General features: G+C 55.9%; 158 protein-coding genes, 3 tRNA genes and 2 pseudogenes. 101 read left to right on the top strand and 62 right to left on the bottom strand.

Annotation, left to right across the window (positions count from 1 at the left end; all coding sequences use genetic code 11):
• Positions 1-147: 147 nt before the first annotated feature.
• From htpX to JIF53_RS18790, 3 genes are all read right to left on the bottom strand, one after another.
• The gene (gene htpX, locus JIF53_RS18800; protein WP_014421209.1) at positions 148-1,029 is read right to left on the bottom strand and encodes a protease HtpX; all 882 of its coding nucleotides are present in this window, start codon (positions 1,027-1,029) and stop codon (positions 148-150) included.
• 93 nt (positions 1,030-1,122) lie between these two features.
• On the bottom strand, positions 1,123-1,596 hold the full coding sequence (locus tag JIF53_RS18795; RefSeq protein WP_014421210.1) for a hypothetical protein: 474 nt from the start codon (positions 1,594-1,596) through the stop codon (positions 1,123-1,125).
• A 12-nt stretch (positions 1,597-1,608) separates the two neighbouring features.
• Positions 1,609-2,823 (bottom strand): pyridoxal phosphate-dependent aminotransferase, encoded by a 1,215-nt coding sequence (locus JIF53_RS18790; RefSeq protein ID WP_199453975.1) that lies wholly within the window; start codon positions 2,821-2,823, stop codon positions 1,609-1,611.
• A 256-nt stretch (positions 2,824-3,079) separates the two neighbouring features.
• Here JIF53_RS18790 and JIF53_RS18785 point away from each other — a divergent pair, with 256 nt between their 5' ends.
• Both JIF53_RS18785 and JIF53_RS18780 read left to right on the top strand, forming a co-directional pair.
• Positions 3,080-3,565: a glutathione peroxidase gene (locus tag JIF53_RS18785; protein ID WP_023009992.1), complete on the top strand. Its 486-nt coding sequence runs from the start codon at positions 3,080-3,082 to the stop codon at positions 3,563-3,565.
• A 2-nt stretch (positions 3,566-3,567) separates the two neighbouring features.
• Positions 3,568-4,035: a MarR family winged helix-turn-helix transcriptional regulator gene (locus tag JIF53_RS18780; protein ID WP_199453973.1), complete on the top strand. Its 468-nt coding sequence runs from the start codon at positions 3,568-3,570 to the stop codon at positions 4,033-4,035.
• Here JIF53_RS18780 and JIF53_RS18775 read toward each other — a convergent pair.
• Positions 3,986-6,334, bottom strand: a complete 2,349-nt coding sequence (locus JIF53_RS18775; RefSeq protein WP_199453965.1) for a hybrid sensor histidine kinase/response regulator — start codon at positions 6,332-6,334, stop codon at positions 3,986-3,988. The two genes, JIF53_RS18780 and JIF53_RS18775, sit on opposite strands and share 50 nt — an antisense overlap.
• A gap of 44 nt (positions 6,335-6,378) precedes the next feature.
• Positions 6,379-7,149 carry a hypothetical protein gene (locus JIF53_RS18770; RefSeq protein WP_011785248.1) on the bottom strand — a complete coding sequence of 257 codons (771 nt, stop codon included), beginning with the start codon at positions 7,147-7,149 and terminating at the stop codon, positions 6,379-6,381.
• Between the two features lie 227 nt (positions 7,150-7,376).
• On the opposite strand from JIF53_RS18770, the gene JIF53_RS18765 reads away from it, so the two are divergent.
• A complete protein-coding gene (locus JIF53_RS18765; protein ID WP_011785247.1) occupies positions 7,377-8,387 on the top strand; it encodes a LysR family transcriptional regulator in 1,011 nt (336 codons plus the stop codon).
• Here the strand turns inward: JIF53_RS18765 and JIF53_RS18760 are convergent.
• The 8 genes from JIF53_RS18760 to JIF53_RS19705 all read right to left on the bottom strand — a co-directional run bounded on the left by JIF53_RS18760 (position 8,376) and on the right by JIF53_RS19705 (position 15,330).
• On the bottom strand, positions 8,376-9,344 hold the full coding sequence (locus JIF53_RS18760; RefSeq protein WP_011785246.1) for a GNAT family N-acetyltransferase: 969 nt from the start codon (positions 9,342-9,344) through the stop codon (positions 8,376-8,378). The two genes, JIF53_RS18765 and JIF53_RS18760, sit on opposite strands and share 12 nt — an antisense overlap.
• A gap of 3 nt (positions 9,345-9,347) precedes the next feature.
• On the bottom strand, positions 9,348-10,499 hold the full coding sequence (locus JIF53_RS18755; RefSeq protein ID WP_014421217.1) for a cupin domain-containing protein: 1,152 nt from the start codon (positions 10,497-10,499) through the stop codon (positions 9,348-9,350).
• Between the two features lie 14 nt (positions 10,500-10,513).
• The gene (gene purB, locus JIF53_RS18750) at positions 10,514-11,881 is read right to left on the bottom strand and encodes an adenylosuccinate lyase (protein WP_023009996.1); all 1,368 of its coding nucleotides are present in this window, start codon (positions 11,879-11,881) and stop codon (positions 10,514-10,516) included.
• 79 nt (positions 11,882-11,960) lie between these two features.
• Positions 11,961-12,581: a high frequency lysogenization protein HflD gene (gene hflD, locus JIF53_RS18745; protein WP_023009997.1), complete on the bottom strand. Its 621-nt coding sequence runs from the start codon at positions 12,579-12,581 to the stop codon at positions 11,961-11,963.
• Positions 12,578-13,756, bottom strand: coding sequence for a tRNA 2-thiouridine(34) synthase MnmA (gene mnmA / locus JIF53_RS18740; RefSeq protein WP_023009998.1), 1,179 nt, complete (start codon positions 13,754-13,756; stop codon positions 12,578-12,580). The genes hflD and mnmA overlap by 4 nt, the downstream gene beginning before the upstream one ends.
• A 48-nt stretch (positions 13,757-13,804) precedes the next feature.
• On the bottom strand, positions 13,805-14,254 hold the full coding sequence (locus JIF53_RS18735; RefSeq protein WP_199453963.1) for an NUDIX hydrolase: 450 nt from the start codon (positions 14,252-14,254) through the stop codon (positions 13,805-13,807).
• Complete coding sequence (locus JIF53_RS18730) at positions 14,251-14,859, bottom strand: rRNA large subunit pseudouridine synthase E (RefSeq protein ID WP_199453961.1); 609 nt, start codon at positions 14,857-14,859, stop codon at positions 14,251-14,253. The genes JIF53_RS18735 and JIF53_RS18730 overlap by 4 nt, the downstream gene beginning before the upstream one ends.
• Positions 14,860-15,018: 159 nt before the next feature.
• A complete protein-coding gene (locus JIF53_RS19705; RefSeq protein ID WP_199453959.1) occupies positions 15,019-15,330 on the bottom strand; it encodes a cold shock domain-containing protein in 312 nt (103 codons plus the stop codon).
• A gap of 430 nt (positions 15,331-15,760) precedes the next feature.
• Here JIF53_RS19705 and clpS point away from each other — a divergent pair, with 430 nt between their 5' ends.
• Positions 15,761-16,120 carry an ATP-dependent Clp protease adapter ClpS gene (clpS, locus tag JIF53_RS18720; protein ID WP_011785238.1) on the top strand — a complete coding sequence of 120 codons (360 nt, stop codon included), beginning with the start codon at positions 15,761-15,763 and terminating at the stop codon, positions 16,118-16,120.
• Between the two features lie 18 nt (positions 16,121-16,138).
• On the top strand, positions 16,139-18,409 hold the full coding sequence (gene clpA / locus JIF53_RS18715; RefSeq protein ID WP_199453952.1) for an ATP-dependent Clp protease ATP-binding subunit ClpA: 2,271 nt from the start codon (positions 16,139-16,141) through the stop codon (positions 18,407-18,409).
• A 50-nt stretch (positions 18,410-18,459) separates the two neighbouring features.
• Here clpA and infA read toward each other — a convergent pair whose 3' ends face one another.
• The 9 genes from infA to JIF53_RS18670 all read right to left on the bottom strand — a co-directional run bounded on the left by infA (position 18,460) and on the right by JIF53_RS18670 (position 25,316).
• A complete protein-coding gene (infA, locus tag JIF53_RS18710) occupies positions 18,460-18,678 on the bottom strand; it encodes a translation initiation factor IF-1 (RefSeq protein WP_014421226.1) in 219 nt (72 codons plus the stop codon).
• An 81-nt stretch (positions 18,679-18,759) separates the two neighbouring features.
• Positions 18,760-19,473: an arginyltransferase gene (locus JIF53_RS18705; protein ID WP_199453950.1), complete on the bottom strand. Its 714-nt coding sequence runs from the start codon at positions 19,471-19,473 to the stop codon at positions 18,760-18,762.
• Positions 19,470-20,186, bottom strand: coding sequence for a leucyl/phenylalanyl-tRNA--protein transferase (aat, locus tag JIF53_RS18700; protein WP_022991060.1), 717 nt, complete (start codon positions 20,184-20,186; stop codon positions 19,470-19,472). Before aat ends, JIF53_RS18705 begins: the two co-directional genes overlap by 4 nt.
• Positions 20,187-20,201: 15 nt before the next feature.
• Positions 20,202-21,155 carry a thioredoxin-disulfide reductase gene (trxB, locus tag JIF53_RS18695; protein ID WP_022991061.1) on the bottom strand — a complete coding sequence of 318 codons (954 nt, stop codon included), beginning with the start codon at positions 21,153-21,155 and terminating at the stop codon, positions 20,202-20,204.
• A 174-nt stretch (positions 21,156-21,329) separates the two neighbouring features.
• Positions 21,330-22,241 carry an AAA family ATPase gene (locus JIF53_RS18690; protein WP_022991062.1) on the bottom strand — a complete coding sequence of 304 codons (912 nt, stop codon included), beginning with the start codon at positions 22,239-22,241 and terminating at the stop codon, positions 21,330-21,332.
• Between the two features lie 7 nt (positions 22,242-22,248).
• Positions 22,249-23,172 (bottom strand): carbon-nitrogen hydrolase, encoded by a 924-nt coding sequence (locus JIF53_RS18685; RefSeq protein WP_153740033.1) that lies wholly within the window; start codon positions 23,170-23,172, stop codon positions 22,249-22,251.
• Positions 23,169-24,221, bottom strand: a complete 1,053-nt coding sequence (locus JIF53_RS18680; protein ID WP_081698959.1) for an agmatine deiminase family protein — start codon at positions 24,219-24,221, stop codon at positions 23,169-23,171. The genes JIF53_RS18685 and JIF53_RS18680 overlap by 4 nt, the downstream gene beginning before the upstream one ends.
• A 100-nt stretch (positions 24,222-24,321) precedes the next feature.
• The gene (locus JIF53_RS18675) at positions 24,322-24,627 is read right to left on the bottom strand and encodes a hypothetical protein (protein ID WP_121206738.1); all 306 of its coding nucleotides are present in this window, start codon (positions 24,625-24,627) and stop codon (positions 24,322-24,324) included.
• Positions 24,628-24,731: 104 nt separating this feature from the next.
• Entirely contained in the window at positions 24,732-25,316 is a 585-nt protein-coding gene (locus tag JIF53_RS18670) for a PilZ domain-containing protein (RefSeq protein WP_014421234.1), read from the bottom strand.
• Positions 25,317-25,470: 154 nt separating this feature from the next.
• Between JIF53_RS18670 and JIF53_RS18665 the strand changes: the two genes are divergently transcribed.
• Both JIF53_RS18665 and JIF53_RS18660 read left to right on the top strand, forming a co-directional pair.
• Positions 25,471-26,715 (top strand): lipoprotein-releasing ABC transporter permease subunit, encoded by a 1,245-nt coding sequence (locus tag JIF53_RS18665; protein WP_014421235.1) that lies wholly within the window; start codon positions 25,471-25,473, stop codon positions 26,713-26,715.
• On the top strand, positions 26,708-27,406 hold the full coding sequence (locus JIF53_RS18660; RefSeq protein WP_022991068.1) for an ABC transporter ATP-binding protein: 699 nt from the start codon (positions 26,708-26,710) through the stop codon (positions 27,404-27,406). Before JIF53_RS18665 ends, JIF53_RS18660 begins: the two co-directional genes overlap by 8 nt.
• Here the strand turns inward: JIF53_RS18660 and JIF53_RS18655 are convergent.
• Positions 27,394-27,939: a DUF2062 domain-containing protein gene (locus tag JIF53_RS18655; RefSeq protein ID WP_022991069.1), complete on the bottom strand. Its 546-nt coding sequence runs from the start codon at positions 27,937-27,939 to the stop codon at positions 27,394-27,396. The two genes, JIF53_RS18660 and JIF53_RS18655, sit on opposite strands and share 13 nt — an antisense overlap.
• Before the next feature lie 83 nt (positions 27,940-28,022).
• On the opposite strand from JIF53_RS18655, the gene JIF53_RS18650 reads away from it, so the two are divergent.
• From JIF53_RS18650 to murB, 9 genes are all read left to right on the top strand, one after another.
• A complete protein-coding gene (locus JIF53_RS18650) occupies positions 28,023-30,443 on the top strand; it encodes a DNA internalization-related competence protein ComEC/Rec2 (RefSeq protein ID WP_199453948.1) in 2,421 nt (806 codons plus the stop codon).
• A gap of 72 nt (positions 30,444-30,515) precedes the next feature.
• Positions 30,516-31,142 (top strand): MotA/TolQ/ExbB proton channel family protein, encoded by a 627-nt coding sequence (locus JIF53_RS18645; RefSeq protein ID WP_014421239.1) that lies wholly within the window; start codon positions 30,516-30,518, stop codon positions 31,140-31,142.
• Between the two features lie 5 nt (positions 31,143-31,147).
• Positions 31,148-31,573: an ExbD/TolR family protein gene (locus tag JIF53_RS18640; RefSeq protein WP_014421240.1), complete on the top strand. Its 426-nt coding sequence runs from the start codon at positions 31,148-31,150 to the stop codon at positions 31,571-31,573.
• Entirely contained in the window at positions 31,573-33,342 is a 1,770-nt protein-coding gene (gene msbA / locus JIF53_RS18635) for a lipid A export permease/ATP-binding protein MsbA (protein ID WP_023010440.1), read from the top strand. The genes JIF53_RS18640 and msbA overlap by 1 nt, the downstream gene beginning before the upstream one ends.
• Positions 33,339-34,400, top strand: a complete 1,062-nt coding sequence (gene lpxK, locus JIF53_RS18630) for a tetraacyldisaccharide 4'-kinase (protein ID WP_199453946.1) — start codon at positions 33,339-33,341, stop codon at positions 34,398-34,400. The genes msbA and lpxK overlap by 4 nt, the downstream gene beginning before the upstream one ends.
• Positions 34,393-34,581 (top strand): Trm112 family protein, encoded by a 189-nt coding sequence (locus JIF53_RS18625; RefSeq protein ID WP_011785222.1) that lies wholly within the window; start codon positions 34,393-34,395, stop codon positions 34,579-34,581. The genes lpxK and JIF53_RS18625 overlap by 8 nt, the downstream gene beginning before the upstream one ends.
• 20 nt (positions 34,582-34,601) lie before the next feature.
• Positions 34,602-35,387 carry a 3-deoxy-manno-octulosonate cytidylyltransferase gene (gene kdsB, locus JIF53_RS18620; RefSeq protein ID WP_014421244.1) on the top strand — a complete coding sequence of 262 codons (786 nt, stop codon included), beginning with the start codon at positions 34,602-34,604 and terminating at the stop codon, positions 35,385-35,387.
• Positions 35,380-35,859: a low molecular weight protein-tyrosine-phosphatase gene (locus JIF53_RS18615; RefSeq protein WP_153740027.1), complete on the top strand. Its 480-nt coding sequence runs from the start codon at positions 35,380-35,382 to the stop codon at positions 35,857-35,859. The genes kdsB and JIF53_RS18615 overlap by 8 nt, the downstream gene beginning before the upstream one ends.
• The gene (gene murB / locus JIF53_RS18610; RefSeq protein WP_153740026.1) at positions 35,856-36,887 is read left to right on the top strand and encodes a UDP-N-acetylmuramate dehydrogenase; all 1,032 of its coding nucleotides are present in this window, start codon (positions 35,856-35,858) and stop codon (positions 36,885-36,887) included. The genes JIF53_RS18615 and murB overlap by 4 nt, the downstream gene beginning before the upstream one ends.
• Before the next feature lie 64 nt (positions 36,888-36,951).
• Here murB and JIF53_RS18605 read toward each other — a convergent pair whose 3' ends face one another.
• Positions 36,952-38,685, bottom strand: a complete 1,734-nt coding sequence (locus tag JIF53_RS18605; RefSeq protein WP_153740025.1) for a proline--tRNA ligase — start codon at positions 38,683-38,685, stop codon at positions 36,952-36,954.
• Positions 38,686-38,811: 126 nt separating this feature from the next.
• Between JIF53_RS18605 and JIF53_RS18600 the strand changes: the two genes are divergently transcribed.
• Complete coding sequence (locus tag JIF53_RS18600) at positions 38,812-39,435, top strand: TetR/AcrR family transcriptional regulator (protein WP_153740024.1); 624 nt, start codon at positions 38,812-38,814, stop codon at positions 39,433-39,435.
• Here JIF53_RS18600 and JIF53_RS18595 read toward each other — a convergent pair.
• Entirely contained in the window at positions 39,423-39,920 is a 498-nt protein-coding gene (locus JIF53_RS18595) for an Lrp/AsnC family transcriptional regulator (RefSeq protein ID WP_011785216.1), read from the bottom strand. The two genes, JIF53_RS18600 and JIF53_RS18595, sit on opposite strands and share 13 nt — an antisense overlap.
• 142 nt (positions 39,921-40,062) lie before the next feature.
• Between JIF53_RS18595 and leuA the strand changes: the two genes are divergently transcribed.
• On the top strand, positions 40,063-41,757 hold the full coding sequence (leuA, locus tag JIF53_RS18590) for a 2-isopropylmalate synthase (protein WP_199453944.1): 1,695 nt from the start codon (positions 40,063-40,065) through the stop codon (positions 41,755-41,757).
• Between the two features lie 100 nt (positions 41,758-41,857).
• Here the strand turns inward: leuA and JIF53_RS18585 are convergent, their stop codons facing one another.
• From JIF53_RS18585 to xseA, 3 genes are all read right to left on the bottom strand, one after another.
• Positions 41,858-42,067, bottom strand: coding sequence for a cold-shock protein (locus tag JIF53_RS18585; RefSeq protein WP_011785214.1), 210 nt, complete (start codon positions 42,065-42,067; stop codon positions 41,858-41,860).
• 313 nt (positions 42,068-42,380) lie between these two features.
• Positions 42,381-44,306 (bottom strand): propionyl-CoA synthetase, encoded by a 1,926-nt coding sequence (locus JIF53_RS18580; protein WP_199453942.1) that lies wholly within the window; start codon positions 44,304-44,306, stop codon positions 42,381-42,383.
• Positions 44,307-44,368: 62 nt separating this feature from the next.
• Positions 44,369-45,748 carry an exodeoxyribonuclease VII large subunit gene (gene xseA / locus JIF53_RS18575; protein ID WP_206769661.1) on the bottom strand — a complete coding sequence of 460 codons (1,380 nt, stop codon included), beginning with the start codon at positions 45,746-45,748 and terminating at the stop codon, positions 44,369-44,371.
• A gap of 190 nt (positions 45,749-45,938) precedes the next feature.
• Between xseA and guaB the strand changes: the two genes are divergently transcribed.
• Both guaB and guaA read left to right on the top strand, forming a co-directional pair.
• On the top strand, positions 45,939-47,402 hold the full coding sequence (gene guaB / locus JIF53_RS18570) for an IMP dehydrogenase (protein WP_199453938.1): 1,464 nt from the start codon (positions 45,939-45,941) through the stop codon (positions 47,400-47,402).
• Between the two features lie 65 nt (positions 47,403-47,467).
• Positions 47,468-49,045, top strand: coding sequence for a glutamine-hydrolyzing GMP synthase (gene guaA / locus JIF53_RS18565; protein ID WP_014421253.1), 1,578 nt, complete (start codon positions 47,468-47,470; stop codon positions 49,043-49,045).
• A 122-nt stretch (positions 49,046-49,167) separates the two neighbouring features.
• Here the strand turns inward: guaA and JIF53_RS18560 are convergent, their stop codons facing one another.
• Both JIF53_RS18560 and cadR read right to left on the bottom strand, forming a co-directional pair.
• On the bottom strand, positions 49,168-49,317 hold the full coding sequence (locus tag JIF53_RS18560) for a hypothetical protein (RefSeq protein WP_080530605.1): 150 nt from the start codon (positions 49,315-49,317) through the stop codon (positions 49,168-49,170).
• 70 nt (positions 49,318-49,387) lie between these two features.
• A complete protein-coding gene (gene cadR / locus JIF53_RS18555) occupies positions 49,388-49,795 on the bottom strand; it encodes a Cd(II)/Pb(II)-responsive transcriptional regulator (protein WP_063142036.1) in 408 nt (135 codons plus the stop codon).
• An 81-nt stretch (positions 49,796-49,876) separates the two neighbouring features.
• On the opposite strand from cadR, the gene JIF53_RS18550 reads away from it, so the two are divergent.
• Entirely contained in the window at positions 49,877-50,782 is a 906-nt protein-coding gene (locus JIF53_RS18550; RefSeq protein WP_153740021.1) for a cation transporter, read from the top strand.
• 106 nt (positions 50,783-50,888) lie between these two features.
• On the opposite strand, the gene JIF53_RS18545 is transcribed toward JIF53_RS18550, so the two are convergent.
• The 6 genes from JIF53_RS18545 to JIF53_RS18520 all read right to left on the bottom strand — a co-directional run bounded on the left by JIF53_RS18545 (position 50,889) and on the right by JIF53_RS18520 (position 58,301).
• Positions 50,889-51,797, bottom strand: a complete 909-nt coding sequence (locus JIF53_RS18545; RefSeq protein ID WP_042924023.1) for a cation diffusion facilitator family transporter — start codon at positions 51,795-51,797, stop codon at positions 50,889-50,891.
• Between the two features lie 108 nt (positions 51,798-51,905).
• Positions 51,906-52,100 carry a DUF6316 family protein gene (locus JIF53_RS18540; RefSeq protein WP_044629833.1) on the bottom strand — a complete coding sequence of 65 codons (195 nt, stop codon included), beginning with the start codon at positions 52,098-52,100 and terminating at the stop codon, positions 51,906-51,908.
• Positions 52,101-52,180: 80 nt separating this feature from the next.
• Positions 52,181-55,327 (bottom strand): efflux RND transporter permease subunit, encoded by a 3,147-nt coding sequence (locus JIF53_RS18535; protein WP_044629832.1) that lies wholly within the window; start codon positions 55,325-55,327, stop codon positions 52,181-52,183.
• Positions 55,328-55,341: 14 nt separating this feature from the next.
• A complete protein-coding gene (locus JIF53_RS18530) occupies positions 55,342-56,556 on the bottom strand; it encodes an efflux RND transporter periplasmic adaptor subunit (RefSeq protein ID WP_009575228.1) in 1,215 nt (404 codons plus the stop codon).
• Between the two features lie 23 nt (positions 56,557-56,579).
• Positions 56,580-57,851, bottom strand: a complete 1,272-nt coding sequence (locus tag JIF53_RS18525) for a TolC family protein (protein WP_227548807.1) — start codon at positions 57,849-57,851, stop codon at positions 56,580-56,582.
• Positions 57,852-57,953: 102 nt separating this feature from the next.
• Positions 57,954-58,301 (bottom strand): hypothetical protein, encoded by a 348-nt coding sequence (locus JIF53_RS18520; protein ID WP_153740020.1) that lies wholly within the window; start codon positions 58,299-58,301, stop codon positions 57,954-57,956.
• A gap of 106 nt (positions 58,302-58,407) precedes the next feature.
• Between JIF53_RS18520 and JIF53_RS19700 the strand changes: the two are divergent.
• Positions 58,408-58,665 (top strand): annotated as a pseudogene (locus JIF53_RS19700) (mercuric reductase); the annotation flags it as partial.
• Positions 58,666-58,680: 15 nt separating this feature from the next.
• Here the strand turns inward: JIF53_RS19700 and JIF53_RS18510 are convergent.
• Positions 58,681-59,637, bottom strand: a complete 957-nt coding sequence (locus tag JIF53_RS18510) for an arsenic resistance protein (RefSeq protein WP_153740019.1) — start codon at positions 59,635-59,637, stop codon at positions 58,681-58,683.
• A gap of 408 nt (positions 59,638-60,045) precedes the next feature.
• On the opposite strand from JIF53_RS18510, the gene tadA reads away from it, so the two are divergent.
• Genes tadA through JIF53_RS18490 form a run of 4 tightly spaced genes read left to right on the top strand, consistent with a single transcriptional unit; the run spans position 60,046 to position 63,354 of the window.
• Positions 60,046-60,558: a tRNA adenosine(34) deaminase TadA gene (gene tadA / locus JIF53_RS18505; RefSeq protein ID WP_153740018.1), complete on the top strand. Its 513-nt coding sequence runs from the start codon at positions 60,046-60,048 to the stop codon at positions 60,556-60,558.
• Entirely contained in the window at positions 60,555-61,544 is a 990-nt protein-coding gene (galE, locus tag JIF53_RS18500; protein WP_153740017.1) for a UDP-glucose 4-epimerase GalE, read from the top strand. Before tadA ends, galE begins: the two co-directional genes overlap by 4 nt.
• A gap of 33 nt (positions 61,545-61,577) precedes the next feature.
• A complete protein-coding gene (locus tag JIF53_RS18495) occupies positions 61,578-62,924 on the top strand; it encodes a UDP-glucose dehydrogenase family protein (protein ID WP_022991079.1) in 1,347 nt (448 codons plus the stop codon).
• 19 nt (positions 62,925-62,943) lie between these two features.
• Entirely contained in the window at positions 62,944-63,354 is a 411-nt protein-coding gene (locus JIF53_RS18490) for an HIT domain-containing protein (RefSeq protein WP_199453931.1), read from the top strand.
• Positions 63,355-63,365: 11 nt separating this feature from the next.
• Here the strand turns inward: JIF53_RS18490 and fabR are convergent, their stop codons facing one another.
• Positions 63,366-63,992, bottom strand: coding sequence for an HTH-type transcriptional repressor FabR (fabR, locus tag JIF53_RS18485; protein WP_014421258.1), 627 nt, complete (start codon positions 63,990-63,992; stop codon positions 63,366-63,368).
• 204 nt (positions 63,993-64,196) lie between these two features.
• Between fabR and aspS the strand changes: the two genes are divergently transcribed.
• From aspS to nadA, 14 genes are all read left to right on the top strand, one after another.
• A complete protein-coding gene (aspS, locus tag JIF53_RS18480) occupies positions 64,197-65,996 on the top strand; it encodes an aspartate--tRNA ligase (protein ID WP_153740015.1) in 1,800 nt (599 codons plus the stop codon).
• 69 nt (positions 65,997-66,065) lie between these two features.
• On the top strand, positions 66,066-66,593 hold the full coding sequence (gene ruvC / locus JIF53_RS18475; RefSeq protein WP_011785189.1) for a crossover junction endodeoxyribonuclease RuvC: 528 nt from the start codon (positions 66,066-66,068) through the stop codon (positions 66,591-66,593).
• Positions 66,594-66,623: 30 nt separating this feature from the next.
• Positions 66,624-67,253, top strand: a complete 630-nt coding sequence (gene ruvA / locus JIF53_RS18470) for a Holliday junction branch migration protein RuvA (RefSeq protein WP_014421260.1) — start codon at positions 66,624-66,626, stop codon at positions 67,251-67,253.
• 160 nt (positions 67,254-67,413) lie between these two features.
• Complete coding sequence (gene ruvB, locus JIF53_RS18465; RefSeq protein WP_011785187.1) at positions 67,414-68,445, top strand: Holliday junction branch migration DNA helicase RuvB; 1,032 nt, start codon at positions 67,414-67,416, stop codon at positions 68,443-68,445.
• Entirely contained in the window at positions 68,438-68,857 is a 420-nt protein-coding gene (ybgC, locus tag JIF53_RS18460; RefSeq protein WP_011785186.1) for a tol-pal system-associated acyl-CoA thioesterase, read from the top strand. The genes ruvB and ybgC overlap by 8 nt, the downstream gene beginning before the upstream one ends.
• A gap of 38 nt (positions 68,858-68,895) precedes the next feature.
• Positions 68,896-69,585 carry a protein TolQ gene (gene tolQ / locus JIF53_RS18455; protein WP_011785185.1) on the top strand — a complete coding sequence of 230 codons (690 nt, stop codon included), beginning with the start codon at positions 68,896-68,898 and terminating at the stop codon, positions 69,583-69,585.
• Between the two features lie 33 nt (positions 69,586-69,618).
• Entirely contained in the window at positions 69,619-70,065 is a 447-nt protein-coding gene (gene tolR, locus JIF53_RS18450; RefSeq protein WP_011785184.1) for a protein TolR, read from the top strand.
• An 18-nt stretch (positions 70,066-70,083) separates the two neighbouring features.
• The gene (gene tolA, locus JIF53_RS18445; protein ID WP_206769660.1) at positions 70,084-71,112 is read left to right on the top strand and encodes a cell envelope integrity protein TolA; all 1,029 of its coding nucleotides are present in this window, start codon (positions 70,084-70,086) and stop codon (positions 71,110-71,112) included.
• 14 nt (positions 71,113-71,126) lie between these two features.
• On the top strand, positions 71,127-72,449 hold the full coding sequence (gene tolB / locus JIF53_RS18440) for a Tol-Pal system beta propeller repeat protein TolB (RefSeq protein ID WP_228285631.1): 1,323 nt from the start codon (positions 71,127-71,129) through the stop codon (positions 72,447-72,449).
• A 54-nt stretch (positions 72,450-72,503) separates the two neighbouring features.
• Positions 72,504-73,073 carry a peptidoglycan-associated lipoprotein Pal gene (gene pal, locus JIF53_RS18435; RefSeq protein ID WP_199453987.1) on the top strand — a complete coding sequence of 190 codons (570 nt, stop codon included), beginning with the start codon at positions 72,504-72,506 and terminating at the stop codon, positions 73,071-73,073.
• A 23-nt stretch (positions 73,074-73,096) separates the two neighbouring features.
• Positions 73,097-73,873 carry a tol-pal system protein YbgF gene (ybgF, locus tag JIF53_RS18430; protein ID WP_199453927.1) on the top strand — a complete coding sequence of 259 codons (777 nt, stop codon included), beginning with the start codon at positions 73,097-73,099 and terminating at the stop codon, positions 73,871-73,873.
• Positions 73,874-73,986: 113 nt separating this feature from the next.
• Positions 73,987-74,062 (top strand) — tRNA-Lys (locus JIF53_RS18425).
• 62 nt (positions 74,063-74,124) lie between these two features.
• A tRNA-Lys gene (locus JIF53_RS18420) sits at positions 74,125-74,200 on the top strand.
• Positions 74,201-74,391: 191 nt separating this feature from the next.
• Positions 74,392-75,453: a quinolinate synthase NadA gene (gene nadA / locus JIF53_RS18415; protein WP_121206718.1), complete on the top strand. Its 1,062-nt coding sequence runs from the start codon at positions 74,392-74,394 to the stop codon at positions 75,451-75,453.
• 17 nt (positions 75,454-75,470) lie between these two features.
• Here nadA and JIF53_RS18410 read toward each other — a convergent pair whose 3' ends face one another.
• Positions 75,471-76,943, bottom strand: a complete 1,473-nt coding sequence (locus JIF53_RS18410; RefSeq protein WP_199453925.1) for a M48 family metalloprotease — start codon at positions 76,941-76,943, stop codon at positions 75,471-75,473.
• A gap of 156 nt (positions 76,944-77,099) precedes the next feature.
• Between JIF53_RS18410 and JIF53_RS18405 the strand changes: the two genes are divergently transcribed.
• Together JIF53_RS18405 and JIF53_RS18400 are read left to right on the top strand one after the other, a co-directional pair.
• Complete coding sequence (locus tag JIF53_RS18405) at positions 77,100-77,327, top strand: sulfurtransferase TusA family protein (RefSeq protein WP_011785177.1); 228 nt, start codon at positions 77,100-77,102, stop codon at positions 77,325-77,327.
• Positions 77,328-77,342: 15 nt separating this feature from the next.
• A complete protein-coding gene (locus tag JIF53_RS18400; protein ID WP_022991089.1) occupies positions 77,343-78,419 on the top strand; it encodes an AI-2E family transporter in 1,077 nt (358 codons plus the stop codon).
• 4 nt (positions 78,420-78,423) lie between these two features.
• Here JIF53_RS18400 and JIF53_RS18395 read toward each other — a convergent pair whose 3' ends face one another.
• Positions 78,424-78,891, bottom strand: a complete 468-nt coding sequence (locus JIF53_RS18395; protein WP_199453923.1) for a peroxiredoxin — start codon at positions 78,889-78,891, stop codon at positions 78,424-78,426.
• Between the two features lie 74 nt (positions 78,892-78,965).
• On the opposite strand from JIF53_RS18395, the gene dapA reads away from it, so the two are divergent.
• Genes dapA through JIF53_RS18370 form a run of 5 tightly spaced genes read left to right on the top strand, consistent with a single transcriptional unit; the run spans position 78,966 to position 83,551 of the window.
• Entirely contained in the window at positions 78,966-79,844 is an 879-nt protein-coding gene (dapA, locus tag JIF53_RS18390) for a 4-hydroxy-tetrahydrodipicolinate synthase (protein ID WP_199453922.1), read from the top strand.
• 31 nt (positions 79,845-79,875) lie between these two features.
• Positions 79,876-80,970 carry an outer membrane protein assembly factor BamC gene (bamC, locus tag JIF53_RS18385; RefSeq protein ID WP_199453920.1) on the top strand — a complete coding sequence of 365 codons (1,095 nt, stop codon included), beginning with the start codon at positions 79,876-79,878 and terminating at the stop codon, positions 80,968-80,970.
• A gap of 41 nt (positions 80,971-81,011) precedes the next feature.
• A complete protein-coding gene (purC, locus tag JIF53_RS18380; protein ID WP_031210967.1) occupies positions 81,012-81,725 on the top strand; it encodes a phosphoribosylaminoimidazolesuccinocarboxamide synthase in 714 nt (237 codons plus the stop codon).
• Between the two features lie 32 nt (positions 81,726-81,757).
• Positions 81,758-82,492: a TIGR04219 family outer membrane beta-barrel protein gene (locus JIF53_RS18375; protein WP_199453918.1), complete on the top strand. Its 735-nt coding sequence runs from the start codon at positions 81,758-81,760 to the stop codon at positions 82,490-82,492.
• 51 nt (positions 82,493-82,543) lie between these two features.
• Positions 82,544-83,551, top strand: a complete 1,008-nt coding sequence (locus JIF53_RS18370; RefSeq protein ID WP_199453916.1) for an NAD-dependent epimerase — start codon at positions 82,544-82,546, stop codon at positions 83,549-83,551.
• Positions 83,552-83,603: 52 nt separating this feature from the next.
• On the opposite strand, the gene JIF53_RS18365 is transcribed toward JIF53_RS18370, so the two are convergent.
• Positions 83,604-84,407 (bottom strand): RluA family pseudouridine synthase, encoded by an 804-nt coding sequence (locus tag JIF53_RS18365; RefSeq protein ID WP_153740006.1) that lies wholly within the window; start codon positions 84,405-84,407, stop codon positions 83,604-83,606.
• A 123-nt stretch (positions 84,408-84,530) separates the two neighbouring features.
• Between JIF53_RS18365 and JIF53_RS18360 the strand changes: the two genes are divergently transcribed.
• A complete protein-coding gene (locus tag JIF53_RS18360; protein WP_153740005.1) occupies positions 84,531-84,704 on the top strand; it encodes a DUF2897 family protein in 174 nt (57 codons plus the stop codon).
• Between the two features lie 221 nt (positions 84,705-84,925).
• The gene (locus JIF53_RS18355; protein WP_153740004.1) at positions 84,926-85,993 is read left to right on the top strand and encodes a BMP family ABC transporter substrate-binding protein; all 1,068 of its coding nucleotides are present in this window, start codon (positions 84,926-84,928) and stop codon (positions 85,991-85,993) included.
• Positions 85,994-86,065: 72 nt separating this feature from the next.
• On the opposite strand, the gene JIF53_RS18350 is transcribed toward JIF53_RS18355, so the two are convergent.
• From JIF53_RS18350 to xdhA, 10 genes are all read right to left on the bottom strand, one after another.
• Entirely contained in the window at positions 86,066-86,848 is a 783-nt protein-coding gene (locus JIF53_RS18350; protein WP_199453914.1) for an ABC transporter permease, read from the bottom strand.
• The gene (locus JIF53_RS18345) at positions 86,848-87,630 is read right to left on the bottom strand and encodes an ABC transporter ATP-binding protein (protein ID WP_153740002.1); all 783 of its coding nucleotides are present in this window, start codon (positions 87,628-87,630) and stop codon (positions 86,848-86,850) included. The genes JIF53_RS18350 and JIF53_RS18345 overlap by 1 nt, the downstream gene beginning before the upstream one ends.
• 55 nt (positions 87,631-87,685) lie before the next feature.
• On the bottom strand, positions 87,686-88,726 hold the full coding sequence (locus JIF53_RS18340; protein WP_199453912.1) for an ABC transporter substrate-binding protein: 1,041 nt from the start codon (positions 88,724-88,726) through the stop codon (positions 87,686-87,688).
• 215 nt (positions 88,727-88,941) lie between these two features.
• On the bottom strand, positions 88,942-90,144 hold the full coding sequence (locus JIF53_RS18335) for a urate hydroxylase PuuD (RefSeq protein WP_153740000.1): 1,203 nt from the start codon (positions 90,142-90,144) through the stop codon (positions 88,942-88,944).
• A 4-nt stretch (positions 90,145-90,148) separates the two neighbouring features.
• Positions 90,149-91,528, bottom strand: a complete 1,380-nt coding sequence (gene guaD, locus JIF53_RS18330) for a guanine deaminase (RefSeq protein ID WP_153739999.1) — start codon at positions 91,526-91,528, stop codon at positions 90,149-90,151.
• A gap of 5 nt (positions 91,529-91,533) precedes the next feature.
• Positions 91,534-91,869 (bottom strand): hydroxyisourate hydrolase, encoded by a 336-nt coding sequence (gene uraH / locus JIF53_RS18325; protein ID WP_153739998.1) that lies wholly within the window; start codon positions 91,867-91,869, stop codon positions 91,534-91,536.
• Entirely contained in the window at positions 91,866-92,366 is a 501-nt protein-coding gene (gene uraD, locus JIF53_RS18320) for a 2-oxo-4-hydroxy-4-carboxy-5-ureidoimidazoline decarboxylase (protein WP_153739997.1), read from the bottom strand. Before uraD ends, uraH begins: the two co-directional genes overlap by 4 nt.
• Complete coding sequence (gene xdhC, locus JIF53_RS18315) at positions 92,363-93,226, bottom strand: xanthine dehydrogenase accessory protein XdhC (protein ID WP_228285630.1); 864 nt, start codon at positions 93,224-93,226, stop codon at positions 92,363-92,365. The genes uraD and xdhC overlap by 4 nt, the downstream gene beginning before the upstream one ends.
• Positions 93,223-95,577 (bottom strand): xanthine dehydrogenase molybdopterin binding subunit, encoded by a 2,355-nt coding sequence (gene xdhB, locus JIF53_RS18310; protein ID WP_199453904.1) that lies wholly within the window; start codon positions 95,575-95,577, stop codon positions 93,223-93,225. Before xdhB ends, xdhC begins: the two co-directional genes overlap by 4 nt.
• Complete coding sequence (gene xdhA, locus JIF53_RS18305; RefSeq protein WP_199453902.1) at positions 95,570-97,045, bottom strand: xanthine dehydrogenase small subunit; 1,476 nt, start codon at positions 97,043-97,045, stop codon at positions 95,570-95,572. Before xdhA ends, xdhB begins: the two co-directional genes overlap by 8 nt.
• Positions 97,046-97,280: 235 nt before the next feature.
• Between xdhA and JIF53_RS18300 the strand changes: the two genes are divergently transcribed.
• From JIF53_RS18300 to JIF53_RS18255, 10 genes are all read left to right on the top strand, one after another.
• A complete protein-coding gene (locus JIF53_RS18300) occupies positions 97,281-98,819 on the top strand; it encodes an ABC transporter ATP-binding protein (RefSeq protein WP_199453900.1) in 1,539 nt (512 codons plus the stop codon).
• Positions 98,803-99,912, top strand: coding sequence for an ABC transporter permease (locus JIF53_RS18295; protein ID WP_227548814.1), 1,110 nt, complete (start codon positions 98,803-98,805; stop codon positions 99,910-99,912). The genes JIF53_RS18300 and JIF53_RS18295 overlap by 17 nt, the downstream gene beginning before the upstream one ends.
• 1 nt (position 99,913) lies before the next feature.
• On the top strand, positions 99,914-100,834 hold the full coding sequence (locus JIF53_RS18290; RefSeq protein WP_199453898.1) for an ABC transporter permease: 921 nt from the start codon (positions 99,914-99,916) through the stop codon (positions 100,832-100,834).
• 59 nt (positions 100,835-100,893) lie between these two features.
• Entirely contained in the window at positions 100,894-101,670 is a 777-nt protein-coding gene (locus JIF53_RS18285; protein ID WP_153739991.1) for an outer membrane protein OmpK, read from the top strand.
• A gap of 69 nt (positions 101,671-101,739) precedes the next feature.
• Positions 101,740-102,411: a TetR/AcrR family transcriptional regulator gene (locus JIF53_RS18280; RefSeq protein WP_022989073.1), complete on the top strand. Its 672-nt coding sequence runs from the start codon at positions 101,740-101,742 to the stop codon at positions 102,409-102,411.
• The gene (puuE, locus tag JIF53_RS18275) at positions 102,408-103,364 is read left to right on the top strand and encodes an allantoinase PuuE (RefSeq protein WP_153739989.1); all 957 of its coding nucleotides are present in this window, start codon (positions 102,408-102,410) and stop codon (positions 103,362-103,364) included. Before JIF53_RS18280 ends, puuE begins: the two co-directional genes overlap by 4 nt.
• On the top strand, positions 103,357-104,379 hold the full coding sequence (gene alc, locus JIF53_RS18270; protein ID WP_199453896.1) for an allantoicase: 1,023 nt from the start codon (positions 103,357-103,359) through the stop codon (positions 104,377-104,379). The genes puuE and alc overlap by 8 nt, the downstream gene beginning before the upstream one ends.
• Positions 104,376-104,885 (top strand): ureidoglycolate lyase, encoded by a 510-nt coding sequence (locus JIF53_RS18265; RefSeq protein WP_153739988.1) that lies wholly within the window; start codon positions 104,376-104,378, stop codon positions 104,883-104,885. The genes alc and JIF53_RS18265 overlap by 4 nt, the downstream gene beginning before the upstream one ends.
• Positions 104,882-105,823 (top strand): isopenicillin N synthase family dioxygenase, encoded by a 942-nt coding sequence (locus tag JIF53_RS18260; protein ID WP_199453894.1) that lies wholly within the window; start codon positions 104,882-104,884, stop codon positions 105,821-105,823. The genes JIF53_RS18265 and JIF53_RS18260 overlap by 4 nt, the downstream gene beginning before the upstream one ends.
• Positions 105,824-106,110: 287 nt before the next feature.
• Positions 106,111-107,064, top strand: coding sequence for a hypothetical protein (locus JIF53_RS18255; protein ID WP_228285629.1), 954 nt, complete (start codon positions 106,111-106,113; stop codon positions 107,062-107,064).
• Positions 107,065-107,172: 108 nt separating this feature from the next.
• Here JIF53_RS18255 and JIF53_RS18250 read toward each other — a convergent pair.
• The 6 genes from JIF53_RS18250 to JIF53_RS18225 all read right to left on the bottom strand — a co-directional run bounded on the left by JIF53_RS18250 (position 107,173) and on the right by JIF53_RS18225 (position 112,030).
• A tRNA-Val gene (locus JIF53_RS18250) sits at positions 107,173-107,249 on the bottom strand.
• 43 nt (positions 107,250-107,292) lie between these two features.
• Complete coding sequence (locus JIF53_RS18245; RefSeq protein ID WP_199453892.1) at positions 107,293-108,252, bottom strand: DMT family transporter; 960 nt, start codon at positions 108,250-108,252, stop codon at positions 107,293-107,295.
• 116 nt (positions 108,253-108,368) lie between these two features.
• Positions 108,369-109,457: a hypothetical protein gene (locus JIF53_RS18240; protein WP_199453890.1), complete on the bottom strand. Its 1,089-nt coding sequence runs from the start codon at positions 109,455-109,457 to the stop codon at positions 108,369-108,371.
• A gap of 40 nt (positions 109,458-109,497) precedes the next feature.
• The gene (locus JIF53_RS18235; RefSeq protein WP_153739984.1) at positions 109,498-110,562 is read right to left on the bottom strand and encodes a hypothetical protein; all 1,065 of its coding nucleotides are present in this window, start codon (positions 110,560-110,562) and stop codon (positions 109,498-109,500) included.
• Between the two features lie 129 nt (positions 110,563-110,691).
• Complete coding sequence (locus JIF53_RS18230) at positions 110,692-111,294, bottom strand: YceI family protein (RefSeq protein ID WP_199453889.1); 603 nt, start codon at positions 111,292-111,294, stop codon at positions 110,692-110,694.
• A complete protein-coding gene (locus JIF53_RS18225) occupies positions 111,275-112,030 on the bottom strand; it encodes a CDP-alcohol phosphatidyltransferase family protein (protein WP_153739982.1) in 756 nt (251 codons plus the stop codon). Before JIF53_RS18225 ends, JIF53_RS18230 begins: the two co-directional genes overlap by 20 nt.
• A gap of 111 nt (positions 112,031-112,141) precedes the next feature.
• Here JIF53_RS18225 and JIF53_RS18220 point away from each other — a divergent pair, with 111 nt between their 5' ends.
• From JIF53_RS18220 to JIF53_RS18205, 4 genes are read left to right on the top strand one after another with little or no spacing between them, the layout of a single operon-like run.
• A complete protein-coding gene (locus tag JIF53_RS18220; protein ID WP_206769659.1) occupies positions 112,142-113,122 on the top strand; it encodes a zinc-dependent alcohol dehydrogenase in 981 nt (326 codons plus the stop codon).
• A 13-nt stretch (positions 113,123-113,135) separates the two neighbouring features.
• Positions 113,136-113,534 (top strand): 6-pyruvoyl trahydropterin synthase family protein, encoded by a 399-nt coding sequence (locus JIF53_RS18215; RefSeq protein ID WP_153739981.1) that lies wholly within the window; start codon positions 113,136-113,138, stop codon positions 113,532-113,534.
• Positions 113,521-115,440 carry a glycosyltransferase family 4 protein gene (locus JIF53_RS18210; protein ID WP_199453887.1) on the top strand — a complete coding sequence of 640 codons (1,920 nt, stop codon included), beginning with the start codon at positions 113,521-113,523 and terminating at the stop codon, positions 115,438-115,440. Before JIF53_RS18215 ends, JIF53_RS18210 begins: the two co-directional genes overlap by 14 nt.
• Positions 115,422-116,393 carry a lysylphosphatidylglycerol synthase transmembrane domain-containing protein gene (locus JIF53_RS18205; RefSeq protein ID WP_228285628.1) on the top strand — a complete coding sequence of 324 codons (972 nt, stop codon included), beginning with the start codon at positions 115,422-115,424 and terminating at the stop codon, positions 116,391-116,393. The genes JIF53_RS18210 and JIF53_RS18205 overlap by 19 nt, the downstream gene beginning before the upstream one ends.
• Here the strand turns inward: JIF53_RS18205 and JIF53_RS18200 are convergent, their stop codons facing one another.
• The gene (locus JIF53_RS18200; protein WP_153739979.1) at positions 116,394-117,260 is read right to left on the bottom strand and encodes a RibD family protein; all 867 of its coding nucleotides are present in this window, start codon (positions 117,258-117,260) and stop codon (positions 116,394-116,396) included. It abuts the gene before it with no gap.
• A gap of 119 nt (positions 117,261-117,379) precedes the next feature.
• Between JIF53_RS18200 and JIF53_RS18195 the strand changes: the two genes are divergently transcribed.
• A complete protein-coding gene (locus JIF53_RS18195; protein WP_011785156.1) occupies positions 117,380-117,796 on the top strand; it encodes a helix-turn-helix domain-containing protein in 417 nt (138 codons plus the stop codon).
• 16 nt (positions 117,797-117,812) lie between these two features.
• On the opposite strand, the gene galU is transcribed toward JIF53_RS18195, so the two are convergent.
• Positions 117,813-118,649 carry a UTP--glucose-1-phosphate uridylyltransferase GalU gene (gene galU, locus JIF53_RS18190; RefSeq protein WP_011785155.1) on the bottom strand — a complete coding sequence of 279 codons (837 nt, stop codon included), beginning with the start codon at positions 118,647-118,649 and terminating at the stop codon, positions 117,813-117,815.
• A gap of 319 nt (positions 118,650-118,968) precedes the next feature.
• Between galU and JIF53_RS18185 the strand changes: the two genes are divergently transcribed.
• From JIF53_RS18185 to JIF53_RS18050, 29 genes are all read left to right on the top strand, one after another.
• The gene (locus tag JIF53_RS18185) at positions 118,969-120,174 is read left to right on the top strand and encodes a ShlB/FhaC/HecB family hemolysin secretion/activation protein (protein WP_199453885.1); all 1,206 of its coding nucleotides are present in this window, start codon (positions 118,969-118,971) and stop codon (positions 120,172-120,174) included.
• A gap of 120 nt (positions 120,175-120,294) precedes the next feature.
• The gene (locus JIF53_RS18180; RefSeq protein ID WP_183578639.1) at positions 120,295-121,833 is read left to right on the top strand and encodes a glucan biosynthesis protein G; all 1,539 of its coding nucleotides are present in this window, start codon (positions 120,295-120,297) and stop codon (positions 121,831-121,833) included.
• 14 nt (positions 121,834-121,847) lie between these two features.
• Positions 121,848-122,105, top strand: a complete 258-nt coding sequence (locus JIF53_RS18175; protein WP_022991112.1) for a hypothetical protein — start codon at positions 121,848-121,850, stop codon at positions 122,103-122,105.
• Positions 122,098-122,691, top strand: a complete 594-nt coding sequence (locus JIF53_RS19550) for a hypothetical protein (protein ID WP_228285627.1) — start codon at positions 122,098-122,100, stop codon at positions 122,689-122,691. The genes JIF53_RS18175 and JIF53_RS19550 overlap by 8 nt, the downstream gene beginning before the upstream one ends.
• A gap of 9 nt (positions 122,692-122,700) precedes the next feature.
• The gene (gene mdoH, locus JIF53_RS18170) at positions 122,701-124,203 is read left to right on the top strand and encodes a glucans biosynthesis glucosyltransferase MdoH (protein WP_228285626.1); all 1,503 of its coding nucleotides are present in this window, start codon (positions 122,701-122,703) and stop codon (positions 124,201-124,203) included.
• A 92-nt stretch (positions 124,204-124,295) separates the two neighbouring features.
• Positions 124,296-124,976, top strand: a complete 681-nt coding sequence (locus tag JIF53_RS18165) for a GntR family transcriptional regulator (protein WP_022991114.1) — start codon at positions 124,296-124,298, stop codon at positions 124,974-124,976.
• Between the two features lie 17 nt (positions 124,977-124,993).
• A complete protein-coding gene (gene prpB / locus JIF53_RS18160; RefSeq protein WP_023010395.1) occupies positions 124,994-125,881 on the top strand; it encodes a methylisocitrate lyase in 888 nt (295 codons plus the stop codon).
• Between the two features lie 47 nt (positions 125,882-125,928).
• A complete protein-coding gene (gene prpC / locus JIF53_RS18155; protein ID WP_014421292.1) occupies positions 125,929-127,062 on the top strand; it encodes a 2-methylcitrate synthase in 1,134 nt (377 codons plus the stop codon).
• 8 nt (positions 127,063-127,070) lie between these two features.
• On the top strand, positions 127,071-129,695 hold the full coding sequence (gene acnD, locus JIF53_RS18150; protein WP_199453883.1) for a Fe/S-dependent 2-methylisocitrate dehydratase AcnD: 2,625 nt from the start codon (positions 127,071-127,073) through the stop codon (positions 129,693-129,695).
• Between the two features lie 73 nt (positions 129,696-129,768).
• Positions 129,769-130,947: a 2-methylaconitate cis-trans isomerase PrpF gene (gene prpF, locus JIF53_RS18145; RefSeq protein ID WP_199453881.1), complete on the top strand. Its 1,179-nt coding sequence runs from the start codon at positions 129,769-129,771 to the stop codon at positions 130,945-130,947.
• Between the two features lie 33 nt (positions 130,948-130,980).
• Positions 130,981-132,459: a 2-methylcitrate dehydratase gene (gene prpD / locus JIF53_RS18140; RefSeq protein WP_199453879.1), complete on the top strand. Its 1,479-nt coding sequence runs from the start codon at positions 130,981-130,983 to the stop codon at positions 132,457-132,459.
• Positions 132,460-132,602: 143 nt separating this feature from the next.
• A complete protein-coding gene (locus JIF53_RS18135; RefSeq protein WP_199453877.1) occupies positions 132,603-134,015 on the top strand; it encodes a TIGR03013 family XrtA/PEP-CTERM system glycosyltransferase in 1,413 nt (470 codons plus the stop codon).
• A gap of 106 nt (positions 134,016-134,121) precedes the next feature.
• Positions 134,122-134,724, top strand: a complete 603-nt coding sequence (locus JIF53_RS18130) for an XrtA/PEP-CTERM system exopolysaccharide export protein (RefSeq protein ID WP_228285625.1) — start codon at positions 134,122-134,124, stop codon at positions 134,722-134,724.
• Between the two features lie 59 nt (positions 134,725-134,783).
• Positions 134,784-136,310 carry an XrtA system polysaccharide chain length determinant gene (locus tag JIF53_RS18125; RefSeq protein WP_199453873.1) on the top strand — a complete coding sequence of 509 codons (1,527 nt, stop codon included), beginning with the start codon at positions 134,784-134,786 and terminating at the stop codon, positions 136,308-136,310.
• Positions 136,310-137,152: a polysaccharide biosynthesis protein gene (locus tag JIF53_RS18120; protein WP_228285624.1), complete on the top strand. Its 843-nt coding sequence runs from the start codon at positions 136,310-136,312 to the stop codon at positions 137,150-137,152. The genes JIF53_RS18125 and JIF53_RS18120 overlap by 1 nt, the downstream gene beginning before the upstream one ends.
• Positions 137,145-138,431, top strand: a complete 1,287-nt coding sequence (locus JIF53_RS18115) for an outer membrane beta-barrel protein (protein WP_199453871.1) — start codon at positions 137,145-137,147, stop codon at positions 138,429-138,431. The genes JIF53_RS18120 and JIF53_RS18115 overlap by 8 nt, the downstream gene beginning before the upstream one ends.
• 15 nt (positions 138,432-138,446) lie before the next feature.
• Entirely contained in the window at positions 138,447-139,367 is a 921-nt protein-coding gene (locus tag JIF53_RS18110; protein ID WP_199453869.1) for an XrtA system polysaccharide deacetylase, read from the top strand.
• A complete protein-coding gene (locus JIF53_RS18105; protein WP_206769657.1) occupies positions 139,367-140,521 on the top strand; it encodes a glycosyltransferase family 2 protein in 1,155 nt (384 codons plus the stop codon). Before JIF53_RS18110 ends, JIF53_RS18105 begins: the two co-directional genes overlap by 1 nt.
• A gap of 3 nt (positions 140,522-140,524) precedes the next feature.
• Positions 140,525-142,207, top strand: coding sequence for an ArnT family glycosyltransferase (locus tag JIF53_RS18100; protein ID WP_199453865.1), 1,683 nt, complete (start codon positions 140,525-140,527; stop codon positions 142,205-142,207).
• Complete coding sequence (locus JIF53_RS18095) at positions 142,170-143,360, top strand: glycosyltransferase (RefSeq protein WP_199453863.1); 1,191 nt, start codon at positions 142,170-142,172, stop codon at positions 143,358-143,360. The genes JIF53_RS18100 and JIF53_RS18095 overlap by 38 nt, the downstream gene beginning before the upstream one ends.
• On the top strand, positions 143,357-144,487 hold the full coding sequence (locus tag JIF53_RS18090) for a glycosyltransferase (protein WP_199453861.1): 1,131 nt from the start codon (positions 143,357-143,359) through the stop codon (positions 144,485-144,487). Before JIF53_RS18095 ends, JIF53_RS18090 begins: the two co-directional genes overlap by 4 nt.
• On the top strand, positions 144,484-144,873 hold the full coding sequence (locus JIF53_RS18085) for a GtrA family protein (RefSeq protein WP_199453859.1): 390 nt from the start codon (positions 144,484-144,486) through the stop codon (positions 144,871-144,873). The genes JIF53_RS18090 and JIF53_RS18085 overlap by 4 nt, the downstream gene beginning before the upstream one ends.
• Positions 144,866-145,876, top strand: coding sequence for a glycosyltransferase family 2 protein (locus JIF53_RS18080; protein WP_199453857.1), 1,011 nt, complete (start codon positions 144,866-144,868; stop codon positions 145,874-145,876). The genes JIF53_RS18085 and JIF53_RS18080 overlap by 8 nt, the downstream gene beginning before the upstream one ends.
• Entirely contained in the window at positions 145,873-147,213 is a 1,341-nt protein-coding gene (locus JIF53_RS18075) for a phenylacetate--CoA ligase family protein (protein WP_199453855.1), read from the top strand. The genes JIF53_RS18080 and JIF53_RS18075 overlap by 4 nt, the downstream gene beginning before the upstream one ends.
• Positions 147,214-147,215: 2 nt before the next feature.
• Positions 147,216-148,109, top strand: a complete 894-nt coding sequence (locus tag JIF53_RS18070) for a glycosyltransferase family 2 protein (RefSeq protein ID WP_199453853.1) — start codon at positions 147,216-147,218, stop codon at positions 148,107-148,109.
• A gap of 9 nt (positions 148,110-148,118) precedes the next feature.
• Complete coding sequence (locus tag JIF53_RS18065) at positions 148,119-149,102, top strand: polysaccharide deacetylase family protein (RefSeq protein ID WP_199453851.1); 984 nt, start codon at positions 148,119-148,121, stop codon at positions 149,100-149,102.
• Between the two features lie 69 nt (positions 149,103-149,171).
• On the top strand, positions 149,172-150,137 hold the full coding sequence (locus JIF53_RS18060) for a glycosyltransferase (protein WP_199453849.1): 966 nt from the start codon (positions 149,172-149,174) through the stop codon (positions 150,135-150,137).
• A gap of 86 nt (positions 150,138-150,223) precedes the next feature.
• Entirely contained in the window at positions 150,224-151,318 is a 1,095-nt protein-coding gene (locus JIF53_RS18055) for a hypothetical protein (RefSeq protein ID WP_199453847.1), read from the top strand.
• 446 nt (positions 151,319-151,764) lie between these two features.
• On the top strand, positions 151,765-152,817 hold the full coding sequence (locus JIF53_RS18050; protein ID WP_199453845.1) for an acyltransferase family protein: 1,053 nt from the start codon (positions 151,765-151,767) through the stop codon (positions 152,815-152,817).
• Positions 152,818-153,105: 288 nt separating this feature from the next.
• Here the strand turns inward: JIF53_RS18050 and JIF53_RS18045 are convergent, their stop codons facing one another.
• Together JIF53_RS18045 and JIF53_RS19695 are read right to left on the bottom strand one after the other, a co-directional pair.
• The gene (locus JIF53_RS18045; RefSeq protein WP_323127213.1) at positions 153,106-153,357 is read right to left on the bottom strand and encodes a transposase; all 252 of its coding nucleotides are present in this window, start codon (positions 153,355-153,357) and stop codon (positions 153,106-153,108) included.
• A 209-nt stretch (positions 153,358-153,566) separates the two neighbouring features.
• A complete protein-coding gene (locus JIF53_RS19695; protein ID WP_199453843.1) occupies positions 153,567-154,901 on the bottom strand; it encodes an O-antigen ligase family protein in 1,335 nt (444 codons plus the stop codon).
• Between the two features lie 228 nt (positions 154,902-155,129).
• Here JIF53_RS19695 and JIF53_RS18035 point away from each other — a divergent pair, with 228 nt between their 5' ends.
• The 5 genes from JIF53_RS18035 to JIF53_RS18015 all read left to right on the top strand — a co-directional run bounded on the left by JIF53_RS18035 (position 155,130) and on the right by JIF53_RS18015 (position 160,748).
• Positions 155,130-156,131, top strand: coding sequence for a GNAT family N-acetyltransferase (locus JIF53_RS18035; protein ID WP_199453836.1), 1,002 nt, complete (start codon positions 155,130-155,132; stop codon positions 156,129-156,131).
• 61 nt (positions 156,132-156,192) lie between these two features.
• Positions 156,193-157,131: a glycosyltransferase gene (locus JIF53_RS18030; RefSeq protein WP_199453834.1), complete on the top strand. Its 939-nt coding sequence runs from the start codon at positions 156,193-156,195 to the stop codon at positions 157,129-157,131.
• A gap of 12 nt (positions 157,132-157,143) precedes the next feature.
• Positions 157,144-158,352: a hypothetical protein gene (locus JIF53_RS18025; protein WP_199453832.1), complete on the top strand. Its 1,209-nt coding sequence runs from the start codon at positions 157,144-157,146 to the stop codon at positions 158,350-158,352.
• Between the two features lie 41 nt (positions 158,353-158,393).
• Positions 158,394-159,920: an oligosaccharide flippase family protein gene (locus JIF53_RS18020; RefSeq protein WP_199453830.1), complete on the top strand. Its 1,527-nt coding sequence runs from the start codon at positions 158,394-158,396 to the stop codon at positions 159,918-159,920.
• Positions 159,921-160,748, top strand: a complete 828-nt coding sequence (locus JIF53_RS18015) for a glycosyltransferase (RefSeq protein ID WP_199453827.1) — start codon at positions 159,921-159,923, stop codon at positions 160,746-160,748.
• Between the two features lie 5 nt (positions 160,749-160,753).
• Here JIF53_RS18015 and JIF53_RS18010 read toward each other — a convergent pair whose 3' ends face one another.
• Complete coding sequence (locus JIF53_RS18010) at positions 160,754-161,917, bottom strand: glycosyltransferase (RefSeq protein ID WP_199453825.1); 1,164 nt, start codon at positions 161,915-161,917, stop codon at positions 160,754-160,756.
• Positions 161,918-161,988: 71 nt separating this feature from the next.
• On the opposite strand from JIF53_RS18010, the gene xrt reads away from it, so the two are divergent.
• From xrt to JIF53_RS19340, 3 genes and pseudogenes are all read left to right on the top strand, one after another.
• Complete coding sequence (gene xrt, locus JIF53_RS18005) at positions 161,989-163,521, top strand: exosortase (RefSeq protein ID WP_199453823.1); 1,533 nt, start codon at positions 161,989-161,991, stop codon at positions 163,519-163,521.
• Positions 163,522-163,706: 185 nt separating this feature from the next.
• Positions 163,707-164,354 (top strand): PEP-CTERM sorting domain-containing protein, encoded by a 648-nt coding sequence (locus JIF53_RS19540; protein ID WP_228285623.1) that lies wholly within the window; start codon positions 163,707-163,709, stop codon positions 164,352-164,354.
• A gap of 80 nt (positions 164,355-164,434) precedes the next feature.
• A pseudogene (locus tag JIF53_RS19340) lies at positions 164,435-164,638 on the top strand (IS3 family transposase); the annotation flags it as partial.

The following is a 164,638-nucleotide window of genomic DNA, read 5'->3' as shown; positions in this document are numbered from 1 at the left end:
GAGGTTGATGGATCTGACCCAAGTACGAACCGGCATCCCTGTCCCCGAGTTCAGGGCAAGTTAATGGCATGAGCCGTATACGTGGTCCGTATGTACGGTTCTGTGAGAGGGATGAGGCGGTAACGCCTCACCCTACTCGCTATGTGATTACAGTTTGGCGTTCTGTAGCGCTGCAATTCGGTCCTCCAGCGGCGGGTGGGTCATGAACATTGCTGCCAGACCTTCGCGGGCGCCCCGGTTGATACCGAATGCCTGCAGGGTGTCCGGCATCTGATCCGGAACCTCACTTTCCTTTTTCAGGTGCGCCAGGGCGCTGATCATGGCGCCTCGCCCTGCCAGTTGGGCACCGGCAATGTCGGCACGGTATTCCCGACGACGGGAGAACCAGAACACGATGGTGCTGGCCAGGATGCCGAGCACGATTTCTGCCACGATGCTCACGACAAAAAAGCCGATTCCATGGCCGTTCTCATTCTTGAAGATGACCCGGTCCACGAACGAGCCGATCACCCGCGATGCGAAGATAACAAAGGTGTTTACCACGCCCTGGATCAGCGTCAGAGTCACCATGTCGCCATTGGCCACATGGCCAATCTCATGGCCCAGTACGGCCCGGATTTCGTCCTTGTCAAAGCGGCTTAACAACCCCTCACTGACCGCCACCAGAGAATCGTTTTTATTCCATCCAGTGGCAAAGGCATTGGATTGCTGAGCAGGGAAGATCGCCACTTCGGGCATACCTATGCCGGCTTTCTTTGCCAGCTCCGCGACGGTTTCAACCAGCCAGCGCTCCGCCGGCGTGCGAGGTGAGTCGATCACCCGGGCTTTGGTGCTCCACTTCGCCATGGGCTTGGATAGGAACAGCGAGATAAACGCACCAGCGAAGCCGAACACCGCCGCAAACGCCAGTAGCGAGCCGTAGTCGATGCCTTGTTGTGCCAGATAACTATCGACCCCCAGCAGTCGCAGGGTAAAACTCGCAACCAGAATAACGGCCAGGTTGGTGGCCAGAAACAACAGAATACGCATGGTTTTTTCCTGTATCAGCTTACCGGGAAACGTATTGCCTTTCTGACCGATATATGTGGATCCGGTTCAGCGGTTCAAGAACCTTAACGCCATTTAATGAACGGGTTGCAGGCCTGAATCGTTAAAGAAGGTTGATTGCACCGCCAGACTGATGCGGCTGGAACTGCCGCTTTTCAGGGCGGAGCGCAGCAGATGAATATAGGTGGACAAGTCCTTCTGAACGGAAGGCGGCAATTCGGGTTCGTTTGAAGCCGCCGACAGTTCCCTCAGAAGCGCCTGCGGGGCCGGGGCGCTGAGCCGAACAAATGCCTCCCGGGTCAGCACCGCCTGATCCAGAGCTTCCTGGCGAATGGTATCCACGTATCGGAGCAGGCCTTCTTCGGACAGCCAGAGCAGGGCGCCGAAACAGGCCATGTGGCGCTTGCTGTGCAGGCCGAATTCGTCGGGCTCGTCTGGCCCGGCGATATCCTCCACGAACAGGTTTACCCGCCGGGGAAACGACATGTAGAGCTGAACCAGGGCGATTGCCACGTCCTTGTAGAATTCCTCGACATGAATGTCGGCCATACTGACTCCGGTTTACTGGCGATAGTGTTCAAGGAAATTGCCCAGACGGCCCATGGCATCCGACAGCGTGTCCGCTCTGGGCAGGAAAACAACCCGGAGATGCTGCTTGTCATCAATGTTGAAGGCCGAGCCCTGAACCAGAAGTATTTTCTCCTGGAGCAGCAGATCCAGAACCAGCTTCTCGTCATTCACCACCGGGAAGTGCTTGGGGTCGAGCCTCGGAAACATGTAAAGCGCCCCTTTCGGCTTGACGCAGCTGACGCCGGGAATGTCATTGAGCATGCGCCAGGCGGTCTCACGCTGCTCGTAGAGACGCCCACCCGGTGCCACCAGATCGTTGATGGACTGATAGCCACCCAGAGAGGTCTGGATTGCCAGCTGGGCCGGCACATTGGCGCACAGGCGCATGTTCGAAAGCATGTCGATCCCTTCGATCAGGTCCCGGGCCTTGTGCTTGGCTCCGCTGATGATCATCCAGCCGGAACGATAACCGGCCGCCCGGTAGTTTTTGGACAGGCCGTTGTAGGTGAAAAACAGCACGTCGTCTGCCATCGAGGCGATGGATGTGTGCTGGGTGCCGTCGTACAGGATCTTGTCGTAGATCTCGTCGGACAGGATGATGAGATTGTGTTCCCGGGCCAGCTCCAGTACTTGCTGGAGTAATTCCTCAGAATACACGGCACCGGTCGGGTTATTCGGGTTGATCAGCACAATAGCCCGGGTCCGGCGGGTGATCTTTTTGCGGATATCGTCGATGTCCGGGAACCAGTCCTGTTGTTCGTCGCAGCGGTAATGCACCGGTTTGCCGCTGGAGAGGGTGACGGCGGCGGTCCAGAGCGGGTAGTCCGGGGCCGGAATCAGTACCTCGTCGCCGGTATTCAGCAATGCCTGCATGGACATCACAATCAGCTCGCTGACGCCATTGCCCAGATAAATGTCATCAATATCGACTTTGGCAATGCCCCGCTGCTGGCAGTAGTGCATCACGGCCTTTCGGGCCGAAAACAGGCCTTTGGATTCCACGTAGCCCTGAGCCTGGTGCATGTTGTAAATGACGTCTTGCTGGATTTCTTCCGGAACGTCGAGCTCGAAGGCTGCCGGGTTGCCGATGTTCAGCTTCAGAACCCGGTGCCCTTCTTCTTCGAGCCTGCGGGCTTCACGCAGAACCACGCCACGAATTTCATAACAGACATTGTCGAGTTTGGCGGATTTGAAATAGTTCTGCATGGGAGCCTGGGTCCTTCGCTAAGGTTCTGAACGAAAGCCTTATTCTAGCGGAGGGACGCCTCGGGGTAACAGGGGCAATTGTGTGGAATTGTGGCCAAATCAGGATAGTTTACGGAACGTCTTTGAAGTGATGTGTCAGCAGGCTGACCCGAAGTGACAATTTAGAATCTTGTTGGGGGAAATTATATTGTGCACAATATGACTCAGCCGTTCATACAAAATCGGCCGTGGCCGGCCAATACAGGAGAGAGATTTCATGGCGAGCGAAACCATCTACAGTTTCAGTGCCAAAGATATTAAAGGGCAGGAAGTATCAATGGACGACTATCGGGGCAAGGTTCTGCTCATTGTGAATACGGCCTCAAAATGCGGTTTTACGCCCCAATTTGAGGGCCTTCAGTCACTCCATGACGAATTGGGGGAACGCGGGTTTGAGGTGCTGGGCTTCCCCTGTAATCAGTTCATGAATCAGGACCCCGGTAACGACGATGCCATCAGCCAGTTCTGCTCCCTGAACTACGGTGTCAGTTTCCCCATGTTCGCCAAGATTGAGGTGAACGGTGACGGCACGCATCCGCTGTTTCGGTTCCTGAAACGTGAGGCCAAAGGCCTGATGGGTTCTGAGAAAGTGAAGTGGAATTTCACCAAGTTTCTGGTTAACCGGGAAGGCCAGGTTGTGCGGCGCTATGCGCCAACGGCGAAACCGGCCGACATCCGTGCCGATATCGAGAAATTACTCTGACCATGAAGGACAACGATCAGATACTGGCGCTTGATAACCAGATCTGTTTTGCCCTCTACGCAGCCAACCGGGCGGTGACCGCCCGGTACCGGCCGTTACTGGAGGAGCTGGGGCTGACCTATCCCCAGTATCTGGTCATGCTGGTGATGTGGGAAGCAGACCGTGAGGGGCTTCGGCCACGGGTCGGCGACCTGGGGGCCAGATTAAGACTGGACTCGGGAACGTTGACGCCGCTACTTAAACGCCTGGAGCAGCGGGAACTGTTGCAACGGGCTCGGCTCGCCGAGGATGAACGGGTGGTTCGGTTGAGGCTGACCGATGCCGGACGGGCAATGCGGGCCAAGGCGGCGAACGTGCCCGGCCGCCTGATGTGTGGTCTGGATATTGAGCCGGAGCGATTGCTATCGCTGCGCCAGGAGCTCAGGAGTCTGCTGGAGGTTCTGGAGACAGCGGAGCCCAGCGAGCGATAACCGCCCTGAGTTCGTCACGATTATAGGGCTTGGTGATGTAGTCATTCATGCCCGAGGCCAGGCAGTCCTCGCGGTCGCCTTGCATCACATTGGCGGTTACCGCGATAACCGGCAGCGTTTGCCATTGGGGATTCTGGCGGATAGCGCGGGTTGCTTCGTAACCGTCCATAACCGGCATCTGGCAGTCCATCAGTACCAGGTCGTAAGCTTTGTTCTGAAGTGCTTCCAGTGCCCGGCGCCCGTTCTCCGCGTGATCTACCCGGTGCCCCAGTTTCTTCAGCAGGCTGCTGGCCACCAACTGGTTGACCTGGTTGTCTTCCACCAGAAGGATGTTGAGAGCCGGTACCGGTTGCCGGCTTGTGCCAAGCGATCGATCCGGGTGCGTTGATTGTTCGCCTGAATCCAACCCGCCGGCAGCGCACAGGCATCGGAACAGGTCGTCTCTTCGCAGTGGGAGTGCCACAACGCAGTGTCTCGGGTGGTCGCTGGTGGCGGTGCCGGACTGGTCGGCCAGGATCACGCCTTCTCCGCGCCAGTCATTGGCAAAGGCAAGATTTTCCCGGGGCGAATTTGCTGCATCAATCAGCAGGATGCCCTCCGGATGCCGGCTCGCGCTGCGCACCGGTATGTTCCAGGAGCGCAACTGGGACTCAATGGCCAGTCTGTGAGGGTTGCTTTGGGGCAGAGCCATGGCAATGCCTATGTCGCCCAGGCGTTGCAGAACGTCTTCTGCGATCTCCCATTCATCGCCCTGGTGTACCGGAAGCGGCAGGGTCACGGTAAAGTGGGTTCCGGCGCCTTCCTTGGAATCCACCAGAATCTGGCCATGCATTCGCTCCACCAGTTGTCTGCAGAGTGTCAGCCCAAGCCCGGTTCCGCCATAGAGGCGGGTGGTGTCAGTATCGGCCTGGGAAAACGGTGAGAAGATCCGGTGAAGCCCTTCTCTCGACATACCGATCCCGGTGTCGACGACTTCCAGTCGCAAGCTGCCCCCGGACCAGCTGGTGCGAATCTTTACGGTGCCTGCATCGGTGAATTTGATGGCATTGCTGAGCAGATTGTTCAGAATCTGACGGGTACGGGTGGGGTCCCCCAGAAAATGTTCTGGCAAATCCGGCGCGGTCTCGTTAACCAGGTTAATGCCTTTGCGCCGGGCTTGTTGAGCGTGCAGGGTTGCGCATTCTTCAATCAGTTTTCTCATGCTGAAAGGAATGCTTTCCAGGGAGAGCTTGCCAGCCTCTACCTTGGAGATGTCGAGAATGTCGTTGAGCAGGCCGAGTAAGCTCTCACCGGCATTCAGAGCGATTTCCAGGCGATTGCGTTGACCTGCGTCTTTCTCGCTTTCCAGTGCCAGACCCAGCATGCCCAGAACACCGTTGAGTGGTGTGCGAATTTCGTGGCTCATGCTTGCCAGAAAGTTGGCCCGGGCGCGAGCTCTGCGAACAGCGTCTTCCTTGGCGCGGACCAGCGCCCGGTTACCGCGCAGCAAAGCTTCATTCTTTTCAGATATCTCCCGGGTGCGGTCCTCCACTTCCCGTTCCAGCTGGCTGGAATAGTTTTTCATGGCGCTTTCGGCGGATCGCAGCTTGGCCACGCTCACTTCCATGTTCTCCAGGTGCTGGTTGATGATGCCCACCATGGTGCCGATTTCATCACCTTTGTGGTTTTCCGGAATAGGAAGCCGGACTTTCTCCGGAGAACTTGCACGCACCTGACTGAGGGCGTTGATGACGTTCATCATGGGCCGGGTCAACACAAAATAGAAAATGGCGAGCAGTACACCGGAGAGCGCAAGGCTTTTCAGCAGCCCGATAATCAGGGTATTGGTCGCCCGGGTGAGAAACTGTATGCCGTAATGATAGGTGTCGATGGTTACAACAAGCTGGCCCAGAGGCAGATCCGCCAATTGCGGCACCTGCAGTTCCTCATTGAACACGCGGCTGGCGCCAAACAGCAGATCGCTGATCCAGCGATAGCGGGAAACCGGGCTGCTCTGGCTGGCTGCAGCCATGGTCTGGCCATCGCTGTCAATAATTCGGGCGTCTATGGTGGCGGGGTGTTGCAAGAGGCCGTCGAGCAGCTCCTCCGCGAGCCGGACATCAATGTTATAGGCAATCTGGGAGGCCGGGCTCTGGCTGATTTCAATCAGGGCGCGAACTTCGCGGTCCATCGATTCCCGGGCGGTGAAGTAGTCCAGGGTAATCTGGATCAGGTTCAGTACCAGGCCCAGCACCATGGCGACCAGGACCGTGTCCCGGGTGAGGCGATAGGAGAGCCGTTGCCTGATTCTGTTAAACACGATGTTGCGTCATCCTTGAGATATGGGCGTTTACGAAGCTGCGTTCAGTCGTCGTAATCCGCTTTTTTCTTCCAGGTGCCGTCGTCCTGCAGAAAGTTGTCCCATTCCTTGTCCAGCTTGGAATGGCTTTCCTCATTCATCTTGCCCTCTGTGCTCATTTCCTCAAGTTCCTTGATGCGGGTACGGAAACTCTTCACCGCTTTCATGGCCAGAGGGTTGTCCCGGGATTTGCCCATCTCAGTACTGGCAAGGTGATAAGCGTGAATGGCCTTGCGGATCTGGTTCTGGCGAATGAAATCCCGGGCCTGGAAAACGTGCAGGTCGGCGTGGGTTTTGTGCACCAGAAACAGAACATACTTCAGATTCTTCTTGGCGGTGGCAGAGTCTATCCGGCCGGCTTTATGCATAGCCTCAATCAGCTTGAACAAGGCCTGGAGCAGTTCTTTGATGTAGGTGGACTTTTCCGGAGAGTCGACTTTTACGGGTGGGCGCTGGTCGTTCTTTTCCAGAATCTGCTTTTTGGTTTGCGCAATGTTCTCCAGCCACTGTTTTACCGGCTGATCACTCTTCAGCGCGGTCAGTTCCTGGCAGGCGTCTTCCATGCGCTTGAGCAGCAGTAGTTTAAGGTCTGGCGTGAGGTATTGGCCGGGAATATCGGTAAGCAGGCGGTAGGCCTTGTTGTAGGCATCTTCCTGAGCCGTCATTTTGCGAACGCGTTCGATCCTCGCTTTTTCCCGCATCTGGCTGAAAACGATAATAACCAGGGAAACGGTGACGATCGCGGCGAGCAGCAGCACAATGGTAGTGGTATCCATGGTGTGGGGTTAGGCTCCGGATTGAATGAACGTCTGGCCCGAGGGCTTGTTTTATTGGTTTTGATATTATTCGGTAACGCCCTGAAAGCCTAGCAGAAATATGCTATCTCGTCCTTTTCAGGTTGTAATCAGGGCAGTAGGCTCATTTATTACGTGAATTTTCAGATTCCTGTATATTGCGGAAATGAATAATACACTCTGCTGCTGACGGTGAGGTCTGGCTGCCTATGGACATTTCCCGTGTTGATCTGAACCTGCTTGTGTACCTGGATGTGCTGTTGCGGGAGCGCAATGTAACCAAGGCGGCTAATCACCTTGGCATCACTCAGCCGGCCATGAGTAACGGTTTGCGGAGGCTGCGGGATCTGTTTGGCGATCCCCTGCTGGTGCGAACCAGTGAAGGCATGACGGCCACCGAGCGGGCCAGGGAATTGCAGCCACTGGTTCGCGGGATTCTATCGGATATCGAGCAGGCGGTGCAGGAAAAAACGCCATTTGCGGCCGGTGAGAGCCAGCGGGTGTTCCGGATCATGGCCAGTGATTACGCGGAATCCTGCCTGATGCCACGGGTGTTGCGCCGTATCCGACAGGAAGCACCGCATGTCACGCTGGATGTTCTGACGCCCAGTGATGTCAGTTTTCTGGATGTGGAGCAGGGTCGCCTGGACATGGCGATTAACCGTTTCGACAAGATTCCCCAGTCATTTCATCAGAAAACCCTCTGGACGGAATACTTTGCGTGCCTGATGAACGCCCGGAACCCGATCCTGAAAGAGCCGTTTACACTGGATACCTATCTGGACGCCAGTCATATCTGGGTCAGCAAGACCGGTTTTGGTGTCGGGGTGGGGGTGAATCCGAAGGATGTTCAACGCCTGGGCTGGGTGGACGAGGCACTGGGCAGAATGGGGCGCAAGCGCCAGATTTCCGTGTTTACGCGCCATTATCAGGTGGCGATGCTGCTGGCGGAACAACACGATCTGATCGCCACGCTGCCATCGAGAGCAGCCTGGCTGCAAAAAGATAATCCAAATCTGGTGGTCAAGGTGCCGCCTTTTGAGATTCCGCCCTTTGAACTCAAGATGGCCTGGAGCCCGCTGCTGCAGCACAACTCGGACCATCAGTGGCTGCGCAAACTGATTGTGGAAGTGGCGGAAGAAGTGGATGAGGAATTTGCGCCATTCGGGGCCAGTTTCGAGTCACCTCAGGCGGTTCAGGTGTCCCACTCAGAGCGGTAGTTCGCGTAACTCCAGAGAGGGGCGCGCGGCGTCCCACATTTTCTGGAACGCCTCTTCCATCAGCCGGACCCGCCGGCCGGCGGAAAAATCGGCAAAGCCCTCGGTCTTGTCAAAGCTGTGTCGGTACAACACGCCCTGGCGGTCGACCAGCAGGAAGGGCTGATCCTCCATGGGGTAGTCCTCGTTCACCAGCCGGAGCTCAATGCGGCTGGTGAGCCGGCGCATCAGTTCTACCAGTTGGTGTCGTCGTTGCACTAATGGCTTGTCGTCGTGAATCAACAAACGGACCTCGCTCAGTCGATGGCGACGGGCGAGGGCAGAGACCAATTCCCGCAGGCGATGCCTGTCGTAGAATTCATGGTCCAGAATCCGGTCGTAAAGCCATAGGCGCTGGCCAGCCTGGCCAACCAGGGAATCCATCAGGTTCATGAAGGATGAGGGCTGGTCAAACAGCCAGGATTCCTCATCGGCTCCCAGGATTAACGGGTTGCTGCGTCCTGCACCGGCCCGATGGGCGAGATCCGGTGCCAGACAGCGCATGTCGAGGTGCGGAATGCCGGCATCCTCATAGGGGGTAAGCGAACAGATGTGGAAGCCGCATCGTTGGTAAAAACCAGTGGCATGTTCCTGGGCTGAGAGCCGGAGTTCCTGGTATCGGCCGGCAGACTCGGCGATCAGGTGCCTGAGCAGGGCTTCTCCAACACCTTTGCCCCGGGCTTCCGGTAACACGGCCATGCGGCCGATGTAGCCGGTTTCTTCCAGGGCGGAAAACAGGCGGGCGGTGGCCACGGGTTGGTTGGACGCATCGACGGCAAGATAATGATCAGCAATCTCGTCGGTGTCATCCCACTCAAGCTCTGGCGGCACCTTCTGCTCATCGATAAACACCCGCTGGCGAATCTCGCGAACCGACCCGGGTGCCAGTTGCCAGCTGTATTTGCGAAATCTCAGATCCATGGCTTACTCGAAATAGATCGAGCCCTGGTTGTAGAGGTTGGTCAACAGCCCCAGCAACGCTTCGTCGCCGGCAAATTCTGCCAGTGTCGCCATGTCAATACGGGAGCGGGCGCAGAGCAGGGGAGCCAGCGGACGGGCGTCGCCCTTGAGCAGGAATTGTTCGCCATCAACAAACAGAGCGGTCTCGTTGTCCAGCTCATGGTAGGCGAAACGGGAGCCTTCATTCCAGCGCAGTTGTTCACCGGCCCGAATGGCTTCGGCCAGATCTTCGGCCTCCGCCGGCTCCTCGGCTGGAACGACGATGTCCATGCTTTTGGGGGCGGTAGCGAACTGCCCGAACCAAAGGGCCAGATTACGCCGATCACCGAGTTGCTCCCGAATTACCGCGTCGAGACGTTCAACCACGTCGGCGCCGATAGTCCCGGGGTTCTCCTGAACCTGAAGGTCAGGGTCATCCAGATGTTCAGCCGCTTTTTCCTTCTGGCTCAGGTAGTCGGTAAAGCTGGTCAGTACGTCGTCGACCGTAGGTGCCCGAAAACCCACAGACAGGGTAATGCAGTCGTCTTCCGCCACCCCATGATGGCCAACGCCTGGTGGCAGGTAAAGCATGTCACCCGGCGCCAGGGTCACAGTTTCTTCGCCGTCCCAACTGCTCAGAATCCGTAAGGGTGTACCTTCTACCCGTGGCGATCTGTGGTCACAGTGTCCGCCGAAGGTCCAGCGGCGGTGGCCCTGGGCCTGCAGCAGAAACACGTCATACATATCGTAGTGGGGCCCAACGCTACCGCCTGTCGGTGCGTAGCTGGCCATAATGTCGTCCAGCCGCCAGTTAGGGATGAACCGGAAGTTGTCGAGCAGATCAGCAATTTCCGGTACCCAGTGGTCCAGGCCCTGGACCAGCAAGGTCCAGTCCTGCTCCGGCAGCTCGCTGAAACGATCCGGAGTGAACGGGCCATTGTGAAGCTGCCAGGGTTTTCCGGCATCGTTCTCGATGACGATGCGGGATTCAACGGCTTCTTCGCAGGCCAGTCCGGCCAGCTCATCCTGGCTGACCGGGCACTGAAAACCGGGAAACGCCTGGCGGATAACCAGTGGCTTTTTCTGCCAGTAGTCACGCAGAAATTCATTGGCTGTCAGCCCGCCAAGCATATCCATGGTGTTGCTCCTGCCTAGATGTCTTTGGCCTGGTCGATCGCGTTACCGATGTAGTTGTCCGGGGTCAGGGCGCGCAGCTCGGCCTTCGCCTGTTCCGGGATCTCCAGGGTTTCCACGAAATTCTTTATGACTTCGGGCGTCATGGCCTTGCCGCGGGTCAAGTCCTTGAGCTTTTCGTAGGGTTTCTCGATGTTGTAACGGCGCATCACGGTCTGAATCGGCTCCGCCAGTACTTCCCAGGCGTTGTTCAGGTCTTCGTTCAGACGGGCCGGGTTGATTTCCAGCTTGCCCAGACCTTTGAGGGTGGCTTCGTAGGCAATCAGGCTGTGGGCAAAGCCAACGCCCAGGTTGCGCAAAACGGTGGAGTCGGTCAGGTCACGCTGCCAGCGCGAAATCGGCAGCTTGGCTGACAAATGGCCGAAGAGGGCATTGGCGATGCCGAGATTACCTTCAGAATTCTCGAAGTCGATCGGATTCACCTTGTGGGGCATGGTAGAAGATCCGATTTCACCGGCCACCGTTTTCTGTTTGAAATAGCCCAGGGAGATGTAGCCCCAGATGTCCCGGTCCAGGTCGATCAGGATGGTATTGAAGCGAGCAATGGCATCATAGAGTTCGGCGATGTAGTCGTGGGGTTCGATCTGGGTCGTGTACGGGTTCCAGTCGAGGCCGAGGCTCTCAATGAATTCTTCGGCGTTGGCAGCCCAGTCCACGTCCGGGTAGGCAGACAGGTGGGCGTTGTAGTTACCCACCGCACCGTTGATCTTGCCCATGATTTCCACTTCGCGGATCTGCATCAGCTGGCGGCGCAGGCGATAGACCACGTTGGCCAGTTCCTTGCCGACCGTGGTCGGGGAGGCGGTCTGACCGTGGGTGCGGGACAGCATGGGCTGTTCAGCGTGCTCCCGGGCCAGCTCGGCCAGCTTTTCGACCAGGTTTTCCATGGCCGGCAGCAGGCCGTGATCCAGGCCTTCGCGCAGCATCAGACCATGGGACAGGTTGTTGATGTCCTCTGAGGTGCAGGCAAAGTGAACAAATTCGGTCACCGCGTGCAGCTCAGGCACGTCGGCAATTTTTTCTTTGATCAGGTACTCAACCGCTTTGACGTCGTGGTTGGTGGTGCGCTCGATTTCCTTGATTCGCTCAGCATCGGCCAGACTGAACTCGTTGACCATCTTGTCCAGAAACGCATTGGCTTCGGCGGAAAACGCGGGCACTTCGGTAATCGCCGGATGGGCAGCCAGTTTCTGCAACCAGCGGATTTCGACGGTTACCCGGTTACGGATCAGGCCGTATTCACTGAAAATACTGCGAAATACACTGACTTTGCTGCCGTAGCGGCCATCGACCGGAGAAATAGCGGTCAGGGCGGTGAGTTCCATCGAAAACCTCTCAGTTCATCAAAGAAAAAGCGGGACAGGAAAATGAAGCTGCTAATGATACACCAGCCGGCTCGCTGAATCAGCGCAGCAACTCCCGGGCATGGCTGATGACCTTCTTGCGGGTGAAAATGAGTTGCCAGCGGTGGCCGCCACTTTGCCTCCACAGCACGGCAGATCGGATGCCGGCCAGCAACAGGGCCCGTACCTTGTCTGCATTTTCATTACGCTGGAGTATCTGCGGGTTGCCGGTTACCTGAATGCGCAAACGGAAGGTGCTGATGGTGTCGGCATAGATCGAGGCGAGATTGCCCAGAAGGTTGCTGTGACTGTAACCGAAATGGCTGGCGGTATGCCGGGCCTGCTCGATCCTGTTCCCGATAACGTCCAGCATGTCCGGGGAGCGTTTGAGTTTGGCTTCAAGCTGGATCAGGTTGAACACGTACCGCAGGATTTCTACGTCCTGAGGTTGGCCGTGCTGGGCCAGTACCGTTGAAAGTACCGTCAATCCTTCCCGTATGTCAGACAATTCGCCGCCGTAGACATCCAGCGTTGAGGCCGGGTTGGTGGCAAACAATGAGCGAATACAGGTTTCCAGGCTGTCTTCATTGCAGTTGCCGTTATGGGCAATCTGCTGCACCAGGGTCGCAGCCTGACACAGGCCGGCCAGCGCCAGGGTCTGGTCATGCAGGGAGCGGCTCATGTGTCAGATCCTTCACTTGCCAGGCGCTCAAGTCTTGCAGGTAAAGCTTCGTTATCGCGCCAGGTTTGCTCAATAACACCGCCGCCCAGGCACACCTCACCTTGATAGAAAACCACGGATTGACCGGGAGTTACGGCACGCTGGGCGTCGTCGAAGATGACCTTCACGCCACCGTCTATGACGGTAACCTCGCAATCCTGATCCGGTTGGCGATATCGGGTTTTCGCCTTGCAGCGGAACTTCTGTGCCGGAGGTTCGCCGGCAACCCAGTCAACAGGGCCCGAGACCAGTCCCCGCGAAAACAACAGTGGGTGATGCTTGCCCTGGACGGCAATCAATACGTTCCGGTTGAGATCCTTTTCTGCCACATACCAGGGGTCGTCGCCAAACTCCGCAAGACCGCCAATGCCAAGGCCCTGACGTTGCCCTATGGTGTGATACATCAGGCCTTGATGTTTGCCAATCACCGTGCCGTCGGGCGTTTCAATGTTGCCGGGCTGAGCGGGCAGGTACTGTTTCAGAAAATCGGTAAACTTCCGTTCCCCGATAAAACAGATTCCTGTCGAATCTTTTTTATCGTGAGTAACGAACCCTTGCTCTTCAGCAATCCGGCGAACCTCCGGCTTTTCCAGTTCGCCCACCGGAAACAGGGTGCGGGCGATGCGCTGGCCGGAGACGGCATGGAGGAAGTAACTCTGGTCTTTGTTGGGGTCCAGCCCCTTGAGCAACTGGGCCTTGCCGCTACCATCGTTGAGCGGGCGCTGGCGTGTGTAATGGCCGGTCGCGATATAGTCGGCGCCCAGAGTAACGGCGTAATCCAGGAATGCCCGGAATTTTACTTCCTTGTTGCAGAGGATGTCCGGATTGGGGGTTCGGCCGGCACTGTATTCCGACAGAAAATGCTCGAATACCCGGTCCCAGTACTCCGCAGCGAAGCTGGCGGTGTGCAGTTTGATGCCGATGGCGTCGGCAACTGCCTGAGCATCTGCCAGATCGGTCATTGCTGTACAGTATTCGGTCCCGTCGTCCTCGTCCCAGTTTTTCATGAACAGGCCTTCCACCTGGTACCCCTGATCTTTCAGGAGCCAGGCAGCAACGGACGAATCCACGCCGCCGGACATGCCGACGATCACGCGGGTGTGCTCGGGGGATTGGGGCTCAGTATTCTGGGTCATTTCGTCTGGGAACCGGTCAAAAGCGCGAATTTTAACATCATCCGGTGATTACGTCTGTCCATCCACAACCACATCAAGGGGGAATTTGCGTCCGTTTCGGTAATCCTCGATGCACTGGAGCACCAGCGGGCTTCGAAGCTGGTCACCGAGTTCCCGGATTTCCTCCGGCGTCAGCCAGTGTGGGCCGATGATGCCGGTATCCAGCTTGTCGGTGGCGTGCCGGAGGGCTTTGGCGGCATAACAGAACCGGTAGTAGGTGACACCATTGGCGGGGGCCTTGTAGGTGTAGATGCCGAGGAAAAAAACCGGTTCTATCTCCCACCCGGTCTCTTCCATGGTTTCCCGGCGTACGGCATCCAGAATGGCCTCGTTCTCCTCGATATGGCCTGCGGGCTGATTGAAAACCACCTTCCCGCCACTGACTTCCTCAACCAGAAGAAACCGGCCCTGATCGTCTTCAACAACCACCGCCACGGTGGCATGGGGTTTCCAGGTCATGATCGGCGGCGCCTCCTTTTAGGCCTGGCGGATGTGTTCGGGGGTGTATCGGGCAGATTGACCGTAACACTTCGGTATTCGCCCGGCTTCAGGTTATCCAGCGTCCAGTCCCCGATGCGGACCCGGATCAGTCTCAGGGTAGGGTAGCCCACGGCTGCAGTCATTCGGCGCACCTGTCGGTTCTTGCCCTCGGTAATGGTCAGTGCCAGCCAGCTGGTGGGCACATTCTGCCGAAACCGCACCGGAGGATTTCGGGGCCACAGGTCGGGTGTTTCAAGTCGCTCTGCCTTGGCTGGCCGTGTGATCCCGTCTTTCAGCGCTACGCCTTTGCATAGCGCGTGCAGGGCATCGTCTGTGGGCTCACCTTCGACCTGAACCCAGTAAGTCTTGGGCATTTTGTTGGTTGGCGATGCGATACGGTGTTGCAATGCGCCGTGGTCGGTGAGCAGCAAAAGCCCTTCGGAATCGTAATCGAGCCGGCCGGCCGGATAAACGCCGGGTTGGTCAATCCAGTCGGCAAGGGTAGCCCTGGGATGGCTGGCGCGCTCGTCGGTAAACTGACTCAATACGTGAAATGGCTTGTTGAAGAGAATCAGCTTCGCCATGGGTGAAGTCCTGTGCCGGAAATGCGCGAAAGCGCCAAGACTACTGTAATCACCGTTGATTAAAAAGCACGAAGCCTGCCCGCCGGTAAAACCGGCGGGAAAAGGAAAGAAATGCCAGGCTGCCCGGCGTTGGCTGAAGTTCTCAGACAACGCCCGGCATCAGCCGTTTACAGCGCGGGGCGTGTAGCTCTCGTTGCTGTTGCTTGATTGAGCCGCCTGATCCGAGGAATCCGATGCCGTTTTCGGCCCGGATTCTCTGGCCGGAACCTCGTCCGGGACAATGTTGATGGCGTGAACGCCCTTGTCACTTGGCTTCTTGTCGAACGTTACCGTCTGACCGGCCTTGAGGGTTTTGTAGCCATCCATCTGGACTGAGGAGAAATGGGCAAACAGGTCATCGCTGCAGCCATCTTCAATGATGAAGCCGTATCCCTTGGCATTATTGAACCATTTGACTTTGCCTCTTGGCATGATGAACTCCCCTGTTCCTTTGCTGTCACTTTGGGAGGCGCTGACTGCTCCTCTGTTTTGGTGCCCGTGTATGGCGGGCGAGTTCCAGAGGCTTGGCAGGTGCTCCCTTATTATTGGTTTTGTGTGTTGAATTCACAGCGCCCTGGTGGCGCCGGAACTGTTGCCAACAACGTGAAACCGGTATTGGATGTGGCTTTGGGTTACACGCTGAAGCATGAGTTTACATTCTTTAACAATGCACACTACTGTCGGCCAAACCGGCGCCCGAGTCAAGTGCCGGATACTGCGGAACAGGTGGTTCTGGCAGGTCTGGAAGCGGTATCATGTTCGTATTGATAAACAACGCACGCTTGTGGGCAGTGTTGGCTTGAAAACACGCTGCCACGCATCCACATTTAAGTCAGGAACCGAATAACCGGTATATGGAACCATGCGGACAATTGAGAATTCTCTACTAGTATTCAATCAGGGGGAGGATGAACAACCCGGTCGCCATGAGGGGGTCAGTGTTGCGCCGGAGAAGCCTGCCCTGAAGCGCCCGGCGCGTTACCGGGTTGTGCTCCTGAATGATGATTACACACCCATGGATTTTGTGGTGGACGTACTGATGAAGTTCTTCGCCATGAACGAAGAAAAGGCGACGCAGGTGATGCTGCTCGTCCATACGCAGGGAAAAGCCGTATGTGGGGTATATACCCGAGACATCGCGGAAACAAAGGCAGCACAGGTGAACCAGTATTCCTCGGAATGCGAACATCCGCTCCTTTGCGAGATTGAACGTGCGGACTGACAGACGTTGGGGTGGCCCATGCTGAGTAAAGATCTGGAAATTACGCTGAATACGGCCTTCAAAAATGCGAGGGACAAGCGTCATGAATTCATGACCGTCGAGCATTTGTTGCTGGCCCTTCTCGACAACGAATCGGCAGTGGGTGTCCTGAAAGCCTGTGGTGCAGACCTGAAGCGCCTTGAGGAAGAGCTGGTAGAGTTTGTGGACTCCACCACCCCCCTGATCCCGAGCTCCGACAGTGAGCGCGAAACCCAACCCACATTGGGATTCCAGCGGGTACTGCAGAGAGCGGTATTCCATGTGCAGTCGTCTGGCAAGAAGGAGGTAACCGGGGCAAACGTGCTGGTCGCCATCTTCAGTGAGCAGGAAAGCCAGGCGGTTTATGTGCTGAAAAAGCAGAATATTGCCCGGATTGATGTGGTTAACTTCGTCTCCCATGGCATTTCCCGGGTACAGGGAGCAGAAGACCAGGAGGGCGCGGATCACGCCGCCCAGGACGAAGCGGCGGAAGAGGGTGGGCATTCCCGTCCGCTGGAAAGCTACGCCACGAACCTTAATGAACAGGCACGGCAGGGGCGGATTGACCCGCTGATTGGCCGGGAGCATGAGGTTGAGCGGGTGGTACAGATTCTGGTTCGCCGCCGCAAGAACAACCCCTTGCTGGTGGGCGAGGCTGGCGTTGGCAAGACAGCCATTGCCGAAGGTCTGGCCAAGCGGATTGTGGACGGGCAGGTGCCGGAGATTATTTCGGATGCCGTCGTCTACTCACTGGATATGGGCGCGTTGCTGGCCGGTACCAAGTATCGTGGCGATTTTGAAAAACGCCTCAAAGGTCTGCTGAGTGACCTGAAAAAGCAGAATCATGCCATTCTGTTCATCGACGAGATCCACACCATCATTGGCGCCGGTTCTGCGTCGGGTGGCGTGATGGATGCCTCGAACCTTCTCAAACCCATGCTCAGTTCAGGCGAACTCCGCTGCATTGGTTCGACCACGTTCCAGGAGTTCCGTGGAATTTTCGAGAAAGACAGCGCCCTGGCGCGTCGGTTCCAGAAAATCGATGTCAACGAGCCAAGCGTTGAGGATACCTACCAGATCCTCAAGGGCCTGAAGCCGAGCTTCGAGAAACACCACGACCTCAAGTACACCGACAAGGCCCTGCGGGTGGCGGCAGAACTGGCGGACCGGTACATCACCGACCGGCACCTGCCCGACAAGGCCATTGATGTCATCGATGAAGCCGGTGCGCGGCAGCGGCTGCAGTCGGAAGACAAGCGCAAGAAAACCATCGATGTGACCGACATCGAAGACGTGGTAGCCAATATTGCGCGCATTCCGCCGAAGAATGTCTCTACCAGCGACAAGGATCTGCTGCGCAATCTTGAGCGCGATCTGAAGATGGTGGTTTTCGGTCAGGATCCGGCGATCGAATCCCTGGCAACCGCCATCAAGCTGGCTCGGGCAGGGCTGAAAGCGCCTGAGAAGCCGGAAGGTGCCTTCTTGTTTGCCGGGCCGACCGGTGTTGGTAAAACGGAAGTCACAAAGCAGCTGGCGAAGGTGCTGGGCATTGAGCTGGTTCGCTTCGATATGTCGGAGTACATGGAGCGCCATACCGTGTCGCGGTTGATTGGTGCACCTCCCGGCTATGTCGGTTATGACCAGGGCGGCCTGCTGACCGAAGCGGTCAACAAGCACCCGCACTGCGTGTTGCTGCTGGATGAGATCGAGAAGGCGCACCCTGAAGTCTTCAACCTGCTGCTGCAGGTGATGGACCACGGTACCCTGACGGATAACAATGGCCGTAAGGCAGATTTCCGTCACGTGATTCTGGTGATGACCACCAATGCGGGCGCTGAAAGCATGGCCCGCCGCTCCATTGGCTTCAATGAGCAGGATCACAGTACCGACGGTATGGAGGTGATCAGCAAAACCTTCACGCCGGAGTTCCGGAACCGGCTGGATGGCATTATCCAGTTTGCCGATCTGCAGAAGGACACCATCACGCACGTGGTAGACAAGTTCCTCACCGAGCTTCAGGCCCAGCTGGATGAGAAGCATGTGGTGCTTCACGTTGACGATGCGGCCAAGCTCTGGCTGGCGGAAAAAGGCTATGACGTGACCATGGGGGCCCGGCCGATGGCGCGCCTGATTCAGGACAAGATCAAGCGTCCGCTGGCGGAGCAGATCCTGTTCGGCCGGCTATCGGAGCACGGTGGTGATGTGTTCATTCAGCTCAAGGACGACGAGCTGACCTTTGATTATGAGGACGAACCGGCTGAAGCCGTGTGATACAAAAAAGCCCCGCACTTGCGGGGCTTTTCAGATGTCAGCCTGGCCGATTAACGGGCGCGGTAAACGATGCGGCCCTTGCTGAGGTCGTAGGGAGTCAGCTCAACCTTGACCTTGTCACCAGTCAGAATGCGGATGTAGTTCTTGCGCATTTTTCCGGAGATGTGTGCAGTCACAACGTGGCCGTTGGACAGCTCAACGCGGAACATGGTGTTGGGAAGGGTGTCGATAATAACGCCTTCCATTTCAATGACATCTGATTTCGCCATTCAGTAGAAACCTCGTTCGGAATACTTTTCGGTGATTTTAAATTGCGCAATTCTGCCTGAATTCTCCACGTTTGGCAAAATTCAGTCGGGCGACATCTTGCGCCAGTGGCCATCCCGCAAGGCCTCGATAGGCTGAAAGCGGGTTTTATAGTTCATTTTCCGGCATTCTTTGATCCAGTAGCCCAGATACAGATGTGGCAGTTCCCGCCGTTTGGCTTCCTCAATCTGCCAGAGCACGGCAAAGGTACCTAGGCTTCGGTGTTCCAGCTCCGGGGCAAAGACGGTGTAGATCGCCGACAGGCCGTCATCCAGCAGGTCGACGGCTGCCAGCCCCACCAGTTCACCATCAAGAGACATTTCCAGAAACCAGGAGTCGGTAGCTCCTTCCACAAGGAACGAGGTAAATTGTTCTCTTGAAGGTGGATACATGTCACCGTCGCGATGACGCTCCTCTATATAGTGGGCATACAGCCGGTAATAGCGTTCACTGAATGCTGCTGGCACCAGCTTGCAGTCGAGGTCGGCATTTTTGCGAAGCACCCGGCGTTGATTCCGGTCTGGCTCGAATTGGCCAACCTGCAGGCGCACCGGAACACAGGCGTTGCAGCTTTCGCAGTGCGGACGGTAGTAATGTGAGCCGCTGCGACGGAAGCCCAGTGCGGTTAACTGGCTGTAGAGCTTTCTGTCGATGTGGGCGCGAGGGTCCACAAACATGGTGGTCGCTTCACGGTCTGGCAGGTAACTGCAATCGTGAGGAGGAGTGGCAAAGAAAACGAGCGTTCTGAGATTACTCATTTCACCTCCGGGCAGGGCCATTGCCAGCTGAAGTTCCAGTCTGGCTGGTCCGGTTTCCGATCGACACATGCCCTGAGTATAGATAAAAACTCCGCCCTCGGAATACTGCGCGCGCCCATCGTCAGCAAGTGGTCGCTCTCTACCTGGCAATCCATGAGCTGGTAACCCCATTCGCCGAGCTGGTGGGCCAGATGCACCATCAGTACTTTGGAGGCGTTGGTTTCCAGTGAAAACATGGATTCGCCGAAGAAACAGCGGCCGATAGCCAGACCGTACATGCCGCCTGCGAGCTCATTGTTGCGATTCCAGACTTCAATGGAGTGGGCGATACCACGTTTATGCAGCTCGGTATACGCTGCCATCATGTCGTCAGTAATCCAGGTGCCCTCAGCGCGGGTGTTTGCGCAGAGCCGAATGATGCGGCCAAAGCATTGATCGGTGGTGATATGGAATCGACGCTGGTTCAGCGTCCGGCGCAGGCTCCGGGAGATGTGGATGTCAGAGGGAAACAGCACGCAACGAGGGTTCGGTGACCACCAGAGAATGGGCTGGTCGTCACTGAACCAGGGGAAAATGCCATTCCGATAGGCCAGAATCAGGCGTTCCGGAGACAGGTCGCCACCCAGGGCAAGCAGTCCATCGGGATCCTCCAGCGCTTCTTCTGCGGGAGGAAACCAGAATTGATCAGGATCCAGCCAGGGTAGCGACGTCATTCTGCTCCTGAGTAGTTAGCCTTGTTGATCAAGAAACTTTTCGGCGTCGAGCGCAGCCATGCAACCAAACCCGGCGGACGTCACAGCCTGCCGATAGACGTGATCGGCTACGTCGCCAGCCGCGAACACGCCTGGAATGCTGGTCTGGGTGGCCATGCCGTCCAGGCCGGAGCGAATCCGGATGTAGCCGTTAGCCATATCCAGTTGCCCTTCAAACAGGCTGGTATTCGGCTTGTGGCCGATCGCGATGAATACGCCGGCCAGCTCCAGATCCTGGGTGCTGCCATCTTTGGTGTTCCGGATGCGCATGCCGGTAACACCGGTGCCATCGCCGAGCACTTCGTCCAGGGTGTGGTCCCAGATGATGTTGACGTTGCCGTTTTCTGCTTTCTCGAAGAGTTTGTCCTGAAGGATCTTCTCGGCCCGAAGCTTGTCACGGCGATGAACCAGGGTCACTTCATCAGCGATGTTCGAGAGATACAGCGCCTCTTCCACAGCGGTATTGCCGCCGCCGATAACCGCGACTTTCTGCTTGCGGTAGAAGAAGCCGTCACAGGTGGCGCAGGCCGACACGCCCTGACCCTTGAACTTCTCTTCCGACTCAAGCCCCAGATACATGGCAGAGGCGCCAGTGGCAATGATCAGAGCGTCGCAGGTGTATTCGCCGTTGTCGCCTTTGAGCCGGAACGGGCGGTTGTTCAGGTCAGCTTCGTTGATGGTGTCGTACACGATGCTGGTTTCAAAACGCTCGGCGTGCTTCTGCATGCGCTGCATGAGCTCGGGGCCCTGAACGCCGTCATTGTCGCCCGGCCAGTTGTCTACGTCAGTGGTGGTGGTCAGCTGGCCGCCAACTTCGATACCGGTGATCAGGGTCGGGTTCAGGTTGGCGCGCGCGGCATAGACTGCAGCGGTGTAGCCGGCCGGGCCGGAGCCAAGAATGATCAGTCGGGAATGTCGGGTTTCGCTCATCTGTGTCTCACTGAAATGAAGTATGCGTATTCGACGGCTCTCCTCTGTCCCTGCGGAGGGCAGAACAGGAACCGCTCATCTGAAATCTGGCAAAAGGCTAACATGAAATGACCGGACTGCCATTTGTTTACGCCAATGCGGCTTATAAAACCTTGCTATGTGGTCAGACCCGGATTATTCAAGCACCGATACGGTCGTTAACAGCTGGCGCACCCGCTCCCGGGCTTTACCGGATTCTCCCTGTTCCAGCCGGTGCTCGGCTACGGCGGGGAAGACGGCCTGCACGTCGTCGGGCAGTACGTGATTACGACCTTCCATCAGTGCCCATGCTTTGGCGGCTCTCAGCAGGCCGAGGCCCGCCCTCGGGGACAAGCCGTAAAGCAATCCGGGCATGCGCCGGCTCTGCTCAAGAAGGCGTTGCAGGTAATCCAGCAAAGCCGGGCTGGCGGATACCTTTTCCACGGCCTGCTGCAAGGCCACCAGCTCATCGTGCGGGAGTATGGCCTGCAAACGATCGGTAAGGTGTTTGCGGTCTTCGCCCTCCAGCAGCTCCCGTTCCGCTTTCGGGTCGGGGTAGCCCAACCGAAGGCGCATCAGAAACCGGTCAAGCTGAGATTCAGGCAGGGGAAAGGTGCCGCCTTGCTCTATGGGGTTCTGGGTTGCGATCACAAAGAACGGGGTAGGTAGTGGTCGGGTTTCCCCCTCAATGGATACCTGCCTTTCTTCCATGGCTTCCAGCAGGGCGCTTTGGGTGCGCGGTGACGCGCGGTTGATTTCGTCTGCCAGAACCACCTGGGCGAAGATGGGGCCGGGGTGAAACACGAGCCCGCCGGCCTGCTTGTCATACATGGAGTAGCCGAGGACGTCTGCAGGCAGCAGGTCATTGGTGAACTGGATTCGCTGATAGCTTAACCCCATGATTTTTGCCAGCGCATGGGAGAGGGTGGTCTTGCCCATGCCCGGAATATCTTCAATCAACAGGTGGCCGCGGGCAAGCAGGCCGCAGAGCGCCAGACGAACCTGATTCTCCTTGCCCAGCAGTACCTTGTTAAGGGCGCTGACGACAGTGTCCATTTTCTGTTTCATGCCGGTTTCAGTCCCTCACCCGTTTCAGAATGTCGCCGTAGGCATCGATGCGCCTGTCCCTGAGGTACGGCCAGATTCTCCGGATGGATTCGGTGCGCTGGCGGTTCAGGGTTACCGACAGGATACACTCGTCAGTCTCGTTGCCGCGGGCCAGAAACTCGCCCTGAGGGCCACAGATGAAACTGTTCCCCCAGAACCGGATGCCATCGCTTTGGCCGGAAGGATCTGGCTCGGTCCCAACGCGATTCGGGGCGATAACCGGAAGGTTGTTGGCTACCGCATGGCCACGCTGAACGGTCACCCAGGCGTCCAGTTGCCGGGCCTGTTCGTCTGGATCGTCGGTCACATCCCAGCCAATGGCGGTCGGGTAGATCAGTATTTCCGCGCCGGCCAGTGCCATCAGTCGGGCCGCTTCCGGGTACCACTGGTCCCAGCACACAAGGACCCCCAGCTTACCAACGGAAGTCTGGATGGGGGTAAACCCGCTGCTGCCGTCATTGAAGGTGGCATCACCGGGAGTAAAGTAGAATTTCTCATAAAAGCCCGGGTCGTCCGGGATGTGCATTTTCCGGTACAGCCCGGCCAGGCTGCCATCGGTGTCGAACACCACAGATGTGTTGTGGTAAACGCCATTCATGCGCCTTTCAAAAATAGAACCCACAAGCACAACGCCTAATTCTTTTGCGAGACCAGACAGATAGTTGCTGGTGGGCCCGGGAATGGGCTCTGCAAGCTCAAAAATGGCGGTGTCTTCGGTCTGGCAGAAATACTGGGTGGCGTGCAGCTCCTGCAGGACAATCAACTGCGCGCCATCCACCGCAGCCTGCCGTATCAGGCGTTCGGATGTCGCGAGACTCCGGTTCTTGTCGGGACTGCAGGTTTGCTGAATGGCGGCGACCTTCAGGTTGGAGCTGGTGTTCGTGCTGGTCATACCGTTACCACCCCCGCAGGAATTTGCATGGTTACGCAGTGCAGACTGCCGTGCTGGTAAATGAGCGGGCGGCAGTCAATTGGAATAATCTCCCGGTCTGGGAAGATGCCCGCCATGATGCGAACTGCTTCTTCGTCCTGCGGCACATCGTAGACTGGCAGCAGAACTGCGCCGTTGATGATCAGGAAGTTGGCGTAGGTCGCTGGCAACCGTTCGCCGTCCTCATCGTAAATCGGGTCGGGCCAGGGCAGGGGCGTCAGGCGATAGGGGGTGCCGTCGGCCTGACGGAATTCCTGCAATTCTTCTTCCATCGCCGCCAGGGCGCTGTAGTGCTCGTCCGCAACATCCGGGCAGGTCACATAGCAGATATGATCAGGCGCGCAGAACCGTGCCAGGGTATCGATGTGGCTGTCGGTATCGTCGCCCGCCAGATATCCGTGGTTGAGCCAGAGAATACGATCGACCCCGAGGACTTCCTCCAGCAATTGCTCGATAGCCGTCCGATCCATGGATGGGTTTCTGGACGGAGTCAGCAGGCACTCGCTGGTAGTGAGCAAGGTGCCGGCGCCATCGGATTCTATAGAGCCGCCTTCCAGGACAAAATCCACTGGCTGCAGTGGGTGTTTGCCGAAAACGCCCGCGTTCGCCAGGTGCCGGTTGAGGGCATCGTCTTTTTCCCAGGGAAATTTGTCTCCCCAGGCATTGAACCGGAAGTCCAGCAGAGCGGGGCCGTCAGCGGTATCCACGGTGATGGGGCCGTGGTCCCTGGCCCAAGTGTCGTTGGCCGGGGCTGGCACAGTGATTACGCGACCTGGTAACCCGTTGCCTTCGGCATAAGCGTTCAGCTGCTGGCCAAGTTGCTGGAGACGTGCCACGAACTCGCAGCTGATCACCAGGTGTTCAAAACGGAGGACCGCTTTGGCAATGGCCTCGAACACGGGCTCCACGTCGGCCATGCGCTTTGCCCAGTCGGTTCCGGGATGAGGCCAGGTCAACATGACTGCGCTTTGGGAAGCCCACTCCGCAGGCAACGTACGTCTGGAAGTCACTGTATAAGTCACCTTGGTTTGCAAAAGCCGCCATTCTATCTGAGCAATGCAGCCCGTGCATTGTCATTCCTTGGCCGGTGTTTGATGAAGCGGGTGTTTATCAGTCTTTGTGTTGCTTTACCACTGCATGTATTACGCGGTTACCTTCGAAATAGACGACAAAATCCTGATAATGCCACTGACTGATGGGGGGTTCTCCGACCGGACCTTTGATGTTCTGGGGGGCGCCCCAGCGATTCCGGACGGAGTCTTCACTCATGCCGTTCGCGGGCAGGCTGATCTGGCTTCTGTCGGCCTGGCTGCCGACCGGTACCCTCAGTTCCTCAGCAAGGGCCAGTGGCGCTGAGCCGGCGAATACAGCCGTAGCCAAAACGGCGGCAGCCATCACATTGCGGTAGTTTGTCATAGAGGAGTCTCCAATAATGCATGATTACTGCGCACTGTCTGCGGCAGATGAATAAAACGTAATATCCCGAAAAGCTTAGCAAAAGTCAGCACTTTTTCAGTATCTTACTCTTTTTGGCGTTGCCGAATCTGCCAACGCATCACATGCCGGGCAATTTGCTGACGGTCGCTGTCATCCAGTTCAACAAACAGCGTGTGAACCCGTGTGCCGCCTTGGTTGTCGTGCTCGGTATCCAGTACTTCAGCAATGGCTCTTGGCTGGTATAGCTCTGGTGGTAGAGTCATCCGAATGGCCAGTCGGTCACCCGCGCCAAAGGTTGCTGTCGGCCAGCGGAATGAGAGCCCGCCCTCACTCAGGGTTACATCCTGCCAGTCCTCCGGTTGCAACGGATTTTGCTCAAAGGCGATAATGCGCGCCAGCGTATCGACCTTGCTGTTCAGGGATTTGACCAGCCCGGCCAGCAGGCGGTCGCGCTCAGCCAGGCTTGCCAGGTGTGCACGTACGTCCTGGTCCAGCCTCCGGAACTCGGCTTTCAGGGCTTCCAGTGGAGAGTTATTGAACGGATCGTCGCCGGGATGGGCGTCGTCCAGGCGGCGTACCTCAAGCCCGATACGGTCGTCTATCCGGAAGAACTCCCGGCGCTCCCGCTGGCTGTCTCCGCTCGGTGGCGTTTTATTCTGGCTTGGCATCCTGTCTCCGGACGGGTTTTTATTGATTATAGAACAGTTTAGCAGTTTCCCAACGGCTGGTAAGAGGCCTGGCAAATCTCCGGGCCAGGTAATGATCGAGGCCAGCGGGGATTCAATAATCGACGGACCGCAAGGTAGCGACAGGCACCCCTACATGTTCAGACCCTTATCGTTTTATATTGGCCTGCGATATACCGCCGCCAAACGACGTAATCACTTCATCTCCTTTATCTCCCTGACCTCAATGATTGGCCTGATGCTGGGCGTTGCGGTACTGATCATCGTGCTCTCGGTCATGAACGGATTCGATCGCGAACTCAAGCAGCGCATTCTTGGGATGGTGCCTCATGCCACGATTCAGGGGGCTTCCGGTCCCCTGGAGAACTGGCAGGAGATTGACCAGAAGGTTGAAGCCTACCCGCGAGTGCTGGCGGCCGCTCCCTTTATCCAGGGGCAGGGCATGGTAACCGGTGGTGGTAACGTCCGGGGCGTGATGCTCAACGGTGTCCTGCCGGAGCAGGAGGCCAGCGTTTCGATTATCGAGAACCATTTCATCGAAGGCAGCCTTGAGGAGCTTCGGTCCGGGGAATTCGGAATCATCATTGGCCGGTTGATGGCAAACAGCCTTCGACTGGGGGTAGGCGATAAACTCACGGTGGTATTGCCCGAAGCTTCGGTAACGCCGGCCGGCGTGTTGCCCAGACTCAAGCGCTTTACCGTCAAGGGTATTTTCAGCGTTGGTGCCGAGCTTGATGGGAACTACGCGCTGATTCATATGGATGATGCGGCGCGTTTGATGCGTACCGGTGGCCGCGCGGAGGGTATCCGGCTTTTAATGGATGACCTGTTTGCGGCGCCCAAAGTTGTCAATGATGTTGCCCGGACCCTGGGAGGCCGCTATTACGTATCGGACTGGACCCGCACCCACGGCAACCTGTTTCAGGCAATTCGCATGGAAAAAACCATGATCGGGTTGCTGTTGATGTTCATTGTGGCTGTGGCGGCCTTCAATATTGTGTCAACGCTGGTCATGGTGGTGACCGACAAGACCGCTGACATCGCCATCCTGCGAACCATGGGCGCCACGCCCGGGCGCATTATGAGGATCTTTATTATCCAGGGTGCCGTGATTGGTGTGTTTGGCACGCTCACAGGTACTGCATTGGGGATCTTCGGTGCCCTGAACATCAGTGGCTTTATTTCGTGGCTTGAATCGGCACTGGGGCATCAGTTTCTCAGCGCTGATGTCTATTTTATCAGCTACCTGCCGTCGCAGCTCCAGTTGCAGGATGTACTGATTATCAGCGGTGCGGGCCTTGCCATGAGCCTGCTGGCAACTATTTATCCGGCCTGGCGTGCGTCGCGGGTCGAACCGGCGGAGGCATTGCGTTATGAGTGACGGGCAGACGACATCTCTGGTGATTGATTGTCAGAAGGTTACCCGCACCTACAGTGAAGGGCCGGAAACACTGACGATTTTCTCGGACATCTCACTTCAGGTTAAGGCCGGCGAGACGGTTGCCATTGTGGGCAGTAGCGGGGCAGGGAAAACCACCTTGCTGAACCTGCTGGGCGGTTTGGATCGCCCTTCGTCAGGGCATATCCGGATCTGTGGCAAGGATATTCATCAGCTATCGGAAGCAGGCCGGGCGCGGTTCCGGAATCAGCATCTGGGGTTTGTGTATCAGTTCCATCATCTGCTGCCGGAATTTACCGCACTTGAGAATGTCATGTTGCCCTGCGCGCTTGGTGGCATGCCACCCAGGCAGGCCCGCCCGAAGGCGGAGCAACTGCTGCAACGGGTGGGTCTGGGTGAGCGGCTCAGGCACAAACCCGGCGAGTTGTCCGGTGGTGAGCGTCAGCGGGTAGCGATAGCCAGAGCGCTGGTTAACAGCCCGGAGTGTGTGTTGATGGATGAGCCTACCGGCAATCTGGATGAACACACAGGGGAGGGTATCCGTGCCCTGATCGGCGACCTGCGTGATAATTCCGGGACGTCATTCATCATGGTTACCCACGACATGACCATGGCCCGGAGCCTGGGAAGGGTGCTGCGACTGGAGCAGGGGCGATTGGTTCAGGAGGCCTGATTGCTCGCGGGCGTTCGCTTGTTGCGCTGGCGACGCCGTAATTGCCATTCAGTGCGGATCTTGCGGCGCCATAGATACTGGATGATCAGGTAAGCGACGCAGGCGGTAACCGTGGCCAGAACCAGAGAACCCAGGTACAACGGCACGCCGATATCGATCAACCTGTGGCTGATCCAGTCCCAGGAAAGCTCGAATTCGAACGCCAGAACGGGCCGATTGAGTATCCAGGCCCCCACCTTGTAATTAAAGTAGAACATCGGGGGCATGGTCAGCGGATTGCTGATCCAGACCAGAACCACGGATAAAGGCAGGTTGGCGTTAAACCAGATGGCGCAGAATGCGGCTGCCAGCATCTGGAAAGGCATCGGAATAAAACAGAACCAGACGCCCACCAGGAAGGCCCTGGCAACACAGTGCCGGTTGATGTGCCACAGGTTGGGTTCATGGAGGATATCGCCCAGAAAACGCAGCGATTGCATCGACTGCACCTTTTCAGGGGTGGGCAAATACCGTTTCATGAACTTCTTCGGCATAGGAAGTTCGGCCTGTTTCCTGGCTTTGAGTAATCACTGGAGCCCAGAGGCTGCCAGCGCTATCGAAAATCGGAGGACAAGGATTGTCCGAAAACCCAGTTTCCAACCGGGTCAGCAGGCTCGGTGTTGGACTCGCCAGCATTCTCGCCTTCTCTTGCGGCGTTATCTTACTGTATCGGCTCGCAACCTTGCCACCATATCCATGGCTGTTTGTGCTGGTTGGGTTAATGTTGCTGGCTATGGCCTGTCGATACCAGCGCATACAGAGGCTCGGGCCCGTGGTGGTTGCTGCGACGCTGGGGTTGGTCTGGGCCGGCTGGAATGCCGATATGAGACTGGCCGAGCGCCTGCCTTCGGAGTGGGAAACCAAGCGCATTGTGGTTTCCGGCTATCTCTGTGATTTGCCGACGCCGGGAAGCTTTGACAGTCTGAGATTCGGATTCTGTGTCCTGCACTGGCAGGCACCTGGCGTGTCGGTAGATAACAACTTGCCCCGCGTCCTGCGACTATCCTGGTACGGCAGGGAGGGGCGCAGGCTACCCGACCATCGCCTGACACTGGAGGTCACTCTCAAGCGTCCTCAGGGCAACCTGAATCCAGATGGGTTTCGCTACGAAGACTGGTTGTTCCGTCACGGCTATCGGGCGACCGGTTCCGTTAAACAGGTCTCTGCGGCACCGGAGCTGTCATGCGCACTGCAATGTCAGTACCACGCCTGGCACTGGCGAGCATCAAAGAAGTTGCAGCGTTGGTTTGGTGAAGCGGAATACTACCCCCTGATTGCGTCTCTGCTAATGGGTAACCGGGGTTCTCTGGAAGATCATCACTGGCAGGTACTCAAGTCGACCGGCACCATTCATCTGGTGGCTATTTCCGGTTTGCATCTGGGTCTGGTGGCGGTCGGAGTTGGTCTGTTGGCGCGCTGGGGTTTGCTATTGCTGCCGGTTGGTGGTCTGAGTGAGCAGGGGCGGCGTTCTCTGGTTTTTCTGGTGGTTGTTCTCAGCTGCCTTGTCTATTCGCTATTGGCCGGTTTTACCGTACCAACCCGGCGGGCCCTGGTGATGGTGGTTGCCGGCGGCTGGTATCTGCTCAAGGCAAGACAGCAGAGCGGCTGGCGACCCTTTGTGCTGGCTCTGGCAGTGGTGCTTCTGATGGATCCGTTTGCGCCTCTGGACCAGGGTTTCTGGTTGTCTTTTGGCGCTGTCGGGGTGCTGCTGGCGGTATTTTCAGGGCGTCTGGGTTCGTCGGGTTGGTTGTCGGCTTTGTTGATAGCCCAGTTGGCGGTCTTTGTCGGGTTGTGGCCAATGTTGATGCTGGTGCATCAGGGCCAACCTTTTGCAGGCTTCGCGGCCAATCTATTGGCGGTGCCCTGGGTGTCTTTTGCCGTCATGCCGGTACTGTTCCTGGGGGCCATCATCGCCCTTTTTTCCGGGGGGTGGCTCCTGCCCTGGGTGTCGGCCGGGTTTGACCTTGTCCTGGGGGCGCTATGGTGGTGGCTGGAGCTGGTGGCCCGGTTCCCGGCAGGACAGATGCAGCCTCTGCCGCTGCAATTGGCAGCGGGTTTGGCGTTGCTGGCGCTTTGGGGGATTCGCTGGAGGGACTGGCGATGGCGGGCATTGCTGGGCGTTACCTTCCTGTTGCTCAGTGTTCCCTGGTCAGGTACGGGAGTAGGCAATTCCGTCGCACGGGCACCTGAAGTCCGGGTGTTGGATGTGGGGCAGGGGCTGTCGGTTGTGGTTCGCGCCGGTGGCCGGGTGATGGTGTATGACACCGGGCCCGAAGTTACGGGCGTCTACTCCGCCGCCGATTCGGTGCTGGTGCCGAATCTTCGGGCAATGGGCGTCGAGGTTATTGATCTGCTGGTCTTGAGCCATGCGGATAATGACCACGCCGGCGGTCTCGAGACGTTGTCTGAGCACTTCGCGATCAAAAGGGTGATTTCCGGAGAGCCTGCTCTTATTACCGGGCGGGTGCCGGTGACGGTGGAAGGTTGTCGCCCGGGGAATATCCGGTGGCCGGGTCTGGTGATGTCGCTGTGGCAAAATCCGTTGCCTGCGGACGGGAATGACGCTTCGTGCGTGATACGCGTGTACCACCCGTCCAGCAACAGCGATTTCGTATTGACCGGGGACATCAGCCGGAAGGTTGAGCAACTGATGCTCGGTGGCGGCGGCCCAGAGTGGCTTGAGAACCGCGTTGCGCAGCGGGTGGTGCTGGCGCCACACCATGGCAGCAAAACTTCATCTTCAACACGCTGGATACAGGCGGTGGCGCCGGATCAGGTGGTCTATACGGCGGGCTACCGGCACCATTTCGGGCATCCGCATCCGGAAGTAAGCGGTCGGTACCGCGCCAGTGGTGCCGTGCCATTGAACACGGCCTGCTCCGGCCAGATCACGCTCAGGTTCGCAGATTCAGGCCTGCTTATAAGTGAGCTCTGGCAGACACAGCCTTTCTGGATAGCGTCTCCGGGGCTTGCCAGGAGTGAATGTAAAATACCGTGACAATCCGGGTGTGGCCTGCACCGGCAGCTATGCTAAAGTAGCGCGGCTTGTAACTAATCAGGGAGATCAAGCGTGTTCGAGCTGTTGAAAGCCGGTGGCATCCTGATGGTGCCCATTGTTGCCTGTTCCATCCTGGCACTTGCCATCATTCTGGAACGAATCTGGACCTTGCGGGCCTCTCGGGTCGCGCCCCCGCAGTCTATTAACGAACTCTGGCGCTGGATCAAGAAAAAAGAGCTTAACGGTCGCAAGCTGAAAGCCTTGCAGGCATCTTCGCCACTTGGCCGGATTCTCGCCGGCGGCCTGATCAACGCCAAACATGGTCGCGAGATCATGAAAGAAAGCATCGAACACGAGGCCAGCCAGGTTATCCACGAGCTGGAGCGTTTTCTGAATCCCCTGGGCACTATCGCCACAATCACGCCACTGTTGGGCCTTTTGGGTACCGTTATCGGCATGATCAAAGTGTTTGCCGAAATCCAGTTGGCCGGCGTCGGCAATGCCGGCAACCTGGCCGGTGGCATTTCCGAGGCATTGATCACCACTGCGGCTGGCCTGAGTGTCGCCATTCCTGCTCTGATCTGTCACCGCTATTTCATCCGTCGCGTAGACGAATTGGTGGTCAACATGGAGCAGGAAGCCATCAAACTGGTGGAAGTGGTCCACGGAGACCGCGAAATTGACGTTGAAGGAGCCTGAACGCCGTGAAGTTCAAGCGCCAACGAAGCCAGGAAGTCGGGGTAGATCTGACGCCACTGATTGATGTGGTGTTTCTGCTGCTGATTTTCTTCATGGTGTCGACCACCTTTACTCGGGAGAGTCATCTGCAGGTGGAGCTTCCGGAAGCCAGTGCAGAGCCGGCAGCTCCGTCTGAGGTCCGGCAGATTGATGTGGTGATCAATGCCGAGGGCCAGTACTTTCTGAACGACCGACCACTGGTTAACAATCGCCGGGAAACCCTCGAGCGTGGCGTCAGTGAGCTGGCCGAAGGCGACAACAGCCTGCCGTTCATCATCACTGCAGACGCCCAAACCCCCCATGAATTTGTGGTGCGGGCCATGGATGTTGCCGGTCGCCTGGGGTTTGCCAAGCTGAGCATAACCACAGAGCGGGAGGCTGAAAGCCAGTGATGCAGACAAGGCCGGAGCCGCTCAAGACGCCACCTGCCGGTAGCTGGACCACCTACAAACGCCTGCTCAAGTACGTCAAGCCTTTCTGGTTTGCGTTCTCCCTCGCCGTGTTCGGAAACATCATTTACGCCGCTGCATCCACCGGGATGGCCGCGGCGATGGAATATGTGATCACGGCGATCGAGAATCCGTCCGACCAGAACCGGATGTTGCTGACCGGGCTGATCGTGGGTGTTTTTGCCTTCAGAGGTGTTGGTACGTTTTTCAGCCAGTATTTTATCAGCTACGTCGGGCGCAACGTGATCAACGCCTTACGCAACGATGTGTTTGATCGCCTGATGTCTTTACCGTCACGATACTATGATGAAAACGCATCCGGGCGTCTGGTCTCGAAGCTCACCTTTAACGTTGAGCAGGTCGCGGATGCTGCGACCAATGCGGTGACTATCACCCTTCGCGAAGGGCTGACCATAGTGGGTCTGCTCGGCTTCATGCTGTACACCAACTGGAAGTTGACCCTGATTTTTCTTACGGCCGGTCCGGTCATTGGTCTGGTCGTGAATTATGCCAGCAAACGGTTTCGTCGAATCAGCAAGCGTATTCAGGGTTCCATGGGCGATATCACCCATGTGGCCTCCGAGTCGATCACCGGATACCGGGTGGTGCGCACCTTCGGAGGCGAAGATTATGAACGGGAGCGGTTTCGTGAGGTCAGTGCCCGTAACCTGAAACAGAGCCTGAAAATGGCTTCTACTCAGGCGATCAGTGTCCCGGTCATTCAGGTGCTGGTGGCTTTTGCTATCGCCGCGCTGGTGTGGACCATGCTTGCGCCGGAGATTCGGGGTGAGATGTCGACTGGTCAGCTGATTGCGTTCATTACCGCGGCGACGACGATGGCCAAGCCCATTCGCCAGGTCACTTCCGTGCACGCCAAGATTCAGAAGGGTGTGGCGGCTGCGTTCGATGTGTTCGAGACCATGGATGAAAAGCCGGAAGAGGACCAGGGCTCCTACAACCCGCAGCGGGTCAAAGGCGACATCACATTTGACCAGGTGTCTTTCCGTTACCGGGATCAGCTCGACAATGTGCTTGAAGGGATAACCATCGATATTCCAGCCGGCCAGAGTGTCGCACTGGTGGGCCGGTCAGGCAGTGGTAAGTCGACCATGGTTAGCCTGTTACCCCGTTTCTACGAGTACACCGGGGGAGCTATCCGCATTGATGACCATGAACTGAAGGAGTTTTCGCTTCAGTCCCTGCGTGCCCAGATTGCTCTGGTGAACCAGAACGTGGTGCTGTTCAACGATACCATCGCCGCCAACATTGCCTACGGTTCCCTGCGCGACTGCAGCCGGGAAGAAATTATGGAAGCGGCTGAAAAGGCCCACGCGCTCGAGTTTATCAACCGTATGCCGGAAGGGCTCGACACCATGATTGGCGACAATGGTGTGATGCTTTCCGGTGGCCAGCGCCAGCGTCTTGCGATTGCGCGGGCCATCCTCAAGGACGCCCCAATTCTCATTCTGGATGAGGCGACATCGGCGCTGGATACGGAATCCGAACGCCATATTCAGGAAGCGCTGGAAACGGTTATGCAGGGCCGTACCACGCTGGTGATCGCACACAGGCTATCCACCATCGAGAAGGCCGACCGGATTCTGGTCATGGACAATGGCCGCATTGTTGAGTCCGGAAGTCATGGTGAGCTGTTGGCTGCGGGTGGGGCATATGCCCAGCTGCATCAGATTCAGTTCAGCGAGCACGCATGAGCACCAGCCTGGTTGACCGGCTTTGGTACGGGCAAGGCAGGCCTCTTGCACTGCTCACACCACTGGCCTGGTTATATCGGGCGGTGTCTGAGGCCAGGCGCCGAAAGGCCTGGCATGCGCGAAACGAATTGCTGCCGGTCCCGGTTGTGGTGGTGGGCAATATCACCGCTGGCGGCACTGGTAAGTCACCTCTCACTGCCAGCCTGGTTCAGTGCATGAATCAACATGGCTGGAAACCGGTGATTCTCAGCCGTGGCTACGGAGGTAAAAGCTCTCAGTACCCCTTACTGGTCGCTGACGGGACCCCGGCGGGTATCTGTGGTGACGAACCCCTGATGCTGGCACGGTCCACCGGATGCCCGGTGGTGGTTGACCCGGATCGCTGTCGTGGGGCTCGCTGGGCGTTGGAGAATGGCCTCGGCGATGTACTGATCTGTGACGATGGCCTGCAGCACTACCGTCTGCCCAGAGACATTGAACTGGCAGTATTTGATGCTCGGCGAGGCACTGGAAACGGTGCCATCATTCCGGTCGGTCCGCTGCGGGAGCCGGTTGAACGGTTGAACGGTGTCGACTTTGTCGTTCTTAACGGAGCGGAGTTTCCGGAGGCTGGCGAGACCATCGAGAGCTTTGCCGGCGTTGATCATCCGGAGATTCATGCCATGGAGCTGGTGCCCTCGGCTCTGGTGAATCTGAATTCCGGTGAGACCTTGTCGCCGGGGCAGCTTGAAGGTAAACCGGTACGGGCGGTGGCGGGTATCGGTAATCCCGGTCGATTTTTCGATACCCTCCGGACTCTTGGCGCTCACGTCAATGAAGTTCCCTTTCCTGACCATCATCATTTTCGCCCCGAAGACCTGGCGTCGGGCGCTCTCGAATGGTTGGTAATGACGGCCAAAGATGCAGTGAAGTGCCAAGGCTTTGCTCCGGATAACGCCTGGGTCTTGACGGTTCAGGCCCGGTTGTCGGAACCTTTTGAACAGCATTTTCTGGAACGGCTCAGAGCCTGCTCTGGCCAGTTGCAACCTGATATCAGCGAGGAAACGAACCATGGATAAGAAATTGCTGGCCATGTTGGCCTGCCCGGTGTGCAAGGGTGAGCTCAAGCTCAACGATGCCCGCACCGAGTTGATTTGCTACCAGGATGCCATGGCGTTCCCTATTCGTGAGGGGATTCCGGTTATGCTGGCGGTTGAAGCCCGCACCCTCAGCACAGACGAGCGCCTCGACAAACACTGAGTCACCCGCAGGACGCAACCATGTCATTTACCGTTGTCATTCCCGCTCGATACGCTTCCAGTCGTTTGCCCGGCAAACCTCTGGCCATGATTGCCGGCAAGCCGATGATCCAGCATGTCTGCGAGCGGGCGAATGAGAGCCGCGCCAGCCGCGTGGTGGTCGCGACCGACGATGCCCGTATCGAGGAGGCGTGTCTTGGTTTTGGTGCAGAAGTCATCATGACCTCGCCCCATCATGCCAGTGGCACAGACCGCCTTGAAGAAGTGGCGAGGAAGCTGCAGCTGGATCCGGATCATCGCGTGGTCAACGTTCAGGGGGACGAGCCTCTGATACCGCCTGAACTGATCAATCAGGTTGCCGATAACCTTGAACAGTACCAGGAGGCCGCCATCGCAACACTGTGCGAGCGGATTCACGATGCCCGCCAGGTGTTCAACCCCAATGTTGTGAAAGTGGTCTTCGATGCCCGGGGCATGGCTCATTATTTCAGTCGGGCACCGATTCCCTGGGCCAGGGACTTCTGGCCAGCGGGGGCTGCTACCCAGGACGTGGACCTTCCGGATGGCATCGGCTATTTCAGGCACATTGGCATCTATGGTTATCGTGCCAGTGTGCTCAGTGAGTTTGTTACCTGGCTGCCGGCCCCCACCGAACGGGTGGAATCCCTGGAACAGTTGCGGGCACTCTATAACGGCGCTCTTATTCATGTGGATGTGGCGGACCGGCCTCCTGCTCCGGGGGTAGATACCGAAGAGGATCTGGCCCGTCTGCGGGCGCTGATGGAAAAAGGGGGTGCCCGTGGCTGATCGTGTAAGCGTGCTGTTTGTCTGCCTGGGCAATATTTGTCGTTCTCCCAGTGCTGAGGGCGTTTTTCGCCACCTCGCCCGGGAACAAGGCCTGTTCGACAGACTGCATATTGATTCCTGCGGCACCGGCAACTGGCATATCGGTAAATCTCCGGACGAGCGGGCAACTGCCGCCGCGGCGCGCCGTGGTATCGACATCAGCGACCTTCGTGCCCGCCAGTTCCGTGCAGAAGATCTGGATCACTTTGACTATGTGCTGGTGATGGATCGGTCTAATCTCGCGGATGTTCGAGAGGTCTGGCACCAGAATGGGGGCACGGAGCCGCGCTTGTTTCTGGATTACGGTGACTCCCGGTTGGCCGAGGTGCCCGATCCTTACTACGGCGGAGAGGATGGATTTGAGCACGTGCTTGATCTGATTCATGACGCCAGTTCCGGCCTCCTGGACGAAATCCGGGGGCGGCTGGCTTGAGTCAGGATCTGCAGATTCAGGAGTGGGCCAGCCTTCAGGGATTGAATACCCTGGCTGTGCCCGTAACGGCCCGATACCTGGTGGAAGTCGAAAATCCGGATCAGCTCAAACAGGCGCTTTCCTGGGCCTGTAACCACGAACAGTCCATTCTGGTACTGGGCGGTGGCAGTAATCTGGTGTTTGCCGGCGATTATCCCGGCCTGGTCATCCGGATGGCACTGCGTGGCCGAAGCTGGGAGCAGGTAGACGATCACGGCGCGGTACTGGTGTTGAAAGCCGGTGAGAACTGGCACGAGGCTGTGCTTTACGCCGCCCGTTCCGGTTATCGCGGGATCGAGAACCTGGCGTTGATCCCGGGCACCGCCGGTGCCGCCCCGGTACAGAACATCGGGGCTTATGGCACCGAGTTGGGTGACTGTCTTGACAGTGTCACGGTACTGAACCGCCAGACTCTGAAGGTTGAAACCCTGCCTGCAAGCGCCTGCGAATTCGGTTATCGCGACAGCCTGTTCAAGCACCGGCCGGGCCTCTACATCATCCTTGAAATCCGGCTCCGGTTGTCCCGTAATGCGCCTTTGAAGATTGGTTATCGGGATCTTGAGGATTACTTTGGCGACGTTAACGAGGCTGAGTTAACACCCCTGGCGGTGGCCGAGGGCGTGATGGCTGTCCGTCATCGCAAACTGCCGGATCCTGCGGTATTGCCGAATGTGGGCAGTTTCTTCAAGAACCCGGTAATCGGATTGCCTCAGTTCCGGGAGCTTCAGGCCCGGTTTCCGGACGTTGTGTTCTATCCTGCTGATAGTCAGATCAAACTGGCGGCAGCCTGGCTTATTGATCAGGCCGGATGGAAAGGGTTTCGCAACAGTCGGGTGGGGGTTCACAACCGCCAGGCGCTGGTGCTGATCAATCATTCCGGTGGAACTGGCCAGGATGTGCTGTCCCTGGCTGATGACGTGCGCCAGTCTGTGCTTGAGAAATTCGGCGTTGAGCTGGAGATGGAGCCGGGGATCGTGGGCAACGCCTGATCTGCGGAGACGTCGTTAACTCACCGGGAGACTGAAGGCAGTCTCCCGGTGAGTTTGATCAGGGTTACAAGCCGCCTTTGGGCGACGCCTTCACCAGGAACGACAGAGCCTCATCCACAGAAATATCCTGTTTTTCCTCGTCCCGCCGACCCTTGTATTCCAGGGTTCCTGCGCTCAGGCCGCGTTCTGAGACCACGAAGCGGTGGGGGATGCCAATCAGCTCCATATCTGCGAATTTCACACCCGGGCGTTCGTTCCGGTCGTCCAGCAGAACATCGTAGCCAGCCTGGCGAAGCTGTTTGTACAGTTTGTCGCCAGCCTCGGCCACCACCGGAGATTTGTGGCCATTCAGGGTAACAATGGCCACCTCGAACGGTGCGATGGCATCCGGCCAGATGATGCCCTTCTCGTCGTGGTTCTGCTCGATGGACGCCGCGACGATGCGGGAAACGCCAATACCATAGCAGCCCATTTCCATTATCGAAGTCTTGCCGTGTTCATCCAGAACCGAGGCGTTCATGGCCTTGCTGTACTTGTTGCCCAGCTTGAAAATGTGGCCAACTTCAATACCGCGACGGATCTCCAGTGTGCCGTTCCCATCCGGACTGGCATCGCCCTCGACCACATTGCGAAGATCTTCCACACGGCTGATTTCGGCATCACGTTCCCAGTTTACGCCAGTCAGGTGATAATCATCCTTGTTGGCGCCGCAGACAAAATCTGCCAGGTGTGCTGCGCTGCGATCCACGATAACCGGCACCGGCAGCTTGACCGGGCCGATGGAGCCTGGCTTGCAGCCGATGGCTTTTTCGATTTCCTCGTCGGTTGCCATGGTCAGCGGCTCGGCAATGCCGGGGAGGTTCTCAGCCTTGATCTCATTCAGGGTGTGATCGCCGCGCAGAATCAGGGCCACCAGGCCGGATTCACCATTCTCATCCGCCTCTGCCTTTACCAGCAGTGTTTTCACACTGCGCTCAGCCGGCAGGCCCAGGAACTGGGAAACAGCGTCGATGGTGCGTTGACCCGGGGTATGAACCTCTTTCAGTTCCTCGCCGGGGGCAGGGCGCTCGCCGGCAGGTGCTACCGCTTCGGCTTTTTCGATGTTGGCGGCGTAGTCACCGCTGGTGCTGAATACGATGGCGTCTTCGCCAGAGGAGGCTAGCACGTGGAATTCATGGGAGGAGCTGCCACCAATGGAACCGGAGTCCGCCTGTACCGGGCGGTAGTCGAGCCCCAGCCGGTCGAAAATGTTGCAGTAGGTCTGGTGCATCACCTTATAGGTTTCATCCAGGGATTCCGCGTTCAGATGGAACGAGTAGGCATCCTTCATGATGAACTCGCGGGCGCGCATCACGCCAAACCGCGGCCGGCGCTCATCGCGGAACTTGGTCTGGATCTGGTAGAAGTTGGCCGGCAGCTCTTTGTAGCTTTTCAGTTCGTTCCGGATCAGATCGGTGATAACTTCTTCATGAGTAGGGCCGAAGCAGAAATCGCGGCCATGGCGGTCGTTCAGGCGCAGCAGTTCTCCACCGTACTGTTCCCAGCGGCCGGATTCCTGCCACAGTTCGGCGGGTTGTACCGCCGGCATCAGAACTTCCTGGGCGCCGCTCTTGTCCATTTCTTCACGGACGATTCGCTCCACCTTACGCAGGGTGCGCAACCCTAACGGCAACCAGGTGTAAAGGCCGGCGGCCAGTTTACGGATCATGCCCGCCCGCAGCATCAGCTGATGGCTGATAATTTCGGCGTCGGAAGGGGTCTCTTTCTGGGTAGCTATCAGGTAACGGCTCGCTCGCATCGTGTCTTCCGCTGTCATCAGAAAAGTGGGAGTCAGACTAATTGGCAAGGCGGGATGCCCGCCACAGCCTTTCATTGTCGTAGAGTGGGCGTTATTGTACGGAGCCTGCATCACAAGGTACAGATAATGACTGACGAATCCATCGATGTGTCACCCCGCCGGCGCCCGGTTCAGGCCCGCAGCCGGGAACGGGTGAACACCATACTGCAGCATGCTGCCGGGATCTTTCACGAGCAGGGCGTCGACAGCACCAGTATGTCGGCCATCGCCCGGCAGTCCGGCATGTCTCTGGCATCGCTTTACCGCTATTTCCCGAATAAAGCGGCGATTGTCAATGCTATTGCGGAGCGACATGTTGAGAAGATGGAGCAGGCGCTGAGGGCCAAGCTCCCGCAGCTGAGCCTGAGCGACGCGGTGGATGTCCTGATTGATCTGTTTTACGACTTCTACCGCACCGAGCCCGCCTATTCCGCGATCTGGAGCGGTGTGGAAGCCATGCCGGAACTGAGGCAGCTGGATCTTCGCGAACTCTACAGCAACGCCCGGGACCTGGATGCCCGTCTGCAGGAGGAGTATCCCGATTTGCCGGCAGATCGTCGCTGGACAGCCAGTTTGCTGTTACCCCGTTCTGCCGGCACGATTCTTCGGCTGGCGGCCACCCTGCCGGATGAGCAGGGCGTATTGTTGGTACAGGAAATGAAAACCATGGCCCGCGCTTATCTGGACTACCTGGTGGCTCAGGACAAATAGCCCAGCGGCAGCGCGGTGCTGTCGATGACGCGCCGGAGAACAAAGCTGGAGTGAACACCGCTAACGCCGGGAATACGGGTTATCCTGTTTAACAGGAAGTGGTGGTAGTGGTCCATATCCGGCACGACCACTTTGAGCATGTAATCCGCACTCTGACCAGTGATCAGATAACACTCCTGAACCTCCGGGTATTCCCCCACCTGTTCCTCAAACGCGGCAAATCGCTCTGGTGTATGCCGGTCCATGCCAATGAGAATAATGGCGGTGAGCGACAGCCCCAGTTTTTTGTGATCCAGAATGGTGACCGTTCGCACGATAATGCCCGCCTCCTCGAGGGCGCGAACTCGCCGAAGGCAGGGGGAAGGGGATAGCCCGACTTTCTCGGCCAGTTGCTGATTGGTCAGTGAGCCGTCTTTTTGCAATTGTTCGAGGATTTTTCGGTCCAGCTTGTCAATTTTGACAAGCGTTTTCTCGGTATCGGGCATTTTCTGTCTCTTATTTAAGAATTTATGAAATTATATGGCATTATCTGGTCGTGCGGCCAGAAAATGGCAACCAAATAGCTCGCTCCAGCCTTTACACTGTGTGTGTTCCAATCACTGTTTGATATCGGAAGGAATTTTCATCATGGCTTTTGACCATCGCAAATACGTTGCTTTCCAGCCGGTCGCCAAGAAAGACCGTCGCTGGCCCGATCAGGTTATCCAGAAAGCCCCGGCCTGGTGCGCTGTAGATCTTCGGGACGGCAACCAGGCCCTGGTCAAACCCATGTCTGTTGCCCAGAAGCAGCGCTTATTCGATTTGCTGGTCAAGCTGGGTTTCAAAGAGATCGAAATCGGTTTCCCGGCAGCCAGCCAGCCAGACTTTGATTTCTGTCGCAAGCTGATCGAAGAAAACCGGATTCCGGATGATGTAAAGATCCAGGTCCTGACCCAGGCTCGCCCTGAATTGATCGAGCGGACTTATCAGGCCCTTGAGGGCGCCAAACGGGCGATTGTTCACGTTTACAATTCCACCTCGACCGTGCAGAGGGAGCAGGTGTTCGGTCTGGACCGGGACGGTATCCGCGATATCGCGGTCCACGGCGCCACCATCGTGCGGGATATCGCCGCCCGCTATCCGGACACGGAGTGGACCTTCCAGTATTCGCCAGAGAGTTTTACCGGTACGGAGCTGGACTTTGCGGCCAGTGTGATTGATGCCGTCAACGATGTCTGGCGCCCGGACCAGGGCCAGCCGGTCATCATTAACCTGCCGGCGACCGTTGAAATGGCAACGCCCAATGTGTTCGCAGACCAGGTGGAGTGGATCTGCGACAACATTCGCTACCGGGAGCACATCAGCATCAGCCTGCATACCCACAATGACCGGGGCTGCGCGGTGGCAGCTGCCGAACTTGGCGTGATGGCGGGTGCAGACCGGGTGGAAGGTACCTTGATGGGCAACGGCGAGCGCACCGGTAACATGGACCTGGTCACCATGGCCATGAACCTGTATTCCCAGGGGATTGACCCTACCCTGGATCTGTCCGGCATGGCCGAAATCACCGAAGTGGTGGAGGCGTGCACCGAAATTTCCACTCATCCGCGTCATCCCTATGCTGGTGAGCTGGTCTTTACCGCTTTCTCCGGCAGCCATCAGGACGCCATTCGCAAGTGTCTCTCCCGTCGGAAAGAGGGCGATGCCTGGAACGTGGCTTACCTGCCCATCGATCCATTCGATGTCGGGCGCCGGTACGAGGAAGTGGTTCGTATCAACAGTCAGTCCGGCAAAGGCGGCGTCGCTTACGTACTCGAGCGCGACTACGACATTACCTTGCCGCGGTGGCTGCAGATCGAGTTCAGCAAGGTGGTCCAGCGCGAAGCTGAAACCAATGGTGGAGAGATTGATTCACACACCATCCACCGTCTGTTTGAAGAGCGTTATCTGAAGGTGCACAGCGACTGGGCACTTCGCTCCTACGATCTGCACCGTGATGATAATGGTGTGCGGGCCGAGGTGGTTGTGGGCGGTGATGCAGCGCCGGTTACCCTTGAAGGTCGTGGGTTGGGAGCCGTTGAGGCGGTTTCCGATGCACTGTCCCGGCAGTTTGGGGTCTCGGTGGCGGTGGAAGCCTATGATGAGTTCGCGCTGGGCGAAGGTACCAACGCCAATGCCCTGGCGTGTATCCGGCTTACCGCCAATGGCGAGCACTGCAGTGCGGCAGCCCTGGCGGAGGATACCACCTCGGCAACGTTGCAGGCCCTGTTCTCGGCTGTCGCTCAGGTGCTCGATGATAGGCGGTCCGAGTCTGTTTCTGCAGAAGCAGCCGAGACTGCCTGAACGGATAATCCCTGAAACAAACAGAAAGGCCGGTAATCCAAGGATTACCGGCCTTTCTTGTTTCTGCCCGTGAGGGGCATCAGGACGTTAACATAACGGCTTAGAGCGGCGTTACGTTTTCGGCCTGCGGGCCTTTGGGGCCCTGGGTTACGGTGAACTGTACCTGCTGACCTTCGGCCAGCGTACGGAACCCGTTTGCATTGATTGCACTGTAGTGAACGAAAACGTCACTGCCGCCTTCCTGGGCGATGAAGCCAAAGCCCTTGGATTCGTTGAACCACTTCACGTGGCCGGTTTTGGTATCGGACATCGATCTTTCCTGTCTTACTGATAATTTTCCCTCACGGGACCTTCTTTCGAGCTGGGACATCCGGAGCGCACTGAGGAAGGGGCAACGAAAAGCCAAGGGCAGGACGTTGTAACGCATTCGCCAAATAACGCTGCAGAAGTACACAGCAATTTTCAGTATAGACCGACTTTGAACGGCGTCAATTGTTTTTTTTATGATCAGCAAGCGTTTTTTAATTGATAAAAAACAATAAGTTGTAATGAAAGTGAAACCCGGGGCTGCTCTTGATCAAGAGCGCCCCGGGTGTTGTGTGGCTCAGCGGATGGAGGTTTGATCAGCGACCGAATTTCTCGCTGATTTCTTCCAGTATGGCCGGGTCGTCGATGGTGCTGGGTACCGTGTACTCCTCCCCATCGGCAATCTGGCGAATAATACGTCGCAGGACCTTGCCGGAGCGGGTTTTGGGTAAACGGTCAACAACGATGGCCCGGCGGAAGCAGGCAATGGCCCCGATCTTCTCGCGAACCATCTCTACCAGCTCCTCCTCCAGTTCGTCCTGGTCGATAGTGGCGCCATCTTTGATCAGCACCAGGCCAACCGGAATCTGTCCCTTCATGTCGTCATGGGCGCCCACCACACAGCATTCCGCGATGGCCGGATGGGACGCAACGACTTCTTCCATCTCGCCGGTAGAGAGCCGGTGCCCGGCGACGTTGATCACATCATCCGTCCGACCCATGATGAAGACGTAGCCGTCATCATCGATAAAGCCACCGTCGCCTGAGCTGTAGAAGCCAGGAATCGGCTTCAGGTAGCTGTTCTGAAAGCGCTTGTCGTCACCCCATACGGTCATCAGGCAGCCTGGGGGCAGCGGCAGTTTCACCGCCATCTGACCCTGTTCGCCCGCCGGCACCTGGCTGCCTTCCATGTCCACCACCTGAACGTTGAAGCCGGGTGAGGGGACGGTTGCAGAACCGGGTTTGGTAGTCATCATTTCAATGCCAACCGGGTTGCAGCAAATGGCCCAGCCGGTTTCGGTCTGCCACCAGTGATCGAGGATGGGCAGCCCGGTGTGCTCTTTCAGCCATTCGTAGGTCGGGGGATCCAGGCGCTCGCCGGCCAGGAAGATGCGTTTGAGAGAGGAGACATCGTAGCGGCTCAGCTGATCTGCTTCCGGGTCTTCCTTGCGCACTGCACGGAATGCGGTGGGCGCGGTAAACAGCATGTTGACTTTGTGATCCTGAACCACACGCCAGAATGCGCCGGCATCCGGGGTTTTTACCGGTTTGCCTTCGTAAAAAATGGTGGTGCAGCCGGTAAAGAGCGGTGCATAAACAATGTAGCTGTGGCCCACCACCCAGCCAACATCTGAGGCCGCCCAGTAAACGTCGCCGGGTTTGGCATCGTAAACCAGCTTCATGCTGTACGTGAGAGCAACGGCATGGCCCCCGTTGTCACGGACAACACCTTTGGGTTTTCCAGTGGTACCGGAGGTGTAGAGAATATAAAGCGGGTCGTTGGCCTTGACGGGTACCGGATCAGCCGGGGTGGCGTTGGCCACGATCTCGTTCCAGTCAAAGTCTCGGCCTTCCTGCATGGTTGCCTTGACCTGCGGCCGCTGGAATACCACGCAGGCTTCCGGTTTGTGGCTTGATTGCTCAATGGCCTTGTCTACCAGCGGTTTGTATTCGATCACTTTGGTAACTTCGATGCCGCAGGAGGCGGTAATCAGGGCCTTGGGCTTGGCATCTTCAATGCGAACGGCCAGTTCGTGTGCGGCAAACCCGCCGAAGACCACCGAATGGATAGCGCCGAGCCGGGCGCAGGCCAGCATGGCGATGGCTGCCTGAGGAATCATCGGCATGTAGATGATGACGCGGTCACCTTTTTCGACTCCGCGGGCGCGCAGGGCGCCGGCAAACAGAGCGACTTCATCACGCAGTTCGTTGTAGGTAAATGACTGCTTGGTATTGGTGACCGGGGAGTCGTAAATCAGGGCTTTCTGGTCGCCACGGCCGGCACGGATATTGGCATCCAGAGCAACGTCGCTGGTGTTCAGTTCCCCGTCTGGAAACCACTCGCCGTGGCCATTGTCGAGGGCGCGCCAGATCGTATTCGGTGCTTTGATCCAGTCGATGTGCTGCGCCTGCTCGCGCCAGAAATCATCCCGCTGGTCAATGGACCGGCGAAATTCGGAGTTGTAGCTCATTGTGCTCCACCTCAGTTGTGCGTGTTGTTGTTTTATCGTTGTTATTGACAACTTTAGGAGCTTTGAAATCCGGGGCTAGTAGACCATAGGCGTAGTTGCCAGGCTCTGCGGCACTATTCCGACGAAGAATTGATCTCCGTCACCTGGGCTGACACCGAGCCGCGTCCAAGTCTTGCGGTAATCTGATCGCCGGTTTCCAGGTCGCCGGCCTTGCGAACAATACGGCCCTGGTCGTCCCTGACGATGGCGTAGCCTCTTCCGAGGGTGGCCAGGGGGCTGACCACATGAAGGGTTTGTGCAATGTGCTGCAATCGCTCGTCTTTTTGGCGCAGCAGGTGCCGGGCCGCGAGTGTCAGGCGTTCCTCGAGCTGTTGGGTCTGTTCACTTGCGGTTTTCAGGGTTCGGCGTGGGGATTGCGCGCTCATCCTTTGAAGCAGGTAATCGGTTTTCTGCTTCTGCTGGTCCAGTCTGTTACGGATGGCCTTGTTCAGTCGCAGCTCAAGCTCATCCATGCGTTGCGCCTTTTCCAGTAGTTCCCGTCGAGGATCCCGGAGCCGGGCAGACAGGTGCCCCAACTGGTTATCCAGCCTTTGCAATAAGCGGCGTGCAGACTGGCCAAGACGTCCCTGCTGTTCGGTCAGTCGACGGAGCCAGTCCTGCTGGTCGGGTGAGATCTTCTCAGCGGCGGCCGACGGCGTGGGGGCTCTCAAGTCCGCGACAAAATCAGCAATGGTAACGTCGACCTCATGGCCAACGGCGCTGACGGTCGGGATGGGGCAGGCGGCAATGGCCCGCGCGACGGCTTCTTCGTTGAAGCACCACAAGTCTTCCAGGGAGCCGCCACCACGGCCGATGATCAGGACGTCAGCGAGACCGTGCCGTTGAGCACGGTCAATGGCCTGGACGATATCTGCGGTGGCCGCCTGGCCCTGAACGGCGGTGGGATAGAGCGTGATCGGAATAGCCGGGCAACGTCGCTTGAGTACCGTCAGGATATCGTGAATGGCGGCGCCAGTTGGTGAGGTGATCACACCAATATGCCTGGGCGTGGCGGGAATCGGTTTCTTTCGGGCCGGATCAAACAGGCCTTCACTCTGGAGTCTCGCTTTGAGTGCCTCAAAAGCTTGCTGGAGCGCACCCAGGCCGGCGGGTTCGAGGTGTTCCACGATGATCTGGAAATCCCCGCGGTTCTCGTACAGGGTCACCTTGCCGCGAATCCGGATCTGGTCTCCTTCCCGGGGCAGGGTGCGGATCCGCTGGTTGGCGCCACGGAACATGGCACACCGGATCTGGCATTTCTGATCTTTGAGCGAGAAATACCAGTGCCCGGAGGATGGTCTGGAAAAGCCGGAGAGTTCCCCCTCAACCCAGACCTGCATAAAGCTTGATTCCAGCAGGTGGCGCGCCTGGTGGTTGAGCTCACTGACTGTGAGTGCTCGTGGGCGGGTGTCCGGATAGGGGGTGCTCACAGGGCGGGCTCCAGGATTATTCATAAGCAATAGCCGAAAGAGATGGCCAAAAATAACGGAAATTCAAAAAGATGCAACCAAATGGCAAAAACCGCGCGGTTTACTGTCCTTACGCACCACTTTATAATAGATCGATTAAGGATTTTGCTTTGTCGCACCGCCGCGGGTGCGGCACGGAAATTCCCAACTTAGCATGTTCAAAAGGCGGATCCCAATGCTGCGTATTGCCGAAGAAGCCCTCACGTTTGACGACGTTCTGCTCGTGCCCGGATATTCTGAAGTTCTCCCTCACCAGGTCGACCTGAAAACCCAGCTGACCAAGGGTATTACCCTGAATATTCCGCTGGTGTCGGCGGCCATGGATACGGTAACCGAGGCGGAGCTGGCCATTGCCATGGCCCAGGAAGGCGGTATCGGTATCATGCACAAGAACATGACGGTGGAGCAGCAGGCGGCTGCTGTCCGCAAGGTCAAGAAGTTCGAAAGTGGCGTGGTCAAGGATCCGATCACCGTATCTCCCGAGACCACCGTGCGCGAGCTGGTCGATATCACCATGGCCAACAATATCTCAGGCCTCCCGGTTGTGGATGGCAATGACCTTGTCGGTATCGTGACCGGCCGTGATATCCGTTTCGAAAGCCGCATGGATACTCCGGTGCGGGACATCATGACGCCCAAGGACAAGCTCGTTACCGTCAAGGAAGGCGCCGATCTGGACGAGGTAAAAGAGCTTCTGCATCGCCACCGCATCGAGAAAGTTCTGGTGGTAAACGACCAATTCCAGCTCCGTGGCCTGATCACGGTAAAAGACATCCAGAAAGCCAAGGACTACCCGCTAGCGTGCAAAGACGAGCAGGGGCGCCTGCGAGTTGGTGCCGCGGTCAGCACTGGCGGCGACACCGAAGCTCGCGTTGCCGCACTGGCAGAAGCCGGCGTGGATGTGATTGTGGTTGATACCGCCCATGGCCATTCCAGGGGCGTGATCGATCGGGTTCGCTGGGTGAAACAAAACTACCCGGATGTTCAGGTCATTGGCGGTAATATCGCCACCAGTGATGCTGCCATCGCGCTGGCCGAAGCTGGCGCTGACGCTGTGAAGGTAGGTATCGGCCCCGGTTCCATCTGTACCACCCGGATCGTCGCCGGCATTGGTGTGCCCCAGATTTCTGCGGTTTCCAATGTCGCCGCTGCCCTGAAGGACCGCGGTGTGCCACTGATTGCAGACGGCGGTATCCGCTTCTCCGGAGACATCGCCAAGGCCATTGCTGCTGGCGCTCACTGCGTCATGATCGGCAGCCTGCTGGCAGGCACCGATGAGGCTCCGGGTGAAGTCGAACTGTTCCAGGGCCGCAGCTACAAGGCGTACCGTGGCATGGGCTCTATCGGCGCGATGGGCCAGGGTTCCAGCGACCGTTATTTCCAGGATGCCAGCAAAGGCATCGAGAAACTGGTGCCGGAGGGCATTGAAGGCCGTGTGGCCTGTAAAGGCCCGATGCGCAATATCGTGCATCAACTGGTTGGCGGTATCAGGGCCTCCATGGGCTACACCGGTAGCGCCACTATGGACGAAATGCGTACCAAGCCCGAGTTTGTTCGCATTACCAATGCCGGTATGCGTGAGAGTCACGTTCACGATGTGACCATCACCAAAGAAGCGCCCAACTACCGAATCGGTTAATCTTTGCCTGATCAGACGCGGCCCGGTTTCCGGGCCGCGTTGTTTCTTTACAGCCCGAGGACTCCATGGCCCAGAACATTCACGACCACCGTATCCTGATTCTCGATTTCGGTTCCCAGTACACCCAGTTGATCGCCCGTCGCGTTCGCGAAATCGGCGTTTACTGCGAGATCAAGGCATTCGATATCACCGATGACGAGCTCAACGAGTTCAATCCCAAGGGGATTATTCTGGCGGGCGGCCCCGAATCGGTAACCCAGCTGGGTGGCCCGCGCGCGCCGGAAGGTCTGTTTGATCGGGGCATCCCGGTCCTGGGTATCTGCTACGGCATGCAGACCATGGCTGAGCAGCTCGGTGGTCGGGTGGCCAGTTCCGAGAAGCGGGAGTTCGGTTACGCCCAGGTGAAAGTGCGTGCCAAGGGTCCACTTCTTGCGGACATTACAGACCATCTGACGCCGGCCGGTGAATCTCTGCTGGATGTGTGGATGAGCCACGGTGACAAAGTGGTGGCCATGCCTGAAGGTTTTGAACTGCTGGCTTCCACTGAAAGTGCGCCGATTGCAGCCATGCAGGATCTGAGCCGCGGCTTGTTCGGTGTCCAGTTCCATCCGGAAGTGACGCATACGCTGCAAGGCAAGCGAATTCTGGAACACTTCGTGATGACCATCTGTGGCTGCGAAGCGCTCTGGACGCCGGCGAAAATCGTGGATGACGCGGTTCGGCAGATCCGGGAGCAGGTCGGCAGCGACAAAGTGTTGCTGGGCCTGTCCGGTGGGGTGGATTCTTCGGTTACGGCGGCTTTGTTGCATAAAGCCATCGGTGACCAGCTTACCTGCGTGTTCGTGGACAACGGCCTGCTGCGTCTGCACGAAGGCGATCAGGTGATGGACATGTTTGCCAGTAACATGGGCGTGAAGGTTATCCGGGTTGACGCCGAAGATCTGTTCCTGTCCAAGCTCAAGGGTGTGAACGACCCGGAGCAGAAGCGCAAGATCATCGGTAACACCTTCATTGACGTGTTCGACGACGAAGCGGCCAACATCAAAGATGTGAACTGGCTGGCCCAGGGCACCATTTACCCGGACGTAATCGAATCTGCGGCGTCCAAAACCGGTAAAGCTCACGTCATCAAATCCCACCATAATGTGGGTGGCTTGCCGGAAACCATGAAGATGAAGCTGGTAGAGCCGCTGCGCGAGCTGTTTAAAGACGAAGTGCGCCGGATCGGCCTTGAGCTGGGTCTGCCATACGACATGGTGTATCGCCATCCGTTCCCGGGGCCGGGGCTGGGCGTTCGTATCCTCGGCGAGGTCAAGAAAGAGTACGCGGACATCCTCCGCCGTGCCGACGCGATCTTCCTGGAAGAGTTGCACCGTGCTGATCTGTACCACAAGACCAGCCAGGCGTTTGCCGTCTTCCTGCCGGTGAAATCAGTGGGTGTAGTGGGTGATGCCCGTCGCTATGAATATGTCATCGCTATTCGCGCGGTTGAAACCGTCGACTTCATGACGGCTCGCTGGGCGCGCCTGCCGTATGAATTGCTCGAAACCGTGTCAAACCGGATTATCAACGAAATCTCCGGTGTTTCGCGGGTAACCTACGACATCTCTTCCAAGCCGCCTGCAACCATTGAGTGGGAGTAGCCGGCAACGACGGGCACTCTCTGGTAACCGTCTGTCAATGACAGGCGTTCATTCAACCCGGCGCCATTGCCGGGTTGTTTGTTTTTGGACTTTGATTAATTACCTGGAATTACCCGGTTTTTCTATTTGAACCTCAGTGCATCCACCAGCAAGCGAAACAGCGGGGATGATTGACGGCGACTCGGGTAATACAGGTAATAGCCGTCATAGGTGGTAAACCAGTCATTCAACAGACTGACCGGTTTTCCGCTGTGCAGTTCTTCTCTCACCATTGCGGTCGGCGCCTACGCTGGAAAAATGCCCCTGTTACAGAACGTTCAGGAGAGTTTTTGGAACCGGGTGTCAGCCGCTCGAAACCGGAGTAGCCGACAAATTCCGCAATATGCCGCATTGCTCGACTGTCCGACGGTTTGAACAGCTGCGGCGCAGCATTCTCAGTTGCTCGTTCAGTTTGGTTAGTTCCTGGATACGCGCCTCCACCTGCTCGATATGCCTATCCATCATCCGATTCACATCATCACATTGCGCACCGGGTGACCGGTTTAAAGCCAACAACTGCCGGATCTCCGGCAAACTGAGATCCAGGCTGCGGCAGTGCTTGATGAACAGCAAATGCTCAACGGCAGCTTCATCGTACAGGCGAAAATTGCCTTCACTGCGTTCTACAGAGGCAATCAAATGTTCCTTTTCATAATGCCGGATGGTTTGCACGGAGCAGCCAGTCACTTTCGACAGTTCGCCGATTTTCATCATCTCTCAATATTCCGATTGACTCTATAGTTGTTATAGAGTTTATAGTGGCTGTCTGTACATCCACAAGGGCTTTATTCGATGTCTGACCCGTGCAATGACAACTGTCAGAGCAACAAGATTGCCAGTGCCCCCACCTCTGGGATAGCGAATACTGACGTAGCTTTGCAGCATGGCTATGTCAGTGACTACCGGGTACCAAAAATGGACTGCCCGTCGGAAGAGGGGATGATCCGCATGGCTCTGGACAGTATTGAGCCCCGCGTTTTACTGGAGTTCGATACACCGAATCGGAAGGTGCGGGTATTCCATGGCGACAATGGGGCTGCCATCGAGGAGAGGATGCGCTCCCTGGGGCTGGGTGCCACGCTGGAAAAAACCACCCCGGTGGGGGAAGGGGATCTAGTCCTGGCCAGGGAGAAGGAAGAGGCAACCGCCCAGGTCGAAGCCGGTATACTGAAGTGGTTGCTGGCCATCAACGGCGTTATGTTCGTGGTTGAACTGACAGTAGGCTGGCTGGCGCAATCCACTGGCTTGATCGCGGATTCTTTGGACATGTTTGCTGATGCCGCCGTCTATGGCGTGGCACTGTATGCCGTTGGACACAGTGTACGGATGAAGCTGCGCGCTGCGCATTTTTCCGGTTGGCTTCAGTTGATTCTGGCGCTGGGAGTCCTGGCTGAAGTCGGGCGGCGATTTGTCTTCGGCAGCGAACCTGTATCCGCGTTAATGATGGGTTTTGGTCTTGTGGCCCTGGCGGCCAACGTCTGGTGTCTGGTGCTTATCGCAAGAAACCGGCACGGCGGCGCACACATGAAAGCAAGTTGGATCTTTTCGGCTAATGATGTCATCGCCAATGTGGGGGTTATCGTCGCCGGTGTATTGGTCGCCTGGACGGGCTCCCGTCATCCCGACCTGGTCATTGGTCTGATCATCGGGCTGATTGTGCTGAATGGCGCCCGGCGTATTCTGCAACTGCGCTATTAGTCTCTGGCTCTTTCTCGCTGCTCGGATTCATGCCGGCAAAATTCCGCGCCTGGGCGGCCTATTAAAATAGTCGCCGCTCTCGCCGATGCTTATGGAGAATTTTCTGTCAACCGTGCCCATAGGTGTGGGCATCCTTGTGCATGTGGTCCGGGTGCTCGAATTCCAGTGTTGAATGACGTATGTTGAATTCCTGCGCCAGAGCCTGTTTTATCCTGTATTTGATATTCTCAAGCTGATCCCATGCACTTTCCTCGATAATCACATGGGCCTCCAGCGAGGCATCGTGTTCGCCCATCTGCCAAAAATGCACATGGTGAAGGTCGATAACGCCTTCGATGTTGGAGAGGGCAACAATGACGGCATCGGTATCGATGTCCACCGGGCTACCCAGCATGAGTGTTCTGATGGTGCCGCCGATTTCTGTCAGGCCCAGGTAGAGAATATAGCCCGCGATACCGATGGTGATGGCAGGATCAACCCAGCGCATGTCGTAGAGCAAAATAAGAGTCCCGCCAATGACCACGGCGACCGACGCGAGTGCATCCGACAGATTGTGAAGAAACAGTGCACGGATATTGACGCTGTCTTTCTGCATCGAATAGGTGAGCAACGCTGTCAAGGCGTCCACAGCCAGAGCGATACCACCAAGCCAGACGACCCACCAGCCCTTTACCTCTGGAGGATCGATTATCCGCATGCCACCTTCGTAAACCAGGTAGATCCCGATAATGATCAAGGTAGTGTAGTTGATGAGAGCTGCAACGATTTCAATGCGTCCGTAGCCAAAGGTCATCCTTGCGTCAGCCTGGCGGCGCGCAATTTTTTGCGCCGCGAACGCGATGACGAGTGAGGCCATGTCAGAGAAGTTATGCAAGGCGTCCGCGATAAGGGCGAGACTGCCGGCAAAGATACCTCCCCCAATCTGAGCCAGGGTCAGGATCCCGTTCGCCCAGATGGCGATGGCAACGCGTTTATCCTTGGTCTCGGGGGGTATATGCACATGGTCGTGACTCATTGGGTTAACCTAGTTGGTGGCTATTTATAAAGAGGCATCTGCTGTATTCAGCTTACTCTGTGCCTGGTCGCCTGTACCTTGGCGACTTTGTGGATTTTGGGCCATTGGCTACTCATCCATTTTGACAGTTTTCAGGAGTTCCGCAAGGCTGTCTTCGGCCGCTTTTTTGTTCGGGAATGGCCCGATATTTTGACCTTCACGGGTTAAAAAATACCAGTCACTGTTGATGGCGTGGATGCGATGTGTTCGAAAGGGTGAGGCTTCTTTCAAGTCATCTATTCGTTGCTTGGGTGGATCGTTCATAGTCTTTCCAGGATATAAACCGCAATAAAAGAACATTGAAAAAATCATGGGGAGATTCCCCCCCCACGATGGAGTGTTGGTTAACTATCAGTGTCGTGATTAATGTCGCCTGTGGGCGTGGAGTTACTGGCACTTCTGCCATGCAACAGCGCATAGAGCACAGGGAGTACAAACAACGTCAACAGGGTGGACGAGATAATCCCGCCGATCACCACGGTCGCCAGAGGACGCTGTACTTCGGCACCGGTGCCGGTATTGAGTGCCATGGGTACAAAGCCGAGGCTTGCTACCAGGGCGGTCATCAATACCGGCCGTAAGCGGATCAGGGCGCCTTCGACAATGGCCTTCATCAGGTCACCCTGCTCGTGCCACAGATCGCGGATAAAGGCGATCATCACCAAGCCGTTTAACACCGCCACCCCGGAGAGGGCGATAAAGCCAACACCCGCCGAGATCGACAGGGGCATGTCTCGCAGCCACAGGGACAGAACCCCGCCGGTGAGGGCCAGTGGCACGCCGGTGAAGATGATCAAGGCATCTTTGAGGGAGCCGAAGGCCATCACCAAGAGTGCGAGGATGATGGCGAGGGTCACGGGCACCACGATGGCAAGCCGCTGACTGGCGGACTGCAGTTGCTCGAAGGTCCCGCCGTAATCCAGCCAGTATCCGGCGGGTAGGTCCACGTCGTCCGCAATGCGCGCCTGTGCTTCCTCGACAAATCCGCCTAGGTCGCGGTCCCGCACGTTGGCGGTGACCACCACCCGACGCTTGCCGTTTTCCCGGCTGATCTGGTTGGGCGCCGGAGCCAGCTCCAGCTCGGCCACTTCCGACAGGGGCACATAGCCACCGTCCGGCAGGGGGACAGGTAGGTCCGCGAGGCTGTCCACATCCCGGCGGATGTCTTCGGGAAGACGCACCACCAACTGGAAGCGGCGGTCGCCTTCGTAAATCAGGCCGGCGTTTTCGCCCCCGACACCGGCTGCCACCAGATCCTGGAGATCATCCACGGTCAGCCCGTAGCGGGATAGCGCCATGCGCTTGGGGTGTACCGACAGCATGGGCAGGCCGGTCACCTGTTCGACCCGGGCATCGGCGGCGCCCTCCATGGATTCCACAACCTCAAGGACGTCGTTGGCCGATGCCAGCAGCTGATCCAGGTCATCGCCGAACACCTTGATGCCGAGGTCGGCGCGCACGCCGGAGATCAGTTCGTTGAAGCGCATTTCTATGGGCTGGGTGAACTCATACTTGTTGCCGGGAAGCATTTCCACCGCTGCTGCCATTTCCGCCACCAGTTCATCCTTGGTTTTGTCTGGGTTCGGCCATTGGCTGCGGGGCTTCAAGATAACAAAGTTGTCCGCTACGCTGGGGGGCATGGGGTCGGTGGCCACTTCCGGCGTGCCGATCTTGGCGAACACCTTGTCCACCTCCCCAAAGGCCTTCAGCCGTTCTTCCAGCTGCGATTGCATCTCGATGGACTGCTCCAACCCGGTGCCCGGGATGCGCAGGGCATGGAGTGCAATATCCCCTTCATCCAGTTGTGGAATAAATTCCGACCCCAGGGTGGTCGCCAGCCAGAGACAGACCGCTACCAGCGTGGTCGCGCCGCCCAACACCAGCCAGCGGAACCTCATAGCCACCCGCAGCGCAGGCCTGTAGAGCGATTTAGCACCGCTGATTACCGGGCTTTCCTTTTCGCTGATCTTGCCCCCCATAAAGACCGCAACAGCGGCGGGCACCACGGTCAGTGACAGCACCATGGCCGCCAGCAGTGCCATTACGACAGTGGCCGCCATGGGGTGGAACATCTTGCCCTCGACCCCGGTGAGAGCAAAGATCGGCAGGTACACCACAGTAATGATGGCGACACCAAACAGGCTGGGACGAATCACTTCGTTGGTGGCCTCGAACACCAATTGCAGACGTTCCTTGAGGGCCAACTGACCCTGGTGCTGGGCCTGGGACAGGCGCCGGATACAGTTCTCGACGATGATGACCGCGCCGTCGACGATCAGGCCGAAATCCAGCGCCCCCAGACTCATCAAATTGGCGGATACGCCAGACCGCACCATACCGGTGATGGTGGCGAGCATCGAAAGCGGAATGACAGCTGCCGTGATCAAGGCGGCGCGCAGGTTGCCCAGCAACAGAAACAGCACCACGATCACCAGCAGTGCCCCTTCAAGCAGGTTCTTCTCCACCGTGGCAATCGCCTTGTCCACCAGGGCTGTGCGGTCGTATACCGCCTCCACCTTGACGCCGTCGGGCAGGGAGGGCTGAATGGCCTCCAGCTTTTCGGCCACCGCCTGTGCTACCGCCCGGGAATTTTCCCCCACCAGCATCATGGCGGTGCCCATCACCGTTTCCTTGCCGTCGCGGGTGGCGGCGCCGGTGCGCAGCTCCTTGCCAATGGCCACTTCAGCTACATCGGCTACCCGGACTGGCACACCATCCCGGTTGGCAATCACCACCTGTTCAATATCGCCAATGGTGGCCAGCTGCCCGGGCGAGCGCACCAACAGCTGTTGGCCGTTGCGTTCGATATAGCCGGCGCCGCGATTGGTGTTATTGGCCCGCAGGGTGCTGACCAGTTCATCCACCGTGATGCCGAACTCCAGCAACCGTTGGGGCGACGGCGTGACGTGGTACTGCTTGTCGTAGCCGCCAATGGTGTTGACCTCGATCACGCCGGGCACCTGGGCCAACTGGGGTTTGATGATCCAGTCCTGGATCTCACGCAGTGCCGTAGCGTCCAGCGGACTGCCATCCGCTTGAGTGGCACCGGGCAGGGCTTCTACGGTGTACATGAAGATCTCGCCAAGACCGGTGGCGATGGGACCCATCTCCGGCTCCAGCCCGGGTGGCAGCGCGCTCTTGATGGCGCCCAAGCGCTCATTGATCAGGTTGCGGGCGAAATAGATGTCCGTGCCTTCCTCGAACACCACCGTGACCTGGGACAGGCCGTAGCGGGACAGGGACCGGGTATAGGACAGGTTGGGCAGGCCGTACAAGGCCGTTTCCACCGGGAAGGTGATGCGTTGCTCTGCCTCCAGGGGCGAATAGCCCGGTGCCTCGGTGTTGATCTGTACCTGGACATTGGTGATATCCGGCACCGCGTCGATGGGCAGGCGCTGAAAACTCCACACGCCCACGCCGACCAGCACCAGAATAAGGGATAACGTTAAAAACCGCCGCTCTACCGAGAAGCGTAAGATGGCGTTTATCATCAAAGCCTCCTGGGTTAGTGGTCGTGGGATGCGCCGGATTTTTCGATATCGGCCTTGATCAAATAACTGTTTTCCACCACATAGCGATCGCCTGCTTGCAGGCCGCCCAGCACCTCAGTCAGGTTGCCGTCGCTGCGGCCCAGCTCCAGTGGGCGGATCTCGTAGGTGTCATCCACCTGAATAAACACCACGGTCCAGTCCCGGAAGGATTGCAGGGCGCGGTTGTCAACCACCAAGGGGGCCTCCACCGTTTCCACCACGATATCCCCGGCCACCAGCAAACCGGGGGTCAGCAGTCCCTCGGCATTGTCGACTTCGACCCGGGCCAGGGTGTAGGGCGCGTTGCCGGGTGCCGGCAGCAGGTGGCGGATGGTGCCTTCCCGGTCAATGCCGTCAGCCTTCAGTCGGACTTTCTGGCCAATGGCAACCTCGGCCCGTTGGCCGGGGAAGACCTTGAATTCCGCCCACAGAGTGGTCAAATCGGCAATGGCGAATAGGGGTTGCTCCCCGGTCATTTCTCCGTTGCTGATCCGACGCTCAATGACGATCCCGTCGATGGGCGCTCGCAGTGCGTAGGTTTGCAGGCTTTCGTTGGACTCGACTTGAGCGAGCACGTCACCACGCTCGACCCGATCGCCCAGATTGACCTTCACCTGGCTGACCACGCCCGGGAAACGGGCGCGGATCCGGGCAATCTGCTGCGGTGCCGTGGTCAGGCTGCCGTAGGTGGTGAGGCTGCGCTCGATGGCACTCGGCCCGGCTGCGGCCGTTGTGATACCCGCTTTTCGGGCGATAGCCGGGGCGATCCGGGTGCGACCTTCGTGGGATTCCCAGTGCCAGCGGTAGTTCTTGCCGTCCATGGCGAGGCTCACTTCTACGTCGAAGGAGTGGGGTTCGGTCACCACGCCATCCCCCAGCCAGTAGTCCCCCTGGTAGGCGAAGTCGAAGGTGTCCACTTGCCCACCCAGGCGGGTGAGCTGGACATTGAGGTCAATATCATCAGTAACGGCGCGGCCATCCCTGGTGACCCAGGCCCGGTATTCCGGTGGGACCCCCTGCTCGAAGATCTGCAGTTCGACGGTGGCGTCGTTCTGTTGCAGCAGTATGCCGCCGTGAGGCCCCCTGGCCTCTGCCTGCGATTCGTCGTGTTGTTCCTCGGCAGCTTGTAAGGGGCTGATGGCAAGGCAGGTGGCCACCAGAATCAGACAGAGTTGTTTTATCAGTTGCATGGTGTGAATCCTGAATTTGTGGGTTAGCGCGTCGGGGCGCCCGGAACAGTCGCGAGTGGCTGCGCCGTAAGTTGTTCGATCAACGCCTGGTTGAGCAGCGCCGTGGTGGCGGCGTCGACCAGTGCCTCCCGTGCTGAGAGCAGCTCCCGCTGTGCGGCGGTCCACTCCACATAGCTGTAGCGGCCGTTTTCATAGGCTTCGCGGGTCTGAGTGAGTGCCTCGGTCAGGTCGGGAAGCATTTGGCTGCGAATCTGCTCAACAGTCTCGATGCTTTGTTGCCGCAAGTGGTAGGCGTCGAACAGGCGCGAATGGAGGCGCAGCAGGGTATCCTCCCGGCGGAATCGGACCTCATCCCGCGCCGCCAGGGCGGCCTGCACCTCGCCGCGATTGCGCCGTCCGGAAAAGAGCGGTACCGAGAGCCCAGCGGTCAAGGCCGTATCATCCGTCTCTTCGAAGCGCCGGATGCCGACCTGCCAACGGATGTCGCTCTCGGACTGGCTGCGCGCCAGCTGAATTTCCGCTTCGCGGATACGCTGTTCGCTGGCGTAGATTTGAATGGCCGGGCTGTCGCTGACCCGCTGGTACAGAGCAACGAAGTTGTCGGAGGAACCGAACTGGAACAGGTCGCCTTCCAGCATTTGAAAGTCCGGGCTGGTATCACCCCACAGGGAAGCCAGAGCCATTTTCCGGCTCTCGTAGGCGGCTCGCAGATGGGACTGCTCAATACGACTCTGGGTGAGCGCGGCCCTGGCGCGCAGGACTTCGGCCTGGGGCGCCGCGCCGCGGTCGGCGCGACGGGTGACGATCTCGTGGGTGGCCTCGGCCAGCGCCACGGCTTCAGCGGCGAGTTGGAGTTTTTCCTGCAGGGCCAGGGTGGCGACAAAGCGCTGGGTCACCTGTCCGAGCACATCCAGGGTCTCGGCCCGGCGCTCGGCCTCGACGCGCCCGTATCGTGAGTCAACCACGCTGACGCGGGCCTGACGCTTGCCGCCAAGTTCGAGAACCGATGACAGGGATAGGGTGTACTCTGCCCCGTCAACTCCTCGCAGATTGTCGCTGCCGAGGAAGTTTTCCACTTCCAGGCCGGCCTCCAGGGCAGGATTTTGATCTGCCGTAATGCGGCGGCCATCAAGGCCCTGAAGGCGAAAATCGAAGACCTGGAGGCCGGGGTTTTGCGCCATGGTCCGCGAGAGGGCCTCGGACAGAGTGAGCGGTTTCTCCCCGGCGTGTGCCAGGGCAGCACCGAATGCCAGCGCTAGAAGGGAAAAGGCATGGATAATAGAGTGGGACGGCATTGCGCGCCGCCCAGTTTTCATGGGCATTCTGAAAAGCATGAGGCTGCTCCTACGAAAGTCTAAATGACAGTTGTTCCCCGGGTGGGGAAGGTATTCGCAGGGTCAGGAAACGGGAGGGCGGAAAAGGGAGGATTGAACCCCGGTGGTGAAGTTGGCTTGGTAGTCGGACTGTACTATTCCCGCAGCCAAGCCGGAAATGTCTGTGAGGGTTCCCAGCAACACCATGTGAAAGCAGCTGTGGCTGTGATGGCCATGGTCCGCTGAATGACTGGGGCTGTCGGGAGACGACTTGGTTGCCTGATTTTCGCTGGAAAAATCCGCTGATTCGTGTGAATGCTCATCATAATGTGGCATTGCGGGGTTGTGCGGTTGTGCTTCATAGGCAATAGATGCCACTGACTGCAAAGCAATCAACAGCGTCATTGCGACTATGAAACAGCGTTTAATCATGCAAGTGGTCCCGGAATTTGATCGTGAGCCTAGCAGAAAGGCAACCACATAGAAAGGACTGGACTCCCATGGCGTTACGTGTGTCCGTAGTGCGCTGCCCTGAGTGGCGGGCGATTGCACCGACCAACCGCAGTTCGTCTATGTGGCTGCCGCCGGGGGCAGCCGGGCCGGGATCAATATGGCCGGCGGCGACGCTATGCTCGATCTTCGCGCCATGCCGGCGGTCATGGCGATGCGGGCCAATATGACCGTGCAGAAATTGGCTGAAGAGCTGTTTCCCTACCGGACCACAGTGGAAGGGCTCAAGCACTGCGCCCAGACTTTTACCAAGGACGTGACTCAATTGTCCTGTTGTGCCGGGTAAGGCTGCGTTCCCGGCTCAGTCGGAATGCCTGATCAGGTGCGGCAGCCAGCGCAGATACGCGACCATACCGAACAACTCGACCAGGGATTGGAAAACAATGACAACGACAGCGGCCCGCCAGGGTTCCGGCAGTGACAGGGCCAGTGGCAGCATAACGAAGGAGTTTCGGGTGCCAAAGCTGAAGGTGAGGGTGCAGCTGGTAGTGGGTGTGAACCCGAATAGTTCGCTGAGCCCCTTGCCGATAATGGCGGCGGCAACCAGGTAAAGTACAAAGACTAGGAGCGCGGACCACAGCAGGGCGCCATTGTCGATCACCAGGCTGACCTGGGAGCCGGCAATCAGAAACACCACCAGCGCCAGCAATGGCACGGGCAGACACCCAAGCCAGTCCACCAGTGTTTGCGCTCGCTGGTGCTTTTCCGTCAGCCGTTCGGTTAACCAGGCCAGGATCAGCGGAGTGACAATCAGTCCGAAGAAGGCTGGCAACAAGTGGCTGCCAACCGCCAGTTCAATGGCGATATTGCCCATGAAGAGCCAGATGTAAACGGGCAGCAAAATGAGCTGGACAATCAGGAGGATCGGCGCGGCCGCGATGGCCCGGGCACCGTCCCCGCCACCGAGATGGGTAAAACTGATAAACCAGTCCGTACAGGGTACCAGCAGTACCAGCAGCACGCTGAGACGAATAGCGGGATCATCCGGTAACAGCCACAATAGAAGACCAACGACCACTGGTATCAGAATAAAATTGCCCGTCAGCAAAGCGGCCAGAAAGCGGCGATCACGAAATGCCGACCTGAGATGTATCAGTGGTACCTGAGTGAAAGTGGTGTACAGGAGAACGCCCAGTGCGGGCCAAAGCAGCGCTTCCCAATGACGGGTCTGCTCTGATGACATCCAGCCGATGGTCATGCCGGCCAGGATGGCTAGGAGATAAAGCCAGACTTGATATCGCTCCAATTGTTCGCGCATTTAAGGCTGTTCCCGCTGTTTTTTCGAGGGCACGATAGTATCATTGGGGCGCAATGAACTCCCGACACTTGCCCTGAGCATTTCGGCAGGCTTCGAGGGGGACTGAAATCTCTTTAGGTTGGGTCGGGAGAGATACGGTAAAATGGTTAGCGTCAGCGTTATACCTTTTTTCTGACAGTAGCGGGGATGGGCGTCTCCACAGGGTTGGTGGCTTTTTACCCGGTTTGGCTGGTTCTGACCCTGTTGAGAGGAGCTGCCAGTAAAAAATGAAATTATTTTTAAGGAATTTCTGAGCATGGTATTTATCATGGTGTTACCGATTATCAGTATAATAAGCCGTTGAAAATAAAAGACAAAAATGGCTTATTGATAATAGAGTGGGAATAAGCGGCCGGGAGCTGTTTGACGGTGACGACAGCTGCTGAGGATGAGTTCTGGATGACCCGGGCACTGGCCCTGGCCAGCCAGGCGGATGCTGCCGGTGAGGTGCCGGTAGGAGCCGTGGTTGTGCTTGACGGCAAGGAAGTGGGTGCGGGCTTCAATGCACCGATTTCCGGCTGTGACCCCACGGCCCATGCGGAAATCCGGGCGTTACGGGATGCGGCGGCCCGGGTGGGCAATTATCGATTGGCCGGTGCCACCTTGTACGTCACCCTGGAGCCCTGCACCATGTGTGTCGGTGCGATCGTTCACAGCCGTGTTAGCCGGTTGGTATTTGGTGCCCTTGAGCCCAAGGCCGGAGCGGTGGAATCCGCCAGACGAACCCTGGAAGAGCCGCACCTGAACTGGCGGGTAGAGGTTTCCGCTGGGGTGTTGGCAGAGCAATGCGGCCAGGTGATATCTGAATTTTTCAGCCGGCGTCGCCGTGAAATCCGGCAACGTCGCAAACAACACTCAGGGAAGGGGAGCAAAACTCCATGAAAGTACTGGTAACGGGTGGTGCCGGGTACATTGGCAGTCATGTTGTGCGTCAGTTGGCGGCCGCGGGCCACGACATTGTCGTGTTCGACAATCTGTCCACCGGCTATCGCTGGGCCGTGACCGCCGGCGAGTTGGTGGTGGGTGATCTCGCCGATGAGCAGGCGCTTGAAGCGGTGTTCTCCGAGCACAGATTTGAGGCGGTGCTGCATTTTGCCGCCAATATTGTGGTGCCGGAATCGGTTGCCAATCCGCTCAAGTATTACAGCAATAACACCCGTAACACCCTGAATCTTCTGAAGGCGGTTGAACGCCATCAGGTTCCCTACATGGTGTTCTCCTCCACCGCGGCGGTTTACGGAATGCCCGAGCAAACCGTACTGACGGAAGACCTGCCGCTGGCTCCCATCAACCCCTACGGCGCCTCGAAAATGATGAGCGAGCGCATGATAATGGACCTCGCCGCCGCCAGCAGTCTGAATTACGTCATCCTGCGCTATTTCAATGTGGCCGGCGCCAATTCGGACGGCTTGTTGGGGCAGGCAACGCCGGAGGCAACGCACCTGATCAAGGTAGCCTGCGAGTGCGTGACCGGGCAGCGAGACGGCATGAGTGTGTTTGGCACCGACTACGAGACTCGTGACGGTACCTGTATCCGTGACTACATCCACGTGGAAGATCTGGCCAAGGCCCATGTTATGGCGCTGGATTATATGGCCAAAGGTGGCGAGTCCCAGGTACTCAATTGCGGTTATGGCCGTGGTTTCACCGTGCGTGAAGTGATCGATGTGGTGAAAGCCGAGTCCGGCGTTGATTTCCCGGTACAGGAAACCGAACGCCGAGCCGGCGACCCGGCCGCGCTGATGGCCGATAATACACGGATCAAGAGCGTGCTGGGCTGGCAGCCGGATTACGACGATCTGAATACCATTGTGCGGACCGCGCTGGCCTGGGAAAAGATCTGGCAGCAAAAGAAAGCAGGCCACTGACAGTTTTCATTCTAAATTTTCAGGAAGAGTTGCATGAAGATTACGATTTTCGGAACCGGTTATGTCGGCCTTGTGACCGGCGCCTGTCTGGCGGATGTCGGGCACCACGTGCTGTGCATGGATGTGGACCAGGGCAAGATCGAAAAACTGAAGAACGGCCAGATTCCTATTTACGAGCCAGGCCTGGACAACATCGTCAAGCACACCGTTGAGGCAGGTCGCCTGGCATTTACCACGGACACCGAGGAAGCGGTCAAGCACGGTACCCTTCAGTTTATCGCCGTTGGCACGCCACCGGATGAAGATGGTTCTGCGGACCTTCAGTATGTTCTGGCAGTGGCGAAATCCATTGGGCAGCACATGGAGGATTACAAGGTGGTGGTGGACAAGTCCACCGTACCGGTCGGGACTGGCGACAAAGTAAAGGCGGCGGTTCGTGCCCAGCTGGACAAGCGGGGGCTGGAACTGGATTTTGATGTGGTGTCCAATCCGGAATTCCTGAAAGAAGGCGCTGCCATCAACGATTTCATGAAGCCGGACCGGATTGTGGTTGGCACCGAGAGCGAAAAGGCGGCGGATTTGTTGCGGGAAGTGTACTACCCGTTCAACCGCAACCACGATCGCATGATCTTCATGGACATCCGTTCTGCTGAGCTGACCAAGTACGCGGCCAATGCCATGCTGGCCACCAAGATCAGCTTCATGAACGAAGTGGCAAACCTGGCGGAGCGGCTGGGTGCGGATATTGAAGAAGTTCGCCGGGGTATCGGTTCTGATCCGCGTATCGGTTACCACTTTATCTACCCGGGTTGCGGTTACGGCGGTTCCTGCTTCCCGAAAGATGTGCAGGCCCTGGCCCGCACCGCCCGCGACTGCGACTACGAGTCCAAGCTGCTGAACGCGGTGGAAGCAGTGAACTATGCCCAGAAGCATGTGCTGTTCGACAAGGTCTCGCACTACTTTCAGGGTGATCTGAAGGGCAAGACCGTGGCGCTCTGGGGTCTGGCGTTCAAGCCCAACACAGATGACATGCGCGAAGCATCTTCCCGCACCCTGATGGAAGATCTCTGGAAAGCCGGTGCGAAGGTGCAGGCTTTCGATCCGGAAGCCATGGAGGAAACCCAGCGCATCTACGGGGATCACGAGGGACTGACTTTGTGCGGTACCAAGGAACAGGCGTTGAAGGGTGCTGACGTATTGGTGATCTGCACCGAGTGGAAAGAGTTCCGCTCACCGGACTTTGATGTGATTGCCTCAACCCTGAGTGAGCCGGTGGTGTTTGATGGTCGCAACCTGTACGAGCCGGAAATGCTGGATCGTCATGGCCTGATCTACTACGCCATTGGCCGCGGCCGTAACCAGTTCCATTCAGCGGTCTGACGGCCGGGGAGGGGTGTTGATGTTCCAGCTTCACGAGCGTTTGGCGGCAGATACCCACAAGCTGGGGGAAAGCCGTCTGTGTGATGTCTTGCTGATGAACGACAACACCTGGCCCTGGGTTATCCTGGTACCCCGCGTATCAGGCATTCGGGAAATCTATGAGTTGCCGAACGAGCAGCAGCAACGTCTGCTATTCGAGTCCTCTGCATTGAGTGAGGGGATGATGGAACTGTTCGGTGGCGACAAAATGAATGTGGCAGCGCTGGGCAATATGGTGCCCCAGTTGCACTTGCATCATATTGTCCGCTATCAGGGCGACCCGGCCTGGCCGGGCCCGGTGTGGGGCAAGCAGCCTCCTGTACCTTACACAGAAGAGCAGCTAGCCAGTGTGAAAGCAAAGCTGCAGCCGCTACTTGAGCAACTTGCCTAAGATTTAGTAGCTCAATCCAGACCCTGCTGCCACTGGGCCAGGGTCTGGGAACCCACCAGAATCATTCTCAGCTCGGTTTTCAATTTCTGCTTGAGTTCTTCTCGCTCTTTCGGGGTTGCATCCAGCGCCTCGGCGCCTTGATTGAAGACCAGTGTGACCATTGCTTCGGCGACAATCCTGGCTTCCGCCAGGGGTTTGTTCTGTTCGTCGGCAAACCGGCCAAGATCGTCGGCCAGCTCCGTTACGAAATGGTCGATTTCTGCTTTCACCGCCGTCCGGAAAGGCTTGGATACGCCGGTGCGCTCCCTCAGCATCAGGCGGAACAGGTTGGCGTTGTTACCCAGGTACTCCATGAAGGTGTCCACCGAAGTGGAAATCGCACTGCCGTCCCGGGCAATACGTTTACGGGCCTGGCGCATCAGCTGCCGCAGGGCCACGCCGCCTTCGTCCACCAGGGCCAGGCCAAGCTCGTCCAGCTCGGCGAAGTGCCGATAAAAGGATGTGGGGGCAATGCCGGCCTCCCGGGCGACTTCCCGCAAACTCAGGCTGCCAAAGCCCCGGTCTGCGCTCAGTTGGGCGAGGGCAGCGTCCATCAGTGCTCGACGGGTTTTCAGTTTCTGTTCCGCTCGGGTGGCCAACGTCTTACTCCATGGTCCGGTCAAACCATGCATTCTAGCCCCCGGTTTTTTGATAGTCATCCCGCTGCCGGATATCCGGTGTCAATTCTGTTTCCGGACGCCTGATTTTCAAAGCCATTGTGTTTATAATGGGCGGCTTTTCGGCTATAGCCGCCCAAATTCTTTGATTCAACGCGAACACATTCAGAACGAACGGGAACCGATATGCGCAGCCATTATTGCGGTGGGATTAACGAATCTCACATCGATCAGGAAGTCACACTCTGCGGATGGGTACACCGCCGCCGTGACCACGGTGGGGTCATCTTTCTGGATCTGCGAGATCGGGATGGCATGTCTCAGGTTGTGGTCGATCCGGACACCCCTGAAAGTTTTGCTCTGGCGGAGAAAGTCCGCAGCGAATTTGTTATCAAGGTGACCGGCCGCGTTCGTCGTCGCCCCGCGGGTACCGAGAACAACAACATGCCCACTGGCCAGGTCGAGCTGTTGGGCAAAGAGCTGGTCATTCTGAACGCAGCCGCCACCCCGCCGTTCCCGCTGGATGAGCACGTCGACGTGGGCGAGGATGTTCGCCTGCGGTACCGTTTCGTAGATCTGCGTCGCCCGGAGATGATCAACCGTCTGCGGTTCCGCTCCCGTGTGACCAGCTACATCCGTAACTTCCTGGACAGCCGCGGATTCATGGATGTGGAAACACCGATCCTGACCCGCGCCACCCCGGAAGGTGCCCGTGACTACCTGGTACCGAGCCGAACCCACGAGGGTTCCTTCTTCGCCCTGCCGCAGTCGCCGCAGCTGTTCAAACAGTTGCTGATGGTTTCCGGTGTCGATCGCTACTACCAGATTGCCAAGTGTTTCCGCGATGAGGATCTGCGTGCTGATCGTCAGCCCGAGTTTACCCAGGTGGACATCGAGGCTTCCTTCATCGACGAAGAAACCCTGATGGGCCTGAACGAGGAAATGATTCGTTCCCTGTTCAAGGATGTGCTGGATGTTGAGCTGCCGGAGTTTCCGCGCATGCCGTATTCTGAAGCCATGCAGCGTTACGGCAGCGACAAGCCGGACCTGCGTATTCCTCTGGAGCTTCAGGATGTGGGTGATCTGGTGGAAAGCGTGGACTTCAAGGTGTTCGCAGGTCCCGCCAAAGACCCCAAAGGCCGTGTTGCCGCCCTGCGCGTGCCCAAGGGTGCCGAGCTGACCCGTAAACAGATTGATGATTACACCAAGTTTGTTGGTATCTACGGTGCCAAGGGTCTGGCCTACATCAAGGTAAACGAACTGGCCAAGGGTGCCGAAGGCCTGCAGTCGCCAATCGTGAAGTTCCTGGGTGACGACGTTGCGCTGGCCATCATGGAACGCGTAGGTGCGGAAGACGGCGATATTGTCTTCTTCGGCGCCGATAAGGCTACCGTCGTGAATGAAGCCCTCGGCGCCCTGCGCATCAAGGTAGGTCACGACCTCAACATGCTTACCTGCGAGTGGGCACCAATGTGGGTTGTTGACTTCCCGATGTTCGAGGAACTGCCGGATGGCAATCTGACCGCTATCCACCACCCGTTCACGGCGCCGTCCTGCAGCCCGGAAGAGCTGGCAGCAGACCCGGCGAACGCCTTGTCCCGCGCCTATGACATGGTGCTCAATGGTACCGAGCTGGGCGGTGGTTCTATCCGTATCCACGATGAGAAAATGCAGGAAGCGGTGTTCCGTATCCTGGGTATCGGAGAGGAAGAGGCTCGTGCCAAGTTTGGCTTCCTGCTGGATGCCCTGAAATTTGGTTGCCCGCCTCACGGTGGTCTGGCCTTTGGTCTGGATCGTCTGGTGATGCTGATGACCGGTTCTTCGTCAATCCGCGACGTCATCGCTTTCCCGAAAACCCAGAGCGCCACCTGTCTGATGACTCAGGCGCCGGGCGAGGTGGACGAGAAGCAGCTGAAGGAGCTGCATATTCGTCTGCGCCGTTCTGCTAAAGCCATTGAAGGCAACAAGGCAGAAGATAAAGAGTAAAGGCACGATGCCGGAGGTGGTACCCCATCTCCGGCACGGCCAGACTCTCTCACTTCTGAGGGCAGGCGGATGGCAATCATCCTGGGGGTAGACCCCGGCTCCCGCATCACCGGTTACGGTCTTATTCGTTCAGAAGGCCGGCTTCTTGAGTACCTCGACAGTGGCTGCATCCGAGTAGGTGAAAAGCCAATGGCGGAGAGGCTGCAGACCATTTTTCACAGTCTCGCCGTGCTGATTGGTGAGTATCGCCCGGAGGAGTTCGCTATTGAGCAGGTGTTCATGGCGCGGAATCCGGACTCGGCCCTGAAGCTCGGTCAGGCAAGGGGAGCTGCAATCGTCAGTGCTGCCAACAGTGGCCTGGCGGTCCATGAGTATTCTGCCCGGCAGGTGAAGCAGGCGGTGGTGGGTACTGGTGGAGCGGATAAATCCCAGGTGCAGCACATGGTGCAGGCGCTTCTGGGACTGTCCCGAAAACCACAGGCGGATGCCGCCGATGCCCTGGCCATAGCCCTGTGCCATGCCCATATGAACCAGAGTGTATTACGTATGGCCAGGACCGGAGGTAAGGTCAGAAGCGGCCGCGTACGCCAACCATAAGCGGCGGTTTGCCGCGACAGGAGAGCCGGTTTGATTGGTCGAATCCGAGGAATGCTGATTGAAAAGTCTCCCGGGCAGGCGCTGGTGGAATGTTCCGGCCTGGGTTACGAAATTGACATTCCCTACACCACGTTTTTTCATCTGCCCGAGACCGGGCAGGAAGTAACCCTTCATACCCATTTCGCCGTTCGTGAAGACGCCCAGAGCCTTTATGGTTTTGCCTCCCGTCTGGATCGAAATCTGTTCCGGCTGCTGATCAAGGTTAACGGTGTTGGCCCCAAACTTGCCGTGGGCATTCTGTCGGGCCTGGATGCTCAGCAATTCATCCGCTGTGTCGAGGCTCGGGACGCGAATTCGCTGGTGAAACTGCCCGGTGTCGGCAAAAAAACGGCCGAGAGGCTGTTGATTGAAATGGCCGACAGGATAGGGCAGCTGGAAGGGCAGTTCGTCCCGTCTCAGCCCGATGTGCCGACTGGAGCCGGGGCGGCTATGGCGAGTCAGGCTGGACCTGACCCACGTGAGGAGGCGGAGGCCGCATTGATTGCGCTTGGCTACAAGCCCCAGGAGGCGGCCAAGGCGATCAGCAAGGTGGCCGGCCCGGATATGAACAGCGAAACGCTGATACGTCTGGCCCTGAAGAATATGATTCCCGCCGGGTAACAACCCGGCGTTTTTGTGTCGGCTATGGCCACAGAACCATGACACCAATGTGTATAGAGCGTAACGTGACTCACAAGCGCCCCTTTGTACAATTGGTGCAACCTGACTTACAGGGTGAGCCAGCGGGCATGTTGTTTATTCCCAGCAAGCGGATAATGCCATGATTGAATCGGACCGATTGATATCGGCCAAGGCCGGAGAATATGAGGAAGTGCATGATCGGGCCATCCGTCCGACGTTGCTTTCCGAGTATGTGGGCCAGCCTACGGTACGCGAACAGATGGAGATTTTTATCTCCGCTGCCCGGGGGCGCCAGGAAGCGCTGGATCATGTGCTGATTTTCGGCCCTCCCGGGCTTGGTAAAACCACTCTGGCCAACATCATTGCCAATGAGATGGGTGTCTCGATCAAGACGACGTCCGGCCCGGTACTGGAAAAGGCCGGAGACCTGGCTGCCATGCTCACCAACCTCGAGGAAGGTGACGTCCTGTTTATCGACGAGATCCATCGCCTGAGTGCGGCGGTGGAGGAAGTGCTCTATCCGGCCATGGAAGACTATCAGCTGGATATCATGATTGGTGAAGGGCCGGCTGCACGGTCTATCAAGCTGGATCTGCCGCCGTTTACGCTGGTTGGGGCAACCACTCGTGCTGGTCTGCTGACGTCGCCACTGAGAGACCGGTTCGGCATTGTCCAGCGCCTGGAGTTCTACAATCACCAGGACCTCACCCATATTATTACCCGTTCGGCCCGGCTGTCGTCGGTGGAAATCGACGAGGCTGGGGCGTTCGAGATTGCCCGCCGGTCCCGGGGAACCCCGAGGATTGCCAACCGGCTGCTGCGCCGGGTCAGGGATTTTGCCGAAGTGCGCTCCAATGGCCATATCACGGCGGATATTGCCGACCAGGCACTGAACATGCTGAAGGTGGACAGCCAGGGCTTCGACCACATGGACCGTCGCCTGTTGCTGGCCATGATCGAGAAATTTGATGGTGGCCCGGTGGGTGTGGAGAGTCTGGCGGCCGCAATCAGTGAGGAGCGGGGTACCATTGAGGACGTACTGGAGCCGTTCCTGATTCAGCAGGGGTACATGGTGCGTACACCGAGAGGGCGTATGGTAACGTCGAATGCCTACCAGCATTTCGGAGTGGTGCCGCCCAGATCCGGCCGGGAGGACGACCTGTTTGAGTGATCCCTCTGCCAGCTTTGAATTGCCGGTTCGGGTCTACATAGAAGATACAGATGCCGGTGGCATTGTTTTTCATGCCAAATACCTGCACTACATGGAGCGTGCCAGAACGGAGTGGGTCCGTAGCCAGGGTGTCGGGCTTCGTGCGGGGCTGGAGCACAACATCAGCTACGTGGTGCAAAAGATGAATCTGCACTTCCGGATGCCCGCGAAGCTGGATGATCAGTTGCTGGTTACGGCTGAGCTGAAAGCGGCATCTCGGGTCTGGATGGGCTTTCGGCAATGCGTGTATCGGGCGGATGATCGGCAGTTGCTGTGTGATGCAGACGTCCGTGTGGCCTGTGTTGCACTGGATACCGGTAAACCCCGGCGTCTTCCGGAAAATATGCAGGAAATTCTTAAGAATTTCGTATAATTTGTTGAAAGATTTACAAAACTACTTGGGAGTGAACAGTGGAAACGGAACTGTCAGTCTGGCATCTGATTGCGAATGCAGGGATTTTGGTGCAGTTGGTCATGCTCTTGCTGATGCTGGCATCGGTCGTCTCCTGGGCACTGATTTTCCAGCGCCTGCAGGTCTTCCGGAAAGCCCGTCAGGCTCAACTGGAATTTGAGGACCGGTTCTGGTCCGGAATGGATCTGGGCCAGCTCTACAAAGAAGTGAGTGCGGAGCCAACGCCGTTTTCTGGTATGGAGTCTGTTTTCCGGGCAGGGTTCAAAGAGTTCTCCCGCCTTCGTCAGCAGAGCCGAGATGCCGACGCCGTGATGGAAGGTACCCAAAGAGCCATGCGCGTGGCTTTTTCCCGGGAGCAGGAGCGCCTGGAAACCCATCTGCCGTTCCTGGCGACGGTCGGTTCCACCAGTCCCTACGTTGGCCTGTTCGGTACCGTGTGGGGCATCATGAACTCCTTCCGCGGGCTGGCCCAGGTGCAGCAAGCCACGCTGGCCACGGTGGCGCCGGGTATCTCTGAGGCGTTGATTGCCACGGCGATGGGCCTGTTCGCGGCCATCCCTGCGGTCATTGCCTATAACCGGTTCTCGGCCATGTCAGACGCCTTGCTGAAGAACTATGAAACCTTTGCGGAAGAGTTTTCCAGCATTCTGCATCGCCGGGTCCACAACAGCGATCAGGCCGCAGCATAAGTTGCCATCTGGCGGTAACAGGAGTATAGCGAGATGAAAGGTATGGGAATGATGCCTCAGCAACGGCGCAAGCCGATGTCTGAGATCAACGTAGTCCCCTACATCGATGTGATGCTGGTGCTTCTGGTGATCTTCATGGTGACGGCACCGATGCTCACCCAGGGCGTGAAGGTGGATCTGCCGGAGACAACCTCCGATCCGATTCAGCAGGACAAAGACGTGGAATCCATCACCGTATCTGTGGATAGCAATGGGGCCTACTACCTGGAAGTGGGTGACGACGCCAGCGAGCCGATGGCGCTGGACGAGGTGCGCAACCAGGTGGCAAAGATTCTGTCCCAACGGAGCAACGGTGAAGTGCTCGTCCGGGGCGATGAGTACGTGGACTACGGTGTGGTGGTGCGCCTGATGGCTGAGCTTCAGGCTGCCGGGGCCACCGGGATTGGCCTGATTACCGACGCGCCCAATGATAATCAGTAATTGGAAGATGGTGACATTTTGAAGGGCCACAAGCGGGACATCGTCAGTACCGGAAAAGCACCTCTGAAATCACCGGTGGCGGTCTCGGTAGGGCTGCACCTGCTGGTGTTCGGTATTGCTCTGGCCGGGTGGTCGTGGAATACGCCACCAGAACCGGAGCCCAGAAGTATTTCGGCCCGGCTGATCAGTCCTGAACCAAGGCCGACACCGGTGGTGGAAGAGCAGGACGAGGCGGATAAAGAGCAGGAGCGCAAGCAGGCACAGGCGCGCGAGCGGGAAGAAGCCGAACGCCAGCGCCAGGCTGAAGAAAAAGCCCGGCAGGAGGCGGAACGGAAGGCTCAGGAAGAAGCTCGCAGGCGCGAAGAAGAGCGTCGTCAGCAAGAGGCGCAGGCAAAGGAGCTGGCAGAGAAGCAAGCCAGAGAGCGTGAAGCGGCGCGCCAGAAAGCGGAAGCCGAAGCCAAAGAGCGGGAGCGGCAGAAAGCTGAGGAAGAGCGCAAGCGGCAAGAAGAAGCTAAGCGCCGTGCCGAGGAAGAAAAGCGCCGCCAGGAAGAACAGCGAAAGAAAGAAGAGGCTGAACGACAGCGCCGCGAAGAGGAAGCTCGCAAAGAGGCGGAGCGGAAACGTCTTGAGGCTGAGAGGCGCCTGCGTGAACAGCAGCTGGAAGCACTGGCGGATCAGGCCAGACAGGAGCGTGAAGCGGAAGCCCGCCGCCAGCAGGAAGCCGCGGCAGCACGTGCCAGAGAAGCACAGATGCTGAGCGAGAGTGAGAAATACCAGGCGTTGATTCGCGAGCGGTTAAGCCAGGCGTGGTATCCGCCGTCCTCAGCGACTGAAAACATGACGGCGAGGTTGCAGATCACACTGTTGCCCACCGGTGAACTGGCCAGTGTGAAGTTGGTCGGTAGCAGTGGCAACACTGCGTTTGATAACTCGGCCCTGAGTGCGGTCCGATCATTGAACCGCTATCCCATTCCGGATAATCGTGACACGTTTGAGCGTTATTTCCGCCAGTTCACGATTGAATTCAACCCGCAAAGACTGCGGTGAGGTTGATAATGTTTATGAAAAGCAGATTCCGTTGCTCTGGTAGCTTTCTGAAGACACCGATTATTGCCTGCCTGGTGCTGTTTTTGGCGGCATCCCTGAGCGCCCGGGCGGAACTGTTGATCCGCATCACCGAAGGTGCGGGGTCGGCCATTCCGATTGCCGTCGTACCGTTCGCTGAGAGTGGCAGTATGCCCGCCGGGGACAAGGTGGGCAGTATCGTGCAGGCAGATCTGACCATGAGTGGTGAGTTTCGTCCGCTAGAACCATCAAAAATGCTGAGCCTTCCCTCTGAGCGCTCCGAGGTGTATTTCCGGGACTGGCGCATGCTGGGGCAGCGCTATGTGCTGGTGGGGCAGCTGACCCGCAATGGTGATCGGATTCAGGCCCGCTACGAGTTGTTTGATGTTAACCAGGAGAAGCGGATTCTTGGTGAAACGGCGGCAGTTCCTGCCTCTAACCTGCGATCGCTGGGCCACCACATCAGTGACCGGGTGTATGAGGCTATTACCGGAGCTCCCGGTGTATTCTCCACCAAGCTGGCCTACATCACCGTGTCTGGTGAGGGCGAGCAGACCCGTTACCGACTTCAGGTCAGCGATGTGGATGGTAAGCGCTCCAAAGTCCGGCTGGAAAGCCGGGAGCCCATTCTGTCACCGGCGTGGTCGCCGGATGGAAAGAAACTGGCCTATGTTTCCTTCGAGACTGGCAAGCCGGTGATTTTTGTCCACGAACTGGCTACCGGTGAGCGCCAGAAGGTCGCAGACTTCCCGGGGCTGAACTCGGCACCGGCCTGGTCGGCCGATGGCCGTTCGCTGTTGATGACGCTTTCCCGTGACGGTAACGCCGAGATTTACCGAATGGACCTTGCCAGCCGCAATCTGACGCGTTTGACAGACCATTGGGCGATTGATACCGAAGCCGCATGGGACCATGCCGACCGGGGTATCTACTTTACCTCTGATCGCTCCGGTGGTCCGCAGCTCTATCACATGGAACGCCCGGGGGCTGAGCCGCGTCGAATTACCTTTGGCAGTCGCTACAACGCAAGGCCGCGACCGAGCCCCACGGGTGACTATGTCTATTACGTTCATCAGCGCGACAGTGCCTTCCATATTGCCAGAACGAACCTGGAGACCGGCGAAGAGACGGTTATTACCCGCACCGGCTCCGATGAATCACCCAGTGTGGCTCCCAATGGCAGGTTGCTGATCTACGCAACCCGTCAGAACGGGGAAGGCGTACTGACCGTGGTATCCGCAGACGGAGGTGCGGCGTATAGCCTGCCGGCCTCCGAGGGCGAAGTGCGGGAGCCGGCCTGGGGGCCGGTTACCCGCTGAAAATGTACTGAACTGAATTAATTCAACGAAGACCTGAAAAGAGGAAATAACGTGATGAAGATGTCTTTCTCTACAAAAGCGTTTGCCATGCTCCTGTCCGCCGGCCTGGTTGCTGGTTGTAGCTCCACCGGTGAGAACATGGAAGAGGGTGCTTACGGTTCTGACGTGGCCGCGATTGATCAGGATGGCGGTTCTACCGTTTACGGTGGTGCGGATGGCTCCGGCGTTTCCGCCTCCGAGCTGACTGATGACGAGCGCCGGGCCGCTCAGGAGCAAGCCGAGCAGGAAGCCCTGCGTGACATCACCACCTTCTACTTCGATTTCGATACGTCCGAAATCAAGCCGGACGCCCGTGATGTATTGGTTGCCCACGCTCGCTACCTGGCTAATAACCCGCGTCAGCAAGTACGCCTGGAAGGTCACGCCGATGAACGTGGTACCAAGGAATACAACCTGGCTCTGGGTGAGCGCCGCGCGAATGCCGTACAGCGCTTCCTGATCGTAAACGGCGCTTCCCGTGGCCAGATTGAAACCGTAAGCTATGGTGAAGAAAAGCCGGCCGTGCGTGGTTCCACTGAAAGTGCCTGGGCACAGAACCGTCGCGTAGAGCTGGTATTCCAGTAAAACCGACCTAGACGGACGTATCCATGAGAAAACACCTCATGGCGGCCGTGCTGATCCCGCTGGGCCTTGGCCTGGCGGGAGTCACCCATGCACAGTCGTCCACACCCGCATTCCAGAACAACAGCTCCGAGGCCCAGCGTAAGGCCGGCAACAACCAGGCCACGGCAGAGCTGTTCTACATGATTCAGCAACTGCAGCGCGAAGTGAGAGACCTGCGGGGCCAGGTTGAAGAACAGCAGCACCAGATCAGTCGCCTGCAACAGCAGGGCAGGGACCGCTATGTGGATCTGGATCAGCGGATACTGGAGCTGTCCAAGGCCGTCGAGTCCGGGGCCAGTGCTGCACAGCAGCCGACTGCAGCGGGAGCTTCAGCAGACAGTGGAAGACTGAAGCCTGCCCGGGTGTATCGCTCGCCGGAACCGGAAGAGCAGAAAACCTATAACGACATTATCGACCTTATCCGCAACAAGAAAGACTACGACACGGCGATAACCCGCCTGTACGAGTTTGTGGATACCTACCCCGAGGGCGACCTCACCGTTAATGCCTATTACTGGCTTGGTGAAGTCTATCTGGCGAAACCTCAGCTGGAGCAGGCCCGTCAGGCTTTTACCATTGTTGCGACGCGCTATAGTGATCATCGCAAGGCACCGGACGCTGTGTACAAGCTGGGGGTGACCCTGGATCGTCTGGGCGAAAAAGACGAAGCGCGGCGCCGGATGAGCTCGGTGGTTGAGCAGTACCCGAATTCAGGAGCGGCAGAGTTGGCGCAGAAGTATCTGGATTCCGCCCAGGGTTGATCGGTATCTGGTCAACTTGCACGGATCTTGAGCGGTGAGTGAAAAAAGTTGGTCGACCGTGAAAAAAAGGGGTTGATCACCAAAAAAATATCAGTAATATGTGCGCCTCGTTTGGGTCGTTAGCTCAGTTGGTAGAGCAGTTGGCTTTTAACCAATTGGTCGAAGGTTCGAATCCTTCACGACCCACCAAATTCAGAGCGCGAGGTTTTGGCCGCGTGTTCGCTGGATGAAAAGCCAGCACAGCCAGTTAGGGGTCGTTAGCTCAGTTGGTAGAGCAGTTGGCTTTTAACCAATTGGTCGAAGGTTCGAATCCTTCACGACCCACCAACAAGGCAAGCCGTCACTACGGGGTTTGCGGAAAAAAGAGCCGAAAGGCTCTTTTTTTTTGCCTGCAAGAACCCACCTATACCCACAGGACGGACGCTATCCTGCAAGATGGCATACCCACATTGCAGGATCATGAAACCAAAGGCAGAAGTGATATACTCCGGCCGTTAACGTCAATCAGAGAATAAGTGATGACTAAAGCGCAAGACCGCATTCTGGTTCAGGAACATCTCGCTCATCAGGCTGAGCCCAAGCCCCTGAGTGCCTCAGAGAAAGCTGATCTCGAGGCCAGGATCAAGGTGGCTCTGAAGGAGAAGGATGCCGTTCTGGTTGCGCATTATTACACCGATCCGGACATCCAGCGGCTGGCAGAAGAGACCGGTGGTTGTGTGGCGGATTCCCTGGAAATGGCGCGCTTCGGTAACCAGCACCCGGCATCCACCGTTGTCGTTGCCGGCGTTCGTTTTATGGGAGAGACGGCAAAGATTCTGAATCCGGAGAAAAAGGTTCTGATGCCGACTCTGGAGGCGACTTGCTCGCTTGATGTTGGTTGCCCGGCCGACGAGTTCTCCGAGTTCTGTGATCAGCACCCGGATCGCACCGTCGTGGTTTATGCCAACACCTCGGCTGCGGTGAAAGCCCGGGCCGATTGGGTGGTCACCTCCAGTTGCGCCCAGGCCATTGTTGAGCATCTGGACGCCAAAGGTGAAAAAATCCTGTGGGCGCCAGACAAACACCTGGGCGGCTATGTACAGAAAACCACAGGCGCAGACGTTCTGCTGTGGGACGGCTCCTGCATTGTGCACGAGGAATTCAAGTACCGTGGCCTGGAAGACCTCAAGGCTCTGTACCCGGATGCAGCAATCCTGGTGCACCCGGAGTCACCCGATGCGGTGGTACAGATGGCGGATGTGGTCGGTTCAACCTCGCAACTGATTCATGCGGTGCAAACGCTTCCGAACGAAGAGTTTATCGTTGCAACCGACAACGGCATTTTCTACAAGATGCAACAGCTGGCGCCCAACAAAACGTTGATTGAAGCGCCCACCGCGGGCAACGGCGCAACCTGCCGAAGCTGTGCCCATTGTCCCTGGATGGCCATGAACGGTCTGGAGAATCTGCTGCACGTGCTTGAGCATGGCGACCAGGAAGTGCATGTGGATGACGCGCTGCGAGAAGACGCGCTGCGCCCGCTGCGCCGCATGCTGGACTTTACCGCCAACATGAACCTCAAAGCTGCCGGCAACGCCTGAAGGTTCCGTGGTTATTCCTAACCGGCTTCGCGCGCCTGAAGCCGGTTGGTCAGCTCTCCAAGGCGCTCGCTGACCACCTGACGTTCGGCGGAGCCGGCCGGCAGTTTTTCCTGGGCCTGGCGCAATTGCCGCTGTGCTGATTTCAGATCGCCCATCAGTACGTCGTATTCCGCTCTCGCCCGGTGCACCCCGACAATATTCCGAGCCATACCTTCGGCTTCGGCCAGTCTCAACCATAGCTGCTCCTGGCTGGGCAGGCGGCGAGTCAGTTCCCTCAGGTAGTCGGCAGCGGCGGCCCCGTTACCATCGGCAATCTCTATGGCCGCCAGCGTGGAGGTTATTGGATAGTTGCCGGGATTGCGCGCCAGTGCCTCCTGCATAAGCGCTCTGGCGTCTTCATACCGTTTCTGGCTGATCAGTACCTCCGCCAGTGATACCTGGAACGTGATGCGCCCGGGGTTGGCTTTCAGTAATTCCCGCATTAACTGTTCGGCCTGTTCGTAGCGCTGGCTTTCCTGATAAGCCACCGCCAGGCCGTAGCGAATGGCATCGTTACGCTGGGCGTCTTCCCGGGCCAGGTAAGCCTCGAAGGTTTCTATCGCTGTTTCCGGTGATTCGCTGTAGTGCACCTGCAGGCGACTGCGCACCAGGTGGTATTCCTGGCCATCCTGCACCCGGGTATCAGGGTACTGCTCGGCCCGGTTTCGGGTGTCGGCAACCCGGTTCTGGGTCAGAGGATGAGTGGAAAGGTATTCCGGCAGGCGATTACCCTGCAGGCGGTTCTGGCGCATCATGATTTCGAACATCTCGGGCATGCCTCTCGGGTCCATGCCGGCACTGGCCAGGATGTCCATGCCAACCCGGTCGGCTTCCTGTTCGTGAGAGCGGCTGTAGGCCAGCATGTTCTGTACCGCCATGGCCTGGGTGCCGGCAATGGCGGCAATGCCAATGTCTGACTGGGTAACTGCAGATAGCACGATACCGGCGATCATGCCTGCCAGCGTCAGCGGAGCGCTGGTTTCCTGTTGCTGCATTCTGCGGGCAAAGTGGCGCTGGCTGAGGTGGGCCAGTTCGTGGGCCAGGACCGAGGCAAACTGTTGTTCGGTTGCCGCATTGAGGAAAAGGCCCCCATTCACGCCCACGACACCGCCGGGTACGGCGAAGGCGTTGATGGCCGGGCTGTCAATCAGAACCAGTTTCAGGTCGCGGTTGTCCAGCGGTGCAGATGGCACCAGGCGATAGATAATCGCGCTCAGGTAGTCATAAACCAGTGGGTCCTGCAGTTGCGGGGCGGAGCGGCGAATGGAGGCCATAACCTGTTGGCCAATATCGGCTTCCATCTGTCCGGAAATCAGGCCGCCGCTACCACCGATGCTTGGCAGGTCTGACGACTGCGCGCGTGTGGCCGGGCTGATGACCGCCATGGTGAGGGCCAGAAAAACGATCAGGGCCCAGGAGCAGCGGTGTTGGCCTTCTTGCTGGTACTTCATATGTCTGAGAGTGCCTCGAATTCATGTTGCCCGTTTGACAAGGCGGCAGCCGGCAAGTTCTCCGGAGTATTACCAACTCTTGTGATGCAATAGAGTAACACCAGCGGCATAATGCCTGCCTGGTTACTGTATGAAACGTAATGGTAAATGCTGATTATGGCTGACAGAACCCTGGATGCCAGCGGGCTGCGTTGTCCCATGCCGCTGCTGAAAACCAAGCTGGAACTCAATTCCATGACCCCCGGGGAGGAATTGGTGGTTGTTGCCACGGATACCGGCTCACTGAGGGACATACCTGCCTGGCTGGCATTGTCGGCCCATACGCTTGTCAGCCAATCGGAGAGTAATGGGGAATATCGTTTCGTGATAAAGTGCGGCGGTTAATTTCCGGAGTTATTCATGGTCAGAATTCTACGCGGTCTAGCCCACAAATATTTTTCAGACGAAGAAGCCGTCATCCTGTTTTTGCTGCTGGTGACTGGCACCGTCTTTATCATCTGGTTCGGGGCCATGCTGGCGCCGGCCATCGCTTCCCTGATTGTCGCGTTCATTCTACAGGGCCTGGTGTCGAAACTGAACCGGATGGGTGTGCCTGAGCTGATCGCCGTGATAGGTGTGTTTGTGGTGTTCCTGGGCGTGCTGGTGGGTTTTATCTTCGGCCTGTTGCCGTTGATCTGGACCCAGCTGAGTACCCTTGCCGGCGAAGCGCCCCGGATTATCCGGGAGCTCCAGTCCTATCTTGAGGTTTTGCCGGAACAGTACCCCCATCTGGTCTCAGTCGAATCTGTGAACACCATGTACCAGCAGATCTCGGCGGAAGTAGGGCACCTGACTCAATGGCTGGTGTCCTTCTCGCTGTCCAGCATTCCGGATCTTGTGGCCTTGCTGATCTACATGGTTCTGGTGCCTATCCTGGTGTTTTTTTTCCTGAAAGACCGCCGGGTTCTGGTGAACTCTTTCGCCCGCCTGCTGCCGCCGCAGCGGCCGATGATGGTTCGCATCTGGCACGAGGTTAACCTGCAGTGTGCCAACTATGTCCGTGGCAAGGCGGTGGAGATCCTGATAGTGGGTGGCGTCACCTATGTCGCCTTCAAGTTTCTCGGCATGCCCTATGCGGCATTGCTTTCCCTGTTGGTGGGGCTGAGCGTGGTGATTCCCTACATTGGCGCTGCGGTGGTCACCATTCCGGTGGCAGTGATCGGCCTGTTTGCGTTCGGCTGGGGCAGCCATTTTATCTGGGTCATGGTCATCTACGGCATTATTCAGGCGCTTGATGGCAATGTCCTGGTACCGATTCTGTTCTCGGAAGTGAACAACTTGCACCCGGTGGCGATTATTGTTGCCGTGTTGTTCTTTGGCGGAATCTGGGGCTTGTGGGGCGTGTTTTTTGCGATTCCACTGGCGACGATGTTGAAAGCGGTTTTCGCGGCCTGGCCGGTGAAGGAGTCGCCTCCGCCACCAGCCATTGCGGAATAGGGCGTTAAAGGGCCTTGACGGCTTCCAGCACATCGTCGGCGTGCCCTTTGACCTTGACGCCGCGCCATTCCCTGCGCAGCACGCCTTCCTTGTCGATCAGGAAGGTGCTGCGTTCAATGCCAAGGTGCTCCTTGCCATACAGCTTCTTGAGCTTGATAACGTCGAACAGCTTGCACAGGGACTCGTCCTTGTCGGAAATCAGGTGGAACGGAAACCCGTGTTTGGCCCGGAAGTTTTCATGGGCTTTCAGGCCATCCCGCGAGACGCCGAAAATCTCGGTGTCCTCGGCAACGAAGGCCTCCATTCTGTCCCGGAAGTCCTGGCCCTCGGTGGTGCAGCCCGGTGTATTGTCTTTCGGATAGAAATAAATAACGATGTTCCGGCCTTTCAGGTCGCTCAGGCGAACGGTCTGGTCGCCAGTGGCCTCAGCCTGAAATTCTGGCACGGGTTGATTCAATGCTACGGATGACATGACATCTCCTTTAATTCCCTTGTGTCAGTTCGAGCCCAACATTACCATATCGGTTTTATTCGGACGGAGCTTTTATGATTACGGGTAGCCTTGTCGCGCTGGTCACGCCCATGCATCCAAACGGTGATATTCATTGGGAGGATCTGGACAAGCTGGTGGACTTTCATATCGAAAACGGCACCCATGGCATTGTTGCTGTGGGCACCACTGGCGAATCCGCAACCCTGGATCCGGAGGAACATATCCGGACGATCGGGCACATCATAAAACGTGTAAACGGCCGGATTCCCGTTATTGCAGGTACCGGTGGTAACAGTACGCGCGAAGCCATCGAATTGACCACCGAAGCCCACAAACTCGGTGCCGATGCCTGTCTGCTTGTAGTGCCGTACTACAACAAGCCGACCCAGGAAGGCCTGTATCAGCACTTCAAGGCCATCGCGGAAGCGGTACCGGGCATGAACCAGATTCTCTACAACGTACCGGGCCGCACTGCCTGCGATATGCTGAATGAGACGGTCGTACGCCTGGCCGATATTCCCAATATCGTTGGTATCAAGGACGCGACCGGGAACATTCCCCGTGGCGCCGAGCTGATCGAAGCCCTGGGTGGCCGCCTTGCGGTGTATTCCGGTGACGACGCCACGGCGGCGGATCTGATGCTGGCGGGCGCGAAAGGTAATGTTTCGGTAACGGCCAACGTCGCTCCGAAAGCCATGGCCCAGCTCTGTGAAGTGGCCATTGCGGGCAACGAAGAGGAAACCCGCCGCTTGAATGAGCTTTTGATGCCGCTTAATCGCAAGCTGTTCCTGGAAGCCAACCCGATTCCGGTAAAATGGGCGCTGTACCGCATGGGCATGATTGGTGAGGGCATTCGTCTGCCACTGACGCCGCTCAGTGAAAAGTTCCACGGCGAGGTGGAAGACGCGCTCAAGGCCTCAGGTGTTCTCTGAGGCCACCGTTACCGTTAACCGGAGTAACCCGATGCAGGTTCCTGCAAGAGCCCGTAAGAAAACCGTTTTGTTCGTTCGACCTGTTTCGGCGCTGGTGCTTGCCAGTGCCCTGGCCGGTTGCAGCCTGATCGATGATCGTTCCGAAGGCTATGTCAACGCGCCGGAAGGCGAGCCGATTCAGGTGCCTGAAGGTCTCGACAGCTCTAGGCTGAGCGAGACCATGCCGATACGGGCTATCAACACCGCCGATTCCCGCAATCTTTACCCGTCGTCGATTCCCCGTCCGCCAGATATGACATCCGAGATTCTGGATGAAAACTATGTGATTGAAGAGTTGGACGGCCGCATCTGGTTGTTGGTCAATGAGGTGCCAGGACGACTCTGGCCTGTGGTCAGTGCCTGGATGAATGAAAGCGGCCTGGGCATTGCCCATGACAGCCCGCAACTGGGGATTCTCCAGAGTGAACTGGCGAACTTCAGCAAGCGCAGCCGAACGCTGCTGGGGCTCGCTGATAATCCGACCGCAACAGAACCCAAAGTGGTGATGCAGGCCCGCCTGGCCCCTGGCATCCGTCGTAAAACCACCGAAATCCGCGTGCGTATTCTGGAGCTGGCGCAAGCCCCGGAAGAACTCATGCCCTGGGACAGTGACACCGGTGCCGATGCAACCTCCGAGCAACACCAGCGGGCGCTGCTGACGGAGCTGGGGGATTTCCTCAAACAGCGTGAGGACAACAAATCCTTCTCGCGGGCGGCCTCGGGCATGGTCTCCAAGCCATTGGTACGCTTGCAGTCTGAACAGGAAGAAGCGGTTGCCATTCGGGTAGAGCTGGACTTCGGCCGTACCTGGGCAGAGGTCAATCGTTCCCTGGAGGAAATGGGGCTGCCGGTACTGGATCTGAACCGGAGCGAAGGCTGGTTGCAGGTGGATTTCCGCACGGAAGACGAACGCAGCCCGGGCTGGTTCTCGTGGTTCAGCGATGCCGAAAAGCCGGTTCACACCCACACAGTTCGAATTCAGCAGAGCGCGGACGCTATGAGCGTTACCGCCGAGCAGCAGGACAGCTACGAGGGTGAACGCAGTTCAGCAGATCTGCTCACCCAACTCTTTGAACATCTGTATTGATTAACGGGGTGGCCGAGGCCACCGGCCGTTTGGAGAAAGTAATGGAAAAGCGCGAAGAGCTTTATGCCGGCAAGGCAAAATCGGTTTACCGCACGGACGACCCCGAACGGTTTGTTCTGGTGTTCCGCGACGATACCTCTGCTTTTGACGGAGAGAAAAAAGAACAGCTGAACCGCAAGGGCATGGTGAACAACAAGTTCAATGCCTTCATCATGGAAAAGCTGGAAGCGGCCGGCGTACCTACCCACTTCGAAGGGCTGCTGTCGGATACCGAGTCCCTGGTCAAGAAGCTCGAGATGATCCCGGTTGAGTGTGTGGTGCGCAACGTGTCTGCGGGCAGTCTGTGCCGTCGCCTTGGCGTGGAAGAGGGCCAGGAGCTGAACCCGCCCACCTTTGAGCTCTTTCTGAAAAACGACGCGCTGCACGATCCGATGGTGAACGAATCCCTGGCCGTCAGCTTCGGCTGGGCCAAGGCCGATGAGCTGGCTCGGATGAAAGAGCTGACCTATAAGGTCAACGACGTACTGAAAAAACTGTTTGACGACGCCGGCATGCTGCTGGTGGACTATAAGCTGGAATTCGGCCGCAGTGGTGGCCAGATCGTTCTGGGTGACGAATTCAGCCCCGATGGCTGCCGCATCTGGGACAAGGAAACCCGCAAGAAGATGGACAAGGATCGCTTCCGCCAGGGCCTTGGCGAAGTGATCGAAACCTATGAAGAGGTCGGTCGTCGTCTCGGCATAAAGTTTGACTGACCGGGCAATACAACCACAAAAACGGGTGCGTTATGCGTAAACTGATGATTGTTGTAGGTGGCTCACTGGCCCTGGCCGCGCCACTGGCCAATGCTGATGTATTGGGCGTTGGCGCCAACGTTAGCTACTGGGATTCCGACTTCTCCGGCGAAGTGGTCAACAAGGACTCGGCCGTTGATATTGAAAAGGATCTCAACCTCGACAGCGACAGCAACGCGAACTTCACAGCGTTTTTCGAACATCCGATCCCGGTGCTGCCAAACGTGCGGTTGAATTACACCAGTATTTCCCAGAGTGGGCGTGGTGAGATTGGGCCGGAAGAATTCGACGGTATTGTTAACACGGATGTTAAATCTGATCTCGATATTGATCAGTTCGATGTCACCCTGTACTACGAAGTGCTTGATAACTGGGTGAATCTCGACCTGGGCCTGACTGCCCGTAATTTTGACGGGGAGCTCGTTGTTAGGGACCAAGCCAACATAGCCAACATCAGCAAAACCTCCGTCGACGCCGTCGTCCCCATGGGCTACCTCGCTGCCCGTTTCGACCTGCCGTTCACCGGCGTGTCCGTAGGTGCTGAAGGCAACGTCATCAGCTACAGTGGCGACTCCCTGCACGACTTCAACGCTTATGGCCAGTACGAATTCGCCATGCTGCAGCTGAGGGCCGGTTACCGCCAGATGTCTATCGACTATGAAGACGATGATGACAAACTGGATGTGGAAATGTCCGGACCCTTCGCCAGTGTCGGCGTGGCGTTCTGACCAGGACAGTAAAAGGCGCCTTCGGGCGCCATTTTTCATGGAGAACAGATCTTGAAAATCCTCGTTACGGGAACCGCCGGCTTTATCGGCTCGCATCTTGCTCACCGTTTGCTCGATCGTGGCGATGAAGTGATTGGCGTGGACAACGTCAACGACTATTACGACGTCAATCTCAAGGAAGCACGCCTGGCCCGGCTGCAGAACAAGCCCGGTTTCACCGAAGTACGCCAGGACGTGGCCGACCGCGAGGCCATGGAAGCGGTTTTTCGTGAACACAAGCCCGAGCGGGTAGTGCACCTGGCAGCCCAGGCCGGAGTCCGGTATTCACTGGAGAACCCCCATGCCTATGTGGATGCCAATCTGGTCGGCTTTATGAACATCCTTGAGGGTTGTCGCCATAACGAGGTCAAGCACCTGGTGTATGCCTCCAGCAGCTCCGTGTATGGGGCCAATGAGACTATGCCATTCTCCGTGCACGATAACGTGGATCACCCGCTGAGCCTGTACGCGGCGTCCAAGAAAGCCAACGAGCTGATGGCCCATACTTACAGCCATCTGTACAACCTGCCCACCACTGGGCTGCGCTTCTTTACCGTTTACGGCCCCTGGGGCCGGCCGGATATGGCGCTGTTTATCTTTACCAAAAAGATACTGGCCGGTGAGCCCATCGATGTGTTCAACCACGGCCACCACAAGCGGGACTTCACCTACATCGACGATATCGTCGAAGGCGTTATCCGTACCCTGGACAACGTAGCCCAGCCGAACCAGGACTGGAGCGGGGCCCAGCCGGATCCGGGCACCAGTAAGGGGCCTTACCGCATCTACAACATCGGCAGTAATAACCCGGTGGAGCTGTCCCGTTTTATCGAGATCATTGAGGAGCGGGTGGGCAAGAAAGCCGAGAAGAACCTGCTGCCCTTGCAACCGGGTGACGTGCCGGCCACCTATGCCAATGTCGACGACTTGATCAACGATGTGGGGTACAAGCCGTCTACTGCGGTGGAAGAGGGCATTGCTAACTTCGTGGACTGGTATCGGGATTTTTACAACGCCTGAGCGTCCATCATCGCTTATGAATAAGGCCAGCCGAGACGCTGGCCTTATTTGTTTATGGTCGCTGTTCCGGAAGCCTGAATACCTGTGCTTTCCGGGTAACAGGACATTGGAAAGCCAATTCAACGGCGGTGAGTTGCAGGCCACCCGCAGATGCCGCGCCATACAGCCGGTCTCCCACAATCGGGTGGCCAATGCCGGCCAGATGGCGTCGGATCTGATGTTTACGTCCGGTTTCGATTCGTACCTGCACCTCCGTTGTGTCTGATTCCTCATCCCGGCTCAGTGTCGTCACGCGGCTGATTGAGTCCTTGCCATCCAGTGGCGTGTCGAGGCGAAGATCATCTGCCATCAGGTTGCCGGCGACCCGCGCCCGGTAGATCTTGGTCATGGCGCGCCCGGCAAACAATTCTGAAAGTGCCGCCGCGGCCTTGCCATCATGGGCAATCAGCATCAGGCCTGCAGCGTCAGCATCCAGGCGGTGTACCAGAAAGCAGGGTGCATTCAGTTCAATTTCCGCCAGGCGCAGAAGGCTACAGTGGTCGCCCCATTGAGACCCTTGTGATAACAGCCCGTGGGGCTTGAACCAGACACTGTAACGACCTTTGTTCTCCAGCAGCGTCGGTGTTTCCGGCTTACGCGCCAACACCTGATCATCGTAGAACAGCTGAATACGGGTGCCGGGTTTCAGTTCCCGCTTGGCCTTGCGTAAACGCACCTGCTTTCCCTTCTGTGTCCACCAGCACGCGCCCTTGGCCATGGCATCCTTGATGCGCTGCTTGGGCAGGCCCGAGGCGCCTGCAAGCGCATCTACCGCAAGCCCGGAGCTTTCAACAGTCAGGTCGATGGTCTGGCGCATGATGGATGGAGCACTCCGGGTTTCAGGTAAGCGGGCCCGGCATTATAGCGGAAACGGGGACGGGAGCACGCCTTTACCGGCTGTGGTACTGTTTGGCAAGGCAGAAATTGAAGGAGACTGGTTATGCCGTTAATTGGCTGGCTATTTCTTTTCGGTGCATTCGCATTGGTGTTGGGCAGCCTGCTGTTTTTGCGTGATAGCGCCAATATGAAGATTCCCAAAGAAAAGCTGGAGAAGATTCGGGAGCGCAAGGCGGAGCAGGAGAAGGCAGACAAGGAGGAGCAGGATCGCTGGTGATGGTTGCCCCGGCGTTTGCCTGTCGGTGTGGCATTGCGTACGAGTATTGCGCACCACTATAGTGCCGCCTTTTTTGAGTTCTGGTAAAGCAGAAATAGAAAGTTCATTAAAAACAATGCATTGAAAAACCTGAACAATTGGCCAGCTTTTTGCTCCATCTGAAGTTGTTACCCGCTTAGGGCGGTGCAACACAACTTCAGAATGGTTCAGGAGAACGATGCATGAGCATGAAACGCAGTCTGGCAGCCGCCATTGCACTGACCCTGTCATCTTCCGTCATGGCAGAAGATCCGATGAAGATCGGATTTGTCTATGTTGGCCCCATTGGCGATCACGGCTGGAGTTACCAGCATGATCTGGGCCGCAAAGCCGTTGAGGCACACTTTGGTGACCAGGTTGAGACGACCTATGTGGAAAACGTAGCTGAAGGTGCCGACGCCGAGCGCACTATTCGCATGCTTGCCCAAGCCGGCAACGACGTTATCTTTACCACATCATTCGGTTTTATGAACCCGACTATTCGGGTTGCCGAACAGTTCCCGGATATCACCTTCATGCATGCCACCGGCTACAAGCAGGCGGACAACGTTGGTACCTATCTGTCCAAGACCTACGAGGGGCGTTATGTAACGGGAGTGGCAGCCGGATTGGTAACCGAGTCGAATGTGCTGGGTTACATTGCCTCGTTCCCGATTCCGGAAGTCATTCGCGATATCAACGCGGTTTATCTGGGGGCCAAGTCGGTGAACCCGGACATCGAGATCAAGGTAGTCTGGGCCAACACCTGGTTTGATCCGGCCAAAGAGGCGGATGCCGCTAACGCCATGATGGATCAAGGCGCGGATGTGGTTATTCAGCACACCGACAGCCCGGCGCCGTTGATGTCCGCCTTGCGCCGGGGTAACTGGGGTGTCGGGCAGGCATCTGATATGCGGGAATTTGGTAAAGAGGCGCATCTGTTATCGGTCGCCAACAACTGGGGTCCTTATTACGTGGACCAGGTGCAGAAAGTCATGGACGACACCTGGGTGCCGGAGGACCATTGGGGCGGTATTGACGAAGATATGATCCAGATTATCGGCCTGAGCGACCGCCTGAGCGAGGACCAGTCGGCTGCTGTGAACCAGGTGATTGACGCCATTAGCGCCGGTGAGCTGCATCCATTTACCGGTCCTTTGAAAGACCAGGCCGGCGAGCTTAAAGTGGCGGATGGGGTGACTATGACCGAACAGGAACTGGCGGGTATGAACTGGTTCGTGGAAGGCGTCGGAGCAACACTGCCGAAGTAACGATTCTGATCAGACACTGACAAAAGAGCCCCGATCAATGGGGCTCTTTATTGGCTGACTGGCGGGTGTGTTTCAGAACGCAGGGTCGGAACCGCGCGTGGCCCAACCGGTCATCCGGCGCTCGACCAGTGCGAAGAGTTCGTACATCACCACGCCCATGACGCCGATCACCACCAGGCCGGCAAATACCAGACCCATATCCATGGTGGAGCTCGCCGACAGCATCAGGTACCCGATGCCAACGTTCGATGCCACCGTCTCGGAGATGACCGAGCCGACAAAGGCCAGGGTAATCGCAACCTTGAGTGAAGCGAAGAAGTAAGGCATGGAGCGGGGCAGAGCGACTTTCTTCAGAATGTCGATGCGACTGGCGCCGAGCGAACGCATAACGTCCTGCAGCTCCGGCTCCAGCGTCGCCAGGCCGGTGGCCATATTCACCACCACCGGGAAGAAGGAGATCAGAAACGCAGTAAGAATGGCGGGTACCGTGCCGATACCGAACCAGACCACCAGCACTGGCACGAAGGCCACTTTCGGGATGCTGTTGAAACCCACCATCAAAGGATAGACCGCTTTGTAGATCACCGGCGAGGAGCCCACCAGCATGCCCAAAACCAGTCCAAATGCCACGGCAAGGGCGAATCCGACAACGGTGGTGAACAGGGTCTGGGTGGCATGCTCAATGATCTGTGGTCGGTATTCCAGCCAGGAACGCCAGATTTCGGTGGGGGCCGGGAACAGGTAGTCGGGAATCTGGAAAGCAAAGCAAACCAGCTCCCAGAACAGTACCAGGAACACAAGCAGCAGCCAGGGGGAGGCTTTCATCAACAGGCGTTTTCGTTGAGCCAGGGTCATCAGGATCCCTCCCGGATTCGGCCAATGTGGTCACGTAATTCAAACACCAGGTCGGCAAAGGGGTCGGTGTAGGTGACGGACAGCTCTCTGGGCCGGGGCAGGTCGACTGGCTTGCGCACCAGTATCCGGCCCGGGCCCTTGCTCATTACGTAGACGGTATCGGCAAGAAAGACCGCTTCGCGGAGGTCGTGGGTCACCAGAACCACCGTGAAGGGCTCTTCCTGCCATAAATCCCGCACCATGCACCAGAGTTCCTCACGGGTGAAGGCATCCAGTGCGCCGAACGGTTCATCAAGCATCAGCAGTGAGGGGCGGTGGATCAGTGCGCGGCAAATAGACGCGCGCTGCTGCATGCCGCCGGACAGCTCCCAGGGATATTTGTGTTCGCAGCCGGCAAGGCCAACCCGCTTGAGCAGGGCGCGCCCCAGTTCTTCGAACTGTGTTTTTTCCCGGCGGAACTTGTGGCGGTACTCCGCCACTATCTCAAGTGGCAGCAGCACGTTTTCAAGGGTCGTGCGCCACGGCAGCAGGTTGGAGGCCTGGAACGCCATGCCAACACCCTTCTGCGGGCCCGCCACTTGCTTGCCCCCCAGATAGACATAGCCATCGCTCGGTGGCGCAAGCCCGGTGACCAGCTTCATCAGGGTGGACTTGCCACAGCCCGAAGGGCCCACCACCGCCACAAACTCATTTTCTTTCACGCTCAGGGAGATGTTTTCGATCGCCAGCGGGCCATCCTCTCCGTAACGCATGCTTACATTCTCAAACTCGACAAGGTTCATCTGGTACTCCGGTAGGCCAGGGAGCCCGGGTGCGCGGTACCCGGGCACAGGTGCGTCAATCGATCGAGCGCTCTGCCTGTGATGGCAGGTAGCTGCTGTCGAACAACTGCGTGAGTTGGTCTGACGGTTCCAGGTTATAGGAGGCCACCATGTCCGCCACGGCCCGCTCCATGCGCGCTTCGGTGATGGCGCCCAGACCTTCCGCGCGGGTTTCTTCGGTGATCACGTGGTTGTCCATGGCCAGTTTAAGGCGGCGCAGCTCCAGGTCCTGTTTGATCAGGCCATCCCGTTTTTTTACATAGGTAATCGCGGTTTCAGGATCTTCGATGGTTTCTTTCAGGGCTTTGTTGAAGGCTCTCAGAAACCCTTTGACCGCCTCCGGGTTCTGTTCGAGCAAGGCATCCTGGGCAATGATGGTGTTGCCGTAGAACTCCACTCCGTAATCCGGGTATTTCAGCGCCACGATGTTGTCCGGCGCAACGCCGCGGGCTTCTAGGTTCAGCAGGCTGGTGAAGTAGAAACCGGTAATGGCGTCTACCTCACCCCGGGCCAGCAGGGTTTCCCGGATGGCAGGATCGGCTGATTGCCACTCAACGGAGTCCACGGCCAGGTTGTTATGCCGGGCAAACGACGGCCAGGCTTTGCGGCCGCCATCGAACACGGGGGCGCCCAGAGTCTTGCCTGCCAGGTCTTCGGGTTTTTCAATGCCGGATTCTTTCAGGGCAAACACCGCTGCAGGCATGGTGTTGTAGACCATATAAACGGCGGTTACACCGGTTTCCGGGTTTTTGGAGGTGGTTTCTGTCAGCGCGCTGAAGTCGGCAAAGCCCATGTCGTAGGCGTTGGTGGCTACGCGGGTAACCGCACCTGCCGAGCCATTGCCGGCATCAATGGTGACGTTGAGCCCCTCACTCTTGAAATAGCCCTTATCGAGAGCCATCAGGAAAGGCGCAGAGGGCCCTTCAAAACGCCAGTCCAGGGTAAACCGAATGTTGGTGTCAGCCTGGGCTAAGGTGCTCGCGGCCAAGGCGCCTGCCAGAGTGACGGCTTTTGACAGCCCCCTGAACAGGCCGGGCTTTTGCTGTTTTGCTTTCATGGAGGTGTTCCTCGCTGTGTTTGGAATAGAGGTTTTGCGTACTCACAGGGAAAGTGCAATTGCCGTACCAGAGTCCCGGAACACCGGCCCGAGTGGCGTAAAACCTGACCACATGGTCTATTTTGTTGGCTTCCGGGCTCCACCGGGTGTTAAGAGAGTGCCCTGAAATGGCGCTCCGGCCTGGCCCTGTGGACCAAACCGGTGCCGCCAGGGCGTTATTGGCCAGCGTTATCCAGCCAGCCCCCCAGTGCGGTGCGTTCCTGCTCGGTCATGCCGCTGGCATTGCCCAGGGGCATGTAATGGGTGCGGACGGCTGCTTGCTGCACCCGGGCGGAATGGGCCAGCAGGTCAGTCAGCTGTTCCAGTACGATGCCGGCAGGCGGTGCCTGAAAGCCCGGATGCGCCGGCTCCCGGGCATGGCAGGCGGTACAGTGCTGGCGGAGCAGACCGGAAACCTCGGTATCGGTAGCCACAACGCGTTCAACAGCGGCGTCAGAATTGCGGTTGTCAGGGGCGAGGGCCCATACCAGAGCCAGGGTCAGCAAGGCAGAAAGCACCAGTATTCCGGGCTTATGGATGCCCCGGTGTTTCAGGTTGAAATAGTGACGGGCAAAGGCGGTGATAAAACCGATGGCCGCCAGAATGGCCCAGCCTTCGGGGTGGCCATACAACATGGGGTAGTGGTTGCTGATCATGATGAACAGCACCGGCAGGGTCAGGTAATTGTTGTGAGTGGAACGCAGCTTGGCGAGGTCTGCCAGCCGGGCAACCTCCGGCCCCGGTGTTTTGCCCTCGCGAACCGCGCTCACCAGGGCGCGCTGTGAGGGCATGATGCCCAGAAACACGTTGGCTACCATCAGGGTGCCGATCATCGCTCCGATATGAATGAACGCGCCCCGGCCACTGAAGATCTGGAACAGGCCCCAGGCAGCAAACACCAGGAGTGCGTAGAGCAGGGCGCCGAACAGCTTGCCATTGCCGGCCAGCGGGCTGCGGATCATCAGCTCATAAATGCCAAGCATCGCGGCGATACTGGCCAGCCCGAGGGCGGCGCCGGTGCCGGCGCCGAGACCGGCTTTGGCCGGGTCCAGCAGGTAGCCGGGGCTGCCCAGATAGTAAACCAACAGCAGCAGGGCCATGCCGCTGAGCCAGGTGCTGTAGGCTTCCCATTTGAACCAGTGCAGTTCCCTGGGCATCTGCTCCGGGCCCAGATGGTATTTGGCCACTTCATAAAAGCCACCACCGTGTATGGCCCAAAGGTCACCCTTGATGCCCTTGGCTTGCTTCCATTCCGGCGGCTCCCGAAGGTGGTTGTCCAGCCAGATAAAATAGAAAGATGCGCCAATCCAGGCGACGCCGGCAATCACATGAAACCAGCGAATAATCAGCCCAAGCCATTCAGTGAGATACGCCTCCATAGGGTCAGGCTCCTGTTGCCGTCAAAGAAAGGGGGGCAGGTTGTTCGTCTGCGTCAGGGCGCTGCCAGAGAAGCTGGCCGGCGACGGCAGTTGCGGCAATGGCCCGGTCATCGCCCAGAATCATCAGGTCAAAGAGCAATTCCTGCAGACTTTGGCCGGCACGTTGTTTCATCGCCGTGATGGGTGCGCCAAGCGGGTCCAGAACCACAAAATCGGCCTGGTTACCGGGGCGGAAATTACCGGTCTGGTCTTCCTGCTGCAGAACCCTGGCATTGCCCAATGTGGCCAGATAGAAGGCCAGCCAGGGTGTCAGTGTCTGGCCCCTGAGCCGGCACACCTTGTAGGCCTCTGCCATGGTGGCCAGCATGGACAGGCTGGTGCCGCCGCCGACGTCTGACGCCAGCCCGACCTGGACACCGGCAGCGCGGGCGGCGCCCAGATCGAACAGGCCGCTGCCCAGAAAGGTGTTAGAGGTGGGGCAGAAAGCGATAGACGCGCCGGTTTGCGCCAGCCGGTGGCGGTCCTGGTCGCCAATGTGGATGCCGTGGGCAAGCACCGTATTCCGGCCCAGCAAACCATAGTGGTCGTACACATCCAGGTAGCTGTGGCGCTCCGGGAACAGTTGCCGGGTGAGCTCGATTTCACCGGTATTCTCAGCCCAGTGGGTCTGGATCAGGGCGTCCGGGAATGCCTGTGCCAGTTCACCAGCCAGCTGCAGTTGTGCCGGGCTTGAGGTAATGGCAAATCTGGGGGTGATGGCGTAGCGAAGGCGACCGCGGTTGTGCCAGCGTTTGGCCAGTTCGCAGCTGTCCCGATAACTTTCCCGGGCTGTGTCGGTCAGGTTCGCCGGCGCGTTCCGGTCCATCATGACCTTGCCGGCAGTCAGGGCCATGCCCCGGCTTTGTGCGCCCTCAAACACCGCATTAACCGAGGCCGGGTGCGAGGTGCAGAATACCAGGGCAGAGGTGGTGCCATGGCACAACAGCAAATCCAGAAACTGGCTGGCTTCGGCCCGGGCCCAGTCGGCCTGGCAGAACCGGGCCTCATGGGGGAAGGTATAGGTCTCCAGCCAGTCCAGAAGCTGGGTGCCATAACTGGCCATCACCGCCAGTTGCGGCATATGCACATGGGTGTCGATAAAGCCCGGCATAATCAGGCCCTCGGGCCAGTGCCGGATATCGGTTCCGCCGGGCAGGCGTGATATGAGTTCGGGGGCCGGCCCCGTGGCCAGTACCCGGCCCTGGTGAACGACCAGCAGGCCGTCCGGGTAGTACTCGTAACTGTCAGGTTCGGGCTCGGGGGCGTTGCCCGGGTCGTTGAGAAAATGGAGGATGTTGCCCCGGTAAGCCTGGCATCCCGCCGGAAACGCAAGTAATGGGTCCACGTCTATCAGCTCCCCCGGTAAGTGGAATAGCCCCACTGGTTCAACAGCAGGGGCACGTGGTAGTGGCTATCGGTGTCGGCAACGGTGAAGTCGATGGTCACTTCCGGGTAGAAGCAGTCCAGCTTGCGCTTTTGGTACCAGTCGCCGGTGGCAAAGCGCAGCCGGTAATGGCCGGAATCAACCGGGCCGGACAGCCAGGAGGTTATCCGGCCATCCTGGTCGGTAGCGCCTTCGGCCATGAGTGCGGGGCCGCCTTCAGTGATCCGTTCCAGCACAACCCGAACCCCGGCGGCCGGTTTGCCGCTGCCGATATCGAGGACGTGGGTGGTGATCGGGCTCATAACAGTTTCTCCAGTCGTAATTCGGTTATTTTTGCCTGCTCCTGTGCCGCGTTCTGCAGCTCCTCGGCCCGGGTGTTGCAAAGGCGCTGTTCCAGCAGTTCCAGCATCTCCGGGGCGCTTTTGCCGGTGGCACAGACAATGAAAATGAACCCGAACTTGTCCAGGTAAGCCTGGTTGCCGGTGCTCAGTCTTTGCAGGGTGTCTTCATCCGCCTGCCGGGTGCCGGCTTGTTCGTCGCCGGCCAGAGTGCGGGTGCTGGCGTATTTTTTTCGAAGGCTGTCAAGGTTGCCGATTCTGGGATGGGCCTCGAACGCCTGCAGCCAGTCGGCTTCCGTCAACTGCGGCCAGAGTTGCCGGCACGCGGCGTAGAGGCTGTCGCGATCCATGAAAGGGCGGGCGTTAAGCATGCCTTGCACCCAGGTCTCTGCTGCGCAGCAGTTCCGCAGCAGTGGTTCCGCCTCGGCTGCTGGCAGTTGATTGAAATCGCCAAGGTTCATGAAGGGAGGTCTCCGGTTTCTTTTTCGGGCAGCAGGCCTTTGAGTTGTTGCCAGGAAATGCCCCGTTTGGACGCAGGGTTATCGGGCTGTGCTGTCAGGGTGAGCAGTTCAGCCATGATGGAAACCGCGACTTCCATAGGGCGTTTGCCCGGCACGTCGGACCGCCCCACAGGACAGCGGATGCGGGCAATGTCGGTATCCGAAAAACCGCGATGGGCCAGGCGCTGACGAAAACGTTCGGCCTTGGTGGCAGAGCCGATCAGCCCGATACCGGCGGCGGTGCCGGCTGTGAGCAGAGCCCGGCAAAGCTCGAAATCCAGGTGGTGATTGTGGGTGACAATCAACACCTGTTGCTGGTTGCACAGTTCAGGCGCATCGCCGGCGGGGTCATCAGTGTGGTGAATCCGGACATTGGCCGGTGGTCCGGCTGGAAACTGTTCTGGTCGCGGGTCAACCCAGGTAACGCGCCAGGGCAGTTCCGCCAGGATGGTCACCAGGGCCCTGGCCACGTGGCCGGCGCCAAAGACCACCAGTTGTTGCTGGCTGCCCGGATGGGTTTCCAGAAGCACCGACACACTGCCGCCGCAGCACTGGCCAAGGCTTGCGCCCAGGGGAAAATGCGCCAGTTCGCTCTGGTAAAACCCCTTGGCCAGACGCTCCCGGGCCTGCTGGCAGATGCGGTGCTCCAGATGGCCGCCGCCAATGGTGTCGTAACAGTGTTCTCCGGTGATCACCATTTTGGTGGCGGGCTCCCGCGGTACCGAGCCGGTCACACCCAGCACGGTCACCAGGGCATAGGGCTCACCACGCTGCTCACAGAGGGCGACCGCCTGGTGCCAGTTAAGGGGCGTTGCCATCATTGTCCGTTCTCCTGTTGGTTTACCCAGCGCCGGGTTTCGGTAACGGCATTCAGTACACGTTCCGGTGTCGCCGGCGTGTCCAGTGGCGGGCTTAAGCGGTAGTCGCTGAGGCTGGATACCGCGTCGCGAAGCGCGCTCCACACTGAAATGCCAAGCATGAACGGGGGTTCGCCCACGGCTTTGGAGTGGAATACCGTGGCTTCGTGGTTGGGGCTGTCTTTCAGCAGCGCTACCCGCAGGTCTGGCGGGCAATCGGAAACGGCGGGAATTTTGTAGGTGGCTGGGCCGGTGGTCAGTAACCGGCCTTCGGCGCTGTACACCAGCTCTTCCGTGGTGAGCCAGCCCATGCCCTGAATGAAGCCGCCTTCAATCTGACCCATGTCGATGGCCGGGTTCAGGGAGCGCCCGGCATCGTGCAGAATGTCGGTACGCAGCACCCGGTATTCACCAGTCAAGGTGTCGACTACGACCTCGGAGCAGGCGGCACTGTTGGTGTAGTACAGAAACGGCCGGCCCTGACCGGCGTCGTGGTCATAGTGGATCTTCGGTGTGGCATAGAAGCCGCTGGAGGACAGGGATATCCGGTGCATGTAGGCGGTCTGGATAAAGTCTTCCCAACTCAGGCAGTGGTCTCCGATATGAACCTGGTTAGCATGGAACCGCACGTGTTCTTCCGGCACATTCCAGTGGGATGAAGCAAAGGCGGTCAGGCCACCCAGTATCTTTTCGCAGGCATCAAGCGCAGCCATGCCATTGAGGTCGGAACCGGAAGAGGCCGCCGTGGGGGAGGTGTTCGGTACCTTATCGGTGCGGGTAGCGGAAACCTTGACCCGCGCCACGTCCACCTGAAAGGCGGTTGCGACCACCTGCGCTACCTTGATGTACAGGCCCTGGCCCATCTCGGTACCACCGTGATTTACCTGAATGCTGCCATCGGTGTAGATGTGCACCAGTGCACCGGCCTGGTTCAGGTGTTTTGCGGTAAAGGAGATGCCGAACTGCACCGGGGTCAGCGCCAGCCCGCGTTTCAGCACCGGGTTGCGGGCATTCAGGGCAATGATTTCCTGGCGCCGCTGGCGGTAAGCGGAGCTGCGTTCCAGTTGTGCGATCAGTTCCGGCAGCACCTGTTGTTCGATGGTCTGGCCATAGTGGCTGACATCGCGGCCGGGGCCGAATAGGTTGAGTTTGCGGATATCCAGGGGGTCTTTGCCCAGATGGCGGGCAATGTCGTCCATGGCCTGTTCGATGATCATCATGCCCTGGGGCCCACCAAAGCCCCGGAACGCGGTGTTTGATACCGTGTGGGTCTTGCACCGGTGGCCAACCACCCGGGCCTGGTCCAGGTAGTAGGCGTTGCAGGCATGGAACATGGCCCGGTCGACAATGGCATCTGAAAGGTCCGGAGAATAACCGCAGCGCCCGGCCACCATAAGGTCCGCGCCTTTGATCAGCCCCGAGTCGTCAAAACCGATGTGGTAGGTGTTGAAGAAATCATGGCGTTTGCCGGTTTGCACCATGTCGTCTGAGCGCGACAAGCGGTATTTGACCGGGCAGCCGGTCACCCGGGCCAGCAGTGCCGCCACGCAGGCCAGCGGTGCTGCCTGGGTTTCCTTGCCACCAAAGCCGCCCCCCATGCGGCGTACTTCAGCCTGCACGCAATGGATGGGCAAGCCCAGCACTTCGGCCACCAGCTTCTGCACCTCACTGGGGTGCTGGCTGGAGGTATGGACGAACATGCCGCCATCTTCGGTGGGCTCCACCAGGCAGGCCTGGCCCTCCAGATAAAAGTGCTCCTGACCGCCGATGTGTTGCTGGCCTTTAAGCTGGTGGCGGGCGCCGGCGATGGCCTGGTCCGGGTCACCCCGTTGCTGGCGCCGGCCCGGCCGCACAAACAGCTGGTGTTCCAGGGCATCCTGAACGTTGATGACGGCTTCCAGTGGCTGATAGTTCACGATGGCTTTGCGGGCCGCTTTGCGGGCCGCCTCGTGACTGGTCGCGGCAACGGCGAACAGCGGCTGGCCGATGTGTTCAACCGTGTCCTGGGCCAGCACCGGATCACCGGGGAACACCGGGCCGATATCCAGGTGGCCGGGTACATCGGCAGCGGTAATGACCGCGACAACGCCGGGGCTGGCAAGAACCCGGGACAGGTCCATCTCCAGAATCCGGGCATGGGCCTGTTCGCTATGGCCCACGGCCGCGTGCAGCAGGCCTTCGGGGGCAGGCAGGTCATCGATATACCGGGCCTGGCCACTGGTATGCAGCCAGGCACTGTCGTGTTCGACGCCGGTGCCCACTACGCCCAGAGCGCTGTGGGCCGGGGTGGGGGTATTGAGCGGAAGTTTACGCATAGTCGGTCACCATGAGCGGGGTATCCCGGTGATGCAGGTCGGAGTTTTCGAGTAGTGCCCTGTAAAGCAGATTGCCCGCGACCTGTAACCGGTAAACGGAAGAAGCCCGCACGTCGGTCAACGGGGAGAAGTCGTCGCTCAGCGCTTTTATAGCCTGCTCAACAGAACGTTGATTCCAGGGTTTGCCCAGCAGCGCGGCTTCTGTAAGGCGTGCGCGGGCAGGGGTTGCGGCCATACCGCCGTAGGCGAGTCGGCAATCCTGAACCACACCGTTCCGAAGGGTCAGCCGGAAAGCTCCGAGCACCGCGGAGATATCGTCATCGAGCCGTTTTGAAACCTTATAGATGAACAGGCGCTGGTTGGGCTCGGGAACGGGGATGTGGATGGAATGGACAAACTCGCCGGGCTGCAGGTCGGTTTGCCGGTAGCCCTTGAAGAACTGTTCTGCCGGGAGTTCCCTGGCCCCCTCCGGGCCTTCCAGTATCAGGGTGGCATCGAGCGCTATCAATGCCGGCGGCATATCGCCAATGGGGGAGGCGTTGGCGATGTTGCCGCCGAGGGTACCCCGGTTGCGCACCTGCAATGAGCCTAGCCGTTCCAGCAGGTGGTCGAAGGCCGGCCAGAGCCCGGACAGCTGGCTGTGGAACTGCCGGTAGGGGGTGGCGGCCCCGATCACCAGGTGGTTTTCTTCCAGCTGGCAGCCATTCAGTTCCCGCACCCGCTCCAGGCTAATCAGCTTGGGCAGGGTTTTCAGCTGTTGGGTGATCTCCAGCACAAGGTCCGTACCTCCGGCAATCAGCCGGGCATCCGGGTGAGCGCGCAACAGGCGTTTGAGCTGAGGCAGGGCTGCCGGGGCGTAGTATTGATTGCCGTTCCGGGCTTCCAGACTGGTCATCGAGGTGTCGTCAACCGTTGCGAGCCCATCCGCTTTATCGGCCCTGGCCAGATACCGGGCAGGGTGGTTATCGGAGCCAGGTTGCCAGCTTTGCACCAGCGCCTGCCGGCCGGCTTCCATGATCGGCCGGTAGCCGGTACAGCGACACAGGTTTCCGGCCAGGGCCTCCATCAGTTTGTGGTCGTCGGCGTCGCCCGGTGCAGATTCGCTGTGCAGGGCAATCAATGACATGACAATGCCCGGGGTGCAAAAACCGCACTGTGCCCCGTGGCAGTCCATCAGGCTCTGCTGAACCGGGTGTGCCGGCTGTTCCCGAAAGGCTTCAATGGTCAGCAGGTGCTTGCCCTGCAGGCTGCCAATCAGGGTGATGCAACTGTTAATGGCTTCATAGCGAATTTGACCGTTCTTGTCTGGCGCCCCGGTAATCACGGTGCAGGCGCCGCAATCTCCGGAGCCGCAGCCTTCTTTGGTACCGGTAAGCCGCTTTTTGGTGCGTAGCCACTCCAGAATGCTCCGGTTTGGGTCGGCCTGGTCAATTTTTTCGGCACGGCCGTTGAGAACAAATTCGATCACCTTGGTCTCCGCTTCTGCTGTCTGGAAAGGGGATTCCGGGGCCTTGCACCTATAAGGCAGGCGCCAGGATCAGTTTCTTTTCCAGAGCTTCTGCAAAAAGCTGACCAACTGGTTAGCTCTGTTCAAATCAAGCACCAATTCATTTTTGGCAAGGTTATTGCTCAGCTACCAAATGTTGATTGGTTGGTCAGATTCTTTATGGCCGGACCTGACCCAGACTACGAGGAGACCGGGAATGGCAGTTTCTGCTCAGAGGTTAAAGCTGCAGGGGATCGTGAAAGATTACCCGGGATGCCGGGCTAACGACGGCGTAGACCTTACTGTGGGCGCCGGCGAGATCCACGCCCTGCTGGGGGAGAATGGCGCGGGCAAAAGCACGCTGATGAAAATCATCTATGGCGTGGTTCAGCCGGATGCCGGTCGTATTGTCTGGAATGGCCACCCGGTGACAGTGGAGAACCCTGCCCGGGCCCGGCAGTTGGGCATAGGCATGGTCTTTCAGCACTTCTCTTTGTTTGAAACCCTGACCGTGGCGGAAAACATTGCGCTGGGCCTGCCGGCAGATGAGGTTCGCGACCGGGGCGCACTGGAGCAGCGTATCCGGGAGGTGTCCGAACACTATGGGATGGCACTGGACCCCCGGCGCTTTGTCAGCACCTTGTCTATGGGGGAGCGGCAACGGGTGGAGATTGTCCGCTGCCTGGTTCAGGAAAGTACCCTGCTGATCCTGGACGAACCCACTTCGGTACTGACACCCCAGGAAGTGGCCACACTGTTCAAAACGTTGCGCAAACTGGCCAGGGACGGCTGCAGCATTCTGTTTATAAGCCACAAGCTGGAGGAAGTCAGAAGCCTGTGCGATCAGGCCACGGTGTTGCGCCAGGGCCGGGTGAGCGGACATTGCCAGCCGAAAGACTTATCTGCCTCAGACATCGCCCGCCTGATGGTGGGCGACGATACCCCGATTTCAACCCAGGTCAGCGCTGCCCAACCGGGTGACACCCTGCTGCAGGTGCAGGAGCTGAGCTGGCAAACGGATGACCCTTTCGGCACCAGCCTGAAGAACATCGGTTTTTCCTTGCGCGCAGGCGAGATCGTCGGCATTGCCGGGGTGGCCGGAAACGGACAGGAGGAACTGCTCAAGGTTTTGTCCGGAGAGATCACCCTCAAGGGCGAGGCCATTCGTTTCACCGGCGAGGCGATTGACCGCCTGCCTCCCGGGGCACGGCGAGCCCGGGGGCTGGCTGTGGTGCCCGAGGAGCGGCTGGGCCGGGGCGCCGTGCCGGTGATGTCGCTGGCCGACAATGCGTTGCTGACCGCTGCAGGGCAGAGCCTGGTGCGGCGTGGTGTGATTCGGCGGCAAAAGGTTCGGGAGTTTGCCAGAGACGTCATTTCACGCTTTGGCGTGCGCTGCTCTGGCGAGCAAAGCAGCGCCTCGAGCTTATCCGGCGGCAACCTGCAGAAATACATTCTCGGCCGCGAAGCCTGTCAGTCACCAAGGCTTCTGGTGGCCTCCCACCCAACCTGGGGTGTGGATGTGGGCTCGGCGGTGGCTATTCATCAGGCGCTGGTAAAACTGCGCGATGAGGGCGCCGCCATCCTGCTGATATCCGAAGACCTGGATGAGCTCTACCAGCTCTGTCACCGGATGGGCGCCATCTGTAATGGCCGGCTGTCACCATTGGCCCCGGCTTCTGAGTTGAGCATAAATCAACTCGGGCAGTGGATGGCGGGAAACTTCAAGGCGGAGGAGTTTGCTGATGCTGCAGCTTGAGCGCCGCCCTGAAGCCTCTACCACCCTGCGCTGGTTATCGCCTCTGCTGGCCCTGGCCCTGACGGTCGCAACCGGCTTCCTGTTATTCCTCGGCATGGGTAAAGACCCGATCCAGGCCCTGACCTTCTTCTTTATCACGCCGATCAGTGACCTCACCGGACTTGCCGAGCTGGGCCTGAAAACCGCGCCTTTGTTGCTGTGTGCCGCCGGGCTGACGGTCTGCTTCCGGGCCAGAATCTGGAATATCGGTGCCGAGGGCCATTTCCTGATTGGCGCGGTGGCGGCCAGTGCTGTTGCGGTTTCGGTGGGGGAGGCCGGTGGATTCCTGGTTTTGCCGGCGGTTCTGCTGGCGGGCATTGCCGGTGGTATGGCATGGGCGGCGATTGCGGCGTTTCTCAAGACTCACCTGAACTGCAACGAAATCCTCACCACCATCATGCTCAATTACATCGCCCTGAACCTGCTGCTCTATGCGGTGCACGGGCCCCTGAAAGATCCCTACGGGTTTGGCTTTCCCCAGTCGGTGATGTTTGCCGATGCGGCTTTGTTGCCAGCGCTGATTAACGGCACGCGGCTGCACATCGGCCTGGCCTTCGGGTTGCTGGCGGCTGTCGCAGTATGGGTGCTGTTTGCCCGCAGCTTCATCGGCTACCAGTTGAACGTGGTGGGTGAGGATCATCGGGCGGCGGCGTTTGCCGGGTTCAGTGCCAGACGGCTGACCTGGTTTGCGCTGCTGGTTGGTGGCGCAACTGCGGGGCTGGCTGGCGCCGCGGAAGTGACCGGGCCGATCGGACAGCTGGTGCCCCAGGTGTCGCCGGGCTATGGCTACACCGCGATCATTGTGGTGTTTCTGGGCCGGATGCATGCCCTGGGCATTATTGCCGCCAGTGCCTTGCTGGCTCTGACCTTTATTGGCGGCGAGATGTTGCAGATTGCCATGAACATGCCCAAGGCGGTGACCGCCATGTTCCAGGGAATGCTGCTATTCTACCTGCTCACCTGCGATGCCTTTATTCACTACCGGATTCGTTTTCGCCGGCCTTTACCGGCAGGCCTGTCCCAACCCGCCGCCCCGGCCGGCCAGGAGCTCTGATATGGACCTGTTGACCAACATTCTTGCCGCCACGATGGTGGCCGGCACCCCGCTGCTGCTGGTGGCCCTGGGCGAACTGATCTGTGAGCGCTCCGGCGTTCTCAACCTGGGGCAGGAGGGCATGATGCTGATGGGCGCGGTGGCCGGGTTCATCGCGACCTTGTCTACCGGCAGCCTGGCCGCCGGGGTTGTTGTCGCCATGCTGACCGGGCTGGCGATGTCGATGTTGTTCGCCGTTATGGCAGTGACCCTCTCCGCCAACCAGTACGCCGCCGGGCTGGCGTTAACCATCTTCGGCACGGGCCTGAGCGCCTTCGTGGGTGCCGGCTTTGTCGGCCAGTCCATCGAGGGTTTTGAAAAAATTGCGATCCCCCTGTTGAGTGATCTTCCAGTGCTGGGTCGGGCGCTCTTCACCCAGGATTTGCTGGTGTATTTTTCCTGGCTGGTGTTTGCAGGTGTTGCTCTGTTCCTGCGCTTCAGCCGCGGCGGCCTGGTTCTGAGGGCCGTTGGGGAGTCGCCAGGTGCGGCCAACGCCAATGGCTTGCGGGTACTCACCGTGCGTTACCTTGCGGTGGCCTTTGGCGGGGCCATGGCCGGCCTTGCCGGTGCCTATCTGTCGCTGGCCTACACCCCAATGTGGACCGAGAACATGACCTCAGGCCGGGGCTGGATAGCGCTGGCGCTGGTGGTGTTTGCCAGCTGGCGCCCCGGGCGCTTGCTGTTGGGTGCTTACCTGTTCGGGGCGGCCTCCATTCTTCACCTGGTGCTCCAGGGCCTGGGCTGGCGCAGCCCCACCGAGTTGCTGGCGATGCTGCCCTACGTGGTCACCATCCTGATGCTGATTCTTTTGTCGTTCGACCCGGTACGCACCCGGTTGAACACCCCGCTGTCTCTTGGCCAGCCCTACCGGCCGGGACATTAACTAAAACGATGTACTGCTAACAACCGATGACCCAAAAAAGTAACCAGAGAGGCTATGCCATGAAAGCACTTCGTAAAACCCTGATCGCAAGCTGCGTTGCTGCAGCCTGTTTTGCGCCTGCTGCCCATGCCGAGAAGTTCTTCGGTGGCTCCAGTATCTCCATCCTGCACAGTGCCGATTACCAGGGCGTTCAGTTCGACGCCGGTGGTAACGGGGGAGTGGAATACGAGGCGACCTACTTTACGTTCGAGAACGTGACCGCCCACAACTGGGGTGGCACCTTCTTCTTTATCGACCGGGAGCAGCCTCAGGGAGACCTTGAAGGTACCGACAACGTATACGGTGAATTCGCGCCCAATATCAGCGGCAGCTGGCTGACAGGCCAGGATTTGTCGTTCGGGCCGGTGAAAGACATCACCCTGGCCGGGCAGTACGAATTTGGCGGCGGTACCGAGGCAAACAACTACATGTACGGTTTCGGCCTGGCGTGGGACGTGCCTGCGTTCCGTTACTTCACTACATCTTTCTACTACGTTGATAACAGCGAGATCAGTGATGACTGGCAGATGACGGTCACCTGGGGCCTGCCGTTTGATGTGGGTGCGGCGAAATTCCTGGTGGATGGTTACATCGACTGGTCCACCTCGGCCAGTGATCACGAGTCCGAGTTCCAGTTCACGCCCCAGATCAAGCTGGACGTGGGTAACTTCATGGGCAACCCGGGCGTGCTCTACGCCGGTATTGAGTACCAGTACTGGAACAACAAGTTTGGCCTGAACGAGACGCTGGTAGACACCCAGAGTTCAGTCAGCGCACTGGTGAAATTCCACTTTTGATCCATTTCAGGAGTCCATCGGAATGGAAAGGGTGGACTCCTGAATCACCGGACAACAAGTGAGTGAACCATGACCAGATCACTGTCAGTGCAGCAGAACACATCTGAAGCGGGCCGGAGCTACCGGCCTGGCCGGATCCGGGAGCGGAACCGGGAAGCCATTCTGCAGGCGGCCGAGCAGGAGTTTGCCCTGCACGGCTACAAGGGCACCACCATCCAGAATATTGCTGAACGGGCCGGCTTGCCGAAGTCCAACGTGCTTTATTACTTCAGCAACAAAAAACGCATGTACAGCGCCATGTTCGACGACATTCTGCTGCGCTGGAACAAAGTATTCTCGGAAATAAAACCGGACGACGATCCGGCTACTGCACTGGAAACCTTTATTCGCACCAAGGTGAACATGTCGCAGCAATACCCGCTAGCGTCACGATTGTTTGCCATGGAAATCATTCAGGGCGCGCCCTTCTTGCTCGACCACCTGCGCACCAACATGCGCGAGTGGGTGCGGGGCAGGGCGTCGGTAATCCAGCACTGGATTGATGAGGGCAGGATGGCGCCGGTGGATCCGGTACAGCTGATTTTCCTGATCTGGTCGTCGACCCAGCATTATGCCGATTTTCAGGTGCAAATCCTGATGGTGGAAAACAAGGCAGAGTACGAGCCAAGGGACTTCGAGCATGCCGCAGATTTTCTTGTTGACGTTATTCTAAGAGGCTGCGGCCTGGAGCGACCTGGATGAATGAAGGTAAAGCCTACCCAAGGGACATGTGCGGTTACGGTGAACATCCGCCCCACGCGCAGTGGCCCGGTAATGCACGTATCGCGGTGCAGTTTGTACTGAATTACGAAGAAGGCGGCGAGAACTGCGTGCTGCACGGCGACGAACACTCGGAAACCTTTCTATCGGATATCATCGGTGCCGCGCCTTACCGTGACCGGCACATGAGTATGGAGTCGCTGTACGAGTACGGCTCCCGCGCCGGGGTCTGGCGGGTGTTGCGGGAATTTCGGCGCCGTGGGCTGCCGCTGACCGTATTCGGTGTGACCATGGCCATGGCCCGCAACCCGGAGGTGGTCAAAGCGTTTATTGAAGACGGCCATGAAATCGCCTGCCATGGCATGCGTTGGATTCATTATCAGGGGATGAGTGAGTCCGAAGAGCGGTGCTACATGCAGCTTGCCATAGAGCAGCACCAGGCACTTACCGGCGAGCGCCCGCTTGGCTGGTACACCGGCCGTGACAGCCCTAATACTCGCAGACTGGTGGTTGAGACCGGGGGCTTCCTGTACGACAGCGATTACTATGGCGATGACCTGCCATTCTGGACGGAAGTTTCCAGCTCCGATGGCCATAAACATCCCCATCTGGTGGTTCCCTATACACTCGAAGCGAACGACATGCGGTTTGCCTCACCCCAGGGCTTCAATACCGGCGAACAGTTCTTCCAGTACCTGAAAGACAGTTTCGACGTGTTGTATGCCGAAGGGCTAGAGGTGCCGAAGATGCTGTCGGTTGGGCTGCATTGCCGCCTGATCGGCCGGCCCGGAAAATTCCGCGCCTTGCAGCGTTTTCTTGACTACCTCGAACAGCACGACCGGGTATGGGTGTGCCGCCGGGTTGATATTGCCCGGCACTGGCGAGCGCACCATCCCTTTGAGTCACAACCCACCTCGAGTATCTGCCATGACTGATGTAATGATTGCCCCTTTACCCGAAGGCCCTGAGTTCGCCCGGCAGGGGCTTAACCTGGCCGACAGTTCTCTGGGGGCCGAGGTTCTGGAAGTCACCGACGAGTTCTTTGCTCCCCGCGAACGAATGCTGTCACCTGAACCGGCCGCTTTCTACCCCGATCGTTACGACGACCACGGCAAGTGGATGGACGGCTGGGAAACCCGCCGGCGGCGGACCACAGGCCACGACTGGTGCATTGTCCGGCTGGCCATGCCGGGCGTGCTGACCGGTGTGGACTTTGACACCAGTTTCTTTACCGGTAACTTCCCACCGGCGGCATCACTGGAAGCCTGTTACAGCCCTGCCGCCGCGCCTGATGGCAACAGCGAGTGGGTTCCGCTGGTACCGGCTACCGAACTGGCCGGCAACGACCACCGGTTTTGTGCCATTACCTCTGACCAGCCCTGGACCCATGTGCGTTTGCACATCTACCCGGACGGCGGGCTTGCGCGCCTGCGGGTTTATGGCAGGCCCTGGGTAGACTGGAGCCAGGTAGCCCCCGGCCAATCTATTAACCTGCTGGCCCTGGAATGCGGTGCCGACCAGGTGGCCTGGAGCGACGCCCACTATGGTGAGCCCAGAAAACTGTTACGCCCCGGGCGGGGCATCAATATGGGCGATGGCTGGGAAACACGGCGTCGGCGAGAACCAGGCAATGACTGGTGCATTCTGGCCCTCGGCCACAAAGGCATTGCGGAAAGCCTCGAGATAGATACGGCTCACTTCAAAGGTAACTTTCCGGCCGCCTGCTCGGTACAGGCAGCCTGTGTGGAGGCCGGGGAGGGTACAGCCGCGTCACTGATCACTCAGAGTATGTTCTGGCCGACCTTGCTGGAGCCCCACCCCCTTGAGGCCGACGCCATACTTAAATTCACGGACCTCAAGGAACTTGGAGCTATTACCCACATTCGCTTCAACATGATTCCTGATGGCGGGGTGAGCCGGGTGAGGTTATTCGGGGAGCCGGTTCTGTGACCGAGTCAAGAAAGATCCTGGTCGAGCCGCTTACCCGGGAAGCCTTCGCGCCGTTTGGTGATGTGATTGATAGCTGTGGTCAGGCACCCCTGATGATCAATCAGGGGCGGACTGAGCGCTTCCATCAGCTGGCAGGTATTGAGTGTCTTGGTGAGGATGCCCGGGCCATTCTGTCAATCTTTCGCGGCCAGCCGCTTGTACCGCTGGAAATCCGCCTGATGGAGCGACACCCCTTGGGCAGCCAGGCGTTTGTACCACTGGATGGGGCGGACTTTCTGGCGGTGGTTGCTCCCCCCGGTGACTTTAACGAACTGGAGACCCGCGTTTTCCTGGCCAGAGGCGGGCAAGGCGTAAACTACCAGCCTGGAACCTGGCATGCGCCATTGTTGCCGCTGAGGGCTGATTCCGAGTATCTGGTGGTCGATCGCATCGGCTCGGGCACTAACTGCGACGAAGTGATGCTGAGCACCCCAATACAACCAATCTTGCTTGAGGAGGGTTCATGAAAGAGTTACCGGTAATTTCGCTACACGGTTTGCGCAGCCCGAACCTGGCCGAGCGGCAGACAACGGCGGCGGAACTGGGGCGGGCCTGTCGAGAGATCGGTTTTTTCTACGTGAGCGACCACGGCATTCCTGAACACGTTTGCCAGAGCGTATTTGAGCTGGCGAGGCAGCTGTTCGCCTTACCTGTAAGCCAAAAGCAGGAGATGTCGATCAAGCTGTCTCCCCACAATCGGGGCTATGTGGCGGTGGCAGATGAAAAACTGAACCCCCAAGCCGGCGCAGACAGGAAAGAGGCGTTCAATATTGGCACCGATTTCCCGGCAGACCATCCGGATGTGCTGGCAGGAAAGCCGTTCCGGGGCATCAATTTCTGGCCACCGTTAGAGGGCTGGAAGGCCGGCGCGCTGAATTATTTTGATAAATGCCTGGAACTTGGTCGCCTGATCCATCGTGGCTTTAGCCTGGACCTTGGTCTGCCGGAAACCTTTTTTGAACGCTATTTTGAGCAGCCAATCGCGACTTTGAGAATGCTCCGTTACCCGCCTGGGTCGGATGCCCATGCCCGGGAAGATGCAGGAGCTGGCACTCATACTGATTATGGCAATATCACTATTCTCGCCACCGATGGTGTCGCCGGATTGCAGGTACGAAGCCGGACAGGACAGTGGCTGGATGCTCCCCACGTCCCGGGCGCGTTTGTGTGCAATATTGGTGACTGCCTGATGCGCTGGACTAACGATACCTACCTCTCAACGCCGCACAGGGTGAAGGTGCCTGATCGGGAGCGCTACTCTGTGGCTTTCTTTTTGGAAGTAGATCCGGATGCCGTGGTGGATCCCAGGGACGTACAGCCGAATGACATGCCGAAGTATGAGCCGATACGATGTTCGACATACCTTTCTGAGCGGCTGAACGCAACCTACGAGCACCTGAAATGACAGTGAAACCGGGTAACCGAAAGATCATGAACCAGTCCACGACTTTAGCGTTTAACCTCCCGTGAACCTTTCGCGACCTAACGATATGTCGCATGATTAGACATCACTGCCAGGATATGGACTAGACGACACCGGATGTCGCCGCTCCGAGTGCGCAATTCCTGCAAGAGTTATCCCGTCTTTTTCATCAATGCCGCAACCAGAAGCGCACAGAGTGTGTCGCCTCGGGAATGGCAGTGATCGCGCCTGAAGAATAAGCCTGAAATCATAAGAAAAAAGGAAAGAACATGATCCAGTTAAGCCGTATTGGATGGGGGCCTGTGCTGCCCATGGTGCTTCTTTTATCTGCCTGTGGTGGCGGAAGCGGGGGTGGGGGGAATGATTCTCCCGAGGAGCAAACTGGGCCGCAGTTGAGCTACGACAACAAGAACTTTGCCCAAAAATCAGTATCGATAACCAGAGATAGCGGTGCTGAAGGCTTGATACGCCTCCGTGACGATCTTGCGTTGGGGTGGTCAATTATTGATGAGTACACGTCGGCTATTCAAGATATGTCGGTCCTGGAGCAGGGCACTTACCCATGTGCGGGTGGTGGTAACCTGGAAATCCGCTGGACAGAGACTGAGAACTCCCTGGAGGAGACCACCCGATTCTACAGATGCGTACTGGATACCCCGACCCATGGCCCTGTTATGATCAGTGGCAGCACCATCTACGAAAGCGTCCTGATCGCCGAATCGGAAACCGCTGCCAGTTGGAAGAGTTCTTACACGGACGATCTGTCCGGAACAATCCAGCGCACGGGTGAGTCGCTTCGTTTCAGTGGCGCACTTCGTATGAGCGATTATCTGAATGAGAATGGTGGAGTCACGAGCTGGCGCTACGTTCGGGATATCAAACGATACGAGATGATGCTGGGTAATCGCTACGTCGCCATTGCCGACGCTCAGAACCGGGATTCGGGAACGGATGCAGACTCGGAGTATTCGGTTCGCGCCACCATTGTCGGCTCGGCGATTGGTGGTTACATGAAGCTGGAGACCCCGGATCCGGTGGAGTTTTCCTCCAACCTGGAGTGCCCGGTGTCCGGAATCGTAAAACTGTCCAGCAACGGTGAGGCCGAGGTTCGCTTTGGTAGCAGCGCAGGCGGTACCGCCAAGGCAGTTGCGGTCTGGGTTGATGGTGCCGTTGTCGAGAGTTATGACGATTGCAGTGAAATAGGTGTGGTTCTGTACTTCTGACCGGAGGAGGGCAGGCTTCTCTGGTCTGCCCTCTACGACTGCTAACAGCAAATGCGAGGCACAAAAAAAGCCGCCCAGCAAAGCTGTAAGCGACTTTCTCTGCAGGATTGGTAGGACCACGCGGATTCGAACCGCGGACCTCTACCATGTCAAGGTAGCGCTCTAACCAACTGAGCTATGGTCCTGTCCTGCAACGGGGTGGAAATATACGGATTTCGGGTGCCCTGGTCAACCTCTTTGCGGGGGATTTTTCGCTTTCATCAGGGCCTTGATGGCGCGGCTCAGGGCGTTCCAGCGATTGACCAGAAGCGCGGCAAAAATCAGCGCGCAGCCGGCTATTTGCAGCAGGGTCATGGTCTCGCCGAACCAGGCAACCGCGAAGACAGCAACCCACACCGGTTCCAGTACCAGTATCACGACGCCATGGCTGTTCACCGACAGGCTCTGGGCATAGGTCTGCAACAGGAAACGTCCCGCCGTGGCAATCAAGGCACTGGCCAGTACCCAGACATAGAGCATGGGTTCGGGGTTGGTCAGGGTGTGAGTCCAACGCTCACTGATTGATGACTCCGCCAACGTCACAGTCCCCACGGTGAGCAGGGCGATGGCGGTCAGGGGCAGTGCCGGCACTTTCTTTTTCTCCACCGTTTTGCCTCGCTTGTCGACCACGATGCGTTGGTTGGCGGCGCGGGTATTGAGGGTGAAGTAAAGGGCAAAGATAGTGGCAGCGAGTACGAAATAGAGCTGGCCTGGATCCGGTCTGAAACCGTTTTCGAGGGACAAAAGCGCCAGACCTGCCACCGCAATCGGTATCGCCAGCCAGGTGCTCAGGGGCTGCTGTTCGCCAAATACTGTGCGGGCAATGATCGGGACAATCACCACGCCCAGGCTGGTCAGAAACGCGCCTTCGCCCATGCTTTCAGTGTGGTACAGCCCCATGATCCAGCAGGTCATGGCAATGCCGAACACAAAGCCCACACCCAGGCTTCGGAGTATCTGGTCCCGGGTAAGCCTCAACAGTGAGGGCAGGGCCAGCAGGGCGAGAAAGGAGCCTGCAATCAGAAAGCGAGCCGCCATGAACATCAGCGGCGGCATCATCAATACCGCCTCTTTCGACAGCATCCAGCCGATCGCCGCCAAGAGGGTAACGAGTACCAGGTAAAGATCGGATTTGTGGGCGTCAGACATGATTGAACCGGCATCAATAAAAATCAGAGGGCTCAATCTATAGTTTGCGAATTAAAAAAGATAGCAGCGAAAACCGAGGGAGGGGCTCATCCCTGAGCCGTTGCAACAACGATCGATCAGTTGTTGAGTGTGGTGTAGACAAGATTGGACAGGCTGGTCTGGCTGGAGTTCGGCACTTCAATGTACTGGTCGCCAGAGCCCCAGAACTGCCACCACGCACGCTGATTGTAGGTGCGGCTGGCAAAGTCCACACGCAGGCCGTTCAGGGTGGTGTTGTTCACCACGGGGACAGCGGTGTTGCCGGTCTGGGTATTGATCACGTCGCCATGGTTTGCGCCCTCGCTCATTAGCACCGGGTAGTGGTTGTAATACAACCCGGACGGGCCGTTCTGTCCGCTGACTTTACCGGCCAGGCTGATGCTGTTGGAGCAGGAATCAATACCGCTGGCACTGGTTGCTCCGCAGGCTGAATGGGTGGGAACAACGCCATCGTCGGTGCCATCAATAAAGGGTTTGGTGATACCTCCGTAGGATGAGCCACCGCCAACGAACCGCAGGCGCGGAATGCTGTTGGGGCTGACGGCCAGGTTGCGGGCAACGTTGGTCTGCAAGTCGTTGACCACACCCAGATTATCCGGCTCCGGGTCAATGCCGGTAAAGGCTTTGACCGCCTGTTTCACCGGCCAGTTGTACCAGCTGTCGTTGTAGGCAATGCTCACGGCCAGGTCGGCCAGTTCCGTGCCACCACCGGCACCGGCCATGTCCAGTACTGCCAGGATTTTCAGCGGTTGCAGGCCTTCCGATTGCAGCCAGCGCGCCTGGTTTTCCAGCAGATGGCGGGTTACCAGATCGCCGGTGGAGTGGGTAACAACAACGCAGTAGTCATTACACAGCCCTTGCTGACTGATCTGCCGCAGTTGCTGAAAAGCCTGCTGGGCGATCTGGCCTTCTACCCGGCCATTGCTGGCCCAGTCGATACGGGCTTCGGCCCGGTTCAGCCAGTATTCCCGCCAGTTATCTTCGCCGGCCTGCTGGACTTCCTGGAAGTTGGCCGGTGGATTGGACAGATCATCCATCATGAAGCCGTGAACCAGGATCACATTGTGGCCGGCCAACTGCGCACTTGCGCCAGTGGCAAACAGGCCGCCAGCCAGCGCTGTCGCGAGGGCGGTTTTCTTCAGGCATCCTCTTCTTTTCATTGTCATTGGTTGCTCCGTTTCTTTCCGATTTATTGTTGTGGTGTTATCAGAACTTGTCCGCCAGCTGCCGGAGCAGGGCGGCCCGTTGCTCTGATTCGGGATTCATCGCCGGCTGGTCTCGGAGGCCGTCCAGATCCGGCGGTGAAAATTCATAGCCTTCCTCGGGGCCGAAGGCGTAATCGGTGCGGTCGCCCGGTGTGGCGGGTAACCGGCGTATCTGCAAATGCCTGAGTTGCAGGGGGCCCTGAATGTCGCGATTGGCTAACACGCTGCCATGGGCTTTCAGGCGAATGACGGCCGAGCTGCTGCCCAGAGACGTTTCCTGTTGCAATTGGGCCAGCGGGATTTCGCCGCTGTAGAGCTGTGCAGAGAGGGCGTAATAGCCAGATTGCTCCGGGTCGAAGCGCACGGGGATGACCAGGTCGTTCCCAGATACATAGGCAGTCTCCAGACCCTCGAAGCTGCCCAGATCGGGTTCGATGGTCAGTGAAGACACATGTCGAACGGGCTTGCCGTCTACCCGGGCTTCCACAATCAACCGGTACTCGCCGGGAGTATGATCAGAACTGACGGTGCCCTGGTAATAACCGGGGTCTGCATTCTCCAGCTCGGCAGAGGCTACCCGGTCCCGCTCTACGGCGGTCTCCAGGGTGGCGGACAGAGACTGGCCGAACACCTGGCGACCTTTCAGGGACGCTACCACCAGAATCGGCTCACCCTGGCTGAAGCGGAATTTGTCCAGCGTCACTACAAATCTGCCATCGCCCTCCAGCGGAAGCACGACCGGGTGGTAGCGGTTACCCTGGTAAGCCTCTGCCTGAGCTTTGGTCAGCGGCACCGAATAGTCCGGGTACCGAATGGTCTGTTGGTATTCGTCTGCGACACTTGCCAGCATGAACCCCAATGCGTTATCGGAGGGTGGTTTGGAAACAGGCGCGGCAGGTTTGGCCTCGGCGGCCGACTCCTGACTGGAAACCGTTTCCGGAACGGAAGTGGTGGTGTCTTGCTGAAGGCCCCGGAAGCTGCCCTCGTTCTCGGCAGAGAGCAGCCACACGGTGCCGGCCACACCGGCGGTGATGGCCAGGGTTAGGCTTAATGCCCGGTACGGCATTGTCAGACCCCGTTATTGTTATTGAAGGCTTGGTTAACTTTTAACCATAGGATCGGATTGTCTTAAACGGCAAAAAATTAGGCCGGAATAGCAGAGGTTTTGTGTCGTTTTGCGAGACGGTTCTCAAACTCAGAACCAGCCACTGTCTTTGATGGCCTCAAAGCCGAAGCGCAGCCGCACCTCATCTCCCACCAGTCCGTTTTCCAGGCCGTAGGTCATGCCCCAATCGCTGCGGTTGATGACAGCCTCTGCGCTGATGCCCAGGGTGTAGTCCTCATGACCGATGGGATACTCCGCCGCTTTGTTGAGGGTAACGTTCACGTCGACCGGCCGGGTCTGCCCCAGCAAGGTCAGGTCACCGGTCACTATGCCGGTATTGTCCCCGGTTTTTTCAAAGTCACTCACTACGAAGGTAATGTCCGGGTGTTTGCTGGCGTCCAGAAAATCGGGCTTGCGGAGGTGGTCGTCCCGTTTATCGTGGTTGGTAAAGACACTGCTGGCTTTGAAAACCAGCTTCCCGGAATTCAGTTCTCCGGTTTCTTCGTTGTATTCAAACTGACCTTCAATATCCCGGAACATGCCCATCACCGGGGCGTAGCCGATGTGCATGATTTCAAAGCTCATGGAGAAGTGCTCTTCGTCCACTTCGAACTTCGCCGGCTCTGCATAGACACTCGTAGCCATCGTCAGCAGAATCGAGGTTGCCAGTGCTTCAGGAAATGACAGTTTCATGATTTTGTCTCCTTTGGAAGAGCCAGCGCACGTCCAGAAAAAAGGACCAGGCAAGTAATACCAGAGCGAGCCCGAGTGTTACGCTGGCAAACAGTGCAGGGGTAATGGGAACAACAGCTACCATCAGAGTGACCACCTGCCAGACACAGATGGTCTTCCGTCGGAAGCTGTCTGGCAGCGGGTTATTCAGCCAGGGCAACGGCCAACCGGCCAATATGAACAGATAGCGCATCAGACCCAGGGCAAGTACCCAGCTACCGGCTTTCTCCAGAGCCAGTGTGGCAACGCACAGCCCGAGGATAAAGAGCGCGTCCAGCTCCATATCGAAACGGGCACCGAAGGCGCTATGGCTTCCTGTTGCCCGGGCGATTTTTCCGTCGACACCGTCCAACAACAGGGCGATCAGGCTGATAACCGCATAACTCCAGAGCGCGGGTGAAGTTGCTGAAGATGAGTGGTCGCCGAGGAACGGAGCCCAGCCAACCAGCGCCAGCACCAGAACCGAGCGCAGCAGCGTGGCGCGGTTGGCCCAGCCGAAGTCGGCCCTCCACCGCCAGTGCCGGAGGATAAGGACACTTTGCCCGAGATAGAACGCAAAGGTGATTAGCCAGAAGCCGGTTGGCAGACCAAAGGCTTTGGCCAGAAAAAACGAAACGCCAGCCAGGCCCAGCATTCCCAGGATCAGATCACTGATGGGGCTGAAACTTCCTTTCATTGAGGTGCTGGTGGAATCCATACGCCATTGCGTCCGTATAGCCTGTGAGTGGCGTTCGCAAGCTCCCATTCTACGACTATAGTTTGGAGAGACTGCTTTTGCGTACGCGGCCATTCATAAAATGGACTATTCATGGACGTTGAGAACAACACTGCCTTTTGGATTACCGGGTATCAGGAGGCCAGGTTAGGGCCAGTGCCCGAGCCGACATTTCCCGCTTCTGAAACACCGTATGTGATCGTTCGTTCCCGCTATTCCGGCATCAGCCGGGGGACGGAATCCCTCGTCTACAACAACCAGGTTCCTGAAAACGAATATCAGCGAATGCGGGCACCGTTTCAGGAAGGTGACTTTCCGTTCCCGGTGAAATACGGCTATGCCAGTGTAGGAGAGGTTGTGGACGGGCCGGAAGCCCTGCTGGGGCAGAACGTATTTTGCCTCCACCCTCACCAGCAGCGATACGCGGTGCCCGCATCCGCAGTTCTGCCTTTGCCAGCCCAGGTTCCAGCTGAGAGAGCAGTGCTGGCAGCCAATATGGAGACCGCCATCAACGGCGTCTGGGACGGGCAGCCTGCCATTGGTGACAGAGTCGCGGTGATCGGCCTGGGCGTAGTGGGCTTGTTGGTGGCCTGGCTGGTCAATCGCATTCCCGGCGTGGAATTGATTGCGGTTGATACCAATGAAGGGCGAAGATCGGTGGCTCAAGCACTTGGCGTACCGTTCACAACCGAGCCGGACATCCAGGACTGTGACCTGGTTTTTCATGCCTCAGGGCACCCCTCGGGATTGGCCAAAGCCTTGGCGCTGGCGGGGTCGGATGCCCGTGTGGTTGAATTGAGCTGGTATGGCGACACGCCTGTGTCCGTGCCGCTGGGCCACGCGTTTCACCCGAACCGGCTGACTCTGAAATCAAGCCAGGTGGGGCAGCTATCGCCGGAGCGGAGGCCGCGCTGGAACCATCGCCGCCGCCTGAAGCTGGCGCTTTCCCTGCTGTCAGAGCCGGTTCTGGATGCGCTGATCAGTGGAGAGTCGAGCTTTGACCAGCTTCCGCAAGTCGCCAGAGATATCCTGATGCCGGGCGCCGATGCGCTTTGCCACCGAATCGTTTACTAACCAGGGAGAGACCATGTTCAGCCTGACCGTTCGTGATCACATGATGATCGCCCACAGCTTTAACGGTGAGATTTTCGGGCCTGCCCAGGGCGTTCACGGGGCAACCTATGTGGTAGATGTTACTTTCGAGCGCCACGTACTCGACAACAACGACCTGATTGTCGACATCGGGCAGGCTTCGGTGTTGCTCAAGGACGTGTTGTCGGAATTCAACATGAAGAACCTGGATGATATTCCCCAGTTTGCGGGACGAAACACCACCACGGAGTTCATGGCCAAGGTGGTGTTCGACCGCATGGCGGCGGCCATTCACGTCGGGCGCCTGGGCGAGGATGGCAAGGGCGTGGTCAGCCTGAAAGTGACCCTCAGCGAGTCGCATATCGCGTGGGCCAGCTACCATGCCGGCATCTGAACTCTGGTTCGTGGTGCCGGGAGACCCTGGCCAGAACACCGGCGGTTACCGTTATGTTCGGCGCCTGGTTTCGGCGTTGGCCAAGGCGGGCATTCCGGTACAGTTAACCGGCCTGGAAGGGACGTTTCCCCAACCGGATGACATTGCCCGGCAGTCGCTGGATCGGTTCCTTGCGGGCTTGCCAGACGGAACCCGGGTCGTGCTGGATGGCCTGGCCATGGGCGGCCTGCCTGAGGTTTTACAGCGACACCAGAGGCGCCTGAACCTGATGGCGCTGGTGCATCACCCGCTGGCGGATGAGAACGGCCTGAGCGAGCAGGAGCAGGCCTGGTTCAAGCACTCGGAAACGACGGCATTGGCCTGTGTTGGCGCCGTATTCACCACCAGCTATTACACCGCGGAACGGCTGCTGGCATTCGGAGTGACGCCGGCGCGAGTGACCACCGCCTTGCCCGCCGTCGACGACGCTTTTTTTCAGCAAGCGCCCCTGATTAACCGGCGTGATGCCACCAGGGCGATTCATCTGTTGTGTGTGGGTCATCTGTCACCCCGAAAAGCGCAGCATCAGCTGATTCAGGCGCTTGCTCAACTCACGCAACTGAACTGGCGCCTGACACTGGTTGGCAGTGCGGAGCGAGCCACGGATTATGCCTCGGGTGTTCGTGCCCTGGTCCGAGAATCCGGTCTGGAAAGCCGTGTTGAGTTTGCTGGCGAGTTGGAAGAAGCAGATGTGCTGACGGCTTATCAGCAAGCCGATCTGTTTGTGTTTCCCTCGCTTTACGAAGGCTATGGCATGGTCATCGATGAAGCTCTCGCAGCCGGGCTGCCCGTGTTGAGTTCCAACGGCGGCGCGCTGGTTTCGACTGGCGCCAAACCAGGCGTTGCGTTGTATGAAGCGGGCAATGTAGCGGCTCTGGCCACCAAATTGACCCGGCTGCTTGCCGAACCGGACGCCCTTGAGACACTGGTCGCGGGCGCCATGCAGGCCCGGTGCGAGATCCGTCGCTGGTCTGAAACCGCGCAAGATTTCCTTTCCGGCCTGGAAAAGGGCAGGCCGCGTAACCCGGTTCAATTTGCCGCGGATTGGCTGGAAGCAAGGGAGCCCGCCGATCACCGGGCCCGTGATGCGGGGCTGACGGCCCGGCTCGCCGAATGGCTTACGGAACGATACGACTGCCGGGCGTCGGGTAGTGAACCGGGGGCGCCTCTCCATCTTGTGGATCTCGGTACCGGTCGAGGCTCCAATCCCGTCTACCTTTGCCCGAGATTGCCCGTACCCCAACGGTGGACGCTGATCGAGCCGGACGAAACGTTGGCCGGGATAGCCCGCAAGCGCGTTGAACAGAAGGATGCACCAGCTGCGCTCGAGCTGACTGCCTTAACGGAGGATACCCTGGACACGGCCTTGCCGGCGGACGCCGACCTGGTAACGGCCTCGGCCTTGATCGACCTGGTTTCCGAACCCTGGTTAAGCGCCTTGGCTGCAGCGGTGGCCAAACGTCAGGCGGCGTTGTTGGTCGTCATCAGTTACAGCGGCCATTTCAGCCTGGAGCCTGCCCATCCCTTCGATGACGAACTGCGCGCTCTGGTCAACGCTCATCAACACCGGGAGAAGGGCAGCGGTGCCGCGCTCGGCCTGGACGCCACGGCCTGTTTGAGTCGTTTAATGTCCGGCAAGGGCTATGAGATCCAGACGGCAGATAGCCCTTGGGTATTGACGGGTGAACAGGCAAACCTCGCCGCCATGTTGCTTGAGGGCTGGGCTGAGGCGGCCACGGAACAGCAGCCGGAACAGGCGAACGCCATCCAAACCTGGCTTGAAACCCGTCGGCAACAACTGGATGCCGACGCCCTCGCCATTACCGTGAGCCATACGGATCTGCTGGCATGGCCGAAGCAGACCTGAACCCGGAGAGGCCGGTCCACGGCTTTGGGCGAGGGGTGTTCCGCTGGTGCGTCACCTTGCTGCTTCTGGGGATTGTTTTTGTTTTCGTCGACATCGATAGGCTCGCCCAGAGACTGGCGATGGTTCCGCCAACGATCATCCTTGCGGTATTGGTGGTTTCGCTGATTCAGATCGCACTGTCGGCCTGGCGCTGGCGGTATACCGCGAACCGGCTCGGTGTAGCCATGGGTTTTGGCTTTGCCTTTCGGGAGTATTACCTGGCCGGGTTTCTGAATCAGGTGCTTCCCGGGGGCGTGATGGGGGACGTAAATCGAGCCTGGCGCCACAGCCGTTCGGCGAAGCGTTTGCAGCAACTGGCGATTGTCCATGCGGTTGTGCTGGAGCGCCTGTCAGGCCAGTTGGTGCTGGTACCGGTTGCACTGATTGCGGTGTCCGGGCTTTGGTGGACCGGGCAGTTAAATAGCCAGTTCGGTGACGCAGGCGTATCCCTGAAGCTGGGCTATTGGCTGATTCTGCCCGCGTTGGCCGTACTCGGGGTTTTGCTGGTCTCTATGACGGGGTTCGGGGCCCGGTTCAGGCGTTATGTCCGACGATTAAGCGGGGATGTGCGTCGGGCTTTTCTGGGGTGGCGGAATGCCCTGGTGCAGGTTGGTACCTCGGTTCTGGTTTTCCTGACCTATATGGCGGTGTTCGTGTTGATGGCCACGGGCATGGGCTTACTTGCCGACGGCACACCCTGGCTGGTGCTGGTAGCCCTGTGCCCGCTACTGTTACTGGCCATGGTGGTGCCGGTAACGGTGTCTGGTTGGGGCGTCAGAGAGGGCGTGGCGGCTATTCTATGGCCATTGGTAGGGCTGCCGGCAGAGCAGGGCGTGGCGCTGAGTGTTGGTTATGGTGCGGCGGTGTTTCTGGTGAGTTTGCCGGGCGCGCTGGCGCTGCTTGTCCGCCGGTAATCAGGGTTTGGCGGTGTCGAACGCCAGATCAAAGAGCATGTCGCTACCAAGATTCACCAGCTGGGCTTTGGGGCGAAGCGCCTCATCCAGCTGATCAATCTCCGGCAGGGAGAACGCTGGCCGGCCGCTGCCGATGATCATGGGGGCAACCATCACATGTAAGCGGTCCAGTAATCCCGCCTTCAGGAAAGACGAGACGGTAACGCCTCCGCCCTCGATAAAAATCTTGCGAAGTCCAAAATCCTGTAACACCTGCAGGATACGTTCGGGAGAAGCAGGGGGTTCGTTTTCTGCGGAGCCCAGGCAAGGCACTGTTGTAACCCCGGTCGGATCCAGCGTTTTGGGGCCTGGCTGATAATCGCCGGCAATCAGGTGCAGGGTAGGAGCATCGCCGTCGGTGAACAGGTGGTGGCTGGCAGGCACCCGCTGCCGGCGGTCGATCACGACGCGCACCGGGTTGCGGCCAGAGGTTCGGCGCACGGTCAGGCGCGGATTGTCGGTGCTGGCCGTTCCAGCGCCGACCACCACGGCGTCACACAGGGCGCGGATTCGGTGCAGGTGGGTAATGCCGTCGTCACCATTGATAAACCGGGAGCAGCCGGTGACCGTGGCGATCCGTCCATCCAGGCTCTGGCCAAGTTGGCCGATCACCCGGCTGTTATTGGTGACGGGCTGGCACAGGGGCAGGAACAACGACAACAGGTTCCTCGCCTGTTCGGATGCCGGCTGAACGAGTTCCCAGCTTTTGCCGTTGATCTTCACCGCGGGTTGATCAGAACCGGGCACGGGCAGGGTGATATTGCTCCGGTTGATCGCGCTGAGTACCAGATCCCAGGCGTTATCGGTGTCCAGTGCGTCATTTGCCATGTGGTACCTGCTCGTTCGTTGTTCGTTTCAGTATAGGCAGATTGTGTCCAAAGCTATATGTACGATACATTTCCGGTTTGATTCACTTTTTTCGGCCAACTTTTCAGGGGCACGGAGCCATGCGGTACCTGCAATCTTTTAACCGTCGTCTGCGTCGTATTCGGGAGCAGGGCCAGTTGTCCCTGGGGGATGTGGCCGAAATGTGTGGCGTGGACGAGGCCCGTGTCCGAAGCTGGGAGGCGACGGACGCACGCCAGAGAGGGTACCCCGGGGTTAGTGAATTGCTGGATTTTTGCCTGAAAACCGAAACACCGCTGGAACGTCTACTGGATATGGACGATGACGGTGAAGATGGGCAACTGGAACTGCCGGGGCTGGCGTTCAGCAACAGTGATGATCTGTCAGTGGCGCTGAAAGAGCTTGAGCAGGAGATCAATCGAATCCAGCTCAGTGATGACGAAACCGAGCTGTTGCGCCGGTTCCGCAAGGCAAGTGCAGATAACCGGCGCATGGTGTTGCAGCTATTGGGGCGCTAAAGGGCCCGGGTCGCCTCTATTTTCCCTTCTTGTAGATGTTCTCGTAAACGAAGTTGGTGGCCTCCACGAAACCGTCAATGCTGCCGCAGTCAAAACGCTGACCTTTAAACTGGTAGGCCAGCACGCAACCATTCTTCGCCTGCTCCAGCAGGGCATCGGTAATCTGAACCTCACCATTCTTGCCCGGCGGTGTGCGCTCGATAATGTCGAAAATGTCCGGGGTAAGAATGTAGCGGCCGATAATCGCCAGGTTGCTGGGCGCGTCTTCCGGTGCCGGTTTCTCGACCATGTCGGTAATGCGGTAGAGGCCATCCTTCATGGATTCGCCCGCAATCACACCATATTTATGGGTTTCGTCTTCCGGTACTTCTTCAATGGCCACAATGGAGCAGCGGAACTGGTTATACAGCTTGACCATCTGGGTCAGAACGCCGTCACCATCTTCCGGGCCCACGCAGAAGTCATCTGCCAGCACGACCGCAAACGGGTTGTCGCCCACCAGGTTGCGGCCAGTCAGGATGGCGTGGCCCAGCCCCTTCATTTCATTCTGACGGGTAAAGGCAAAAGAGTTGTTGTTGATCAGATCCCGGATGGAGGTTAGCAGGCCTTCCTTGCCGGTACCGGCAATCTGGTGCTCGAGCTCGTAACTGATATCAAAATGATCTTCGATGGCGCGTTTGCCGCGGCCGGTGACAAAGCCGAATTCATGAATGCCGGCATCTGCGGCTTCCTCCACCCCGTACTGCACCAGTGGCTTGTTAACGATCGGCAGAATTTCCTTAGGCATGGCCTTGGTGGCCGGAAGGAAACGGGTGCCGTATCCGGCAACCGGGAAGAGGCACTTTTTGATCATGATTGTTCGTCCTTAATCAGGTGGTTTACCGCTTTGTTTACCCACAAAGCGTGCCAAGTGTAACCAAGTTGTATGCTGAGTTGGAGGGTTTCATTTCCGAGTGTTGATTTCTGGTAATTCTGTCGACTGGTTCCGATCTGTCCGGGGTGACTGAAATGCCTAGAAAATTGTTTCACTCCCGCTTTTAACTACATGATTTTACGTAACATTAAATTTGTAAATTTATGATGATAATGGTGGCCTGAGAGCGGCCTATCTTTTAAAGTTGCACCGAATTAATGGGTTTACATGAAATTGACATTGCTTCGGGTTTTCCAGAGTGCCGCCATTGATCTTCAAACTGCCTGTTCGTCACTTCTCATTGTCTGCACTGTTTTTGTGCGCGACAGCGAGCTGGTGTCTGCCAGCCTACGGTTCAGAGACGGCGCTCGATGGTGATACCCCGGAAACCAGCCGGCAGGCGTTGCTTCCCGAGAACAGTCTGAAGCTGACCCGTGAACACTGGCTGCGCTCCAAGATGAAGTTTTCCGGGCGCACCAACCGGGACACCGATCATCGGGATGGGGCGCTGAACGTGGGCCTGAATGGTCTTTTCTGGGCGAATCATCGTGCCGGCGTCCGCTACAGTGACGCCAAGACCTATCGGGTGGGCAATGAGCGCCGAGTACTCGGCTTCAGTTATGGCCTTCCGGTAGGGCGTAACCATCTGGATATTGAACTCCGGAATACCGCTTATGAAGAGGTGTCCAGGGCAGACGGTTCCCGTTTTCAGAAAGAAGGACGCACCCGGGATCTCACTATCACCGGCAGGCGGGCCCTGTTCTCTACGTTCGGCTATCAGTTCCTCGGCCGTGCCGGATACTCTTCCGTAAACCAGTACTGGACCCGAAGAACGGATGAAGTGCATCGTTCCAGTTACCAGTTATCGACCCTGGGGTTCGAGGCTAACGGACATCACAATCTGTACGGTGGTTTCGACCTGAGCAGCGGAATTCGTGCGGTCACGGGTATTGAGGCCGAGATAGAGCGTGCAACCGATTCGGAACAGGGACGGCGTGAAGAGCAGTTTGGGCGCATGGTTCTCAGTGCATCGCTTGACCGAGAGTTACTGGCCTGGCAATGGGGGCTGGACGGGGAATACCAGTTGGCGTCTGCCGATATTCCGGGTTCTCAGCACCTGAGGGTCGCCGGGTCTGGACTGGTGGCGGGTTTCAACGGCCAGTCACTTAGCGTAGCCGAAGGTGGGTGGCTGCGCCTGGGTAGCCGTAGCCCGGAATTCGATATTCCGTTCTTTCCCAGGCTGTCGTCCAGTGTCCGCCTTTCTGTTCTGCGCGGCTGGATTCCCGATGAGTCATTTCAGCAGCATCAGGCGGGGCATGTTACGTCGGGAGAGGTCTCATGGGGGCTATCTGCGCGGCAGTTCAGCGCCGATGTCAGCCTGGGGCGGGTGCTGAACACAACCACAGATGCCATAGCCGTACCTGATCAACCGGATGTCCGCTTTACCATGAGCTTGCAGATCTGAAGCAACTCTGCCTCACGTTGTTTCATTTGATTTCGATTCGCTTACGAACTTGTCACTTGTAGCAGCCCTCGGGCGCGGTGCTACATTGAATGGACAAACCGTGAACCGAGGAAGGAAACGATGCACGCAGGGAAAGTAGGTCTGGTGGTTCTGGGATTGTTCTTGTTTGCTCCCCTTTATGCCCAGGCGTTCCAGTTTCAGGATGTTGTGGAAAAAGCGAAATCGAAGGCGAGTGTGGCGTACGAGCCGGTCCCTGGAATTCCCGACTTCATGGCAGGCCTGAGCTACGACGAATACCAGTCTATCCGCTTTGATCCTTCAAAAAGCCTCTGGCGAGAAGGGGATTCCCGTTTCCAGGTAATGCTCATTCCCGCTGGTAAATTTTACACCCGTCCAGTAAGCATCCACGTAGTGGACAGCGAGGGCGTCCATCCACTGTCGTTCGATAAGAGTCTGTTCAATGTCGACGACGAGGCGCTCAGAAAACGGGTGCCGGCCGATCTCGGGTACGCCGGGCTCAAGTTGACGTTCCCTTTTGATGGTCCCGACGTAGCCAATCAGTTCCTGGTGTTCGCGGGCGCAAGCTATTTTCGCGGCGTCAGTAAGGAAACCTCTTTCGGGCTGTCTGCGCGGGGTATCGCTGTAGACACGGGTTTGCCGACCGGTGAGGAGTTTCCTGATTTCACGGAGTTCTGGTTGGAGCGCCCCGCTCCCGACAGCGACCATGTTCGTGTCTACGCATTGTTGGATGGTCCAAGCCTGACCGGGGCCTATGAGTTCACGGTCTACCCCGGGGAGCAGACCCGGGTAGATGTGAAAGCCCGCCTGTTTATGCGGGAAGATATCGAGTTACTGGGGCTCGCACCACTCACTTCGATGTTCTATTACGGGGAACATACTCCCAGGCCGCTTGGTGAGTGGCGCCCCCAGGTGCACGATTCAGACGGATTGTTAATCCATGATGATGCAACCGGCGAGTGGCTATGGCGCCCGCTGATGAACCCGGATCGACTTGCCGCAAGTTTCCACAGTGTCCGTCGTGTCGGCGGCTTTGGTCTGATTCAGCGTGATCGGGAGTTTCGTCACTACGAAGATCTGGAAGCCCGCTATGAGCGAAGGCCCAGCGCCTGGGTGAGCGCCGAGGGGGACTGGGGGAAAGGAAATGTGGTTCTGGTGGAGATACCTACGGACGACGAAACCAATGACAACATAGTCGCTTTCTGGAGTCCGGGAGGTGAAGTGTCCGCAGGCACGTCGCGGGATCTGAACTACTCGATTCAGTTCGGCGGTCCCGGCGTGGCGCCACATCCCGGCGGCAAGGTGGTAAACACCTTCGTCGGCTCAGGGGATCGCATAGGCGGCGGTGACCAGGCCGGTGCCTATCGGATCCTGGTGGATTTTGCCGGCGGTCCCTTGTCGGAGCTCAACGCGGAGTCTCCCGTAGTCAGCAAGGTGACCGGGGGCGAGGGTGTTGAGGTGCTTGAACACTTTGTGGAGTGGGTAGCGCCAGAGAATCATTGGCGATTGTCGATCCTGGCCAAGCCCGCGCCGGATCAGATACTTCAGCTGCGGGGTTTTCTGATGGTGGATGATGAGGTCGCCACGGAGACGTGGAGCTATTCCTTGCCGCCCGGGACAGGCCTGCGGGCAGAACCCTGATCCTGGAGGATCGTATGGACGCGCAAACCTCTTACCAGTTGCTGGGAAAGCTGTTGGTGTACCTTGAATTGAGTGGCGCCAGTAACGACCGTAAAACGTTCAATGGCGCACTGGCCTTACTCGCGGACGGCGTTGCCGGAAACGAACACAGCGTTCGGTTTGAGGACCTTTTGGCCCGCATTCCTGACTACTTCGAGTTGGATGAGCCAAGTCTTCCGCCGGTAGCTCCGCCGATTCGCCGCAGCAGTATCGGGTATTTCACCGATGACTGAGTCAGCGACTGCGTCCCGCTCCTGGCACCTGCAGGCGACGATCCGACGCCTGGTGCTGACTGCGTTTGTGGCTGGACAGACGGGGCTGGCGTCCTGGTTTCTGCTCCAGGTGCTGCCTTATCACGGGGGCAACGTGGTGGAGTGGCTGATTGTTGCTGTTTTCGCGGTGCTTTACCTTTGGATTGCCTTTGGCTTCTGGATCGCAGTATACGGCTTCCTGCTGCGTTTACTGGGCGGAGATCGGGCATCGTTACTGAAGCGCCATACGCCGAATGAGCTGGCGGCAACGCCGCTGTCGAAAACCGCAATTGTCATGCCTTTGTATCACGAGCCGGTAAGCTGGACGCTGAAGGGGCTCAAAGCCATTTACCTCGATCTGGCGCGATCAGGCCGCCTGGATGATTTTGATTTTTATATTCTCTCAGACAGTCAGGATCCTGATGTCTGGCTGCAAGAGCAGCAGGTCTGGTTGAAACTGGTGGAAGAGCTCGGCGCTCAGGGTCGGCTCTTCTATCGCCGGCGTCGGGTTAATCTCAACTACAAAAGCGGCAACGTGGCTGATTTCTTGAGGCGCTGGGGAAGTTAGTATCAGTATATGGTCGTTCTGGACGCCGATAGCCTCCTCGCCGGTGACACTATTCGGACCATGGTGCAGGTGATGAACCGGGAACCGCAGGTTGGTATCCTTCAGACTGCTCCTACCATTATTAACGCTCGCTCCGCGTTTGCTCGTATCCAACAGTTTGCCAATCGGCTTTACTCGCCGCTTTTCGCCACGGGCCTGGCTGCCATCCAGATGGGGGATGCTGCATTCTGGGGCCACAACGCTGTGATACGCGTTGCTCCATTTATGGCGCATTGTGGTTTGCCAAAGCTCAAAGGCGCTGGTATCTGGCAAGGGCCGATCATGAGCCATGATTTCGTAGAGGCGGCGTTTCTGGGGAGAGCAGGGTATGAAGTCTGGCTGGAACCGGCTTTGGGGGCCAGTTATGAAGAATCTCCGCCCACGCTTGATGACGAACTTGCCCGAGATCAGCGCTGGTCGAAAGGAAACCTGCAGCACGCAGCGCTGATGCTATTCTCGCCTCGATTGCGCCTGGCACATCGTTTTGCCTTTTTGAATGGCATTATGGCGTACGCATCGTCACCGTTATGGTTGTTGTTCCTGGTCCTGACAACGATTGCTGCTGTGCAACTGACCATCGCGCCTATCGATTATTTTCCAGACGGGCGTGAGAGCCCCTTTCCTTTATGGCCAGAATGGCGGCCGACATGGGCCATCACCCTGGTCGTCAGCACCATGGCGCTATTGTTTTTGCCGAAGTTTCTGGCCATTGTTGACGTCGTCGTCCATCGGGCTCTGAGTGGATTTGGCGGCTTTTTCAGGTTGTTGTCCAGCGTGTTGCTCGAAATCGTCGTCTCAGTGTTGCTTGCCCCCATCCGGATGCTTGCCCACAGTCATTCCGTCGTTTCGGCCCTGTTAAACGTTCGGCTGAGTTGGGCAGGCCAGAATCGTACCGAGGAGACTGGTTGGCGGGAGGCTGCTATGCGACATCTGCCCGGACTTATCATCGGTAGCGCCTGGTCGGCCTTTGCCTGGACCCTGGACCCGATGTTCTTTTTATGGTCATTACCCGTGTCTGTCCCTCTGGCACTGGCAGCGCCAACAACGGTTTGGCTGAGCCGGTCAAGCAGCGGTGAGTCCCTGAGTCGCAGGGGCTTATTGTTAACACCTGAGGAGCGAACCCGTATGCCGTTGCTTGATGATGCAAGGGGTTTTCGAGAGGAAGCAGAGAGTGAGGTTGCTCTCACGCCGGTTGAGCAGGCGGTACTGATCCCTGCGGTCAATCGGCTGCACCGTCACCTTGCCGGGCGTGGCGCCAAGGGCCTGAAGAAAGAAGTCATTGAGGGAGAGCTCGATGCCTGCGTCAGCCGAGGCTACCGGGGAATCGAAAAGGGCCGGCTTTCGCTTTTGCTGGAAGACCCGCAGGCACTGACAGCCCTGCATCGGCGAGCCTGGAGTGCGCCTTCGGACTCATTCTGGGGGCAACGCGTTCGCAATCTCGTGCTGCACGCGCAAGGTTTGCAGGATCTGTAAACAATCATACTTAAGCCTAACTCACAATTGTTGACAATCAGGGAATGCAGGCGTAGTTTCACGCTAAATAACCTCTGGATTGTTAACAAAGCATGATTCAGGCACAGCTGCAAACCCAAACCCGCGCCGATGAGGCCTTTGATTGTCTGCAAACGGCGATTGTGAAGGGCGATCTGGCGCCGGGCGAAAAGATCGGCGAAGTCGAGCTCTGTTCCCGCTTTAACCTTACCCGAGGCCCGCTGCGTGAAGCGTTGGGCCGCCTTGAATCCCGTGGATTACTGGTCAGGCGCCCTCACGCTGGTGTGAAGGTGGTGTCCGTTAGTGCCGCAGAGCTTCTTGAGTTGTACCGAATTCGCGAAGTCATGGAGGGGCTGGCAGCCCGTCAGGCGGCCGAACGCATGCCCGATGAAGAAATCCGTGATCTCCTGGCCACGCTCGATAGTCATGAAAAAATGATTGAGGAAGCCCAGGGCCAGGCCTACTACCAGGCCGAGGGTGACTACGACTTCCACCACCGGATTGCCACCGGCAGTCGCAATACCAAGCTGGCCCAGATGCTTCTGGGTGATCTTTACTACATGGTGCGGATGTACCGTTACCGGTTAAGCACCTCGGCCGGGCGCCCCCATCTGGCGCTGGGTGAACACCGCCGTATCGTCGAGGCCATTGCCCAGCGCGATGGCGAACTCGCCGAATTCCTGATGAAACGACACATTAATGCCGCACGCCAGAACATCGAGAAGAAAATCGAAGAAGGCGTTCTCACCATCTGATAAGAGAGGAAAAACCCATGGCTAACAAACTCTCCCCGGGCGCCCGTTTTCGTAAAGCCCTGAAAGAAAACCAGCCACTGCAGATTGTTGGTACCATCAACGCCTACGCGGCCATGATGGCCGAGCGGGTAGGGCACCAGGCCATTTATCTGTCTGGTGGTGGTGTAGCGAACGCCTCCTATGGTTTGCCGGATCTGGGCATGACCACCATGAATGACGTGGTGGAAGACGTGCGCCGGATTACCGCCGCGGTTGATGTTCCGCTGCTGGTCGATATCGATACTGGCTGGGGCGGGGCGTTTAACATTGCCCGTACCATTCGGGAGATGGAGCGTGCCGGCGCCGCTGCCGTGCACATTGAAGACCAGGTCGCCCAGAAGCGCTGCGGCCACCGCCCGAACAAGGAAATCGTTTCCAAAGAGGAAATGGTAGACCGTATTAAAGCCGCAGCCGACGCTCGTGAAGACAAAGACTTCTTCATCATGGCCCGTACCGATGCGTTCCAGAAGGAAGGGCTGGAAGCGGCGATTGACCGTGCCAAAGCCTGTATCGAAGCCGGGGCCGACGGTATCTTCGCTGAAGCCGTGCACGAACTGAGTGACTACAAAGCCTTTGCCGAGGCGATCGATGCGCCGATTCTGGCCAACATCACCGAATTTGGCGCCACGCCGCTGTACAACCGGAAAGAACTGGCGGATGCCGGCGCGGCGATGGTGCTGTACCCGCTGAGCGCCTTCCGTGCCATGAACAAGGCAGCGTTGACGGTATACCAGAATATTCTGGAAAAAGGTGACCAGAAAGACGTGGTTGACCTGATGCAGACCCGTATGGAGCTGTACGATTTCCTCAACTACCACGATTTCGAGCAGAAGCTGGACCAGCTGTTCGCTCAGAAAAAAGACTGATTGCGTTAAACTGAACAAAATATAAACAGAAAATCTGGGAGACCAACATGGCTGAAGCAAAGAAACTCGGTGGCGCTGGCCTGCGTGGCCAGGTAGCTGGTGAAACCGCCCTGTGCACCGTTGGCAAAACCGGTACCGGCCTGACCTACCGCGGATACGATATTACCGATCTGGCGGATAACGCCCAGTTCGAAGAAGTGGCTTACCTTCTGCTGCGAGGCAAACTGCCGAACCAGGCCGAGCTGGATGCCTACAAAACCAAGCTCAAGAGCCTGCGTAACCTGCCGGAAGCGCTGAAGCTGGTGCTGGAGCAGATCCCCAAGGACGCGCATCCGATGGATGTGATGCGTACCGGTTGCTCCATGCTCGGTAACCTGGAAACCGAACAGGATTTCAGCGAGCAGGACGACAAGATCGACCGCATGCTGGCGGTGTTCCCGGCCATCATCACCTACTGGTACCGCTTTGCCCACGAAGGCATTCGCATCGATACCGCCAATACCGAATGCGATTCCATTGGTGGCGTGTTCCTGGAGCTCCTGCATGGCAAGAAGCCCAGCGAGCTGCATGAGCGGGTGATGAACGTCTCCCTGATTCTGTACGCGGAGCACGAGTTCAACGCCTCCACCTTCACGGCACGTGTATGCGCCTCCACGTTGTCTGACATCCACAGCTGCGTGACCGGTGCTATCGGCTCCCTGCGCGGCCCGCTGCACGGCGGCGCCAACGAAGCGGCGATGGAACTGATTCAGAAGTTCAAGACCCCGGAAGAGGCCGAAGCCGGCCTGATGGGCATGCTGGAACGCAAAGAAAAAATCATGGGCTTCGGACACGCCATCTACAGCGAATCCGACCCGCGCAATGCCATTATCAAAAAGTGGTCTGAAAAGCTGGCCAAGGAAGTGGGCGATACCGTGCTGTACCCGGTTTCCGTTCGCTGTGAAGAAGTCATGTGGCGCGAGAAGAAGCTGTTCTGTAACGCCGACTTCTTCCACGCCTCGGCCTATCACTTCATGGGCATTCCGACCGAGTTGTTCACGCCCATCTTCGTGATGTCCCGGGTATCCGGCTGGACCGCCCACGTGAAAGAGCAACGCGCCAACAACCGAATTATCCGCCCGAGCGCTGAGTACACAGGCCCTGAACATCAGGACTGGTTGCCCATCGACAAGCGGAGCTGAGAGAGACTATGAATACCCAATACCGTAAAGCCCTGCCGGGCACGGAACTGAAATACTACGATACGCGCCAGGCGGTAGAAGACATCCAGCCGGGCGCCTATGCCAAGCTGCCTTATACCTCCAAGATTCTGGCGGAGCAGCTGGTGCGCCGTTGCGATGCGGAGTCTCTAACGGATTCCCTCAAGCAGCTGATTGAGCGTCGCCGCGACCTGGATTTCCCCTGGTACCCGGCGCGGGTGGTGTGCCATGACATCCTGGGCCAGACCGCCCTGGTGGACCTGGCCGGCCTGCGTGATGCCATCGCCGAGAAGGGCGGTGATCCCTCCAAGGTCAACCCGGTGGTACAGACCCAGCTGATTGTTGACCATTCCCTGGCCGTTGAAGCCCCGGGTTTTGATCCGGATGCCTTCGAGAAGAACCGCGCCATCGAAGACCGCCGTAACGAAGATCGTTTTCACTTCATCAACTGGACCCGCACCGCATTCAAGAATGTGGACGTGATTCCGGCCGGTAACGGCATCATGCACCAGATCAATCTGGAGAAGATGTCGCCGGTGATTCAGAACCGACCGGATGAAGACGGTCACCCGATTGCCTTCCCGGATACCTGCGTGGGCACCGACAGCCATACGCCTCACATTGATGCGTTGGGTGTTATCGCCGTAGGCGTGGGCGGTCTGGAAGCGGAAACGGTAATGCTGGGCCGCCCGTCCATGATGCGTCTGCCTGATATCGTGGGTGTGAAGCTGACTGGCAAGCGCCAGCCTGGCATTACCGCCACCGATATTGTTCTGGCGATTACCGAGTTCCTGCGTAAGGAGCGCGTGGTCGGCGCCTACCTGGAATTCTTCGGCGAAGGTGCGTCGAGCCTGACCATCGGCGACCGGGCCACCATTTCCAACATGACCCCGGAATACGGTGCTACGGCCGCGATGTTCTACATCGACGAGCAGACCATTGACTACCTGAAACTGACCGGCCGTGAGCCAGAGCAGGTAGACCTGGTTGAGAAGTACGCCAAGGAAACCGGCCTGTGGGCCAGCGAGATGACCGGGGCCCAGTACGAGCGCGTGCTGGAGTTTGATCTGTCTACCGTGGTCCGTAACGTGGCCGGCCCGTCCAACCCGCACCGCCGTGTCGCCACGTCCGATCTGCACGATCGCGGCATTGCCGTGAATCTGGATAAGGCACTGGAAGAAGAGAAGAAGGGCCTGATGCCGGATGGCGCGGTCATCATCGCTGCCATTACCTCCTGCACCAACACCTCCAACCCCCGCAACGTGGTGGCGGCTGGCCTGCTGGCCAAGAAAGCCAACGAGCTGGGGCTGGTGCGCAAGCCGTGGGTGAAATCCTCCTTCGCACCGGGATCCAAAGTGGCCCGCCTGTACCTGGAAGAAGCTGGTTTGTTACCAGAACTGGAGAAACTGGGTTTCGGTATCGTGGCCTATGCCTGCACCACCTGTAACGGCATGTCTGGCGCCCTGGACCCGAAAATCCAGCAGGAGATCATCGACCGGGATCTGTATTCCACCGCGGTTCTCTCCGGTAACCGGAACTTCGATGGCCGGATTCATCCGCACGCGAAACAGGCCTTCCTGGCGTCACCTCCGCTGGTTGTCGCCTACGCCATCGCCGGTACCGTTCGGTTCGATATCGAACAGGACGCCTTGGGCTACGACAAGGATGGCAACCCAGTCACGCTGAAAGACCTGTGGCCGTCTGATGAAGAAATCGACCGCATTGTCGGCGAATACGTGAAGCCGGAGCAGTTCAAGCAGGTGTACATCCCGATGTTCAACCTGGATGAAGCCGAGCAGGCCAAGAGCCCGCTGTACGAGTGGCGCCCGCAGTCCACCTACATCCGTCGGCCGCCATACTGGGAAGGTACCATGGCCGCCGAGCGTGCGCTCAAGGGTATGCGCCCGCTGGCGATCCTGCCGGACAACATCACCACAGACCACCTGTCGCCATCCAACGCCATCATGATGGACTCGGCTGCCGGTGAGTACCTGCACAAGATGGGCCTGCCGGAGGAAGACTTCAACTCCTACGCCACCCACCGTGGTGACCACCTGACTGCCCAGCGAGCGACCCTGGCCAACCCGAAACTGTTCAACGAAATGGTCCGGGACGAAAACGGGGAAGTGGTGCAGGGTTCCCTGGCCCGTGTGGAGCCGGAAGGCAAGACCATGCGCATGTGGGAAGCCATTGAAACCTACATGGAACGCAAGCAGCCGCTGATCATCATTGCCGGTGCAGACTACGGGCAGGGTTCTTCCCGTGACTGGGCGGCCAAGGGTGTTGCCCTTGCAGGTGTAGAGACCATCGTCGCCGAAGGCTTCGAGCGGATTCACCGCACCAACCTGATCGGTATGGGTGTGATGCCGCTGCAGTTCGAAGAAGGCACCACGCGCCACACGCTTCAGCTGGATGGTACCGAGACCTACGACGTGGAAGGCAAGCCCGCCCCCGGCGCCAAGCTGGAACTGGTCATTCACCGCAAGAGTGGTGACGTGGACCGGGTGCCGGTGATCTGTCGTCTGGATACCGCGGAAGAAGTCACCGTGTACTCTGCCGGTGGCGTACTGCAGCGCTTTGCCCAGGATTTCCTGGCGTCTGAAAGCGCAGCCTGATCGCCATGGCAAGGTCAGGCGGGAGTTGTTCCTGGCTCCCGCCTGAAACATTCATTCAAGTGAGGCTCGCTCAATGAGTTTTGCTCCCCAAGTTCGTATTCCTGCCACCTACATGCGTGGAGGTACCAGTAAAGGCGTATTCTTCCGCCTGCAGGATCTGCCCGAAGCCTGCCAGGTACCCGGTGAAGCGCGAGACAAGCTTTTGCTGCGTGTAATTGGTAGCCCCGATCCCTACGAAAAGCAGATCGACGGCCTCGGTAATGCAACCTCCAGCACCAGTAAATCGGTAATCCTGGCAGCGCCCACGCAACCGGACCACGACGTCGATTATCTGTTTGGCCAGGTGTCCATCGATAAACCCTTTGTCGACTGGAGTGGTAACTGCGGCAATCTCACCGCCGCCGTAGGCGCATTCGCCATTAACGGCGGCTTTGTCGCCAAAGAGCGTATTCCTGAAAACGGCATCTGTACTGTTCGTATCTGGCAGGCCAACATCCGCAAAACCATTGTGGCTCATGTGCCGATCACCAACGGTGAAGTACAGGAAACCGGTGATTTTGAACTGGATGGCGTAACCTTCCCGGCGGCGGAAGTACAGATCGAGTTTATGGACCCGGCCGATGGCGAAGGAGCCATGTTCCCCGCGGGTAATCTGGTGGATGAACTGGAAGTGCCGGGTGTCGGCACTCTGAAAGCGACCATGATCAATGCCGGTATCCCGACCATTTTCATCAATGCCGAAGACATTGGCTACAAGGGCACCGAGCTGCAGAACGATATCAACAGCGACCCCAAGGCGCTGGCCATGTTCGAAACCATTCGCGCCCATGGCGCGGTGAAAATGGGGCTGATCTCGGATATCGCGGAAGCTGCCAGTCGCCAGCACACTCCGAAAGTGGCGTTTGTGGCCAAACCTTCGGATTACGTGTCTTCCAGCGGTAAACAGATCAATGCCGCCGATATCGATGTACTGGTTCGGGCGCTGTCCATGGGCAAGCTGCACCACGCCATGATGGGTACGGCTGCGGTGGCTATTGCAACGGCCTCTGCAATTCCCGGCACGCTGGTTAATCTGGCAGCTGGCGGCGGAGACCGTACCCATGTGACTTTCGGGCATCCGTCCGGAACCCTTCGGGTGGGGGCGGAAGCGAAGGAAGTCAATGGTCAGTGGACTGCCACCAAGGCGATCATGAGCCGCAGTGCGCGGATTATCATGGAAGGTTGGGTGAGGGTACCTGGCGACAGCTTCTGATGGCTCCTATAGTTGGGACAGGAGGGCCGTAATATGTCTGCCACTTACGATCTCAACGAACGCCCGGACTACGACGACGTACTGCAACAAATCGCCGACTATGCCCTTGATTACCGCATAGAAAGCGAAGAAGCCTGGGAAACGGCCCGTTATTGCCTGATGGACACCCTGGGCTGCGGCTTGCTGGCGTTGCGTTTTCCGGAATGCACCAAACACCTGGGCCCGCTGGTGGAAGGCACAATCGTTCCCCACGGCGCCCGGGTGCCTGGCACTCCATACCGCCTGGACCCGGTGAAAGCCGCCTGGGACATTGGCTGTATCGTCCGCTGGCTGGATTACAACGATACTTGGCTGGCGGCCGAATGGGGCCACCCCTCCGATAATCTCGGCGCCATTCTTGCAGTTGCCGATCACCTCTCGCAGAAGCGCGTTGCCAATGGCCAGGGGCCACTGGCCATGAAGGCTGTTCTTGAGGCCATGATTCTGGCCCATGAAATTCAGGGTGTACTTGCCCTTGAGAACTCGTTTAACCGGGTCGGGCTGGATCATGTTGTGTTGGTGAAGGTGGCATCGACGGCCGTCAGTGCCAAACTGATGGGCGCCAACCGGGAACAGATGCTCTCCGCGCTGTCTCATGCCTGGGTCGATGGCCAGGCCCTGCGAACCTATCGCCACGCGCCAAACGCGGGTTCCCGCAAATCCTGGGCGGCCGGCGATGCCACCTCCCGGGGTGTTCGCCTGGCAGATATTGCCATGCGAGGGGAGATGGGCATTCCCGGGGTGCTGACGGTGCCACAATGGGGCTTCTACGACGTCCTCTTCAGCAAGACCAATCGAGATCAGGCCCTGAAACCTGAATCATCTCGTAGCTTTGCATTACCACAGCCTTTCGGTTCCTACGTGATGGAAAACATCCTGTTCAAGATCTCGTTCCCGGCAGAGTTTCATGCCCAGACCGCCGCCGAGGCCGCAGTAACATTGCACCCACAAGTGAAGGGCCGGCTGGAAGACATTGATCGCATAGAGATTACCACCCACGAGTCGGCTATTCGCATTATTTCCAAGCAGGGCAAACTCGCCAATCCGGCAGACCGGGATCACTGCCTGCAGTACATGACGGCGGTGCCACTGATCTTTGGCAACCTGACGGCAGAGCATTACGAAGACAGCTTTCACCAGGCCCATCCAGAAATCGACCGCCTGAGAGAAAAAATGCAGGTCATCGAGGATGAACGATATACCCGCGAATACCTCGAGGCCGATAAACGATCAATCGCCAATGCGATACAGGTTTTCTTCAAGGATGGCTCCAGTACCGACAAGATTGCAGTGGAATACCCGATAGGGCACCGACGCCGGCGCAAGGAAGGTATGCCGCTGCTGGTGGAGAAATTCCTGGCCAATCTTCAGACACGCTTTCCTGCCCAGCAATGCGACGCCATTATGGACAGTTGTGCTAGTCTGGGGCGGCTTGAGGTGATGCCGGTGCACGAGTTTGTGTCGCAACTATAAAATATTTGTAAAATTGAACGAAATGGGCGAGTGGCCCACATTGCAGTTTCAATGAATTGCCGTACAATCCCGTAACGGTTTGTTACAGTGTGTAGCAAAGGATGCTTGCAGTACAGGCAGTGTGAACCGCACAAGGAGTCGACGTGGCCCACGTCAGGTTGTTCAGACACTATATACACTTACCTTTTGTTATTCTCGGCCTGATCGATCTGATCGTCATGGGCCTTGCGTTCGCACTGGCGGTGTTTTTCCGCTTCTTCGGCGAGCTCGAATTCTTCCTCGATAATCTTGTTTTTGTCCTCCCTTCCATCACGATCTTTGCGTTGTTCAATCTGATCGTCATGATCGCCCTGGGCGTGCACCAGTCTCGTGTGGAAGAAGGCATGTCCGGCATGATGCTACGCACCATCATGGCCATGATTCTCGCCATACCGCTGCATGGGTTTGCCTATTTCGTGGCTGATGACTGGCTCTGGTATCTGGGCAGCTTCGGGTTACTGACATCGGCGACTGTGCTGGCGATATTTTCGCTGGGCATTGCCAGAATGGTGTTCTTTGCTGTGGTCGGCAAGGACCGCTTCAAGCGCCGGGTTCTGGTGCTGGGTGCCGGCCGCCGGGCAAAACAGATGTTCGAGGACCTGACCACTCCCTTCAACCGCAAAGGTTTTTCACTGGACGGCTTCGTTCCCATGCCGGATGACACGGTGGAAGTGGATGAGCAGTATCTCATTAATCTTCCAACCTCGTTGCATGACTACGTCCTTCGACACCCGGTGAGGGAGATTGTGGTTGCGGTGGACGACCGCCGTCGGGGCTTGCCGATGGAAGACCTTCTGGAATGCAAAATGGAAGGTGTGCACATTATCGACGGTGCCAACTTCTATGAGCGTGAATCCCGTAAGGTGGCTCTGGAGATGATCACCCGCGGCTGGCTGGTGTTCTCTGACGGATTCACGGTTTCTTCGGTGTATGGCGTTGGCAAGCGGGCGCTGGACGTTCTGGCCTCCGGTACGCTCCTGCTGGCGACGTTCCCGATCATGATTCTCACCGCCATCGCCATCAAACTGGAGGACGGTCTGAAAGCTCCGGTGATTTACAGTCAGGAACGGGTAGGCCTGAACAACCAGGTGTTCAAGGTGCACAAGTTTCGGTCCATGATTACCGACGCGGAAAAGAACGGCGCAGTCTGGGCTCGGAAGAACGATACCCGGGTGACACGCGTTGGCGAATTTATCCGTAAGGTGCGGATTGATGAACTGCCACAGATCTTTAATGTACTGAATGGCACCATGGCCTTTGTCGGGCCGAGGCCAGAACGGCCGGTGTTCGTTGAGCAGCTGTCTGAAAAGATTCCGTTTTATGCAGAAAGGCACCGGGTAAAGCCCGGGCTGACCGGTTGGGCTCAATTGTGTTTCGCCTATGCGGACAACGAAGAGGACACCCGGGAAAAGCTGCGCTACGACCTCTACTACATCAAGAACCAGAGTTTACTTCTTGATCTGTTGATTATAATTCAGACAGTAGAAGTGGTATTGTTCAAAAAAGGATCAAGGTAGTTTCGGGAGTCAGCTGTTCCCGGAACATGGAATAGAGCACGGACCTCACAAGAGAGGAATAAAGATGTCACGGAAGTATCTCATCCAAGGGCTTATTGTGTCCCTCATGGCGGTAGCTTTGGCAACGGGCTGTGCCGGCCCTTCCGCTTCCTCTTCAGAACAGATCCAGCGTGCATTGGCCGTTGATACCCGGGATAGCGTGGATCAGTACATACTGGGCGCAACCGATGTCGTACGGGTTTCTGTGTGGCGCAACGAGGATCTCAGCATCTCCGTTCCGGTTCGGCCTGACGGCAAGATCTCCGTACCGTTGGTAGGCGACGTGCAGGCCAGTGGCCGCACGCCCGAAGAGTTGGCCAGCTCCATTCGTACTTCCCTGACTGAGTACATTCGTGAGCCACAGGTGAGTGTGGTTGTGACCTCCATGGGCAGCCATGAATTCACAGACCGGGTGCGGGTAACGGGTGCGGTTCGCCAGCCCATTTCGGTACCTCATCGGAGCGGTATGACGGTTCTGGACATGTTTCTTAGTGCCGGCGGCGCAAATCCTTTTGCACAGCCTAACAGCGCGATGCTCTACAGACCGGTGAATGGTGAAGTCGTCGCCATTCCCATTCGTCTGGACGATATCCTCAATCGTGGTGATATATCGACTAATTACTCGATGCGGCCTGGTGACATTCTTGCAGTGCCGGAAAGAGGCTTCTGAGATAGACGTAAGGATTAGCGGCAACGAAAGATCCATGACTGTATAGGCAGGTAGCACAGATGGCCCTTCCATTATCGAATATGCCGGTTGAAGTTATCCGAGAGATACGGTCTCGTAAATGGCTGGTATTTTTCGCCTTTCTACTGGCCAGTTTTACTGTGTTGGCGGCAGGGTTTGTTTGGCCCTATAAGTATCGTTCTGAAGTCACGATATTTGTTGATGATCAGAATATTATCAGGCCCTTAATGGAGGGGAGTGCGGTCACGACGGAGATCAGTGAGCAAGCATCTTCTGCTCGTCAAATGTTATCCAATAGAGATTTATTGACGAAAATTGCAACCGACCCCGAGATTTTTGGAGAGGAAGCATGGAACGCTTCTGATGCAGTCATTGAATCACGCATCGGAAAGCTCCGATCAAACCTAGGTGTGGAGAGGACCGGAGGGTCATATTTTGCAATTACTTATAGTTCGGAATCTCCTCTAAAATCATTTAGGGTCGCCCAACGTTTGGGACAACTGTTTATCGAGGAAAGTACAGCAAGTAAGCGTATTGAAAGCCGTAATGCTTACGATTTTATAGATAAGCAAGTTAAAAGCTATGAGCAACAAATAGCTGAAGTTGAAAAGCGATTAGAGCGATTCTTGTCTGAAAACAAGGAGGGAACGGAAGAGGAAGCGAGCTCCCGCATGAATAACTTGAAAAATCAGCTCGAACTCGCAGAGCTGGAGAGAAGAGAGCTTCGTTCTAGAGTAGAATCTCTGCAAGGTCAGTTGTCAAATATTGACCCAATGGTTAGACAAGGCAGAACGTCTGACGCATATCAAAAGCGTATTAGCCAACTTGAGACACAACTCGATGACTTACGACTACGCTACTTGGACACATATCCCGACATCATAATTCTTAAAGAACAAATTTTTGAATTGAAAGAGCAAAGGAAGGAAGCGCTTGAGCAAGGCTTATCTTCTGAACAGTCTGTTCCCGGGGAAGAAATTGCAAACCCTTTTTACCAGGAACTTCGGCTGTCGCTTGCACGAGCCAGGGCCGACCTCCAAACAATCGATACCCGAATTCAATCCCTGAAAAGCCTGATTGTAGAGCAAGAAATTCGGATGGATAGAATCCAGGCTAATAAAACGCAATATGCCGAAATAACACGTGACATGGCGGTTAACAAACAGATATACAACGATTTACTTCGGAGGAGGGAAAAAGCAAGAGTTTCTATGCACTTAGATGTAGAAGGCCAGGGTCTGAACTACGAGATTTATGAATCAGCGCAGTACCCAATGCAACCTTATGATATGAAATTCTCGACTTTTGCAGTCGCAGGTCTGTTTCTCGGGATCCTTTTCCCTTTCGGGACCATTGCGGGACTTTTACAGATCGATCCCCGAGTCCGTGCGAGGGAACAGCTGGAAGAGGATCTGGGGCTCCCTGTCCTTGCTGAAATTCCAAAAGTCCGAACACCCTACGAAAAGCGACGTGAGAGAAGGGTAACTGTTGCGGTCGTTGTGGTTTGTCTTATAGCAGTTTCTGTCTATATCGCTGTTGCCGTTGCTGAAGTGCTAGGGGTAATTTGATGACGGATTTGAAACGAGAGCACGATGCTGCCGATGAAGCCGGGCATACAAGTAGGCGGGAGCCAACGAGTGATTTTCACAAAGAATTGAGAACCGATGACTCGAGGATGTTGGTTCCTAGTTCCTTAGAACTTGGAGCGGGAGCAGTAGATAAATACGTAATCAGTAAGCAGATCGTAAAGATGCAGGAGCCGAGACGGCTAACGCATGACGATCTGGATGAGCGTAGAATCATTTACCCTGAGTCGCCGAATCGACTTCTGGTAAATAAATTTCGGCATTTACGAACCAAGCTTGTTGAGCTTTCGAGCGGTAATAACTTCACCATGGTGGTCAGTGGCGCCTGCGAAGGTGTGGGTACTTCCTTTATGGCATTGAACCTGGCCGCAGCATTTGCATTCGACCATGCGAAGACAGCGTTGATTATTGATTGCAATCTTCGTAATCCAACCCAACATTTTCCATTGGATTTGTCGCCAGAAACAGGTTTGACGGACTTCCTCGAGGATGCAGATTTCGACATTGGTCGTATTATATACCCCACTGGCATTCCTAGACTGCGACTAATACCCGCGGGTAGTAAGCGCGAGGCTCCTGCTGAATTCTTCACTTCATTTCGGATGAAGCAGTTTCTTCAGGCGGTTCGAAGACGCTATCCAGATCGTTTCATTGTTTTGGACACGGCGCCTATTAATGAATCGCCCGATGCACGAATTTTGGCTGAGCTTTGTGACTATTCTATGCTGGTGGTTCCACACGGACGGCTGACACCGGCCGCAATTGCTGATGCTGCCCAGAGCTTTGACCCAGACAAGTTTGTGGGAGCTGTAATAAATGGATAATCGTTACGGGTCATGGACGATCCATCGCGTCACGATCGTCGTTACCCTTTTTTTAGCTATAACTTCTTCTCAACTTCTTGCGGCAACGAATAGCTTGTCCGGAGGAGTTAAAAGCCGATATTCCGATAATTCCCGGTTGGATTCATCCAACGAGGAATCCGATCTGGAGAACCGTGTTACGGTAGATTTCAGCCATGAAGGCGCGGGTGCAAAATGTCAAACCGGTGCGGATGTGAGTCTCGGATACGGAGAGTGGGTGAATGAGACGTTTGATCCAGAGGTTTATACCAGTGGCGGCCTGAATGGCATTTGCAATATATCCGAAAGAATTCAATGGCGTGCTTCTAACGTAATTACTCAGCAAACAGAGGACAGCAGGGAGGCTGACACGCCCAATAACAGAACTAGAAAAAATGTTTTCAGTACGGGGCCTTTATATTCAGTTCAACTTTCTCCAGTAGACACGCTTTCGCTTTCAGCCAGCTATGTAAATACCGAATTTGAAGAAGAAGGTGATCCCGATAGTAATCGCATTATCGGAACTACCTCCTACCTGCACAATTTAAGCCCCACCCTGGGAGCCGGGCTGTCTGGAAGTGTCGAACGAGCTGAATTAGACACGGAAGAGGAGCTGGACAAAGAAAGCCTGAGCGTCACCTTCAATAAGAGTTGGGCAGTGACGAGTATAAACGGCGCTGTCGGGATTAACCGTTTGACGTCCCGGCTGGGCCAGCAGGAAATTGAAACCGATGGCATCACGGTAAGCCTTGGTGTCGATCGTCAGATAAATCCGACTGCTCGATTTTCACTAAGTGTTCGGCGGGAACTAACGGACCAGACATCGACACTCGGGGTGGATTTCGATGACTTCAGTTTCAACCTGACTGATACAGCGGCCGTTGAGGTTACCGCCGCGACAGCGGGATTGCAGAAGCAGTTTAGTGATGGGTCGAATCTGTCGGCCCGAGCATTTGCAGATAGAAGTGACTTTGTAAGAAGTGAAAACAGTGAGGACAGCCTTGGTTTTAGTATTTCTTACTCAAGGCCGGTTTCAACCCTAACATCGGTCATTGTCGATACCGGTTATCGTATTAACAGGTACTCCATTGATGACTCTGAAGACACCGAGGTATCGGTCGCAATTAGCACCAGGTATCGATTGACATCTCGAATGACCTTGAGTGCCTCGGTTGGCCATGACAGGGAAGACAGCGATGTTGCAGGAAGGGGGTTTGAAGAAAACTGGGCATCTGTATCTCTGGGTTATCAGTTTTTTTGATGTAGGGAAAGCATCATGAACGGCAGCAACAACTCTTCGCAGTTTCACAATGCGCTCACCATCGACGTTGAGGATTATTTCCAGGTAGCGGCGTTGGCAGAGGCTGTGCAGCGGAGAGACTGGCACTCGATGGAGTACAGGGTTGAAGCAAACACTAACCGGTTGCTTGAACTGCTGGATCGTGCCAACACCCGAGCAACCTTCTTTACCCTTGGGTGGGTGGCAGAGAAATCACCTCAGTTGGTGCGGGATATCCAGAAGGCTGGCCATGAAGTGGCTAGTCACGGTTACAGCCACCAACTGATTTACAATCAAACTCCCGATGTTTTCCGAGAGGAAACCCGACGCTCCAAGCGGATTCTGGAAGACATCACTGGCGAGCGGATCGAGGGTTATCGGGCTGCCAGTTACTCTATTACCAATCAGTCTCGTTGGGCGCTGGATATACTGGCCGAAGAAGGATTTGTGTGGGACTCATCCATTTTTCCCGTGCACCACGACCGATACGGTATACCAGGCACACAGCGCTGGCCACACCGGTTAACAACAGACAAAGGGTATGAGCTAGCTGAATTCCCTCTCAGCACACTGAAGCTTCCCGGTTACACGCTGCCCATTGCTGGTGGTGGGTATTTCCGACTGTTTCCATACTGGTTTAGCCGATGGGGCTTTGGCAGCATTAACCGCCAGGGTCAGCCATTTGTGTTCTATCTGCACCCGTGGGAAATCGACCCCGGGCAGCCTCGGTTGGATGTTAAGTGGTTCTCCCGTTTCCGCCACTACAACAATCTGGATGTCTGCGAACAGCGCCTCACAAAGTTGCTGGACCACTTTAACTTCACGACTATGAGTGAAGTGTTGCGAAGCCAGGGGGTCCTGGATTCCGCAACCGAAAGCAAACTGTCAGTAGCAGAAGCGTCTGGAGCGGAACTGTGATGGAGTTTTTGTTCTGGCTATCGTTGACGCTGCTGTTCTATATCTACTTTGGATATCCTCTGCTGGCGAGCGCTGTGGCCAAACTGGCCAATCGCCCTGTGGGAAAAAGTGAGGATTACAAGCCCAACGTTTCGATCCTGATTGCAGCCTATAACGAGGCAAACGACATTGAGGCGACTCTGAGAAACAAACTGGCCCTGAATTACCCCGCAGACAAGATGGAATTACTGGTAATTTCCGATGAATCCGAGGACGGCACGGATGAGATAGTGCGGGAAGTTGCGCAAGGTTCACCTTTCCCCATCCGGCTGTTCCGACAGGTTCCAAGGCAGGGAAAGACCGCTGGGCTAAATACCCTGGTGCCAGAAACTTTCGGCGACATCATCCTGTTCTCCGATGCAAACTCCCAATGGGACGCACAGGCCGTAAGCCGGTTGTGCAGCAATTTCGCGGACCCGGATGTGGGCTATGCGACCGGCAAAATGGTCTATGTTAACGACGACGGCTCTTTGGTGGGCGACGGCTGCAGCGCCTACATGAAATACGAGAACTGGTTGCGAAAGCAGGAGACCCGGATAGGTTCCGTGGTAGGCGTGGACGGCGGGATAGACGCTATGCGCAAATCCCTCTACCAACCCCTGAATGCTGATCAGCTACCGGATTTCGTACAGCCTTTAAAAGTTGTTGAGATGGGCTATCGCGTAGTTTACGAATCGAGGGCCTTGCTGAAAGAAGAAGCTCTGAACGACAGCGACAGTGAGTTCAGCATGCGGGTAAGGGTCAGCCTTAGAGCACTCTGGGCACTAAAAGACATGAAGCACTTGATGAACCCCCTGAATGGCCCGCTATTCGCCTGGCAGCTCATTTCCCATAAATTATTGCGATACACCGCGTTTGTACCCTTATTGACCTTGGCGCTCAGCACGTTACTACTTGCGCCGGATTGGGGAATTTATACCCTGGCCTTTGTAGGGTTCGTTACATTCACGCTCTTGGCCTGGACCGGTTTCCGACGGGAAAGCAAAGCCCAATCGCTGTCTGTAGCTTACTCAATACCTTACTACTTTGCGCTCTTGAATATTGCGTCCTACAAGGCCGTGATAGCTTTTTTGAAGGGTGAAAAGAAGGTTGTATGGAATCCAAGGAAGGGTTGAGCAGTGACACAAATCAATAACAGAAATGACAACGCCTCGAAGACAATATTCGAATCTGACCGTTTTGTTCGATATTTACCTTTTCTGATTCTGTTGTTTGCCTTTCTCTTTTCATTTGGAAACAAAATAAGCGTTCTTGATGTGGGCGCACCTTATGTCACGATTGATGACGGTACGAAATATGAAGGGGGATTTCATGTCTGGTTCGGGCAGGCGCCGCCTCAGAGAATGTACATTGAGAGCTGGATAAGCGGAATATCCTCAATAGCAACCTATGTTGCTATAAATTCTGGCCAGGAAGGTGCTCTGAGCCTAAACCTGGTTGCTGATGCCTACCGGGATTTTCGCACCAATCCGGACCCCTATGTATTGTCATACCGGTCGATCATGCTTTTTGTCGACTTTTTAACCGCGGTCCTTGTTTTTCTGCTGGCAAAAGAAGTGGCGAAGCGGCATGCCGAGGCAAACTGGATTGCAGTTATAGCTAGCAGCTTGTATTTGCTCAGCTTTAATACCCTGTGGGCCTACGTTGTTGCGCGGCCTGATACCTTGACTGTTTTCTTCGCAGTTGCCGGCCTCCTGCTTTACTACCGCTCTGGCTTCGGCCTACACCAGCAAACGCTGATTCTAAGTGGCGCAATGTTGGGCCTTGCCACGGGCATGAAACTGCATGGTGCCTTTTTCGTCATTTTCATCTGCCTTGATCTATGGCGACAGCTTGGTTTTAAAGAAGCGGCCAGGCGTGCTTTCTGGTTCGGCCTGGTTTCCGTGCTGGTATTTTCAGTTTCAGCCGGCTCAGTAATTTTTGATCCAGCCCTCTACATCAAGCTTCGCTTGCTAAACGCCCGTGATGACGCATCACCATGGTTAGAGTGGGGGGATCAGTTCATCACGTTGTTGCGAGGCACGGGTTGGCTGATAGTTCCTCTGATCATCGCATCGACTTGGCGTGTGCGCCGCTTGCCCCAACTGAGAGGTGATCCCAAAGTAATCAGCATTGTCTTCTTGAGCATTCTATGGCTGCTCCTTTTTGCCAGCCTCCGGGTACTCCGCGGATACTGGATGTTGCCAGCTTTGCCTCTGTTTTACATTGCCGCAGCATTTACACTTGTGTATCTCTCCAGACCTTATTGGCGTCTGACGGCCTTGGCAGTGCTGCTGGGGGTTTTCTCAACCCAGGTGTGGCAGGAAGGAAAAGCTTTCAGAAATGTACCATTCAATGAGTTACGCAGTTGGGTGGTTCAGAACGTTGCGCCGGACGAGACCATCTACATTCTCGGATATACAGCACTCAATCTGCCGTTGAACACCAGTGCTATTCTGCAATACAAGCAGGTTCTCGAATCTGGCTATGCTGATTCCGTTGCTAGCGGTGAGTCTTTCACCAACCGACACATTCGGCTCTGGGAAGAGCGTGCGGGATACAGGTTATTGGATATGCTTAATTTCCAATCAGCCGCGGGTTACCGGTATTTTGGCTATAACAGTTTCTTGCCTGATGTCATGGAAAAGCTGATTCCTTTCGAAAACGTCGACTACATTTTTCTGCAAGAGCATTTCGATATTTCTGGCGAAGAGCAACTTGCTTACCTTGTAGCAAAGGAGTACGAACTTCTCATTTCGCTGACAGGCCCGGGAGGTGGCGGATATGGATTGTCCTACGACGTCTATAAACGCAAAGAGTGAAGTTTCAGTAAAACCTCCGAAGATTCTTCACTTTATTGAGAGTGGTGGACTTTATGGAGCGGAGCGAGTCATCCTGAATCTGTCCCGGGAAATGCTTCGGGACGGAGCGCTGGTGCCCGTTGTTGGCTGCATTGTCAGCAATAAAGCAGAGCAGAATGATCTTTATGATGCCGCTGTTAATGAGGGCATTGAGGCTGTAAAGCTGGTGATTCCAAATCGTCGCTTTCTCCTTGCACTCCCGACGATCGCCAGGGACCTAAAACAACTGCACGTCGAACTGATCCACTCCCATGGTTATAAACCGTCAGTTTATGGTTTTCTCTTGCGGATTCTGTCTGGCATTCCAGTTATCGCTACCTGCCATCTTTGGTTTGAAATGAACCAAACCGCATTAAAAACAAGGGTTTTGATTGCCCTTGAAAAGCATTTTTACCGCTGGTTTCCCTGTGTTGTGGCCGTGTCTGATGATATCCGTCGAGTCTTAATAAGCAGCGGGGTTCCGCCATCAAAAGTGGAGGTTGTTGAAAACGGCGTATCAATTAGAGCTCTGGCGAACCCCGGCGAAGCCTCAATACTCCGGAAATCTTTGGGCGTAAAAAGCGATGAATTTTGTGTTTTCAGTGCAGGAAGGTTGACCCGCCAGAAGGCACAATGGACTCTTATAGAAGCCGCAGCATTGCTTAAAGAGCGTAAGCTGCCAGTTAAAGTGCTGATCGCTGGAGAAGGAACGCTGAAAGAATCGTTGCTCGAGCAGATCGAGCGGCTAGAAGTGCAGGATTACGTAATGCTTCTCGGGTTTCGGCAGGATATACCCGAATTGCTCGCCATCAGTGACGTGTTTGCGCTGCCCTCTCTGGACGAGGGCATGCCTATGATCTTGCTGGAAAGCACCGCACGCGGTGTCCCCGCGATTACTACCGCTGTGGGTGATGTCCCCAAACTTGTCATTGACGGCGAGAGCGGGCTGATCATTCCAAAGGAAGATCCAGCGTCGCTTGCCAAAGCAATTGAAAAAATGGCGAAAGATCAACCCCTCCGTCATCGCTTGTCAGAAAGTGCTCGTCTGAAAATGCAGGCCAGGTATTCCAGCGAAGCGATGCATAAAAAATATAACAGTATCTATCAGAACCTTCTGCAGGGAGCGCTGGCATGAAGACTTTGTCTGCTGTCAGTCAGCCTCCAATCAAAATACTCTTTAGTATTGACAGGCTCGTTCGTGGAGGAACTGAACTGCAATTAACCGGGTTGATTGATCACCTGGATCGTGATCGCTATACCCCTTATCTGCTGACGATCCGCCCAACCGATCCTGTATTGATTCCGGAAAATTGCCAGCATCTGGATCTGCATGTGCCCAAACTTTTTTCGGCTTCCGGATTGCGATCATTGTGGTTTCTCGTTCGCTTCTTACGAGAGGAGAACATTCAGATTGTTCAGGCTTTTTTTCAGGATTCAACAATTTTTGCTGGATTGGCTTCCAGAATAGCTGGCACGCCGGCCAGAATTGCCTGCTTTCGGGACCTGGCATTCTGGAATGATTCGCGCCAGACACGGCTACTCCGATGGATCTACGGATTAATGAATGGATATCTTGCGAATGCGGACGTTGTTCTCAATCACTTTTCCGACATCTTCCGTATCGACGTAAACCGAGCACGCGTGATCAGAAACGGTGTTGATGCGACCAAACTGGGATATCAGGAGCACACCGGAGTAACAACGGATATCGGAATTGTTGGCAACATGACCCGAGCCGTGAAGCGAACAGACCTTTTTATTCGTGCTGCCGGCATCGTTCACAGAGAGTACCCCGACATACGCTGGCATATACTGGGGGATGGCCACTTACGTCCTGAACTTGAAAAGCTGACCAAAGAGCTGGGGATTAGTGACCGAGTGATTTTCGCCGGGCGAATTGAGGATGTGTCCGGATATCTGGCCAGGCTACAGGTTGGCGTGATCTGCTCAGATTCGGAGGGGTTAAGCAACGCCTTGCTAGAGTATATGTTCCGTGGTGTCGCGTCTGTTGCAACTGAGGTGGGTGGAAACACTGAACTGATTGAACACGGCGTAACCGGCTTGAGCGTGCCGCCTGGCAACCCACAAGCCTTGGCCGATGCTTTGATCCGTTTAATAGAGCAGCCTGAACTCAGGGAGAAGTTGGCCAGAACTGCGCGAAGCCGTGTAGAGAGGATATATAGTTGGGACAATTGTCTGGCTGAGCATGGGCGGGTTTACAGCAGCCTTTTGCAGAGCCAGAAAATGGAGTTGCCTGCATGAGGTTCTTAAAGTTTCTTGGCGTGGGTGGTGTCGCAACACTCATTCAATATGGAATACTGATTCTTCTGGTAGAAGTGTTTCAGGCAAGCGCTCTCGTGGGTTCTACGATTGGTTACATCGTCAGCGGCGTTTTTAACTATACACTTAATTACTATTTCACCTTTACCAGTACCGCAAGGCATGCACATGCGGCTACAAGGTTTGTGGCTGTTGCCATTGTTGGCCTCGCCTTGAATAGCAGCCTGATCTTCTTACTTACCGACTTGTTGGCAGTTTTCTACATTGCTGCTCAGATTATGGCGACCGGCGCGGTGGTTATCTGGAACTTCATCGCTCACAAGCACTGGACCTATCGCTCAATAAAGGATCATGGATGTGATGTCTGAAACTGAAACTCCCATTGTTCTGTCTGTGGTTATTCCCTGCTATAACGAGGAAGAAGTACTACCGGAGACAGTAAAGCAGCTTGGTGGACTGCTGGAAAGCATGGTGTCTGAAAACCTGATACATCCTGACAGTCACCTATGCCTGGTGGATGATGGCAGCAAAGACAACACCTGGCCAATAATCAAGGAGTTGTCTGCCAAATCAAACCAGGTGCGCGGCCTTAAACTGGCCAGGAACCGGGGCCATCAGAATGCACTGCTTGCAGGGCTTGAGAATGCCGAAGGCGATGTATTAGTAAGCATTGATGCTGACCTGCAGGACGACATTACGGTGATTCGCACCATGGTCAAGGAGTACTACAGTGGCAATGAGATTGTTTATGGCGTTCGAAAGAAACGCACCACTGACAGCTTCTTCAAGCGTGTGACTGCTGAAGGGTACTACTACCTTCTGAGTAAAATGGGCGTCAATATCGTGTTTAATCATGCCGACTATCGCCTGATGAGCCGAAGGGCGATAGAGGCGTTGCGTCGGTATGAAGAGGTGAATCTCTTCCTGAGGGGAATCATTCCCACCATCGGATTTTCAACCGCCGAGGTCTATTACGACAGGGCTGAGCGGTTCGCAGGCGAATCGAAATATCCTCTCAAGAAAATGCTGGCACTTGCGCTAGACGGGGTCACCTCATTTTCGGCGGTTCCATTGCGCTTTATCGCGGGCCTTGGGCTCATCATTTTTATATTCAGCATGCTGATTTCTATTTGGGCGCTTGGCATTAGGCTATTCACCGATGAGGCTATCCCGGGCTGGGCATCATCCGTTCTGCCAATGTACCTGCTTGGCGGTATACAAATCCTGAGTCTTGGCGTAATTGGAGAGTACGTATCCAAAGTTTATATGGAAACCAAGCGTCGCCCTCGTTATTTCATTGAACGAGCCGCAGGGAATGCAGCTGGTACAAAATTACAAAGCCAGAAAACCAAGTACCGGACGTTAGCATGATCGAAAAGCTATCAAGACATGTCTTCTATCCTCTCTGGGATCTGAAGGATCGGAGTATACGACTGGCAGAGCTATCCGCTCTTGATATGCAGCAATGGTGGCCCTACGACCGGCTTCGTGAGCTGCAGCTCAACCGTCTTGAAGTGCTTTTAAAGTACGCCCGTGAACATAGCCCCTTCTATCAACAGGTTTTTAGTGAACTGGGACTGGCCCAGGGAGATCTATCAACCTGGGAGACTTTTCAGCGACTACCGGTTACCACAAAACAGGATCTGCGCAATCAGACCAATCAATTCATCAGTGATGAATTTGATAAACAGACTCTTGTAACTGCCAAAACGGGCGGTTCAACCGGAGTTTCACTGAACTTGTTTTTCGACGAAAAATGCCAGCAACGCCGGAATGCAGCGCAGATGTGGGCGGATAAATGGGCAGGCTGGTTACCGGGTGAGAAAAAGGCTGCCATATGGGGCAATCCGCCCGTAGCTATAGGAATGAAGCAGCGCTTACGGCTCAAACTCATGGACCGGACGATTTATCTGGACACCATGAACCTGAACAACCAAAGCATGGCCGATTTTGTATCCAGATGGCGAAAGGAGCGCCCCAAAGCTATTTTTGGCCACGCCCATTCTATTTACTTGTTTGCCAGATATGTTTTGGATAAAGGGCTTGTTGATCTTCGTCCAAAAGCAATCGTAGCGACATCAATGATGCTTCTGGAGCATGAACGAAAAATCATTGAAGAAGCGTTTGGGTGCAAGGTCACGAATCGGTATGGGTGTGAAGAAGTTGGCTTGATAGCCTGCGAGTGCGAAGAGCACCAGGGCATGCATTTGAACATGCCCCATCTCGTAGTGGAATTCCTGGATGCGAATGATCAGCCAGTAAAACCAGGGGAACCGGGCAAGATTGTGGTTACGGACCTGAACAACTTTGCCATGCCTTTGATTCGCTATCGGGTGGAAGATGTTGGGGTATTTAGTGAAAAGACCTGCAAGTGTGGCAGGCAACTGCCAATACTCGACAGGCTTGAGGGTAGGGTGGCGGATTTTCTCAAGTTGCCGGAAGGCGGTCAGGTCGCTGGCATCTCTCTTGTAGAGAGAACATTAACGAAAGTGCCCGGAATTGAGCAGATGCAGTTGGTGCAAACCAGCCGTGATGAAATTGTGATTAACCGGGTCAAGGGCCAAGACTATTCCAATCAGTCTGATGCGATGCTGGTTGATGCAATGCGGGAGGTTTTTAGCGAATCGGTAAGTCTTATCATTAAAGACGTCGTTAAAATCCCCCAGGAGCCCTCAGGAAAATACCGTTTTTCAATTTGTAAGGTCTGAATATGAATGAGCAACCGCTGGTTAGCGTTGTGATAGCAACCTATAACATGGGGCAGTACCTGCCTCTTGCAATCGACTCCGTTCTGAATCAGACCTGGACTAACCTCGAAGTCGTAGTCGTTGATGATGGTTCCGAGGACGATACCCGTGAACAAATGAAAAAGTATGGAGGGGATCCCCGGGTTCGCTACATTCCAACAGAAAACAAAGGCCAACCGCAGGCGAAAAACAGAGGGCTACAAGAGGCAAAAGGGGACTTCATTGCCTTTTGTGATGCAGATGATCTTTGGCAGCCACATAAACTTGAAGTACAGATACCCTGCTTTGACAACGAGGATGTAGGCGTCGTGTATAGCGAAGTTTCTTATATTGATCAGCACGGAGAGCCAGTAGACAAGGAAACACCCTATGAACGCTATAGCGGAGTGGTAACAGATAAGCTGGTTATTAAAAACTTCGTACCATTCGGAACGGCTGTGATCCGCCGGAGTTGTATGGAGGAGGATGGTGCATTCGATGAAGATTTACCCATGGGTATTGATTGGGATTTGTGGTTACGTTATTCAATGAATTGGCAGTTCCAGTACGTACCAGATAAAACTTATACCTACAGAATCTGGCCAGGACAGATGTCAAAGAATTACAGGGGCAGATATAAGAACGCATTCCTGATTCTTAATAAATTCCTGGAGACACATCCTAATGCCCTACCAAAAGCTGTGCAGGCAAATGCATGGGCAGATATGTATGTTAGCCGTGGGATGTCCCTGGCAACCGCAGAGAAGCTTTTTTTCCAACCGTTAAAGGACGTTCTGACCGGTTTGCGATATAACTTCTTTTTTCTCCCCGGGTGGAAAGCCCTGCTTAAACTGTTGTTAGGCCGGGCGCGGGTCTGAGGTGATCAGATGACGCCTAATGATTTGATCTATCGGATTGTTCGACCTTTTGGTGGGCTTAAGGTCGCCAAGTACCTTTCTCGAAAGCATCCACGAATTCTGATGTATCACCGGATTGTACCAAACGTTACTCCGGGGGCGATCGATATCAATCGATTTAGACAACAGATGAGAACCATAAAGCGCGAGCTCAATCCAGTAAGCCTGACTGATCTGATTGTTGGCCACGAGAAAAATAATATACCAGAAAATGCTATTGTCATTACATTCGATGACGGTTACGCAGACTTTTACGACTATGCATACCCCGTATTGATAGAGGAGAAAATACCCTGCACATTGTTTGTTACAACGGGCTTTGTGAATGGCGACAACTGGCTTTGGCCTGATCGACTTCGATATTGTGTGGACAATACTCCGCAAGAATCTATTCGGCTCCCTGGCAAGAGTCAGTCGTTAAGTCTTAGAGGGTGCAGAACCTCGGTCTGGAATGCCATTGCCGATTATTGCCTTACTTTACCAAATAAAGAAAAGATAGAATTTCTTGATCGTGTGGAAACAGAACTGAGGGTCGCGCCGCCCAAGGCACCGCCGCCACAGTTCAAGGCTCTCGACTGGAGTCAGATTCGCGAGATCGCAGGTGCGGGCTTTGAGATTGGGAGCCACTCAGTTAGTCATCCTGTCATGACAAGTCTGGACGATGAGTCACTCCGGTTTGAATTGCTGCAGTCAAAACTTGAAATTGAACGACAGATTGGGCGTCAGGTAACCTCATTTTGCTATCCAAATGGTCAGCCAATTGATTTTGACGAGCGGGTAAAAACCGAGGTCCGTAGAGCCGGCTATAGATGCGGTCTGGCAGCATTTCCGGGTCGGGCTACTCTTGGAGATCTAATGGCAGTTCATCGTTATCCAGGAGGCCTTTCAAATTCCCTCTTTGAAAAAACGGTTTTTGGTTTGAGTTTTCTTGGTTTACCTCATAGTTTCGGTTAGTGGCCATTATTATGTTAATAACATGGCTATTATAATATTAAGATAGTGATTGATGAAGCGGTGCTATTGATGAAAAAGGAAGCTATATTTATAAGTTGGGAGTCTCATACTCGAAGCAAGAGCCTTTCGGATGCAATTGGTATTCCTCTATTTGAGATTGTGGTTGTAGGTAATCGTTTTAAAAGATACTTCTTTTCCATGATAAAAACGGCGTTGTTGATTAGGAGGATTAATCCAAGCGTTGTCATTGTGCAGAATCCATCCATAGTTCTTGCATTTGTCTCTATATTGCTCTCTTTAGGTAAGCGAAAGGTTGTTATGGATGCCCATAATGCAGCAATTTACCCACTTGAGGGACAATGCAAAATATTAAATAGATTCGCGTGGTGGCTTTTGCGAAAAAGCTTTCTTGTGATAGTAACGAATAATGATCTATACCGTGAAGTAGAACGCTTACACGCGAAGCCATTTTTGCTTCCTGATCCCATACCGAGTCCCCCAGTGATGCCCAATACATTTTGTAAAATAAACGACAAGCCTCTTCAGGTTGTGCTTGTGTGTACTTGGGCTCCAGATGAGCCATATCAATCTTTTATTGAAGCTGCTAGATTACTTTGTGATTCTGGTTTTGAGATGAAGATCACTGGAAGACCACCGGATCATATATCGAAAGGTGGATTACCTAAGAATGTAAATCTAACTGGATTCATATCTAAAGCGGAGTATTGGGACCTACTTATTAGTTCCTTCATAATTGTCGACCTGACAACTCGAGATAATTGCCTTGTATGTGGTGCATATGAAGCAGCAGCCGTCGGTGTTCCGTGCATTTTATCAAATAGTGATGTTGCCAGGAAAGTATTTAAAAAAGGGTACGTATTTGTTGATAATAATCCTATGGCGATTGCAGATGGGATTTTGTCAGTCAAAAAAAATCATCTAGAGCTTCGAGATGATATTGTCAAGTTTTCGGCGTCACATGCTGCATATATCCGTCAAGTGATTGATTTTTTAAAAACTGATCTCGAAATCTAAAGGCTGATATTTTGGTTGCGCTTGGTCAAAATATGAACGAAAATATAGGTTAGTGTTGGGATATTAGGCTGAGTGGGGGCGAGGATATGTTGAAAATAAACGTTTGCCATTGTTCTTTTTTGCTGGGGTTGGCGATATGTCCAGTCGTCGCCTTAGCTCAGCCGGTGATTTCTGGTGTGGCGTTGACCGGTGGGCTTTTTGACGGCCAAGAGGTGGTTGTTAGAGGTTCAGGCTTTGGTGATTTTGGGGGCAGAATAATTTCATGGGATGACTTTGAGCAGCAAGTGGTTGGAGAATCTGTCAACGGAAGTCCTGCCAAAATTGGTGTAAATTGGTCTACTCAATATGGCTACGTTGGAGAAGCGATACTTTTTGATGATGAGCGTGCCGTTAGTGGAAATAACTCGGTCAAAATTGATTGGTCTAAGGAGCCAAACGGCTCCAATGTGAAGGCCTTTGGTTGGGCTGGCCAAAGTCCTATCAGTAAGATTTACATCAGTTATTGGCGCTTTATGCAGGGTGATTATAATCCGTCTGACCCTGATAATCATAAGCAGTTTTATTTATTTGGGAGCAAAGGCGAGTTCCCACAATTTATGCCCCTCATTCCTGCAGGCCAAACTGGATGGAGGTTTTACAATAATGTGGGGTCGTCATTAGCTAGCGGATTATTAGAGAAAAATTCGCAGCGTTGGACTTGGGAAAACACCAATTCTGAATTTCAAAGGTGGGAGTGGTTTGTTCAGTTAAACTCTCCTATTGATGCGTACAATGGAATTGTAAGAGGTTGGTTGGATGGTGTTTTAGGTTTCAGTTACGATGATTACCGTGTGAGGTATGTCGATGGCACTTTCGACGACTTTCGTTTAGGACATATGGCGGCTGGGTTTACCGATACAGCGAAAGCATGGTTTGACGATATTTACACAGCTACAACACCCGCTCGTGTAGAGATTTGCGCGGCTAGAATTTGGTCTGAGTGTGGAAAGACAAAAACCATTCAAATTCCGGAACCTGATAAATGGCATGATGATTCGATAGTAGTGAAACTAAGGGGCGTGGACAAATTTTCAGTAAGATCTAGCTATTTATATGTAGTTGATGCCGAGGGAAATGTTTCCGAACCCTTTGGTCTCAATACTTTGGCTGCACCTGAGCCCCCGGATTTGAAGGTCGACTAGCCGGTATTTCTCATAGGATATTTAAAAAGGGGCTTAAATTCACAGAACTTTAGAACATAACTTCAGGGGTCAGCATCGACAACCGATACCCAATAATACCTAAAAAGCATAACCTTTATTCCATTCTTCAACCGCGAAATTGAAGCTGTCTCTCTGTAGGGTTCATTGCGTCGGATTCTAGACTTCACTAGCTTTGCGACGCCTAAATACCATTGCTCAACCGCCGAAGATCTGGGTGAGTTACGATCTTGTGCAACTCGGTGCCGAATTTCTTTTCGGTAGTCGGTTAGTGATATCAACCGTTGTGGGCATCTAGTTTAGTTTTGACATTAAAAGTGTCGAAAGTCTATATAATTGGAGAGATATGCACGTTCTCGCTCCTTGTTTTTGCTCGGCGGATTAAAAGTTGCTTTGTATTTTACTTTTTCAGGGGGGGAGGCAGACCGATGAAAGCTGTGAGTCGAATTCACGCACTTGATATTTTTCGGTTTGTAGCGGCCTTTGGGGTTGTTCTCTATCACTATACGGCAAGGCCGGAAGGCACCATTGATTCGCTTTCGACGATTTTTCAGTATGGGTATTTGGGTGTTCCGATTTTTTTTATGATCAGCGGCTACGTGATTGCGCTTAGCGCTCAAGACAGGACCGCTTATCAATTTGGGGTCTCGCGTTTTGCCAGGCTCTATCCAGGTTTATGGGCTTGTATGGCATTCACCGTCGCAATTATATACGCAACCGGCGGCAAACTTCCGGGTGCTGAGCAATTCTTAACTAACGCCATGCTAATAAATGATTATTTAGGGCAGCCAGACATTGACGGAGTTTACTGGACACTACACGCAGAGCTTAAGTTCTACGCATGCGTAATGATCTTGGTTGCAACCGGGCTGTTCCCAAAATACAAAATCTGGCTTACCATTTGGTTGGCCCTGACAATTGCAAACCACATGACTGGTCAGCCAAATTTCATGGGCTGGTTTATAAGTCCGAGCTGGTCGCCGTACTTTATTGCCGGGGTGGCAATGTTCCACATGAGCGAACGGCGGCCAACATTTTTCAGTGTCAGTATTCTGTTTGGTGCTCTCGCCATGGCAACTATCCAGAGCTACCGGGTTGCTGGAGGTTTCATTCCTGATGCCGGGGTAACCGAACGACTAATAGCTTCGGGCTTGATGTTGGCTTTTGCGTTTGGGCTACTTGCCGTCTCGCTACGTATTGTCATCGTCAAACCAGCCAAGTGGATCGTAACGATGGGTTGCATGACGTACCCGCTCTATCTTATCCACAATCGATCGGGCAAGGCGTTGATAGATGGTCCGCTAAGTGCCGTGCCCGAATGGGCAGCCCTATCGATAACCGTTGCGCTGATGGTTGTGAGCTCTTACCTGATTTTCAGGTTTGTGGAGCGGCCGATAAGCAACTTGGTAAGAAGGTTTGGACTCAAGCTGCCTGGGTGGCTGGCACGAACAAAGCCGCAGGCCATAAAAGAGTCAATCTGAATTATTTTCTAGCTTCATCGATTGGCACTACTAGGCTTTTCTGGGGAATGCGGAATCGGCGGTAGTAGTTGGACTAAACCTTCTTCACTTCTCCAATGGTGTCGTTGGTGCTCAGGTCCTCCTAGCCCGGATTTCTCATAGTCACCCAGCCAGTCTCGCAGGCCGGGCGGGTTCCCGCCATGACCGCTCAGGTGCGGCCATTATTTGCTGGTTGTTGATCAATTTCTGTTGCCTGGACCCACCTCCCCCTTTCCCCCCCATCGCGTCGGGCCGGGGGTGCCCGGTCAGCTACCCCGAAACCAAGCGGCGCACCAGATCCGTGAGTTCGTCTTTGTAGGGATAGCCGTCACTCATCAGCGCTCGGATTCGACGAGGATTACGAATGATGACCGCGCCAACCTTGATATGCTTCAGTCGTAGATTGCTGGCGCTCACACGCTCGAAGGGCGTCTTTTTCAGGTGTGACCGTAATCGTTCGAACAAGGTGTAGGCAAAGCCTGACAGGATCAGTCGGGCGGTGTTTCTTTTCGACTTCCCGATGCTGGAGCAATCCGGCATCGGAGGTTAGTTATGTGGCCACCGGAGAAATCGGCTTCAATTTGGCGGCGACAGAGTGGCGAGAATGTCAGCTTTTCGGGTACCATTTTGGATAGCGGCGGTTAGTGTTGTTTTTTTGTGTAGGAGCTTGAAATCATGCCACTTTCAGCCGCTTCTTCCTCCTTACGCTACCTTCTCATGAGAAATCCGGGCTAGTCAATCATTCGGTCACTGGTTTTAAGTTTGGTGCAGGTCAGAGTTGCTTTTCCACTTGCAGGCATATGGGCTTTTGCCCGGCGTGAATATCGGTGGGCAGTTAGTCTTGAGCCCGCACCGTTGCCAAATTCTTGATCGCCCTCGATTGTTGTCCTCCACAAAGCCATTGTTATGCCTGCGGCAAACCACCAATAAATTTCGTAAGTATCCATGCCAAAGAGTCCGAGAAATAGCCTGGCAAATGTGAATGCTACAACGGCTTTTGATATAGCAAGGATAAGCGAAGAATTTTTTTGGCTTAAGTTGTTTGAAAAGATAGCCTGTGATTGGATTTTTCTATTGGTTCGAATAATAGTTGTCACAAAATAGCTAAAAGCTATCAATCCAAATATGCTGAGATTAGTCAGTAGTTCGAAATAGAGGTTGTGTGTATCTTGGAATCGCCCGAACATCTCCATGCGAACACTTGGAAATGCTGCTACACCGACCCCCCATGGATGACTTATAAACACATGTAAAGCATCCTTAAGTATCTGAATCCGAGTTTCCGCAGATGCGCCCTCCTTCTCTTCGAGAGTAAAGATAGACATAAACCTGTGAATATAATCCTCAGGTAGCAAGAAAATTCCCAGTGGAATAATTAGCGCAGCAAATGCAAGCATTTTAAATTTTCCAAGGCCTTTCTTTTCCCAAAAGAAGTATAAGGCTAAAAGTCCTGTGGCTATGTAACCTGTGCGAGATCCGGTGAAGACGATGATGATAATGCAGCAGACCAGAAGAGCTGCCAGAGCAAGTTTTTGAATTTTATTAACAACTGGAAAGAGGTAGTAGATAAAAGGCAGGCAGCCTACCGCCATCCCACTGAACGAGTTGGGGTGTCCATAGAGGCCACCTTGTTGCCCGTGCAGGCGCGGAACGCCCTGATTCTCCCAAACCATTCCGCCTGTAAACCAGCCCACAAAACCTTCCTGGCCTAGCTTCATCATGGCCAGGAGAAATGCTCCTATTGCCATTTTGAGCGCCCAGCTGGTTCGAATAAATGCAGTAAAGAAGAGGGCGAGCATCGAAAACTTTACTACTCGCTCGAAAAAAATCGCCCATGATTGTGAGTGGTCGTAAGAGAATGCCGTGTAGAATGCGAGCACACTAAAAAAAATAATTATGGGTTTTTTCAGAGGGGTAGAGCTTCCTGATTCGTTAAGGAGCCGGATAGCTGCACAGATGACAAGAAATGTTCCTAAAAGAAACTCAAACCGGATGGCCCCCAAAATGGCTACTCTTGTGCCTAATTGCAGGTACCATGTAAAGATGAAGACGCAGGTCGCGATCACCAGGAATTTGCTCTCCTGGTCTTCATAGGAGCGCTTTCTGCGTAGAGTCTTTTCCTTGCCTGGTTTGTGTAGGAGTGATAATACCATTTTGATTGTTTCGCTCCGATGAGGAAAAGCTGATCCTTAAGAATACTTGGTTCCTGAGGCGCACTGACTATGGCGTCCCCAATCGGTTCCGGGAATGCGATAATATCGAGAATATCAGACTTGGGCAGAAGAGAGATAACATTGAGCCTGTTTCAAACGAATGCCTGGCAGGAAGCGTGGTGGAATGAGTGGGGGCGTGAACGCGGCGTGAAGCTTTTATTGCCAGGAGGCGCGGAGCGATCCGGGGTCTACCTGCATAGCTATTCTATGAACCATTTGCTCCGAATTCATTGTCTTCAGTTTGTTGGCACAAGCTATAGAGCCCTCTCCACGCCAAGGACAGAGTACAATTCGTTAGGTGAATTATCACGCTTAGAGTGTGTTCTCGCTGAGGTTAAGGGGGTTAACTGGACCGAGGCGGTTTTTTCTGATCTGGATTCCGACACTAATGAGCTCAATACGATCAATAAATGGGCATCTGAGAATGGCTGGTATTTTCGTTATTTGCGCAGCGAAAGCACTCACGGAATCAACACTACTGACACTTTTAAACGGTATCTTGCATGGCTTGGGAGAAACACGCGCCTGAAGCTCTATAACCGCCGAAGCGTCCTCGAATCTCTGGGGGATGTTAGTGAGGAGAATTTTTGGCCGGATCGGACACAGGAATTCTTTGAACTTTTGAACGAGTTTCACCTGACTCGGTGGGGAACTCCCTGTTTTAACGACCGAAGCCTTGCGTTTCACCTGAAATTTTTGAATAGAGGTGTAGCAGAAGGGGTTGAACCTTTGTTGATGGTTCTATGTAATGAAAACCGGCCAGTGTCTGTGCTGTATAATGCTTTTTATCGCGGGTGTATCTATAACATCCAAGCTGGTTTTCATCAGAGTTTACATCCGAAGCTTGCCCTTGGAACGCTTCACTTGGGTTATGCCATTGAATCTGCATTCCAAAACCCGTCGGTTCATTATTTTGACCTTTTGGCGGGAGAGGGGAAGAATACGAATTACAAGGTGCACCTAGCGCCTGACCAGCGGTCGCTGACGACGTGCATGGTTGTTCGAAGCCCGGTGTTTCAAGTGCTTTATCGCGTCAAAGACCTGATTTTGAGTTTGAGAGGAAGAAACAGTAACTCAGTCTAGATCTGTGTAAAATCTGTCAGGCACACTACTTATCGAATGCTCACATGGAAGGTTAGCTGTCATGTCCGTAAACATCAGTGTGGTTATTCCCTGCTTCAACGCGTCAGCTTTTATTGCTGAAACCATTCGGTCAGTTTTGATGCAAGGTCGCGACGATGTCGAAATTGTGGTGGTTGACGACAAGTCGACAGATGACACGCCGCAGATACTTGAGCAGTTGACTAGAGAAAATCCGATGGTAATACGTGTTGTGTCTGGCGCAGGGAGGGGGCCTGCAGCAGCTCGAAACGTTGGAATTTCCGAAGCCAATGGTTCCTATATTGCGTTCCTTGATGCTGATGATGTGTGGCTGCCGAACAAGCTCCAAAAACAGCTAGTTCGCTTGGAAGAGGCTGGTGAAAAGGGGTTGGTCTACTCCGATCGAATCTGGGTTGATGGTAGCGGTGCTGCCTTGGCTGATTCACCCTTGCAACAAACGTTTCCAGAAGGTTATGTGTTTACGGATATGATTGCGGGGAATTATCTCGTAACTTCGTCGGTACTCGTGCCTAAAGAAGCGTTAATTCGGGTAGGCTGTTTCAGTGAAGCTGAAAATTTTACGAACTGCCAGGACTATCATCTTTGGTTGAGGCTTGCGGAAATAATTCCATTCTATGCCGTTAAAGAGCCACTCATTAAGTACCGTGTTCACGAAAGTAATCGCCATAAAAATGAACGCCCTCGCTATGTTGGTCTCGTGTCTTGCCTCGAATACGCAAAAGAAAGTCCTTTTTGGAATGAGCACTCCCGTAAGCCTTATGAGCCGCTTTTAAAGCAGCGGATCGGTAAATTTCATAGTAGTTATGCTCGAACCTTTTTCAGGCAGGGCAGTTACCGTTGGGCCTGGCATGCTGCGCTGTCTGGCCTTCGTTGCGGTATGTTTGACTGGCGATTGTTGATTATTGCTGGTCTTGGATGGTTACCAGAAAGTATTTTACGTCGTCTTTCAACACTGAAATAAGGATATTTGCCAGTGAAGGCCGAAAAGTTTTTGTCTGTATTGAAGGAAGCATCTGACTTTGTACTAGCGAACCGTGTGGGTGATTCCTTTCAGTTCCGTATGTCGAAAGATGGACAGGTAACCCTTTATTCGTCGGTGTTTGCTGTAATGACCCTCCACTACACGGGCGCTTTGAGCCAGTTCACTGAGCGTGAAAAGCGTGAATGGGCCGCCTACATAAATAGTTTTCAGGATCCTGATACAGGCATCTACCGGGCTCCTGAGATTTTCGAGGGCGGAATTGAGGGTGGTGGCCATAATGAAGAGCATTTGGCTCTGCATCTGGTAGCCCACATTCTTCCTGCGCTTGACCTGCTGGATAGTAGTCCGAAGTACAAGCTCGATTTTGCCAGAAAGTTTCTGAATATAGAAACTCTTCGATCCTGGTTATCAGGCCGGGATTGGTCTAAGGCATGGTTAGAAGGTAACAATCTTCTTTTTGTTGGTCAGTTACTTGTGCATATGCGTGAAACCGGAATAGAGGCGGCTGATGAAGCGCTAGAGGTTTTCATGCAATGGTTAGATGACGAGGTCGATCGTCAAACCGGGCTCTGGGGCACCAACGGATTCTGCGATAGGTACACTGCAATTTACGGCGGGTATCATCAGTTATTGCTTTATTACTATCTTCGGCGGCCTCTTGTTTCACCGGAAAAGTTGATCGATACAACTTTGTCTATTCAGCATATCGATGGAGGTTATTCTCAATGGAATGGAGGTGGAACCTGTCAGGACGTAGACGCAGTTGATATTTTAGTCAACCTTTACAAACTAACCTCTTACCGACGAAGAGATATTCGTCGTAGCCTTCGCCGTAGCTATGCCTCCGTTATGCGCCGACAAACAATCGAGGGCGGGTTTTGTGATCGAATCGGTCACGACTTCAACCATATGGGAATGGAAATGACACGGACCCCGCCAGACCGGGCTAATATGTTCTCAACATGGTTTGGCGTGCACACAATGGCATTAATCGCTGAGATCTTTAAGCACGAATGGCCGGACTGTGAGACTTTCGATGACTTCATTGCTTTTAATCGGAGGTGTTCGATGGGCTGGCATCGCAAAACTCCCTGTGGAGAGTTCCGTTCCTCTGGTTGGCAAGAGCACTTGACCGACAAGGCGAGAGTCAGCGTTCAGGAAGCAGTTGTGCGGCTTTATAGAATTAAGCAGAGGCTATAGGGATCTAGATGTCAATAATGCCGCTCCTTTTCAGGAGTTCAATGTTACGAACAGTTCAAACTTTGGTGAATATTGTAATCGGCATTTTTATGTTGCCTTTTATGATAAGTCATCTTGGTGAGGAGCTATATGGAATATGGATTTTAGTCGGCGGTTTTATAGCTACTTTACACCTCATGGACTTTGGTTTTGCGAGCGCAGTTACACGTTTTATGGTTCGTAATTTGACTGAGAAAAAATACCAAAGTGCAAATGAGGTGATTTCCTCCGCATTCGTGATCTATTTGGTGCTGGGATTATTGATAGCTTTGGTAACATTTTTCATTGCTGAAATTTCTCATGTTTGGGTGACGGATCCGCTTAATGTAAATATGGTTTATTCGGTAATTTTGATAGTTGGTCTTGCGCTCGCTGTTGAATTTCCATTTAAATCATTTGCTGGAGTTTCAATTGCCTACATGCGCTATGATCTCAATGCATTGTCGCAGATACTTGTTAAGTTATTGTCTACGGCTATCACTGTCTGGGCTCTTTTTGAGGGTTACGATCTAATTGCGGTTGCCTGGATTACCTTGGGATCGTCAATTCTATCAAATTTAATTTTCTATTTAATCGCAAGTCATCTATTTAATGAGATGTCCGTTTCTTTTAATAAAGTTAAATATTCCAAGGTAAAGGCATTGGCTGGATTTAGTTTTTGGGCATTTCTTACAGATGTAAGCATTCTGCTTCAGAAGAAGCTGGACATTTTCATGATCGGGTATTTTATCGGTCTTTCTATGTTGACTGTTTATTATGTGTCTTTAAGATTGGTTGAATATGCATTAACGTTGCTATCAAAGGCAACGGGAATCACAATGCCTGTGTTTACAGAGAATTTCTCAAATAATGATTTCGAAAAGCTTCGTGATAATGTGATTATTTTTATTAGAATTAACTTTCTGTTGGGGTTTTATGCGGTTGTTATTTCATTTCTATTTGGTAAGTCGTTTATTAATATTTGGATGGGTGGTGAATTTGATGTAACTCTTGCTTATTATTCTCTATGCATTCTAATTTCAGGGAAGATTGTTCTTTTTATTTACGGTCCACTAGCGAGTGCATTGATGTCGGTTTATCGCCATCAATGGCTGTCATATATTGGTTTTGCAGAACTTTTTTTGTCCGCATTTTTTATATTCTACACAATTGGGGTTCTTGAAAAAGGAATATTGGGTGCATCAATAGGTATAGTTGCGCCCTTGTTTTTAACAAGATTTATTGTTCTTCCTTTGATTGTTCAGAAAGAAATTGGGTTAGGTTTTTTGAGAATATATAAATCGTTGCTTACTCCAGTGCTCTACCTGATAATAGCAACTTTGATTTGTATTCAATTGAAGTCATATTTTTTGGTTGATGGAGGTGTATTAGGTTACATTATATTATTTTTTGTGGTCTCGATGGTCTATTGGTTCTGTGCATTGGGTTCTCTGACAAAAAAAGAGTGGCAACACTTGTTTAACATACTTCCCAGAAAGATTTCAGACTCGCGGTATGCGAAAAAGTTTCTAAATATGGTTGGAAAATAAATGCTCATTGTCAGCCTGACGACGACTAGCGAGAGACTCAAGCTTTGCACACAAACTCTGATATCGCTTGTGAATCAGTCGTTGAAGCCCGAAAAAATCATTGTTTGGATATCCAGTTGCGCTTACCTGCGTGATAAAGGTATTAGCGTTGATCATCAATGGATACAGGAGGTTCAGGCCGAATTGTCGCTGGTGGAGGTACGGTGGACAGATAATACTGGTCCTTACAGAAAGGTTCTGCCAACGCTTGAACAGTGTCGAAATGATGATTTAGTCGTCAGCGCTGATGATGATATTGTTTACGGACGAGATTGGCTTAAAAAAATCATAGCAGCCCATCTAAGATATCCAGGTGAAATCATTGTTGGTCGCGCCAGGAAAGTGAAACGAAATAAGCTTGGTCGGGAAACAACCTACCTTCAATGGCCAATAATTAGAGAAGAACAGGTACTTGATCGGGATTTTGTAGTGACATTTGGAGGTGGGGCATTGCTGCCCCGAGCTGTATTTTCTGATGGGGATATTCTGAATAAGGATTTTCTCGAGGTTGCGCCAACATCAGACGATTTATGGTTGACCAGGATTATTGAGAGTCAAGGTGCGAAAATTCGGTGTGTGCCTGAGATTTTGGATGAGCTATTTTTTGTTGAGCATAATGAAGGGCTAATAAAATCAAACTCTCCTTCTTTAAATACAAAATTTCAGAGTTTTTTGTTTTGGTTGATATATAAGCGGCTTGGAAATCTTGGTGTTTCTATTTGTCAAAATGACGTTGCTTACAAAAAAACAAAGAAGTACTTTGCAACTTATAAATCTAGAAAATTGTAGCTTTGTCATGAAATGATAATTTTTCGACTCTTGGTTTTATTATGATGTTTCTCTAACTCTTTTATCAGTTTCGTAAACTCTGTTAAGAAGAACTTGTGGTTATTCTCTACCCAATACCTTCCACGACGCGCTAGTGTTTGGAGATCTACTTGCGGTGTATCCATAACGCTCTGTATAGTCTGCTCAATATGTTTTGCTGTGGTCAGGTAGCGTGTCCCCATTCCCAGACTCGCTCTGTGCTCGTATTCGACGTGGAACCCTCGCTCTTTAGTTACCAACTCGTTCATGGGAGGTGCATTGGTGGTGATCAGGACAGTACCGTGGGCTAACGCCTCTAGCAAAACCTGACCGAAACCTTCAACTTCAGAGGGTATGAGTACAATTTCAGCCTTTGACCATAATTCTTGGATCTCTTCAACAGATAGATTCGATCTATGGTTTACGTTGGGCGGAAGGTCCTGGCTAACAATCGTCTCTTCACAGACAAGTTCAAGAGTTGGCCAACCAGGATGTTTCTCCCATGCCTCTATGATGGGCAGTGTACCCTTAAATCGGCTTCGACCTGCAATGTGCAAAAATTTTTGGAACGTGTTTTTTTGCGCTATTTTTTCTGGTGGTATTCTAGGTGAGGAAAAGCTGATGAAGCGAGTTTTTGGATGATATTTTTTAAATATTCGATCTGCTTCTTTAGTTTTACACAGTATTTGATCGAAATCAGAAAGGTAGTGTAGATGGTTCTGTGGGAACCACTCTTGGTTTGGGATGAGCCAATTTTTCGACCCGGTTTGTATGCGATTTGGCTGAACGTTTTCAAGGTGGATTGTCAAGTCGTAGTGCGGGCCGTGCCAACCCAAATTACGTGCCTTTCTTTGGATTTTGAGTAAAGCTTCGCGTAATGTAGCCGGACAGCGCCGTTTTATTAAGTAGTACCATTTGTTCGATAATCTAACGTGGGTGTGAGACGGGCGTTGCTGAGGGTCGCAGATAACTTGGTGGCCGAGAGCTTCAATTGTATTCGTAAGTAATTGAATATCTAAAAGAAGCCCGCGACCAGGATTTTTGGTGAAAACAAGCCTCACTCGCATTTGGTGACCTGCTCCGTTGAAGATTTGGTGAGGTGAGCGGATTCTATTAATTGGTAAACTACCACAATCTTGGTGGATTTCCACTGGTAAAATCTATGGTTAGAAGGCAGTATTTATTCCGGGTCAGTTATTAATCAAGGAAGGTTCGCTAGACTGTGAATGGTAGAGAAAATACTCGGCTAGTTGGTAAATTTGCACCCTATATCATAATTTTTGGTGCGTTGTTTATTCTGTTGTCGGAAAATTTAGCCCGCATCGGTGATCGGTGGCTTAAGTTTGATGAGTCATACTCTCACGGTTTCCTGCTTCTTTTAGTATCGATAATTCTTGTTGTAAAAAAACTGAAAACGGAACCTAGAAACCCCGGATTTTATCCGTGGTGGCTTTTTCCATTTTTTCTTGCTCTCCTTGGTTACGCCCTGGGTGGGATATTGAGGGTAGAGGCGCTTCAAGATCTCTTACTCATTCCTATTACATTAAGTGCTTTTGCTATCCTTTTAGGTTGGGAACAGGTTCGGGGATTGGTGCTTCCGGTAGGTGTTATTTTTTTTGCGATGCCATTCTGGGATTACATTTCGTGGCCTTTGCAGCTAATTACAGTTGCAGTTAACGAGGTTTGGCTCGGTCTGCTTGGAATCGATTTCAGGATTGACGGAATTTATGTTTACCTTACTGGCATTGGTGTATTTGAGGTAGCCCATGGTTGCTCTGGGCTTCGCTATTTTTTGGTTGGTCTCTCACTTTCAGTCTTGTATGGGGAACTGAATCTCAAAACTATTTTATCTCGATCTGTTCTAATGCTGGCGGCTGTAAGTTTGGCACTTTTAGCTAACTGGATTCGTGTGTTTGTTATTATCTATATGGGCTATGAGACAAATATGCAGAGTGGCTTAATTGCAGAACATGACAATTTTGGCTGGTGGGTGTTCGGGGTTACTTTAGTTCCTCTTTTTTTATTTGGACGTTACCTAGAGAAAAGGGAAACTGGTACCAAAAATCGTACATTATTGGATCTCAGGAAAACGTCCAATGGTAGATTTATAGCCTCGATGTGCATTGCTTTCTTGTCAATGCTTGCCTTTTTTGTAATCCCTCCAAGCCACGGCACTGTCAGTAAAGAACCAAAAGGCTATGATCTCCGGCTCGATGGAGGGAAATACAATTCTATTTTTCAGAAAAGTCTAGAAGGCTGGCGACCCCAGATTAATAATCCAGACAGGATTTTTCAGCAGAGCCTTTTCGAAACTTCCGTTTCGTATGGTAATCGGGGTAACTCGCCTATTATGTATTATGCTTCAATTCATAGTTATGATTTTCAACGTCAAGGCGCGGAAGTTATCCAATACTTTAATAAGATGTATAATGCGCAAGATTGGAAGGTGATGGATTTGTTCGATATTCAAAGCAATGGTGGTAGGAAACTAAAGGGCTTGACTTTAGAGGAAAGAGGAACCGGCAGGTCGATACACCTTGCCTATGGTTATTATGTTGAGGGTTATTGGGAAGGTAATGAGCTACGTGCAAAATTGGCTCAACTAAAGGGGTTCCATAATTCAAGAACTGATGCATCGGTGTTTGCGTTTGGTGTTGCCTGTTCAGACTGCAATGGTAGGGAAGCTTTGGGAATCTTTATTGATGACAGCCTTTCGCAGTTGGTTTCAGCGGTTGATGATCACTACCAGCGGTAGTTCTGTTGTGTCAGCTAATTTTACGGTTTCGGTTTTTTTTCGCGTTCGCTTAGAAAAAATCCTAATAAAAACAATTCGTTAAGGTTTTGGCTCCATAATTGCTTAAGTTTCTATGACAGGACAGCGAGCGTTAATTCCGCCGTTATGTCTGATATTGGAATAAAGCAAGCTAGGGAGATTAGACAATGAAGTCTTTTAAATATATGGCGGCAACAGGATTGATTATTGCCTCGATGCATGCTAATGCAGGGCTCATCGTTAATGGCGGCTCCGTCCAATCGATCGCTGCTGGAAACGATTTCGCTGCTGACATCGGTGCTGGTCAGTATAACATTGGCGGCAATCTGTTTTTTGATGCCCTTACGTCCGATCCAAAGGTTGACCTAACATTCACCTACCTTGATCACGAAGCAGGATGGGATAATGTTTTCAGCGCATACGGTGTAGGTTCGATTTCAAATCAAGGTGCAGCTTACCTGGATTCCTTCAGTGTCGGAAATGTTGACACCGCAGCAATGGGTGGACTGCTTGATTTTGATTTTGAGGTAGTTGGGCCCGCTGGTGCTAACCTTGGTGGAATTGCGAATGGTTCCAATGCGTTTCCCGAGGCTGGTGGTAAGTCATTCGCGATTATTCTGGACACTACGTTCAGAGGGATAGCTTATGATGCATTGCTGTTGTGGGATGACGCTGGCGGTGGATCCGGTGATGACGATAACCATGACGATCATATTATCGGCTTGACCATTGCAAAAGTTCCGGAGCCGGGCACTCTTGCTTTGTTCGGGCTAGGCCTTTTGGGGTTGGGTATTTCCCGTCGCCGAGTAAGCTAATTTAAGATTCTAAAAAGGGCTGGCTAGATATTAGCCAGCCCTTTTTATTGCAGTTGACCCGTCCTGAATAAGGTTTACACATAGGCCAGGTTGAAAAAGGCGAGATGACTTACAAGCAAGCCCAGGAACGATATGGTATCCAGGGACGCTCGACGGTGCTAACGTGGTTACGTAAGCATGGTCAGCAGGATTGGAGCCCGGCGGCCATGCTCTTGGTACGCAAGGGGGCTGCGATGAACAAATCGGATCTTCCACTTACACCAGAGCAGCGCATCAAAGAGCTG

It is taken from the genome of Marinobacter sp. bablab_jr008 (genome assembly GCF_016464145.1).
GTDB lineage: Bacteria > Pseudomonadota > Gammaproteobacteria > Pseudomonadales > Oleiphilaceae > Marinobacter > Marinobacter nauticus.
The sequence above is the reverse complement of the archived record's forward strand: the minus strand, read 5'-3'. Positions and strand labels throughout refer to the sequence as shown.

Excerpts from the sequence above, each read along its gene's own strand:
- JIF53_RS18085 (WP_199453859.1), top strand. The coding sequence starts at position 144,484 with ATGAGGTTCTTAAAGTTTCTTGGCGTGGGTGGTGTCGCAACACTCATT.
- JIF53_RS18690 (WP_022991062.1), bottom strand. The coding sequence starts at position 22,241 with ATGAAACAGAAAATGGACACTGTCGTCAGCGCCCTTAACAAGGTACTG.
- JIF53_RS18605 (WP_153740025.1), bottom strand. The coding sequence starts at position 38,685 with ATGCGAGCGAGCCGTTACCTGATAGCTACCCAGAAAGAGACCCCTTCC.
- aat (WP_022991060.1), bottom strand. The coding sequence starts at position 20,186 with ATGACGTCGCTACCCTGGCTGGATCCTGATCAATTCTGGTTTCCTCCC.
- guaB (WP_199453938.1), top strand. The coding sequence starts at position 45,939 with ATGCTGCGTATTGCCGAAGAAGCCCTCACGTTTGACGACGTTCTGCTC.
- JIF53_RS18070 (WP_199453853.1), top strand. The coding sequence starts at position 147,216 with ATGAATGAGCAACCGCTGGTTAGCGTTGTGATAGCAACCTATAACATG.
- prpD (WP_199453879.1), top strand. The coding sequence starts at position 130,981 with ATGTCTGCCACTTACGATCTCAACGAACGCCCGGACTACGACGACGTA.
- galU (WP_011785155.1), bottom strand. The coding sequence starts at position 118,649 with ATGATCAAAAAGTGCCTCTTCCCGGTTGCCGGATACGGCACCCGTTTC.
- xdhB (WP_199453904.1), bottom strand. The coding sequence starts at position 95,577 with ATGCGTAAACTTCCGCTCAATACCCCCACCCCGGCCCACAGCGCTCTG.
- clpA (WP_199453952.1), top strand. The coding sequence starts at position 16,139 with ATGCTGAGTAAAGATCTGGAAATTACGCTGAATACGGCCTTCAAAAAT.
- JIF53_RS18665 (WP_014421235.1), top strand. The coding sequence starts at position 25,471 with ATGTTCAGACCCTTATCGTTTTATATTGGCCTGCGATATACCGCCGCC.
- hflD (WP_023009997.1), bottom strand. The coding sequence starts at position 12,581 with ATGAGCCGCTCCCTGCATGACCAGACCCTGGCGCTGGCCGGCCTGTGT.
- JIF53_RS18280 (WP_022989073.1), top strand. The coding sequence starts at position 101,740 with ATGACCAGATCACTGTCAGTGCAGCAGAACACATCTGAAGCGGGCCGG.
- uraD (WP_153739997.1), bottom strand. The coding sequence starts at position 92,366 with ATGAACCTTGGCGATTTCAATCAACTGCCAGCAGCCGAGGCGGAACCA.
- tolR (WP_011785184.1), top strand. The coding sequence starts at position 69,619 with ATGAAAGGTATGGGAATGATGCCTCAGCAACGGCGCAAGCCGATGTCT.
- ybgF (WP_199453927.1), top strand. The coding sequence starts at position 73,097 with ATGAGAAAACACCTCATGGCGGCCGTGCTGATCCCGCTGGGCCTTGGC.
- JIF53_RS18120 (WP_228285624.1), top strand. The coding sequence starts at position 136,310 with ATGACGGATTTGAAACGAGAGCACGATGCTGCCGATGAAGCCGGGCAT.
- JIF53_RS18075 (WP_199453855.1), top strand. The coding sequence starts at position 145,873 with ATGATCGAAAAGCTATCAAGACATGTCTTCTATCCTCTCTGGGATCTG.
- purC (WP_031210967.1), top strand. The coding sequence starts at position 81,012 with ATGGAAAAGCGCGAAGAGCTTTATGCCGGCAAGGCAAAATCGGTTTAC.
- JIF53_RS18760 (WP_011785246.1), bottom strand. The coding sequence starts at position 9,344 with ATGGATCTGAGATTTCGCAAATACAGCTGGCAACTGGCACCCGGGTCG.
- guaA (WP_014421253.1), top strand. The coding sequence starts at position 47,468 with ATGGCCCAGAACATTCACGACCACCGTATCCTGATTCTCGATTTCGGT.
- JIF53_RS18030 (WP_199453834.1), top strand. The coding sequence starts at position 156,193 with ATGTCCGTAAACATCAGTGTGGTTATTCCCTGCTTCAACGCGTCAGCT.
- cadR (WP_063142036.1), bottom strand. The coding sequence starts at position 49,795 with ATGAAAATCGGCGAACTGTCGAAAGTGACTGGCTGCTCCGTGCAAACC.
- lpxK (WP_199453946.1), top strand. The coding sequence starts at position 33,339 with ATGAGCACCAGCCTGGTTGACCGGCTTTGGTACGGGCAAGGCAGGCCT.
- JIF53_RS18335 (WP_153740000.1), bottom strand. The coding sequence starts at position 90,144 with ATGGAGGCGTATCTCACTGAATGGCTTGGGCTGATTATTCGCTGGTTT.
- JIF53_RS18675 (WP_121206738.1), bottom strand. The coding sequence starts at position 24,627 with ATGACAAACTACCGCAATGTGATGGCTGCCGCCGTTTTGGCTACGGCT.
- clpS (WP_011785238.1), top strand. The coding sequence starts at position 15,761 with ATGCGGACAATTGAGAATTCTCTACTAGTATTCAATCAGGGGGAGGAT.
- JIF53_RS18780 (WP_199453973.1), top strand. The coding sequence starts at position 3,568 with ATGAAGGACAACGATCAGATACTGGCGCTTGATAACCAGATCTGTTTT.
- JIF53_RS18685 (WP_153740033.1), bottom strand. The coding sequence starts at position 23,172 with ATGACCAGCACGAACACCAGCTCCAACCTGAAGGTCGCCGCCATTCAG.
- JIF53_RS18560 (WP_080530605.1), bottom strand. The coding sequence starts at position 49,317 with ATGGTGAGAGAAGAACTGCACAGCGGAAAACCGGTCAGTCTGTTGAAT.
- JIF53_RS18655 (WP_022991069.1), bottom strand. The coding sequence starts at position 27,939 with ATGCCGAAGAAGTTCATGAAACGGTATTTGCCCACCCCTGAAAAGGTG.
- JIF53_RS18125 (WP_199453873.1), top strand. The coding sequence starts at position 134,784 with ATGGCCCTTCCATTATCGAATATGCCGGTTGAAGTTATCCGAGAGATA.
- JIF53_RS19550 (WP_228285627.1), top strand. The coding sequence starts at position 122,098 with ATGACTGAGTCAGCGACTGCGTCCCGCTCCTGGCACCTGCAGGCGACG.
- JIF53_RS18795 (WP_014421210.1), bottom strand. The coding sequence starts at position 1,596 with ATGGCCGACATTCATGTCGAGGAATTCTACAAGGACGTGGCAATCGCC.
- aspS (WP_153740015.1), top strand. The coding sequence starts at position 64,197 with ATGCGCAGCCATTATTGCGGTGGGATTAACGAATCTCACATCGATCAG.
- JIF53_RS18755 (WP_014421217.1), bottom strand. The coding sequence starts at position 10,499 with ATGGATATGCTTGGCGGGCTGACAGCCAATGAATTTCTGCGTGACTAC.
- JIF53_RS18520 (WP_153740020.1), bottom strand. The coding sequence starts at position 58,301 with ATGATTAAACGCTGTTTCATAGTCGCAATGACGCTGTTGATTGCTTTG.
- JIF53_RS18350 (WP_199453914.1), bottom strand. The coding sequence starts at position 86,848 with ATGACCCTGGCTCAACGAAAACGCCTGTTGATGAAAGCCTCCCCCTGG.
- bamC (WP_199453920.1), top strand. The coding sequence starts at position 79,876 with ATGCAGGTTCCTGCAAGAGCCCGTAAGAAAACCGTTTTGTTCGTTCGA.
- uraH (WP_153739998.1), bottom strand. The coding sequence starts at position 91,869 with ATGAGCCCGATCACCACCCACGTCCTCGATATCGGCAGCGGCAAACCG.
- JIF53_RS18395 (WP_199453923.1), bottom strand. The coding sequence starts at position 78,891 with ATGTCATCCGTAGCATTGAATCAACCCGTGCCAGAATTTCAGGCTGAG.
- tolB (WP_228285631.1), top strand. The coding sequence starts at position 71,127 with ATGAAAAGCAGATTCCGTTGCTCTGGTAGCTTTCTGAAGACACCGATT.
- acnD (WP_199453883.1), top strand. The coding sequence starts at position 127,071 with ATGAATACCCAATACCGTAAAGCCCTGCCGGGCACGGAACTGAAATAC.
- pal (WP_199453987.1), top strand. The coding sequence starts at position 72,504 with ATGAAGATGTCTTTCTCTACAAAAGCGTTTGCCATGCTCCTGTCCGCC.
- JIF53_RS18235 (WP_153739984.1), bottom strand. The coding sequence starts at position 110,562 with ATGCCGTACCGGGCATTAAGCCTAACCCTGGCCATCACCGCCGGTGTG.
- JIF53_RS18130 (WP_228285625.1), top strand. The coding sequence starts at position 134,122 with ATGGCGGTAGCTTTGGCAACGGGCTGTGCCGGCCCTTCCGCTTCCTCT.
- JIF53_RS18360 (WP_153740005.1), top strand. The coding sequence starts at position 84,531 with ATGCCGTTAATTGGCTGGCTATTTCTTTTCGGTGCATTCGCATTGGTG.
- JIF53_RS18110 (WP_199453869.1), top strand. The coding sequence starts at position 138,447 with ATGAACGGCAGCAACAACTCTTCGCAGTTTCACAATGCGCTCACCATC.
- infA (WP_014421226.1), bottom strand. The coding sequence starts at position 18,678 with ATGGCGAAATCAGATGTCATTGAAATGGAAGGCGTTATTATCGACACC.
- JIF53_RS18400 (WP_022991089.1), top strand. The coding sequence starts at position 77,343 with ATGGTCAGAATTCTACGCGGTCTAGCCCACAAATATTTTTCAGACGAA.
- JIF53_RS18220 (WP_206769659.1), top strand. The coding sequence starts at position 112,142 with ATGGACGTTGAGAACAACACTGCCTTTTGGATTACCGGGTATCAGGAG.
- nadA (WP_121206718.1), top strand. The coding sequence starts at position 74,392 with ATGACTAAAGCGCAAGACCGCATTCTGGTTCAGGAACATCTCGCTCAT.
- JIF53_RS19705 (WP_199453959.1), bottom strand. The coding sequence starts at position 15,330 with ATGCCAAGAGGCAAAGTCAAATGGTTCAATAATGCCAAGGGATACGGC.
- JIF53_RS18405 (WP_011785177.1), top strand. The coding sequence starts at position 77,100 with ATGGCTGACAGAACCCTGGATGCCAGCGGGCTGCGTTGTCCCATGCCG.
- JIF53_RS18785 (WP_023009992.1), top strand. The coding sequence starts at position 3,080 with ATGGCGAGCGAAACCATCTACAGTTTCAGTGCCAAAGATATTAAAGGG.
- JIF53_RS18660 (WP_022991068.1), top strand. The coding sequence starts at position 26,708 with ATGAGTGACGGGCAGACGACATCTCTGGTGATTGATTGTCAGAAGGTT.
- leuA (WP_199453944.1), top strand. The coding sequence starts at position 40,063 with ATGGCTTTTGACCATCGCAAATACGTTGCTTTCCAGCCGGTCGCCAAG.
- xseA (WP_206769661.1), bottom strand. The coding sequence starts at position 45,748 with ATGAATAATCCTGGAGCCCGCCCTGTGAGCACCCCCTATCCGGACACC.
- JIF53_RS18585 (WP_011785214.1), bottom strand. The coding sequence starts at position 42,067 with ATGTCCGATACCAAAACCGGCCACGTGAAGTGGTTCAACGAATCCAAG.
- purB (WP_023009996.1), bottom strand. The coding sequence starts at position 11,881 with ATGGAACTCACCGCCCTGACCGCTATTTCTCCGGTCGATGGCCGCTAC.
- JIF53_RS18670 (WP_014421234.1), bottom strand. The coding sequence starts at position 25,316 with ATGCCAAGCCAGAATAAAACGCCACCGAGCGGAGACAGCCAGCGGGAG.
- JIF53_RS18525 (WP_227548807.1), bottom strand. The coding sequence starts at position 57,851 with ATGCCGTCCCACTCTATTATCCATGCCTTTTCCCTTCTAGCGCTGGCA.
- puuE (WP_153739989.1), top strand. The coding sequence starts at position 102,408 with ATGAATGAAGGTAAAGCCTACCCAAGGGACATGTGCGGTTACGGTGAA.
- JIF53_RS18210 (WP_199453887.1), top strand. The coding sequence starts at position 113,521 with ATGCCGGCATCTGAACTCTGGTTCGTGGTGCCGGGAGACCCTGGCCAG.
- JIF53_RS18770 (WP_011785248.1), bottom strand. The coding sequence starts at position 7,149 with ATGGATACCACTACCATTGTGCTGCTGCTCGCCGCGATCGTCACCGTT.
- ruvC (WP_011785189.1), top strand. The coding sequence starts at position 66,066 with ATGGCAATCATCCTGGGGGTAGACCCCGGCTCCCGCATCACCGGTTAC.
- JIF53_RS18240 (WP_199453890.1), bottom strand. The coding sequence starts at position 109,457 with ATGACAATGAAAAGAAGAGGATGCCTGAAGAAAACCGCCCTCGCGACA.
- msbA (WP_023010440.1), top strand. The coding sequence starts at position 31,573 with ATGCAGACAAGGCCGGAGCCGCTCAAGACGCCACCTGCCGGTAGCTGG.
- JIF53_RS18510 (WP_153740019.1), bottom strand. The coding sequence starts at position 59,637 with ATGCGCGAACAATTGGAGCGATATCAAGTCTGGCTTTATCTCCTAGCC.
- trxB (WP_022991061.1), bottom strand. The coding sequence starts at position 21,155 with ATGAGCGAAACCCGACATTCCCGACTGATCATTCTTGGCTCCGGCCCG.
- galE (WP_153740017.1), top strand. The coding sequence starts at position 60,555 with ATGAAAGTACTGGTAACGGGTGGTGCCGGGTACATTGGCAGTCATGTT.
- ruvB (WP_011785187.1), top strand. The coding sequence starts at position 67,414 with ATGATTGAATCGGACCGATTGATATCGGCCAAGGCCGGAGAATATGAG.
- mdoH (WP_228285626.1), top strand. The coding sequence starts at position 122,701 with ATGGTCGTTCTGGACGCCGATAGCCTCCTCGCCGGTGACACTATTCGG.
- dapA (WP_199453922.1), top strand. The coding sequence starts at position 78,966 with ATGATTACGGGTAGCCTTGTCGCGCTGGTCACGCCCATGCATCCAAAC.
- JIF53_RS18600 (WP_153740024.1), top strand. The coding sequence starts at position 38,812 with ATGACTGACGAATCCATCGATGTGTCACCCCGCCGGCGCCCGGTTCAG.
- JIF53_RS18545 (WP_042924023.1), bottom strand. The coding sequence starts at position 51,797 with ATGAGTCACGACCATGTGCATATACCCCCCGAGACCAAGGATAAACGC.
- JIF53_RS18345 (WP_153740002.1), bottom strand. The coding sequence starts at position 87,630 with ATGAACCTTGTCGAGTTTGAGAATGTAAGCATGCGTTACGGAGAGGAT.
- JIF53_RS18790 (WP_199453975.1), bottom strand. The coding sequence starts at position 2,823 with ATGCAGAACTATTTCAAATCCGCCAAACTCGACAATGTCTGTTATGAA.
- mnmA (WP_023009998.1), bottom strand. The coding sequence starts at position 13,756 with ATGACCCAGAATACTGAGCCCCAATCCCCCGAGCACACCCGCGTGATC.
- JIF53_RS18230 (WP_199453889.1), bottom strand. The coding sequence starts at position 111,294 with ATGAAACTGTCATTTCCTGAAGCACTGGCAACCTCGATTCTGCTGACG.
- JIF53_RS18625 (WP_011785222.1), top strand. The coding sequence starts at position 34,393 with ATGGATAAGAAATTGCTGGCCATGTTGGCCTGCCCGGTGTGCAAGGGT.
- JIF53_RS18050 (WP_199453845.1), top strand. The coding sequence starts at position 151,765 with ATGAAAGCTGTGAGTCGAATTCACGCACTTGATATTTTTCGGTTTGTA.
- JIF53_RS18015 (WP_199453827.1), top strand. The coding sequence starts at position 159,921 with ATGCTCATTGTCAGCCTGACGACGACTAGCGAGAGACTCAAGCTTTGC.
- JIF53_RS18175 (WP_022991112.1), top strand. The coding sequence starts at position 121,848 with ATGGACGCGCAAACCTCTTACCAGTTGCTGGGAAAGCTGTTGGTGTAC.
- JIF53_RS18495 (WP_022991079.1), top strand. The coding sequence starts at position 61,578 with ATGAAGATTACGATTTTCGGAACCGGTTATGTCGGCCTTGTGACCGGC.
- JIF53_RS18595 (WP_011785216.1), bottom strand. The coding sequence starts at position 39,920 with ATGCCCGATACCGAGAAAACGCTTGTCAAAATTGACAAGCTGGACCGA.
- JIF53_RS18550 (WP_153740021.1), top strand. The coding sequence starts at position 49,877 with ATGTCTGACCCGTGCAATGACAACTGTCAGAGCAACAAGATTGCCAGT.
- prpF (WP_199453881.1), top strand. The coding sequence starts at position 129,769 with ATGAGTTTTGCTCCCCAAGTTCGTATTCCTGCCACCTACATGCGTGGA.
- xdhC (WP_228285630.1), bottom strand. The coding sequence starts at position 93,226 with ATGATGGCAACGCCCCTTAACTGGCACCAGGCGGTCGCCCTCTGTGAG.
- JIF53_RS18765 (WP_011785247.1), top strand. The coding sequence starts at position 7,377 with ATGGACATTTCCCGTGTTGATCTGAACCTGCTTGTGTACCTGGATGTG.
- JIF53_RS18705 (WP_199453950.1), bottom strand. The coding sequence starts at position 19,473 with ATGAGTAATCTCAGAACGCTCGTTTTCTTTGCCACTCCTCCTCACGAT.
- JIF53_RS18055 (WP_199453847.1), top strand. The coding sequence starts at position 150,224 with ATGTTGAAAATAAACGTTTGCCATTGTTCTTTTTTGCTGGGGTTGGCG.
- JIF53_RS18105 (WP_206769657.1), top strand. The coding sequence starts at position 139,367 with ATGGAGTTTTTGTTCTGGCTATCGTTGACGCTGCTGTTCTATATCTAC.
- JIF53_RS18730 (WP_199453961.1), bottom strand. The coding sequence starts at position 14,859 with ATGGCGAAGCTGATTCTCTTCAACAAGCCATTTCACGTATTGAGTCAG.
- JIF53_RS19540 (WP_228285623.1), top strand. The coding sequence starts at position 163,707 with ATGAAGTCTTTTAAATATATGGCGGCAACAGGATTGATTATTGCCTCG.
- JIF53_RS18255 (WP_228285629.1), top strand. The coding sequence starts at position 106,111 with ATGATCCAGTTAAGCCGTATTGGATGGGGGCCTGTGCTGCCCATGGTG.
- JIF53_RS18340 (WP_199453912.1), bottom strand. The coding sequence starts at position 88,726 with ATGAAAGCAAAACAGCAAAAGCCCGGCCTGTTCAGGGGGCTGTCAAAA.
- JIF53_RS18245 (WP_199453892.1), bottom strand. The coding sequence starts at position 108,252 with ATGTCTGACGCCCACAAATCCGATCTTTACCTGGTACTCGTTACCCTC.
- JIF53_RS18205 (WP_228285628.1), top strand. The coding sequence starts at position 115,422 with ATGGCCGAAGCAGACCTGAACCCGGAGAGGCCGGTCCACGGCTTTGGG.
- JIF53_RS18020 (WP_199453830.1), top strand. The coding sequence starts at position 158,394 with ATGTTACGAACAGTTCAAACTTTGGTGAATATTGTAATCGGCATTTTT.
- htpX (WP_014421209.1), bottom strand. The coding sequence starts at position 1,029 with ATGCGTATTCTGTTGTTTCTGGCCACCAACCTGGCCGTTATTCTGGTT.
- JIF53_RS18080 (WP_199453857.1), top strand. The coding sequence starts at position 144,866 with ATGTCTGAAACTGAAACTCCCATTGTTCTGTCTGTGGTTATTCCCTGC.
- JIF53_RS18490 (WP_199453931.1), top strand. The coding sequence starts at position 62,944 with ATGTTCCAGCTTCACGAGCGTTTGGCGGCAGATACCCACAAGCTGGGG.
- JIF53_RS18290 (WP_199453898.1), top strand. The coding sequence starts at position 99,914 with ATGGACCTGTTGACCAACATTCTTGCCGCCACGATGGTGGCCGGCACC.
- kdsB (WP_014421244.1), top strand. The coding sequence starts at position 34,602 with ATGTCATTTACCGTTGTCATTCCCGCTCGATACGCTTCCAGTCGTTTG.
- JIF53_RS18225 (WP_153739982.1), bottom strand. The coding sequence starts at position 112,030 with ATGGATTCCACCAGCACCTCAATGAAAGGAAGTTTCAGCCCCATCAGT.
- JIF53_RS18735 (WP_199453963.1), bottom strand. The coding sequence starts at position 14,254 with ATGACCTGGAAACCCCATGCCACCGTGGCGGTGGTTGTTGAAGACGAT.
- JIF53_RS18090 (WP_199453861.1), top strand. The coding sequence starts at position 143,357 with ATGAAGACTTTGTCTGCTGTCAGTCAGCCTCCAATCAAAATACTCTTT.
- JIF53_RS18095 (WP_199453863.1), top strand. The coding sequence starts at position 142,170 with ATGGATTGTCCTACGACGTCTATAAACGCAAAGAGTGAAGTTTCAGTA.
- JIF53_RS18260 (WP_199453894.1), top strand. The coding sequence starts at position 104,882 with ATGAAAGAGTTACCGGTAATTTCGCTACACGGTTTGCGCAGCCCGAAC.
- prpC (WP_014421292.1), top strand. The coding sequence starts at position 125,929 with ATGGCTGAAGCAAAGAAACTCGGTGGCGCTGGCCTGCGTGGCCAGGTA.
- JIF53_RS18215 (WP_153739981.1), top strand. The coding sequence starts at position 113,136 with ATGTTCAGCCTGACCGTTCGTGATCACATGATGATCGCCCACAGCTTT.
- JIF53_RS18300 (WP_199453900.1), top strand. The coding sequence starts at position 97,281 with ATGGCAGTTTCTGCTCAGAGGTTAAAGCTGCAGGGGATCGTGAAAGAT.
- JIF53_RS18365 (WP_153740006.1), bottom strand. The coding sequence starts at position 84,407 with ATGCGCCAGACCATCGACCTGACTGTTGAAAGCTCCGGGCTTGCGGTA.
- JIF53_RS18530 (WP_009575228.1), bottom strand. The coding sequence starts at position 56,556 with ATGCAACTGATAAAACAACTCTGTCTGATTCTGGTGGCCACCTGCCTT.
- JIF53_RS18540 (WP_044629833.1), bottom strand. The coding sequence starts at position 52,100 with ATGAACGATCCACCCAAGCAACGAATAGATGACTTGAAAGAAGCCTCA.
- JIF53_RS18165 (WP_022991114.1), top strand. The coding sequence starts at position 124,296 with ATGATTCAGGCACAGCTGCAAACCCAAACCCGCGCCGATGAGGCCTTT.
- JIF53_RS18115 (WP_199453871.1), top strand. The coding sequence starts at position 137,145 with ATGGATAATCGTTACGGGTCATGGACGATCCATCGCGTCACGATCGTC.
- JIF53_RS18410 (WP_199453925.1), bottom strand. The coding sequence starts at position 76,943 with ATGAAGTACCAGCAAGAAGGCCAACACCGCTGCTCCTGGGCCCTGATC.
- JIF53_RS18285 (WP_153739991.1), top strand. The coding sequence starts at position 100,894 with ATGAAAGCACTTCGTAAAACCCTGATCGCAAGCTGCGTTGCTGCAGCC.
- JIF53_RS18355 (WP_153740004.1), top strand. The coding sequence starts at position 84,926 with ATGAGCATGAAACGCAGTCTGGCAGCCGCCATTGCACTGACCCTGTCA.
- JIF53_RS18180 (WP_183578639.1), top strand. The coding sequence starts at position 120,295 with ATGCACGCAGGGAAAGTAGGTCTGGTGGTTCTGGGATTGTTCTTGTTT.
- JIF53_RS18065 (WP_199453851.1), top strand. The coding sequence starts at position 148,119 with ATGACGCCTAATGATTTGATCTATCGGATTGTTCGACCTTTTGGTGGG.
- JIF53_RS18195 (WP_011785156.1), top strand. The coding sequence starts at position 117,380 with ATGCGGTACCTGCAATCTTTTAACCGTCGTCTGCGTCGTATTCGGGAG.
- JIF53_RS18535 (WP_044629832.1), bottom strand. The coding sequence starts at position 55,327 with ATGATAAACGCCATCTTACGCTTCTCGGTAGAGCGGCGGTTTTTAACG.
- JIF53_RS18060 (WP_199453849.1), top strand. The coding sequence starts at position 149,172 with ATGAAAAAGGAAGCTATATTTATAAGTTGGGAGTCTCATACTCGAAGC.
- JIF53_RS18375 (WP_199453918.1), top strand. The coding sequence starts at position 81,758 with ATGCGTAAACTGATGATTGTTGTAGGTGGCTCACTGGCCCTGGCCGCG.
- alc (WP_199453896.1), top strand. The coding sequence starts at position 103,357 with ATGACTGATGTAATGATTGCCCCTTTACCCGAAGGCCCTGAGTTCGCC.
- JIF53_RS18200 (WP_153739979.1), bottom strand. The coding sequence starts at position 117,260 with ATGGCAAATGACGCACTGGACACCGATAACGCCTGGGATCTGGTACTC.
- prpB (WP_023010395.1), top strand. The coding sequence starts at position 124,994 with ATGGCTAACAAACTCTCCCCGGGCGCCCGTTTTCGTAAAGCCCTGAAA.